This window comes from Candidatus Saccharibacteria bacterium (genome assembly GCA_016432585.1).
GTDB lineage: Bacteria > Patescibacteriota > Saccharimonadia > Saccharimonadales > Saccharimonadaceae.
In genome coordinates this window covers 684,301-912,253 of the sequence record CP066696.1, presented here as the reverse complement: position 1 = coordinate 912,253, position 227,953 = coordinate 684,301, and the positions used below count along the sequence as shown (strand labels likewise).

General features: G+C 47.9%; 234 protein-coding genes, 9 tRNA genes, 3 rRNA genes, 2 other RNA genes and 1 riboswitch (2 of these 249 running past the window's edge). Of the genes, 193 read left to right on the top strand and 55 right to left on the bottom strand.

From position 1 onward, the window contains the following. Window positions 1–161 carry the 3' end of a UDP-N-acetylmuramoyl-L-alanyl-D-glutamate--2,6-diaminopimelate ligase gene (locus HZB75_04965; protein ID QQG50842.1) on the top strand. It extends 1,129 nt beyond the left edge of the window, so the window shows 161 of its 1,290 coding nt (coding positions 1,130–1,290); its start codon lies off the left edge, out of view; it ends in the stop codon at window positions 159–161. On the opposite strand, the gene HZB75_04960 is transcribed toward HZB75_04965, so the two are convergent. Further along, window positions 158–1,198, bottom strand: a complete 1,041-nt coding sequence (locus tag HZB75_04960; protein ID QQG50841.1) for a peptidoglycan bridge formation glycyltransferase FemA/FemB family protein — start codon at window positions 1,196–1,198, stop codon at window positions 158–160. The two genes, HZB75_04965 and HZB75_04960, sit on opposite strands and share 4 nt — an antisense overlap. Window positions 1,199–1,334: 136 nt before the next feature. On the opposite strand from HZB75_04960, the gene HZB75_04955 reads away from it, so the two are divergent. The 3 genes from HZB75_04955 (at window position 1,335) to groL (ending at window position 3,913) form a co-directional block, all read left to right on the top strand. Further along, on the top strand, window positions 1,335–1,772 hold the full coding sequence (locus tag HZB75_04955) for a hypothetical protein (protein QQG50840.1): 438 nt from the start codon (window positions 1,335–1,337) through the stop codon (window positions 1,770–1,772). A 90-nt stretch (window positions 1,773–1,862) separates the two neighbouring features. Beyond that, a complete protein-coding gene (locus HZB75_04950; GenBank protein ID QQG50839.1) occupies window positions 1,863–2,126 on the top strand; it encodes a co-chaperone GroES in 264 nt (87 codons plus the stop codon). 143 nt (window positions 2,127–2,269) lie between these two features. Further along, window positions 2,270–3,913 (top strand): chaperonin GroEL, encoded by a 1,644-nt coding sequence (gene groL / locus HZB75_04945; GenBank protein QQG50838.1) that lies wholly within the window; start codon window positions 2,270–2,272, stop codon window positions 3,911–3,913. Between the two features lie 55 nt (window positions 3,914–3,968). Here groL and HZB75_04940 read toward each other — a convergent pair whose 3' ends face one another. Continuing rightward, complete coding sequence (locus tag HZB75_04940) at window positions 3,969–4,463, bottom strand: hypothetical protein (protein QQG50837.1); 495 nt, start codon at window positions 4,461–4,463, stop codon at window positions 3,969–3,971. Between the two features lie 93 nt (window positions 4,464–4,556). Between HZB75_04940 and HZB75_04935 the strand changes: the two genes are divergently transcribed. Then, window positions 4,557–5,597, top strand: a complete 1,041-nt coding sequence (locus tag HZB75_04935; GenBank protein QQG50836.1) for a bifunctional phosphoglucose/phosphomannose isomerase — start codon at window positions 4,557–4,559, stop codon at window positions 5,595–5,597. Between the two features lie 4 nt (window positions 5,598–5,601). On the opposite strand, the gene HZB75_04930 is transcribed toward HZB75_04935, so the two are convergent. Continuing rightward, entirely contained in the window at window positions 5,602–6,831 is a 1,230-nt protein-coding gene (locus HZB75_04930; GenBank protein ID QQG50835.1) for an ABC transporter permease, read from the bottom strand. Next, window positions 6,831–7,640: an ABC transporter ATP-binding protein gene (locus HZB75_04925; protein ID QQG50834.1), complete on the bottom strand. Its 810-nt coding sequence runs from the start codon at window positions 7,638–7,640 to the stop codon at window positions 6,831–6,833. The genes HZB75_04930 and HZB75_04925 overlap by 1 nt, the downstream gene beginning before the upstream one ends. 107 nt (window positions 7,641–7,747) lie before the next feature. Between HZB75_04925 and HZB75_04920 the strand changes: the two genes are divergently transcribed. Continuing rightward, window positions 7,748–7,837 (top strand) — tRNA-Ser (locus HZB75_04920). Between the two features lie 118 nt (window positions 7,838–7,955). Here the strand turns inward: HZB75_04920 and HZB75_04915 are convergent. After that, a complete protein-coding gene (locus HZB75_04915; protein ID QQG50833.1) occupies window positions 7,956–8,324 on the bottom strand; it encodes a hypothetical protein in 369 nt (122 codons plus the stop codon). Between the two features lie 349 nt (window positions 8,325–8,673). Between HZB75_04915 and HZB75_04910 the strand changes: the two genes are divergently transcribed. From HZB75_04910 to HZB75_04880, 7 genes are all read left to right on the top strand, one after another. Beyond that, a complete protein-coding gene (locus HZB75_04910) occupies window positions 8,674–11,064 on the top strand; it encodes a ribonucleoside-diphosphate reductase subunit alpha (GenBank protein ID QQG50832.1) in 2,391 nt (796 codons plus the stop codon). Between the two features lie 12 nt (window positions 11,065–11,076). Then, window positions 11,077–11,250, top strand: a complete 174-nt coding sequence (locus HZB75_04905; protein ID QQG50831.1) for a hypothetical protein — start codon at window positions 11,077–11,079, stop codon at window positions 11,248–11,250. Between the two features lie 27 nt (window positions 11,251–11,277). Next, window positions 11,278–12,333, top strand: coding sequence for a ribonucleotide-diphosphate reductase subunit beta (locus HZB75_04900; protein QQG50830.1), 1,056 nt, complete (start codon window positions 11,278–11,280; stop codon window positions 12,331–12,333). A gap of 91 nt (window positions 12,334–12,424) precedes the next feature. Further along, complete coding sequence (locus tag HZB75_04895; GenBank protein QQG50829.1) at window positions 12,425–13,021, top strand: class IV adenylate cyclase; 597 nt, start codon at window positions 12,425–12,427, stop codon at window positions 13,019–13,021. Next, complete coding sequence (locus HZB75_04890; protein QQG50828.1) at window positions 13,018–13,941, top strand: metal ABC transporter substrate-binding protein; 924 nt, start codon at window positions 13,018–13,020, stop codon at window positions 13,939–13,941. Before HZB75_04895 ends, HZB75_04890 begins: the two co-directional genes overlap by 4 nt. Continuing rightward, window positions 13,941–14,690, top strand: coding sequence for a metal ABC transporter ATP-binding protein (locus HZB75_04885; GenBank protein QQG50827.1), 750 nt, complete (start codon window positions 13,941–13,943; stop codon window positions 14,688–14,690). The genes HZB75_04890 and HZB75_04885 overlap by 1 nt, the downstream gene beginning before the upstream one ends. Beyond that, entirely contained in the window at window positions 14,678–15,520 is an 843-nt protein-coding gene (locus tag HZB75_04880) for a metal ABC transporter permease (GenBank protein ID QQG50826.1), read from the top strand. Before HZB75_04885 ends, HZB75_04880 begins: the two co-directional genes overlap by 13 nt. A 64-nt stretch (window positions 15,521–15,584) precedes the next feature. Here HZB75_04880 and HZB75_04875 read toward each other — a convergent pair whose 3' ends face one another. Beyond that, a complete protein-coding gene (locus HZB75_04875) occupies window positions 15,585–15,884 on the bottom strand; it encodes a hypothetical protein (GenBank protein ID QQG50825.1) in 300 nt (99 codons plus the stop codon). 209 nt (window positions 15,885–16,093) lie between these two features. Continuing rightward, on the bottom strand, window positions 16,094–16,432 hold the full coding sequence (locus HZB75_04870) for a hypothetical protein (protein QQG50824.1): 339 nt from the start codon (window positions 16,430–16,432) through the stop codon (window positions 16,094–16,096). Between the two features lie 167 nt (window positions 16,433–16,599). Here HZB75_04870 and HZB75_04865 point away from each other — a divergent pair, with 167 nt between their 5' ends. Both HZB75_04865 and HZB75_04860 read left to right on the top strand, forming a co-directional pair. Then, window positions 16,600–17,886 carry a glucose-6-phosphate dehydrogenase (NADP(+)) gene (locus HZB75_04865; protein ID QQG50823.1) on the top strand — a complete coding sequence of 429 codons (1,287 nt, stop codon included), beginning with the start codon at window positions 16,600–16,602 and terminating at the stop codon, window positions 17,884–17,886. 120 nt (window positions 17,887–18,006) lie between these two features. Then, the gene (locus tag HZB75_04860) at window positions 18,007–19,587 is read left to right on the top strand and encodes a CTP synthase (GenBank protein QQG51373.1); all 1,581 of its coding nucleotides are present in this window, start codon (window positions 18,007–18,009) and stop codon (window positions 19,585–19,587) included. Window position 19,588: 1 nt separating this feature from the next. Here the strand turns inward: HZB75_04860 and HZB75_04855 are convergent, their stop codons facing one another. Then, window positions 19,589–20,122 carry a prepilin-type N-terminal cleavage/methylation domain-containing protein gene (locus tag HZB75_04855; GenBank protein ID QQG50822.1) on the bottom strand — a complete coding sequence of 178 codons (534 nt, stop codon included), beginning with the start codon at window positions 20,120–20,122 and terminating at the stop codon, window positions 19,589–19,591. Window positions 20,123–20,220: 98 nt separating this feature from the next. Between HZB75_04855 and HZB75_04850 the strand changes: the two genes are divergently transcribed. The 6 genes from HZB75_04850 to HZB75_04825 all read left to right on the top strand — a co-directional run bounded on the left by HZB75_04850 (window position 20,221) and on the right by HZB75_04825 (window position 24,016). Continuing rightward, complete coding sequence (locus tag HZB75_04850) at window positions 20,221–20,367, top strand: hypothetical protein (GenBank protein QQG50821.1); 147 nt, start codon at window positions 20,221–20,223, stop codon at window positions 20,365–20,367. A 59-nt stretch (window positions 20,368–20,426) separates the two neighbouring features. Then, window positions 20,427–22,109, top strand: a complete 1,683-nt coding sequence (gene argS / locus HZB75_04845; protein ID QQG50820.1) for an arginine--tRNA ligase — start codon at window positions 20,427–20,429, stop codon at window positions 22,107–22,109. A gap of 238 nt (window positions 22,110–22,347) precedes the next feature. Then, a complete protein-coding gene (locus HZB75_04840; protein ID QQG50819.1) occupies window positions 22,348–22,557 on the top strand; it encodes a hypothetical protein in 210 nt (69 codons plus the stop codon). Between the two features lie 117 nt (window positions 22,558–22,674). Continuing rightward, window positions 22,675–23,085, top strand: coding sequence for a peptide-methionine (R)-S-oxide reductase MsrB (gene msrB, locus HZB75_04835; GenBank protein ID QQG50818.1), 411 nt, complete (start codon window positions 22,675–22,677; stop codon window positions 23,083–23,085). Between the two features lie 4 nt (window positions 23,086–23,089). Next, entirely contained in the window at window positions 23,090–23,632 is a 543-nt protein-coding gene (gene orn / locus HZB75_04830; protein QQG50817.1) for an oligoribonuclease, read from the top strand. 45 nt (window positions 23,633–23,677) lie between these two features. After that, a complete protein-coding gene (locus HZB75_04825; protein ID QQG50816.1) occupies window positions 23,678–24,016 on the top strand; it encodes an MmcQ/YjbR family DNA-binding protein in 339 nt (112 codons plus the stop codon). Window positions 24,017–24,018: 2 nt separating this feature from the next. Here the strand turns inward: HZB75_04825 and HZB75_04820 are convergent, their stop codons facing one another. Next, a complete protein-coding gene (locus HZB75_04820; GenBank protein QQG50815.1) occupies window positions 24,019–24,681 on the bottom strand; it encodes a hypothetical protein in 663 nt (220 codons plus the stop codon). 57 nt (window positions 24,682–24,738) lie between these two features. Here HZB75_04820 and HZB75_04815 point away from each other — a divergent pair, with 57 nt between their 5' ends. Then, entirely contained in the window at window positions 24,739–26,475 is a 1,737-nt protein-coding gene (locus HZB75_04815) for a DNA primase (protein ID QQG50814.1), read from the top strand. Then, on the top strand, window positions 26,468–27,466 hold the full coding sequence (gene rpoD, locus HZB75_04810) for an RNA polymerase sigma factor RpoD (GenBank protein ID QQG50813.1): 999 nt from the start codon (window positions 26,468–26,470) through the stop codon (window positions 27,464–27,466). The genes HZB75_04815 and rpoD overlap by 8 nt, the downstream gene beginning before the upstream one ends. 50 nt (window positions 27,467–27,516) lie before the next feature. On the opposite strand, the gene HZB75_04805 is transcribed toward rpoD, so the two are convergent. Beyond that, window positions 27,517–28,095 (bottom strand): AAA family ATPase, encoded by a 579-nt coding sequence (locus tag HZB75_04805; GenBank protein ID QQG50812.1) that lies wholly within the window; start codon window positions 28,093–28,095, stop codon window positions 27,517–27,519. 35 nt (window positions 28,096–28,130) lie between these two features. Between HZB75_04805 and polA the strand changes: the two genes are divergently transcribed. The 5 genes from polA to holA all read left to right on the top strand — a co-directional run bounded on the left by polA (window position 28,131) and on the right by holA (window position 33,768). Further along, a complete protein-coding gene (polA, locus tag HZB75_04800) occupies window positions 28,131–30,680 on the top strand; it encodes a DNA polymerase I (GenBank protein ID QQG50811.1) in 2,550 nt (849 codons plus the stop codon). 112 nt (window positions 30,681–30,792) lie between these two features. Continuing rightward, complete coding sequence (locus tag HZB75_04795; GenBank protein ID QQG50810.1) at window positions 30,793–31,395, top strand: hypothetical protein; 603 nt, start codon at window positions 30,793–30,795, stop codon at window positions 31,393–31,395. Between the two features lie 24 nt (window positions 31,396–31,419). Then, complete coding sequence (locus HZB75_04790) at window positions 31,420–31,995, top strand: HAD family phosphatase (protein ID QQG50809.1); 576 nt, start codon at window positions 31,420–31,422, stop codon at window positions 31,993–31,995. Then, window positions 31,988–32,860 (top strand): bifunctional DNA-formamidopyrimidine glycosylase/DNA-(apurinic or apyrimidinic site) lyase, encoded by an 873-nt coding sequence (gene mutM / locus HZB75_04785; protein QQG50808.1) that lies wholly within the window; start codon window positions 31,988–31,990, stop codon window positions 32,858–32,860. The genes HZB75_04790 and mutM overlap by 8 nt, the downstream gene beginning before the upstream one ends. Continuing rightward, complete coding sequence (gene holA / locus HZB75_04780) at window positions 32,857–33,768, top strand: DNA polymerase III subunit delta (GenBank protein ID QQG50807.1); 912 nt, start codon at window positions 32,857–32,859, stop codon at window positions 33,766–33,768. The genes mutM and holA overlap by 4 nt, the downstream gene beginning before the upstream one ends. Window positions 33,769–33,814: 46 nt before the next feature. Here holA and HZB75_04775 read toward each other — a convergent pair whose 3' ends face one another. Both HZB75_04775 and HZB75_04770 read right to left on the bottom strand, forming a co-directional pair. Beyond that, window positions 33,815–34,237 carry a 30S ribosomal protein S20 gene (locus HZB75_04775; GenBank protein ID QQG50806.1) on the bottom strand — a complete coding sequence of 141 codons (423 nt, stop codon included), beginning with the start codon at window positions 34,235–34,237 and terminating at the stop codon, window positions 33,815–33,817. Between the two features lie 175 nt (window positions 34,238–34,412). Continuing rightward, on the bottom strand, window positions 34,413–34,697 hold the full coding sequence (locus tag HZB75_04770) for a hypothetical protein (GenBank protein ID QQG50805.1): 285 nt from the start codon (window positions 34,695–34,697) through the stop codon (window positions 34,413–34,415). A 170-nt stretch (window positions 34,698–34,867) separates the two neighbouring features. Between HZB75_04770 and HZB75_04765 the strand changes: the two genes are divergently transcribed. Then, the gene (locus HZB75_04765) at window positions 34,868–36,784 is read left to right on the top strand and encodes a hypothetical protein (protein QQG50804.1); all 1,917 of its coding nucleotides are present in this window, start codon (window positions 34,868–34,870) and stop codon (window positions 36,782–36,784) included. On the opposite strand, the gene HZB75_04760 is transcribed toward HZB75_04765, so the two are convergent. Continuing rightward, window positions 36,781–37,467: a PIG-L family deacetylase gene (locus tag HZB75_04760; GenBank protein ID QQG50803.1), complete on the bottom strand. Its 687-nt coding sequence runs from the start codon at window positions 37,465–37,467 to the stop codon at window positions 36,781–36,783. The genes HZB75_04765 and HZB75_04760 overlap by 4 nt on opposite strands. Before the next feature lie 22 nt (window positions 37,468–37,489). Here HZB75_04760 and truB point away from each other — a divergent pair, with 22 nt between their 5' ends. The 4 genes from truB to HZB75_04740 are packed head-to-tail and all read left to right on the top strand — an operon-like array spanning window position 37,490 to window position 39,560. Beyond that, window positions 37,490–38,149, top strand: a complete 660-nt coding sequence (gene truB / locus HZB75_04755) for a tRNA pseudouridine(55) synthase TruB (GenBank protein ID QQG50802.1) — start codon at window positions 37,490–37,492, stop codon at window positions 38,147–38,149. Window positions 38,150–38,163: 14 nt separating this feature from the next. Beyond that, window positions 38,164–38,874 (top strand): hypothetical protein, encoded by a 711-nt coding sequence (locus HZB75_04750; protein QQG50801.1) that lies wholly within the window; start codon window positions 38,164–38,166, stop codon window positions 38,872–38,874. A 46-nt stretch (window positions 38,875–38,920) separates the two neighbouring features. Further along, on the top strand, window positions 38,921–39,187 hold the full coding sequence (gene rpsO, locus HZB75_04745) for a 30S ribosomal protein S15 (protein QQG50800.1): 267 nt from the start codon (window positions 38,921–38,923) through the stop codon (window positions 39,185–39,187). Window positions 39,188–39,218: 31 nt separating this feature from the next. Beyond that, window positions 39,219–39,560, top strand: coding sequence for an ASCH domain-containing protein (locus HZB75_04740; GenBank protein QQG50799.1), 342 nt, complete (start codon window positions 39,219–39,221; stop codon window positions 39,558–39,560). Here the strand turns inward: HZB75_04740 and HZB75_04735 are convergent. After that, window positions 39,557–40,012 carry an NUDIX domain-containing protein gene (locus HZB75_04735; protein QQG50798.1) on the bottom strand — a complete coding sequence of 152 codons (456 nt, stop codon included), beginning with the start codon at window positions 40,010–40,012 and terminating at the stop codon, window positions 39,557–39,559. The genes HZB75_04740 and HZB75_04735 overlap by 4 nt on opposite strands. Window positions 40,013–40,149: 137 nt before the next feature. Between HZB75_04735 and HZB75_04730 the strand changes: the two genes are divergently transcribed. Further along, complete coding sequence (locus HZB75_04730; protein QQG50797.1) at window positions 40,150–40,743, top strand: non-canonical purine NTP pyrophosphatase; 594 nt, start codon at window positions 40,150–40,152, stop codon at window positions 40,741–40,743. On the opposite strand, the gene HZB75_04725 is transcribed toward HZB75_04730, so the two are convergent. After that, window positions 40,740–41,858, bottom strand: a complete 1,119-nt coding sequence (locus HZB75_04725) for a hypothetical protein (protein QQG50796.1) — start codon at window positions 41,856–41,858, stop codon at window positions 40,740–40,742. The two genes, HZB75_04730 and HZB75_04725, sit on opposite strands and share 4 nt — an antisense overlap. Window positions 41,859–42,004: 146 nt before the next feature. On the opposite strand from HZB75_04725, the gene HZB75_04720 reads away from it, so the two are divergent. From HZB75_04720 to pnp, 3 genes are all read left to right on the top strand, one after another. Continuing rightward, window positions 42,005–42,463, top strand: a complete 459-nt coding sequence (locus tag HZB75_04720; protein ID QQG50795.1) for a hypothetical protein — start codon at window positions 42,005–42,007, stop codon at window positions 42,461–42,463. Between the two features lie 4 nt (window positions 42,464–42,467). Beyond that, a complete protein-coding gene (locus HZB75_04715; protein ID QQG50794.1) occupies window positions 42,468–42,947 on the top strand; it encodes an FBP domain-containing protein in 480 nt (159 codons plus the stop codon). 240 nt (window positions 42,948–43,187) lie between these two features. Beyond that, the gene (gene pnp / locus HZB75_04710; protein ID QQG50793.1) at window positions 43,188–45,311 is read left to right on the top strand and encodes a polyribonucleotide nucleotidyltransferase; all 2,124 of its coding nucleotides are present in this window, start codon (window positions 43,188–43,190) and stop codon (window positions 45,309–45,311) included. Window positions 45,312–45,404: 93 nt separating this feature from the next. Here the strand turns inward: pnp and HZB75_04705 are convergent, their stop codons facing one another. Further along, a complete protein-coding gene (locus tag HZB75_04705) occupies window positions 45,405–45,584 on the bottom strand; it encodes a hypothetical protein (GenBank protein QQG50792.1) in 180 nt (59 codons plus the stop codon). A 5-nt stretch (window positions 45,585–45,589) separates the two neighbouring features. Further along, a complete protein-coding gene (locus HZB75_04700; protein ID QQG50791.1) occupies window positions 45,590–45,931 on the bottom strand; it encodes a membrane protein insertion efficiency factor YidD in 342 nt (113 codons plus the stop codon). A gap of 134 nt (window positions 45,932–46,065) precedes the next feature. Between HZB75_04700 and HZB75_04695 the strand changes: the two genes are divergently transcribed. The 5 genes from HZB75_04695 to HZB75_04675 all read left to right on the top strand — a co-directional run bounded on the left by HZB75_04695 (window position 46,066) and on the right by HZB75_04675 (window position 52,196). Beyond that, entirely contained in the window at window positions 46,066–46,680 is a 615-nt protein-coding gene (locus HZB75_04695) for a uracil-DNA glycosylase (GenBank protein ID QQG51372.1), read from the top strand. 140 nt (window positions 46,681–46,820) lie between these two features. Further along, a complete protein-coding gene (locus HZB75_04690; GenBank protein ID QQG50790.1) occupies window positions 46,821–48,962 on the top strand; it encodes a ribonuclease J in 2,142 nt (713 codons plus the stop codon). 85 nt (window positions 48,963–49,047) lie between these two features. Further along, window positions 49,048–49,479: a hypothetical protein gene (locus HZB75_04685; protein QQG50789.1), complete on the top strand. Its 432-nt coding sequence runs from the start codon at window positions 49,048–49,050 to the stop codon at window positions 49,477–49,479. 120 nt (window positions 49,480–49,599) lie between these two features. Beyond that, entirely contained in the window at window positions 49,600–49,899 is a 300-nt protein-coding gene (locus HZB75_04680; protein QQG50788.1) for a hypothetical protein, read from the top strand. 80 nt (window positions 49,900–49,979) lie between these two features. Next, the gene (locus HZB75_04675; protein QQG50787.1) at window positions 49,980–52,196 is read left to right on the top strand and encodes a DNA translocase FtsK 4TM domain-containing protein; all 2,217 of its coding nucleotides are present in this window, start codon (window positions 49,980–49,982) and stop codon (window positions 52,194–52,196) included. Here HZB75_04675 and HZB75_04670 read toward each other — a convergent pair. Further along, window positions 52,193–52,735 carry a hypothetical protein gene (locus HZB75_04670; protein QQG50786.1) on the bottom strand — a complete coding sequence of 181 codons (543 nt, stop codon included), beginning with the start codon at window positions 52,733–52,735 and terminating at the stop codon, window positions 52,193–52,195. The genes HZB75_04675 and HZB75_04670 overlap by 4 nt on opposite strands. Window positions 52,736–52,857: 122 nt before the next feature. Here HZB75_04670 and rpsF point away from each other — a divergent pair, with 122 nt between their 5' ends. The 7 genes from rpsF (at window position 52,858) to HZB75_04635 (ending at window position 57,588) form a co-directional block, all read left to right on the top strand. Further along, a complete protein-coding gene (gene rpsF, locus HZB75_04665) occupies window positions 52,858–53,205 on the top strand; it encodes a 30S ribosomal protein S6 (GenBank protein QQG50785.1) in 348 nt (115 codons plus the stop codon). A gap of 6 nt (window positions 53,206–53,211) precedes the next feature. Continuing rightward, complete coding sequence (locus tag HZB75_04660) at window positions 53,212–53,661, top strand: single-stranded DNA-binding protein (GenBank protein QQG50784.1); 450 nt, start codon at window positions 53,212–53,214, stop codon at window positions 53,659–53,661. Between the two features lie 21 nt (window positions 53,662–53,682). After that, window positions 53,683–53,880 (top strand): 30S ribosomal protein S18, encoded by a 198-nt coding sequence (locus tag HZB75_04655; GenBank protein ID QQG51371.1) that lies wholly within the window; start codon window positions 53,683–53,685, stop codon window positions 53,878–53,880. Window positions 53,881–53,959: 79 nt separating this feature from the next. Then, window positions 53,960–54,520, top strand: a complete 561-nt coding sequence (gene efp / locus HZB75_04650; GenBank protein QQG50783.1) for an elongation factor P — start codon at window positions 53,960–53,962, stop codon at window positions 54,518–54,520. Between the two features lie 22 nt (window positions 54,521–54,542). Continuing rightward, complete coding sequence (locus tag HZB75_04645; protein QQG50782.1) at window positions 54,543–56,330, top strand: serine hydrolase; 1,788 nt, start codon at window positions 54,543–54,545, stop codon at window positions 56,328–56,330. Then, window positions 56,327–57,055, top strand: coding sequence for a TlyA family RNA methyltransferase (locus HZB75_04640; GenBank protein QQG50781.1), 729 nt, complete (start codon window positions 56,327–56,329; stop codon window positions 57,053–57,055). The genes HZB75_04645 and HZB75_04640 overlap by 4 nt, the downstream gene beginning before the upstream one ends. After that, entirely contained in the window at window positions 57,055–57,588 is a 534-nt protein-coding gene (locus HZB75_04635) for an AAA family ATPase (GenBank protein ID QQG50780.1), read from the top strand. Before HZB75_04640 ends, HZB75_04635 begins: the two co-directional genes overlap by 1 nt. Here the strand turns inward: HZB75_04635 and ychF are convergent. Next, entirely contained in the window at window positions 57,578–58,657 is a 1,080-nt protein-coding gene (gene ychF, locus HZB75_04630) for a redox-regulated ATPase YchF (protein QQG50779.1), read from the bottom strand. The two genes, HZB75_04635 and ychF, sit on opposite strands and share 11 nt — an antisense overlap. A 77-nt stretch (window positions 58,658–58,734) precedes the next feature. Here ychF and HZB75_04625 point away from each other — a divergent pair, with 77 nt between their 5' ends. The 20 genes from HZB75_04625 to HZB75_04530 all read left to right on the top strand — a co-directional run bounded on the left by HZB75_04625 (window position 58,735) and on the right by HZB75_04530 (window position 77,475). Continuing rightward, window positions 58,735–59,016, top strand: a complete 282-nt coding sequence (locus HZB75_04625; protein ID QQG50778.1) for a metal-sensitive transcriptional regulator — start codon at window positions 58,735–58,737, stop codon at window positions 59,014–59,016. A 116-nt stretch (window positions 59,017–59,132) separates the two neighbouring features. After that, on the top strand, window positions 59,133–61,133 hold the full coding sequence (locus HZB75_04620; protein QQG51370.1) for a heavy metal translocating P-type ATPase: 2,001 nt from the start codon (window positions 59,133–59,135) through the stop codon (window positions 61,131–61,133). A 12-nt stretch (window positions 61,134–61,145) separates the two neighbouring features. Then, window positions 61,146–62,060 (top strand): YHS domain-containing protein, encoded by a 915-nt coding sequence (locus HZB75_04615; GenBank protein QQG50777.1) that lies wholly within the window; start codon window positions 61,146–61,148, stop codon window positions 62,058–62,060. 37 nt (window positions 62,061–62,097) lie between these two features. After that, window positions 62,098–62,469, top strand: a complete 372-nt coding sequence (locus tag HZB75_04610) for a hypothetical protein (protein ID QQG50776.1) — start codon at window positions 62,098–62,100, stop codon at window positions 62,467–62,469. A gap of 49 nt (window positions 62,470–62,518) precedes the next feature. Continuing rightward, entirely contained in the window at window positions 62,519–63,166 is a 648-nt protein-coding gene (locus HZB75_04605) for a DUF305 domain-containing protein (GenBank protein ID QQG50775.1), read from the top strand. 128 nt (window positions 63,167–63,294) lie between these two features. Further along, a complete protein-coding gene (locus HZB75_04600; protein QQG50774.1) occupies window positions 63,295–63,831 on the top strand; it encodes a hypothetical protein in 537 nt (178 codons plus the stop codon). Continuing rightward, window positions 63,831–65,810, top strand: a complete 1,980-nt coding sequence (locus HZB75_04595) for a hypothetical protein (protein QQG50773.1) — start codon at window positions 63,831–63,833, stop codon at window positions 65,808–65,810. Before HZB75_04600 ends, HZB75_04595 begins: the two co-directional genes overlap by 1 nt. 62 nt (window positions 65,811–65,872) lie before the next feature. After that, window positions 65,873–66,919, top strand: a complete 1,047-nt coding sequence (pilM, locus tag HZB75_04590) for a type IV pilus assembly protein PilM (GenBank protein ID QQG50772.1) — start codon at window positions 65,873–65,875, stop codon at window positions 66,917–66,919. After that, on the top strand, window positions 66,919–67,644 hold the full coding sequence (locus HZB75_04585; protein QQG50771.1) for a hypothetical protein: 726 nt from the start codon (window positions 66,919–66,921) through the stop codon (window positions 67,642–67,644). Before pilM ends, HZB75_04585 begins: the two co-directional genes overlap by 1 nt. A gap of 1 nt (window position 67,645) precedes the next feature. Then, window positions 67,646–68,347, top strand: a complete 702-nt coding sequence (locus HZB75_04580; protein ID QQG50770.1) for a hypothetical protein — start codon at window positions 67,646–67,648, stop codon at window positions 68,345–68,347. Continuing rightward, window positions 68,344–68,577 carry a hypothetical protein gene (locus tag HZB75_04575; protein QQG50769.1) on the top strand — a complete coding sequence of 78 codons (234 nt, stop codon included), beginning with the start codon at window positions 68,344–68,346 and terminating at the stop codon, window positions 68,575–68,577. The genes HZB75_04580 and HZB75_04575 overlap by 4 nt, the downstream gene beginning before the upstream one ends. An 11-nt stretch (window positions 68,578–68,588) precedes the next feature. After that, a complete protein-coding gene (locus HZB75_04570) occupies window positions 68,589–70,352 on the top strand; it encodes a type II/IV secretion system protein (GenBank protein QQG50768.1) in 1,764 nt (587 codons plus the stop codon). Window positions 70,353–70,365: 13 nt separating this feature from the next. After that, entirely contained in the window at window positions 70,366–71,436 is a 1,071-nt protein-coding gene (locus HZB75_04565) for a type IV pilus twitching motility protein PilT (GenBank protein ID QQG50767.1), read from the top strand. Window position 71,437: 1 nt separating this feature from the next. Next, entirely contained in the window at window positions 71,438–72,649 is a 1,212-nt protein-coding gene (locus HZB75_04560; GenBank protein QQG50766.1) for a type II secretion system F family protein, read from the top strand. An 83-nt stretch (window positions 72,650–72,732) separates the two neighbouring features. Next, complete coding sequence (locus HZB75_04555; GenBank protein ID QQG50765.1) at window positions 72,733–73,206, top strand: type II secretion system protein; 474 nt, start codon at window positions 72,733–72,735, stop codon at window positions 73,204–73,206. A 74-nt stretch (window positions 73,207–73,280) separates the two neighbouring features. Next, window positions 73,281–74,162, top strand: a complete 882-nt coding sequence (locus HZB75_04550; protein QQG50764.1) for a prepilin peptidase — start codon at window positions 73,281–73,283, stop codon at window positions 74,160–74,162. A gap of 40 nt (window positions 74,163–74,202) precedes the next feature. Beyond that, window positions 74,203–74,946: a hypothetical protein gene (locus HZB75_04545; protein QQG50763.1), complete on the top strand. Its 744-nt coding sequence runs from the start codon at window positions 74,203–74,205 to the stop codon at window positions 74,944–74,946. Next, complete coding sequence (locus HZB75_04540) at window positions 74,937–75,575, top strand: hypothetical protein (GenBank protein ID QQG50762.1); 639 nt, start codon at window positions 74,937–74,939, stop codon at window positions 75,573–75,575. The genes HZB75_04545 and HZB75_04540 overlap by 10 nt, the downstream gene beginning before the upstream one ends. Then, window positions 75,562–76,278, top strand: coding sequence for a prepilin-type N-terminal cleavage/methylation domain-containing protein (locus HZB75_04535; protein QQG50761.1), 717 nt, complete (start codon window positions 75,562–75,564; stop codon window positions 76,276–76,278). Before HZB75_04540 ends, HZB75_04535 begins: the two co-directional genes overlap by 14 nt. A gap of 3 nt (window positions 76,279–76,281) precedes the next feature. Then, window positions 76,282–77,475 carry a hypothetical protein gene (locus tag HZB75_04530; protein ID QQG50760.1) on the top strand — a complete coding sequence of 398 codons (1,194 nt, stop codon included), beginning with the start codon at window positions 76,282–76,284 and terminating at the stop codon, window positions 77,473–77,475. Window positions 77,476–77,480: 5 nt separating this feature from the next. On the opposite strand, the gene HZB75_04525 is transcribed toward HZB75_04530, so the two are convergent. Further along, complete coding sequence (locus tag HZB75_04525) at window positions 77,481–78,389, bottom strand: tyrosine-type recombinase/integrase (GenBank protein ID QQG50759.1); 909 nt, start codon at window positions 78,387–78,389, stop codon at window positions 77,481–77,483. A 76-nt stretch (window positions 78,390–78,465) separates the two neighbouring features. Between HZB75_04525 and HZB75_04520 the strand changes: the two genes are divergently transcribed. The 5 genes from HZB75_04520 (at window position 78,466) to HZB75_04500 (ending at window position 81,327) form a co-directional block, all read left to right on the top strand. After that, window positions 78,466–78,975 (top strand): nucleoside-diphosphate kinase, encoded by a 510-nt coding sequence (locus tag HZB75_04520; protein QQG50758.1) that lies wholly within the window; start codon window positions 78,466–78,468, stop codon window positions 78,973–78,975. A 72-nt stretch (window positions 78,976–79,047) separates the two neighbouring features. Continuing rightward, window positions 79,048–79,124, top strand: a tRNA-Arg gene (locus HZB75_04515). A 5-nt stretch (window positions 79,125–79,129) separates the two neighbouring features. After that, complete coding sequence (locus HZB75_04510; GenBank protein ID QQG50757.1) at window positions 79,130–79,672, top strand: PH domain-containing protein; 543 nt, start codon at window positions 79,130–79,132, stop codon at window positions 79,670–79,672. After that, complete coding sequence (locus tag HZB75_04505; protein ID QQG50756.1) at window positions 79,653–80,711, top strand: SurA N-terminal domain-containing protein; 1,059 nt, start codon at window positions 79,653–79,655, stop codon at window positions 80,709–80,711. Before HZB75_04510 ends, HZB75_04505 begins: the two co-directional genes overlap by 20 nt. Window positions 80,712–80,724: 13 nt before the next feature. Next, on the top strand, window positions 80,725–81,327 hold the full coding sequence (locus HZB75_04500; protein ID QQG50755.1) for a superoxide dismutase: 603 nt from the start codon (window positions 80,725–80,727) through the stop codon (window positions 81,325–81,327). Window positions 81,328–81,381: 54 nt separating this feature from the next. Here HZB75_04500 and HZB75_04495 read toward each other — a convergent pair. Then, a tRNA-Asp gene (locus HZB75_04495) sits at window positions 81,382–81,457 on the bottom strand. A 112-nt stretch (window positions 81,458–81,569) separates the two neighbouring features. On the opposite strand from HZB75_04495, the gene HZB75_04490 reads away from it, so the two are divergent. The 4 genes from HZB75_04490 (at window position 81,570) to HZB75_04475 (ending at window position 83,790) form a co-directional block, all read left to right on the top strand. Continuing rightward, window positions 81,570–81,645, top strand: a tRNA-Thr gene (locus tag HZB75_04490). 8 nt (window positions 81,646–81,653) lie between these two features. Beyond that, a tRNA-Gly gene (locus HZB75_04485) sits at window positions 81,654–81,728 on the top strand. Window positions 81,729–81,738: 10 nt separating this feature from the next. Further along, a complete protein-coding gene (locus tag HZB75_04480; protein ID QQG50754.1) occupies window positions 81,739–82,113 on the top strand; it encodes a hypothetical protein in 375 nt (124 codons plus the stop codon). A 3-nt stretch (window positions 82,114–82,116) separates the two neighbouring features. Next, a complete protein-coding gene (locus tag HZB75_04475) occupies window positions 82,117–83,790 on the top strand; it encodes a hypothetical protein (protein QQG50753.1) in 1,674 nt (557 codons plus the stop codon). A gap of 800 nt (window positions 83,791–84,590) precedes the next feature. Here the strand turns inward: HZB75_04475 and HZB75_04470 are convergent. After that, window positions 84,591–84,667, bottom strand: a tRNA-Val gene (locus tag HZB75_04470). A 269-nt stretch (window positions 84,668–84,936) separates the two neighbouring features. Here HZB75_04470 and HZB75_04465 point away from each other — a divergent pair. Genes HZB75_04465 through HZB75_04445 form a run of 5 tightly spaced genes read left to right on the top strand, consistent with a single transcriptional unit; the run spans window position 84,937 to window position 89,207 of the window. Continuing rightward, window positions 84,937–86,745, top strand: coding sequence for a threonine--tRNA ligase (locus HZB75_04465; protein QQG50752.1), 1,809 nt, complete (start codon window positions 84,937–84,939; stop codon window positions 86,743–86,745). A gap of 3 nt (window positions 86,746–86,748) precedes the next feature. Then, window positions 86,749–87,063: a methylated-DNA--[protein]-cysteine S-methyltransferase gene (locus HZB75_04460; GenBank protein QQG50751.1), complete on the top strand. Its 315-nt coding sequence runs from the start codon at window positions 86,749–86,751 to the stop codon at window positions 87,061–87,063. Continuing rightward, a complete protein-coding gene (miaA, locus tag HZB75_04455) occupies window positions 87,045–87,938 on the top strand; it encodes a tRNA (adenosine(37)-N6)-dimethylallyltransferase MiaA (GenBank protein QQG50750.1) in 894 nt (297 codons plus the stop codon). Before HZB75_04460 ends, miaA begins: the two co-directional genes overlap by 19 nt. Before the next feature lie 34 nt (window positions 87,939–87,972). Beyond that, window positions 87,973–88,560 (top strand): transcriptional regulator, encoded by a 588-nt coding sequence (locus HZB75_04450; GenBank protein ID QQG50749.1) that lies wholly within the window; start codon window positions 87,973–87,975, stop codon window positions 88,558–88,560. Between the two features lie 11 nt (window positions 88,561–88,571). Next, entirely contained in the window at window positions 88,572–89,207 is a 636-nt protein-coding gene (locus HZB75_04445) for an MBL fold metallo-hydrolase (protein ID QQG50748.1), read from the top strand. Window positions 89,208–89,270: 63 nt separating this feature from the next. Here the strand turns inward: HZB75_04445 and rpmB are convergent, their stop codons facing one another. Continuing rightward, the gene (rpmB, locus tag HZB75_04440; protein ID QQG50747.1) at window positions 89,271–89,474 is read right to left on the bottom strand and encodes a 50S ribosomal protein L28; all 204 of its coding nucleotides are present in this window, start codon (window positions 89,472–89,474) and stop codon (window positions 89,271–89,273) included. A gap of 142 nt (window positions 89,475–89,616) precedes the next feature. Between rpmB and HZB75_04435 the strand changes: the two genes are divergently transcribed. From HZB75_04435 to rnpB, 4 genes are all read left to right on the top strand, one after another. After that, window positions 89,617–90,327: an NUDIX domain-containing protein gene (locus tag HZB75_04435; protein ID QQG50746.1), complete on the top strand. Its 711-nt coding sequence runs from the start codon at window positions 89,617–89,619 to the stop codon at window positions 90,325–90,327. Window positions 90,328–90,362: 35 nt separating this feature from the next. Then, complete coding sequence (locus HZB75_04430) at window positions 90,363–90,995, top strand: site-2 protease family protein (protein QQG50745.1); 633 nt, start codon at window positions 90,363–90,365, stop codon at window positions 90,993–90,995. A 226-nt stretch (window positions 90,996–91,221) separates the two neighbouring features. Further along, window positions 91,222–92,091 (top strand): reverse transcriptase-like protein, encoded by an 870-nt coding sequence (locus HZB75_04425; GenBank protein ID QQG50744.1) that lies wholly within the window; start codon window positions 91,222–91,224, stop codon window positions 92,089–92,091. A gap of 15 nt (window positions 92,092–92,106) precedes the next feature. Further along, an RNA gene (gene rnpB, locus HZB75_04420) (RNase P RNA component class A) lies at window positions 92,107–92,447 on the top strand. 50 nt (window positions 92,448–92,497) lie between these two features. Here the strand turns inward: rnpB and rplT are convergent. Genes rplT through HZB75_04400 form a run of 4 tightly spaced genes read right to left on the bottom strand, consistent with a single transcriptional unit; the run spans window position 92,498 to window position 95,140 of the window. Next, a complete protein-coding gene (gene rplT, locus HZB75_04415) occupies window positions 92,498–92,845 on the bottom strand; it encodes a 50S ribosomal protein L20 (protein QQG50743.1) in 348 nt (115 codons plus the stop codon). A gap of 1 nt (window position 92,846) precedes the next feature. Then, window positions 92,847–93,041, bottom strand: coding sequence for a 50S ribosomal protein L35 (gene rpmI / locus HZB75_04410; protein ID QQG50742.1), 195 nt, complete (start codon window positions 93,039–93,041; stop codon window positions 92,847–92,849). Continuing rightward, on the bottom strand, window positions 93,041–93,574 hold the full coding sequence (locus tag HZB75_04405) for a translation initiation factor IF-3 (GenBank protein QQG50741.1): 534 nt from the start codon (window positions 93,572–93,574) through the stop codon (window positions 93,041–93,043). The genes rpmI and HZB75_04405 overlap by 1 nt, the downstream gene beginning before the upstream one ends. 48 nt (window positions 93,575–93,622) lie before the next feature. Next, window positions 93,623–95,140, bottom strand: coding sequence for a YifB family Mg chelatase-like AAA ATPase (locus HZB75_04400; GenBank protein QQG50740.1), 1,518 nt, complete (start codon window positions 95,138–95,140; stop codon window positions 93,623–93,625). Between the two features lie 65 nt (window positions 95,141–95,205). Here HZB75_04400 and ssrA point away from each other — a divergent pair. The 4 genes from ssrA to HZB75_04380 all read left to right on the top strand — a co-directional run bounded on the left by ssrA (window position 95,206) and on the right by HZB75_04380 (window position 100,570). Then, window positions 95,206–95,604, top strand: a transfer-messenger RNA (tmRNA) gene (ssrA, locus tag HZB75_04395). A gap of 1,249 nt (window positions 95,605–96,853) precedes the next feature. Next, window positions 96,854–97,240 carry a hypothetical protein gene (locus tag HZB75_04390; protein QQG50739.1) on the top strand — a complete coding sequence of 129 codons (387 nt, stop codon included), beginning with the start codon at window positions 96,854–96,856 and terminating at the stop codon, window positions 97,238–97,240. A gap of 42 nt (window positions 97,241–97,282) precedes the next feature. Beyond that, window positions 97,283–97,705 (top strand): hypothetical protein, encoded by a 423-nt coding sequence (locus HZB75_04385; protein ID QQG50738.1) that lies wholly within the window; start codon window positions 97,283–97,285, stop codon window positions 97,703–97,705. A 3-nt stretch (window positions 97,706–97,708) separates the two neighbouring features. Then, entirely contained in the window at window positions 97,709–100,570 is a 2,862-nt protein-coding gene (locus HZB75_04380; GenBank protein ID QQG50737.1) for a TraM recognition domain-containing protein, read from the top strand. Window positions 100,571–100,609: 39 nt separating this feature from the next. Here HZB75_04380 and HZB75_04375 read toward each other — a convergent pair whose 3' ends face one another. Beyond that, window positions 100,610–101,188 carry a hypothetical protein gene (locus HZB75_04375; protein QQG50736.1) on the bottom strand — a complete coding sequence of 193 codons (579 nt, stop codon included), beginning with the start codon at window positions 101,186–101,188 and terminating at the stop codon, window positions 100,610–100,612. 24 nt (window positions 101,189–101,212) lie between these two features. After that, window positions 101,213–102,808 (bottom strand): isopeptide-forming domain-containing fimbrial protein, encoded by a 1,596-nt coding sequence (locus HZB75_04370; protein QQG50735.1) that lies wholly within the window; start codon window positions 102,806–102,808, stop codon window positions 101,213–101,215. Window positions 102,809–102,962: 154 nt separating this feature from the next. Here HZB75_04370 and gyrB point away from each other — a divergent pair, with 154 nt between their 5' ends. The 4 genes from gyrB (at window position 102,963) to HZB75_04350 (ending at window position 109,550) form a co-directional block, all read left to right on the top strand. Beyond that, the gene (gene gyrB / locus HZB75_04365) at window positions 102,963–104,948 is read left to right on the top strand and encodes a DNA topoisomerase (ATP-hydrolyzing) subunit B (GenBank protein QQG50734.1); all 1,986 of its coding nucleotides are present in this window, start codon (window positions 102,963–102,965) and stop codon (window positions 104,946–104,948) included. Between the two features lie 2 nt (window positions 104,949–104,950). Beyond that, window positions 104,951–107,458: a DNA gyrase subunit A gene (gene gyrA / locus HZB75_04360; GenBank protein QQG50733.1), complete on the top strand. Its 2,508-nt coding sequence runs from the start codon at window positions 104,951–104,953 to the stop codon at window positions 107,456–107,458. A 1-nt stretch (window position 107,459) separates the two neighbouring features. Beyond that, complete coding sequence (locus HZB75_04355; protein QQG50732.1) at window positions 107,460–107,894, top strand: divergent PAP2 family protein; 435 nt, start codon at window positions 107,460–107,462, stop codon at window positions 107,892–107,894. Window positions 107,895–108,073: 179 nt separating this feature from the next. After that, a 16S ribosomal RNA gene (locus HZB75_04350) occupies window positions 108,074–109,550 on the top strand. Window positions 109,551–109,775: 225 nt separating this feature from the next. Here the strand turns inward: HZB75_04350 and HZB75_04345 are convergent. Continuing rightward, complete coding sequence (locus HZB75_04345) at window positions 109,776–110,012, bottom strand: hypothetical protein (protein ID QQG50731.1); 237 nt, start codon at window positions 110,010–110,012, stop codon at window positions 109,776–109,778. Window positions 110,013–110,077: 65 nt separating this feature from the next. Between HZB75_04345 and HZB75_04340 the strand changes: the two genes are divergently transcribed. The 9 genes from HZB75_04340 to HZB75_04300 all read left to right on the top strand — a co-directional run bounded on the left by HZB75_04340 (window position 110,078) and on the right by HZB75_04300 (window position 118,375). Further along, window positions 110,078–110,154 (top strand) — tRNA-Ala (locus tag HZB75_04340). A gap of 78 nt (window positions 110,155–110,232) precedes the next feature. Further along, window positions 110,233–110,309, top strand: a tRNA-Val gene (locus HZB75_04335). 40 nt (window positions 110,310–110,349) lie between these two features. Then, window positions 110,350–110,426: transfer RNA gene (locus HZB75_04330), tRNA-Ile, on the top strand. 400 nt (window positions 110,427–110,826) lie between these two features. Further along, a 23S ribosomal RNA gene (locus tag HZB75_04325) occupies window positions 110,827–114,072 on the top strand. A gap of 190 nt (window positions 114,073–114,262) precedes the next feature. Further along, window positions 114,263–114,372: ribosomal RNA gene (gene rrf / locus HZB75_04320) — 5S ribosomal RNA — on the top strand. The 16S, 23S and 5S rRNA genes sit together here with 3 tRNA genes alongside, the layout of an rRNA operon. A gap of 86 nt (window positions 114,373–114,458) precedes the next feature. Next, window positions 114,459–116,372, top strand: a complete 1,914-nt coding sequence (locus HZB75_04315) for a DUF2817 domain-containing protein (GenBank protein ID QQG50730.1) — start codon at window positions 114,459–114,461, stop codon at window positions 116,370–116,372. A 42-nt stretch (window positions 116,373–116,414) separates the two neighbouring features. Further along, window positions 116,415–117,146 (top strand): DUF3152 domain-containing protein, encoded by a 732-nt coding sequence (locus HZB75_04310; GenBank protein ID QQG50729.1) that lies wholly within the window; start codon window positions 116,415–116,417, stop codon window positions 117,144–117,146. After that, window positions 117,143–117,907: a hypothetical protein gene (locus HZB75_04305; GenBank protein QQG50728.1), complete on the top strand. Its 765-nt coding sequence runs from the start codon at window positions 117,143–117,145 to the stop codon at window positions 117,905–117,907. The genes HZB75_04310 and HZB75_04305 overlap by 4 nt, the downstream gene beginning before the upstream one ends. Before the next feature lie 261 nt (window positions 117,908–118,168). Further along, window positions 118,169–118,375: a hypothetical protein gene (locus tag HZB75_04300; GenBank protein QQG50727.1), complete on the top strand. Its 207-nt coding sequence runs from the start codon at window positions 118,169–118,171 to the stop codon at window positions 118,373–118,375. A 47-nt stretch (window positions 118,376–118,422) separates the two neighbouring features. On the opposite strand, the gene HZB75_04295 is transcribed toward HZB75_04300, so the two are convergent. Both HZB75_04295 and HZB75_04290 read right to left on the bottom strand, forming a co-directional pair. Beyond that, on the bottom strand, window positions 118,423–118,896 hold the full coding sequence (locus HZB75_04295; protein QQG50726.1) for a hypothetical protein: 474 nt from the start codon (window positions 118,894–118,896) through the stop codon (window positions 118,423–118,425). Continuing rightward, a complete protein-coding gene (locus tag HZB75_04290; protein ID QQG50725.1) occupies window positions 118,853–119,668 on the bottom strand; it encodes an ROK family protein in 816 nt (271 codons plus the stop codon). Before HZB75_04290 ends, HZB75_04295 begins: the two co-directional genes overlap by 44 nt. A gap of 79 nt (window positions 119,669–119,747) precedes the next feature. On the opposite strand from HZB75_04290, the gene HZB75_04285 reads away from it, so the two are divergent. From HZB75_04285 to HZB75_04265, 5 genes are all read left to right on the top strand, one after another. Then, the gene (locus tag HZB75_04285) at window positions 119,748–120,107 is read left to right on the top strand and encodes an LPXTG cell wall anchor domain-containing protein (GenBank protein QQG50724.1); all 360 of its coding nucleotides are present in this window, start codon (window positions 119,748–119,750) and stop codon (window positions 120,105–120,107) included. 99 nt (window positions 120,108–120,206) lie between these two features. Next, the gene (locus HZB75_04280; protein QQG50723.1) at window positions 120,207–121,283 is read left to right on the top strand and encodes a S1 RNA-binding domain-containing protein; all 1,077 of its coding nucleotides are present in this window, start codon (window positions 120,207–120,209) and stop codon (window positions 121,281–121,283) included. A gap of 59 nt (window positions 121,284–121,342) precedes the next feature. Beyond that, entirely contained in the window at window positions 121,343–123,115 is a 1,773-nt protein-coding gene (locus HZB75_04275) for a translation initiation factor IF-2 (GenBank protein ID QQG50722.1), read from the top strand. A 169-nt stretch (window positions 123,116–123,284) separates the two neighbouring features. Beyond that, complete coding sequence (locus HZB75_04270) at window positions 123,285–124,880, top strand: hypothetical protein (GenBank protein ID QQG50721.1); 1,596 nt, start codon at window positions 123,285–123,287, stop codon at window positions 124,878–124,880. Window positions 124,881–124,925: 45 nt separating this feature from the next. Then, window positions 124,926–125,354, top strand: a complete 429-nt coding sequence (locus HZB75_04265) for a hypothetical protein (protein ID QQG50720.1) — start codon at window positions 124,926–124,928, stop codon at window positions 125,352–125,354. Here HZB75_04265 and fmt read toward each other — a convergent pair. Genes fmt through priA form a run of 3 tightly spaced genes read right to left on the bottom strand, consistent with a single transcriptional unit; the run spans window position 125,342 to window position 128,738 of the window. Next, complete coding sequence (gene fmt / locus HZB75_04260) at window positions 125,342–126,229, bottom strand: methionyl-tRNA formyltransferase (GenBank protein QQG50719.1); 888 nt, start codon at window positions 126,227–126,229, stop codon at window positions 125,342–125,344. The two genes, HZB75_04265 and fmt, sit on opposite strands and share 13 nt — an antisense overlap. Further along, window positions 126,189–126,764, bottom strand: a complete 576-nt coding sequence (gene def / locus HZB75_04255) for a peptide deformylase (GenBank protein ID QQG50718.1) — start codon at window positions 126,762–126,764, stop codon at window positions 126,189–126,191. Before def ends, fmt begins: the two co-directional genes overlap by 41 nt. Before the next feature lie 33 nt (window positions 126,765–126,797). Continuing rightward, on the bottom strand, window positions 126,798–128,738 hold the full coding sequence (gene priA / locus HZB75_04250) for a primosomal protein N' (GenBank protein QQG50717.1): 1,941 nt from the start codon (window positions 128,736–128,738) through the stop codon (window positions 126,798–126,800). A gap of 29 nt (window positions 128,739–128,767) precedes the next feature. On the opposite strand from priA, the gene HZB75_04245 reads away from it, so the two are divergent. From HZB75_04245 to HZB75_04165, 17 genes are all read left to right on the top strand, one after another. Further along, window positions 128,768–129,424, top strand: coding sequence for a hypothetical protein (locus HZB75_04245; protein QQG50716.1), 657 nt, complete (start codon window positions 128,768–128,770; stop codon window positions 129,422–129,424). 79 nt (window positions 129,425–129,503) lie between these two features. Further along, window positions 129,504–129,803, top strand: a complete 300-nt coding sequence (locus HZB75_04240) for a winged helix-turn-helix transcriptional regulator (GenBank protein ID QQG50715.1) — start codon at window positions 129,504–129,506, stop codon at window positions 129,801–129,803. Beyond that, window positions 129,803–131,434 (top strand): single-stranded-DNA-specific exonuclease RecJ, encoded by a 1,632-nt coding sequence (recJ, locus tag HZB75_04235; protein QQG50714.1) that lies wholly within the window; start codon window positions 129,803–129,805, stop codon window positions 131,432–131,434. Before HZB75_04240 ends, recJ begins: the two co-directional genes overlap by 1 nt. A gap of 43 nt (window positions 131,435–131,477) precedes the next feature. After that, window positions 131,478–131,693 (top strand): hypothetical protein, encoded by a 216-nt coding sequence (locus HZB75_04230; GenBank protein QQG50713.1) that lies wholly within the window; start codon window positions 131,478–131,480, stop codon window positions 131,691–131,693. Between the two features lie 3 nt (window positions 131,694–131,696). Next, a complete protein-coding gene (locus HZB75_04225; GenBank protein QQG50712.1) occupies window positions 131,697–132,146 on the top strand; it encodes a GatB/YqeY domain-containing protein in 450 nt (149 codons plus the stop codon). 18 nt (window positions 132,147–132,164) lie between these two features. Then, the gene (locus HZB75_04220) at window positions 132,165–132,716 is read left to right on the top strand and encodes a nucleoside monophosphate kinase (protein ID QQG50711.1); all 552 of its coding nucleotides are present in this window, start codon (window positions 132,165–132,167) and stop codon (window positions 132,714–132,716) included. Next, window positions 132,701–133,456, top strand: a complete 756-nt coding sequence (gene map, locus HZB75_04215) for a type I methionyl aminopeptidase (protein ID QQG50710.1) — start codon at window positions 132,701–132,703, stop codon at window positions 133,454–133,456. The genes HZB75_04220 and map overlap by 16 nt, the downstream gene beginning before the upstream one ends. 47 nt (window positions 133,457–133,503) lie before the next feature. After that, on the top strand, window positions 133,504–134,793 hold the full coding sequence (gene murD, locus HZB75_04210; protein ID QQG50709.1) for a UDP-N-acetylmuramoyl-L-alanine--D-glutamate ligase: 1,290 nt from the start codon (window positions 133,504–133,506) through the stop codon (window positions 134,791–134,793). Then, window positions 134,790–136,052, top strand: a complete 1,263-nt coding sequence (locus HZB75_04205; GenBank protein QQG50708.1) for a hypothetical protein — start codon at window positions 134,790–134,792, stop codon at window positions 136,050–136,052. Before murD ends, HZB75_04205 begins: the two co-directional genes overlap by 4 nt. Window positions 136,053–136,100: 48 nt before the next feature. Next, a complete protein-coding gene (gene ftsA / locus HZB75_04200) occupies window positions 136,101–137,345 on the top strand; it encodes a cell division protein FtsA (protein QQG50707.1) in 1,245 nt (414 codons plus the stop codon). Window positions 137,346–137,410: 65 nt separating this feature from the next. Further along, the gene (gene ftsZ / locus HZB75_04195; GenBank protein ID QQG50706.1) at window positions 137,411–138,619 is read left to right on the top strand and encodes a cell division protein FtsZ; all 1,209 of its coding nucleotides are present in this window, start codon (window positions 137,411–137,413) and stop codon (window positions 138,617–138,619) included. A 17-nt stretch (window positions 138,620–138,636) separates the two neighbouring features. Next, window positions 138,637–139,086: a transcriptional repressor NrdR gene (gene nrdR / locus HZB75_04190; protein ID QQG50705.1), complete on the top strand. Its 450-nt coding sequence runs from the start codon at window positions 138,637–138,639 to the stop codon at window positions 139,084–139,086. Between the two features lie 4 nt (window positions 139,087–139,090). Next, window positions 139,091–139,348 (top strand): hypothetical protein, encoded by a 258-nt coding sequence (locus HZB75_04185; protein ID QQG50704.1) that lies wholly within the window; start codon window positions 139,091–139,093, stop codon window positions 139,346–139,348. Continuing rightward, on the top strand, window positions 139,348–139,977 hold the full coding sequence (locus HZB75_04180; GenBank protein ID QQG50703.1) for a vitamin K epoxide reductase family protein: 630 nt from the start codon (window positions 139,348–139,350) through the stop codon (window positions 139,975–139,977). Before HZB75_04185 ends, HZB75_04180 begins: the two co-directional genes overlap by 1 nt. A gap of 27 nt (window positions 139,978–140,004) precedes the next feature. Continuing rightward, window positions 140,005–140,508 carry a DoxX family membrane protein gene (locus HZB75_04175; protein QQG50702.1) on the top strand — a complete coding sequence of 168 codons (504 nt, stop codon included), beginning with the start codon at window positions 140,005–140,007 and terminating at the stop codon, window positions 140,506–140,508. Window positions 140,509–140,759: 251 nt separating this feature from the next. Continuing rightward, the gene (locus HZB75_04170; protein ID QQG50701.1) at window positions 140,760–141,344 is read left to right on the top strand and encodes an NUDIX domain-containing protein; all 585 of its coding nucleotides are present in this window, start codon (window positions 140,760–140,762) and stop codon (window positions 141,342–141,344) included. Then, the gene (locus HZB75_04165; GenBank protein QQG50700.1) at window positions 141,344–144,202 is read left to right on the top strand and encodes an isoleucine--tRNA ligase; all 2,859 of its coding nucleotides are present in this window, start codon (window positions 141,344–141,346) and stop codon (window positions 144,200–144,202) included. The genes HZB75_04170 and HZB75_04165 overlap by 1 nt, the downstream gene beginning before the upstream one ends. A gap of 61 nt (window positions 144,203–144,263) precedes the next feature. On the opposite strand, the gene HZB75_04160 is transcribed toward HZB75_04165, so the two are convergent. Then, window positions 144,264–144,929, bottom strand: coding sequence for a hypothetical protein (locus tag HZB75_04160; protein QQG50699.1), 666 nt, complete (start codon window positions 144,927–144,929; stop codon window positions 144,264–144,266). An 83-nt stretch (window positions 144,930–145,012) separates the two neighbouring features. On the opposite strand from HZB75_04160, the gene HZB75_04155 reads away from it, so the two are divergent. The 9 genes from HZB75_04155 to HZB75_04115 all read left to right on the top strand — a co-directional run bounded on the left by HZB75_04155 (window position 145,013) and on the right by HZB75_04115 (window position 153,810). Further along, complete coding sequence (locus HZB75_04155; protein ID QQG50698.1) at window positions 145,013–145,246, top strand: hypothetical protein; 234 nt, start codon at window positions 145,013–145,015, stop codon at window positions 145,244–145,246. Window positions 145,247–145,281: 35 nt separating this feature from the next. Further along, window positions 145,282–145,665: a metallopeptidase family protein gene (locus HZB75_04150; GenBank protein ID QQG50697.1), complete on the top strand. Its 384-nt coding sequence runs from the start codon at window positions 145,282–145,284 to the stop codon at window positions 145,663–145,665. A 142-nt stretch (window positions 145,666–145,807) separates the two neighbouring features. Then, on the top strand, window positions 145,808–148,063 hold the full coding sequence (locus tag HZB75_04145; GenBank protein ID QQG50696.1) for a DUF4625 domain-containing protein: 2,256 nt from the start codon (window positions 145,808–145,810) through the stop codon (window positions 148,061–148,063). An 81-nt stretch (window positions 148,064–148,144) separates the two neighbouring features. Next, window positions 148,145–149,041, top strand: a complete 897-nt coding sequence (locus tag HZB75_04140; GenBank protein ID QQG50695.1) for a hypothetical protein — start codon at window positions 148,145–148,147, stop codon at window positions 149,039–149,041. Between the two features lie 13 nt (window positions 149,042–149,054). Beyond that, window positions 149,055–149,876, top strand: coding sequence for a hypothetical protein (locus tag HZB75_04135; protein QQG50694.1), 822 nt, complete (start codon window positions 149,055–149,057; stop codon window positions 149,874–149,876). Between the two features lie 66 nt (window positions 149,877–149,942). Then, the gene (gene rplU / locus HZB75_04130; protein QQG51369.1) at window positions 149,943–150,254 is read left to right on the top strand and encodes a 50S ribosomal protein L21; all 312 of its coding nucleotides are present in this window, start codon (window positions 149,943–149,945) and stop codon (window positions 150,252–150,254) included. Between the two features lie 57 nt (window positions 150,255–150,311). After that, window positions 150,312–152,099: an ABC transporter ATP-binding protein gene (locus HZB75_04125; protein QQG50693.1), complete on the top strand. Its 1,788-nt coding sequence runs from the start codon at window positions 150,312–150,314 to the stop codon at window positions 152,097–152,099. Between the two features lie 69 nt (window positions 152,100–152,168). Next, complete coding sequence (locus HZB75_04120; GenBank protein QQG50692.1) at window positions 152,169–152,930, top strand: ParA family protein; 762 nt, start codon at window positions 152,169–152,171, stop codon at window positions 152,928–152,930. Further along, window positions 152,920–153,810: a ParB/RepB/Spo0J family partition protein gene (locus HZB75_04115; protein QQG50691.1), complete on the top strand. Its 891-nt coding sequence runs from the start codon at window positions 152,920–152,922 to the stop codon at window positions 153,808–153,810. Before HZB75_04120 ends, HZB75_04115 begins: the two co-directional genes overlap by 11 nt. On the opposite strand, the gene lepB is transcribed toward HZB75_04115, so the two are convergent. After that, window positions 153,807–154,406: a signal peptidase I gene (gene lepB / locus HZB75_04110; protein ID QQG50690.1), complete on the bottom strand. Its 600-nt coding sequence runs from the start codon at window positions 154,404–154,406 to the stop codon at window positions 153,807–153,809. The two genes, HZB75_04115 and lepB, sit on opposite strands and share 4 nt — an antisense overlap. 99 nt (window positions 154,407–154,505) lie before the next feature. On the opposite strand from lepB, the gene HZB75_04105 reads away from it, so the two are divergent. From HZB75_04105 to HZB75_04095, 3 genes are read left to right on the top strand one after another with little or no spacing between them, the layout of a single operon-like run. Next, on the top strand, window positions 154,506–156,155 hold the full coding sequence (locus tag HZB75_04105) for an LCP family protein (protein ID QQG50689.1): 1,650 nt from the start codon (window positions 154,506–154,508) through the stop codon (window positions 156,153–156,155). A gap of 20 nt (window positions 156,156–156,175) precedes the next feature. After that, on the top strand, window positions 156,176–156,955 hold the full coding sequence (locus tag HZB75_04100) for a hypothetical protein (protein QQG50688.1): 780 nt from the start codon (window positions 156,176–156,178) through the stop codon (window positions 156,953–156,955). Between the two features lie 35 nt (window positions 156,956–156,990). Beyond that, window positions 156,991–158,187 carry a trypsin-like peptidase domain-containing protein gene (locus HZB75_04095; protein QQG50687.1) on the top strand — a complete coding sequence of 399 codons (1,197 nt, stop codon included), beginning with the start codon at window positions 156,991–156,993 and terminating at the stop codon, window positions 158,185–158,187. Here the strand turns inward: HZB75_04095 and prmC are convergent. The 4 genes from prmC to HZB75_04075 all read right to left on the bottom strand — a co-directional run bounded on the left by prmC (window position 158,184) and on the right by HZB75_04075 (window position 160,843). Beyond that, window positions 158,184–159,032 (bottom strand): peptide chain release factor N(5)-glutamine methyltransferase, encoded by an 849-nt coding sequence (gene prmC, locus HZB75_04090; protein QQG50686.1) that lies wholly within the window; start codon window positions 159,030–159,032, stop codon window positions 158,184–158,186. The two genes, HZB75_04095 and prmC, sit on opposite strands and share 4 nt — an antisense overlap. After that, window positions 158,995–160,065 (bottom strand): peptide chain release factor 1, encoded by a 1,071-nt coding sequence (gene prfA / locus HZB75_04085; GenBank protein ID QQG50685.1) that lies wholly within the window; start codon window positions 160,063–160,065, stop codon window positions 158,995–158,997. The genes prmC and prfA overlap by 38 nt, the downstream gene beginning before the upstream one ends. Before the next feature lie 84 nt (window positions 160,066–160,149). Next, window positions 160,150–160,470 (bottom strand): type B 50S ribosomal protein L31, encoded by a 321-nt coding sequence (locus HZB75_04080; protein ID QQG50684.1) that lies wholly within the window; start codon window positions 160,468–160,470, stop codon window positions 160,150–160,152. A 133-nt stretch (window positions 160,471–160,603) separates the two neighbouring features. Next, window positions 160,604–160,843, bottom strand: coding sequence for a hypothetical protein (locus tag HZB75_04075; GenBank protein ID QQG50683.1), 240 nt, complete (start codon window positions 160,841–160,843; stop codon window positions 160,604–160,606). A gap of 201 nt (window positions 160,844–161,044) precedes the next feature. Between HZB75_04075 and rpsB the strand changes: the two genes are divergently transcribed. From rpsB to greA, 9 genes are all read left to right on the top strand, one after another. Continuing rightward, on the top strand, window positions 161,045–161,752 hold the full coding sequence (rpsB, locus tag HZB75_04070) for a 30S ribosomal protein S2 (protein ID QQG50682.1): 708 nt from the start codon (window positions 161,045–161,047) through the stop codon (window positions 161,750–161,752). A 1-nt stretch (window position 161,753) separates the two neighbouring features. Further along, window positions 161,754–162,350, top strand: coding sequence for an elongation factor Ts (locus HZB75_04065; protein QQG50681.1), 597 nt, complete (start codon window positions 161,754–161,756; stop codon window positions 162,348–162,350). A gap of 134 nt (window positions 162,351–162,484) precedes the next feature. Continuing rightward, window positions 162,485–163,090: a hypothetical protein gene (locus HZB75_04060; GenBank protein ID QQG50680.1), complete on the top strand. Its 606-nt coding sequence runs from the start codon at window positions 162,485–162,487 to the stop codon at window positions 163,088–163,090. Window positions 163,091–163,228: 138 nt separating this feature from the next. Beyond that, complete coding sequence (frr, locus tag HZB75_04055) at window positions 163,229–163,783, top strand: ribosome recycling factor (protein QQG50679.1); 555 nt, start codon at window positions 163,229–163,231, stop codon at window positions 163,781–163,783. Next, entirely contained in the window at window positions 163,783–164,472 is a 690-nt protein-coding gene (uppS, locus tag HZB75_04050; GenBank protein ID QQG50678.1) for a di-trans,poly-cis-decaprenylcistransferase, read from the top strand. Before frr ends, uppS begins: the two co-directional genes overlap by 1 nt. Beyond that, the gene (locus HZB75_04045; GenBank protein ID QQG50677.1) at window positions 164,473–165,621 is read left to right on the top strand and encodes a site-2 protease family protein; all 1,149 of its coding nucleotides are present in this window, start codon (window positions 164,473–164,475) and stop codon (window positions 165,619–165,621) included. Continuing rightward, window positions 165,599–166,363, top strand: coding sequence for a CPBP family intramembrane metalloprotease (locus HZB75_04040; protein ID QQG50676.1), 765 nt, complete (start codon window positions 165,599–165,601; stop codon window positions 166,361–166,363). The genes HZB75_04045 and HZB75_04040 overlap by 23 nt, the downstream gene beginning before the upstream one ends. A gap of 107 nt (window positions 166,364–166,470) precedes the next feature. Beyond that, window positions 166,471–167,724: a prolyl-tRNA synthetase gene (locus HZB75_04035; GenBank protein QQG50675.1), complete on the top strand. Its 1,254-nt coding sequence runs from the start codon at window positions 166,471–166,473 to the stop codon at window positions 167,722–167,724. An 83-nt stretch (window positions 167,725–167,807) separates the two neighbouring features. Beyond that, window positions 167,808–168,263: a transcription elongation factor GreA gene (gene greA / locus HZB75_04030; GenBank protein QQG50674.1), complete on the top strand. Its 456-nt coding sequence runs from the start codon at window positions 167,808–167,810 to the stop codon at window positions 168,261–168,263. 48 nt (window positions 168,264–168,311) lie between these two features. Here the strand turns inward: greA and HZB75_04025 are convergent, their stop codons facing one another. Next, window positions 168,312–168,926 carry a hypothetical protein gene (locus HZB75_04025; GenBank protein ID QQG50673.1) on the bottom strand — a complete coding sequence of 205 codons (615 nt, stop codon included), beginning with the start codon at window positions 168,924–168,926 and terminating at the stop codon, window positions 168,312–168,314. A gap of 128 nt (window positions 168,927–169,054) precedes the next feature. Between HZB75_04025 and HZB75_04020 the strand changes: the two genes are divergently transcribed. The 6 genes from HZB75_04020 to HZB75_03995 all read left to right on the top strand — a co-directional run bounded on the left by HZB75_04020 (window position 169,055) and on the right by HZB75_03995 (window position 175,485). Continuing rightward, window positions 169,055–169,597, top strand: coding sequence for an NAD(P)H-dependent oxidoreductase (locus tag HZB75_04020; GenBank protein QQG50672.1), 543 nt, complete (start codon window positions 169,055–169,057; stop codon window positions 169,595–169,597). Window positions 169,598–169,640: 43 nt separating this feature from the next. Beyond that, the gene (locus HZB75_04015) at window positions 169,641–171,440 is read left to right on the top strand and encodes a DUF2207 domain-containing protein (GenBank protein ID QQG50671.1); all 1,800 of its coding nucleotides are present in this window, start codon (window positions 169,641–169,643) and stop codon (window positions 171,438–171,440) included. 103 nt (window positions 171,441–171,543) lie between these two features. Beyond that, on the top strand, window positions 171,544–171,888 hold the full coding sequence (locus HZB75_04010; protein ID QQG50670.1) for a PadR family transcriptional regulator: 345 nt from the start codon (window positions 171,544–171,546) through the stop codon (window positions 171,886–171,888). Between the two features lie 11 nt (window positions 171,889–171,899). Beyond that, the gene (locus HZB75_04005; GenBank protein QQG50669.1) at window positions 171,900–173,525 is read left to right on the top strand and encodes a PspC domain-containing protein; all 1,626 of its coding nucleotides are present in this window, start codon (window positions 171,900–171,902) and stop codon (window positions 173,523–173,525) included. Beyond that, window positions 173,522–174,211 (top strand): ABC transporter ATP-binding protein, encoded by a 690-nt coding sequence (locus HZB75_04000; GenBank protein ID QQG50668.1) that lies wholly within the window; start codon window positions 173,522–173,524, stop codon window positions 174,209–174,211. Before HZB75_04005 ends, HZB75_04000 begins: the two co-directional genes overlap by 4 nt. After that, window positions 174,211–175,485, top strand: a complete 1,275-nt coding sequence (locus HZB75_03995) for an ABC transporter permease (protein ID QQG50667.1) — start codon at window positions 174,211–174,213, stop codon at window positions 175,483–175,485. Before HZB75_04000 ends, HZB75_03995 begins: the two co-directional genes overlap by 1 nt. Here the strand turns inward: HZB75_03995 and HZB75_03990 are convergent, their stop codons facing one another. Beyond that, window positions 175,486–176,007, bottom strand: a complete 522-nt coding sequence (locus tag HZB75_03990; protein ID QQG50666.1) for a hypothetical protein — start codon at window positions 176,005–176,007, stop codon at window positions 175,486–175,488. Between the two features lie 76 nt (window positions 176,008–176,083). Here HZB75_03990 and serS point away from each other — a divergent pair, with 76 nt between their 5' ends. The 3 genes from serS (at window position 176,084) to secA (ending at window position 180,503) form a co-directional block, all read left to right on the top strand. Then, on the top strand, window positions 176,084–177,382 hold the full coding sequence (gene serS / locus HZB75_03985; protein QQG50665.1) for a serine--tRNA ligase: 1,299 nt from the start codon (window positions 176,084–176,086) through the stop codon (window positions 177,380–177,382). 44 nt (window positions 177,383–177,426) lie between these two features. Continuing rightward, complete coding sequence (gene raiA / locus HZB75_03980) at window positions 177,427–177,798, top strand: ribosome-associated translation inhibitor RaiA (GenBank protein ID QQG50664.1); 372 nt, start codon at window positions 177,427–177,429, stop codon at window positions 177,796–177,798. A gap of 83 nt (window positions 177,799–177,881) precedes the next feature. Further along, window positions 177,882–180,503: a preprotein translocase subunit SecA gene (secA, locus tag HZB75_03975; GenBank protein ID QQG50663.1), complete on the top strand. Its 2,622-nt coding sequence runs from the start codon at window positions 177,882–177,884 to the stop codon at window positions 180,501–180,503. A 68-nt stretch (window positions 180,504–180,571) separates the two neighbouring features. On the opposite strand, the gene HZB75_03970 is transcribed toward secA, so the two are convergent. Beyond that, complete coding sequence (locus HZB75_03970) at window positions 180,572–180,790, bottom strand: hypothetical protein (GenBank protein ID QQG50662.1); 219 nt, start codon at window positions 180,788–180,790, stop codon at window positions 180,572–180,574. Window positions 180,791–180,971: 181 nt separating this feature from the next. On the opposite strand from HZB75_03970, the gene HZB75_03965 reads away from it, so the two are divergent. From HZB75_03965 to HZB75_03930, 8 genes are all read left to right on the top strand, one after another. Then, window positions 180,972–182,258 (top strand): insulinase family protein, encoded by a 1,287-nt coding sequence (locus HZB75_03965; protein ID QQG50661.1) that lies wholly within the window; start codon window positions 180,972–180,974, stop codon window positions 182,256–182,258. 1 nt (window position 182,259) lies between these two features. Beyond that, complete coding sequence (gene prfB / locus HZB75_03960; protein QQG50660.1) at window positions 182,260–183,339, top strand: peptide chain release factor 2; 1,080 nt, start codon at window positions 182,260–182,262, stop codon at window positions 183,337–183,339. A gap of 30 nt (window positions 183,340–183,369) precedes the next feature. Next, the gene (locus HZB75_03955) at window positions 183,370–184,713 is read left to right on the top strand and encodes a sodium:glutamate symporter (GenBank protein QQG50659.1); all 1,344 of its coding nucleotides are present in this window, start codon (window positions 183,370–183,372) and stop codon (window positions 184,711–184,713) included. Window positions 184,714–184,747: 34 nt separating this feature from the next. Then, complete coding sequence (gene ftsE, locus HZB75_03950) at window positions 184,748–185,431, top strand: cell division ATP-binding protein FtsE (GenBank protein ID QQG50658.1); 684 nt, start codon at window positions 184,748–184,750, stop codon at window positions 185,429–185,431. Continuing rightward, a complete protein-coding gene (locus HZB75_03945) occupies window positions 185,428–186,411 on the top strand; it encodes an FtsX-like permease family protein (protein QQG50657.1) in 984 nt (327 codons plus the stop codon). The genes ftsE and HZB75_03945 overlap by 4 nt, the downstream gene beginning before the upstream one ends. A 49-nt stretch (window positions 186,412–186,460) precedes the next feature. Then, window positions 186,461–187,654, top strand: coding sequence for a CHAP domain-containing protein (locus HZB75_03940; protein QQG50656.1), 1,194 nt, complete (start codon window positions 186,461–186,463; stop codon window positions 187,652–187,654). Between the two features lie 93 nt (window positions 187,655–187,747). Beyond that, window positions 187,748–188,965: a S41 family peptidase gene (locus HZB75_03935; GenBank protein ID QQG50655.1), complete on the top strand. Its 1,218-nt coding sequence runs from the start codon at window positions 187,748–187,750 to the stop codon at window positions 188,963–188,965. A gap of 50 nt (window positions 188,966–189,015) precedes the next feature. Then, window positions 189,016–189,414, top strand: a complete 399-nt coding sequence (locus HZB75_03930; protein QQG50654.1) for a response regulator — start codon at window positions 189,016–189,018, stop codon at window positions 189,412–189,414. A 110-nt stretch (window positions 189,415–189,524) separates the two neighbouring features. On the opposite strand, the gene HZB75_03925 is transcribed toward HZB75_03930, so the two are convergent. Together HZB75_03925 and HZB75_03920 are read right to left on the bottom strand one after the other, a co-directional pair. Continuing rightward, a complete protein-coding gene (locus HZB75_03925) occupies window positions 189,525–189,827 on the bottom strand; it encodes a 50S ribosomal protein L27 (protein QQG50653.1) in 303 nt (100 codons plus the stop codon). 63 nt (window positions 189,828–189,890) lie between these two features. After that, window positions 189,891–191,060, bottom strand: a complete 1,170-nt coding sequence (locus tag HZB75_03920) for a hypothetical protein (protein ID QQG50652.1) — start codon at window positions 191,058–191,060, stop codon at window positions 189,891–189,893. 25 nt (window positions 191,061–191,085) lie between these two features. On the opposite strand from HZB75_03920, the gene HZB75_03915 reads away from it, so the two are divergent. The 10 genes from HZB75_03915 to HZB75_03870 all read left to right on the top strand — a co-directional run bounded on the left by HZB75_03915 (window position 191,086) and on the right by HZB75_03870 (window position 198,359). After that, the gene (locus HZB75_03915) at window positions 191,086–192,132 is read left to right on the top strand and encodes a flippase-like domain-containing protein (GenBank protein QQG50651.1); all 1,047 of its coding nucleotides are present in this window, start codon (window positions 191,086–191,088) and stop codon (window positions 192,130–192,132) included. After that, window positions 192,098–193,198 (top strand): exodeoxyribonuclease VII large subunit, encoded by a 1,101-nt coding sequence (xseA, locus tag HZB75_03910; GenBank protein ID QQG50650.1) that lies wholly within the window; start codon window positions 192,098–192,100, stop codon window positions 193,196–193,198. The genes HZB75_03915 and xseA overlap by 35 nt, the downstream gene beginning before the upstream one ends. Next, window positions 193,182–193,391: an exodeoxyribonuclease VII small subunit gene (gene xseB / locus HZB75_03905; GenBank protein QQG50649.1), complete on the top strand. Its 210-nt coding sequence runs from the start codon at window positions 193,182–193,184 to the stop codon at window positions 193,389–193,391. Before xseA ends, xseB begins: the two co-directional genes overlap by 17 nt. Beyond that, a complete protein-coding gene (locus HZB75_03900) occupies window positions 193,391–193,915 on the top strand; it encodes a class I SAM-dependent methyltransferase (protein ID QQG50648.1) in 525 nt (174 codons plus the stop codon). The genes xseB and HZB75_03900 overlap by 1 nt, the downstream gene beginning before the upstream one ends. Before the next feature lie 13 nt (window positions 193,916–193,928). Continuing rightward, the gene (locus HZB75_03895) at window positions 193,929–194,591 is read left to right on the top strand and encodes a hypothetical protein (protein QQG50647.1); all 663 of its coding nucleotides are present in this window, start codon (window positions 193,929–193,931) and stop codon (window positions 194,589–194,591) included. 53 nt (window positions 194,592–194,644) lie between these two features. After that, the gene (locus tag HZB75_03890; protein ID QQG50646.1) at window positions 194,645–195,373 is read left to right on the top strand and encodes a HAMP domain-containing histidine kinase; all 729 of its coding nucleotides are present in this window, start codon (window positions 194,645–194,647) and stop codon (window positions 195,371–195,373) included. Further along, window positions 195,370–195,744 carry a response regulator gene (locus tag HZB75_03885; protein ID QQG50645.1) on the top strand — a complete coding sequence of 125 codons (375 nt, stop codon included), beginning with the start codon at window positions 195,370–195,372 and terminating at the stop codon, window positions 195,742–195,744. Before HZB75_03890 ends, HZB75_03885 begins: the two co-directional genes overlap by 4 nt. Then, window positions 195,741–196,415, top strand: coding sequence for a DNA repair protein RecO (recO, locus tag HZB75_03880; GenBank protein ID QQG50644.1), 675 nt, complete (start codon window positions 195,741–195,743; stop codon window positions 196,413–196,415). Before HZB75_03885 ends, recO begins: the two co-directional genes overlap by 4 nt. 81 nt (window positions 196,416–196,496) lie before the next feature. After that, window positions 196,497–197,846, top strand: coding sequence for a glycine--tRNA ligase (locus HZB75_03875; GenBank protein QQG50643.1), 1,350 nt, complete (start codon window positions 196,497–196,499; stop codon window positions 197,844–197,846). Between the two features lie 45 nt (window positions 197,847–197,891). After that, complete coding sequence (locus tag HZB75_03870; protein QQG50642.1) at window positions 197,892–198,359, top strand: type II secretion system protein; 468 nt, start codon at window positions 197,892–197,894, stop codon at window positions 198,357–198,359. A 37-nt stretch (window positions 198,360–198,396) separates the two neighbouring features. Here HZB75_03870 and HZB75_03865 read toward each other — a convergent pair whose 3' ends face one another. Continuing rightward, the gene (locus HZB75_03865) at window positions 198,397–198,810 is read right to left on the bottom strand and encodes a hypothetical protein (protein ID QQG50641.1); all 414 of its coding nucleotides are present in this window, start codon (window positions 198,808–198,810) and stop codon (window positions 198,397–198,399) included. Beyond that, a complete protein-coding gene (locus HZB75_03860; GenBank protein QQG50640.1) occupies window positions 198,810–199,343 on the bottom strand; it encodes an ImmA/IrrE family metallo-endopeptidase in 534 nt (177 codons plus the stop codon). The genes HZB75_03865 and HZB75_03860 overlap by 1 nt, the downstream gene beginning before the upstream one ends. A gap of 149 nt (window positions 199,344–199,492) precedes the next feature. Here HZB75_03860 and HZB75_03855 point away from each other — a divergent pair, with 149 nt between their 5' ends. From HZB75_03855 to HZB75_03830, 6 genes are all read left to right on the top strand, one after another. Then, the gene (locus HZB75_03855; protein QQG50639.1) at window positions 199,493–200,158 is read left to right on the top strand and encodes a hypothetical protein; all 666 of its coding nucleotides are present in this window, start codon (window positions 199,493–199,495) and stop codon (window positions 200,156–200,158) included. A gap of 26 nt (window positions 200,159–200,184) precedes the next feature. Continuing rightward, window positions 200,185–200,598 carry a ribonuclease HI gene (locus HZB75_03850; GenBank protein QQG50638.1) on the top strand — a complete coding sequence of 138 codons (414 nt, stop codon included), beginning with the start codon at window positions 200,185–200,187 and terminating at the stop codon, window positions 200,596–200,598. Window positions 200,599–200,603: 5 nt separating this feature from the next. Beyond that, entirely contained in the window at window positions 200,604–201,005 is a 402-nt protein-coding gene (locus HZB75_03845; protein ID QQG50637.1) for a hypothetical protein, read from the top strand. A gap of 44 nt (window positions 201,006–201,049) precedes the next feature. Next, on the top strand, window positions 201,050–201,577 hold the full coding sequence (locus HZB75_03840) for a hypothetical protein (protein ID QQG50636.1): 528 nt from the start codon (window positions 201,050–201,052) through the stop codon (window positions 201,575–201,577). A 67-nt stretch (window positions 201,578–201,644) separates the two neighbouring features. Then, window positions 201,645–201,743, top strand: a riboswitch (SAM riboswitch). Continuing rightward, window positions 201,739–202,752 (top strand): methionine adenosyltransferase domain-containing protein, encoded by a 1,014-nt coding sequence (locus HZB75_03835; protein QQG50635.1) that lies wholly within the window; start codon window positions 201,739–201,741, stop codon window positions 202,750–202,752. It overlaps the preceding riboswitch by 5 nt. A gap of 83 nt (window positions 202,753–202,835) precedes the next feature. Continuing rightward, a complete protein-coding gene (locus HZB75_03830) occupies window positions 202,836–203,816 on the top strand; it encodes a DUF4868 domain-containing protein (GenBank protein ID QQG50634.1) in 981 nt (326 codons plus the stop codon). Here the strand turns inward: HZB75_03830 and HZB75_03825 are convergent. Continuing rightward, window positions 203,813–204,331, bottom strand: coding sequence for a prepilin-type N-terminal cleavage/methylation domain-containing protein (locus HZB75_03825; protein ID QQG50633.1), 519 nt, complete (start codon window positions 204,329–204,331; stop codon window positions 203,813–203,815). The genes HZB75_03830 and HZB75_03825 overlap by 4 nt on opposite strands. Window positions 204,332–204,394: 63 nt before the next feature. Between HZB75_03825 and HZB75_03820 the strand changes: the two genes are divergently transcribed. Both HZB75_03820 and HZB75_03815 read left to right on the top strand, forming a co-directional pair. Further along, window positions 204,395–205,918, top strand: coding sequence for an AAA family ATPase (locus HZB75_03820; GenBank protein QQG50632.1), 1,524 nt, complete (start codon window positions 204,395–204,397; stop codon window positions 205,916–205,918). Window positions 205,919–205,960: 42 nt separating this feature from the next. Next, window positions 205,961–206,566, top strand: a complete 606-nt coding sequence (locus tag HZB75_03815; protein ID QQG50631.1) for a CDP-alcohol phosphatidyltransferase family protein — start codon at window positions 205,961–205,963, stop codon at window positions 206,564–206,566. On the opposite strand, the gene HZB75_03810 is transcribed toward HZB75_03815, so the two are convergent. Then, the gene (locus HZB75_03810; protein ID QQG50630.1) at window positions 206,535–207,434 is read right to left on the bottom strand and encodes an LssY C-terminal domain-containing protein; all 900 of its coding nucleotides are present in this window, start codon (window positions 207,432–207,434) and stop codon (window positions 206,535–206,537) included. The two genes, HZB75_03815 and HZB75_03810, sit on opposite strands and share 32 nt — an antisense overlap. Before the next feature lie 46 nt (window positions 207,435–207,480). Between HZB75_03810 and HZB75_03805 the strand changes: the two genes are divergently transcribed. The 11 genes from HZB75_03805 (at window position 207,481) to HZB75_03755 (ending at window position 219,010) form a co-directional block, all read left to right on the top strand. Beyond that, on the top strand, window positions 207,481–208,740 hold the full coding sequence (locus HZB75_03805; protein ID QQG50629.1) for a glycoside hydrolase family 1 protein: 1,260 nt from the start codon (window positions 207,481–207,483) through the stop codon (window positions 208,738–208,740). 3 nt (window positions 208,741–208,743) lie between these two features. After that, the gene (locus tag HZB75_03800) at window positions 208,744–209,766 is read left to right on the top strand and encodes a YvcK family protein (protein ID QQG50628.1); all 1,023 of its coding nucleotides are present in this window, start codon (window positions 208,744–208,746) and stop codon (window positions 209,764–209,766) included. After that, window positions 209,756–210,451, top strand: coding sequence for a hypothetical protein (locus HZB75_03795; protein QQG50627.1), 696 nt, complete (start codon window positions 209,756–209,758; stop codon window positions 210,449–210,451). Before HZB75_03800 ends, HZB75_03795 begins: the two co-directional genes overlap by 11 nt. 275 nt (window positions 210,452–210,726) lie before the next feature. Then, window positions 210,727–211,089, top strand: coding sequence for a cell division/cell wall cluster transcriptional repressor MraZ (locus HZB75_03790; protein ID QQG50626.1), 363 nt, complete (start codon window positions 210,727–210,729; stop codon window positions 211,087–211,089). A gap of 327 nt (window positions 211,090–211,416) precedes the next feature. Then, window positions 211,417–212,334, top strand: coding sequence for a 16S rRNA (cytosine(1402)-N(4))-methyltransferase RsmH (rsmH, locus tag HZB75_03785; GenBank protein QQG50625.1), 918 nt, complete (start codon window positions 211,417–211,419; stop codon window positions 212,332–212,334). Between the two features lie 166 nt (window positions 212,335–212,500). After that, entirely contained in the window at window positions 212,501–212,851 is a 351-nt protein-coding gene (locus HZB75_03780) for a hypothetical protein (protein ID QQG50624.1), read from the top strand. Between the two features lie 6 nt (window positions 212,852–212,857). Next, window positions 212,858–214,606 (top strand): penicillin-binding protein 2, encoded by a 1,749-nt coding sequence (locus HZB75_03775; protein QQG50623.1) that lies wholly within the window; start codon window positions 212,858–212,860, stop codon window positions 214,604–214,606. A 6-nt stretch (window positions 214,607–214,612) separates the two neighbouring features. Beyond that, window positions 214,613–215,641, top strand: a complete 1,029-nt coding sequence (gene mraY, locus HZB75_03770) for a phospho-N-acetylmuramoyl-pentapeptide-transferase (protein ID QQG50622.1) — start codon at window positions 214,613–214,615, stop codon at window positions 215,639–215,641. 4 nt (window positions 215,642–215,645) lie between these two features. Continuing rightward, window positions 215,646–216,953 carry an FtsW/RodA/SpoVE family cell cycle protein gene (locus HZB75_03765; GenBank protein QQG50621.1) on the top strand — a complete coding sequence of 436 codons (1,308 nt, stop codon included), beginning with the start codon at window positions 215,646–215,648 and terminating at the stop codon, window positions 216,951–216,953. After that, window positions 216,880–218,034: a UDP-N-acetylglucosamine--N-acetylmuramyl-(pentapeptide) pyrophosphoryl-undecaprenol N-acetylglucosamine transferase gene (locus HZB75_03760; GenBank protein ID QQG50620.1), complete on the top strand. Its 1,155-nt coding sequence runs from the start codon at window positions 216,880–216,882 to the stop codon at window positions 218,032–218,034. The genes HZB75_03765 and HZB75_03760 overlap by 74 nt, the downstream gene beginning before the upstream one ends. Window positions 218,035–218,065: 31 nt before the next feature. Beyond that, window positions 218,066–219,010, top strand: coding sequence for a hypothetical protein (locus tag HZB75_03755; GenBank protein ID QQG50619.1), 945 nt, complete (start codon window positions 218,066–218,068; stop codon window positions 219,008–219,010). Between the two features lie 1,184 nt (window positions 219,011–220,194). On the opposite strand, the gene HZB75_03750 is transcribed toward HZB75_03755, so the two are convergent. The 5 genes from HZB75_03750 to dprA form a co-directional block, all read right to left on the bottom strand. Next, complete coding sequence (locus HZB75_03750) at window positions 220,195–221,862, bottom strand: type IV secretion system DNA-binding domain-containing protein (protein ID QQG51368.1); 1,668 nt, start codon at window positions 221,860–221,862, stop codon at window positions 220,195–220,197. Between the two features lie 1,170 nt (window positions 221,863–223,032). Beyond that, on the bottom strand, window positions 223,033–224,088 hold the full coding sequence (locus tag HZB75_03745; protein QQG50618.1) for a hypothetical protein: 1,056 nt from the start codon (window positions 224,086–224,088) through the stop codon (window positions 223,033–223,035). A 186-nt stretch (window positions 224,089–224,274) separates the two neighbouring features. Continuing rightward, window positions 224,275–226,572, bottom strand: coding sequence for a type I DNA topoisomerase (gene topA / locus HZB75_03740; GenBank protein QQG50617.1), 2,298 nt, complete (start codon window positions 226,570–226,572; stop codon window positions 224,275–224,277). A 553-nt stretch (window positions 226,573–227,125) separates the two neighbouring features. Beyond that, complete coding sequence (locus HZB75_03735) at window positions 227,126–227,764, bottom strand: hypothetical protein (protein QQG50616.1); 639 nt, start codon at window positions 227,762–227,764, stop codon at window positions 227,126–227,128. Between the two features lie 64 nt (window positions 227,765–227,828). Further along, a protein-coding gene (gene dprA, locus HZB75_03730) for a DNA-protecting protein DprA (GenBank protein ID QQG50615.1) crosses the window boundary here: on the bottom strand, window positions 227,829–227,953 show its 3' portion. Its footprint extends 760 nt past the window's final position; the window shows 125 of its 885 coding nt (coding positions 761–885); its start codon lies beyond the right edge, outside the window — the gene reads right to left on this strand; its stop codon occupies window positions 227,829–227,831.

The window sequence follows — 227,953 nt, the reverse complement described above, 5'->3', positions numbered from 1 at the left end:
CAGACCGCCGCAAGGCAATCGAAAAGGCGTTATCGATCGCAACGAAAGATGACACGATCCTCATTACGGGCATGGGGCACGAGCAATACCGTATTATAAACGGTGAAAAACTGCCATGGAACGACGGCGATGTCGTTCGGCAGATTCTGACAAAAGGCTAATAGTACGATTCACGGTGAAGCTGGCGATGAATGCGCATAACAACGCGTTCTCCCAGCTTTTTCCATAGGCTATAGTGCGGTTGATTGACGACGATATCATAGGCGCCCACGTAGTCGGTTACCTCTTTGTTGAAGCTGGTTTTAAACCGACCGATACCGTAATGTGGGTGATCAGGGTTCTTGATTTGATCAGAAGGTGGCGCGCCGCAGAGGTCGTGGCGGGTAACGCCTTTTTCTTTCATCCATGTAATAACCGTCCACTGTAGCAGGTGGCTTGCGCCGTAGACGGTGCGCTCGCGAACGGAGGCGCCGTCTTTGTAGGTGCCTTTTTTGCCGTAGGCAATAGCAAATGCCGCCGCAACAACCTTGCCCTCGACGTAGGCGAAAAACAGTTGCCCCAGGCCGGCATCGCTGTAGTGTTGCCAGAACGCTTTGTAGTAATTATAACCACGAATACTAAATGATCCAGCGGCTGTTTCGGCAAGTAAGTCGTACATGATACGACAGTTTTCATCTGTTGTTTTGACACGCTTGGTTGTAACGCCGTCGCGCTCGGCTCGGCGAATCGCGTGACGTCCCTTTTGGTTTAGGTTGCTCATGATCGTGTCTAGGTCGTGTGAAAGATCGAGTGTGATGGTTGAGAAATTCGGTTGGATTGGCCGCACGCGGACAAGGCCCAGTTTCATAAGGTCGGCAAGGGTTTCGTCTTTTTTAAGTAATTCTGGTTCGATTTTTACGGCAAAAACACCTTGTGTACGTGCAAATGTGGTCAGATCCGGCAGAAGATTATCGAGCGCCTTAATAGAGGTAATACCCGGCCCTTTTGAGGCGTACCAAAGTTTTCCAAGGAGCGGCACCGACTTTTCTAGTACGGTGATGGCTAGGTTGTCCGCCATGATAAAGCGGGGTCGCCAGCCCCCCATCTTTTTTTGCTGGGAAAATTCATATCCCTGAAAAAGGTTTCCGCCATCGGGGTTAGCGAGAATAAGCTCATTCCATTTTTCTATTTCTGTCTGTGTTGCGAATCGAATAGCCATGTATAGGTATTGTACTGAATAATTGCAAAGATGTCAGTTTTTATAGGACGGGCGAGCCCCTAGTAGATTGCCGCCGGTGTATAGCAATGTAAAAAAGGGCTATGCGTTATCTTCTGAAATGCTACAATAGAGGGTAATGAGCGAAGAACTGATTAGCGCGTATGATATTAGGGGCACCGAGCAAGAAGGGCTGACGCTTGAGTGTGCTTGGAACGTTGGCAAGGCGCTTGCAGACTGGCTACCAACCGATGGCGACGTGGCGGTAATGTACGTGCCTGCGGGTGGTGACACGGCACGGGCCGTGATTGAGGGGTTACGTCTTCAGGGTCGCAATGTTGTTGACGGTGGTACCGGCGATGGCGAAGCGGCAAAATCTTATATTTTGAGCGCTGGTCTTTCTGGCGCGGCGGTTGTGGGTTTTGATGAAAAAGATCACGTAACAGTGATCGAGCTTTACCAAGATGAAGGACACCGTATCGAAATGGAGAGCGGATTAAAGCAGATTCGCGAACTTGTGCAGGCGGGCAACTTTGTGCCGGCTGCAGCAAAAGGTGAATTAACCCAACTAGCGTAATTGTAAAATTGACAAAATTAGCACTCGCACCTTGCAAGTGCTAATTTTTTTATCTACAATGAGGTTACGAACTAAAAAACGGAGGAATTCATGAGTACACCGATTAAACCTCTGGCGGATCGTGTCGTTGCTGTACGGGAAGTTGCCGCAACAAAGACCGCGAGTGGAATTTACCTACCCGACAATGCTAAAGAAAAGCCTGTTTTTGCAAAAATTGAAGCAGTTGGTCCAGATGTGAAAACGCTCAAAGTGGGCGATAAGATTATCTACAAAGAGTATTCAACGACTGAGTTGAAAGTTGATGGCACTGAGTATTTGGTGGTGAAAGAAGAGGATGTCTTAGCGACAATCTAATTGTCCCGACATGCTCGATAACCATTTCTTGAAGGCGCGCTTTCCACGGATATATTAAGTGGAAAGCTCTCGAGAACGAGAGCCTTACAAGAAATAGTTATCTCGATGTCTCTACCGCGAAACTTTAAATGGAGGAAAGTTAAATGGCTAAAAAAGTTTTTTATGATGATGATGCACGTGAGCGTGTTCTTGGTGGGGCAAAAGCACTCTACGATGCAGTGAAGGTGACATATGGTCCAAAAGGCCGCAATGTTGTTATCGCCAAGGGCTATGGTGGCCCCACGGTAACACACGATGGCGTAACAGTGGCCGAAAGTGTTGATTTGCCCGAAAATGACGATGAGACTTTGGGGTACAAAGTGGGCGCCGAGCTTATTAAGCAGGCTGCGAGCAAGCTGAATAAGGTAGCGGGTGATGGTACGACAACTGTCACGGTTTTGACGTACAATATCCTAAAAGAAGCAAACCGTTTGATTGCTGCGGGTCACAATCCACAAGAACTTCGTAAGGGTATCGAGGCTGCTGGTATCGAGGTAGTAAAGCAACTTGATTCGCTAGCCGAAAGTATCGAAGGTAAAAAAGACCGTGTTGCTGAAGTGGCGACAATTAGTGCGGGCGACGAGACAATCGGCAAGCTTATTGCTGGTGTTATCGAGAAGGTTGGCAAAGAGGGTGTTGTAACGGTAGAGGCTAGCCAGGGGCTTGAGCTTGAAGCCGAGGTAGTAGAGGGCTTTACGTTCGATCGCGGTTTCGTGAGCCAGTTCTTCGTGACCGATGTTAGTCGCCAAGAGGCCGTGTACGAAAAGCCGGCTATTATTGTGACCGATAAGAAAATTAGCAGTGTGCAAGAATTTTTGCCAATGCTTGAAAAGCTGGCGCAGGCTGGCAAAAAGGATGTTGTTCTTATTGCCGATGAAGTAGAGGGCGAAGCGCTTAGTATCCTTGTTCTTAACAAGCTAAAGGGTGTCTTTAATACGGTTGCCGTAAAGGCGCCTGCGTTTGGTGATCGCCGAAAAGAAATTTTGCAAGATATCGCAACACTTACGGGTGCAACGGTAGTTAGCGACGATCAAGCGCTTTCGTTTGAAACCGTAGGACTAGAAGTTGTTGGTAGCGCGCGCAAAGTGATTGTTGGTAAGGACGAAACGACGATTATCGAAGGCGCTGGCAAAAAAGCCGACGTAAAAGCACGTATTGCTCAAATCGCATCGCAGGCCGATAACGCTACGAGCGAATACGACAAAGAACAATACGCAAAGCGCGGCGCGGCACTTAGCGGCAAGGTTGCGGTTATTAAGGTGGGTGGTGCGACCGAAACCGAAATCGACGAGAAGAAGTTCCGTGTAGATGATGCAGTTGCAGCAACGAAAGCAGCACTTGCCGATGGTATTGTTGCTGGTGGTGGCGTAACGCTTGTTAACCTTTCGGCCGGAATTAAAGCAGATGGCGCCGATAGTATTAGCGCCGGCCGTCAAATTCTGAAAAACGCACTGCGTCAGCCATTCCTTCAGATCATGGCAAATGCAGGTTTGAACAGCGAAGCGCTACTGGCGCAGGTAGAGGCGGGCAAGGTTGGCTTTGGTATCAACGTGAATACACCTGAAAAGGGTTTGATCGACGTTAAAAAAGACGGTGTTATCGACCCAGCTCGTGTTACGAAAGAGGCCGTGCAAAACGCAGTATCTATTGCCTCGACAGCAGCGACCATGGGCGCGTTAGTGGTGGATATTCCAGAGCCAGAGGCTCCAGCTGGTGGCGGCATGGGTATGCCTGGAATGGGGATGTAAACCCCCAATACTAAAAGAAGCTCCGATATGGAGCTTCTTTTAGTATTGGAGAGAATTACGCGGTTGGTTGCTGTGGGTTTGAGAGATAGTCGATCTCTTTGATTATATCGAGAAGTGCCTGGGCGCGGCGAGCTTCGTCGGTAATGTTACGTGCTGCTTCGTGAGCAGGGCCAATAAGCGCTTGGTCATCTGTCGAACGGAGAAGAAGAAGGTAAGTGTCAAACTTTTCTTCTGGTGCAACATTTAGTTTGTCAACAAGAGGTCGAAGCTCGCTAAGTGCATCCTTTTTGATTGACTCAAGATCACCGCTCATTGCAGGCATAGTCGGCATAGCGGGTTGCGCCATGACAGGATCGGGCATGGTTGGCATTGCCATTGCTGGCTCTGGCTCGTCAACTGCTGGTGCAGGGGTGGCGAGCGGTTCGGCTGGAACGTCGCTTGTTACTGGCGTTGCTGCGGCTTCTTCTGCCTGCTGGTTAACACCGGCAAGTACCTTGGCCAATTCTTGATCGTCGCTGATCGGTTGTTGATTTGTTGGTTGAATATCCATGCCCACCTCTGATATTAATACTTATGCTTCTTTACTAAATACTGTATCATAGTAACAGTAGACACGGCAAGTGAGTTAAATAAAGGGGCATCTATGCTAGACGATAATAATGTATTAAGACAACGCGACCCAAGCGGAGCTTTGGCTGTTGCGGGAAAGCAGTTTGAACAGGCGCGCTACGCCGTAAAAGTTGAAAGCCCAGATCATGATGGACGCGATATCACGAAAGTAGTGATTGTAGGAATGGGCGGCTCGGCACTGGCCGCACTTTTGGTGAAGTCTTGGCTTGCGAGTGAGCTAACTGTTCCATTTGAAATCGTGCGCTCGTACGATTTACCGGGATATGTCGACTACAATACACTTGTTATTGCCTCGAGCTACTCGGGAAATACTGAAGAGACACTCACGGGTCTTGCCAGTGCACGCGGCCGGTTTGCGCAACTAGGCATTCTTACATCGGATGGAAAATTGCTTGCCGATGCTCAGAGTAATTCTGTTGTGCACGTTGCGGTGCCGTCAGGAATCCAACCCCGTATGGCGATGATTTTTCAATTGCGAGGGCTGGTAGCTATCTTGGCGCATTTTGGCGTCGTTAACTACGATCGCTTTGGCGAAATTGCCGACACAGCAGATTGGTTAGAAGCCGAAACAAAGAATTGGGTGCCAAGCACGTCAACCGACAAGAACTTAGCTAAACAGCTTGCGCTTATGAGCATTGGCAAAACGCCAGTATTTTATAGTGGCAGCCTTATGGCGCCGATTGCGTATAAATGGAAAATCAGCTGGAACGAAAGCGCAAAAAACATGGCGTTTTGGAATGAGCTTCCAGAGTTTAACCACAATGAATTTTTAGGATGGTCGTCACACCCGATCGAAAAGCCCTTTGCGGTGTTTGATCTTATGAGTAACTTCGAACACCAGCGTGTTCAAAAGCGTTTTGAGGTGAGCGATAGACTTCTTAGCGGTATGCGTCCTAAATCACACAAGATCGCATTGAGGGGTGATACACCACTTCATCAAATGCTATGGGGGTGTATTCTCGCCGACTTTGCGAGTGTCTATACGGGCATACTTAATGGTGTTGACCCAACGCCCGTGGCACTTATTGAAAAGCTCAAAAAAGAATTAGGCTAAGGATTTAGCGAAAGTGGCGGAGTGACTCGATAGGGTCTTTTCGTGCCGCACGAAGCGCGGGATAAATGCCAAAGAGTATGCCAACGCCAAGTGATGTGCCGAGTGCCGCGCCGGCAACTTCCCACGTGAACGCCGGATTGAATGTTAGCAGGGTGCTAAGGGCGAATGCCACGATATATCCGGCCGCGTAGCCTATAAGGCCACCCACAATGCTAATAATGAGCGACTCCATAAGGAACTGCCATACGATATTGCTATTGCTTGCGCCAACAGATTTACGAAGACCGATTTCACGTGTTCGCTCGGCAACCCCTACAAGCATAATATTCATGATTCCAATTCCACCGACAATAAGCGATATGCCGGCAATAACCGTCATAACCCCGGTAAGGCCGCGGAAAAAGCGATTACTAGGTTCGGATATTTGTTCGCCCGTAAGAATCGAGAAATCGCGTTCGTCGAGATGGTTTTTGAGCAATTTTGCGTCGATATCGTTTTTCATCTGAGGCAGACTGCCGGTGTCTTTTGCGCGTACGTTAATTTGCTGAATTTGTGCGATACCCTGGTGAAAACCTTTGCCGCTTTCAAGGCTGATAATTGCTGTCTGGTCAAAGTCGACACTGTTGAAATTGATAGGGTCATTCATGCTTTTTAAAATACCGATAACCGTAAATGTTTGGCCGCGAATTTTGAAAGTCTGGCCGATCGATTGGTTGGTGCCAAATAGATCGATCGAAAGCTGCGATCCAATAACGGCCGTATCTTTATTTGTGACACTATCGATAAATTGACCGTCGCTAATTGGAAGGTTGGCAATGCTCACGAGTGACGGTGTCGTTGCAAGGATAGTGCTTTTTTTGGCTGTTGCCGACTCTGACTTTACGCTGCCGTTAACAATCATAAGGGGAGCGGCAGAATCAACGGAATCAAGCGCCTCGATATCGATAAGATCTTGTTCGGTGAGCGTGCTGGTGGTGTAGGTTTGTTCGATTGTAGGACTAACAAACCCCTCAAAATCGAGAGTCGGGGCTCCTGGCCGGACAACGGCAATATTCCCGCCTAGGGCGCCCACTTGCTTTGACACGACCTGGGTGATTCCGCTGCTTAGTGAGAGAATCGTTGTAATGCTTGCAACACCTATGGTAACGCCAAGAGTCGTAAGAAGTGTGCGCATTTTTGTGCTGCGCAGCGAGTGAATGGCATTTTGTGTATGTTCAATAATAAAGAGGCGCATTATTTTTTCTTTGCTTTCGTTTTTCGCTTTTTAACAGGTTTTTTCACAGACTTTTCTTTCGGGACATGTGTACCGAGGGGTACCTTTGCGGTCGGGTCCTTAACCGGCGGCGGCGTTTTGGTGTCGCTGGCAATTTTGCCGTCGAGCATGTGAATGACGCGGCTGGCATAAGTGGTAAGGTCGGGGTTGTGGGTCACCATAATAATAGTATTACCGCGTTTATGAATATCGGAAAGCTCCTCCATAATAATATGGCTTGCTTTGCTATCGAGGTTGCCGGTGGGCTCGTCGGCCAGAATAATAGACGGGTTGTTTACAAGCGCCCTAGCAATGGCGACGCGCTGCATTTGGCCGCCCGAAAGCTGCCAAGGCATGTAGTATTCACGCTCCGAGAGGTGGAAGTTTTTTAGCGCCTCGCTGGCTTTTTTAAGGCGCTTCGTGCGATACATGCCGCTATAGGTAAGGGGAAGGGCAACGTTTTCAATAACGCTAAGGCGATTGATAAGATTGAAATGCTGAAACACGATGCCGATTTGTTCGCTGCGTATGCGTGCGTGCCGCCAGCCGCTCAGGCGCTCTACAGATTTGCCATCAAGAAAATACTCGCCATCGTTTGAATGGTCGAGTAGGCCGAGGATATTGAGGAGGGTTGTTTTGCCGCAGCCACTTGGACCCATGATAGTGATAAATTCACCCTTTTCAATCGTAAGATCGACACCATCAAGTGCGTTGTGTTCTGCATCGCCCACGCCATACCTTTTTACGAGGCCTCGAAGCTCAATCACTGGAGTGGATTTGATTTTTGCCATGCTTCTACTATTATATGGACGCGAGAGGTGTAAAAGCAACCGCAAAGGGTGCGTAAATTATACAACTGATAGGTGGGGTGGTTAATCTGGTAAAATAAGTAAGTTATGGAGAGGTGGCCGAGTGGTTGAAGGCGCACGCTTGGAAAGCGTGTGTGCCAGCAATGGTACCGCAGGTTCGAATCCTGTTCTCTCCGCCATAAAAAAGAATCTACAGCTAGATTCTTTTTTTGTTTATGAACGTGGAACGCTATACGAAGGGTCGCCCCGGGTCCGCCGTCGATGAATAGGCGGACCCGGGGATGGGCGAGCGGCTCCTTACGGGAGCTGCCTCAGGCCCACGACGTCACTTGGATTCAGCGAGGGTGCGCTTGGGGGGTAAAGGAACGTGAGTTGATTTGTTGCGACGTTTCGGAGGCAACGGCGTCCTTTGCCGATGTTGGTGATGTAAAATTGCGTCAGCGAGATCTCGAAGTCCAGTCCGGTGGTCTCGTTCACCCACCGGCGGGGATTCCGCGCAGGACCTTGTCCTCGCGCCCTCCAGCTCAGGCGAACCCTTAGTAATGTCTTATTACCATCACCTACGACACTGATCTCCCTGATCTCGCCACAGAAGATCACTTTTTGATTCTGCACCTTGATCTGGCCGCCCGCGAAAACTTGGACGTCAGCGTTCGTCAACTTCATGACAGCTCCTCAGCTGGTCGAACAAGGACTTGTTAGTTATAACACATACTATGCGTAGCCTAAAGCAACTATTTCGGGGTTGAGAAGGGGTAAAATTGAATGTTGTAAATTACAAACATTTTCGCTTAAGGTGTTAGTGGAAACCGATGTGATTAAAATCACCAAAAGCTATTGAAAACCACACATATAGGGTCTATAGTTTTCATTAGACACTACATATGTAGCAGTTCAATAAAAACACACAACACGCAAGGAGGGTATTCGCACCGCTACGACGGTATCTTTCTTGCACCCTTTGGGAGGGGGAGTGTGAGAAATAAATAAAACATTTAGTAGCAGGGGTATAGGGATGAGCGAAATTCATGTGGTAAAACGCGACGGCACCCGCGAACCATTTGACGCCAACAAGATCAACCTTGCGCTCGTGAAAGCGAGTGAGGGATTGCCTGATCAAATTAGCAAGGTTGTGCAGGTTGCAACCGAACTTCAATTGACGTTATTTGACGGCATTACGACAGAGCAGCTAGACGAAGCGGTGATTCACACGGCACTACAAAACGTTAAGGATGATCCTGATTTTGACACGATTGCAGCGCGCCTGTTGCTGAAAAATGTCTATAAGAACATTTTGGGTGACTACGAAACCGAAACCGATCTTAAAAAGCTCCACGCCAAAAAATTTCCAGAGTATATTAAGCAGGGAATATCTGACGGTCTGCTCGACGAGCGCATGAACAACAAAGTTTTCGATATTAAAAAGCTTGCTGCCGCGCTCGACCCTAGCCGTGACCACCTAAGCAAATACCTAGGTGTTGTTACAAACAAAAACCGCTATGCACTTCGCAAACAAAGCGGCGCACCAATTGAAGTTCCACAGTTTACCCACATGCGTATCGCCATGGGGCTTAGCTTCAACGAAAAAGACCCAACGGCCGCTGCAATCGACTTCTACAGGCACATGTCGAACCTCGACTACGTTCCGGGTGGCTCTACTCGCGTTAATGCCGGCGGTTCATTTCCTCAGCTTTCTAACTGTTTCCTCTTAGAAGTACAAGACGACATGGAATCGATTGCTAAGGGTGTACGTGATGTTATGTGGATTGCTAAGGGTACGGGTGGTATCGGTATCAGCCTCAACAAACTTCGTGCTGCTGGTAGTCCGGTAAAAACAACCAACACCGAATCGACCGGTCCTATTCCGTTCATGAAAATGATCGACACGGCACTATTTGCTGTTAGCCGCAAAGGTAAAAAAGCCGGTGCAGCTGCGCTGTACATGGAGAACTGGCACCTTAACTTTCCGCAATTTTTGGATTTGAAGCAGAACTCTGGTGACCCATATCTTCGTACCCGTCTTGCAAATACCGCCGTATTTATTAGCGACGAATTTATGAAGCGCGTCCAGAGCGAAAGCGACTGGTACTTGTTCGACCCAGCAGAGGTTTCAGATCTTCCCGAGCTTTACGGTGCAGAATTTAGCAAGCGCTACGCAGAATATATCGAAAAAGCTGAACGCGGCGAAATGCGTGAATTCAGCAAGGTAAAGGCCCGCGACCAGTTCCGCCAGATTCTTATTACGCTTCAGGCGACGTCGCACCCATGGCTTACATGGAAAGACACCATTAATGTTCGCGCGCTTAATAATAATACGTCGACAATCCACCTTTCAAACCTTTGTACTGAAATCACATTACCTCAGGACAAAGACAACACGGCCGTTTGTAACCTTGTCAGTATTAACCTTTCAGCACATCTTCGCGACGATAAAACATGGGATTGGGATCGCCTTGCGGCAAGTACGCGCAGCGCAATTCGCCAGCTTGATAACCTGTGTGATATTACGAACACACCAATTCCAGAGGCTATGAACAGCAACACGCAAAACCGTGCACTTGGTCTTGGCATGATGGGCTTTACCGATGTTACCGAAAAACTTGGTTACAGCTACGAGTCTGAAGAAGCATACGACCTCATGGACCAACTGACCGAGTTTATCAGCTACAACGCAATCGATGCGTCGGCTGATATGGCACAAGAGCTTGGCAGCTACCCAACATTCAAGGGAAGTGGCTGGAGCAAGGGAATTCTCCCTATCGATACTGTCGACGAGCTTGCGGCAGACCGCCAGTTAGAAGTCGATGTTAACCGCACGAAACGTCTTGACTGGGAAAAACTCCGCGCCAAGGTTAAAAAAGGCATGCGCAACGCAACCCTTATGGCAATCGCGCCAACCGCAAACATCGCGCATATTGCTGGCACCACTCCTGGCATCGATCCGCAGTTTGCACAGATTTTTAGCCGCTCAACACTCAACGGTAAATTCCTAGAGGTCAACACTAACCTCGTAAAAGATCTTCGCGAACTTGGTTTATGGGAACAAGTAAAAGAGGCTGTACTGCGCGACCAGGGTGATCTTACGAATATCCCAGAAATTCCACAGTCGGTAAAAGATGTATACAAAACGAGTTTCCAGCTAAGTCCGTATGCGTTTATCGAGGTAGCGGCTCGTGCGCAAAAATGGGTTGACCAAGCAATTAGCCGCAATATGTACTTAGAAACGCGAAATATCGACGACATGGAAAAAGTGTATTCAACCGCATGGAAAAAAGGTTTGAAAACAACGTATTATCTTCATGTTAAGCCGCGACATCAGGCCGAGCAGAGTACCGTAAAAGTTAATAAGGCCGAAACCGCCAGTGGTCCGCGAAAAGCAGGATTTGGTTTCGCAAAAGCAAAGTAGGAGGGCATCACTATGAACGCAAACAACATTATCAACGACGAAATGACACTCGAAGAAAAGTTAGCTGCAATTGAACAGGCAATGCAAAACGCCCAGGAGCAAGCAAGCGAAGAGGCTAAAGCGAATGGCCAAACCGCCGCTCCGCTTGATCCAGCGCTGCTAACTATCTGCGATGGCTGCGAATAATAATACGAACGAAAGGTAAATAATACTATGGCAGGCATTCTCGGCACGGGTATCCAAGACGGACTACTCCTCAAGCCAATCAACTACCAGTGGGCGATGGATCTTTACGACCAAGCCGTTTCAAACACATGGTTTCCAAACGAAATTCAGCTAGGGCAAGATTTAACCGACTGGAAAAAAATGTCCGACGAAGAGCGTCACGCGCTGACGTTCCTCATGAGCTACTTCAACCCGAACGAACTGCTTGTTAATAAGGCACTGGCCTTTGGTGTGTATCCGTATGTAAATGCTGCCGAGTGTCACCTTTACCTTGCAAAGCAAATGTGGGAAGAGGCAAATCACTGTATGAGCTTCGAGTACGTGCTTGAAACGTTCCCAATTGACCGCGACAAAGCATACGCGGCACACGTAGATACGCCAAGCATGGCACGTAAAGAGGAATTTGAAACAAAGTTTATCAAGCGTATGACCGAAGAAACGCTTGATATCACCACGACCGAAGGCAAGAAAGATTTTGTTCGCAACCTCGTAGCCTACAATATCATTCTTGAGGGTATCTGGTTTTACAGTGGCTTCATGGTGGCGCTTAGTTTCCGCCAGCGCAATCTTCTCCGCAACTTTGGCTCGCTTATCGACTGGGTGGTTCGCGATGAAAGCCTGCACCTAAAGTTCGGTATCAATCTTATTCTTACGGTACTCGAAGAAAACGAAGATCTTCAGACCGAGGAATTCGCGAACGAAATCAAGCAGATGATTCTTGATGCCGTTGATATGGAAGAGGGCTACAACCGCGACCTGCTACCAAATGGTATTCTTGGCCTTAACAGTGACTACATTAACCAGTATGTTAAGTACCTCGCCGATCGTCGCCTAGAAGAGCTTGGATTCGAGCCTCACTACAAGGTTTCAAACCCAGCAAAGTGGATGGCAGCGGCCAACGATACGCTAGAACTGGTGAATTTCTTTGAAAGCACCAACACCAGCTACGAAGTAAACGCCGGCGGCCAACAAAAAGCAGGCGGACAGAGCCCTAGTGCTGACCGCGACGAAAACGATCCGGACACAAGCATACTTAAAAAGTAATTCGGCGCCAGTGCTAGGCATTGGTTGCGATATAAAAAGGTGGGGCGTAGCGGCATGCTGCGCCTCCTTTTGCCCAAAAGGAATAGGATAAATGAAGACTGAAATCGAAGTTAAATTTCTCGGCGTAGATTTTGATAAGCTGCGGCAATCCCTGGCTCGTCAGAATGCGGATCTAGAGCAGCCGATGCGACTAATGCGCCGTGTCATTATAGAGACGCCCGAACTTGCTGCGCAGAATTCTTTTATTCGTGTTCGCGACGAGGGTAATAAGGTAACACTCACCTACAAGCGTTTCGATGAACACTCCCTGACGGGCGCCAAAGAGATCGAACTAACAGTGAATAGCTTTAACGATACGATCGCTCTTCTAGAGCAAGTCGGATTGGCACACAAGTCTTTTCAGGAATCTCGTCGCGAAACATGGAGGTTGGACGATGTAGAAATTGTCCTCGACGAATGGCCATGGCTTGATCCGTATGTCGAAATCGAAGGTGAAAGCGAAGCACGGGTAAGAGAAGTGGCGGCACTGCTTGGATTTAACTGGGAAGATGCTGTTTTTGGCTCGGCCACCTCGGCATATCAGGTGCAATATCCAGACGGTGATGCAAGCCAGCTTGTAAATATACCACTCGTGGCGTTCGATCAACCATTGCCTGCGATTATTAGCGGAGAGGGAAAAGAGCAATGAAAAAATACAGCACGCTAGCGGTCGTTTTTGTGGCGGCAGTCCTTATTGGCCTTGTCGCGTATTCGGTGATACAGCTTCGTACGACAAAAACCGATAACGACAAAAAGCAAGTTCTTACGACCTTTACCGTCCTCGCGGACATGGCAAAAAACGTTGCAGGTGATCGCGCAGACGTCGATTCGCTTACAAAGCCAGGCGCCGAGATTCACGGCTACGAGCCAACGCCGCAAGATCTTGTTCGATTGCAAAAAGCGGATATTGTACTTGATAACGGCATGAACCTAGAGAAATGGGCTGAAAAACTCTATCAGAATATTGGAAGCGTGCCGCATGTAACGCTAACCGACGGTATCGAACCAATGTCAATTGCCGAAGGGCCATACAAAGACAAGCCAAATCCGCACGCCTGGATGTCGCCAAAAAATGCACTGACGTATGTCGATACTATTACAAAAGCGCTGTCGGATATCGACCCAGATAACGCACAGTATTACGGACAGAATGCTGCAAACTACAAATCTCAGATTGAGGCGGTCGATACGACGCTTAAAAACGGACTAAGCGAACTACCCGAATCAAACCGTTATATGATTAGCTGTGAAGGCGCATTTAGCTACCTTATTCGCGATTACGGCTTAAAACAGGGCTATTTATGGCCAATAAATGCCGACGCGCAGGGAACGCCGCAACAGATCCGTAGTGTTGTCGAGATGGTTCGTGAAAACAAAGTGCCTGCGGTATTTTGCGAAAGTACGGTTAACGACAAGGCGCAGCGCCAAGTTGCAGCAGAATCAGGCGCACGTTTCGGCGGCGTATTTTATGTCGACTCGCTTTCGGGTGCCGATGGTCCAACTCCAACCTATCTCAAGTTGCTTGAATACAACGCACGTACGCTTATAGAAGGGTTGCGGCTGAAGTAATGAAAGCTATCGCAATCGACATTCAGGATGTCTCGGTGAAATATCACCAAAAAACAGTGCTTCACGGCGCAACCGCACAAATACCAACAGGGGCAATTTGCGGTCTTGTCGGCATGAACGGCGCAGGTAAGTCGACACTTTTCAAGGCAATTATGAACGCTGTTCCGCTATCGACTGGAAAGGTGTTTCTCGCTGGCATGCCAGTCCGTCAGGCGCAAAAAACCGGTGTTGTCGCCTATGTGCCTCAAACCGAAGCTATCGACTGGAATTTTCCCGTATCTGTTGAAGATGTTGTTATGATGGGGCGGTATGGGTTTATGAACCCGCTGCGTATTCCCACGACTACCGATAGGGAACTTGTCGCAACGGCATTAAAGCGCGTGCATCTTAGCGATTACGCCAATAGGCAAGTAGGGCAGCTTTCGGGCGGCCAACGCAAGCGCGTTTTTGTTGCGCGCGCACTTGCGCAGGGTGCAACGATTCTTCTCCTCGACGAACCGTTTGCTGGCGTCGATGCAAAAACCGAACATTCGCTTGTGGCACTTTTAAAGGAGCTGCAATCGCAGGGAGTCACGACGCTTATTGCCGCGCACGATCTAAATACCATAGGTTCTTACTGTGATCACATTATCTTGCTCAAGCAAACAGTAGTGGCGGCGGGACCGATAAAAAAAGTGTTCACGCGTGAAAACATCGAAAAAACCTACGATAGCGTTATGCCAATAAAAGGGGAAATATGGAATATATAATTGCACCGCTAGAGTATGATTTTATGCTCAAGGCGATCATTGTTAGCTCGCTTGTCGGGGTGGTGTGCGCACTGCTTTCGTGTTTCATGGTGCTAAAGCGCTGGTCGCTTATGGGCGATGCTGTGTCGCATTCCGTGCTGCCCGGGGTGGTGCTTGCGTATGTTATTGGTATTCCATTTAGTATTGGCGCTTTCATATTCGGGCTTGGCGGCGTTTTAGGAATCGGCTATATCAAGCAAAAAGTTCGCCTCAACGACGACGCGGTTATCGGCATCGTTTATACGACATTATTTGCGCTGGGACTCGTGCTCGTATCGCGTATCCCTAGCAATATCGATCTCATGCATATTCTTTTTGGCTATGTACTGGGGATTTCAGATACAGATGCCTGGCAGGTCGGGCTGATTGCGGCAGTGGTCGTAGGGTTGATTTTGGCGCTTCGTCGCAGCTTGCTTCTTTATGCGTTCGATCCTGCTCATGCGCAGGCAATTCGCTTAAACGTGCCGTTTTACCATTATTTGCTGTTAGCATCGCTGGCGCTCACAGTTGTCGCATCGGTGCAGACGGTTGGTATCGTACTGGTGGTTGCTATGCTTATCACGCCCGGGGCAATTGCACATCTTTGGACTGATAAGTTCGATCGAATGCTGGCCATTGCGGCCGGTGTGAGTGTCTTTGCTTGTATTGCGGGCGCGTACAGCAGTTATTATTTCGATGTTTCAACTGGTGGAGCAATGGTGCTTGTTTTGGGCGTTATGTTCGCGCTAACATTTATCGCTGCGCCAAAATACGGAATTATGGCGCGATTTTACTCCAAAAAACATGCCTAAAAGTAAAGCGCCCCGCGCGCCGTCGTGGCGCGCGGGGGTAGAAGGGGCGGGGATGCGGGCGTTGCTAGCTGAAGTTCAGCTGGCCAGTGCCCGGCTTGTCGTTCGGGCGGATGTCGTAGTCGCCGGTGACCTGCTTGTTCTGGCAGGTTCCCTTGAACTCGAATCCGTTCCGAGTCACCTTGACCTCGGTGAGCGCCACCGAGACGGTGACGTCCAGGTCGCGCTCCGACCCGACAGGGACGGAAGCCGGAACGACAGTGAGGCTGACTTCCTTCGTGCTCCCCTTGAGAGAGGCAAGCAGGAAGTCCTGGTACTTGCTGCCGTGGATGATTCTCGACCGCGACGAAACTGCTCGCTGACCCATGCGTGTCCTTCCAAAATGCCGAATAAGGCTCGGCAGGCCGGTGCGATTGGCGCACCACCTCTGCGGATAGGCAAAGGATCGTTATAAACTCTATACTATATAGGGTATTTAGTCAATACCCCTTAAAAGTGAAGCACCCCTCACGCCGAAGCGTGAGGGGGTAGTGCGAGAGTGCAGGGTGGTGATGCTGGGCGGGCCAGGGTCGACTGTCAGTCGACGATCTGGAGCGAGCCGCCGCTGTTGGTGCCGCGGAACGTGCCCTTCACCTTGTCCCACTTCGAGCCGTTGGCGATCCGACCCTCGAACTCGAGGTTGTCGCTCGCGACGAACTTGAAGCTGGTGATCTGCACGCGGATCTCGTGACCGCTCTTCAGCGTGACCTTCAGGCTCAGGCGGTTGCCCGTGCCGTAGATCTGGAAGAGCATGCCGGCGATCTCGGCCGTGGTGTTGTGCGCCCCGATCAGGTGGATCACGTTCTTCGAGAGAACGGGAACCGAGACGAGGGCGACACCGGCGGACGAGGTGATGCGCGGGGATGCAGCAGTCATCGTGTGCTTCTCTCTGTGAATGCCGTTAAGGCTGGCAAGCCGTCCACTCCCTTGCGGGGTGCCCTCCTCAAGTCACAATGACGAGGATGTTTCATATTATACATCAAAACTACAATATTGTCAATATTCTTATCACAAAACAACCCAAAAAGGGGTATACTAGAGAGATGAAAACCAAACTTCTTATATTTGGCATTACGGGCGATCTTAGCACTCGTAAGCTTCTTCCGGCGCTCAGTGCTATCAAAAAGACAGGAGACTTTGACCAGGTAGAGGTTATTGGTGTATCTCGCCGCGAAGCGAATGGAGAGGATATTCTGCGCTCGGCGCTAGGTGATATATCCGGCTTAGCATCGCTTTCTGTTTTTACGATGAACGTTGCTAATGCAGAGGACTATAGCAAGCTGCGAGACTACCTATCACTGCAACCCGACGAGCAGCTGCTTGTGTATCTTTCTGTTCCGCCTACGGCTGCCTCGCAGATTGTAGATTTTATGGGACAGATAGGGCTGTGTACGGATAATGTAAAAATCTTGTTCGAAAAACCGTTCGGGGTAGACTTGGCATCGGCACAGCAAGTTATCGAGCAGGCGGCTAAGTATTATCAGGAGTCGCAAATTTACCGTATCGATCACTACTTAGCGAAAGAAATGGCGCAAAATATTGTGGCCTTTAGAGGTGGAAACGCACTTTTTACACATATTTGGGATAACGCGTCTATCGAAAAAATCGAGTTGCGCGCCACCGAGACGATTGGAATAGAGGGTAGGGCGGGATTCTACGAGCAAACTGGGGCTCTGCGCGATGTTTTACAGGGGCACCTTATGCAGTTACTGGCGTTAACGGTTATGGATATTCCCAGTGATTTGGATTGGAGCGAGCTGCCAAAACGGCGATACGAAGCGCTGCGATCGATACAGCCTGCCGACCCACAAAAAGCCGTGCGGGCACAATACGATACGTACGAAACAGAGGTTGATAACCCGCGAACCCTTACGGAGACCTTTGTCTCGGTGACGCTTTTCTCGGACAATCCAAAATGGAAGGACGTGCCGTTGGTGTTGACGACTGGCAAGGCATTGAGCGCAAAAACAACAGAGGTAAGAATACATTTTCGCAAAGGTCACGAGGCGCAAAGCAACTGTCTGACACTTCATATTCAACCAAACGAAGGAGTGGAGATCGAGTTGTTCACCAAGAAGCCGGGTTATGATCGGGAATTCGAAGCGCAAAAACTAGCCTTTTCCTACCCTGATGATACGGTGCTACCAGATGCTTACGAGCAGGTGATTGTCGATGCAATTCGATCCCATAAAAGCCTATTTACCTCTAACAGTGAAGTGCTTGAAAGCTGGCGGATCCTGCAGCCGTTGCTCGATGCCTGGAGTATGGACATGACACTTTTGCCAAAGTATGCCAAGGGTGTAAAAGTAGAAGACATATCCGGACGCTAAAAAGTGATTCAAAAGCTACACATACCATAAGTAGCGTAGAATAGACAACAACTCACACTACATGTAGCGTTTGACTTGAAAAGTGTGTTATAATGAAATCCCATGAAGGATACAAACGACATGGGACAAAAAGAAAAATATATATTTGTAACTGGGGGTGTTCTCTCGGGGGTAGGAAAAGGTATAACCGCAGCAAGCATGGGTGCCGTCTTGCAAGCTGCTGGTTCGCGTGTTTCCATTCAAAAGTGTGACCCGTATCTCAATGTAGATGCGGGCCTTTTGAATCCTGCGGAACATGGCGAATGCTTTGTGACAAAAGATGGTGCCGAAACGGATCTCGATCTTGGGCACTACGAACGCTTTTTAGATATTGAGTTGACGCAAAAAAACGCGACTCTCTCGGGAAGATTGTTATCTGAACTTATTGCCGACGAACGGGCGGGTAAATTTGGTGGTAAGACCGTGCAGCTTGTGCCGCACCTTACAAAATCTATCCAGCGGGCAATCGCGCACGCAGGCACGGGGAGTGATGTGCATATTGTCGAGATTGGTGGCACGGTAGGCGACTACGAAGGCCTTAGCTTTGTCGAGGCAATTCGCGAGTTTTCGCAGGCGGTTGGTCGTCAGAACTGTTTATTCGTTCATGTGGTGTATGTGCCTTTTTTGGGTACAAGCAAAGAATTTAAAACCAAACCGGCGCAAAATGCACTGAATGATCTTCGCGGATTTGGTATCGTTCCAGATTGCGTGGTTGTTCGTACCGATGAAGTCGCGCCGGCAAGCGTTGCGAAAAAAATCAGTCTGTTTGGTGGCGTTCCCGAAGATAACGTGCTGCTTTTGCCAAACGCCGACACGGTATACAGGGTGCCGCTGACAATCGCCGAAAGTGGCCTTCATCAGATACTTATGAGATTCGCTGATTTGCAGAATGAACCTGATCTTTTGGGTTGGAAAAAAATCGTGAAGATGCAAACGAGTAATCCAGCAAAAACTGTTACGGTGGGGTTGGTGGCCAAGTATATGGACAACGAAGACACGTACCTTTCTGTTGTTGAAGCGCTAAAAGCCGCTGCATGGGCCGAAAAAGTAGGGGTAAAAGTAAAATGGATCAACGCCGAAAAGGCGACGGATAGCGACTTTGCGAGCGTCGATGCGCTGCTTGTTCCTGGCGGGTTTGGCTCGCGCGGAGTAGAGGGAAAGATTGCCGCGGCCGGGTATGCCCTCGATAACAACGTACCGTACCTTGGTATCTGCCTGGGGCTTCAGGTGGCGGTGATTGCTGCTGCGCGAAAAGCAGGGGTAAAAGATGCAAATAGTACCGAATTTGGGCCGACGAAGAGCGACGTTGTGTACATTATGGACGGTCAGGCTGGCAAAGAGTCGACCGGTGGAACGCTGCGTCTTGGTAATTATCCGGCAAAGCTTAAGAAGGGCACACTTACTGAAAAGCTTTATGCAGCGAGACAAATTACCGAACGTCACCGCCACCGTTACGAGGTGAATCAAAAGTTTGTTCAACAGATTGAAAAGGGTGGTCTTACGATAAGCGGCACCTCGCCAGATGGGAAGTTAGTTGAGTTTGTTGAGGCCTCGGCGAACGATTACTTTGTCGCTACTCAGGCGCACCCCGAATTCCGGAGCCGTCCTCTGCGCGCGCACCCGCTTTTTTTGGGTTTGATCAAGGCAGCGAAAAAAAGATAGACTATTCCATAACGGAACTGTAGCTGAGCGTGTAAAAAAGATACGAGTCGACGGTGGTGTAGCGCACTTTGCCACAGGCTATATCACCGTCATCGAGCGTTGCATCTACTGCCTCGGCCGTTGATTGGTCGAGGCCAATAATAATGATATTGGTGCCATTGTAACGGGATCCACACGCCGGCTTTATGTCGTCGTCGTTGTCGTAAAACCATGAAAGCGTAGGGGAGTTTGCAACATTCGGCGCTGTTTGCATATAGTTTTTAAATGTGGTGGTTTGAGCGATAAATGTTTGGAGTGTGGGGTTAGTATATCCCGAGATAATCGCATTATCTCGCGGCCATGTATTAAAGCCTTGATCGGTTGCGTAAAGTCGCAAAGCCTTATCGGACGCTTTGAGCCCGCTAACGAGCGCCGAGACCTTGGCACGTTGTTGGATTCCGTTGTAGGCGACAATCGTAATAGCCGCCAGAATGGCGATAATAACGACAACGATCAGCAATTCTACAATGGTAAAACCGCTTGTGGTTTTTCTCATGTCTTTACTATAGCGGGTAGGGGTGTGGGCGCCAAGGGATTGACATTAGACGGTAAAAATGCTAATGTTTATATTGAAAGTATTAAAAACAAAAAAGCATGGCAGAAGAAGACATAACAGCAGAGCCAACAATCACCAGCGAAGATTTTGACGCGCTGCGTGTTTTGATGCACAACGTCAAGGGCCTTAGCGTTGTCTCGACCAACGAGTTGTCGCTCCCCGAGCAGCAGCCTAGTGAAGAATAGGGTTTGTTAAGTAAGGTAAAAGGATTCGGTTTTTATTTACCTCTGTTATAATGGTGGTAATGGAAACGAAAATCTCCCTCCTCATAAAAGAATTATTCGATACCGATATATCGGTAGTATTGACGCGTCCTGACCCGCAGTTTGGTGACTATGCAACGAATGTAGCGATGCAGCTTGCAAAGCCACTCGGTAAGAGTCCTCGTGACATTGCGGGCCAGATTGTTGAAAAGCTGCGTGAGAGTGGCGATTTTTCTGAGGTAACTATCGCTGGCCCTGGTTTTATCAACCTCCGCGTTGCGGCGCGAAGCCTGGCAGGCGAACTGGAATCTGCCTGGTTGCCAAACTTTGGCGAAAGCCGCGAAGGTGAGGGGAAGACCGTGGTTGTTGAATACCCTAGCCAGAATATGGCCAAGCCGTACAGTATTGGGCATCTTCGCCCTGGAAACCAAGGATGGGCTGCAAAACGCCTTATGGAGGCGACGGGTTGGAAGGTAATTACCGACAATCACTTAGGCGACTACGGCGCGCCGTTTGGTGTGTGGGTTGTTGGCTTTTTGGCATTTAGCAGCGAAGAAAAGCTGACTCAAGATGGCGTTTACGAACTTGGTAGGGTGTATATTCAGACGAAAAAAGCGCTTAAAGAAGAAAAAGAGCGCGGCGAGACAACGCTTGCCGACCGGGTGCAGGACTGGCTTATAAAGCTAGAGGCGGGCGACGAAGAAGCGGCTCGTTACAGCAAGCGCTTTAACGAGATTTCGCTGGCGCATATTCATGAAATTATGGACCGGCTAAAAATATCGACCGACTTTGAGCTAGGCGAGGCATTTTTTGCGCCCAAGGGAAAAGCGGCTGTTCAAAAACTGCTAGAGACTGGTGTAGCGGTGAAAAATGACGACGGTTCGGTTATTGTGCCACTTGATGGGTTTGATGTACCGCTGTTGGTACAAAAATCGAATGGTGCGGCGCTGTACGCTACGACCGATCTTGCGACGATTCTTTATCGTGAAGAGACATGGCACCCAGACCGAGTGATATACGCAGTAGGGAGTGAGCAGCAGTTTTACTTTACGCAGCTGTTTGCGATGGCGAAAAAGCTCGGTATTAAAACAGAGCTTATCCACCTGTGGTTTGGCATGATCGACCAGGTGAATGAAGACGGCACAAGGGAAAAAATGAGCAGCCGTAAGGGTGTTGTCTTGATGGAAGAGCTGCTTGATACCGCCGAGCAAAAAGCCAAAGAGATCGTAGAAGGGCGCGACGTGTCAGATGACGACGTGAAAAAAATCGCCTTGGGCGCTATTAAGTTTAGCGACTTTACTGCCGACCGACGTACCAATATTTTGTTCGACTGGAAAACGATCTTTGCGCTTACTGGGTTTAGCGGACCATACATTCAATACGCGGCAGTGCGTGTGAATAAAATTATTTCCGACAATCGTGAAGCGACAAGTGTTTCGTTTGACGACTATGATTATGAGGCTGAAAAAGCGGTTATCGCAAAATTACTCGAATATCCAGATGTTATCCGCGTGAGTGCGCGTGACTTGGAGCCGCATAAAATCGCTACCTATATGTACGAACTCGCCCGTGAGATGAATCGCTACTACGAAAATACGCCGGTTGCTACCGGCGATGTAAAAGATGATGAAAAAGCTGCGCGTATCGCGCTACTACAAAAGGTGAGTCATGTGTTTGGTCACGGCCTTGGTGTGCTTGGCATCGAGATTCCTGAGCGCATGTAGTTGATTTTGCCGAGTTGTCGTCTCTATGATATACTATATTTTATGAAAACGGCGGCAACAAGCATCGCATATCAACAGTCTGAGCTTCTCACGATTGTTTTTAGCGACCGCTCGGCGACGTAGTTTTCGGTTCATCGCACCAGAAACACCGCCGAGGATAACTCCTCGGTTTTTTGTTTCTAGAGCGAGACGGTACGGGTATGGGAATCGCCCATCCCGGCTGACCACTGGAGGAAAAGTGGCGAGTGTCAGAAAGACGATTCTTGACAAGGTTGAGCGGGAGGGCGAGGTGTGCGTGCAGCACCATCGCCTGATGAATGTCCTGGGGATGAGCGGTCGTAACCGCTCCGAAGTCCTCGGCGTTCTGAAGAAGCTCGAAGAGGACAAGCGCGTCACTGTCGTCAGGACCCCGACGCACATCACGATCTGTCCCGCGCAAGAGAGCTGACTTTCGGGGCGGGCGGAGGGTCGCCGACTCACCGCCCGCCCGCCGCGCTTTCCTCCAGTGCATTTTCACCAAAGTGATATACTTTTTTGTAGAGCGCACTATTTTAGGAGGGGTGGTATGGCGAAAGTAGAGAAAACAGACGAGCAGTGGCGTAAGATTCTCAGTCCGCAGCAGTTTGCGGTACTTCGAGAAAGGCGAACGGAAGCGCCTTTTAGTGGTGAGTACGATGGCCTGTACGCTGACGGTGTGTATGCTTGTGGGGCTTGCGGCCAGATTTTATTTGATAGTAAAACCAAGTTTGACGCCGCATGCGGGTGGCCGAGTTTTTACGATGCGACGCCCGGTGCTGTCGATTTTCATACCGACGAGACATTGGGGATGTCACGTACTGAAGTGACGTGCTCGAACTGTGGCAGTCACCTTGGTCATATATTCGAGGGGGAAGGTTTTGATACCCCAACAGATAAACGTTTTTGTATTAACTCGCTTAGCTTGAAATTTACGCCCGACTCCAAAGGAGTACAATAGGAGTATGACTAAAAAAGCAAAGATTATTTGGATCGACCTTGAGATGACCGGCCTTGATGCCGAGAACGACTACATTATGGAGGTTGCTGCAATTGCAACCGATTGGGAGTTTAAAGAAATTGCAATTTACGAGGGGATTATTAAAAACGAAGAAATGAACCTCGAAGAACGCTTGCAGGCGAATAGTGTTTTTTGGGATGCAAACCCCGATTCACGCAATGGGCTTGTATCGCAAAATGCCAAAGGCAAGGATCTTGTTGAGGTAGAAGATGATCTACTAGCATTTATTGACGAGCATTTTGAAGAGGGCGTGCCCGTGCTTCTTGCAGGCAACTCCATTCATATGGACAGGCGGTTTATTGTGTCGCATTGGCCGCGCCTCGATGCCAAGCTACATTACCGCATGCTCGACGTTAGTGCGTGGAAGGTTGTGTTTGAAGGAAAGTACGGCAAAAAATTCGCAAAACCGCAAGATCACCGTGCGATCGGGGATATCCGTGGCAGTATTATGGAGCTTGAATACTACCTGAAAAAGGTGAGGGTATAGAACTTCCTGTTGCCAACCCTAGTGCTCTATCTGTAGAATGAGTATATGACGCATAAACAAATCGAAGAATATCTTCTTAGTTTTCCAAACACGTGGCTTGATTTTCCGTTTGGCGAAGGCACGTCGGTCTATAAAATCGGCCACAAAGAAACCGGCGAAGGCAAGATGTTCGCGATTATTCAGGATGGCAGTACGCCGCTTCGTGTAAGCTTAAAGTGCGATCCGCAGCTCGCTGAAATATTGCGCGAGAAGTACGAAACGGTTATTCCGGGGTATCACCTGAATAAAAAACACTGGAATACGATTATTTGTACAGGCCAGTTGGCTGACGACGAAATTAAAGATCTTGCAAATCTTAGCTACCAACTTGTCGCAGAGAAGTAGCGCTACTCGTTGCTTTCGGCGCTAAAATCGTAGAACTGCTTTTTAAGTGGTTGCAGGTTTGTATCGGTAGAGACAAGGAAATCCTTGAGGGATTTGCTTTTAACTGATCCGTAAATATCTTTCATAAGGGCAGCAACTTTATCGAGCTGGTAGGCCATTTCGCGCGCATAGACGCGGTCAAAAACGGCGTTTAGCCGGGCATCTTCGAGCTTTTGTGTTAGCTCTTCTGCTGCGGTCTCTTCGGCGGCAGCGATTTCTTTGTCGATGTTTTTTATGTCGACATTGTTGGTGTCGAGTGGCTCTGCGATGTCACGGTAGGCGTTCGTAAGAAATACGGTAAGGTTGCTATTCGTGCTGCGAAGATCGCCGCTTTGAATATTTTTTTGAGATTTGTCAGAGACGGTATGAAGAGCTTCTATGCGTGCAGCAAGGGTTTGCATTTTTTCGGTTGGTCCAGTGCCACTGTTGATAAGTGAGAAGAATCCAATAATCACCGCAAGTAGCAGGCCACCACCAGCAAGAAAAATAAAAATTCGGTTGTTCATGCCGGGTTTTTTAGCTGGTGGAGCAATTTGATTTAGGTAATCGATAGAGTACTGCGGTTGCTGCCCAGGTTGTGTGGGTGGTTGAACTGGTGGCTGGTTTTGATTTTGGTCTGGATACATACTGCTTCTATTAAAGCATATGCGGGTAACAGAGGTAAAGGGTGATATAATAAAACCATGCAGGACGCCAAGGAAGAAGTACGCGCGCGCCTCAATATCGAGGATGTGGTGGGGGAATATGTCCAGCTGAAGCGCGCAGGGCGTAACTTTAAGGGGCTTAGCCCGTTTAGCGGTGAGAAAACGCCGAGTTTTTTTGTGAGCCCCGACAAACATATCTGGCACGACTTTTCCTCAAACAAAGGCGGTGACGTTTTTAGTTTTGTGATGGAAGTAGAGGGGATGGACTTTCGTCAGGCGTTAGAACATTTGGCACGCAAAGCTGGCGTCGATCTTAGCCTGTACGAGTCTAAAGGCAATCAAGATCTAGCACGGCGTAAAAAACGCTTACTAGAGGCGCATGAACTGGCTGCGAATTATTATCAGCACAGCCTGTTAAAAAATCAGCATGCCTTGGAATACGTTTTTAAAAAGCGTGGCCTTTCAAAACAAATTGTACAGGATTTTAAAATCGGCTACGCGCCGACTGCGGGCGATGCTTTGGTGCAGTTTTTATCTAAAAAAGGGTTTAGTCGCAGCGAGCTGAGCGATGCCGGCCTAACAAACCGTTTTGGTGGTGACATGTTCCGTGGCCGCATGACAGTACCGCTTATGGACGGCGCGGGACAGGTGATTGGCTTTACGGCGCGTATTATCGCCGACGATCCGAACGCACCAAAATACCTTAATACGCCGCAGACGATTTTATACGACAAAGGCCGCCATGTGTTTGGTTTGAGTCAGGCGAAAGAAGCGATCCGTACTAACGATTACGCGGTGATTGTTGAAGGAAATCTTGATGTTGTCAGTAGCCATCAGGCGGGGATTCTGGGTGTTGTGGCAACGGCGGGGACGGCAATGACCGAAAACCACCTGCGTGCGCTCCGCCGGCTTACGGGTAATGTTCGCCTAGCGTTCGATGGCGACAAAGCAGGTATTGCGGCGACCGAACGGGCGATTCCTATTGCGAGCGAAGTGGGTGTAGAGCTAACGATCATTACGCTTCCCGAAGGATTTAAAGATCCCGACGAACTCATTCAAAAAGATCCTGCTTTGTGGCAGAAAGCTATCGATACCGCCGAGCCTGCGGTTGATTGGATTTTGATGCAATATGGCAAGCGCGAGGACATTACGACGGCAAGCGGTAAGCGTGCATTTACCACGGCTGCACTACAAGTTGTTCGCGGGCTGAACGACGCGGTAGAGCGTGACCATTACGAGCAGAAGATCGCGGCAATTACAGGGTCGTCGCTCGAGGCGATTAAAACGAAGCTTCAATCGGTAAAACGTGAAGAAGCTCAGCCGCAAAAACAAGTGCAAAAACCGGCATCATATAAGATACCTGCGCCGGTAAAACGCGATAAGAACGTAGAGTCGCTTCTATCGGTTGCGTGCCGGGATATTCATGTGCAGGATTTATTTAGGGGTGTCGATCCCATGATATTTGCTATCGACGATCAGCGCGCAGTGGCGACCTATATCGTGAAACATCTTGGCAAACCGCTCGACGGCATTCCACCAGAGTTGCAAGAACACGAAAAGTATGTGACAATGTTACTATTAAACCCCGACGTTGATACACTGTACTGGAATGAACAATCACGAATTGATTCCGCAGCTCAAGTCCTGAGGATGTTAACAAAAAACCACAAAATACAACAGTTAGAAAAACAGATCGAAGAAGCCGATGCGATCGGTGATGATGACAAAGCCACAAAACTGCGAGAGCAATTAATTAAGGAGAGAAATAATGCCTAAAAATACAACCCTTCCACCAGCATCCGACGATGACAAGGTGATTGATGCAAGCGGTGGCCCCCTTAGCGACCTCGACGAACCAGCGCTAGATGAGCTCGTTGACGAAGAAGAAGACGATATTGATACGCTGAACAGCGGCCAGTATTTCGACGACGTATCCGACGACAGCGTTCGTTTGTATCTTCGCGAAATTGGTAAAATCCCACTACTAAACGCCGAAGAAGAGCTAGCATTGGCGCAAAAAGTTGTTGCTGGCGACAAAAAAGCCAAAGATAAAATGGCCGAGGCGAACATGCGTCTTGTGGTATCTATCGCCAAGCGTTACAGTGGCCGCGGACTAGATTTTCTTGACCTTATTCAGGAAGGTAACACCGGGCTTTTGCGTGCGGTAGAAAAATTCGACCCAGACAAAGGATTTAAGTTTAGTACGTACGCTACATGGTGGATTCGCCAGGCGATTACCCGTGCGATTGCTGACCAGGCGCGTACGATTCGTATTCCGGTGCATATGGTTGAAACAATCAACAAACTGCTTCGCACACAGCGCCGCATGACCCAAGAACTTAACCGCGAGCCGACTATCGAAGAGCTGGCAAAAGAGCTCGAGATGGAGCCGGACAAGGTTGAGTACGTTATTAAAATCAAGCAGGATATTACGAGTCTTGATGCAGGCGTTGGCCGCGACGGCGAAGACGAAGATAGTGTTCTTGGTGACTTTATCGAAGACGAAGACGGCGCGACGCCAGAAGAATCGGCAACGAGCCAGCTTTTAAAAGAGCAAGTTCAGTCAATCCTCTCAACGCTTTCTGATCGCGAGCAAAAAATTGTAAAGATGCGTTTTGGTCTTGAAAACGGTAAAAGCCACACGCTAGAAGAAGTAGGGCAGGAATTCGCCGTTACCCGCGAGCGTATTCGCCAAATCGAAGCAAAGGCGCTTGCTAAACTTCGCAAGCACAAAGACGCCAAGAAACTTCACGAATATCTAGGTTAAAAGCTAAATAAAAAACCGCCGGTAATTCGGCGGTTTTTTTATTCACAGTCTTATTGATCGTAAAATTCGATATGATTGAGTTCGTTATCGAGTTGCTCGTGTAATTTTTCGACCGTTCCATCGTTAATAATGTAATGGTCGGCGATAGCAATCGGGCCACCTTTTTCGATATTTTCGATTTCAGCCCAGTCTCGCTGATCGACTTGCTCTGAAGTAAGCGGGCGAACGGGGCGGTTAGCCATGCGGCTTTTACGCAGATGTTTTGGTGCAACGACGGCGATAACTGTTAGTTCGCCAGGAAATTCGTGTTTAAGTGCTTTGTATTCGGTCCAGCTGTAAAGGCCGTCGGCAACAATTCGGTGCTGCCCAGCGACAATAAGGTCGTGAACCTGGGTAATAATACGGCGAACGACAAAATCTTTGCCTTCGCTGGCGCGAAGTTCTTCGCGTATTGGTTGTTCGTTTTCCTGCGTTAGTTCGAGACCTCGTTTTTTAACCTCTTCAAGAACGATCCCGCCAAAGTAAACTTTTGGATAGCCTTTTTCGGTAAGATAGTCGACAGCCGTACTTTTGCCGCTGCCCGCAAGGCCAACAAACGCGACAATTTTTACATTTTCGTGATGTTTCATGATCTCTAGTGTAACAGATGAAGTATACTAGTACTATGAAGCGCCTTGTTGTTATCGATGGAAAAAGTGTCTTTTACCGCGGCTACTACGCCATGCCGGGGCTTAGTTTGCGTGATGGTACGCCTACGGGCGGAGTGTATGGGTTTGCCAGTCTTGCTCTCGAGATTATGAAAAAGCTCGAGCCCGATTACGTTGCGGTTGCATGGGATAAAAAGGGAACGAGTATCCGCCGCCGTTTAGAGTTGCTGCCAACGTACAAAGCAGGCCGCAAAACACCACCAGACGATTTTTTTGCGCAGATTCCAATGCTTAACGAACTGCTTGAAGCCTGTAACTGGCCGCTCTACGAAGTGGACGATTATGAGGCTGATGATATTATGGGTTGTTTGGCGCAGCAGGCGAGCGCGCAAAATATCGAAACTTGCCTTATTACTAGTGACCTCGATATGCTGCAACTGGTTGGTCCGCTAACGCACGTGTATGCGCTTAAAAAAGGTTTTACCGATATCGAGCAGTTCAATGTGAGTTACCTTGAAGATAAGTACGGAATTAAGGTTGATCAACTACTTGATCTTAAGGCGCTAAAGGGTGATAGCAGTGATAATATTCCCGGCGTTCCCGGTATTGGCGAGAAAACCGCAGTGCAATTACTACAAGAATTTACCACGCTTGAGGGAATCTACGAGCATCTCGATGATATTAAGCCAAGCGTTGCTAAAAAGCTTGAGGCTGGCAAAGAATCGGCATTTCTTAGCCGCGAAGTGGGGCGAATTTGGTGCGATGCGCCGATTCCATTAAACCTTGACGACATGGATGCTCACGATCTTGATACGGCAAAACTCGCCGAGTTGCTAAAAAAGTTTGAATTTACCTCGCTGCTACGTCGCTTGCCAAAGCATATGCAGCAGTCTCCGCAAGGTAGCCTGTTCGATTCTATAAAAGAACCAACAATTCCTGCACTTAAAGAGGTTGAATGGCCAAAAACACTTTCGCTCGATGCTGGCGCCGAAGCGTTGCTCTACGTTGCAAACGATACCGTGTGGCTTTCGCTCGATAAAAAGACGGTGGCTGTGGCGCCACTCGCCGATATCGACAGTAGCATTTGGCGCGCGCTCGAAATGGTGAAAGTTATTGCCTACGATATAAAAGAAACATACCACACGGCGCACAAGCAGGGCGTAGAGGTGCGGTTTGATACGATTCACGATATTCGCCAAGCGGCCTTTTTGCTCGATCCGCTTATGCGTGACCGTACGATTGGCGCGCTTGCGGGCGAAGAAGCCCTCGACGAAACCAACGCCGGGCAGGTGATGGCGTCGCTTTGGAGTATTTACGCGGCACAGGCGAAAGGTTTTACGGCTGAGCCAAAGATAGCAAAAGTCGCCTACGAACTAGATTTTCCGCTGACATACATGCTCTATCGCATGGAAAGTAAGGGCCTGAAAATTGACAAGGATTTACTGGCTAAAATGAGCCAGGAGCTTGGCGATGAACACAAAAAGCTTGAACAAGAAATGTATGCCATGGTTGGCTACGAGTTTAATATCGGTAGTCCGGCGCAGCTTTCAGAGGTGTTATTTACCAAATTACAGCTGCCGACAGCGGGAATTAAAAAAGGTAAAACAGGGCACAGTACCGGGCAGAAAGAACTCGACAAGCTGCGCGGCCAACACCCAATTGTTGAGTTAATCGAGCGCACGCGTGAGCTTGCTAAGCTTAAAAATACCTATATCGATACGCTGCCACTTCAGGCAGATAACCAGTCGCGTGTTCACACTACCTTTAACCAAGACGTGGCGAGTACGGGTCGTTTATCGAGCACCAATCCAAACCTGCAGAACATTCCGGTGCGCAGCGAGCTTGGTCGCAAGATTCGTGAAGCCTTTATTCCAGATGGCGACAAGGTGTTTGTTAGCGCCGACTATTCACAGTTCGAGCTTCGCTTAGCCGCAATTCTAGCGGGTGACGAAAAGCTGATTGCCGACTTTAAAACCGGAATCGACATTCACACAAAAACCGCCAGCGAAGCCTATGGTGTGCCAGTAGATGACGTCACGAAAGGGCAGCGCCGCGCCGCAAAGGTGATTAACTTTGGCGTGCTCTACGGCATGAGTCCTCACGGGTTGAGTGCGGCCACTGGCATGAGTTTTACCGAAGCAAAAACGTTTATCGACCAGTACTTTACTTTGCGCGCGCCAATCCGCAAGTTTATTGACGACACGCTAGAAAAAGCAAAAAACGAAGGCTACGTCGAGACCTACTTTGGCCGTCGTCGCCCAACGCCAGACGTAAACAGCAGCAACTTTATGGTGCGCGAAGGTGCAAAGCGCGCCGCTGCCAACATGCCGATTCAGGGTACCGAGGCCGACCTTATGAAAATGGCGATGCTAAAGGTAGATGAGCACCTAGGTGACCTTGGCGAGCAAGTACTGCAGGTGCATGACAGTATTTTAGTAGAATGCCCAGCTGAAAACGCCGAAAAAGTGGCCGAAATCCTAAAAGATACCATGGAAAACATTTACCCAGAGCTCAAAATCCCGCTAAAGGTAGATGTTGGTATTGGCAAAAACTGGGGTGAGTTATAGCCGACGTTGTTGATGAATAAATTACTTTAGTGGTGTATTATTCTAGGTAGAGTAAAAGAGTATTCGCACGCAATTAATTGACAAATAAGCATAAAGGTGATTAAATAAAACCATGTATAACGGTAACCGATCTCGAATCTTTCCAGTCATTCTTGTATTGATTGTTGTGGCGATCGCTATTGCAGCGCTTGTATCTGTTGGGCGTGCTATTTTTGGCGGAGACGATCCGGCCGCTCAGTCGCAGGTAGATGTTGGGCGCGACGCGCTGCTTACTATATCTTCTGATCGTAGTGTTCGTATGACTGTTCGCGGTGCGATTGTGGCCGATGAAGACTTTCGCTCGTATCGCGTTACCGTCACCCCTGGTAATCGCACGCTTACCACCTATAAAGGCTACCTAGAAAGCAGTATCGCTACAAAGCGTTACAATAACAACAATAAAGCCTACGAAGAGTTCGTTTACGCACTCGACAAGGCAAACTACATGAAGGGCGAGGCGCTCACTGGGGACAAAGATGACACCCGTGGTATCTGTGCGACTGGCCAGGTATACGAATACGAAGTGCTTGAGGGTACAAATGTCGTAAAGCGACTCTGGACCTCTACATGCAAAGGTTCGCCAGGTTCATTTAAAGCCAGTATTTCGCAGGTTGAAGGATTATTCCTAAAGCAAATCCCTGCAAGCAAAGACCTTCTTAAGGCAGTCGATTTATAACCCCATACCGCGTATACTAGTAAGGTGATACGCGGTATTATTTTTGATTGTTTTGGAGTGTTGTGCCACGGTAGTTTAGACTACCTTCGTTCAATTGTACCGCCTGAGCATCTGCAAGAATTAAATGATCTTAGCCACAGTTCAGACTACGGATACCTCTCTGAAAAGGAGTATGTGGATAAAGTGGGGATACTTTTGGATAGGCCAGGGAGCGAAGTACGCGATATTATTCAGGCGCAGTGTATTCGCAACGAAGATGTGATTGCGCTGGCTACCCGTTTGCACGGTGAGTATAAGATTGCGCTACTTAGCAACGTGGGGCGTGGTCGCATAAATACGCTTTTTACGCCAGACGAACTAACGAAGCTTTTTGATACCGTTATTCTTTCGAGCGAGGTAGGTATGGTTAAGCCAAATGCCGATATTTACCACCTTGCGGCCGCAAAACTAGGACTAGAGCCGTCGGAATGTATTATGATCGATGATATCTTGAGGAATGTTGATGGTGCAAAGGCTATCGGAATGCACGGATTGGTGTGTGCGAGCGCCCAACAATGCGAGGCTGACCTTATGAGCTTGCTGGAGGCGGGGCGTGCCTGAACTTCCCGAGGTAGAGACGATTCGCCGCGGGCTTAGCAAGCTTATTATCGGCCGTAAAATAACAGCGGTAGAGCACGACACCCCAAAGGGGTTTCCTAATTCGACCGCCGATGTTCGCAGCTTTTTAATAGGCGCGACAATAACAGATGTGCGACGGCGTGCAAAGGTATTATTGATCGATTTGTCGACGGATTACACGCTGGTAATTCACCTAAAGATGACCGGCCAGTTGGTATTTCGTGGCGAAACGGCGTTTGGCGCGGGGCACCCAAACGAGAGTTTGATTGGCGATTTGCCAGATAAATCGACTCGCGTTACGTTTACGTTTGGCGATACTTCGCACCTCTATTTTAACGACCAGCGAAAATTCGGCTGGGTGAAACTGATGCCAAAACTAGAGGTTCAGAACCTCGATTTTATGAAAAAAGTTGGCCCCGAGCCGCTAGAGGCCGACTTTACGCCCGAGGAATTTGCGGCGCGTTTTACGAGGCGCGCGAAAACCAGTATAAAAGCAGCGCTGCTTGATCAGTCGGTAATTGCGGGTGTCGGCAATATTTATGCCGATGAGAGTTTATGGGGAGCCAAAATTCATCCTAAGCGGCTCGTAAATACTATTACGCATGATGAGTTTCAGAAGTTATACACCGAACTTCGAATGGTTATGAACATGGCGATCGAAAAGGGTGGCAGTACCGACAAGAATTATGTCAATTCCGAAGGCAAGCGGGGGAGTTATCTGGATTTCGCCCGCGTTTTTAGACGAGAAGGTAAAGAGTGCCCGCGATGCGGCGAAACGATAGTCAAATTCAAGGCGGCGGGGCGAGGTACCCATATTTGTCCACACTGCCAGGTGGAAAACGTATGATCACGCTGATTACTGGCGAGAATAGTTTCGAGAATGAGCGCAAAATAAAGCAGCTTATCGCCGAGTTTGAGGGTTCACCAGAGCGATTTGACGGCGCGACGCTCGAACTGCGACAGCTGCCTGACCTTCTGATGGGCGGAACGCTATTTGCAAGCAAGCGCCTTGTGATTATTCGCGGGCTCTCTGAAAACAAGACGTTGTGGAATGATTTTGGCGATTGGACAACGCGGGTGACCGACGATGTTCACCTGATGTTAGTAGAAACGAAGCCCGACAAACGCACGAAAACCTATAAGCAGCTGCAAAAAGCGGCCGAAGTTTACGAGTCAAAGATATGGACCGATCGCGACAGCCTAATGGCCCAGCGATGGGTAGAGCAAGAGGCGGCAAGTCTAGGATTTAATCTGGATAAAAAATGTATGCGCCTACTTGTTGAAAGGGTAGGGGTAGACCAATGGCTTCTCTATCGTGCCCTCGAAAAGCTTGCCGCCATGCAAACGGTAACCCCCGAACTTATCGAAGATATTATCGAGGCGAACCCTATGGAGAACGTGTTTAATGTTTTCGAAGGGGCGCTTCGGGGCGATTCGCTAAAAGTGAAAAAAATGCTTGCAACGCTTGAACTTACGGAGGATCCGTATCGATTATTTGGGCTGCTTGGCACCCAGGGCTTTCAGCTGGCTGCGCTTTGTGTAGCAGAAGGAAGGACGTCGGCCGAAGTAGCGAAAGATTTAGGCGCGCATCCATTTGCGCTATCTAAGTTGGCGCCGTACGCGGGCAAGCTTGGGGTAGCGGGCGGCAAAAAGGTGAGTGCGGCATTTGCCGAGGCAGATGCCAGCATGAAAACGTCGGCCGAAGATCCATGGCTGCTTATTGAACGTCTGCTTGTAAAAATAGCAAACATATAAAAATACGCCGACAATGATCGGCGTATTTTTGAAGAGAATGGCGAGATTATTTCTCGGCTTTTTTAGCTGCCGGCTTTTTAGCGGCAGGCTTCTTGGCTGGAGCTTTTTTAGCAGCTGCTGGCTTTGCGGCAGCTTTTGCAACAGGGGCTTTAGCGGCAACAGGCTTTTTAGCGACTGCTGGTTTTGCAACTGCCTTTGCTGTGGTCTTTTTAGCTGGTGCAAGCTTTACGCCCGCAGCCTTAGCTTGTTTTGCAAGCTGGCTTTTGCGGCGAGCAACAGTGTTCTTTTTAAGAAGCTTCTTTTTAACTGCAGTGTCGAGCTCGCTGTGAGCGGCACTAAGCGTTTCGCTGCTTGGCTTAGTAACAAATGCCTTAACTGCTTCTTTGATGTCGCGCTTGATACCGACGTTACGGTCGCGACGCTTCGCAGTTTGCTTCATTCGTTTAATGGCAGATTTAATGATTGGCATAGGTTTCCTTTTACTTATAGATTTATAGATACAATCAAGAAGTGATTATAGAGGAAAACGCATAAATTGTAAAGCGTTGACTGGCGTATTACACCGTGTGAATTAAAACGAGCCCACACCGGGCGCCGACACCGCCAGAACGGCAGGTCAGCGCCCAGCGTGGGCGGGGACTGGATCAGCCCTGATGCGTGCTGATCCAGCGGTTGTCCTGTACGAGCTTGTAGTAGATGCTCGTGATCTCGCCACGCGTCATCGCCGGATTGGCACCGGTGATCTTGAAGCTGCCGCTGCTCTCCCTCGGCTCCAGTACGACGCTGGAAGGGAGTTGGCGGCGGAGCGCCTCGATAGACGGTGCGGCGAGAGCGTTCAGGAAGGTGAATCCGACGACAGCGGGGCTTTCCGCTGTGCCGTCACCCTCCGTGTGGTAGTAGAGGTCAATTCCACGCGGCTTGCCAGCCATGTCGGCAACTCCTATGTAGGCACAGGTTTCAATATTATAATATCATTTTTATGTATTAAAGCAATAAGAGAGAAGATATAAATAGAAAGAGTGATAAAATTGACTGTTGTAAACTACTTATGGTATAGTGAACTCAAAATCGATAGAAATAAAAATAGGAACCACCACTAATGAACGATACAGGCGCCAAGCAGCAAATCGTCGACAAGATCAAAGGCAATAGCAATATTTTGGTCACCGTGAGTACTAATCCATCGGTAGATGAATTAAGTGCGGCGCTAGGTTTGACGCTACTTCTCAACAAGATGAACAAGCACGCCACGGCAGTGTTTAGTGGGGCGATTCCTCCTGCGATTACGTTTCTTGACCCGCAAAAAACATTCGAAAACACCGTCGATAGTCTTCGTGATTTTATTATCGCTCTCGATAAGGAAAAAGCCGATCATCTACGCTACAAGGTAGAAGGCGATGTCGTTAAAATTTTTATCACGCCATACCGCACTACGATCAGTAGCGACGACCTCGATTTTAGCCAGGGTGACTACAACGTAGAGCTGGTGCTTGCGCTTGGCGTAAAGAACAAAGATTATCTTGACGGTGCCTTGGCGGCACATGGCAGGATTTTGCACGATGCTGCGGTGGTGACAATGAGTGCCGGCGCGGACAAGAGTGAACTTGGCACGATAGATTGGCGCGAAGAAAACGCCAGTAGCCTCAGCGAAATGCTAGTAAGTCTTTGCGAAGCGCTTAAAAGCGACAAGGGGCTTCTTGACGAGCAAATTGCCACGGCATTTCTAACGGGTATTGTTGCTGCAACGGATAGGTTTAGCAACAGCCACACGACATCGCGCGTTATGACAATGGCGGCGCAGCTTATGTCGGCGGGTGCTAACCAGCAACTTATTGCATCTAAATTGGAAGAAGCGCATGCTATTGGTCCCGACGCAGAGACTCAAGCAGCGACTTCCAGCGAAACTAAGAACTCCGATGGTACAACCGATCTATCAGAGGGTGAATCGACGAAATTAAACAAAAAGCAGGCGGCAGAAGCAAAAAAAGAAGAAAAGTCAGCTAAAAAAGCCGATGACGGTTCTTTGACAATCTCTCACGAAAAAGAGGGTGATCTCGACGAAGTTGCCGAGCAGACTGCTGCTGAAAACCAAGATGACGCCACTAAGGTGGCCGAAGACGACTTGGACAGGCGCGCAAAAGAAGAGGCGGCCAAAAGGCAGGAAGAAGCGGCCAAAATCGCTGAGGCAAATTTGGCCAAACAGCTAGGTACTTCGGCGGCAACTCCTTCGGTAGCAGATCTTCAAAAAGATTTGGCCGAAGCTAACGCCGAGATGAACGAAGCGGCAGAACAGAAGCCGAATGAAGCAACAACACCTCCGGTCGCTACAGCAGTGGCAACCGATCAATGGCATGGCGACGACCAGGCGCCAAGCTTGGGGGGGACGCTTAATGCAACAACCGAACAAGCAGCCGAAGACAAGCGCCGTGCTGTCGAGGACGACCGCAACCGAACGATTCTGAGCCACAATAGTGGTAATAGCTACATTGGCGACAATAGTGCGCCTACGTTCCAGTCACCGCTTAACGCGGCCTCGCAGAAAGAGGAAGATCCTCCTATGGTCGATCCATTCAGGGAATCGACTCTCCCTACGGTAAATGAGCCTGCTGCAGGTTACGCTGCTCCAATTCAGCCGCCCGCACCAGCATTAGCTCCAACGCCAACTCTTGAAGAGCTCGACAAACAAAACCGCGCACCTCACGAAGAAGCGCGTGATGCAGTAAATGCTGCATTTGGTGCGGTGCCGTTCACGCCAACACCTCCTCCAGAGGCAATTATTGATGCCTTGCCATCGCAGGCTCCGGCCCCTGCGGCAACATTGCCTCCGATGCCGCCTCTTCCAGATTTTTCAACCCTGCCACCTATGCCCCAGGCACCGGGCGGGGTAGGCGCGCCAATGGGTGCATTGCCACCAGAAAAACTTGAAGATATGCTAACTTCGGCTCCGGCGCCAACCGCGCCAACTCAGCCGGTCTCAAATGACCCAGCTCAGTTCAAAATTCCCGGTCAAAGCTAGTTCTTAACGATAAAGTAATGTAAGCCAAGGTTATCGCCTTGGCTTTTTACCATGGCTTGCATGTCGCTGCGCTGCGAATGGTGGGCGCCCATAACTGCCAAAATATCGTCTCGGAGGGCGCGCGCATCGATAGTCTCACTTATTTCGCTAGGCGCACGGCCTGGTTCCATAAAAATCCAATCGGTATTTACAGTAGGGTAAATACTTTGCGGAAGGCAAACGTAGCGCAGGCGGGTGATATTCGGATTTGTTTGTTTGCTTGTATAAAATACCTGGCTAGCGGCGCGTGAGGCGACAATATGATCGATATGCCCAGTAATACCCGTAAGGTCGAATGTCATAATTTCGGCCTCATACGGCTCAGTTGTTCCTTCAAGGACATCCTCTATCGTTGTTCTAATTTGTCGAGTAGCCTCAATCATATCTTTGTTGGTCAGTTCGCCATCGATAAATCCAAGGTGGTGCATACCAGTAGCACCTAAAAGATCACCAGCTTTCTGCCACTCCTTTAGGCGTGCTGCACCCAAATCTGGGTAGTTATCGGGGTTGGCTCCAGCGCTTCCGTTCGTAAGACTAATAAGGTGAAGCTCGGCGCCGGCTCGCGTTTCGGTAAGGAGCGCGCCTGCGGCAATAAATGCCTCGTCGTCTGGGTGGGCAAAAACGCCAAAGATAATCTTTTTCATATATTTAGTATAATAGATAAACATGACAGATGGCATTCTTTTAATTGACAAACCGGCCGAGATGACGAGTTTTGGTGTTGTAGCGCGCGTGAGGCGTGTTCTTAGCCGCGAAGCAGGCAAAAAGGTGAAGGTAGGTCACACCGGCACGCTCGATCCGTTTGCGACGGGTCTTATGATTATTGTGGTAGGGAAGGAATGTAAGAACGCCGGGCATTATACAAAACTCGACAAAGTATACGAGGCGACATTCCGATTGGGGCAGACCAGTACGACGGGCGATCCAGAGGGGGATCTTACTGATATCAATTCTAAAGTGTCAACTCAAAGCGAAATCATGGATGTACTTGCTCGTTTTACAGGTGAAATATCGCAGCGTCCGCCTATTTTTAGCGCAATCAAAATCAACGGTCAGCGTGCTTACAAGCTCGCCCGTGACGGCCAAGAAGTAGAAATCCCACTACGAAACGTGACGGTCTATAGTCTCGATCTTATTGAATACGACTACCCGAATATAAAAATTCGCACCCATGTTAGCAGTGGTACCTACATTCGTAGTCTTGCTGTTGATATTGGCGAAGCGCTGGGAACGGGCGCGTACTGTACGCAGCTACGCCGCACGGCAATTAACGACTGGTCGGTGGCGGACGCGAAAAAATTGAGTGATTTAGGTGTCAAAGACTAGGAGGGGAGATGGAAATGGAACTGTGGCATGGGCAAACGAAGGCGATTATCGATCCGATTGGCGCATGGCTAACGAATCTATCAGACGACAACGGCGACGTTTTGTTCCCGACACGCCTGCTGAAAACTGCCGATGGAAGTCAGAAAAAGCGTGGTGGCATGCACGTGTGCTTGCCAAATTTTGGGCCAGGTGGCGATAGCGGCCTAGAGCAACATGGCTTTGGACGCACGAGTACATGGGAAGTTGAAGAGCAAAGTGATAATTCTTCGACATTAACTCTTAAAAAAGAAGACGGCGACTATGCCGGTACAGAGGCGACAGTTACCTACACGCTAGGAGACCGCCAGCTAACAGCCGTACTATCCATAACAAATAACGGCGTAAAGCCTTTGCGTTTTGCGCCGGGGTTTCACCCGTATTTTACCGCTCGTGGCGGCCACGATGGCGTACGCATTAACGGCGAAAAGCGGAAACTCGATGAGCTTGGCGAGACCGAATTTATTTTTGGCGGGCAGCAGGAACTATCAATTTTGGGGCGGCATATAACACTTACCTCGAAAGATTTAACAGCTTGGGCGATATGGACGGACCTACTAGGATCATATGTTTGCGTAGAGCCAACGAAGGAGGGATACGCGTTTTTAAAATCAACGCCGGGAAATGATCAGGTGCTGGCGCCAGGTGCCGCGAAAACCTATCGATTTACGATAGAGTGGCGCAGCTAGCGGTACCTGTTGAAATATTTTTCCAACTCTGTTACAATATCTCGTGATGATTACAGCAGAAAACAAAGCCAAGGCACTTGCTTTGACACAGACTCACAAAAACGATGTCGGTAGCCCACAGGCACAGGCTTCAGTTTTGACTGTCCGTATCAAAGAGATTACCGAGCACCTAAAGACCAACAAGCACGACCACATGGCTCGTCGCGGTCTTATTCAGATGGTCGGTCGTCGCAAACGCTTGCTAAAATACCTCGAGAAGCACGACTTCGAAGGTTACAAAGCAACCGTCGCCGCCCTCGGACTCCGCAAATAATTGCGGAGTTTTTTGTTGAGGACATTTCTCTATGAAAACACATGTTATGAAACTCAGTGACCGGCCATTCAACGCAATTGCCACCGGCACCAAAACGATTGAATCGCGCCTCTACGACGCAAAGCGCCAAGAAATTTCTATTGGTGATGAAATTATTTTTGCGCACGCGGAAAAACCTGAAATTCAAGTAAAGGCAAGGGTGGTTGGGCTTTTGCGTTACCAAACGTTCGAAGACATGTTTACACGTAACTCCCCACAGAAATTCGGCGGGAAGAGCGTAGCGGAATTGCTTTCGCAAATCTCACAGTTTTATTCTTCTAGTGACCAAAAGAGACTTGGCGTTATCGGTATTGAGCTCGTGCTAATTGTCTAGTGTGTTTCGTAGTATACGTGTACTGGATCGCCAGAATCGATATGCGCCTGAATATCCATTGACTGCAAAAACGCCGGAAGGACATTATGTTTTGTTGGGTCGACAAACTCGACATGTTCGATTTCTAACTCGCCATGTGTCGTGGCGCTAAGGTCGATCACTTCGTAATCCTCTGCGTTTTCGATATGAAAAAAGAATTCCATCTGTTCTTTAACGCCGTCTTCGGAAAACTGCTGAATAAATAAAAGCTTGCCAATTTTTGGGGCAATGCCAGTTTCTTCTATCATCTCCCGGTACAGCCCATCTTTGATCGACTCGCCGATATCGAGGCCGCCGCCTGGCGTACACCAGTAATCGCGTTTTGAATTGTCGTCGCCTGCTTTAAGCTGCTGGCAAAGCATCTTGCCATCTTTAAAAATAATGCCTCTTGTCGCCACTCGTCGTACTTGCATAAGAGCTCCTGTAATTTAGTTTTAGTTGTCGTAGCGCCAGTGGTTCGGCTCGTCCGAACGTATTGCGAATAGAGGATCCCACGCGGATCGTAATGGCTCAAGTATACCATGAGTGCCCGTGGTACAATAGTGGCACTATGAAAGAGATCATCTTTGCAACGGGTAACAGCGGAAAGGTTGCATCGCTTCGTGCGTATTTGAAAGGACATGACTTAGATATAAAAGTAGTTCAAAAATCTCTTGATCTTATCGAGCCGCAGGCGAATACGGCGTCCGAGGTAGCCGCCGTGAAAGCGAAGCAAGCGTATGCAATTGTTAAACAACCCGTATTGGTTGATGACAGTTCGTTTCATATTTATGCTCTTGGTGGATTTCCTGGCCCTTATATCAAATACATGCTTGAAACAGTGGGGATAGAAGGCATCTTGTCGTTTATGGAGGGCAAAAAAGACCGTCGTGCATACTTTATGAGCTCGCTCGTATTTGTCGATGAGGACGGCACTACTCATACGTTCGATGGTCAAGATCCGGTTGGCGAGATCATTACTACGATTGACAAAAACAACCATGAACACGCATGGTCGCCGTTGTGGAAGATATTCGCGCCTCCGGGCTTTGGCGGAAAGACATATAGCCAGTTTACCGAAGAAGATTTTGCGCTGCACCGAGTCGAAAAAGACAAAAAATCGGCGTACAAAAGCTTTGTTATGTGGCTGCGCGAAACCGCCTAAGCGGCAAGAGGCATCTCTTGAGATGAGGCTGCTTCGGCTTGAGCGATAGCTTCAAGTAGCTCGTTAGCTTTCGTTGCGGCTTTCGCGATCTCGCCGCCCCAAACTGTTGCGGGAAGGGCAGGGTTGAGGTTGCCATAACCAGCCCCTTCAACCTGGACGCCATGGTCGATTCCGACGCGCTGCGCCTCAAAAAGCTGCCCTAATAAGTAGGGTTGGTGGCTAATAACAAGCATTGTGTCGCCTGGCTTTACCTCGGTTATCTCCATTGCGAAATCGAGAGTTTCTCCTGTGTTGGCACGCGGGTGGTGAGTTTTGTCATAGGGGGCCGAAAGCGAGAATGACATCTCGGGTGCCCAATCAGGCCTGCTTTGTTCGGCGTCGATCGTGTGAATATTGTATGTGGTGTCATAAGTCGGCCCCCATCGTAGGGCGGTGCTACGGCTATAATACGAGAGCTTTGGGGCGGCGTAGCCATGACGTGTATACCAATCAATCGCTGCTAAATCCAAGAGGTCGGTTTCGACAGAGGCATTATTGACATAGGGGTAGGCTTCGGCATTCTTACGGTCTACTGGACCCAGTGGACGTTCTGCTCCAAGATTGATTAAAGTATCAATCTGACCCACGCCATCTTCAAGGCTGTCGTAGAAGAAGTCGGTACGTTTAGCGATAGGCACTACTGTTGCGCCAAAAACCGCCCCAACACTAAATTTTTTGTTTGGGACGGGCACTTCGTCGTTCATCATTAGTTCGATACCGGCTTGTTTGATAGCTTCACAATATTCCGGTGGCAAATCACTGTCTTTAGGAGTTTCCCAGCGCTCAAGTATTGTGCCGTCTGGGGCGGTTCGCCAGTCCATTGCTTTTTGGACAAGTTTCGCTACGCTGCGTAGGTACTCGGCTTTGCCAGCTTCGCGGGCAGCAACGAGCTCAGCCATATCTTCATCGGTGAGGCGACCAAGCGCTTCCGAGGCGACGATGAGTTTTTCGAGCGCTGGGTGAGCTAAGAATTGCTCGGCATTATCGCGAAGAAGATCGTGATATTTTTCGGTTTCGGGCGTGTTTATTTTTTCATTCTGTTCGTTTGGTGATGGTAAGTCTAAAACAGGCTTCATCTTAGTATATTAGCATAAACACATAGGGTTGTCAATCTGTATGCTATAATTATCATCATTATGATCCTCTTTAGGATCCTCTGCTCGCAACACGTTCGGACGAGCCGAACCGCTGGCGATTCTTATATAAACAACAGGAGAATCTTATGGCTAAAGAGCTCGTTATTTTAGATGACGACCGGCAGTATGCGTTGGCGCGTATTTCCGAATTACAAAATGAAATTCAGGCACTCGGCCCAGAGTTTTACGAGGTATTTAATCAATCTTCAGAAACATGGCACGACAACGCGCCGTTCGATGCGCTTCGCGACAGGCAATCCGTGTTAGATGCCGAATTACAACAGCTGCGAAACGTTTTGCGTAGCAGTTCACTTACCATACCCAAGCCAAGAAAAGGCATGGTAGGAATAGGCTCGCGGGTGGTATTGCAAAATGGTGCAGCGTATCTTGTTGCAGGGGATTGGACGCCGCGGGCTGGGCAAAATTGGCAAGGAGCGATCGTTATTAATTGCAATACGCCCCTTGCGCAACAGATAATTGGCAAGAAGGTAGGGGCTGAGATACAGGTGGGGCATATCACCACGCATATCGAGGAGGTACAATAAAAGAATGCATACGGTATCGCGGCAGGAACTTGAAGACCTGCTAAAACAGGCAAATATAAAACCGCGCCTTAAGCGCGAGCTTAGGTTTGTTCCCGAAGAAATAACGCACTGGAAAGAACGTGATTTTCTAGCGGTGTTGAATAAAAGCAAGTCCGAGGGAGTTTTGATTATACCGCGCGCTGAAGCGACGCGAATCTTGCCGTTCCGATTGCAAAAACGCACGGCAAATGCCTCTGGCAGGGTAGAAGCGATTATTTGCGATATATGCGCAACATGGCAGCGGGGCTCAAACTCGGCAATTATTAGTATCGTCGATTCGGACAAATCATCTCGTTCGTTTTTATGTTGCCAAGATCTCGACTGTAGTTTGCATGTGCGTGATATAACACCAGCGGCGGCTATTTCTCGGACGCAGCTTCGCGAGACAATGACGGTCGAAGACCGGATAGAACGCTTAAACCAACGGTTAAACGAAAAGTTCTAAGCATTGACGTCAAGAGATATTTTTGTCTAAACCTACACATAGCATGTGTTATTTGACAATTGAACGAGACTTTTTCAAGCTTAACCAATATGCCTGGGCGACACTTTGCGGTATACTATAGGTATCACTCGCAGGCGCGGCTCTTAAGTGGTGGATATAGCAATTTATCGATTCAAATTACTATACCCGTTACTTATCGCCCGATAATAGTCGAGTGAACAAAAAAGGAGAAAACAATTAATGTCTACAATTAACCCGACAGGTAAAGAAATTTTATCTGTCACTACTCAGCTGTGCGGAAAACCACTTACCCTAGAGGTAAACCGTGTTGGATTCCGTACCGATGGAAGCGTTCTTGTTACCTACGGCGACACTGTCGTGCTCGGTTCTGCAATGGTTGGTAAGAAGCCCATTAGCGGCATGGATTACTTTCCGCTTTCTATCGATTACGAAGAAAAAATGTATGCAGCTGGCAAAATAAGCGGTAGCCGCTTTATTAAACGCGAAGGTCGCCCAAGCGACGAAGCAATTCTGATTGGCCGTCTTATCGATCGTCCAATTCGTCCTCTGTTTCCAAAGGGGTACCGCCAAGAGGTACAAACAATCGCGAGTGTTCTTTCAATGGATCCAGATTTCCGCCCGGATGCTATTGCGATGATCGCTATTAGCACGGCGCTTATGCTCACGGGCGCACCGTTCGATGGCCCCGTTGCTGGGCTTCGCGTTGCGCAAGTAAACGGTGAATTCAAGGCCTTTGCATCGCCTACCGAGCGCGAAGAAAGCGCTCTTGACCTTGTTGTTGCTGGTGTTGCCAGCGGTATTACTATGGTAGAAGCCGGCGCAAACGAAGTAAGCGAAGATCTTGTAGCCGATGCGCTGGCATGGGCGCACGAGGCGTTGCAACCAGCAATCGCTTTGCAAAAAGAACTTGTCGAAAAAGTTGGCGTTACGCCGCTAGAGGTTGAGCTTATCTTGCCAAACGAAGAGATTCAGGCAGTTGTTGATGAATGGACGAAAGGCAAGATCGGCGAAGACCTTCAGCGTCCGTACCCAGAACGCAACGAAATGATTTCGGTTATGCGCGACGAATTTCACGCCGCAATGGAAGAGAAATTCGGCCACGAAGAATACTCGGCACTGCGCTGGGAATACGACGAAGCATTCACTATGGCACTTCACAAAGACGTTCGCCGGGGAATCGTTGAAAACGGTACGCGCCCAGACGGCCGCAAGCTCGACGAAATCCGTCAGCTTTCAAGCGAAGTTGGTATCTTGCCACGCGCACATGGTTCGTCGCTCTTTACTCGCGGCGTAACGCAGGGTATGAATATCGTTACGCTTGCACCGCTTAGCTACGCGCAAATGGTTGATACCATGGAAGTAAACGACGGAGAGCGCCGTTACATGCACCACTACAACGCACCTGGTTACACAGTTGGCGAAGTTCGTCGCCTTAGTGGTCCTGGCCGCCGCGAAATCGGTCACGGCTACCTAGCAGAACGCGCAGTTATGCCCGTGCTTCCAACCGAAGAAGAATTCCCATACGCTATCCGTAGCGTAACAGAAATCATGAGCCAGAATGGTTCGACATCTATGGCCGCTACCTGTAGTAGCGTGCTTGCCCTTATGGATGCAGGTGTGCCACTAAAGGCGCCAGTTTCGGGTATCGCTATGGGCCTTATGATGGACGGCGACACGCCGTACGTTATGAGCGATATCGCCGATGCCGAAGATTTTGCGGGTGACATGGACTTTAAGGTAACAGGTACCGAAAAGGGTATCACCGCAATCCAAATGGACATGAAAGTTCATGGTCTTCCTGTTGATATTCTTCGCCAGGCACTTACCAAGGCAAAGCCTGGTCGTGCACATATTCTTGCGCACATGCTTACTACCATGGCGGCGCCACGCGCAACGCTTAGTCCGTACGCTCCACGTATCGAAAAGATTAAAATCAACCCAGATAAGATTGGTGCGGTGATAGGCAAGGGCGGCGAGGTAATCAACAAGATTACCGCCGAAACCGGTGCCGAAATCGACATCAAAGACGACGGACTTATTACCGTTGCCGCCTCAGACACGGCAAATATCGAAAAGGCGATCAACTGGATCAAGAGCCTTACCGAGGAACCAGAAGTTGGCCGCATTTACGAGGGTAAAGTCGTTAGTATCAAAGACTTTGGTGCGTTTATTAACATCTTGCCAGGAATCGACGGCATGGTGCATATTTCGCAGCTTTCAAACGAGCGTGTCGAGAAGGTAGAAGATATCTTGCATGAAGGTCAGATTGTGAAGGCAAAGCTTGTCGGAATCGACGAGCGAGGGCGCCTTAGCCTTAGCCTCAAAGACATTGACGAAAAGTAAAAACGCAAAAACCTCCGCTACGGCGGAGGTTTTTAGTAGACGTCGTAATCCCCCAGTCGACAACTGCCAACCGGGGGTGCTATGTGCCTCGGTTTAACCCAAGGTTTGTGCGACTGCGGTGATACCGCCGGCGATGAGAGCGGTAACGCTGCTCAACCCGATAATCGCGATGATCGCGCACGAGCCACCGGTCTCTCTTTTTGCCGGGACCGTAAAGGTCTTGACGTCGGAGAGGCAGCCGTTAACTTCGCGCTTTTCGGATTTCCATGCCATCTTTCTCACCTCCTTTCGTAAAACTTGGGAACAGGATCGTTGGTGAGCTTTTTGACAGCTTTTGTAGCCTGGTGTTGTCGACCTCGAACAATGCAGTTCAGGATCCAGTCGAGCGTCCAAAAACAGATAACCACTTTGTCCCTGAAGGAGCGATGGCGGTCTGTCGGATTTCCGCAGCGGAAGAGTCGCCTGGTGGTCAGGCTCATTCCCTTGAAGAACCCAAACCTTTGGAACGACTGCAGTCCGTATTGGCTACAGCTTGGGTTCATCTCGCAAACACCATAGGGGAGTCGTGGACTCACCCATTTTTGGTAGAGCAGGATGAACCATATGGCAAGTTTCGCCATAGTCCTCCAAGTGCACTAATATAACCGAAGCATGTCATTTCTGACATTGAACATACTATATCATATTTTTAGTTTAAATGTAGGGCTGGGTGCGAAGCGTTGGTCCATGCAAAAAGTAGTGCTATTCTGTATATATAGTGGATGACAAAAAACAGACTCAGCTCGATACGCTCAAAACGGATATTATAGAAAAGAATATCTGCGCTGATCTGGCCTCGCAGGCGACAAATCTTGTTATGGGCGACGGCAACTTAAATGCTGAGATTGTGTTTATTGGCGAGGCGCCTGGCAAAAACGAAGATGAACAGGGGCTGCCGTTCGTGGGTGCTGCCGGTAAGTTTTTAAACGAAATGCTGGCGCAGGCGGGCATGGAGCGAAGCGACGTCTATATTACGAATATCGTAAAATACCGCCCACCAAATAATCGCGATCCACTGCCCGAGGAAAAGAAGGCGTTTTGGCCGTATCTGGTAAAGCAACTGCAAATTATTCAGCCAAAAGTGGTGATTACGCTGGGGCGTCACAGTATGGAATATTTTTTGCCGGAGATGAAAATAAGCCAGATTCACGGCCAAGCAAAGCGCGTTCAGTTCGGCAACGAAAAGCTGGTCATTGTTCCGCTATATCACCCGGCTGCCGCGCTTTATAATGGTGGACTACGGGGAACGCTGATCGAAGATTTTATGGGCGTGCCACGTATTATTGAACTCATTAAAAATGACGAGAATCACACCGAAAAACAGAGGTAGACTTGCATCAGTGCAAGTTTTTTGCTATACTGTAACCACTACGAACGCAAACACATTTGATCTAGCGACTATGTTTGCAGCTTATGATTTTGTAACTAACAAATTGAAAAAATACTCTAAGAAAGGTATATACAAAAATAATGGGACAACGAAGACTTGGTAACGTCCAGGGTGACGACCAAAATAAACGGCCTATGCAACAACGGCCAAAATCTAACAATACAGTGCTCAATAGCACGACAACTCGCAAGGGTGAAGTGTTCCGCGCACAGCGCCGAACTAGCGAAAACGTAAACGCCCGTGCCTCACAACACATGGTAAACGTGCCGGTAAACAAATCTATCTATAACGGCTACCAGGGGCGTCAATTCAGTATTGCCGACCAGCCAAAGCGCCCACGCGCACCGCGCCCAGTACTGCGCGTTATTCCTATTGGTGGACTTGGTGAAATGGGTATCGGCAAAAACATGATGGCGATCGAATACGACAACGACATTATTGTTATCGACTGTGGATTCCTTTTCCCGGGCTCTGACTACCCAGGAATCAACTACATTACCCCTGATATTACATACCTCGAAGAAAACAAGCACAAAATTCGCGGTATTGTGTTTACGCACGGACACCTCGACCATATTGGGGCATTCCGCCACTTTGCGCACCGTATTCCCGCGCCTGTTTACGGCAGTAAGTTTACACTGGGCATGGTGCAGCGAACCCTCGAGGAATCAACAACTGGCTACGAACCGCCATATAACGAAATGAACCCAGAAACTCACGAGCGCGTGCAGCTTGGTGATTCATTCTCGATTGAACTTGTGCGTGTTAACCACTCTATTCCAGACGCGACGGCAGTTGTTGTTCGCACGCCTGTCGGTGTTCTTATCGACACTGGTGACTGGCGTTTTGAAGAAAACCCTGTCGACGGCGTTAAGTTCGACCTCGACCGCATGACCGAGATTGCCACCAAAGAAGGCATTCTTATGCTCATGAACGAGTCGACCAACTGTGAGTCAGAGGGTACGCACACGCACGGCGAGTTCGACGTACAGCACAGCATGGGTCAGGTTATGGAGAAATATCCAAACTCACGCCTTATCCTTAGCTGTTTCTCATCGCAGATTCACCGTATGCAGGTGATTCTAGAAGAGGCTAAAAAACACGACCGCAAGGTTGCGTTTGCCGGCTACAGCATGATTCAAAACCTTGAGGTTGCGCTTCGTGCTGGCGTTATCAAGATTCCTAAAGACGTTGTGGTCAAAATGGAAGACGTTGTTAAGTTGCCAGACGGCAAAGTAACGATTGTTTGTACTGGTTCGCAGGGTGAGTTTAACGCTGTACTTAACCGTATGGCAAGCGGCTCGCACAAGTTCATCAAGATCAAGAACTCAGATGTTATCGTATTTAGCTCAAACCCAATTCCTGGTAACGAAAAGTACGTTGTTCGTACGGTTGATGGTCTTATGCGAGAGGGAAGTGAAGTTATTCAAAATGGCAAATCACACCTTACTGGCGTCGGTCCACTTCACATGAGTGGTCATGGTTACTACGACGATCACGTAAAGCTTATCCGCGCACTAAACCCAACATACTACCTACCGATTCACGGTGAGTTCCATATGTTGCACCACAACGCCGAACTTGCTGAAAAAGAAGGTGGTATCCCACGCAGCAATATCTTTGTCTGTGACAGCGGTGATGTTATCGAAATCGATGCCGATGGCGCGCGTAAGGCTGGCCGAATCCCTGTTGGCGGTATTATGTACGACGACAGTGGCGCAGTTGTGTCCGAGGTTGTTCTAAAAGATCGTATCCACATGAGCAACGAAGGTATGTTTGTGGTTGTTCTTACGGTTGCCCGCGGTAGCGGTCGCCTTATGACAAGCCCGGACATCATTTCACGAGGTTTCATTTATCTTCGTGACAGCGAAGAGCTTATGGGGACGATTCGTCAGTATCTAAAGCAAAAGGTTGCTCGCAGTTTTGGCGGCAAGCGTGTCGATCTTGATGTTATCAAGAAAGAACTCAAAGACGAGATCACACATATTTTGTACGACCAAACCCGTCGAACCCCAATCGTTATCCCTGTGATCAACGAAATTGGTGGCGGTGGTGGTGGCCAGAACCGCCAGCAGGGTGGCCAGGCGCAAAATGCCGGCGAGCCTCGTAAGGGCAATTCGTACGTCGTACCAAAAGCCGAGCCAAAAAACTTCCCGCCGCGCCAAGTGCCCGACACGGAAGTGGTTGAGCCAAAAGTCCGACCAGACACTCGCGCTTACTAAAACGCAACAAAACATCCGCCTAATAAGCGGATGTTTTTGCTATAATCTCTCGTTGGAACTGTTGTCTATTTTTGTGAGGTGCGTCATGGCGCTGCTTGCAGCAGAGTTACGGGTGGTCGATCATATCGCCCGGGACTTCCTTCAACTGTACGGCACCGACTACGACAGCTCGGCCAATGTTCAATTCCGATCTCGTGTCGGCCCCAAGTCGCTCATGCGAGTGTTGCTCGCGAGCGAGGCGCGACGGGAAGATTTCCGGCTGGCGTTCGAAGAGCGAATCAACAAGGGACGGTCTGGAGATCTGCGGTTCGCCGTGTCTCTCGACACGCAGCGCCTACGCAAGCTTTCCCGTCGCCATCTTGGCTCCGGGGCGGTGCTGATCGGCGTACACCCTGTTCGCGAGCCAAGCCAAGGCGATCGATCTGCGACGCGAGAATTCCTGTCGCTGCACCGAGTGTTCGAGATCACGCAGGGCGGACTGGTATTCATTCCGTTTGACGCGTCCGAGTTGTCGTAGACACTCACGGTTCTGGCTGGGTCACGACGTGCTACGTGTGCGTCGTGACCCAGTGTGGATATTGACTTATTATAATTCTTATGCTTAAATAAATATGTAAACTAATCAAAAACAAAAAATATGTCTATCATTCACTTATTGTATGCACTTGCCGCCACTGTCGCTATCTATGCGTGTCTTCCTCAGCTGCGTAAACTTACCCAAACAAAACAGTCCGACGAGTTCAGTCTTTCTACCTGGGTTATCTGGCTTGTTACTCAGGGCGTCGCGGTTCTTTATGCAATTACTATCAGCGACCCGCTTTACGCAACGGTTAGCGTCGTGTGGCTTGGCTTCTATGCACTTATGGTAACGCTTATTGTTAAGTACCGCAAAGAGGCCAAATTGGCTGTTGTTCAAGAAGTAACGCAAAAGCCATAAGCGCATTTGCAAAATATTGTAATTTTTGCTATAGTATAAGATGTCAATCTGAAGCGAAAGCGCTTATAATAAAAACAACTATGGCAAAGAAACGAAAATCATCGCGAAAAAAGCAACAGCAAACGTCCGCTCAGCATAGCTTGCCGACGGGATTTTGGGCGCAGGTAGGCGCGGTGTTCCTTGTTGCCGTCTCGCTACTACTGGTGATCGCATGGTTTGGGGCAGGTGGGCCGATATTAGAGTGGCTGCACGCAAGCGCTCTTAGTACTATTGGTTACGCTGTGTACGTGGTTCCACTTCTTTTCGTGTATGTTGCCGTTGAGATTTTTCGGGCCGAAAACAATCGGCTTCCATTTGTTGTGCGCTTGGCGACTGCACTTTTGATAGTGTGGTTTGCTGGCCTTTTTGGTCTTATGAAAAACGAGGCTGGCGAGGCGACGGGCGGCTTTGTGGGGCGGCTTGTAAACGGTGGCATGCTTTCGCTTGTCGACAGTGGTGTTGCGGCGTTTATCTACGTTCTTCTTATTTTAGTGACGACATTATTTGTTCTTCGGGTTTCGCCGATTACCGTTATTAAAAAAATATGGGAATTCGCGCGCCGCGACAGTAGTGACCTAGACGAAAACGTAAAGGTTATGCGCCAAGCGGCTGCCGCCGACGTACCAAAACACCACGCAATTGGCGAACTAAAGCTTAATGCTGGTGTTCCAACTCTCGACCAAGACGACAAGGGTAAAAAAGGTGCGCATCTTTCGAGCCTTCGCGGCAGTATAAAGCAAGACAAGGTAGCTGAAGAGCAGGCGGCGCTTGTGGCCGTTAGCGACCCTAACTGGCAACCGCCAAGCGTTGATCTCCTTGAGAAAAAGCAATCGCCGGCCGATGCTGGTGACGTTCAGCAGAACGCGCAAACGATTCGCGATACGCTTGCCGAATTTAACATCGAAGTTGGCATGGAAGGCGCGAATATCGGGCCAAAGGTAACGCAGTACACGCTGCGACCGCCAAGTGGCGTAAAACTAACGCGTATTACCGCGCTTGAAACGAACATTGCCCTTAACCTAGCTGCGCAAAGCCTTCGTATCGAGGCGCCTATTCCAGGGCAGCGCGCTGTGGGTATCGAGGTGCCAAACCGCAAAGCGGCCGACGTGCGCCTGCACGGTGTCCTGACATCGAAGCAGTGGAAGACGAATAACGAGCCGCTAGCCTTTGCTATTGGTAAAGATATTTCGGGCGAGGCAGTTGTGGGCGAGCTAAATAAAATGCCACACCTTCTGATCGCTGGTCAAACAGGTAGTGGTAAGTCGGTTATGATCAACACACTGTTAACGAGTCTTTTGTACCGCAACAGTCCAAGTGATATGAAACTTATTCTGGTTGACCCAAAGCAGGTTGAAATGGCACCGTACGAGGATATTCCGCATCTGCTAACACCTGTTATTACCGAGCCGGACAAGACGATTAGCGCTCTAAAGTGGGCGGTGAACGAAATGGAGCGTCGCTACAAGCTGCTTGCCGAAGAGAAAATTCGCGACATTAAAAGCTACAACCAAAAAATTCAATCTGGCAATAAAAAGCTGTCTGTTCCAGACGAAGACGGCAATGAGCACCAAGTAGATGATGGTGCGATGCCGTACATTGTGATTGTTATCGACGAGCTAGCCGACCTTATGATGGTTGCTGCGCGCGACGTAGAGGCGCTTATTGTGCGCTTGGCACAGAAAGCTCGTGCTGTGGGTATTCACCTGGTGCTTGCCACGCAGCGCCCAAGTGTTGATGTTATTACCGGTCTTATCAAGGCGAACATTCCGGCGCGTATCGCGTTTACGGTTGCATCACAAATCGACAGCCGTACAATCCTGGATCAAGCGGGTGCGGAAAAGCTTTTGGGGCAGGGTGACATGCTGATTTTGACCCCAAGCATGAGCAAGCCAAAACGTATTCAGGGCGCCTGGGTGATGGATGAAGAAGTGGGCAAAATTACTGATCACCTGCGCATGCAGTCGGCACCTCAGTATAACGACGAGATCGTTTCGCAACCGGTACAGCTTAATGGCCGCGGCGGTGTGGTAATGGACTTTGATAGCGGTGGAGACGACGACATGTATAAAGACGCGATCCGCTGTGTGGTTGAAAGCGGCAAGGCAAGCACCAGCCTGTTGCAACGACGCCTGCGCATAGGCTACGCCCGCGCGGCACGTATTATCGAGCAGATGGAAGAGCAGGGTGTTATTGGCGCAGCAGACGGCTCACGGCCACGAGAAGTGCTTATTAGCAGCCTCGACGACCTTGCGACCTAGGGTTGCAGGACGGCGAACCGCGTAACATTTGTTTTGTCGGTTTCTATGTTAGTGGCCAGAATAGGAAGTTGGTAGATCGCGGCGGCCCCTTGGCTAGCAATGGCTGCACAGGTAGGATCGCCCAAGTCTTTTATGTAGCGGACTGCAGCTGCAGTATCGAAATACTCCGTTCTCTTGATATGAGGAAGATGGGCATCGAGAAATTCGCTCGATTGTCCGAGCGCCACGGGGTGTGAATAAACGCATGAGATTGTTGCGAGAGTGGCACCGGGAAGCGCAATAAGCTGTTGGTGGACCGGAAGTGAAACTTCGCCGATAACGGGATAGTTGTAGGCCTTTAAAAGCTGTAGGGATTCGGCAATTGGTCCGTAATTTGAGTTTTCGATAGCAACGACTGCTGCCTCGGCGTCGCCTGTTCTTAGCGCCTCGAAGACACCCATGAATGTCTCTTGGGGCACGATGTGGCAACCATCGCCAAACCATTGTTTGGCGGCAGCCTCGTGAAATGAGCCGATTTCTCCTTGAATTGCTATGCGCACGCGCTCTATTGTACCACGCTCACCCCTAGACGACAGGGCAAAACTAAGGTATAATACATAGGTTATCAACTCGGCTTATACCAGATATAAGCATCCAAAATGGATTCCAGAGGAGGAAATCTATGAAAGAATACGAACTAACCGTTCTGATTCACCCGGATCTTGAGGCTGACCTCGAGACTCCACTTACCAAAGTTCGCGATATTATCAAGAACGCCGGCGGTGAAATCACCAAAGAAGACAACTGGGGTAAAAAGAAACTTGCCTACAGTATCAAACGTGAAGAGTTTGCCGTGTATGTCTACATGGACGTAAAACTTCCAGCAGACGCACCACTAAAAATCAGCAACACGCTGAACATCACCGACGAAGTACTACGCTACCTGCTTGTCACCGTTGACGAAAAGGGACGCAAAGCGCTAGAAGAAGCAAAAGCAAGCGCATCTGACGAAACAAAAGAAGAGGAGTAGGGAATTATGGCCAAAAGCATCAACCAAGTGATTTTAATGGGACGCCTTACCCGCGACCCAGAAGTACGCACCACAACAACAGGTAAGACGATCACAAGCTTTAGTATTGCGGTTGATCGCGGCGGCCAAGAGGACGCAGCTGATTTCTTCGACGTGACTGCGTGGGAAAAGCTTGGCGAACTTGTTAGCCAGTATCTTTCAAAGGGTCGTCGCTGCCTTGTGCAGGGACGCCTTCGCCAAGATAGCTGGGACGACAAAGAAACCGGCAAAAAGCGCAGTAAAGTTGAGGTTGTTGCGACCGATGTTACTTTCCTTGATGGCCCGAACGGCGATAACGCCGGCGGATCATCGAACTACTCGAACAATAACTCGGGTGCTCAGAACAAAAAATCTGACGACGTTGTTATTGAAGATATCGACGACAAACCTATTGATTTAAGCGAAATTCCTTTCTAGGAACCAGGAGAAAATATAATGATGAAACGATTTAAGAAAGATACGCCTGCTTACTTTGACTATAAAGACGTTAAAACGTTGCAGCGATTTATCAACATGTACGGCCAGATTGAGCCGATTGCAAAAACTGGCCTAAGCGCAAAACAGCAGCGCCAGCTAGCAGTTGCTATCAAGCGTGCACGCCACTTGGCACTACTTCCATTTGTTGTATCTAACTAACATTTAGAAAACTCTGCAGCGCATAAGTTTTGTGCGCTGCGAAGCATTTCTAAACACCAATTACCCTAGGAGATTTATTATGTATCAGCCAACAGATCTAAAAAAAGGCGTTGTTTGCCAAATTGACGGCAAGCCATTTCGCGTTATCGAGTATTCGCAAAAGGTAATGGGCCGCGGCGGAAGTATCGTGAACGTTAAGTTGAAAAACCTTATCGATGGTAGTGTTATTCCTAAGACCTTTAAAGGCCAGGATAAAATTGAGCGTGCCGAGGTGAGCAACAAAACTGTTCAGTATTTGTACGCCGATGCCGATAACTTTTTCTTTATGGACCCAGAGACGTTCGAGCAATTTGAGCTTGGTGCGGATATTGTTGATACGGCCGCAAGCTACCTAAAAGAGGGTGACATGCTTAGCCTGCAATTCTTTGGCGACCGTGTTATTAACGTTGAACTTTCGAAGAATGTTTACCTAGAGGTGACGTATTCTGAAGATGTCGTAAAGGGTGACACGACAAGTAGTGTCCTAAAAGACGCGACGCTTGAAACTGGGCTAGTTGTAAAAGTTCCAGCATTTATTAAGACAGGCGACATTATATCTGTTGATACAACTACCGGCGAATATCGCGAACGTAAAAAATAATCGCTAGTGTTACAATGGGGTTATGGTTACAGCTAAAAAAGCTGCAAAAAAAGAAAAACCCCAACAGAGTAAAACCAATCAAACACTGAGGGCTCGTTTTGCCGTGCATTATGGGCCGTATGTGCCACAGAAAAAGCACCACAGGGTGTTTTTGTGGATTCTTGGCGTTGTTCTTGTTTTGATCGTGGGGGTTCAGCTTGCATATCCGCGTGATAGGGCGTTGCCGCTTGCAAGTATACCTGGTAAAACACTGCCGTTTGCGACGTACGACGAATCGGCAAAGGCTATTGAAGAAGCGTTCAATAGTTCACGGATAAAACTTGTTGTGGGCGCGGATAAAACGGAAGAGTTTGATATAAAAACGGTTGGTGCCGAGCCTGACACGGAGCGAATGATAACAAGAATGCGTGATTACGAGTTATGGCAACGGTTTATTCCGGGGTCTATTTTGTGGCAGCCCGCGCAAATCTCGACAGCTGATCTGTATTTTACGAGCGCTCAATTTACAAAGTTTATTGATACGGTAAGTAAGGAACTGAGCTTTGCGCCAACGAATGCACGGCTTGCTCTTGATAAAGGACGAGTTGTCGCGTCGGAGGCGGTTGAGGGGAGCGAAGTCTCAAGTAAAGAGCTTTTAGAGGTAGTAAGCGTTGCGCCGATTATTCTAGGGCGCACGACGGTTATTTCGGTGCCTGCAGAGCGCGTGCCTGCCGAACTGGGATCGGAAGACTTAGAGCAGGTACGTGGCCAGGCAGAGGCGGCATTGGCTCACACGGTTGCCATTACGGCTGATAACGAACGTTTTTTGCCAAGCAAAGACGAAGTGGCGTCGTGGATATTGCTCAGTACTGATAAAAAAGGGCAGGTGACACTAAAGGTAGACAAGCTGAAGGTTAAATCGTATATCGCGGGGTTGAATAAAAAAGTTGGAACAGCTGCGGGGCAAACGAATATCACAATTGTTGACGGCCGCGAAACGGGGCGTACGACAGGCAAGTCTGGCCGGGCAATAAATAGCGATGCGCTTATAAAAGAGTTGAGTGCTGCGCTTTTGAAGGCGGAGCCAAAGGAGATCAAGCTAACGGCGTCGTTTATAACTTTGAAGCCGAGCGTTATTTATAATAGCAAGTACACCGCCACCGAAGCGGGACTTCAGGCGTATGCAAACGACACGGCACGGACGCGCAATATGCACATCTCGATTCAGCAACTTACCGGCGAGAAGTGGAAAGTTAACGCGCGGGCGACCGAAAGTATCCCAAGCGCGAGCACGTACAAGTTGTTTTTGGCGCTTGTGCTGTTTGACCGTATCGACAAAGGTGAAATCAAATGGACTGACCCTATGCTCGATACGACCGTTGCTGGTTGTTTTGAACGTATGACCGTCGCCTCGACAAACCCATGTGCCGAGAAATGGATTGCCATGTTTGGACGCGAGTATATTAATAAATTTATTTATGCGCGTGGTTTTAGTAAGGGGACGTCATTTACAACTGGTGGTGCAAACCAAACGACCGCCGCAGACTTAACAAAATATATGACCGGCCTTAATAATGGATCGCTTGTAAGTGGGGCAAATCGTGCGCGCCTGCTAGACTCATTGGGGCGTCACCCATACCGATACGGCATTCCTACTGGTAGTACAGGGGTGGTTCATGATAAAGTAGGGTTTCTGTGGGATTACGTGCACGATACTGGAATTGTGCAGCACAAACGCGGCACGTATATCATGACAGTAATGACAAAAGGCCAATCATACGCCGCAATTGCCGCGGTGACCCGCGAAGTAGAAAGAATAATGTACCCATGACAAAACAGCGACTCGATATTGAACTGACAAAGCGCGGGCTTGCCACAAGCCGCTCGCAAGCCGAAACCTGGGTAAAACTAGGGAAAGTGACGGTGGACGGCACGGTAATTACCAAGCCTGGACATTTTGTTCGAGAAGACGCGGCAATTAAAATGACCGCCAAAGAACAATATGTTAGCCGGGCGGGGCTTAAGCTAGAAAGCGTTGCAAAATTACTGCACCTGGATTTTCGCGGCAAAACAGTGCTAGATGTGGGGAGTAGCACGGGCGGATTTACCGACTATGCTTTGCGAAACGGCGCACAAAAAGTGTACGCGGTAGATGTAGGTACCGAGCAGCTTCACCCGAGCCTTCGAGGTAACCCAAAAATCGAGCTTCACGAAAAAACGGATATCCGCGATTTTTACCTGCCCGACGACAAGCCGGATATTATTGTTATCGACGTTTCGTTTATTAGCCTGCGCGAAATTCTGCCGCACCTTGCTAATTTTTTAGTAAAGGATACAACGCAGATTGCTGCGATGTTAAAGCCACAGTTTGAGGCGGGCAGAGACCAAACGAATAAGGGTATCATAAAAAACGATGCCGTGCGACGTCAGATTCTGCGCGATTTCGAGAACTGGTCGCGTGAGTATTTTGTAGTAAAAGACAAGCGAGACAGCGACGTTTCGGGTGCGAAGGGTAATCAAGAACGATTTTATCTGCTAGAAAAGGTAAAGAAATAATGTCATTGATTTACATAACGGGCATAGCCGGCGCTGGCAAAAGCACTATAAAAGATGAGCTACGCCGACGAGGTTTTGAGGCGTTTGGCACCGACGAGGATAATCTTGCTGCCTTTTACCACAACGAAACAGGCGAGAACGTAGGAAATGACGTTCCGTCGAGCGTGCGAACGGAGCAATGGCGCAGAGCACACTCGTGGAAGGTGCCGCGGGAGGCGGTTGAAGAGCTTCGTGATCGTGCAAAGGACAAGCCCATATTTTTGTGTGGCGTCGTTTCGAATGATGATGAGTTTTGGGGTTTATTTTCACAAGTGATTGCTTTGTCGATTAACAAAGCAACGCTTGTTCAAAGACTGCGTGACAGGCCTAATAATAGCTACGGTAAGCTCGATCACGAGCTTCGTGACGTACTAGAGTGGCAGGAGACCGCCGAAGAAGCCTACGTGAAGCTTGGCGCGCAGATTGTTGATTCGACGCGCCCGCTAAACGAGGTAGTCGACGAAATTCTTTCCATTTGCAAGATTAAACGTTAAATCTAAATTCAACAATATCACCGGGCTGCATAACGTATTCTTTTCCCTCGGTGCGCATTTTGCCGGCGGATTTAGCTGCGTTTTCAGAACCAGCTTCAACGAGGTCATCGAAATCTACCACTTGCGCGGCAATGAACCCTCGCTCGAAATCGGTGTGAATAACACCGGCAGCTTGCGGAGCGGTGGAGCCTTTTTTAATTGTCCAGGCACGGACTTCTTTTGGACCGGCGGTAAGGTAGCTTTGTAGGCCAAGCGTATCGTAAGCTGCGTTTATAAGTTGGCTAAGGCCTGTTTCGGTAACACCGTAGCTTTGCAGTAGTTCTTCGGCGTCGGCCGAATTAAGACCTTTTAGTTCGTCTTCTAGTTTGGCGCATACGAACACGGCTTTGTTTGGCGCAACTAACTCGCTTAGTTCAGCTTTGCGGGTATCGTTTGAAAGCGTGTCTTCGTCGACATTAAATGCGTAGATAACTGGCTTTGCCGTAAGGAGGTGCAGCTCGGCGATATACTCGTGATTCAGTGACGGGAGGCTTGAAAGCGGCTTGTCAGACTCAAGAATTTCGCGCAGAGACTGAACGTATTCAATTGCAGGGCGTAGCGCGGGCTTTGCTTTGGCTTCTTTGATCATCTTAGGCAGGTGACTGTCGATTGTCTGGAGGTCGGCAAGGATAAGCTCGGTGTTGATAACGCTGATGTCGTTTGCAGGGTGAATACGGTTTGCAACGTGAACGATATCGTCGTTTTCGAATGCGCGCACAATATGAATGATCGCGTCGCACTGACGAATGTTCGCGAGAAATTTGTTGCCCAAGCCTTCGCCCTTGCTTGCGCCGGCAACAAGACCGGCAATATCAACAAAAGTTACCGTTGCGGGAAGAATTTTTTGACTGCCGTAAATATCGGCAAGTTTTTGCAGGCGCGAATCTGGCACAGGTACGATACCTGTGTTTGGCTCGATAGTGGCAAAAGGGTAGTTAGCAGCCAATATACTGTTGTTGGTAAGGGCATTAAATAAGGTGGATTTACCGACATTCGGTAGCCCGACGATCGCAATTTGAAGTGAACTCATAGTATCAGTATAACAGAGATGGCTTTGTTATTTTAATAGTATTGCCATAATACCCCCTGGGGGTATATACTTGTCTTATGAAGACGGTCAAAGAACGAGCAGTACACAGGGCGAAGATTATAGAAGGTCAGTTTAAGGGTTTGCAAAAACAGATCAATGAGGATGCGTACTGCATGGACATTTTAACGCAGAGCTTGGCTATTCAAAAGTCGCTTGCATCGCTGAACAAGCTCGTGCTTGAGAACCATATCGCGACACATATCCAGGAAATGATGGCTTCGGGAGATGAAACGCAAAGAAAGAAAGCATTGGCCGAACTCTCGCAGTTGTATGAGCTAAATAATATAAGGAGTAGGTAATGGAACACCACGGACACGATGGCGGCGAGATAAATGAACAGACGAAGGTGAAGTATGCTTGCCCTATGCATCCTGGGGTAGTATCAGACAAGCCTGGCGTGTGTCCAAAATGTCACATGGCGCTGGAGAAAATTAGTGTTAGTTCAGAGCATCGCGAACACGACAAGCATGCTGGGCACAGCCCCAATATGTTTAAGAATAAGTTTTGGCTGAGCTTACTTTTTACAGTTCCGGCTTTGCTATTTTCGCATACTGTTCAGGGGTGGCTTGGTTTTGAGTTGATGTTTTCGGGTAGCGAATATATCCCAGCTGTATTTGGGACACTTATCTTTTTCTATGGCGGTTTAGTGTTCCTAAAAGGTGCCAAGGCAGAGATTGCGGCACGCCAGCCGGGCATGATGACCCTAATCTCTATGGCAATTACCGTCGCATTTATTTATAGTGCGCTCGTAACGCTTAGGCTGGTGAGTGGCATGGATTTTTGGTGGGAGCTTGCAACGCTAGTGACGATCATGTTGCTCGGTCATTGGCTCGAGATGGCGTCGGTTGAAAACGCCCAAGGTGCTCTTAATGAGCTGGCAAAATTGCTTCCCGATGAGGCGGAGCTGGTAAAAAATGGCAAAAGCCAAACGGTCACCATAAAAGAGTTGAAGGTGGGCGACGTGGTATTGGTGCGTCCTGGTGGGGCGGTGCCGGTCGATGGAAAAGTTGTTAAGGGCGAGTCTGAGGTTAATGAGTCGATGCTAACGGGTGAGTCGAAGCGGGTGAAAAAGGTTGTTGGCGCCGAAGTTATTGGGGGCACGATCAACACTAGTGGAGCGTTGACTATTGAAATAACAAAAATTGGTGGTGATACGGCGCTTGCGGGTATTATGAAACTTGTCGAGGAAGCTCAGACGAGCAGATCAAAAACGCAAATTTTAGCAGACAGAGCGGCGTTTTATCTTACATTCATTGCGCTTGGTGCGGCATTATTGACGGCGATTGGCTGGTGGTGGGCCGGCGAATCGGCGGGGTTTATTTTTGAACGTGTTGTGACGGTACTGGTAATTGCCTGTCCTCATGCCCTCGGTCTTGCGATTCCACTCGTCACGGCTATCTCGACAACGCTTGCCGCTAAAAAAGGCTTACTGGTGCGTGAACGCACGGCGCTGGAATCGGCGCGAAATATCGACGTCGTTTTGTTTGATAAAACCGGCACGCTAACGAAAGGTGAGCAGGGTGTCGTTGATATTGTCGCCAAAGATAAGAGCCGGGTAGTAAGCCTTGCTGCGGCTCTGGAGAGTGAATCGGAGCACGCGATCGCTATGGCGATCGTTCGGTATGCGCGCGACCAAAATGTACCGGAAACTCGCGTTACCAACTTTTCGGCACTCTCGGGCCGTGGTGTACGGGCTAAGGCGAACGAAAAATATGTGTACGTTGGTGGGCCGCGACTACTAGAAGAGCTTGCAATTGAGCTTGATGGTGAGTTGCGAAAAACAACGAGTGAGGCTTCGGACGATGGAAAAACAGTAGTCTATGTTATTGAAGACAAAAATGTACTTGGGATGATTATGCTTGCCGATGTTATTCGCGAAGAGTCGAAAGAGGCGGTTGCACAGCTACATGGCATGGGTAAACGAGTTGCGATGCTAACGGGCGATAGCAAAGGTGTGGCGGCATGGGTTGCTAAAGAACTTGGCATTAAGGAATATTTTGCCGAGGTGTTACCCGAGAACAAGGCTGAAACAGTCAAAAAATTACAAGCTGACGGGAGCCGCGTGGCAATGGTTGGTGATGGCGTTAACGATGCACCTGCGCTGACGCAGGCGAATGTAGGTATTGCGATCGGCGCTGGCACGGACGTTGCGATCGAATCAGCAGGAATCGTCCTGGCTAGCAGCGACCCGCGGGGCGTGGCAAAAATCGTAACGCTTTCGAAGCGAACGTACAGTAAAATGCTCCAAAACTTGGCATGGGCAACGGGTTATAACGCGTTGGCGATTCCGCTAGCGGCGGGTGTTGCTTGGTCGTTTGGTTTTGTTCTTTCACCGGCGCTCGGGGCGGTTTTAATGTCGCTCTCGACGATAATCGTTGCTATTAATGCACAGCTTTTACGACGAGTAAAATTATAAAGAGAGGTATTTATGGAAAGTAATGAACACAAACACCACTATCTCGATACGGAGCGGACTGACATTTCACCCGACCACTTAGCTTTTTGTCCGGTAACTGGCGATGTCATCGATACGGCGGAAGCCGAAAAGCTGGAACACTTCAGGGACTATAACGGTAAGCGAATTTACTTTTGCTGCGGTACTTGCGTTCATTTGTTCGATGAAAACCCTGAAAAATATGCTCATAAATCGCACGACGCTCGTAGTCTCACGCTAAAAGAAAAAGAACATCTTGTCGATAATATATGGGCGTTTCGTTTTGTGTCGGATCGGCCGTTGTCTTGGATACCTGGGCAGTTTATCCGCGTCGAAATTCCTCATGATAGCCCAGATAGTGAAGGTACGAAGCGATGGTTTACGATTTCATCGACACCGAGCGACGGGTTTCTTCAGATTACTACCCGTGTGACCGGCACGACGTTCAAGCAGGCGTTGGCGGCAATAACGGTGAGTGAAAAAGTGCGGTTGATTGAACGGCCAGACGGTGATTTCATCTGGCAAGAGAGTGAAAATCCTCTTGTTTTTGTAGCCGGTGGTATAGGTATTACGCCTTTTTACAGCATGATAAAAGCGCGTATTGGCAGTGGACAATCGGTTTCGGCGACCCTTATTTATAATGGTCGAACCGATGATCTGCCGTTTAAGGCTGAGTTTGATGAAGCCAGTAAGCGCCATTCGGAATTTTCTGTGCGGTACGTTATTGGTGAGCAACTTAATGTTGAAAAGCTGAGAGAGCTTGTGCCGGATTTTATGATGTCGCAAATTTATATTTCGGGTCCAGAGCCAATGGTTGAGGCGCTTGGTCGGGCGTTAATGGATGAGGGGTTATCGGAGAGCGATCTCCATCAAGATTTTTTCCCGCACTATACAGAAAATACCTACTAACCCGACTCATAATGAGAAATGCAGTAAAATGGTAATTATGAGTCAGGTGCTACGAAAAGTTGGTTCATTCTTCTCGATAGCACTTTTGATGGTGTATGCTTTTGGGGTTCATGCATGCGTCTTTCCGCAAACGAGTCATGTACCGGGTGGCGTAAAACACGACGTGAGTTCATTGTCGAGCTGCCTCACGGCCTGTGCTTTAACGGCGCCAGGCAAAGACGACTATCTTAGGGAAACTGACGAGAATGATGACGATGAGCCTCAACCACCGTTTTATATACAATTCCAATCATCGTCACTGGCTGCTCTTGAAAAGCAGCATAGTCAAGAAGCTCACTTGGCAATAGAACGAGAACCGCCACCGGGCGGTCTTTCGGCCTATATCGCTTTTGCCGTTTTTCGCGCTTGAGATTTACTACTTTAGAAGTAACTAATGAATAATCTTGAGGAGTTTTGCGATGAGTAAAAAAACTAAAATTATAACTGTTATTGTGGTGGCAATATTGGCGCTGGCTACTATTGTGTTCGTTTATCGAGACTCGCTTTTTAGAAGTGTAAGTGTCCAGCTGCCCGCTGCCGATAGTCAGGTGGATAAGACGTCGTCTATGTATAGGCAGTACGCTGAAATGACCGGTGAGATATATGACCGAAGCTTCATTGCTAATATGATAGCGCATCACCAAGGTGCTGTTGATATGGCAAAACTAGCTCAGAGAAATGCCAAGCACCAAGAGTTAAAGGACATGGCGAATGACATCATTTTGGCTCAAGAAAAAGAAATTTCAGAGATGATGGCGTGGCAAAAAGAGTGGGGCTATCCGTCGACGAGCGGTGATACTATGATGGACCATGGCGCAATGGGCATGATGGATGAGATGGAGGGTATGGCGGCTGAACTTAGGGGTAAGACAGGTGATGATTTCGATAAGGTTTTTATCGAACAGATGATTATGCATCACCAGTCGGCAATTGACATGGCGGCACCCGGCACAGTAAACGCCAACCATCAAGAAGTCAAAAACCTGACAAGGGCTATCGTTGCAGCGCAGAGTAAAGAAATTGTTCAAATGATGCAGTGGCAAAAGGACTGGGGCTACAACCAGTAGGGCTTAACTGCGCGTTGTGGGCTATTTTATGGTGGGTTGGGGCTTAAGTAGATTGCGCACACTTTAATTCTTATGCTAATATAACGGCAGTAATACTATCTATAAAAAGGCTATTAAAAATTATGCGGATGCCCCAGAAGAAATACATTATTTTTGCAGGTATTATCCTGGTGGTGATTGGCGCAAGTGCGACAGCCGCATATATCTTAAGTCAGCAGAGTGCTCAGCCACAAGTTCAGCCCGATAAGCAAGATGACACGAGCGGGGTTCTTGACCAGACACCCGCCGATGCAAAGGCCGACGAGGCAAACAAGCTCGTATACGATGGCGATCTTGACGCTGGAATCAAGCTGATTGATAAGGCAATCGAAGAAACGGATGATCCGGCAGAAAAAATTACCTACCACTCTGAAAAAGCAACAATTCTATACAACAACGGTAAAAAAGATGCGGCGTTGCCCGCTGCGATTGCTGCCTATGATATAGCGAAGAGTTCGGATAGCGCTGCGTTTGTTGGCCAGATTGCGCGAGAGATGGGGAATACGCCGCTTGCACTGGAGTATTACAAAAAGGCGCTCGAGCATATCGATAAGACAGATCCATTTTGGGATGAAGATACCGAGTATTACAAGGGAATCATTGCCGAACTTGAGGGAGGGAACTAATGAATAGCGTTGTTTCATATTTTCGATCTCTAAGAGTGTTTCATTATGCGTTACTGGCTGTTGTGTCGATCGCTAGCTTTACGATTGTCTACTACAATGTCGCAGAGGCGGCTTGCTATACAGGCACGGTTCACGGACGAACCTGTTTTAGGGGGTACTTTAGTAATGTCGATGACCGCGGTGGTCACTATGTGCTGCCAACGATTAGTAATGATCAGGCCCTTCCGGCGGCAACTATTCGAAGCGCCGATTCTTTGTATAATTTGCTGCGTGCCGCATATGGTAGCGGTTCAAATCAGCGAAGGACCGGTGCGGCGTTTATTTATAACACAATGATGAGCGGCAATGCTCCCGGCGTAGGACGAACGGTGTCGAATGCGCAGTGGCTCGAACTGCGTGATCGGCTGCGTGGACTAGATGCGGCGGGCAAGATTAGTTGGAGCGGGAATGTCAGCGCTTCGATTAATACCTATTGGCAAGGTCAGGATAATGGATTTATTCAAGACGGTACCAATAATGACGATGCATTTTACCAAGAGGCAAAAAATGAAGCCGGTATTACGATTCGAGATTATAATAACAATATCATCTATCAAATCTTGAGGCGATGTGCAAACCCGATGGGGCGCTCGACCGGACTTCCGCCGGCCAGCAACTACACGCTCACGCCCCATATAACAGGCATTTCTCCAACGACTATAGAGGCGGGAAGCAAAGTTTCGGTTTCGGGAACGGTAGACAATCAAGGCGACCGAGCGAGTGATTCCACACAGTGGGAAATAACACAGATTACGGTAGAACCGGGGCAGTTAGCCCCAACAGAGAGTCAAAACGGCACTGTGTCGGCAACGGCGCCATGTCAAAGCAACGGTGGTGCCGCGACGGGTAATTACTTTAATAGTGCTGTTGCGGATTGTAAGAACGTAGCCAAAGGGAGGGGTGTCTTTAACCTTGGTGTTCCGGCGCAAAATCTTCGACCATCAATAAGTGGATTAGATGTCGGCGATTTAGACGTTGGTACGCGTGTTTGTTTTGCACTGTCGGTTCAGCCACGTAGGGTGACTGATACGCGCTGGGCACACTCGAAGCCTATTTGTACTGTTGTAGGAAAAAAGCCAAAAGTACAGATTTGGGGCGGAGATGTTTCGGTACGTGGAAAGATCGAGACAAGCACGAGCGTAAAAGATATCAGCGGCACTACAAGAACTTTTGGTAGCTGGGTAGAATATGGGGCGTTCTCGATAGGAACGAACAGTCGATTTGCCTCGGGATCAGGTTTGTCGAGCCAGACTAACAATAACCAAGCGGCTTGGAGCAGGTTAACCTTTGCGAATGAGGACGCGTCGGGCGCTGATGCCTTTGGTCAGTATACGACTGCAGCCAATTTTAGAGCCGTGCCTGCTATTGCGGCATACTTTGGAACGATACAAAACCGTACGCCGGTGAGCGGTAGCGTTAATATCAATTCGCTTGCCTACGATAATGACGATCCTATTTTGGTGCATACTGCAGGAAACCTAACGATCACGGGCGGGACGCTGCCCGTAGGAAGGTCGGTGGTCGTTATTGCGACGGGTACGGTTACTATTTCGAACAGTATTCGCTATACGAGTGCGAATATGAACAGTGTGAATGATATTCCGCAAATTGTCATAATCGCAAACAATATAAATATTCGCTCTGCAGCTACGCGAGTTGATGCATGGCTAGTGGCGAGTGGTACGGTTAACACCTGCTCAAACTTTACTGGATTGCTTACGTCTGCAAAATGTAACGCAAGACTTGAAGTAAATGGTCCGGTGGTGACAAACAGGCTACTTCTTAACCGCACGGCGGGCTCTGGTACGGGCGCACAGTCTGGGGACCCAGCAGAGCGATTCAATTTGCGTGCGGATGCGTTCTTATGGGCGCGACTTCAGGCGTCGGGCAGCAGTAAGGCGCAAACAGTTCACTCGGTCGAGCTTCCTCCGCGATTCTAAAAGGCGTTTTATCACTAAAGCCTTGCCTTTAGTGATGCCGCTTATGTATAATGAAAGACAATATGGCATTACTAAAGGGCGTGGGCGACTTTTTTGCACTGGACATCGGCACCAATGCGGTGCGCGTAGTGCAGCTTACTAACAACGGACAAGATAATTGGTCGTTGGTCCATTACGGATACGCTCCTGTCGACATAAAAACGACAAGCGCCAACTCTAAAGAATCAGAACGTCGTCTCGGTGAAATTATCATGACCGCCGTAGGGCAGAGCGGTATTAAGACGAAGAACGTTGCAATCGGACTTCCATCGCAAAAGACATTCACAACTGTCATCGATGTTCCAACAATGGCTGAGGCTGAGTTGAAGAGCACGATCAAGTATCAAATCGATCAGTATATCCCTATGGCAATCGATGAGGCGAAGGTAGACTGGGTCTTGTTGGGTCAGTCGGCTCATAACCCGCAGCAGCAAGAAGTGCTGCTTGCAAGTACGGCGAATAGCTATGCCGAGGAGCGTCTTGAGTTTATCGAGGGCTTAGGGCTGAACGTTATTGCCGCCGAACCAGATCCTATCGCTATGATTCGCGCGCTGCTTCCAGCCGGTATCCAAGATGCGCGTTTGATTATCGATGTTGGCGAATTGTCGACCAACCTTGTTGTAACGTATGGTGACTCACCACGACTTGTTCGTACGATTCCTACGGGTATCCACTCGCTTGTGAAGGCAGCGGTACAAAACCTCAACGTTCAAGAAGACCAAGCTCGCCAGTTTATTATAAAGTTTGGTTTAGCGCCAGACCGTCTTGAGGGTCAGGTGTATCACGCTGTAGAAAGCGTTCTCGAAGGATTTGCGGCCGAGCTTACGAAATCGATCAAGTTCTTCCAGACACGCTACCCAAACACTCCTGTGGGCGGTATATTACTTTCTGGCTATGCTAGTGTTATTCCAAAGTTTGGCGATTACGTTACGGCAAAAACAGGCGTCAATTCGGCCCAAGCTAATCCTTGGCAAAAAGTACGCGTTCCTCAGTCTGATCAGCAGCAGCTTGCAACGATAGCGGCAGAGTTCGCGACCGCGGTAGGGCTTGCAATGAGGAGCAATAAGTAATGATTGAAATCAACTTAGTTCCAGATGTAAAGCAAGAGTTGATCAAGGCTCAGCGAGTTCGCGCTAGTGTGATTTCACTTGCGATTATCGTTGGAGTGGCGGCAGTTGGTGTGGTGGTTGTTTTAGCAATCTGGGTGTTTGGTATTCAGACGGCTCGTAGCGTTCTTACCGATAACACCATTAAGAGCGAGAGCGAAAAACTGTCGAGCGTTGAAGATGTTTCAAACACACTCACTATTCAGCATCAGTTGAGCAAGCTTTCAGAGATGCACAATGCAAAGAGTATCGATTCTCGTATCTTCGATGTGCTTGCAACGATAAATCCATCGGCGCCAAACAACGTTGCGATTACTAATGTTTCGCTAGATGCCGCAACAAAAACAATCCGTATCGAAGCACAGGCGGTCAATGGCTACCCGGCGCTCGATGTCTTTAAAAAGACAATCTCGGCAACAGAGTTCAAATTCACAAAAGATGGTCAGGAACAATCTGTTCCGCTTGCAGCAAACATGGGTGACAGCGACAGGAGCTACGGAGAAGACGCAACAGGCGCAAAGGTGCTTCGATTTACGCTAACCTTTACGTATCCAGAACTCCTGTTTAACCGCACGGCACAAAACGCAACTATTGTTGCTCCGGAACGAACAAACGCAACCGACTCATTCAAGGGCGTGCCGCGAAGCCTCTTTACGCAAAAGGCGAGCGACGCACAGGGGGATAACTAACATGGCAACACAAGATACTGCACTACGAAAGCGCCAACAGATTGCCAATGCGAATCGCATGATGTTCATATGGGTGGCAGCTGTTTCGGTACTTGTTGGATTTGCTATCGTGGCATCGCTATTTCTTCTACAGAAGGCTTGGTTTAATGAGAAAGTTCTTGGTGAAAAATCACAAACCGCCTCAACGCTGACGAAAAACAACGAGGTGATTAATAGCCTTAAAGACGAAGTAAGGGTGCTTAACACTAATGAGGCGCTAAAGTCGGCAATGGCCGAGGGCGAAACCGAGCCGATCCAGGTAGTACTTGATGCACTTCCTTCAGACGTCAACTCGTCGGCGTTCGGCTCCTCTTTGCAAGAAAAGTTCCTTAACGATCCAGCACTTGCGATTGAATCGCTGAACGTCGATCCTGTAGCGGGCGTCGAATCGCAGTCCGATTCGAATGTTCAGGACGCGTCGGTTGTTGAAGGTGCAGAAGGTAACAATCAAATCACATTCCGTTTCTCTGTGAGCACCTCGGCGAATGATGCAAGCGCCCTAAAGACTCTTTTGCAGAAACTAGAGCGATCAATCCGAGCCATCGACCTTACAACGGTGACAATTGAAACGCAAGGAAATAGGTTGATGCTGGCTGTCGAGGGCCGCGCATTCTACGAGCCAGCAAAAACTGTTGAACTAAAAGATAAGTTGGTAAAGCCATGAAAAAATCTGATGTAGCAATGATTATCTTGATTGCGTCGATGAGCGTGCTGATTGCGTACTTTGTTGCGAAAGCAGTTATCGGCGATGTTCAAAACGAATCCGTTAAGGTAAAAACAACCGAAGCGATTACGACAGATATCGTACAGCCGGATACGACCGTGTTTAATTCTAATGCTATCAACCCGACGGTTGAAGTGATTATCGGTGGTAAAACACAGGGTAGTCAGTAGGGCGTTGGGACATGGCGCTTCTTACTAACGACATCCAAGAAAAGCTCATTACCCTTCTAACAGAGGAGGGTCTTGTTGCTGAGAATATTCTTCGTAACGCTGAAGATGACGCCGCAAAGACGAATAAGCCGCTTCTTGCGGTCCTTACCGAGCAGGGAATTGTTGATGACGAACTACTAACACATGCAATTGCGCAGGTTTCGGGCGTGCCGTATGTAAATCTTAGTAGCAGTATTATCGATCAAGACGTTTTGGCGCTGCTTCCCGAGGATATCGCCGAGCGTTTCATGGCCGTGCCACTTGCAGAGGTGCAAAACCGTCTTGCCGTTGCAATGATCGATGCGAACAATGTTCAGGCGGTTGACTACCTGGCAAACCGTATCCAGCGTCCTATAAAGGTATTTATGGCGTCTGAAGCGGGTGTGCGTCATGTTCTCGACCAATATCGCACCGACCTTTCCAGCGTGGGCGAGGCGGCCGAGGTATCGCAGCAAGAGGCGCAAAATGCGAGCAGCGGTGATATCAAAACGATCGTTCAGGATTCGCCGATTAGTCGTGCTCTTAGCACGATTTTAGAGTATGCCGTGAAATCACGAGCAAGTGATGTTCATGTGGAGCCGCTTGAAAAAACGCTCAAAATCCGCGTACGTGTCGACGGCGTGCTTCGTGAAATTATGCAGCTGCCAAAATCAATCGAACCAGCGCTGGTGAGTCGTATAAAGATTCTTTCTAATCTTAAGATCGACGAACATCGTATCCCGCAGGATGGCCAGTTCACTGTTAAAGTTGCTGCAAAAGAAGTTGACCTTCGTATTGCAATTAGTCCGGTTGTTTGGGGTGAGCAGGTGGTTATTCGTCTTCTCGATAAATCTGGTAACAGTTTTGATATCGAGCAGATGGGGTATGCGGGCCGTGCCCTTAGGACGATTCGCAAGGGTATTAAACATCCAAACGGAATGATTCTTACCTCTGGACCTACCGGTTCGGGTAAGTCGACCAGCCTTTACGCGCTTATCAAAGAAATTAAGAACGATACGGTTAATATCGTGACGCTTGAGGATCCGGTTGAGTACAAAATGGATGGCGTCAACCAGATTCAGGTAAATGCCGAGGTGGGGCTTACCTTTGCTAATGGCCTGCGCTCTATCCTGCGTCAGGACCCCGACGTTGTCATGGTGGGTGAGATTCGTGACTCCGAAACGGCAAGTCTTGCCGTGCAAGCGGCTCTTACTGGACACCTTGTGTTTAGCACGCTGCACACCAACTCGGCTGCCGGCGTGTTGCCGCGTTTGCTTGATATGGGTGTTGAGCCGTTTCTTATTGCCAGTACGGTGAATACAATTATTGGTCAGCGACTGGTGCGCCGTGTTGCCCCAGCACGAGACAGCTATCTGTCGAATCCTATCGAAACGCAGAATATTATGGCTACCGTGGGGCATCTTCTGCCGAAAACGAAAGCCGACGTCGCAAGGGTTTCTGAAGATTTAGGCTATAAGGACTTGCCGTTAAGTGGTCAAAGCGCTTATACTTTAGTCAAGGGTAAAGATACCCCTCAAACGCCGCGAGGATACGCTGGCCGTGCCGGACTTTACGAGGTGATGGATGTAACAGAAGAAATCCAAAACCTTATCGTCGCACACGCAACCAGCAACGAAATCCAACGCAAGGCGATTGAGCAGGGAATGATTACAATGCGACAAGACGGTTACCTCAAGGCGCTACAAGGCCTTACCACGATAGAAGAAGTAAACCGCGTAGCCGCAGATATAGCGTAAGAAGGGTGGAGAAATGAATAATCAGGAACTACGAATCGAAGTACTGCTCGAGGAAGTTGTTAAAAAACGTGCGTCTGACCTTCACTTGCAAGTTGGGTTGCCGCCGATGCTTCGCGTCGATGGAAGTCTTGCGCCAATCGCCGGCTACGATCCTTTAGATGAGCCTGCGGTAGAGGGGCTGGTGTTTGCCATCCTCGACCAAGATCAGCAGCAGATTCTTATGAAAGACAAGGAATTCGACTTTAGCTTTGCTTTTGGTACGCTTGGTCGATTCCGTGTGAATGCCTTTCACGAACGAGGTAATCTGGCTGCGGCACTGCGCCTTATTCCAAACGAAATCAAATCAGTAACCGAATTAGGTATGCCGCCGGTCGTTATGAGTTTTGCCGACTATCCGCGTGGACTAGTTCTTGTTACGGGCCCAACGGGATCAGGTAAATCCACAACTCTTGCAGCGCTTGTGGATAAGATTAACAGCGAGCGCGCCGATCACATTATTACTATCGAAGACCCGATTGAGTTTACGCACAAGTCAAAAAAATCAGTTGTCGTGCAGCGAGAGGTTCACTACGATACCTACAGCTTCTCGGCGGCACTTCGATCGAGCCTTCGCCAAGACCCAGATGTCGTTCTTATTGGTGAGATGCGTGACCTTGAAACGATTTCGGCGGCCATTACTATCGCCGAGACAGGACACCTTGTCTTTGCAACACTTCACACCAACAGTGCCGCGCAATCTATCGACCGTATGATCGACGTATTTCCTCCACACCAACAACCCCAGATTCGCGCACAGCTTTCGAATATCCTCATGGCAATCTGTTCTCAGCGATTGGTGCCGGCAATCGGTGGTGGGCGAGTGGTAGCCGCCGAAGTGTTGGTGGCAAACCCAGCAGTGCGCAATATTATTCGTGAAGGCAAGGCACACCAGCTCGACGCTGTTATTCAAACTGGCGCCGACCAAGGAATGCAAACAATGGACCGCACGCTTGTTAGCCTTATTCAAAGCGGTACTGTTACCTACGACGAAGCTCGAAACTTCGCAGTCGATCTCAGCGAGTTCGAAAGGTTAATGAGAGGCTAGAATGAAGAAATTTAACTATCAAGCAAAGGATGCCTCAACGAATAAGATCGTTAAAGCAACTGTTCAGGCCGACTCTGAAAATGCAGCCGCCAAGCTACTTATGGCACAGGGATTTACGCCGCTTGATATTCAGGAAATCGATGAAAACGGCAGTTTTTTTGGTCGCCTTACAAATCGAATTACTACCAAGGATAGGATTGTTTTTACGCGTCAGCTCGCCACGCTTATTGGAGCGGGTCTACCTCTTTCGCAAAGTCTTCATACGGTTATGGAACAAACCGACAACAAGCGATTGCAAGGGGTCGTAGAGGATATTGTCGCCTCGGTAGAAGGTGGTAAATCGCTTTCAGAATCTTTTTCAAAGCACCCCGAAGTATTCGATAAAGTGTTCTTGGCGCTTATTGCAGCTGGTGAGGTTTCAGGGACGCTCGACGAGTCGCTTATTCGTATCGCAGCCCAGCAAGAAAAAGATGCCGCTACCATGAGTAAAATTAAAGGCGCATTAACATATCCGATTATCGTTTTAGTCGTTATCTTTGGCGTTATGGCATTCATGCTTTTTACAGTGGTGCCGCAGGTAGAAAAGCTTTATCACGACCTTAAAAAGGAGCTTCCGCTTCTTTCCCAGATTATGGTCTCGGCTGCAGACTTCTTTGCTCAGTTCTGGTGGCTGGTTATTATCGTGGTTGGCGTAGGCGTCTACTTTTTACTTCAGTATCTCAAGACAGAGGGTGGTATCAAGTACAAAGATACGTTCAAGCTGAATGTTCCACTTTTCGGTCGGATGTTCCGTAAGCTGTATATGGCGCGCTTTGCCCGAACGGGGCAGACGCTGCTTTCGACCGGTGTGGCGATGCTTGATATGCTGCGAATTACTAGCGAATCGGTTAACAACTCGATCGTTTCACGAAGTATCGATAGGGCCGCTGAAAAGGTGAAAGGCGGTAAGGCGCTTTCGACAGCACTTCAGCCAGAAGATTATATTTTGCCACTTGTACCGCAAATGATTAAAATCGGTGAACAATCGGGTAAGATCGATGAAATGATGGGTAAGACAGCCCAGGTTTACGAAGACGAGCTCGACGAAGAAATTAAGGCGATTTCGACGGCGATTGAGCCGATCCTAATGGTGGTGCTTGCTGTAGTTGCAGGTGGTATGGTTGGTGCTATCTTGCTGCCAATCTACAGCTTGGTAAACGGAATAAATATATAGACAACCACGCGCGACTGAGGTACTATTAACGTAAGCGTTTTGCGCAACAAATAACCTGTTCATAGAAAGGTGGAATAGATTTTATGAACGTACAACAGAAAAATAAAGAAAAGGGCTTCACGATTATCGAGGTCGTGTTGGTACTGGCAATTGCCGGTCTGATCTTCCTGATGGTATTTATCGCGCTTCCTGCATTGCAGCGTGGTCAACGTGACCAACAGCGCAAGAACGACCTTAGTCGTGCTCAGACAGCAATCAACAACTATCAGTCGAACAACCGAAACGGACTTCCAGGCGCTACGAGTGCAGCGTGGAACAGTACGATTCGTGATCAGTACTTGACGGTAGGGGGTGACACGTTTACTGATCCTTCGCAAGGTGATTATTCGTTTAGCTACCAGGGTACAAACCGCACTACTCCAACAACGCTCAGTAACATTATCTACGTCCACACAAGCTCAACATGTGACGGTGAAAGTGTTGTTGCGGCTGGTGCAAACAAAGTAGCGCTCTCCTTCAAGCTTGAAGGTGGTGGTGTTGCCTGTGTTAACAACTAGCGACTAAATACTTAAAAATCCCAGTTTCTGACTGGGATTTTTTGTTTCTGACGCTTTAAGGTATGATAGTGCTTATGGAACAACTACTTATCTACGGGGCTCTTGCGATTATTGGACTTGCTATGGGAAGCTTTGCGGGAGCGAGCGTATGGCGCCTTCGAGGACGCCAGCTTGTAGAGGACAGGGCTGCGGGCGAAAAGGTGAACAGTAAGGAGTACACCACGCTACTCCCACTTACCAAGACGACTTTTACGAGCGATAGATCACAGTGTCTTCACTGTAACCACCCGCTTGCATGGTACGACCTTATTCCGCTTGTTAGCTGGGCAAGTACTGGCGGTAAGTGTCGCTATTGCCACCGGAAGATCGGTTACTTTGAGCCGCTTATCGAGATAGGTGTGGCACTGCTGTTTGTTGCCTCATACGCATTATGGCCAATACCTCTTGAGTCAACCGCGGATATCATGCAGTTTATCCTTTGGCTTGTTAGTTGCGTGCTTCTGGCTATCTTGTTTGTCTACGACCTCAAATGGTTCCTGTTGCCGAATACTATCGTATTTCCATTAATTGCGGTCGGATCACTGGTCTCGTTTCTCATTTTTCTCGATTCACCAGATGGCGTCGGAACATTGCTCAATGTTTTTTCGGCAACGGTAATCCTTAGCGGTCTTTATCTCCTACTATGGGTGGTCTCAAAAGGGCAATGGATTGGATTTGGTGATGTGAAATTGGGATTGGGTTTGGCACTTTTGCTGGCTGATTGGCAGCTTGCATTTATAGCACTGTTCGCAGCTAACCTTGTAGGCTGTCTTTTAGTTATACCTGGTATGCTTGCCAAAAAGATCACCCGAAAAACACGCGTGCCATTCGGACCGCTCTTAATTGTCGGTGGTGTATTTGCTGCGCTTGCAGGGCAGTATGTCGTTGATTGGTATTTTACACTCTCGATTTACTAAGACTTATCGGCACAAAGCACTTATGCTATAATTAGCGCAAATGGGCATCAAGACAGAAAACGGTTTTACGATCATTGAAGTTATGCTTTTTCTTGCCGTTACCGGACTGATGGCCGCGGCTATTTTGGTCGGCTCTGGGGTGGCGATAGGCCAGCAGCGGTATCGTGATAGCGTCAATACGCTAAAATCATACGTTCAGCAGCAATATAGCGAAGTAACGAATGTTATTAATAGTAGGGAAAAAATGTGGACATGTGACGCTAACGGCAATATTGTCGAAGTAAGCATGGCTGCGGGTGATGCTCGTGGCACGAGTGAATGCGTTATGCTAGGACGCTACGTGACGATTGATGCGACGGGAAAAATAGTGAAGGGTGCGAATGTGGTAGGGTACCGCACGCCGGGAGCTGCCGAAGCGTCAAGTGATCTTGCCGAACTGACGTCAAACTACCGTCTTGCCGTTTCGCCAATAGATCAAGATGAAACAGAGGTAAGTTGGGGGGCTCAGGTCGTGCGTCAAAACACATCGACGCCAATGTCGTTGACGATACTTATTTTGCGGTCACCACTTAGTGGCACGGTTCTTACCTTTACGGCGGAGGGGGTGCAGACGAATCTTGCTTCGCTGATGACAGTCGCGAATATGAGCCAGCGCAGGGAGCTTTGTATGAATGCAGAGATAGGCTCATTTGTAGGTGACAGGTTAAGTGTTAGGATTGACGCTTACGCGACCAACCAAAGTGCTATTCAGATTCCGAAAGAGACGGAGTCAATATGCGACTAAACGAGCGTCAGCAAGAGCGTGGCGATACGATAATTGAAGTTCTTTTTGCAGTTGCAATATTTGCTATGGTGGCGGTAGGAAGTCTTACTATAATGAATCAAGGTACATCAACGGCGCAACGGTCACTTGAAATTACGCTCGTTCGTCAACAAATCGATGCGCAGGCAGAGGCCATACGGTACATTCATCAATCATATGTTGCCAATTACCAAAAAAGTGGCGCAGCCCCAACTGGTACTGCGGCCGAGTGGGTGAAAATGACCGATCCAATAACAGGAAAGGGTGCGACTGGCGCTTCGGTATTCGGCGACACTGTAGGGTTGTCTTGTCCGACAACAACTCCGGGTCAGCGTCCATTTATTCTCAATGCCCGCACTGCAACCGTATGGAACTCAACGCCAACCATGACGGCTCCGGCGGACGGTTCAGTTCCTCCATTTGCGCAGGTTGCATACAACAGCGACTCAAGCATCAATCAAGCGTTCGGGCTATGGATCGAATCAGTTCCGTCGACAAATCCGGACGGTCCTGGTTTTGTCGATTTTCATATTCGCGCATGTTGGCTTGGTCCAGGAAATGTTGCACCAATGACGATGGGAACGATTGTGAGGTTATATGAGCCACGATAATAAGCGCGGATTTACGTTGATTGAGTTAATGCTCGCCATGACGTTTATTGCGATTCTTCTTGTTGCGATTGCTATGACAACTATTCAAATAAGTAATATCTACACTAAGGGAATTACGCTACGTGAGGTTAACCAAGGTGGACGCGCTTTAACGAACGAATTGCAACGAACCATCGCGTCTGCAAGCCCGTTTGACGTAACACCAAAGGTCGATGCTTCGCCAGCAACGGCGACATCTCGCTACGTCGTTCGCGACGGGGGTGGAAGACTATGTATCGGAAGTTATACGTATGCATGGAACTACGGCAAGGCTCTGGCTGGCGGAGCGGGTGCACCGGCAGTGTTCAACAGATACACCGACAACACCCCAGTGCGCTTTGTAAAGGTTGCCGATGCTAGCGCGTCGCTTTGCGCCGATCCAACACTTCCGATTGTTCGTGCTAACACGACCGATCTACTTTCAAGCGGTGACCGCGATCTTGTCGTTCATAAATTTACCGTGACCCAGACATCCAGTGATGCCAACACTAATCAGGCAATTTATGCTATTTCGATGGTTATTGGCACAAATGATCGTCAGCAGCTAACGACAAACGATGCGTCATGTAAGCCGCCATCATCTGGGGTTGGCAATGAAAATTATTGTTCAGTAAACCAATTCGATATAATCGCACGCGCAGGCAATAAAGCAGGAGGCCAATAAACAATGAAACGATTTATTTCACAATCAAATGAGCGAGGGGCTGTATCGCTATTTGTTGTTATATTTGCAGCGCTCCTTATGACGGTGGTTACTGTAGGTTTTGTGCAGTTGATGGTGAAAGATCAACAGCAGGCGACTTCAAGTGACCTCTCTCAAAGTGCGTATGACTCAGCTCAGGCGGGCGTAGAAGACGCCAAGAGGCTTCTCTTGCTTGATCAGGCCTGTCGTAATGGTACAGCCGCCCCAACGGTGAACTGTGCAACGATCGCAACGGCACTTACAGTAGCGCCTGGAAGCTCCGAAACAAGCTGCGATACACTTGCGCGTGCAGGTATTGTTGGGGAGGATAACGACGAAACGATCATCCAACAAAGCGACACCGACAACGCATCGAAGCTCGATCAGGCGTATACCTGCGTAAAGGTCGGTATTAATACAGATGATTACAAAGGTCAGATTGCGCTGAACGGTTCGGATATTATTCCGATTACCGGTGTTAGTAACTTTAATAGCGTCGAGATAAGTTGGTTTAGCCGCGAGGATATTTCGGCAACGACAACAAGTCCAACGATCGGCTTTCCTACGACCGGTGCCGATGTCAGCTTACCTCCAGTGGGGAGTAGATGGCAATTTAATTATCCGTCACTTCTTCGGGCGCAACTAATACAAACTGGCGACAGTTTCCAGCTGGATGATTTCGACGACAGCGCAGCGGGGAACAGAAGCAATGCAAACACGCTTTTCCTCTATCCCTCGGCGACAGGACTAGTGAATAAAAGTTTTGCACTCGATGCAAGGCGGAGTCCCTCTAACGCGCCTCAGCAAGTTCGTTGCAATACTAGCTTTGTAGATGGCGAATACGCTTGTACGGTAACGATCACACTTCCAAACCCGCGGGACGGGGATGTTGCGAATCGTAACGCATATCTTCATTTGGGTGCGTTATATAACGGCGCTCACTTTAGCCTGCGCCTAAAGAACGGTAACAATTACGTGCAGTTTAATGGGGTTCAGCCACAGATTGACTCTACGGGTCGTGCAAACGATATGTTCCGGCGTATCAGTGCGCGCGTAGAGTTAAAGGGTGATTTCACTTATCCAGAGGCTGCTATCGATATGCAGGGAAATCTTTGTAAGAACTTTACAATTACAGACGCCGAATCTGGGTATAGCGGTACTTCAACCTGTACGCCATAAATCTATTACTCAGTGTCGCTGTGAAACTTTTCGTACACTTCGCGAAGATGCTCGTCGGTAACGTGGGTATACACCTGTGTGGTGCTAATATTGCTATGACCAAGCATTGATTGAACGCTGCGAATGTCCGCGCCGTTCATTAGAAGGTCCGTTGCGAAACTATGTCGCATCGTGTGAGGGCTGACATGTTTGGTGATTCCGGCCAGGCGAGAATATTTAGAGATGATTCGTTGGATACTTCGAGCAGTTAATCGGCGGTAGTCGCCAGTGTTGCTCGAGATATTATTGCGGCTATACCCAAGGAAAAGTGGGGGGAGATTATCGAGGCGTGCGGATACGTAATCTTCAACCCTCAGTGCTGCGGCTTCGCCAATAAATACAGGGCGATCCTTTTGGCCTTTTCCGCGGACCATAAACTCGCGTCGCTTTGTATTAACGTGGTCGCGGTTCAGGTTTACAAGCTCGGACACACGAAGCCCACTCGAAAACAGAAGCTCAATTATGGCGCGATCGCGAAGCCCTTGTTCGCTGTCGAGCGGTATGACATCAAGCATGCGCGCTACTTCATCATAATGGAGGAAGGTAACTTGTTTGCGCGAAACTTTTGGCAATTCGATCTTCTCGGGACTAAGGCTCGGAATATCTCGTTTTGATAGATAGGTCAAAAAACCGCGGAGGGCGATAAGATGGTAGCTTTGGGTAATCGTTGCAAGTTCATCTTCGTTGTCATTTTTGTAACGGTTAAGCCAGAGACGGTACTTGCGAATGACTTCCGATGTAATTTTACCAACGGTTATATCATTTGTGAATTCTACGAAACGCTCTAAATACAGCTTGTAGTTTTCTGCTGTTTTTGCCGATCGGCCACCCTCTACCTCAAGGTGCTCGATATAGTCGAGGATTAATTCGCTCACATACATACTCTTAGCATAGCTTAGATTTGCATGTATGGGTATAATAGATATAAATTGTAAACCCGTAAGGAGATATATGAGTTCAAACAGCGTCCAAAAAACATTGGTGGTTTTTAAGCCTGACACCGTTCAGCGAGGCTTGGTAGGCGAGATCCTTAGCCGATTCGAGCGTGTTGGTCTTAAGATCGTTGCAACAAAAATGATCGCACCGAACAAAGAGCACTACTACAAGCACTACGAAGAAATCGGCAAAATGGTTACTCGACGTGGCGAGCACGCGTTTGGCGTGACTCTCGAGATGATGATCCAGGGTCCGGTGATTGCTATGGTATTTGAAGGAGTCGAAGCTGTTGCGCTAGTGCGCAAGCTTGTCGGTCCAACAGAGCCAAAAGCTGCGTTGCCTGGTACGATTCGAGGCGATTACTCGCACATGAGCTTTGGCTATGCCGACGATGCCGATAAGGGCATTCCAAACCTTATTCACGCATCTGGTGACGCTGATGAAGCCGAGCAAGAGATTGCTCACTGGTTCTCAGATACAGAGATTTACGAGTATCAGGCGCTTCACGAAAAGTTCACTCGCTAGAGTGTGAATTCGACAGAGGTAGCAACACGGTCCGTCGTGTTGCTATTTTCGTGTTACAATAACTACAAGTAAGCCTCGGTAGCTCAATTGGATAGAGCAGTTCCGTCCTAAGGAAAAGGTTGCAGGTTCGACTCCTGCCCGGGGTACCAAAATTATGACAAAACAAGCCAAAGAAGACACTCCACAGCTTGATTTCGACGGGCAACGTGACGGCGAAGTCCTTTTGTTTGTCTTTCGTCGGCATATCATCGCAATGAGGAAGGGGTTTTATCTTCTTCTTATACCTTTTGCGATTTCGTCTATTCCACCGCTTATCTGGCAAACGACACTCGAACTTTTCTTGCTGCCGATTGCCGGGCTTTTGGTAGGCCTTATCCTGTTCTCGTATCACTTTATTATGTGGTATTTTACGGTCTACATCGTTACCGACCAGCGGCTTCGTCAGATAACCCAGCACGGCTTCTTTGGTAAAGACGTGGTCGAGCTGCGGCTGTCAAAGATCCAAAACATAAGCTATAATATACCCGGACTATCTGGCGAAATATTTGGTTTTGGCACTATTGTCATTCAAACTTTCGTCGGAGACCTTGTTATCAATAAGGTAGAGCATCCTGATAAAATCTATAACAAGCTTCAGGACGCAGTGTCTGCAGCAATGACAGACCAGCAAGGAGATTATGAAGAAACTACAGTTTAAGCGGCGTGAAAAAGCTAGCAAAACAGCTATTCCAACGCGCATTACCAACGAAACTGTTGCAGAGCATCGCGAGCGTATTTTAGCGGGTGGACGCCGCTTCAAGTATCCTATGCAATATGCGAGGCACCGCCTTGTTATCAATACCATCTTAGTAACGGTTGGTGCACTCGTTCTTATTGCGGGGATTGGCTGGTGGCAGCTCTATCCTGTCCAAAATACTAGCACGTTCTTTTATCGAGTGACTCGCGTATTGCCGCTTCCTGTTGCTTCTGTCGACGGCGAGTCTGTTCGCTACGGCGACTATCTAATGTACTTTAACAGCTCGGCACATTACCTACAGTCGAGTGAACAAATTAATTTAGAAAGCGAAGACGGCAAGCGTCAGCTTGATTACATTAAGCGCAAATCTATGGATACGGTTATTGCTGATACCTATGCAGCTAAGTTAGCCCGTGAACTTGCTATCACTGTCGACGAAAGCCGTGTTGATGAAGTTATCGACAACGACCGCAATACAGCGAATGGTCGTATCTCTCAGGAAACATACGATGCATCGGCATTAAGTATTCTTGGCTGGAGCGCTAGCGAATACCGCCAAGACGCGAGAAACAAGTTAATTCGCCAGGATGTCGCGTATGCTATCGACGCAAAGGCAAAAGAACGACAAGCGCAGGCAGCCGAACTACTGCAAGCCAAAGGTGCCTCGTTCGATAAAGTTGCATCACAGTTAGGCGGCGAGGGTGCTTCTGCGATTACTCTTGGAACCTCGGGTCTTGTGCCTCGGACGAACCGCGACGGTGGACTCAGTGTGGCTGCTGCTCAACTCGAAAAAGGGGCTATATCGCCCGTTATCAAAACGACAACAGGTGACGGGTACTACTTTGTTCGTCTTATAGAGAAAAATGCAACACAGGTGAGTTATGAGTATTTGCGCGTCCCGCTTACGGCGTTTACCGAAAAACTTGCCCAGCTAAAAAAAGACAACAAAATTAATGAATACATCTTTATTCCAACCGTAGAGGATCAAACGCAACAATAAAGGGGGATAGTTTATGTACGTAGTGCCAGACTTAGGGTATGGATACGATCAATTAGGGAAATATATCAGCGGAGACATCATGAAGCTCCATCACGACAAACATCACCAGGCGTATGTCGATAAGTTGAACGCGGCACTCGATGCTGCGCCGGCGCTCAAAGACAGGCCGCTCGAAAGTCTTCTGACGGATATTTCTGGGTTGCCAGAAGAGGTGCGCATGGCGGTTCGCAACCATGGTGGTGGCCATTACAACCACACACTTTTTTGGCAGTGGATGTCTCCTGATGGCGGCGGTGAGCCAACGGGGGAATTAGCAGTCAAAATCAACGAGAAATACGGAAGTTTTCAAGGTTTCGTTGATGAATTTACAACTAAATCACTCGGAGTATTTGGTAGCGGCTGGGCATGGTTGCAGCCTGATCTCGAAATTATCACAACGCCAAATCAGGACACGCCTATTATGCAAGGTCTTGATGCGCCGTTACTTGGTCTTGATGTATGGGAACATGCCTACTACCTAGATTACAAGAACAAGCGTGATGATTACGTGAAGTCATGGTGGAATGTCGTAAATTGGGACTTTGTGACTAGCCGTTACGATGACGTTGCGAAGTAGGGCAGAATAAAATAAAAGAAATCTCGAATGAGATTTCTTTTATATAATTTCACTTGGCGCGCTCGACCGGATTTGAACCGGCGATCTCCTCCGTGACAGGGAGGCGTGATAACCCCTTCACTACGAGCGCACACTCGCTTTTCAGCTTCCCACATGATAGCAGTTTTTCGCCTCCGTGGCAACTCTTTTGATACCTTTTAATTTAAGGTGGTGGAGTGATATAATATCAAGGATCCACCTGTGCCGCTGTAGCTCAGCTGGTAGAGCGGCGCTTTCGTAAAGCGTAGGTCTCCGGTTCAAATCCGGACAGCGGCTCCATGATCCAGGCGGGTATCGTATAGTGGTTAATATGCAACCTTCCCAAGGTTGAGAGCAGAGTTCGATTCTCTGTACCCGCACCAGGTATAAATTATGAAAACGAATCTATTTAACTCTATCAAACCAATCCTCTCAGATCGTCTTATGACGGTACTGATCATTGTATTTATTATCTTCTGCCTCGCATATAGTGTGTACGTAGGCACGTCTCTTCGTCCAAGCGACCTACAGGTAGCCGTTCATTATACGGCGTTTGGCGAGACGAGCTTTTACAGAGAGAAATGGTACTATCTTGTGTCATTTATCATCTTTGGTATCATTGTTGCCGTTACTCATACGGCGCTGGTCGCTAAATTATACTTGCAGGGTCGTCGAGAGATCGCTCTTGCGTTCGTATGGCTCAGTCTTCTTCTTGTTATTATTGCTTGGTTTATCGCATGGTCGGTACTTAAGGTTGCCTTCCTTTAATATATGGCCGATCTTGAACTACCCCTGGGAAAACGAACAAAATCATATCGCTTTTTTGAAATGCTGCCTGCGCTTTTGAGCTACGGTATGCTTATACTGCTCGTCGTACTGTCAATTGTGAGCCCGCTTGCGGCAGCGGTATATCTTCTTTTGCTTATCATTACTGTCCTCGTGAAGGCTGTTGGTATCGCCGTTCATACAATTACGGGGAGAAACCGTCTCGATAGGGCGCAAAACGTCAATTGGCATGCGCGTCTGGAGCAGCTGGAAACCCCAAGGGAGAGTCTTGAAAAAGAGCAAAAAGTTCATTCGGGTGGCTTTGGTTTTGAAGAACATAAAGAAAACCTTCACGTTATAGCAACTAACGAAGCAAAATTTCCCAAGCCCTCAAGCCTTTATCACGCGGTAATCATCGCAGCCTATAATGAATCCTACGAAGTTATAGAGCCGACAATACAATCGGTCCTTAATACGACATACAACAACGATCAGCTCATCATCGTCTTTACGTACGAGGAACGGGGTGGGCCAGGCATCGAAGCGACGGCAAAAAAGCTTCAAAAAAAATATGGTAGTAAATTCAAAGCCTTTCATATCACGAAGCACCCTAGTGACATGCCAAACGAGGTTGTGGGCAAGGGCGGTAACATCAATTATGCGGGCCAGTTCCTTAAAAAATGGATTAAAGAGCAGAGTATTCCTTATGAAAACGTGATTATCACGACGCTTGACTGTGACAATAGGCCGCATGCATCGTATTTCGACTATGTCGCTTACGAGTATATTATTCACGAAGACCGCAAGAAACTTGCGTACCAGCCGGTGTCACTTTTTTTGAACAATATTTGGGATGTCCCTGCACCTATGCGAGTGCTCGCGACAGGTAACTCTTTCTGGAATATCATCAGCTCCATGCGTCCTCATACGCTGCGTAACTTTGCCTCGCATTCTCAACCTATGGATGCGCTTGTCGAGATGAATTTCTGGAGCTCACGCTCGATTGTGGAGGACGGCCATCAGTACTGGCGTAGTTATTTCCATTTTAAAGGGGACTATTCAGTCACGCCAATCTACGTGCCGATCTATCAAGACGCCGTGCTTGCCGATACCTACAAGCGAACCTTAAAGGCTCAATTCAAGCAGCTGCGTCGCTGGGCATACGGTGCGTCCGACATTCCTTATGTTGCAACCCGTATTCTTACTAAACATCGCCAGGTGCCGCTCGGTGCCGGTCTCGCACGCCTCTTTAGGCTGATCGATGGTCACGTTACGCTTGCCAGTATTTCAATCTTGGTAGCTGTTGGTGGATGGGTTCCACTTCTTATTAACAGCGAAGCTGCGCGCGACATAGCCGCTCACCAATTGCCAGAGGTAATTAGCGGCGTTCAGCGCGTTGCAATGATTGGTTTGCTTATCACCGTATTCCTGGGCTTCAAGATGCTACCGCCGCGACCTGCTAGGTATAAAAGGCGTCGCACGGTCGGAATGATCCTTCAGTGGGGTCTTATGCCCGTTACTGCAATCGTATACAGCGCTGCCTCCGCATTTAATGCACAAACACATTTATTGCTGGGAAAGTATCTCGACAAGTTCGATGTTACCGAGAAAGCTACGCATGCTTCCGTGGCCCGTGCTCGCGCAGAGAAGGCCGCCCACGCCGTCTCACTGAAGAAATAAGCCGGTGTTGCGCTGCGTACTGTATTGCCGCCATTTCGTCGTAGCGCTGTAGTACAGCGTGTGTAGTGGCTTCTATATCCTCGGTTGTTACAACCTTCTGTTCGGTCGATAAAGTATCTTCTACAGTCTGTGCAAGCCAGTAAGAATTGAGCTCCGCCTCTTTTGGAGCATGAGTGAATGCCTTAGCAATGCTAAGGATAAGTTTACCCAGGTTAAACGAGACCTCTTCGCCGGATGGTTGTATAACGGGCTTATTATCAGCTAGAGAGGGTCGCTCGTAAGTTGTGAACGTCGCACCACACTCGCTACAATGTCGACGGCGCCAAATCTGGGGTTGTTTTTTATTTGGCCGAGTATTGGCGACCGTGGTGTTCTTGTGAAAACAATTTATGCAAAACATGTCTATATATTGACATACGGCTATTAAAAATACTAGTGGAAAAACATAACCAAAAACAGGGGATAAAAAATACCTTCGAACAATGTCGAAGGTATTCGGATAATAAGCGTATAGAAAAGCTAGTCTTTGTGCGTACGAATACGAATAGCTTTTTTAGCGTCTTTCCAGGAAATATCGTATTCGAAAGACAAATGGTACTTTTCTAGGGCTGATGGTGTGGTGGTACTATCTTTAGCCATATCTAGATATTAGCATAAACATAATAAAATGTCAACTGTCGCTAGTTCGCTCACTATACCATATATGTGATATGCGTAGGCTGGATAGGGTATTAAACAACGTGGAAAACTCCATAAGGCATGTGGAAATAAAAAATCACCCTCAATGGTGATCTTCATTTTGGTGGGCGATAGAGGAGTCGAACCTCTGACCTCCACAACGTCAATGTGGCGCTCTAGCCAGCTGAGCTAATCGCCCTCAGCTCCACACATCATACCAGACAGGGGCGGGCGTTGCAATAACCGTACTATTTGTTGTATGATACAGGGTGAACGATGACACGGTCTAACCATCCGTCGAGTTCCGTGGGTGTTGCGACGTACGAAACGTTGTATCTTGAGCGCCTGAACAGATCAGGAAGTCCGGTGGAACCGCCCGCAAGGGTCCGAGACATGCGATATATGAATTTAATTCTTATTAAAATCAGTCATCGCATGTTTTTTTAATTACTAAAAAAGGAGAGAGCAATGAACGACGAACAATTACACGCAATGCGACACAGTTTGGCTCATGTTACGGCGGCAGCAGTAAAGCGCCTATGGCCAGAAGCGAAATTTGGAATTGGGCCGGTGGTAGAAAACGGCTTCTATTATGATATCGACCTCGGCGATCAAAAGATTTCTGAGGCTAACTTTGGTAAAATCGAAAAAACAATGCGCCGCATCATTAGCGAGAGTCAAGATTTTGAGCGCTTTACTATGCCTGTCGACCAGGCTATTGAGTGGGCGAAGGAAGGTGGGCAGCCATACAAAGAAGAGCTTCTCAACGACCTTAAGCGCTCCGGGACTACAGTAGCTAAAGATCTTGACGCCGATGAACTTGGAACGATCGCAGAAGGCGACGCTGCAGTTAGTGAAGTGTCATTTTATAAAAATGGTGATTTCACCGATCTTTGCCGTGGTCCACATGTTGCAAACACCAAGGACGTTGGAGCCTTCAAGCTTTTACGTGTAGCGGGTGCTTATTGGCGAGGTAATGAGAAAAATCCTCAAATGCAGCGTCTTTACGGCGTAGCTTTTCCAACGCAAGAAGAACTCGATAACTATCTTGAAATGATAGAGCAAGCGAAACTTCGCGACCACCGTAAACTTGGCAAGGAGCTCGATCTTTTTACAAGCTCTCAGCTTATCGGCGCGGGACTCCCTATGTTTACGCCTAGGGGCACGGTACTGCGTGATAAGATAAACGACCTTGCGCAGAGCTATCGTATTCGCAATGGCTATGAGAAGGTGTGGATTCCTCACATCGCGAAGCTCGATACTTATAAGACATCTGGACACTTCGAGAAATTTCCGGAGTTACTTCGCTTTACTTCGACCGAATCTGGTGATGAGTTAGCATTAAAGCCGGTCAACTGTCCACATCACACGCAGATTTTTGCCGCACGCCCACGTAGCTACCGCGAACTGCCTGTGAAATATCTTGAAACTACATCTGTTTTCCGTGATGAAAAAAGCGGAGAGCTTGGTGGATTGAACCGCGTTCGCGCAATCACGCAAGACGATTCTCATGTATTTTGTACTGAAGAGCAGGTTGAGGGGGTGTTCTCTGAGCTCATCGCTAGTGCACAGGAGATGTACGAGTTACTTGGTCTCAAGCTATCGCTTCGACTTTCGTTCCGCGACGATGCCGATAATTATCTTGGATCGCCCGAGGTGTGGGAGAGTGCGCAAAACTCAATCCACTCTCTTGCTGAAAAATTTGGCCTTGAGTACGAGATAGGTATTGGTGAGGCGGCTATTTATGGTCCAAAAATGGACTTTATGGCGACCGACGCCCTTGGGCGCAAAACGCAGCTTGCAACTGTCCAGTTAGATTACGCCCAGCCGGAGCGATTCGGTCTTGAGTACACCGCCGAGGATGGTACTAAGCAGCGTCCGATTATGATCCACTGTGCTTTGCTTGGCTCTATTGAGCGATTCCTTAGTATCTATATCGAACATACAGCAGGCTGGTTTCCATTGTGGGCCGCTCCAGAACAAGTTCGTATTCTTACTATCAATGACACAGTTCTCGACTACGTTGCCGAAATTGAACAAGTGCTTCGAGACACGGTTCTTATGACTCCGGTACGCTTTAACGAAATACGCTTTAGCAGAGACGATCGTAACGAATCGCTAGGCAAAAAAATTCGCGAGGCAACAGCCTGGAAGATACCAGTGCAGTTAATTGTAGGTCCAAAAGATAAAGAGACACGCGAAGTGAGTGTCCGTACCCAATCGGGTGAAGAAAAGATCGCGCTCGGTGATCTTGCGAAGTATCTCCAAGAGATCTAGTCTATGGGTATTCAGAGCGATTTTCAAAAACGCGTCTGCGATCTTATGGCGCAAGTACCAGAAGGCCAGGTGACAACCTATGGTGACCTTGCTGGTCTAGCAGGGCATGCGCATGCATCTCGTGTCGTGGGCGGAATTGCTCATTATGGACCGACTGAACTCCCGTGGCACCGTCTTGTGAACAGATTTGGTGGGCTCGCCTCAGGTTTTCATGGTGGACGGGAGGTGCAAGAGCAGCTACTTCGTGCCGAAGGGCTAACTTGTACGAATTTTATTGTTGATAATTTTGAGGAGCATCGATGGAAGCCAAGTATCTAGATAGTGAGCTTCCGCTTGTCGCAATTGTTGGCCCTACGGCGAGCGGCAAGACGGCGCTCGCTATCGAGCTCGCCGAACGATTTAAGGGCGAGATAATATGCGCCGATTCGCGTAGTATCTATAAAGGGCTCGACATAGGAACCGCGAAGCCGACTATCGAAGAGCAGTCAAGGGTTCCTCATTGGGGGCTCGATTTAGTTGAGCCGGGCGAGCGGTATACTGTTGTGGATTTTAAAAAATACGCAGAAGAAAAAATACATGAGATACGCAAAAGAGGACACATACCTTTTCTTGTGGGGGGTACTGGGCTGTATGCGGATGCTGTTCTTTTCGACTACCAATTTGGTCCGCCGCACGACGACACTATGCGGAGTGATTTGGATAATATGTCGATCGATGAGCTGCATAAATATTGCATTAAACACAACATAGAACTACCCGAAAATAAACAAAACAAACGGTACGTTATTCGTGCTATCGAAAAAAATGGAGTTGTGTCACAGAGAAGGAGCGAACCCATAAGCACAAGCATTATTGTAGGAATAGCAACGGATAGGGAAATTCTACGAACACGAATTAAGCATAGGGCCGAACAAATGTTTAACGATGATGTTGTAAATGAGGCTATTTTGTTGGGCAAAAAATATGGCTGGGAAAGTGAAGCAATGACGGGGAATATCTATCCGATCATTCGCGAGTACATCGCGGGTAACATTAGTCTTGCAGACGCAAAAGAAAAGTTTGCTACGTCTGATTGGCGCCTGGCAAAGCGCCAACTTACTTGGATGCGCCGCAATTCTTATATACAATGGTGCGACCTGTCCAAGGCTAAAGAGTACCTTACAGAGGTTCTCGCTAAAGCAGATAAAGCATGATATTATAGAACACGAAAGTTACTCTAGAAAACATATGATTGACGCACTATTTGGATCAAAAACGAGGGTGAAATTGCTACATCTATTCCTGAACAATCCAGGAAAAGCATTTTATGTCCGCGAGATAACTCGACTTATCGATGAGCAGATTAACTCTGTGCGTCGTGAGCTTTCAAATATGCTCGAGGTGGGCGTGATTACAAGCGATAGCGCCGATAACAAGCTTTATTACGAGGTGAACCAACGATATGAGTACTATGTGCCATTTCGTGCAATATTTGCCGACCAGCATATGGAAGCTGGGGTGACTAAGGCTGGCTTGCCGTGGAGTTCCTTAATTGAAGAACTAAGTGGTATCCGGCTTGCGGTTTTGGCTGGTGTTCTCGTGAAGGGGTCGGCTTCGGCGGTAGATCTGCTTCTTGTAGGCGATGCACCTGCGGTTAAAATAAAGAATGTTGTAAAGCAGATTGAAAAGGATGAAGCGAGAGAGCTCAATTATAGTGTTCTGAGTTACGACGAATTCTACTACAGGCTGAGTGTCCGAGATCGCTTTATAACAGAGATACTAAATGGAAAACATGCAGTCTTGCTTGATACCGATAATATACTGAAAATGCAGTAAGGAGATATAAAATGTTTGATATAGAATATAAGGGTGCTAATGGTGTTGTTATTGCAACAAAGAAAACTACCGCACTTATCGATCCAAAACTATCTGTTGTTGGACTCAAGGACTTGAACATTAAAGAGGCTGTTGAAATTGCAACAGAAGAGCGATTTGCGACAAATGGCAAAGACGCTCAGCTTTGCATAGAAGGGCCTGGCGACTATGAACTAGGTGACTTTTCTATCAAGGGGACAAGCGCTACCCGACATATCGACGTTGAGTCTGATGAGAAAAAATCAACAATCTACCGTATTATAGTAGGCGACATACGCATTGCGCTTATTGGTAATATTGCACCAAAACTTAGCGAAGAGCAGCTTGAAGTCCTTGGTGTTGTTGATATGCTCATTATTCCGGTTGGTGGCGGAGGTTATACGCTAGATGCAACATCTGCAGCGTCACTTGTGCGCCAGATTGACCCGCGCGTTGTTATCCCAACACACTACGCAGATGCCAGTATCTCTTACGAAGTACCTCAGGATACGCTTGATACCTTCAAAAAAGAACTAGGGGCGCCTGTTGAGACGACATCAAAGTATAAAGTGAAGTCGAGTGCCTCGTTGCCTGAAACACTAACAATTCTTGAGATTACACGTAGCTAAGATGCCATGTGAATCAAAAAAACACTTCCGATAAGGAAGTGTTTTTTGTTTTTAAGAGTGGAATTAGCTAGCTTTAGCTAGAATGCCTTTTTTCTTAAGCGTACGGATAGCCTGAGTACTCAGGATCATCGTAACCTTCTGACCATCAACCATGAATGTCTTTTTCTGGAGGTTGGGCTTGAAGACGCGGTTGGTGCGACGCAAAGAAAAGCTGACATTGTTGCCAAATTGCTTGCCTTTTCCGGTGAGTTCACATCGTGCTGCCATAATTTATTACTTCCACTTACTTTTTACAATCTGTATCAGTTTACCTCTTTTGGGCATTTTCGTCAAGGTGAAGTGCACTTTACTAGATAAATGTACGAATAGTTAGGTATGCTTACGTAAGAACTAATGCAAAGGAGATGTCATGAGCTACGAACCAAACACACATGAGGCGCAAGTGGCGATATTGCGGCACTTGCTTTTTTTGCCACATTCAACTTTCTCGGAACTTCAAAAGGCGACTAACTTAACAAGTGATCACTTCAACTTCCATGTCAAAAAACTTGTCGACGAGGGGTATGTCGATAAATCTGATAAGCAGTATAAGTTGACTCACAAGGGTAAAGAATACGCTAATCGTATGGACACCGACGATAACTCAATTGAAAAACAGCCTAAAGTTTCGGTTGCTATTACGCTTGAGCGACGCAATAAAAACGGTGAGCGCGAATTTTTATTCCAGCAGCGTAAAAAGAATCCCTACTATGACTTTTGGGGGCGTGTTGGAGGTAAAGTGCGCTGGGGCGAGTCTGTCCTCGATGCTGCGAACCGTGAACTAAAGGAAGAAACGGGTCTTGAGGCTGATTTCGAATATAAGCTTTTGTATCACAAGCGAGATTTTAGCAAAACGACGGGTAAGTTACTCGAAGATAAGATTTTCCTCTGTGTATATGCGACAAAATACGAAGGACGACTGCTTGAATCGTTCGAGGGCGGTATTAATAGGTGGATGACGGTTGGCGAGTTCCATAAAATGCCAAAAAGGTTTAATAGCGTCGATGAGTTTATGGAGTTGATGGACTCCGGACAGACGTTTGCCGAACGTGAATTTTACTACGACGAATCAGAATATTAACAATACACCCTGGATAATACTGTACAATAGGGAAGATGGATATTTTTGGGATCGCTACTGTTATTATTGTTATCTTGCTCTCAATGACGCTTCACGAAGCGATGCACGCTTTTGTAGGGTATTGGTTAGGTGATGACACGGCAAAGCTAGAAGGGCGCTTAACGCTCAACCCTGTAAAGCACATAGATCCTTTCTTGACACTCCTTCTTCCTATCATGCTTGCGATCGTTGGGGCTCCTATATTCGGTGGAGCGAAGCCCGTTCCTTTCAATCCGAACAGGGTGAGGTACGACGAGTGGGGCGCGGCTCTTGTTGCGATTGCAGGACCGCTTACTAATCTTCTGATAGCGTTCATTGTATTTGGCGTGTATGTATTAGCTGGCGCTCCAGAAACAGGCCTCTTTGCCTCTATTGTGATGACTGCGGTCTCTGTTAACTTAGGATTCTTTATATTCAATATGATTCCAATCCCGCCCCTCGATGGTTCGCGGGTTCTTTATGCGCTAGCCCCTGAGTTTGCACGCCGAGGCATGGAGGCGATCGAGCGTTATGGAATAATGCTCGTATTCATTATTGTTATAGTCGCCAGTCCGTTAATCGGGCAATTCATGTTGAGTGGCATGGGCTTTTTCATCGATATATTCGCCTGGATATTCGGCCTCTCTTAAGAACTGAGTGGTATAATAAGAGTGTCCCAGGAAGATCTCTTGGCGTGCATGATTTTCCTGAATATCATATTGATAGGGAGTCCAAATTGCCTGCTTCCGTGGAAGTAGGCTGAGGACACCCACCTTGCAACTTGCGGGGGAATATCAAGCGTCGAGAGTGAGTACTGGGACTTTATGTTAGTAATCCTGTGATCTTATAAATAAAAACAAAACAAGAAGGCAAACAATGAACCAAAGAATCGCCGTCCGTGCCATTATCCGAAAAGATGATAAAACCCTTCTTCTGCGGAGGTCGACAGGCCGGCCGAGTATCCTGGGCAAATATGAATTACCAGGCGGTAAGCTGGAATATGGCGAGCAACCCGAAGATGCGCTTCTGCGCTATGTTCGAGAGACTGCCGACCTCACCATCCAAACAACCCAGCTGTTCGACGTCCTGACCTATATTGATCATGACGATCGTGATACGCAATACGTCTTTATTCTTTATCTTGTAAGTTTGGGCGCGGGATCGAAGGTTGTCCTAGGCCAAGATTATGATCACTATTTTTGGAAAAAGATGTCAGATATACAACAGGATGATTTGACTGAATCGACAAAAATACTGTTGGGCATATCACAACAGACGATTCAATCTGTTAAAAAAGAAGAATTAATTGGAAAAGATGTCGTTGACACAACGAATCTATCGCACGTTATCATTTATTCCGATGGTGGATCCAGGGGGAATCCCGGTCCATCTGCTTCTGGTTTTATCGTTATGGACGACCACGAGAATGTCATTCACGAAGGGGGTATGTATTTAGGGGTGACGACTAATAACCAGGCTGAATACCATGGGGTTCGCTTAGGTTTGGAGAAGGCGTTAGAGATCGGTGCGAAAACTGTGGATTTTCGATTAGATAGTCTTTTGGTCGTGAATCAATTAAATAATATCTATCAAATCAAGAATCGAGAGCTCTGGCCTATCAACGAGCGTATTCGTGAATTATTAACGAAATTCGATAAAGTAACATTTACCCATGTAAAACGAGAGTTTAATCAGTTGGCTGATGGTATGGTAAATAAAATCCTTAATGCACATATCTCTGAATAGGGTATAATAAAGAGGACAGTTCGTTAGATGATCGCTTGAAGACACTGTTTTTAAGAGGAAAGTCCGGGCAGCATAGGACACGACAGTCGCTAACGGCGACCGAGGGTAACCTTAGGGAAAGTGCCACAGAAACGAAACCGCCGCGGGGCAACCCGAGGTAAGGGTGAAAGGAGTGAGGTAAGAGCTCACAGCGACGCATGGTGACATGCGGAGAAGGTAAACCCTGTCGGCTGCAAGGAGATCTACATACAGGATGGTCCGTCCGTAGGTCGCTACCCGCTCGATCTTGTAGGCAACTGCAAGGCTAGATAGATGATCGTCCACGACAGAACCCGGCTTATCGACGAACTGCCATCAAAAAACACCGCGCAACGCGGTGTTTTTTGATGTAAGGAGATTAACGATGCTAAGCTTTTGTTGCGCTCTTTACGATTTCGGCGAATGCCTTTGGCTCATTAACAGCGATTTCGGCAAGAACTTTACGGTCAAGTTCGATATTTGCAGCTTTTAGGCCGGCGATCAGCTTACCGTAAGTGGTCCCTTGTTCGCGAGCGGCAGCGTTAATACGTGTAATCCAAAGACCACGTAGATCGCGCTTTTTGTTGCGGCGGTCACGGTATGCATACTGCAGAGCGCGAATTACGGCTTGTTTTGCAAGACGGAAAGAGCGCGTGCGGTTGTGTTGCATGCCTTTTGCTAATTTAAGAATCTTCTTGTGCTTTGCGCGTGCAGTGACGCCTCGTTTTACTCGCATATTATACTCCTAGAGCTCGTTTAACGTTTCGTGCCATGCTTCCGGTGATGGTTGCAGTGGTGTTGATTGCGCGTTTGCGGCTCTTGCTTTTCTTCGCGAGGAAGTGGGCGCCGAACGCACGACGACGGGTCAACTTACCAGTGCTGGTAAGTTTAATCCGCTTCGCGGTACCTTTGTGGGTCTTAATTTTTGGCATTATTTACTCCTTACTACTATGCTCAGATTGCGACCAGCCATCTGAGGCTTTTGCTCTAGAATTGCATCATTCTCAAGAAGGGCAATGATTCGATCAATCATCTCGTATCCTAATTCCTTGTGGGCCATCTCGCGACCTCTATAGAAAATTTGAATACGCACTTTGTGGCCAGCAACGAGGAATTCGCGGATCTTACGGAGCTTGATTTCAAGGTCTCCGGAACCGATCTTTAGGCCAAATCGCATTTGTTTAAGCTCACTTTGCTTGCTGCTCTTGCGATTTTTCTGCTGTTCCTTCATTTTTTGGTACTGGTATTTACCCCAGTCCACTATTTTTGCAACAGGTGGTGCTGCGTTAGGTGAGATCTCAACGAGATCAACTCCCGCCGCCTCGGCAGCTTTGAGTGCGTCGGAACGACTCATGATACCGAGCTGCTCTCCGTCGGGCCCGATTACTCGGAGCTCACTTGAACGGATTGCTTCATTGATGCGAATTGATTGATTGATCGTTACTCTCCTTATTTGAGCGTGCAATTCTAAAGCGTTACTCGTTGACTATTCTACCAGATACACCACCGTTATTCAAGCGTTTTGTCTATATTGAAGCGCCTCGGCAATGTGAGCCTGCTGTATTTCGTCTTGGTTGTCCAAATCCGCGATAGTTCGAGCAACTTTAATGACCTTAAAATAACTACGCGCGCTGAGATTTAAGCGATCTGTGGCGGTCGTCAAAAGGCTTGTTGCATCAGGGGTGAGCTGTAGGTACTTCTTTATTTCTCGACCAGATAAATTACTGTTGTTTTTAACACTACTTCCGTATCTGTTAACTTGTTTCTTGAAGGCAATATTGATTATGCTTATTGCTTGATTGTGTTGATTTTTAGTCAACGAAGTATCTTTAAGAAGTTCTGCGTTTGGAACCCTAGAAACGTTCACGATGAGATCAATCCGATCAAGAAGCGGTCCCGAAAGACGTTTCTTATAAGAGAGGATTTGAGTGCTCGAACAGTTGCACTCCCTCGTACTATCACCATAAAAGCCGCATGGACAAGGGTTCATAGTAGCAACAAGCATAAAATCGGCTGGATATGTCGCATGCCCATCGGCCCTGCTTATAACAATCTTCTTGTCTTCGAGGGGTTGTCGAAGCGATTCTAGTGTTGCGCGAGGATATTCTGGAAGCTCATCTAGAAACAGTACACCTAGGTGGGCAAGACTTATATCACCTGGACGAGGTTTTGAGCCACCTCCGATAAGGGCAACTCTGCTAGCGGTGTGATGAGGAGAGCGAAAGGGTCGTACGGTGATTATTTCATTTATAGACTCACCTGCAAGGCTATGAAGTTTAGTGACGGCGATCTGCTCATCAAAAGATAAGGCAGGGAGGAGCCCGGGAAGAGTGTGTGCCAGCATTGTTTTGCCGGCCCCTGGTGAGCCTGTAAGCAGAATATTGTGGTGACCTGCGGCAGCAATGACAAGCGCCCGCTTGGCCTGCTCTTGACCATGCACATCATCTAGCAACGGCGAAGTGTTCTTGCTCTGGGTGGGTGCTTTTGTGGCGAGAGGTTGGTTTACGATTTTTGTCTCGCCCTTGAGGTGAAGGAAGAGTGATTTTAGCGAATCGACGCCTACAATTTCTATTCCGCTAACAAGATTCGCCTGGGTAATATTGGGAGTTGGAAGGAAAAGGCGATGTATGCCAGCTCGTTTGGCTGTTTCTGCAACGGTAATGACACCTCTAATAGGGCGGAGATCGCCATTGAGTGCCAATTCGCCTGCGAAAACTGCATCCTCAACCTCTATTTGCCGTAGTTGGCCGCTACTGACAAGTATGGCGAGTGCCATTGGGAGGTCATAGTGGGAGCCGTCCTTAGGTAATTCAGCAGGGGCAAGGTTGATAGTGATTCGGCGTGCCGGGTACTCAAGTAGCGAATGAGTGATGGCGCTTCTGACGCGCTCCTTCGCTTCGTCGATCGCCTTGTTGCCCATGCCGACTATTTGGAGGGAGGGCAATCCTTTGGCTGTATCACTTTCTACCTCTATAATGTGACCCTCAAAACCCACCGGAGCGACCGATAATATCTTTGCTACATCTGCCATAATGCTTGTAGTTAACCACACTAGTATAGAGCTGTAAACAATGCTATAATAAGTATATTCATGTTGGGGCTGAATTTAGCTTTCGACAGAGGGACATTAATAGATTATTCTGCAGGTCGACTATACACGTTACGTATATTTTTAATTGCAAACAAACTTGCATCAGCAGTTGCTAAGGTAAAGAGTGTTTTCACTCCTAACTTTGCATTTGCGCCAATCGCAGCCTAATACGCTCGATCACGACTAGCCAGCAGGTGACATAGCGGCTGGTGGTGTTATACATCATGTCACTTATTTCTACTATGCGCAGCGGCGCAGTAGGAAGACATTTTACCGCGCGGCAATACGAGTATTTATGTTTGTTTTTTAGCTCGTTGCGTCGTTACTACGTAAGACAAACTATTCCTGTAGACGAATAATCCATTACCTTTTGGACCGGGGGGCAGTGCCCCGCAGCTCCACCAATTTGAATATAAGAAAACCGCGTAAGCGGTTTTTTGTTTTAGGTTTATGTAAAAATTTATCATTAAAAAACAACCACCTGCGAGTAGTGGTTGTTTTGTGTGGAGTTTTTGAAATCTTGTTTATTTTTGGCTTCTGTATAATTTATTTATTCAGAAGCTACCCCTATATTATGACGAGAAAGCGCTTGTGTCAACAATATTCGTAAAAAAACTTTCAGTAAAAAATACCACGTGTGGATAACCTCAGCGTAACCTTTTAAAATGAAATACATACACCTAATAAGTGTATATATTTTTTATCCATGACAAAAAATATAGATTGATTTTTAGGTCTGCAAAAAGAAGAGGGTTCGTGTGGTTCTGAATGCAAAAAATTTGAAAGTTGTGAGTTCAAAAAATGGGAATAGCGTGCATAAAAACAACAAGACGCTATATGCAAAACATGCAGCCCGTTCAGTGGGTTGAGAATAGGCGTTTTATATTCTTGTTGTAGGCGCAGCTACCGCACATCGATTGAAAATTGGCTCGCGTGGGCGGTTGCAATAATTGTTAGCCATTGTCTTGGGCGTACTATTTTAAATTGCCACTTCAAAGTTTTGGAGTGGTGGGCTTCGTTTGTATTTGCGATGGTCGAGAGTTTTAATAACTGCTCGCATACAGTTATTGCCGCAGATTATTAAAAGAAAATGAATTGACTATTGTTATAATATCATCGTTATATTTTATACAACATGATTACAATAACACCTATAACTGAACACAATAATGTATTTGATGTTTTTATAACAATAATCTTAACTATCTAAATACTTGAAAAAGTCGATTTAAAATGCTAATGTAAAAATAGCTTTTAGCAAAAACAAAAAAGCACAAAAACATTGACAATTTAGATACTGACCGATAGTTCTGTTTTGACGGAAATTCGGTAGCGACACGCGTAAGAAACACAATGACCTGTAATGGGCCACGCACCTTATATGCGCTGTGGCGTTGCCGATGCTCCGCCAAAACGGCGTTGAGCGCACACGTATGAGTACATAGATTGGCGGCATCTTGTCGTAGATCTAGCGGAAAATAGTGTAAGAACTATGCCCCAGGTTTTCCTGGAGCGGTCAGTTGCCCGCAGTAGCGGACAGTTCTCGACACACGCGCCCAATATTTTAATACAGCGGCGGTTGTAGCTGTCAGAACACATATGTTTGCTACTCGGGCTCTCTTTTTTAACTCTTTTGGTGGTATAGTGGGGAATATGTTGGGTAGAACGATAGCTTTAAGTGTGTTTGTGGCGATTGTCGCATTAGCTATTTTTTTGCTGGCAACGCAGCCGGCCGGAGTTGGGCCTGTTGGAATACTTTTTGTTTTTATTTTGATATATGTGTCGGTACTTGGTGTGCTGACTTTTTTACTTTTCGGTATAAGTAAGCTGGTTGTTAAGCTGTCGTCGCCCTTTACTGTTAAGAAGCCGCTACGTGCTCTGACGATTCGACGTGCATATTATTTTTCGTCTGTGATTGGTTTGGCACCAGTGATGCTTGTTGGTATGCAGTCCGTAGGGGAGGTGGGCATATACGATCTTCTACTTGTTGTAATTTTTGTTGTGATAGCCTGTATTTATATTTCGAAAAGAACAAACTAGATATACATATTAAGATTAAATGATTATGCTATAATTACAGATATGGAACCGAAACTCTCTTCACCTAATCTTGGCCCCGAGCGACCATCGGTGTCGTATGGTCAGAACGTAGAAAGAGCTCCGTTCGAATTTACTCCGGAATTGGGCAAAGAACAACAGTTTGAGAATATTGAGCAACGTGCCGAATCACCTATTGAGGCGGTTCAGCCTATACTTCCTCCGCCTGTTGTTGTGGCGACTCCCCAGTTACAAGATAGTACAACGCAAACAACAGCTGCAGACGACACTATGCCGCTGGTGGCTAATGATGATGATCTTATTGAGCGCGAATGGGTAGACAAGGCTAAGCAGATCATTGTCGCGACGAAAGACGATCCATATAGGCGCGAGCAAGAGGTTGGAAAGTTGCAAGCTGACTATTTGCGTAAGCGTTACGGCAGGGAACTCGGGGCTCCGAAGGAATAGAGTATGGCAGGGCTTTTTATCACAATCTTCGTTTTTGTCTTTCTTGGGTCTGCGGTTGGAATTTTTGTTTTTTCTCAGTACCGCAAGACATTAAGGGAGGCAAAGAACTATGAAAGAGGCCTTAAAATGGTGCCTTTGCTTATTCATCTTCCGCCTTCGAGTGATGATATAGAAGTAAACGGACGTGACGAGCGCGACCTGACTGAAGAAGTTTTGTCGCAGGCGCAGGTTATGTATAACATTATTGCTAGTACGGCAACCAAGGGCTTTAAGAGTAAGATCTACGGCCAACGCCATCTCTCCTTTGAGATTATTGCCAACGAAGGGTTGATTCGCTATTATACCGTCGTTCCATCGGTCCTTGTTGACGTTGTAAGCCAGGCTGTGGCTGCGGCATATCCGTCTGCTCGATTAGAAGAGGTGACTGAGCATAATATATTTAGTCAGGTTGGAAAGATGAGTGGGACGATCGGTGGAGAATTCACCCTTAAAAAACACTACGTTTATCCTATCTCTACATTTAAAGACACGAAGCGTGACGCTTCCAGAGCCCTTCTTAACGCGTTGTCGGCTGCGAGTCGTGATGATGGCGTAGCGATTCAGTTGATGCTTCGGCCTGCGCGCGAAGGCTGGGTAAAAAACTCGATTAGCGCTGTTGAAAAAATTACTAAGGATAAAGGCCGCAAGAAAGCTGGCTTTGGGGGCGTTGTTGCCGCCAAAGATATAATGGAGGCGCTATGGAAACCGCCAGCAGAGGGTGAACTGAAACCAGAAGATAAGCAGCTGACATCTTTGGAGCAAGCAACGGTAGAGGCAATAGAGGAGAAAACGCGTTATCCAGCTTACGAAGTGCTCATTCGTGTCGTTGTCTCCTCAAATACAGCGTCGCATTCGCAAACCTTGTTGAAGAACGTCGTGGCTGCATTCTCCTTGTTTGATTCGCCAAGCTACAATGGCTTCAAGTTTGCCGTTACTAAGAATGTCGAGGAGCTTGTGACGGCGTACATTTTCAGATTTTTCCCGCAAACAATAACCCAGAACATTCTTAATAGCATAGAGCTTGCGACTATCTTCCACCTTCCTGGCCAGAGCACGATACCAACATCTCAGGTTCAACGCCAAATGTCGAAGCAGGTTGATGGACCTACACAAGTTATGGAAGAAGGGTTTCTGCTTGGCTACAACGAGTTTCGAGGGGTTAAAAAGCCAATCCGACTTAGTACGAACGATCGCCGCCGCCATACGTATATTATTGGACAGACAGGTACAGGTAAGTCTGTACTTCTTGAAAACCTTGCATTTCAAGATATGATGGACGGCCGCGGCTTTGCCTTTGTTGACCCGCACGGGGATTCTGTTGAGGCGCTTTTGGGTAAGGTTCCGAAAGAGCGCGTTGAAGACGTTATTTACTTTAATCCTGGCGACATGTCGAGTCCAATCGGCCTAAATATGTTCGAGTTTGATCGACCAGATCAGAAGGACTTTTTAGTGCAAGAGTCTATTAATATGCTGTATGGTTTATACGACCCGGGTCACACAGGTATTGTTGGTCCACGCTTGGAACATATTTTCCGTAACTGTGCACTACTACTCATGTCCGACCCTAATGGTGGTACGTTCATTGATATTCCAAAGTTGCTTATCGATGAAGACTTTATGAAGAGCAAGCTTAAATACGTTACCGATCAGACAGTGTTAGATTTCTGGACGAAGGAATTTCCTCAATCACAAAAATCAAATGAATCAGGTGAGGTGGTTAGCTGGGTTGTAAGTAAGTTTGGTCCATTTATATCTAACGATGCTATGCGTAATATCATTGGCCAGACGAAAAGTGGGTTCAATCTTCGGGATATTATGGATAATAAAAAAATTCTCCTGGTAAACCTGAGCAAGGGTAAAATGGGTGAATTAAACTCGAAGCTTCTCGGTATTATATTCGTAATGAAATTTCAGGCTGCTGCCATGGGGCGAGCGGATACCCCCGAAGATATGCGCCAAGACTTTTCGTTGTATGTGGATGAGTTTCAGAACTTTGCAACCGAGAGTTTCGAGTCGATTCTTTCTGAGGCAAGGAAGTATCGTCTCAATCTTATTCTAGGTAACCAGTTTATGACTCAATTAACGGACAAAATTCGAGAGGCAATTATCGGTAACGTGGGAACGGTTATAAGCGGGCGTATTGGTATTACTGATGCCGAGCTACTTGTTAAAAAGTTCTCTCCTACGTTTGATGCTGAAGATTTGACGAAGATGCCTAACTATCAGTCTGTAACGAGTGTCATGATCAATAACGTGCCGTCTGCGCCATTTAGTATGTCATTCTTGCCACCAATGGGCCAAACGAACGCACAACTAAGCGATGCACTTAAACGCCTATCGGCGGCCAAATATGGCAAGCCACGCGCTGTTGTTGAAAAAGACATCTTTACGCGTCTCGGGGCGGGGGACGTTGAGCGTAAGAATAAGGCGGACGCAGCTAAAAAACTACAACAGCAACGGATGACGGGCGTTACGACCGCATCTGGTTCAAGTTCCTCGTTCCTAGACGAATGGCTAGCTAAGAGAAAGCAAATAGGCAACACACCATCCTCGGCGCCGCAAGGGCGGCCTGGGCCTAAGACAGCAGTACAGACGCCCCAGAACTCATCTTCGCGTCTTGGTGCTCAGGAAGGGCCTGTGGCGGCATCTACGACTATGCCGTTGCCACCTATGGACACATCACCCAATCCCTTTCTGACCCAGTCACCCCAGAACTCTTCTGGAGCGATCGTTGCACCCGAATCTCAGTCGCTAGATGACGATAGGCTGCACCTTCGAGGTGATAAAAAGAACCCTGATAGTGAGATTTCTATCAAGCTTCGATAGGGACACATAGTTATAATAGTCGTAAAAAAGAACGGGGCGCTATTTGCGTCCCGTTACCATAACCTTAAGGAAGTCATATCCGACTCCGATTATCCAGCCGACAATAAATGCACCAATTGTCTCAAATCCTGAGAGGACATACCCCATATTCCTGGCGACAATATAAACAGCAAGGGTGAGGATAAAAGCCAACACAGCTCCTGAGAGTATTGCGTTTGGACGGGCAACGGTTGCTGCTGCAGCCTCGCTTACTTTTTCTACTGTCTTGTTATGAATTACCTTACTGAAGGCACGGCTAGGGCCCGACATTTGGCCCTGTACTTCTCGCATTGTTGAGGTAAAGCTCGCTTCTCGCTCCTTCTTGCCAATAGGACCGTTTCGTCTTCGTTCAGCTGGAGAAGGTTGATGCTCCGAAGGGGACTCCTCCTTCTTTTCTTTGCTTAAAGCTTGCTCTAGGGCTTCGTGACGCGCCTCGTCGATATTCTCGTGCGACTGCTCGCCGGCCTTTTCGGCTAGGTTCTCTTGCAATTGTTCTCTTCGCTCTGCTGCTGCTTGCTCCAGAGCTTCAGAGTTTTTGCCGTGTTCGTGTCCGAAACTAATTTTTTCTCTGTCATTCATCTTATAACCAGTCCTGTTGTTATGTTAGATAGTACCCGCGTTGAGATCTCGTCGTATAAGGCGTACCTCTTTTTTGACCTGACGCGTTCGTGCGTAGAAGTAAACGACGACAGCGAGGACAACACCTGCGAATGTCATATTCTCGGTAGGTCCCGTTTTTGGAAGTTCGGAGACGACTTGCTCGACAACTTTTGGTGTTGGGCAAGGAAGGAGAATAGTTGTATTATTGCCGGCAAAATCGTTTACCATCCGACAGTTGTATGACTCTGGATTGCCAAGGCTCTGCGGTGTTGCAGGGATTGTTGATTTAACCTGAACGCTTACAATCTTGACGATCGAACTTCCGGGCTTGATCTCTACGGCAGGCCAAGTAATAGTACCAGCTCGCTCGACAGATACGTCTGCAGATTTTTTAAGGAGAGTGCCGCCACCCGTATCGATAAGGTCGGCGTACTCAAGAACATCAGCTAGATTATCTTCGATAGTGTACGAGCCTGTTGTTTTTCCGACATTTTTAACAGTGAGCCGATACTCAAGGCGATCCCCGGGCTTAGCTGATGTATTGTTTGCATCGTTAATGATTTTTGAAACATTCTTTACATTCTTGGTTAAATCAAAGTCGGAAGTACAATCTTTGTCTTTGTACCAGATTGTTTCGTCGTCTTCACAGGGTTTGCACTCTGGACTGCTTGCTGGAAAGTCGGGATTGATAATACAGCGTGGCTCAGGTGTAACAGTGAGTGATTTTTGACAGTTTGCGCCGGTTTTTTTGCCCGTACTTGTTGATACGGTTGTTTGAACAGTGTATTTTCCATCCTTGTTAAAGTCATGGGTGATTGAGTTTGTCTTTGCGGTGCTTGATACGCTCTTTGAGTAGACTGTTGAGCCTGCAGAATTTTTTACAACGTAGCTATATCCCGAAATTGTCGCACCATTCGATGTGCTTGCCGCTGCCTTAAAGGTGAACTTTGTTCGGGTGATTGGCGTAATTGTTAAGGCTGTACATTCCGATGCTGGTGGTGGGGGAGGTAGCGCTATATATGCTGGATTGCCACAGCCACTCATAATAGCAAACCATTTTCCGTCTACTGCGCGCTTACCGACCACGGCGGTATACATAGAGCCGTTTTTTGTCGTCCAAGATGTCGAATCGAATTTTGATAATTGACTAGAGTATACGGTTGTAGAAGTGCCTTCTACTTTGATTGGTGTTCGCTGGAACGAGTAAGTTGAGCGTCCTACGCTTTGAATCGTATTATTGAAATCACGAGAATTGAAGGTGGTCCATTTGCCGTTGGCGATGTCATTTCTTGTGATGCCAAATTGCTTATAGATTTGTTGTAGATCTTTATGACCTGCACTATCTTTGTTGCGGTCATAAATTGTCATAAGTTCATCTTTACTCTTAAAACCACCGTAAATAACATTATTACCGTTCGCGGCATTAGCAGATTCTGGTGGGGTGAAGACGGCAAAAGATTGCACAACAAGTGCAAGCGCAGTAAATATAAGACCCATACGTCGAGTAGCCTCTTCTTTTCGAAGGCGTTGGGCGTAAAAGCCGAGCTGGCCAACGAGTGCCGGGCTAAAGGGTAAATTTGAAACTATTTTTCTAAACATTAGTGTTTACCGTTTCTTTTTGTTTGTTTATCGCACCTCTTAGGTATAAGATTAGCATAAGAAATATGTTCAACGCAATAGCTTGAGTGAACACAATTTGTTCTGTATAATATAAGAAATGTAAATAGCTGAAATGTCTGAATAGTGAGGGAACATGGCCAAGCAAAAAGTAGATGACGGCTCGTACACGGGCTCGCAAATTCAAGTTCTAGAAGGACTTGAGCCGGTACGTAAGCGTCCGGGTATGTATATTGGTAGCACTGGCTACGACGGTGTACATCACCTTATAAAAGAAATTGCCGATAACTGTATTGACGAAGCGATTGCAGGATATGCAAGTCGCGTTGATGTAGTGCTTCTTGAAGACGGTGGGGTTCGCGTTACCGATGACGGTCGTGGTGTTCCTGTCGATAAAAACGAAAAAACGGGACTTAGCACGGTCGAAACAGTTTATACGGTGCTTCATGCTGGTGGTAAGTTCGGTGGCGGAGGCTATAAAGTTTCTTCGGGACTTCACGGTGTTGGATCGAGTGTTGTAAACGCACTGTCTACCAAGATGATCGTAGAAGTGGTGCGTGAAGGTCAGTTGCATCATATTGAATTTGCACAGGGCGTGACCACAATGCCACTTAAAAAACTTGGTAAAACAGATCGTCCAACGGGGACGACCGTAACGTTCTACCCGGATCCTACTATTTTTAAAGAGACAGTTACTTTTGATTACAAGTGGGTAGTTAATTATCTTCGACACCAAGCATATCTGACAAAAGGTATCTATGTGACCGTTCGAGATGAACGATCGAAGGAGCGTGCCGCTTTTTATTTTGAAGGTGGTATTCAAAGCTACGTAAAGCATCTTAATATTGGTAAAGATGTTGTTGATGATAGTGTTTTTTATGTCGAACGACAGATTGAAGACTCGATGGTGGAAATCGCTGTTCAGTACAACGACACGTTCGTAGAGACAATTAAGCCGTTTGCAAACAACGTCCTTACTCCCGATGGCGGAACTCACCTTATTGGTTTTCGTTCGGCGCTCACCCGCGTTATTAATGATTATGCGCGTAAGAGTGGTTTATTGAAGGAAAAAGAAGAGAACCTAACCGGAGATGATATTCGTGAAGGTCTTACGGCAATTATTCTTGTTAAGCTTCCAGATCCACAGTTTGAAGGTCAGACAAAGAACAAACTCGGCAACCCGGAAGTTCGTCGTTATGTAGAGCAGGTGATGAACGAGTACTTCTCGTACTACCTTGAAGAGAACCCTGCAGTTGCTAAGAAGATTGTTGGAAAATCCCTTCTTGCGGCACGTGCGCGTAAAGCGGCTCGTGCGGCTCGCGACAATGTTATCCGAAAGGGTGCACTCGATGGATTAAGTCTTCCGGGTAAGCTTGCCGACTGTTCAAGTAAGAACCCGGTCGATTCAGAGCTTTATATCGTAGAGGGTGACTCTGCTGGTGGTTCGGCTAAATCTGGTCGCGACAGTAAGACGCAGGCGATCCTTCCTCTAAGGGGTAAGGTGCTTAACGTTGAGCGAGCACGTCTCGATCGCATGCTAAATAACAACGAAATCGTGAGTCTCATTAAGGCTATGGGCGTTGGTATTAGTGATCAATTTGACGTTGCCGGTCTTCGCTATCACCGAATTATCATCATGACAGATGCCGATGTCGACGGTAGCCACATCTCAACGCTACTTCTAACATTCTTCTTCCGCTACATGAAAGAAGTTGTTGATGGTGGTCACATTTATCTTGCTAAACCTCCGCTATTCTTAGTTAAGGGCGGAAGCAATAAACGATGGTACGCTTATAGCGACGAAGAGCGTGACGAAATTATCGAGAAGCTGATCGCTGATCGTAAAGAGCGTGGTATAAATATCAACGTTGAAGATTCACTCCTGAAACAGGCCGGCGTGACAGATGTTCAGCGCTACAAGGGTCTTGGTGAAATGGATGCCGAGCAGCTTTGGGAGACTACAATGAATCCGGACAATCGCGTTCTTGTGCAAGTAAAGGTAGAGGACGCCGAGCGTGCCGATGCCATTTTCACAAAACTCATGGGTGATGAAGTGAGCCTACGTAAAAACTTCATTCAGTCCCGTGCTAAAGATGTTAACCTCGAGGAGTTGGATATTTAATTATGAATGATGACAAAAATACACCAATTGAAGGTGAAATTGTAGATTTGCCTCAAACCCACTCTAAGACGCTAGAGCATCGAACCGTTGAAGATGTGATGGAGGATAGTTTCCTTCGTTACTCCATGAGCGTCATTATTGATCGTGCACTACCTGATGTTCGTGACGGATTGAAGCCGGTGCATCGCCGTATTCTGTACACTATGGGCGAGCAAGGGTTGCGTCCGGGCGGTAAATTTGCGAAATCAGCGCGTATTGCCGGTGAAGTTATGGGTAAATATCACCCACACGGTGACTCATCGATCTACGACTCAATGGTGCGTCTTGCTCAGGACTGGGTAATGCGATACCCGCTTGTTAATGGACAGGGTAACTTCGGTTCGATGGATGGCGACCCAGCGGCCGCCAGTCGATACACCGAGGCTCGTCTTGGTCGTGCTGGTAATGAACTACTTACGGATCTCGACAAGGAGACGGTGGACTTCCGTGATAACTACGACGGCTCCGAACAGGAACCTTCAGTACTTCCGGCAAAGCTTCCAAACCTGCTTTTGAACGGTCAGGTTGGTATTGCTGTTGGTATGGCTACGAATATTCCGCCGCACAACCTCGGTGAATTGGTAGATGCGACTATCGAAATGATCGATAACCCTGAAGCGACCCTCGACGATCTTTTGAAGCATGTTAAGGGTCCTGATTTTCCAACAGGCGCAATCGTGTACGGGGGCACTCCTATGAAGCAGGCCTACCAAACGGGGCGTGGAAGCGTTATGGTGCGTGCAGTTACGAATATCGAGGAGACGAAAAAAGGCCGCAGCCAGATTATCGTGACCGAAATGCCTTATGCTGTAAATAAAGCAACGCTTATTGAAAAGATAGCTGAGCTTCACAAAGAGAAGAAAATCCAAATTGCTGACCTCCGTGATGAAAGTGCACGTGGCAAGGTTCGTGTTGTTATTGAGCTTAAGAAGGACGCTTATCCTAAGAAGGTTCTTAACCAGCTATTTAAGCTAACGGCGTTGCAAACGAGTTTTCATTACAACATGCTTGCGCTTATCGACGGTATTCAGCCGCGCGTCCTTGGTTTGCAGGAAATCTTGAGCGAGTTCGTTAAGCATCGCCAACATGTTGTTCGTCGTCGAACTGAATACGAACTACGCAAGGCGAAAGACCGCGCTCATATTCTCGAAGGCTACAAGATTGCCCTTGATCACATCGATGAGGTCATTCGTATCATTCGTGCAAGTAAAACAAGCGAAATTGCCGAAAAGAGTTTGATTGAGGCATTCAAGCTTTCAGAAATCCAGGCGAAATCAATCCTTGCCATGCAGCTGCGTCGCCTAACTGGACTTGAACGCGAAGCGATCGAGAATGAATTGGCGGAGCTCTTGAAGTTGATTGCTGAGCTAGAGGCAATTCTTGCCGACGAGAAGGAGATCCTTAATATTATTAAGGCCGAACTTCTAGAGATGAAAGAGAAGTATGGGGACGAGCGTCGTTCGCAGATGATTAATCATGAACTTGGTAAGTTTAGTGATGAGGAGCTTATTCCTGAAGAAGAGTCTGTTATATTGCTTACAACAGAAAACTACATTAAGCGTACGCTGGTGAGTGAGTACCGTCGTCAAAACAGGGGCGGTAAGGGTAAGCGAGGCATGACGACTAAGGAAGAAGATATTATCGACCAACTTGTTCCGGCAAGTACCCATGATTATCTTCTGTTCTTTACGAATAAGGGGCGCATATTCCGTCTTAAAGCGTACGAAGTGCCAGCAGCAAGCCTTCAGGCAAAGGGCGTAGCGGCGGTTAACCTCCTGCAGCTTCAGCCGGAAGAGAAGATCACTTCGATTATTCGTCACGCCAAAGACGCGAGTGATGAAGGATATCTCTTTATGGCGACAAGCAAGGGAACTGTAAAAAAGACGCCGTTGAAGGATTACGCTAATATCCGTACGAATGGCCTTATCGCCATTAAGCTCGATGATGGAGATGAGCTCCGTTGGATTAAGAAAACCACTGGTGAGAATGATGTAATTGTATCAACATCGGCTGGACAGGCAGTACGCTTTAATGAAACCGACGCGCGTCCAATGGGCCGTGCCGCCCGTGGTGTGCGTGGTGTTCGATTGCGACCGAACGACTGGGTTGTAGGAATGGATATTGTCGATGATGACGCTCACAGCCTTCTTGTTATTAGTCAAAATGGTTACGGTAAGATTACTAAGATTGCTAACTTCCCAAGTCACAAGCGTGGTGGCGTAGGCATTAAGGCTGCTGTTGTGACTGCAAAAACCGGTCCTATTATATCTGTGCGAACTATCGACCCCGAGGCAAGTGAGGTTCTTATGATCTCAAATAATGGACAGACGATCCGCGTAGGACTAAAGGATATTCCGACTCTTGGTCGAACGACGCAAGGTGTTCGTGTAATGCGATTAAGTGAGGGTGATGCGGTATCTTCTCTTGGGCTTATGCCTGAACAGCAGGTAGTTGAAGAGGACGAAGCCTAACATGGAGAAGATACTTTCACCCTACATTTTGGCGATAGTATGCGCTTGGATTATTGCGCAGGGTGCCAAGTATCTTCTTATGGTGATAAAACATCGCAGCTTTAGTCATCTTCGACAATTGTATCTTTCAGGTAATATGCCGAGCGCACATAGTGCGGCAGTCATGGCGCTATTGTCTGTTATTGCACTTCGAGAAGGGGTTGATACGGCCATCTTTGGCTTAGCTGCGCTGTTTTCAGCTATTGTTATGTATGATGCAATCATGGTTCGGCGTTCTTCGGGCGAGCAGGGCAAAGCTATTCAGGAGCTTATTAAAGAGCAGAAAAGTAGCGTTGCTTTGCCTCGTGCGGCAAAGGGACATACCCCTATGGAAGTGACCGTTGGAGCTCTTCTGGGACTCATTATCGGCGTAGTTGTGTTTTTAGCTACAAGATAATCTAAAATTACCCTTGACGCTACCGCAGTTCGTGGGGTATGCTGATTATCAGTCTGGTTGCCAAGGAAGGCAATAAACAACAGTGGAGTTGAACAGATAAAATGAACTTTGACAATTTAGTTGTGCAATATCATCGTCAGTCTATATTTTTATAGACGTATCTTGAGAAAGATACATCTTTTATGGAGAGTTTGATCCTGGCTCAGGATGAACGCTGGCGGAGTGCCTAATACATGCAAGTCGAGCGGCAGCACGAGTAGTTTACTACTTGGTGGCGAGCGGCGGACGGCTGAGTAACGCGTGGGAACGTGCCCCAAAGTGAGGAATAACTGCCCGAAAGGGTAGCTAATACCGCATATGATCTTCGGATTAAAGTATTTATTACGCTTTGGGAGCGGCCCGCGTCCGATTAGATAGTTGGTGAGGTAAAGGCTCACCAAGTCGACGATCGGTAACTGGTCTGAGAGGATGATCAGTCAGACTGGAACTGAGACACGGTCCAGACTCCTACGGGAGGCAGCAGTAAGGAATCTTCCACAATGGACGAAAGTCTGATGGAGCAACTCCGCGTGCAGGATGAAGGCCTTCGGGTCGTAAACTGCTTTTATGAGTGAAGAATATGACGGTAACTCATGAATAAGGGTCGGCTAACTACGTGCCAGCAGCCGCGGTCATACGTAGGACCCAAGCGTTATCCGGAGTGACTGGGCGTAAAGAGTTGCGTAGGTGGTTAGTAAAGTGAATAGTGAAATCTGGTGGCTCAACCATACAGACTATTATTCAAACTCACTAACTCGAGAATGGTAGAGGTAACTGGAATTTCTAGTGTAGGAGTGAAATCCGTAGATATTAGAAGGAACACCAATGGCGTAGGCAGGTTACTGGACCATTTCTGACACTGAGGCACGAAAGCGTGGGGAGCGAACCGGATTAGATACCCGGGTAGTCCACGCCGTAAACGATGGATACTAGCTGTTGGAGGTATCGACCCCTTCAGTAGCGAAGCTAACGCGTTAAGTATCCCGCCTGTGGAGTACGGTCGCAAGACTAAAACATAAAGGAATTGACGGGGACCCGCACAAGCGGTGGATCGTGTTCTTTAATTCGATGATAAACGAAGAACCTTACCAGGGTTTGACATCCTTGGAATTTCTGTGAAAGCAGAGAGTGCTTTATTGAGCCAAGTGACAGATGATGCATGGCCGTCGTCAGCTCGTGTCGTGAGATGTTTGGTTAAGTCCATTAACGAGCGCAACCCTTGTGAATAGTTGTATTTTTCTATTCAGACTGCCCCGGCAACGGGGAGGAAGGAGGGGATGAGGTCAGGTCTGTATTTCTCTTACACCCTGGGCTAGAAACACGATACAATGGTTAGTACAATGCGCAGCGAAGCCGCGAGGTGGAGCAAATCGCATCAAAGCTAATCTCAGTTCGGATAAGAGGCTGAAACTCGCCTCTTTGAAGTCGGAATCGCTAGTAATCGCAGGTCAGCAAACTGCGGTGAATACGTTCCCGGGTCTTGTACACACCGCCCGTCAAACCATGAAAGTCACCAACACCCGAAGTCCGATTCGTCGGCCTAAGGTGGGGGGGATGATTGGGGTTAAGTCGTAACAAGGTATCCGTACCGGAAGGTGCGGATGGATTACCTCCTTTCTAGGGAGAGTTATGCCAGTAGTACGAGTAATCTACTACTGAAGCTAGGTCGGTCTTTTTATTGTGTTGAACTTACACAATAATGCAGTTCTTTACTTGTAAGAACAAGACTAAGTTCAAAAAACACTATGTAGGCTTGACGATGATATGCACAACCAAATTGTTAAAACAAAAAATCTCCGAGAAATCGGAGATTTTTTGATGTCTATAGAAATGATAAAAGGTCTATAGGTTGGGGAAGAGTAGGCCAAAGAACCATACGAGTAGCATAGTGTGAAGGTTTACCATAACCACAAGACCGACGCCACAGGTAATAAACGCCCATAGTCTAAATCTGTCATAGCTGGCAACGCCACTACCGAGGTTATCGGCGATTACCTGGTACCATCTAACGAATGCGATACCCGCAGCTACGATTACAAGCCCGATAAAAAACGAGCCAATGCTAAATTCATATTCCATGTCTTAATTATACTCTTGCCACCAAAGTTAATCTACGGTAGAATATATAAAGTTCGCATACACGTGGGGGCATAGCTCAGTTGGCTAGAGCACCTGCTTTGCAAGCAGGGGGTCCAGGGTTCGAGTCCCTGTGCCTCCACCATATGGGGTGAACCAGGCGAAAGTCTGGGACACTCCACCAAGAAGCGAACGTACATTTCATTTTTATAAATTCATTTAGGGGCGCTTAGCTCAGTTGGCTAGAGCATCTCGTTTACACCGAGAGGGTCGGGGGTTCGAGCCCCTCAGCGCCCACCATGAATTTATTAGAAGGCAATTAAGCATTCACTGAACGTATGGGCGATTAGCTCAGCTGGTTAGAGCGCGTCACTGATAATGACGAGGTCGGAGGTTCAAGTCCCTCATCGCCCACCAGTTCAGGGAATGCTTTTTTGTTGCCTTAAAATAGCAGGGTGGCTCAAGGGAGTAAAAACAGATAAAAATAAGTATAAAATACCCTTGCAAAACTTTAAACCGTGGAGTATAGTTATTAACAGTTAAGCGAATGTTCAATTGAACCTCTGGCGATGTGTGAAAATAAAGCAAATCGTATGAGGTTTTCTTTATTGCAAAAAACACAATAGAAACCACTTTACAGCATGCGAGGCTAAGTGGTACGATGATGAAGCTTGAGTGCAGAAGAGGCGCAACCAGAGGTTGCGAGTAAATGTGCTCTCAAGTGTGAGGCCGCAAGTTTTTTGACAATTTGGTTAGTAAGAAAATAAGATTGACGGCAAGTATTTGGTATTTACCAATTACTAGTTAAGTCAATGCATAAAAAGGTACTCAAGGGCACACAATGGATGCCTAGACGTATATTACCGATGAAGGACGTGGAAGACTGCGAAAAGTCTCGGAGAGCTGTCAACAAGCTTTGATCCGGGAATATCCGAATGGGGAAACCCAATACGATTCATCTCGTATTACCTGTTCCTGAATATATAGGGAATTTGGAGGGAACCGACCGAACTGAAACATCTTAGTAGGTCGAGGAAGAGAAAATAAATAATGATTCCGGGAGTAGTGGCGAGCGAAACTGGAAGAGCCCAAACCTTACAAGTTTTCATCTGTTCGCAGATGAATAAGTTTATAGGCGAATACTTATAAGGGGTTGTGATATAACACGAGACCAAGTCAGAGAACTGAAATTTATTTCAGGTATCTGATTTGCGATAACAGGCTATTAACTGTTAGTAAGGTAAGAAATTTGCGTGGTTAGCAGAATAGTTTGAATGACTATCCAAAGAACGTGAAAGACGTGTACGCGAAAACGACGCTGACCTTATACGTGTTTTATCGAGTAGGGCGGGGCACGAGAAACCCTGTCTGAATCCGGCTGGACCACCAGCCAAGGCTAAATATAATATACGATCGATAGTGAACTAGTACAGCGATGGAAAGGTGAAAAGAACCCCTGGAGGGGAGTGAAATAGATCCTGAAATTGTGTGCCTACAAGGAGTCGGAGCTGGAATTTATTCTGGTGACGGCGTGCTTTTTGTAGAACGATCCAGCGAGTTAATTTCCAGTGCAAGGTTAAGTCAAGTGACGGAGCCACAGTGAAAGCGAGCCTGAATAGGGCGAATAAGTACTGGGAATTAGACCCGAAACCGGGTGACCTAACCATGGGCAGGCTGAAGCTACTGTAACAGGTAGTGAAGGGCCGAACCGTCGTACGCAGCAAAGTGCTCGGATGACCTGTGGTTAGAGGTGAAATGCCAATCGAACTCGGAGATAGCTGGTTCTCCTCGAAATAGCTTTAGGGCTAGCGTCAATTAATTAGCCAACGGGGGTAGAGCTCTGTAAAGGACTGGGGGGAGCAATCCTACCCACCCTTAACAAACTACGAATACCGTTGGTGGTACATTGGCAGTTAGAACGTCGGGGCTAAGCTCGGCGCTCGAAAGGGAAACAGCCCAGACCATCGTCTAAGGTCCCTAAATGTATACTCAGTGGGAAACAAGGTGAGATTTCTTAAACAGCTAGGATGTTGGCTTAGAAGCAGCCATTCATTTAAAGAGTGCGTAACAGCTCACTAGTCAAGAGATCTTGCGTGGAAAATGTAACGGGGCTAAAGTATACTACCGAAGACATGGATGTACGATTTATCGTACGTGGTAGAGGAGCGTTCCTATCTGCAGTGAAGCTCAACTGGAAAGTTGGGTGGAGCGTTAGGAAGTGAGAATGCTGGAATGAGTAACCATAAGACATGTGAGAATCATGTCGGCCGTAAGAGCAAGGTTTCCTGAGCCATGGTAATCATCTCAGGGTTAGTCGGGCCTAAGCCGAGGCGCATAGCGTAGGCGATGGACATCAGGTTAATATTCCTGAACCGGTTATAAATTGTACACTGTTCACGGTGAAGTAGTCGAAGCGGATTCATGGTATGTATCCGTCCAACCTAGCGGGAACGCAAAGGGAGTGAAAGTTAGTCTTCGGATTGACGATTTTGATCAAAGCACTGGCTAGAAAAGCAGATGTACGCGTGTTTATAGCCGCCCGTACCGCAAACCAACACAGGTGCTCGAGTCGAGTAGACTCAGGCTTACGAGAGAACCTTCGCTAAGGAACTCGGCAATACAGCGACCGTAACTTCGGGATAAGGTCTGCCCCCACATCTAACGATGTGAGCCGTGTTCAACTAACTTGGTGAAAGGTGGTTAAAAAACGCGATAGTAGCATCTAAAAGCAGCTACTGTCGTTAGTGAGTACGCTCGTTTCAGACCCATAATACGGTTTGAAACAATATGAGCGACAAATCCTTTTTTATGAACCACAATTTTTTACTGAGATAGACAAATCATGATTGATTTATGTCATTATAGCGAAAGTTATAATGATTCTTGAGCACGACCTCTCGCATCTTTGGATGTGGGGGCCGCAGCAAAAGAGCCCACGGAACTGTTTACCAAAAACACAGGTCTCTGCTAATTCGAAAGAAGATGTATAGGGGCTGACTCCTGCCCGGTGCCGGAAGGTTAAGGGGAGCGCTTTACGGTGCGAACTGAAGCCCCGGTGAACGGCGGCGGTAACTATAACCGTCCTAAGGTAGCGAAATTCCTTGTCAGGTAAGTTCTGACCCGCACGAATGGAGTAATCATGTGGGCACTGTCTCAGCGAAGGACTCGGTGAAAGTGCATTGGCGGTAAAGATGCCGTCTGTCCGTACCAGGACGAGAAGACCCCATGGAGCTTTACTACAGCTTTACATTGATCCGGGTTACAACATGTGTAGCATAGGTGGGAGCCTTTGAAGCAGATACGCTAGTATTTGTGGAGGCACAGGTGAAATACCACCCTTGTTGTGATCTTGATCTCACCGTTACCATTATCTGGTAACGGGACCGTGTATGGTGGGTAGTTTAACTGGGGCTGTTGCCTCCTAAAGAGTAGCGGAGGCGTTCAAAGGTTGGCTAACTTCGGATGGAAATCGAAGTGATAGTGTATGCGCATAAGCCAGCTTGACTGTGAGAAGTACATTTCAAGCAGAGACGAAAGTCGGAGCAAGTGAACCGCTTTACGTACTTTATGTACATGAATGTGGGATCGAAAGCGAAAACGGATAAAAGTTACCCTGGGGATAACAGGCTTATAGCGCCCAATAGTTCACATAGACGGCGCTGTTTGGCACCTCGATGTCGGCTCATCACATCCTGGAGGGGGAGCACCTTCCAAGGGTTCGGCTGTTCGCCGATTAAAGTGGTACGCGAGCTGGGTTCAGAACGTCGTGAGACAGTTCGGTTTATATCCGGTACGGACGTTAGGAAATTTGAGAAGATCTACCCCTAGTACGAGAGGACCGGGGCGGACGAACCTCTGGTGTATCGATTGTGGCCACCTGCCGCATTGTCGAGTAGCTATGTTCGGAATAGATAAGCGCTGAAAGCATATTAAGCGCGAAACTAACTTCAAGATTAGATTTCCCTATGAGGACACAGAAAGACTATCTGTTTGATAGGCGCAAGGTAGAAGTGCAGCAATGTATGGAGCTGAAGCGTACTAATAGTCCCATCGCCTTTTTATGTCCTTATCACCCTGTGTTAATGCTTGCATTAACCGAGGTGGTGAGGTAGACTTAACTAGTAATTGGTGATTATCACCAACGTCAGTTTTATAACTTACAAACCAAAATACCGTGTCCATTAGTTGGACATCGAAGCAAGGTTTAGACCCACTGATCTTTTTATATCAGCGCAAAGTGTCTTAAACCTTACTTCGGTGCCCATGGCGCTGGGGAAACACCTGTTCTCATTCCGAACACAGAAGTTAAGCTCAGCAGCGGCGATTATACTGCCACAAGTGGGAAACTAGCACGGTGCCGAATTATAAAAAAGACTTCCGAATAGGAAGTCTTTTTTCTTTGGTAATTAACTGTGATAATGCTCACACTTACATGCTAAAATAATACATATGGATTTGAAGAAGCTGCTGGTGAAAGCCTTGGCAAAATTTAATCAATATCCAAAAAAATATACGATTCCGATAGTCGCCATATCATTACTTGTTCTGCTGTACGGTATTATTTTTGGCTTAGAAAAACCCGTCTCCTTTTCGTACGGGGGTCCATCTTGTGTTCGTCAGTTGACGCTATTTCCAGCTATTCACAGGACTTCGAGTGGTGAGTTCTCGGTAAGTTATGAAGACTCCATAGTAATGGGAACTTTCACCATTGCTTCCCGGAAGACGTGTTTCGTTGCTGTCGCTGCGCCATCCGTTAAAAATGTCAAAGTGAGCACTTCGCCGTTTGGAGGCCTACTTATGCGTAAGACGTTCGATATCGCGATAGGCGCGCCTCCGGTTGCGAATACTCAGGTTTTAAGCGAGCCAATAGCGACGACGAAACCACTAGAGATTCCGCTTAGTGATGATGACCGGGTGTTTGGCTATGATGTTTATATTAAGGATAAAATTGCTAGTTGCGCGCCTGCCCAGAAAGCGATTACGTGTGATATTCCAACCCTAAAGCTTGCACAGGGGAAGAGTTATGGTGCTAAACTAGTGCGTCACTTCCAAGGGGTTGCCAAGGAGACGATTGCGGCTCAAAATGTGCAAACCCTGTCTGCTGTCCGTGTTACGAAAAGTACGATCAAGCATCGCGCAACAGTATATTCGAAACCTAAAGCGATCACACTTACTCTAGATAAGAGCATGATTGCGGCAACGACCAGTCTGGCTCAGATAAAGGGTGGAAAGCGTATACCCTTTGCCATTAAAAGCTTGGTGCAGGCTAAAAACATAAAAGTTGAACTTCCGGAACTGCCACGATCTGCTACTTTTGAACTGCTTGTCGACAATGCAGAAGCAGTAGACGGAAGCGGCTTTGAGTCACCATATAAGCTCACTTTTAAAACATCTGGCGGCCCGAAAGTCTCGGCTATTAATGTTGGATCGGTCGGAATTCCCCTAGGGACGACGGCGATAATAACGTTCGATCAATCTCTTTTATCCAGCCAAGATACGAAAAAGCTCATAACCGCCTCTGGTGGAGCGAGTGTCATAAAAAAGAGCGGTAGCCAAGTGTTTATAAGTTTGTCGAATGTTCCTCGTTGCGGTAACTTTTCGATTACTGTCACGAAAGGCATTAAGAGCAAGCATGGCGTAGCGAGCGAGTCCTCTTGGAAATATAGCGGACGCATGGTCTGTCATACAGTGACAACAATAGGATACTCCAGTCAGGGAAGGGCGATAAACGCATATCGTTTCGGAACCGGGCCTCGCACGGTACTCTACACAGGTGCTATTCACGGCAACGAATATAGTACCAAATTACTCATGGAAAGGTGGATTAACGAGCTAGAGGCAAACGTAAAGGATATCCCGTCAAATAAGTCGATCATCGTTATCCCTCAAATTAATCCAGATGGCGTGAGCAGTGGGTCGCGGGTGAATGCACGCAATGTTGATCTAAACCGCAACTTCGCAACAAATGACTGGAAAAAAGACATCACTACGGTCAATAATACGCCTTTTCCTGGCGGAGGTGGCAAGACGGCGATGTCGGAGCCCGAAACAAAGGCGCTTGCAGCCTATGTTCAGCAGGTCCGTCCAGTTCTCATTCTTTCGTATCACAGCATCGGAGCTCTGGTCGCCGCGAACCAGGCGGGGTCATCTGGTAGCCTCGCTTCACTATATTCTCGACTGAGTGGATATCGTAATGCAACGGGGCAGAGCGATGAGGCGTTTGAATACTCTATCAGTGGTACGGCAGACGATTGGTATGCTCAAAAAATGGGGACGGCTAGCATTCTGGTGGAATTAGGGAGTCATAGTTACGACCAGTTCTACACAAACCAGCGTGCTATGTGGGCGATGGTAACTTCGTAAAGACTATATCCTCGCGGCGACATAAGGTACAATAAGAATACTATGTGTGTTGTTTGCTTGGTGGGATATGGTGCTGCGGCTGGAGTGGGTCTCTTTGTGGCCTCAAATGGCGCGCCTGCGGTACTTGCTGAGGCAACTACGACACCCATTGCAACTCAGCTAGAGAGTCTTCAGGAACTACAGCAGGTCGCGTCGACACTTAAAGCGCCGAGTCTAAGTGAGCCCGAATGGCTAAAGAAACAAAACGCGGCGGAAGCAGCCGCCCGTAATGCCAAAACGCAAGAAGTTACGTACAGCGTATCGGGCAAAGGTGTTATCGCTGCCGATATGACTGAATTTCGTACGCTGGCTAATGCAACGCTCAATGATGCGCGTGGATGGTCGCGCCTGGGGGTGACGTTTCGCGAGGTGTCATCTGGTGGCTCGTTTACGCTAATCCTCAGCGAGGCTAGTTTAGTGCCATCATTCTCTTCGGGGTGTAGCGCAGAATATAGCTGTCGCGTAGGGCGGAATATTATTATCAACCAAGATCGTTGGGTGGGAGCAACAACTCCCTGGAATAATGCTGGTGGATCATTGCGCGATTATCGACACATGGTTATTAACCACGAGGCGGGCCACTGGCTAGGTCATGACCACGAGTCGTGCAGTGGCGCCGGAAAGTCAGCACCGGTCATGCAACAGCAGTCAATTGACCTGCAGGGCTGCAAATTTAATCCGTGGCCACTTGCTAGCGAGTTGTGGTCATCACAGCTAGGAATTACCAAATCATGAAGATGAAAAAGGTCCCCATTATACTGACCAAGCCGCGGATCATTGTAGCGGCTATTGTTGGGCTACTGATTGCTGTGGGCGGCTATACTTATTGGAGCGCTCAGGTATGGAATAACTACGAGACTTCTTACGCGGCTTGGAAACAGGATCTCGATCATGATATCGATGCCGCTCTGCAGTTGCCGACCACTACTAGCGACGAACGTTCAAAGAAAGTGGCCGAGTTGAAGGCCGTTGTGATGACTATTAAAGAAAATCAATCTGCCTGTGACATTTCTGGGGCCGTAGCGTGGCAGCAGAATGTTGGAGGGCTCGGGGCGAAAATAAAGGCGTGCGAGGAAATGATGCGTCCAGTGGTAGGCTACAGTAGTAAGCTTGACAGTACTCTTGCATACCTTGAGGCTGAGCGAAGGCTCGCAGATATTATAAGTTCCACGGCTACAAATACGAAACAAACCGAAAAAACATGGGACGCCCAGGTAGCTAGCTGGTCTAAAGCTATAAACGACATCAACAGTCTGCAGGTTTCCGATAACTTTGTTGCCACTAAAGAGTATGCTATAAAATACGCCAAGAAGATGGAGTCTACATGGAAAAGCCTCGTGATCGCTCACAAAGCAAAGAACAAGGCTAATTACCTAAAGGCGTACGCCGAAATTACAAGAGCCCACGAGATGCTGACAGTCCTTGCATCTGATAGTCAGGCGAGGCTCAAGGTTATTCTTAGTGATTTGCAGGCGAGCTACGATACTCTAAAGTAGCTTCTCCTCCCTGTAATAATGCAAAAACGACCTATCTCGCAGATAAGGTCGTTTATTTTGAATCTAGTTTTGGGATTCAAACAGGTGCCTATTTATCATATAGCATGGCCGATATATTTACAATTGTACAAGTATAATAAAATAACGCTCATGTAAATATTGACAAAAAGCATAAGCTATGCTATATTAGATTCATACACATATCACGTGTGAGGTAATTAGCAGGGTGGAGACTCTGCATTTAAGAGGAGAAATGCTATCATGGCAGGAAACAAAATTGGTGGCCAAAAGGCTGCTGCGAAAAACCTAGCAAAAGACCCAAACTTTTACGCTAAAATTGGCGCAAAAGGTGGCCGCAACGGTCGCACTGGTGGTTTTGCCGCTAACCCTGAACTAGCACGTATTGCTGGTGCTAAGGGTGGTCGTATTTCACGACGCAAAAAAGTCACTGTCGTTACTGAAGAATAGTAGCGCAAAGTGAAACAAAAAACTCCTCTTTACGAGGAGTTTTTTGTTTAGGTGATGACTCTTCGGCGTAGGGCGCAAACACGCGCATCATTGACTTTCCATAGTGTTCCGCAGGCTATGCACCGGTACTCGTATTTTCTTGTTTCGATACCTGTAGATTTGCATGTGGGGCAGGTGCTTCTTGAATGAAGCCAATCTCTGTAAGTGTCAAGGGAGTCCTCGACCAGCTCGTCGTCTATGGGTATACCGTATGGTTTACATAAACTTTCCTTAGTGTATTCCCAGGCACTGCGTTCAAGCTCGATCAGCTCGATATCTCTAGAGTATTCGCTATGGCCTAAGATAGCATGAGCAAGCTCGTGAAGAAGAAAGAGTTCGCCGCCGGACGCCTGGTCGTAGAAGATCGTTTTTTCTTTAGGGCTCCAGCGAAATTCATCACTCGCCGTAAAAGTAAAATCGGGATAGTTTGCTGTAAGTTTAGCTATGAGCGAGGCAGTCGAGCGCATAGTAGTAGCATCCATAAACAACAGCTTCCTCTGGGTGTTGGGCTTGTAAAAATCGCGGGCAAGAGATGTGAGGCGGCAGCTTGTCGTTAAGGATCTTTTCTAATTTTGATCCATAGCGTTCAAAATACGTGCCGATACTACCGCCAATTATAATTACGTCGGGCTGAATAATAGGAACAACTGCTAAAAAACCACGACTAATACGGTCTGCGATCTGGTCCCATGTCTCTTGATCGGTGATATCACGCGCAAATTTACCGTACACTTCAACGATTGCTCGCCCCGATGCGAAACTTTCCCACTCGCGAACCTCGCCCTTAAATTCAACGAGCGCGCGACCACCTTCGCTATAACGCAGACCCGGATCGATATGACCGTTTGTGATGATGCCCGTGCCAATACCGGTACTCACCGTGACATAAAGGGACGAAACGGGGATTGGGTCGAGCGCGCGTGTTTCGGCGAGGCCCGCTAAGTTGGCGTCATTCTCGATAAGAACCGGTGCGTCGCCCAAAACGCCTGTTAGCGCCGAGAGCGCATCAAAGTTCTTCCATTTTAAATTATTACACCACAGGGCGACGCCGTTTTTAATAATGCCGGGAAGCGCCACGACAACCGCTTCTACCGTTTTATCGCCGTAGTTTTTTTGTAATGTTTCTCTGAGTAAGGCCACGTACTCGTCTTGGTTTTTAGGGGTGGGAAACTTGATTGTTTCGCCGAGAACGCCGTCTTGCCCAAACTGAGCGATAAGCGTCTTTGTGCCACCGGTGTCGACAGTCACTAACATGTAGGTAGTGTAGCATAAAATTGTAAGTTGCGTTCCCGGTGTAAAAACAGTATAGTAGAAGAAAATAAGAGAGGTGATTATGGTACGAACGAATCAGGGTGGTTCAGTACTAAGTTTTGTGATAATTGGCGTCATTTTGGCTGCAATTCTTGTTGGTGGCGTGTATATGGTACGTCAACAGACGTCGCAGCCATCGGGTGAAGCGCCTCAAGAAGTGGTTGAAGAGCCGCCTGCAACGACACCTACGGAAGAAACAGAAAAAGAAGCCGAAAAACCTCAAAAAGAGGAGCCTGTCCAGCAGACACCGCAAACCGAAAAGGAAGTAGAGTTGCCTCAAACGGGCCCAGCCGAGTCGCTCGTGTCACTTATTGCCATTGCGCTTCTTGGCTTTACGGCAACATCATATCTCCGCTCTCGCCGCGCCGGCCTCTCTCTTTGACTTACTCTTCTATCTGAGGTACAATAGAGGTAATCTAGGAGTGCTATATTTAACGCGCTTCAGAAAATATCAATTAAGGAAGGAGTCTTAATAAGACTTATGGCAACAAAAGCCACAATAACAATGGATGATTTGCTCGCTGCCCACGAGGATAGCGTCAAGCAATTAACAGCAGGTGAAGTAATTACTGGAAAGATCTTGTCACTTCGTAAGCACGAAGTACTTGTCGATCTTGGTGCGCAGGGTGTTGGATACGTTCCTCGCCGCGAAGTAGGCTTTTCTCGCGCTCTTAAAGAGGGCGACGAAGTAACTGCAAGCGTTGTCGACGCAGAACTCGACAATGGCTACTCACTACTTTCACTTCGCAAAGCTGCAAAGGATCGTGGCTGGGAAGAAGTGGCTGCAAAGCTCGAAACCGGCGATATTATCGAGGTTTCTCCTTACGACGCGAACCGTGGTGGTCTGCTTGTTGAATACGAAGGCGTCCGTGGATTCCTTCCGGTTTCTCAGCTTTCTGCCGAGCACTACCCACGTGTAGGCTCAAGCGACAAAGACGAAATTCTTCAGCGTCTTAACGCCCTTGTCGGCCAAACGCTCAAGGTTCGTATCCTCGATAGCGACCGCAAAGCCAACAAGCTTATTTTCTCAGAAAAAGAAGCAATCAAAGATGGTCTTGCCGAGCGATTCGAAAAACTCAAGGTTGGAGACAAAGTTACTGGTGTTGTGACCGGTGTTGTCGACTTTGGTGTGTTCGTTAACGTCGAAGGCATCGAAGGTTTGGTTCACATCTCAGAAATCAGCTGGGAGCGCGTTAACAACCCAAGCGACTACGTAAAAGTTGGTCAAACTATCGAAGCAAAGATCATCTCTATCGATAAAGACCGCCTTAGCCTCAGTATTAAGCAACTTACTCAAGACCCATGGTTGGACGAAGTTGAACAATTTAAATCTGGCGCAGAAGTTGAAGGTACGGTTACTCGTATTACGCCATTTGGTGCATTCGTGCAGATCAGCCCAGCAGTTGAAGCTCTTGTTCACATTTCAGAACTTGGCGACGGCAACGATGTTGACCCTGAGAAGGTGTTTACTCTCAATGAACGCAAGAACTTTGTTGTACTTGATATCGACAAAGACAACCGCAAGATTTCACTAAGTCTTGCTGACAAAAAGAAATAGACCTCCGTTAAAAAGAGGATAATCCGCTAAAAATGTAGCGGGCAGAAGGGAGCAATTAAATGAGCCAAGAAAAAGTACTTGTTGTCGCTGACTCAATTACTGTAGGTGAATTGGCTGAAACGCTCAATTTGCCCGTTACAACTCTGATTGGTGAGTTGTTTAAAAACGGTATCGTTGCAACGATCAATCAGCGAATTGATTTTGAAACCGCAACAATTATTGTTGAGGAATTAGGGCTAGATGTTGAGTTGCAAAAAAAGGCAGCCAGCACTACCATGGAACGTAAAGTTCATACACTTACCGACAAAGCGGTTGACCGACCGCCTATTGTTGCCGTTATGGGGCATGTCGACCACGGTAAAACGAGTCTTCTCGACGCTATTCTTAAAACGAAGGCAGCCGAGGGTGAAGCGGGTGGAATTACGCAGCATATTAGCGCGTACCAAACCGAACGCAAGGGCCGTTCAATCACACTTCTTGATACGCCAGGTCACGAAGCATTTGCAGCGCTTCGCCAGCATGGCGCAACGCTGACCGATGTTGTTATTATTGTTGTTGCCGCAGACGATGGTGTGAAGCCGCAAACGGTTGAAGCGATCCGCTTTGCACAAACGGCAAACGCAAAAATCGTTGTTGCTATCAATAAGATCGACAAAGAGGCGGCTAATCCGCAGCTTGTGAAGACCCAACTTGCCACCGAACATGGTCTCAACCCCGAGGAATGGGGCGGTGACACGGTTATGGTAGAGGTAAGCGCTAAAACCGGCCAAAACCTCGACAAACTACTTGATATGGTCCTTCTTGTTGCCGATCTTGAAGAGTTAAAGGCGGATATCGACGTTCCGGCCGAAGGTCTCGTTATCGAGTCCCATATGGAAACGGGCCGTGGATCTGTTGTTGGACTTTTGGTAGAGCAGGGTGAACTAAAACCAGGCCATTTCTTGGTTGCCGGTACTGCGTACGGTAAAGTGCGAACGCTCCTCGATTTTACGGGCAAAGCGGTCAAAAGCGCTGGTCCTTCAACGCCAGTAACGGTAACGGGCTTTAAGGAGCTTCCTCAGTTCGGTGACGTCTTTACGATCGTTAAGAACGAAAAAGAAGCACGCCACAAAACCGAACAGGCGCGTATCGAACGCGAGAGGAACGCCGCAAGCACAAATGTTACAGGCGCCGATCTTCTTAAAATGATGAATCAACAGCACGATAGCCAAGAGTTGAACGTTATCGTTAAAGCGGATGTTCAAGGGTCGCTTACGTCTGTTATGGATAGCCTTCGGCTTGTCGAGACAGGTGGTCAGGTGAACCTTCGCGTTATCGCAAGTGGCGTTGGTAGTATCTCTGAAAACGATATCCGCATGGCCGAAGGTGGCGAGACAATTATCTACGGATTTAACGTCGATCTTCCACCCGCGGTCAAGCGCCTCGCTATGCGCGATAAAGTTCAGGTGCGTATCTTCAAGGTCATCTACGAACTTCTCGACGATGCTCGTCAGTCTATGGAGGCAATGCTTGCTCCAGAAGTTGTCGAGACCGAAGTTGGAAAACTCACCATCAAGGGTGTATTCCGAACCCTTAAAGATGAAATCATCGCCGGTGGCGAGGTGACGAGCGGCAAGATCGCTCCTAATATCCTTGCGCGCGTTATGCGCGGCGGTGAGCAAATCGCCGAGGTGGAAGTTGTAAAGGTGCAGCGTCAGCAACAAGAAGCTAAAGAAGTCTTCGAGGGTGAAATGTGTGGTATGTCGCTAAAAACCGATAAGAAACTACTCCTTGAAGAGGGCGACAAGCTCGAATTCTTTACGCGAGCGCTCGTTAAGCGAACATTGTCCTAGAATAACGACGAAAAACAAGAAATAACCTCCCTACAACACAAGGGAGGTTATTTTGATAGTGTCAGTGCTTATACTTGACTTTAAATCAAAACTATGCTAAAGTGAAGAGCATAAAGGTAAACAAACACAAAAAACACACCACATAATTTCCTTCAAGAAAGGTAACAATATGTCAGAAACAGCACCACGATCGAATTCACGCCTAGAAAACTTCGAGGCAAACAAAGCCGCTGCAGAGCGCGAAAAATTTGAAGCCGCACTATACGGCGAAGCCGGAACTACCGACTTTAGCGAGGAAGCTCGAAAACGTGTCGAAGAAGCCGACGAATACGAACGTCACATGGAGAATCTTGCCGCTCGTCCTAACCACGACCCATCGAGCGCTGAAGGTGCTCGTGAGCGCCGTACGGCATTTATCGACCAACTTGACGATTTAAACAACGAGCCAAGCCGTGGTTACAACGAAGATCTTGAAGAGGCTTACGCTGAACACGATCGTATTAAAGCTAAGGAAGAAGAAGAGCGTGCAGCTAAAGAAGCCGCAGCTGCTGCACTTGAAGCAAAAATTGCGTCAGACCCAGCTTTGCGACAGATGGATCGCATTGCAGCTATGATCGCCGAGCAGCGCAACGAGCTTGTAACTCCAGAGAACAGCGAACGTGGTCCAGAGCGAGTTAAAGAACTTGAAGACCGATTGAACGATCTTCTTGAGAGGTACTCAGAGACGGAGGGATTTGATCCTGAAGTAGCTGATGAGCTGATGAACCGCACAGTCAAAGAAGCTGAAGCTCCGGCTCCAGAGGCTGATCCTTTGGATAAACTTGAAAACGCTGAAGATCGAGAGAAAATTAAGAAGATTCGCGATTTCATTCGCGATAATCCTGATGCGCCTGAAACAGCCCGACTCATTGAAGAGTTAAAAGAGGTTATGCGAAAAATCGACGAAGCCTTGAATCCTGCTGATGCCCTAGATGACTTAGGTGACATACCTGTAGCCAGCGCTGATAATCTAGATGATCTTGATGACGCTCCCCGAGTGCGCACTGGCGAAGACGACCTAAGCGATCTTGAAGACCTTCCTACGTCGAGCGCCGATAACCTTGACGATCTAGACGATATTGATACCCCACGGAACCCAGATGATGACGCCGAGGGTGACCACGAAGAAGACGACGATACTCACGAGGATGAGGAAGAAGAAGAGACCGAACGTACTCGCGAGAAGTGGTACAAACGTGTTTGGAACCGTTTCCAATACACATTTACCCCACAGGGTCGTCAGGAACTCTTTGACCGTGCTGGTGATATGAAAGACAAGTACAAAGATTCAAAGACCTCTACTAAGATCGCTATCGGCGTTGTGGCTGCGGCTGCTGTCGGTATTGCCGGATATGCTGCCTGGAGGGCTGGTGCCTTCGATATCTTTGGCGGTGACAATAACACCCCCGATGTAGATTCTGGTTCTAAAGGTGAGACGCCACCTGCTGTAGATGCAGACGTTGCCCCTAAGACTCCTGAAACTCCTCCGGTTGTTCCGGGCGCAGACCTTCCTCCATCAACTGGGTTTGATTATCCATGGGACTGGGCCGTAGACGCCTTTGGTAGTGAAGATGCAATGGATAAACTTCATGAGCTCGCTGATCGTGCTGCTGAAGACGGTAAGAACGTTGAATGGCACGGTAGCGGCGCACGTGAGTGGGTTGAGATCAACGGAAACAGTAATACCAAGGATGTTATCGATATCCTTCGCACATACAACCGATAGTGCGGTATACTAAAAACAAACATAGTTAGAAATTAGGAGAAGATAATGTTTCAACTTGATGATCAGTTTCTAAAAGATCTTGGCCTCGACCAGATGCCAGAAGAACAGCGCGAAGCTTTCTTGGCACACATCTACAGCGAACTTGAGCTTCGCGTAGGAGTCCGCTTATCAGACGGACTAAGCGACGAACAATTGGGCGAATTTGAATCATTCGTTGATCGTAAGGAAGATAAAGTTCGCGGTTGGGTTCAGGCTAACACTCCTGACTACCTAAACGATGAAGCCTACAAGCAGTTGAAAGACAATGCGCCCGATGGGGCAGACGAGCTTACATTGCTAGCAGAATACGCTTCGCTAAAATGGCTCGGCATGAACCGTCCGAACTACCGCGATGTTGTTGCAAAAGTTCTTGAAGAACTTAAGAAGGAAATTCTTGCAAACAAAGACGCAATCGTTGGCGGTCAAGAAGCGTAACCGCGAAGAAAGGCGTCGCCATCCATACGGCGGCCACTCGGAGCGATAAGCTCATCGACAGATAGAAAGGCACCGTCTCGGCATACAAAGTCGAGCGGTGTTTTTTGGCTAGCGGAAATATGTGCTTTGGTAACGATAAACGTATGACCGTTGAGCGTAAGTTTGCTTTTGGGAAAGCTTATATGAGCGCGGATTGTTCGCTCTGCCTCGGTTGCGGTGAGGCTGGCCAAGTTAAGAAGAGAGTCGTCTTTAGTAAGCATTGAACAATAGGTGGCGTCTTGCTCGTTTTGGGTCGATGGCGTAAGAGTTCCATCGAGTATGCGCGGGAGGGTTTCGAGAAGGAGATCGGTTCCAAAATCGGCAAGAGCATGATAAAGTTCGAGGCTGTTTTCGGACCCTGTAAGTTTGTACTCTTTACTGCTATAAACTGGGCCGGCGTCCATCTGTGCGGAAAGCTGCATAATCGAGACCCCGGTGATAGAATCACCGTTTTTTATTGCAGTTTCGATGGGTGATGGACCGCGATATTTTGGCAGAAGTGAAGGGTGGACGTTGATGATGCCGGGGTGAAAAAGATCGATTGTGCTTTGTGGGATGATCTTGCCATAGCTGACGAGAACACCACAAACATCACCAAGCGCGCGAATATCGTCGTTGATTGATGCAAGTTTTGCAGGCTGCCAAACGGGAATATTATGCTGCGTTGCGAGCACTTTCACGCTTGGTGGCACCAATTTCTGTCCGCGTCCTTTTTTGCTGTCGGGTTTTGTAATGACAGCCGCAATAGAATAGTCGGCTTCTATAAGACCGCGGAGGGCGGTGAGGCTAAATTCCTCAGTTCCAAAGAATACGATTGTCTTTGATGTGTTCGTCATAGTCGAGTGGTTGTAGCTCGCCTTTCTCGTCGAGGGTATAAAAGCTTTCATGCTGGTCTTGAATGTGATCAATGAATACAATGCCGTTCGTGTGGTCGATTTCGTGCTGAATAACGCGAGCGAGGAAGCCTTCGGCTTTAAAGCGGACCTCGTTTCCTTCTAAATCGAGCGCTTTGACGCGGATTTTAGAGTAGCGGGGAACCATGCCGTAGATTTTGCTGACACTGAGGCATCCTTCGTAGTCGTTGATGATTTCGCCTTCGTATTTAACGATTTCGGGGTTAAGAAGGGCGGTGAAATCACGCGTTGCCTTGTCGTCGAAGTCGCTTCGGACAATGACAACTCGCTCTAGCCGATCGACTTGAACTGCTGCGAGAGCGGCGCTAATTTCGTGCGGGCGAGAGTCTTCCCAGTCAAGGGAGGCGCTTGTCATATCGTCGATTAGTTTGATTGTGTCGTCGGTAATAACATGGACTTTTGCAGATTTCTCACGCAAATGCGGATTTGGCAGGGTGATGATGTTTTCTTTTTTCATTACGACCTATTATAACAGATAGACGGCAGCTTTTTATAGCAGACTAATGGGATCGAGTTCGGTCTGCCAATGTGTCGAAGGAACATGTTTTAAGGCGTCGATAAGTGCTGCACGGGTAGGGGATTTTAACGTGAGCTGCCAACGATAGGTGTCGTGTTGACGTTCGTAGAATGCAGGTGTTGGGCCGAGGATCTGAACATCCTTCGATACTTTTAACCGGAGCTCATCGGCAAGTTTTTTGGCATTTTTAATCGCGGCTGTTTCGGTTTTATAAATGCAGGTGAGCTTAAGAAGGTGAACGAAAGGCGGGAAGCGCCCTTTTTGACGCAAAGCAAGCGCTTCGGTATAGAAACTGTCGTAATCTTGCTTAAGGCCATAAACGACTGCGGGGTGGGAAGGCTGATAACTTTGCACAATGACATTTGTTGGGTGGTGCGACCGACCGACCCGCCCGATTACCTGTGCGAGTAGTTGGAATGCACGTTCGCTGGAGCTGTAATCGGGTAGGCTGAGTCCGGCGTCAGCCTGAACAACTCCAACGGTACGAAGATTTGGGAGGTCGAGGCCTTTTGCGATAACCTGCGTTCCTATGATAAGGTCGATCGAGCCATCGTAGAGTTCTTTGTAGCGTTGCTCGACGGAATCTCCGGTTTCGCTGTCGCCGTCGAAGCGTGCAACGGTGATATTGGGAAACAGCTTGCGAAGCTCGGATTCTATGAGCTTTGTTCCGATGCCCTTGTGAATAATATCGGCAGAGTGGCAGTCGGGGCAACTTGTCGGTACCCTATCGGTAAGGCCGCAAATATGACAACGAAGTGAATGAGTGTCAGTGTGGAGGGTGAGAGGAGTAAAGCAACGTGGACAGGTTGCCGACCAACCACAGTTTTCGCATAGGGTTGTCGAGGCGCTTCCTCGTCTGTTATGGAAAATAAGGGCTTGTTTGCCTTGAGTGAAAGTCTCTTCGAGTTGAACTAATAATTTATTCGATAGGAAGCGATGTTTCTTGAAGTTCTCTCGCTTAGTCATATCTATGAGGCTAACTGACGGGCTGACGGCATTCTTTTGAGCTCGCGAAGCCATGCGAATGATTGGTCGGCCGGATTGCTGTGCCAGGTGATAGTCGGCCACAGATGGAGTTGCGGTTCCAAGTACTAGCTTGGCAGCGTGTGCCGAAGCGAGAACACTTGCGGCCCGTAGTGCAGAGTAGCGCGGGGCCTGTTCTTGTTTGAAGCTTGGCTCGTGGGCTTCGTCTATAACGATAAGTCCGATATTCGACAGTGGTAGGAAGAGAGCTGATCGAGCCCCGATAACAACAGTTGGGGTAGTGCTGTCGAGAGCTTGCTTCCAGGAAATATGACGCTGGGCTTCGGTTTGCCGAGAGTGGGCTAGGATAATATTCGGGAAATGGTGAGAGAACTCATCGACGACCTGCGAGGTGAGTGCGATTTCGGGAACGAGCACAATGACCGATTGACCTCGCTCGAGAGATCGTCTTGCAAGCTCTATGTACACAGCAGTTTTACCTGAGCCGGTGACACCATGAAGAAGCGCGGAGCCGGGTGACATTCCCTCGATCGTATCAAGTGCCGACATCTGTTCGGCGGTGAATACATTTTTTGTTCGATCTCGTGATGGCTCATGTGACGCGACGGTTTGCGCACGTCTTGTTTTTTGCATGCCGCGGGGAAGTATGGTTTGAAGTACTGTGGCTAGGTGGGTGTCATAGTAGGTGCTGAGCCACTGTGACAACGTAAGCAATGGGAGAGGAAGAGGTGTTTCCTCGACTGTTTGCGACACAAGCTTTGTTTCGTATGAGGGCTTGCTGACTTTGCGAAGAACAAGTCCAACTAGCTGCTTTTTGCCCACCTCTATATTGACGAGTTGGCCGATAGAAAGTGGCGATTCGGAAGCATAGGTAAAAAACGTGCTTCCTGCACGAATAATCTGATTTGGCGCCACCTCGTAGTAGTGCATAGTTACCAGTATACTGCTAAACTAAGCGTATGTATTTTGAAAGTCGAGCCCAAGCGGGGCAAATCCTTGCGGATCAGCTGGTTGAGAAGTATCGCTACGAAAACTGTGTTGTCGTAGCGCTAAGTGATGGGGCGGTGCAGGTTGGGGAGCAGATTGCAGGGGCACTGCACTGTGTGCTAACCATGATTCTGATTGAGGATATTCAAGTTCCTGGTGAGAGCGTTAGTTTTGGTGGCGTGTCGCAAAGTGGCGGTTTTACCTATAATGGCATGTTCAGTCCTGGTGAAGTTGAGGAGTATGTTGGGGAGTTTCATGGGTATCTTGAGGAGCAAAAGCGCGAGGCATTTCAGCGCATAAACCGTTTGCTTGGTGATGGGGGAATTATTGATAGTGAGATGCTTCGTGATCACACGGTCATTTTGGTCGCGGATGGGTTGGATAATGGTGCTTCGCTGGACGTGGCGATGGATTTTTTAAAGCCGATTAGGATTAATAAGCTCGTTGTTGCTACACCTGTGGCGACCGTTCCGGCTGTCGACAAGCTGCATATTATTGCCGATGAGTTGCACGTGCTTGATGTGAAGGAAAACTTTATGGGAACGAATCATTATTACGAGCAGAATGATATTCCATCCCACGAGGAGACGATCGCCAAAATTAACCAAATAGTCCTAAATTGGCGTTAAACAACTTGCAAATTGTGTAATAAAAAGTGTAGAATAAAAAGCAACGAAGAGAGTCAGTGAGTTTTAAACAAGGGAAGATATGCTAGACGTTTTTATAACCTCAAGGGTGCGCCGGAAAATTGTAGTTGTGTACGCCAAGTACCCTGATTTTCATACGCACGTTCGTGGCCTCGCAAAACTTATCAAAGAAGATCCGGGCAATATCCAGCGCGAATTGAAGCGACTTGAAAAAGTAGGGTTTTTGACAAGTGAGAAACAAGGAAATACTAAAATTTACTCGACAAACAAACAGTTTCCGATTTTTAAAGAGCTGCAGAGTATCGTTATTAAATCACAGCAGCAAGCTGGTCGCCCAAAACGCTCATCTGCTGACTTGTAATGTCGCTTCTTGATGATATATTGACGGCACGAGGTATCGTAGGTGATGCGCGTGCTGTTTTTTTGGCTCCAGATTACGATAAAAAGCACGATCCTTTTTTGTTACCCGATATGCTGCCGGCGGTAGAACGATTGGTTGAAGCCCGGGAGCGTCAAGATCGCATAATGATCTATGGCGACTATGATATCGATGGTTTGACGGCGACGACCGTTCTTTTAGAAGCGTTCGAAGGATTTGGATTTAAGAATGTCGATGCATTTATACCGAACCGCTTTGTTGAAGGCTACGGATTGACGATTGATGCTGTTGAGAAGATTGCTGCGACTGGTGCGCAGTTGATTGTGACGGTGGACTGTGGAAGTTTGAGCGAAAAAGAGATTGTTCGGGCGAACGAGCTTGGCGTTGATGTTATTGTGACTGATCACCACAATGTGGCGCCCGTGCAGCCTCCGGCGGTTGCGGTGATTAACCCTAAGCGCCCAGATCATCAGTATCCCTTTATTGATCTAGCAGGCGTTGGTGTTGCTTTTAAGTTGGTGCAGGCGCTGCAAACCAGGCTGGATGGTCTGCCGATAGGCCAGGAGAAATGGCTGTTAGATCTCGTGGCGCTGGGGACGGTATGCGACGTCGTGACCCTTGTGGACGAAAACCGGGCGAACGTTTATTGGGGGTTGAAGGTGTTGGCAAAGACAAAGCGCCCGGGTTTGAGGGCACTTATGGCGGTAGCGAGCGTTGAGCCCGAGAAGGTGAACGCGAGGAGCTTGGGCTTTGGTTTGGGGCCACGCATGAATGCCGCCGGGCGACTGGAGACAGCAAAACATGCCTTGGATATGCTGCGCGCAAGAGATGAGATGATTGCGCTTGAAAAAGCTCAGCAGTTAGATACGCTAAATCTTGCTCGTCGTGCCGATCAGGATAAGATTTTTAAGGCGGCGATAGAACAGGCGGAACAATACAAGAATGATTCGGTGTTGGTTGTAAGCCATCCGGATTGGAATCATGGAATTATAGGAATCGTCGCAGCGAAGCTGTTAGAGAAGTACAAGAAGCCCGCCTATGTTTTGCAAGAGATGGGTGCCGAGAGTAAGGGGTCGGCAAGGAGCTATGGTGATTTTAGCGCTGCCGATGCTATTCGGGCGGCGGATGACATAATTACAAAAGGCGGCGGCCATAAATTGGCCGCGGGCGTGACGCTTCCTACCGAAAACATCGATGCGTTTCGCAGGCGCGTGAATGAGTTTTATCGTTCTCAAAATCTGTTTAACCAGGCGCAGCTTCTGCTTCCTAGGGAAGACATTGTGGTTGAGGGGCTAGATCTTGTTGATGAGGTGCTGTTAAAAGATCTCGAAGCGATGGAGCCGTTTGGCAATGGCAATCCAGAGCCGATTTTTAAGAGCGTGGGGTTGGCGGTGCGCAATGTGCGGCGAATGGGATCGGATGCGCAACATGTAAAGTTAGAGTTGTGCGATGCACGCAACAAGACAATGCAGTTTCTTGCTTTTAGCGCTCCGCAGCATTTTTTTGTAGAGCCGGGCGAATATGTAACGATTTGGTATCAGCCGACGGTTAACGAGTGGATGGGTCGCCGAACAGTCGAGGGGAGATTGTTGCACCTGGAGACGTCAGACTAACTGGTATTGCACCGAAAGTGTTTCTCTGTTACAATACATCCATATGGTACAAGTAACACGTAAAGACGAACGCGAAGCGAACGAAAACATTATTCGTCGTTTCAACCGCAAAGTTTTGCAGAGCGGCGTTTTAGCTAATGCAAAGGCAGCTATGCGATTTTCGAAAGATTTGAGCAAGACTGAACGCCGTGCAAAAGCGATTATTCGCAAGGAACGCAAAGCTGACAAATTAGCTAAAGCCCGTTTGGGGATCCGCTAATCTATGGCGCTTAAACAGCGCATTCAAGACGATTTGAAAGCCGCTCTTTTGGGCGGCGATCGTTTTGAGAGCGAAACGCTTCGTGGCCTTAAGGCTGCTATTTTGAACGTAGAAGTTGCAGAAGGCAAGCGAGAAGACGGCCTAGATGACGCCGGTATCGAGCAGGTTATTGCAAAAGAGATTAAAAAACGAAACGAAGCGGCTGCTTTGTATGATCAGAATATGCGCGAAGATTCTGCAGATGAAGAGCGACGCCAAGCTGATATCATGAGCCGTTACATGCCGAAACAACTGAATGAGGCTGAGCTAAAAACTGTCGTCGACGCTAAAGTTGCAGAACTCGGTGCTGATGCAAAAATGATGGGCCAGGTAATTGGTGCCGTTAAAAAAGAGGTCGGCAACACGGCCGATGGCGCAATGATTGCGAAATTAGTTAAAGAAGCGTTGAACTAAGACAAAAAAGGAGCGAAGATGATTGTTTTCTTTGGCCCAGCGGGTGCTGGAAAAAGTGTGCAGGGACAAATGTTGGCCGCGAGACAAGGGTGGCGCTGGCTAAGCTCTGGCCAGTTACTTCGTGATACGCACGATATCGAACTTATTAAAGAGATGCAAACGGGCAAGCTAGTAACGCCAGAGACGGTCTGTAAACTTATGGGTGAAGCGCTTGATAGGGCGCGTGAGAAGAATATCGAACGCGTTATTCTTGACGGGTTTCCGCGTCAGCTTTCGCAGGCGAAATGGCTTGTTGAGGCAGAGCCGCAGCACGAGCGTGGTATTGATCTTGTGATCGTGCTCGAAGTTCCACGAAGTGAGCTTTTGAAGCGACTTGAGGTTCGTGGACGTGTTGACGACACACCGGAAGCGGTTGATGAGCGACTTAAGATTTATCGAACGGAAATGTATCCAATTCTGACATACTTTACCGAGCAGGGTGTGAACATTGTTCATATCGATGGAACGGGGAGCGTAGGGCAGGTTCATGACCGAATTATGGATGAGCTAGTGGCATGCAATCTGGCGTAAAAACAGATGCGCAAATTCAGGCTATGCGCGAAGGTGGCAAGATTCTTGCGACGATTTATGACGGCCTAAAAAAGCAAGTTCACGCTGGCGTAAGCGAACTGGAACTTGACGCATGGGTGGAAAAAGAAATTATTCGGCTGGGCGCGATTGCTACGTACAAGACGTCGGAAGTTAACTTTCCGAATGTTATTTGTATTAGCACGAACGATGAAATCGTGCACGGTATTCCTACCGAATATGTTCTTGAAAAAGGCGATATTGTGAGCTTTGATTTGGTGATTACCTACAAAGATATGAAGACGGATGCCGCCTTTACGATGATTGTCGACGAGGAGCCAAAGGGAATAAAGAAACATCTTTTAAATACAACCGAGCGCAGTTTATATGCGGGAATCGATGCCATAAAAGGTCCGGTTTATACGGGCGATATAGCTGCTGCAATCGAAAAGGTTTTAAGCGATGGCAAATTAGGAATTATACGCGAGCTTGTTGGGCACGGCGTTGGCCTAGAGATGCATATGCCACCGGAAGTCCCGAATTATGGGCGCAAGGGTACTGGGGTGCTTTTGAAGCCTGGTGATACGATTGCGATTGAGCCGATGGCAACACTTGGCCGTGAACGTATAAAAACCGATCGTGATGGTTGGACGATTCGCACGCAAGATGGCAGTATGGCTGCGCATTTTGAGCATACTGTTTTGGTGACTGAAACAGGCGTCGAAATACTTACTACTCTTTAGTTATCGAGGTGTGGCGTTATTTACGCGATGTATGAGATAATAGTTGTATGAAAATTGCCCTACTTGGCTACGGTGTCGAGGGTGCTTCGGCATACCGCTACCTTAGCTCGCGCTACCCAGAAGCCGAATTCGAAGTCTACGATAATGCCGAGACGCCAAAGTATGAAATTCCTGATGGAGTGGCGTTTCGTGGGGGTGTTACAAGCTTTCATGATATCGATGCCGACATGGTGATGCGAACGCCTGCAATTCCACCATATACTGTGACTTCGCGAGGCAAAATTAGCTCGGTGACAGAAGAATTTTTTGAAGCATGCCCAGTGCCGATTATTGGCATTACGGGCACAAAGGGTAAAGGGACTACTGCGAGTCTTATTGCAGCAATGCTTGAGAAAGCGGGTATAAAAACGTGGCTCGTGGGAAATATCGGCTTGTCTTCGCTCGATATTTTAGACGAAGTTACCGCGCATGATGCCGAAGGTAAGTCTGGCGTTGTCGTGTACGAGCTTTCGAGCTTTCAGCTGTGGGACATGAAGAAAAGCCCGCATGTTGCGATTGTCCTTATGATTGAGCCAGAGCACCTGAATGTTCACGAAAGCTTTGATGATTATGTTCGGGCGAAGAGTAATATCGTGAAATATCAAACACCTGAAGACATAGCGATTTACTTTGCAGATAACGATGTTTCGGCGACGATCGCAAAAAGCTCGGCTGGAGTAAAAATACCCTACCACGTAGAAGACGGCGAGGCTCTTATGATTGATGGAAAAGAGATCGCTCGGCGCGATGATATTCTTTTGTATGGCGAGCATAATGTTGGGAACGTGCAGGCGGCAATGCTTGCAGCTTGGCAATTCACGCAGGATGCGCAGGCGATTCGGGCTGCAATTAAGGAATTTCACGGCTTGCCGCACCGGCTTGAAAAAGTGGCTGAAAAAAGTGGAATCTTGTATATTAACGATAGTTTTTCATCGGCGCCACCCGCTACTGTTGCCGCGCTTCGTGCGTTTAAACAGCCAAAGATTGTTATTATGGGTGGTTACGACAGAGGACTTGATTTTACTGACACAGCTCGCCAGATTGTTGCTGAGCCAGACGTTAAAAAAGCACTATTATTAGGACAGACAAAGCACCGGATTGCTGCGGGTTTTAAAGAGTGTGATTGGCGCAGCTACGAAGTATTGGAAGATGATTTTGCGGCTGCTGTGCAAAGGGCGCATGAACTAGCCGATCCGGGTGACGTTATAATTTTAAGCCCAGGATGTGCGAGTTTTGATATGTTTAAAAATTTTGCCGAGCGCGGAGATACATTTAAAGAACTGGTAAGTGAATTATGAAAAATTTTATTTTTGAATCGTACGGATTTTCGCCAAAAACCAAGACAGCAACGTTTACCTACAGTTTTGATGGTGCCGATTTTTTTACCGAGGAAATAACCTATAAAAATGTTGCCGACACATACGATAACGACGCACTGGAAAGAGCGCTTTTTCTATCGTTTGTATTAGTAGGTGTCTCATATTACAAGCTATTTCCTGGCGCAGGGATCGAGTGGAGAGTTGGACAGATTGACGCGTGGCAGAGTGAATTTTTAAACAAAGTATATCAAGAAGGAATGGGTCAGTTCGCTTACGAAAATGAGCTAACTCGAGATGATCTTGCTCACTTTGTGCAGACAGGAGCTGGCCAGAGTCCGGTGAAGTACAAGGGTGAGGGTGTGTTGTCGCTGCAGAGTGGCGGAAAGGATTCGCTTCTTACGGCGCAGCTTCTTTCTGAAAAGAAAATTGCGTTCGATTCCTTTTATATTTCAAGCAGTGATAAATATCCGGCTATCTTAAAGAATATTGGCGACAGCGTAGCGCTGGCGCACCGAAAAATCGACATTCCTGCAATCAATGCGGGGCGTGAAAAGGGCGGATTGAACGGGCATGTGCCTGTGACATTTATCGTTATGTCGTTTGCGCTTATTCAGGGAATCCTTCTTAATAAAAATAAAATTTTAGCGTCGATTGGTCATGAGGGCGAGGAACCACATGATTGGATTGGTGACTTAGCGGTAAACCACCAATGGTCAAAAACATGGCCAGCCGAACAGTTGTTTAGCGAGTATGTTGCCACGTATATCTCTGCGGATATGGCTATAGGATCGCCGCTTCGAAAGTATAGCGAACTTCGGATTGCTGAGTTATTTGTAGAAAAAGCTTGGCAGGCGTATGGCCATAGCTTTAGCTCGTGCAACCTCGCAAATTACATGCAGGGCGCTGATAATAGCGAACTTAAGTGGTGTGGGGAATGCCCAAAATGCGCCAACTCGTATCTACTATTTGCACCTTTTTTGAACGCCGATGAACTGCAAAGCATTTTTAACGGGCAAGATTTATTTGTAAAAGAAAGCCTGACCGATACGTTTAAGGGCCTACTGGGAATCGATGGAATAATGAAACCATTTGAGTGCGTGGGCGAGACCGAAGAGTTGCGGCTTGCGTATCACATGGCTCAAAACTGTGGCGGATACAGCGACATTGGTTTTATCGTTCCTGAATCGTCTTTTGATTATTTAGAAGAGTATCCTTCGCAGTCCACAGTTGCACTATAGATCGAGAAGGGCTGTTCAAAACACTACATAAGCGCTATACTTTTACGTATGCAAGAAACATCTCGATACGCAGTCGGTATAGATATCGGTACGACAAAAGTTCGCTGTGTGGTAGGCCACATCGACGCTACAACAGGCGCTCCAACGATTGTTGGCGTGGGCGAAGCGCCGAATAGTGGCATGCGTAAAGGTGTTGTCGCAAATCTTACTGGCCCCGCACAGGCGATAGACGACGCTCTGGGTGAAGCTGAGCGAATGAGTGGCTACCAGGTAAATGGTGCGTCGATAAGTATCAATGGCGCTCACATTCTTAGTACCAAGGCCGACGGTATGATTGCTGTTGGTGCAATGGATCACGAAATTAATCACGATGATTTGGCGCGTATCGAAGAGGTAGCGACGCTCGGTAAAGTTCCTGCAAACCGTGAGATTCTCGAAGTTGTTCCACACAGTTATCGTCTTGATGGCCAGGACAACATAAAAGACCCAATTGGTATGACGGGTACTCGGCTTGAAATAAATGCCAATGTGGTTTCGGCGTTGGCGCCGCATCTTGCGAACCTGCAAAAATCGTCCGAAATGGCGAAGGTTTCGCCTCACACAATTACCCCTGCAGTTCTTGGCGCCGCGCGCGCGGTTCTTGGTGAGCAGCAGCTTGAAAACGGCGTGGCTGTTATTGACATGGGTGGTGCTACAACAAGCGTTGCGGTATTTGAAGAGGGTGATTTGCAGTACATCGGCGTTATTCCGGTAGGTGGCGTTAATATTACGAACGATCTTGCGATTGGACTAAAGACCGATCCTGAAATCGCCGAGAAAATAAAAGTGGCACACGCGACTGCAACCACGCGTAAAAATAGCGAACGTCTTACGACAAAGCACGAAAAAGAAGTTCACAGTTTTGATTCGGCGGATATCGATGAGATTGTTGAAGCGCGGCTTGAAGAGATTTTTGATGGTGTCGCAAAAGAGCTTAAAAAAGCAGGGCGTGCTGGCCAATTGCCTAGCGGCGTTGTTCTAACTGGTGGCACCGCAAAGATTAAAGGCATTGCCGAATATGCAAAGGAAAAGCTTGGCCTAGCGGCGCGTATTGGTAAGGCGGCTGGATACGGTGGCGTTGCCGAGAGTATCGAGGAGCCTCAGTTTGCGACGGTAGTGGGATTGATGCTTTTAGATGCGCAGGGTGCTAGTCACGCTCCGGCGACAGCACATAAAGCCGGTGCCGGCAGCAAAGCTGCTCTCAAATCTGCCGGAGGGGTGATTTCAAAATTCCTCGACAGATTCAAGGCGTAATTTGTTTTTAAATAATAAATGTTATACTAGAGAATGAATAGAATATTGGGGAGAGCATAAATTCCATGCCTGAAGTAAAACCAAGCGAAATACAAACATTTGCCAGCATTAAAGTTGTTGGTGTTGGTGGCGCAGGCGGCTCTGCTGTCAATCGTATGAAAGATGCAGGACTTGCGGGTGTGCAATTTATTGCAATGAACACCGACGCACAGGCGCTGCACAACTCAAAAGCAGATGTTAAGATCCATTTGGGTCACAACACAACAAACGGACTTGGCGCCGGAGCCGATCCTTCTACTGGAGAAGCTGCTGCGAACGAATCGCGCGATGAAATTAAGGCGGCTGTCGAAGGCGCCGATATGATCTTTGTGACAATCGGAGCTGGCGGTGGAACGGGTAGTGGCGCAGGCCATGTCGTTGCAGAAATTGCACGTGAGCTTGGTATTCTTGTTGTTGGTGTAGCCACGAAGCCATTTAGTTTCGAGGGTGAAAAGCGACGCCAGAATGCTGAGTGGGCGATTGCACAACTTGGGCGACAGGTTGATACGCTAATTACCATTCCTAACGATCGCCTTTTGCAAACGATCGACCGACGCACGCCCCTTCTTGAAACATTCAAGATTGCAGACGATGTTCTTCGCCAGGGTGTGCAGGGTATTTCAGAACTTATTACCGAGCACGGACTCATTAACCTCGACTTTGCCGACGTAAAGGCAATTATGAGCAATGCGGGCTCGGCGCTTATGGGTATTGGTCGTGCGAGTGGCGATGATCGCGCTGTTCAGGCGGCTCAACAGGCGATTGAGTCACCACTCATCGAAGTTTCAATCGATGGTGCAAAGGGTGTACTGTTCAACGTGACAGGTGGCTACGATATGAGTATGAGCGAGATTCAAGAAGCAGCGGAAATTATCACCAGTGCTGTTTCTCCTGATGCGAATATTATCTTCGGTGCAACCCTTAAGCCAGAGCTTGAAGACGAACTAATCATTACGGTTATTGCAACAGGTTTCGATAGTGCGTACTTCCACGAACAGGCTGCGCAGCTTGAGACGCCAACATCTTCAAACACCCCAACTCCAAAGCCGGTAGTGGCTGACGAAGCGGTGAACGCAATTGATATGGAGCTTGATCAAACCGATGCAGCAGCAGTATTTGCTGATGACACGGAAGCGCATGATATATGGAATAATCCTCCGGAAGACGACGACGAATCGGATACGCCAGCATTTCTTCGCCGCCGCAAGAAGAACAAGAATTCAGACGAATCATAAAAAGGAGCTAAGAGTACGTGAGCCCTAAATATAAAATTGGTGATAGCCGAGTTATTGAATCACGTGAAGCGGCCGATGGTGTGACGATACGCCGCCGCCGCGAATCTCTTGATGGTAAACATCGATTTACGACCTACGAGCGGATTGAGCGTCCAAATCTTGCGGTTGTAAAAAAAGACAGCTCAAGAGAATTATTCGATCGAGATAAGCTTGCGACTGCCGTAAAGCGATCTGTTGGCAAATTCTTTACCTCAGAAGTTGAGGTTGAAGAGATTATCAACAATATCGAGGATGCACTTTACGAACTTGGCGAAAGTGAAGTGACGTCGCATCAGATTGGAGACCTCGTTCTTGACGAGCTTGCCGTTCGTAACGAAGTTGCCTACGTTCGTTTTGCCAGTGTATACCACGAATTTAAAACCCTCGATGAATTCGAAGAAATTCTTCAGCAGCGAAGAAAGAAATAATCGCATGAAGACGGTAATCGTTTACAAAGAAGAGACCGACTACGCCCGTGATGTGAGCGATTATTTACGAGATTTTATGCGTCAGACTGGCCACGAGCTTGAAACGCTCGATCCCGATACGCCCGAGGGTGCTGATTTTTGCCGCGCTTACGATATCGTAGAGTACCCAAGTGTGGTAGCGATAAGTGACAATGGGAATCTACAGAACCTTTGGCGGGGGCTTCCACTGCCAACGATCAGTGAAGTGAGTTATTACGTCTAATGTTTCAGCGAATGATTGACGTACTTACAGGGCACGCCAGACAGCGGTCTGATGTTTGGATATTTGGAACAATGGCGATTTCGGCTATTGCTAGCCTTGTTGCTGCTCTAGTACTTTCAGTAGAAGCATTTCATCTGGCGAAAAATCCGGATGCGGCGCTTAGCTGTAGTGTGAATGCAATCATTAACTGCGCCAGTGTTATGAAGCACCCTAGTGCAGATCTTTTTGGTTTTCCGAACAGCTTTCTAGGCTTGATTGCCGAGCCGATTGTTATTACCGTTGCTATTGCTGGTATTGCAGGTGTTAGGTTTCCGCGCCTGTTTATGGCAGCAGCGCAGGTTGGATATGGCTTAGGCCTTATTTTTGCCTACTATCTATTCTTTGTTAGCGCGTTTGTTATTGAGGCGCTGTGTCCATGGTGTCTTCTTGTCACCGTTTCAACAACGCTAGTATTTATGTCGCTTCTTCACTACAACATTCGTGAAGATAACCTTTATCTTTCAAAAAACGTGAATCGTTATTTGCAGGATTGGAATAAGAAGGGTTACGACAGGTTCGCAACGGCGATTATTCTTGCGGCAATGGTTTTTCTGGTACTATTCAAGTATCAGGGCAGTCTTTTTGGCTAAGATTTAAAAAAAAGGGGGGGTGAAGAAATGGCAAAGCAGAATAAACCAAGTGATCAAGTATGGTATGCGCTTGCGGCGACACGCATCGTTTTGGGATTTGTGTTTTTATGGGCGTTTTTAGATAAATTACTAGGTTTAGGTTTTGCGACACCTGCCGCTAAAGCATGGGTGAATGGTGGGTCCCCGACGACTGGATTCTTGAAAGGGGTAGAAGGTCCGTTTGCTGATTTCTTCAATAGTATGGCTGGGCAGCCGTTTGCCGACTGGCTATTTATGGCAGGCTTGCTAGGAATTGGCGTGGGTCTCATTTTTGGAATTGCAATTCGCGTAACGGTAGTCGCAGGTTCCGTGATGCTTCTTATGATGTGGATGGCGAGCCTTCCTATCAAGACGAATCCGTTTATAGATGATCACATCGTATATATCTTTGTTTTGGCGGCCATTGGAGCCGGTGCTTCGCGTCAAAAATGGAGTCTCACGAATTGGTGGCAGCTTATCCCACTGGTAAAAAAGAGTCGCTGGCTTATCTAGTTGTTGAACACTAAAATTTTCTGTAGTACAATGAGGGCATAAGCACCCTCATTTATTATGGGGTAAGCGGCTATCACCCGCGAATGCTCCAAGAAGAAAGGCCGCAAGGTTTAGTAGAACTTGGCGTCACCACAACGACAAAGTGAACAACTAAGCGCTAGAAAGAATCTCTTTTTAGAAACTGGATGGTACCGTCCGAAACATCGGATTCCAGTGTCTAAGCAGGGATTTTTTGTTTTTAAGGAGAAGCAATGAAAGATAAAACGGTACACGAAGAGATTTTTGCCAGGGGCCGATTATTCGAATTGGTTCATGAACGCCAGCCAGACGGTCGTATTTTTGAAGTTGCGCGTCGGGCACCCGGTGTCCGTTTGATAATTGCTGATAAAAGTAACCAAATGATTCTGCTCACAAAAGAGTTTCGCAAGGAGCTTAATGATTGGGATTATAGACTTCCGGGCGGCAAAGTCTTTGACTCCCTGGAGGAATACGATGTTTTTCGTAAATCTGGTGATGAACTAACGATTGCGGCACGTAAGAAAGCGATCGAAGAAGCTCACGAAGAGGCGGGTATTCAGGTTATTGACCTAGAGTTATACAAAAAATCCACACTGGGCGCTACGGTTGAGTGGGACTTGTTTGTGTTCGAGTCCTCGAAATGGCAATTAATGGAAGATGGCCAAAAGTTAGAGGAGGGTGAGGTGATAGAGGCGGACACTTGGCTGACGTATACAGAGGCGACACAGAAGATATTAGACGGTGATATGCAGGAAGGCCGCATCGCACTCGTCCTTTTGCAGTGGATTAGCGAACAAAAAAAGGAGATGAATCACTAATGAAATTTAAAGCAAACACCCGACGACGAGCACTCGAGTACGAAAAAGATTTAGTACAGCAGTGGAAAAAGAATAAGACATTTGAAAAATCAATCGAACAGCGCTCTAAAGATGACGCGTACGTTTTTTATGATGGTCCTCCATTTATTTCGGGCGTACCGCACCACGGCACGTTACTGAGTTCTATCGTAAAAGATGCCGTGCCTCGTTATCAAACAATGAAGGGCAAGCGTATCGAGCGTGTATGGGGTTGGGACGCGCATGGCCTTCCGGCAGAGCGCTACACTGAAAAGAAGCTCGGCATTCATTCGCGCCAAGAAGTGATTGAGTATGGTCTTGAAAAGTATATCGTTGCAACGCGTGCGAATATGCTGCAAACCAGTAGCGCCTGGGAGGATGTTGTTGATCGAATTGGCCGCTGGGTTGATTTTAAGGGCGCGTATAAAACCATGGATAAAGACTACATGGAGTCTATTTGGTGGGCGTTTAAAACGCTCTACGAAAAGGGTAAGATCTACGAGGGCGAAAAGGTACTTATGTACTGTACGCTTGACGCCACGCCACTATCTAAGGCCGAGGTGACCATGGATGCGGGCGCATACCAAGATGTGACCGACCCAAGTGTGTTCGTGAAGTTTAAGTTAGTGGGCGAGGACACAAGCTTGCTTGCCTGGACGACGACCCCATGGACGCTACCCGCCAACACGGCAGTTGCAGTGAACAAGGATTTTGACTATGTCGAAGTGGAGCACGAAGGCGAGAAATTTATTCTTGCTAAAGATTTAGTAGAGAAAGTTCTCACCAACGAAAAACACCAGCCACTCGAGTACAAGATTATTCGTGAGCTAAAAGGTAAAGAACTTGTTGGTAAGAGCTACGAGCCGCTACTTGGCGTTAATCGTGGTGAAAATGCTCACAAAGTTTGGCACGCCGACTATGTAAGCGACGAGAGTGGTTCTGGTATTGTCCACCTGGCTCCCGCCTACGGTGAAGAAGATTTTGCGATGGCACGGGTTGATAAGATTCCTGTTGTTCATGTTATCGACGAGAACGGCCTCTACTTTGAGAGCGAGTGGAAAGGTGCGAATGTATGGGAGATTAATAAGACCATTGCAAAAACGTTACTTGAGCGTGGCGTTGTCTGGAAGATTGAATATATCAAGCACAGCTACCCGCACTGTCATCGCTGCGGTACGCGTTTAATGTACCGAGCTCACCCAAGCTGGTTTATGGATATTGATTCTCAGCGTACAAAGATGCTAGAGAAGAACGAGAATGTTAACTGGTTTCCGGCACATGTAAAACACGGCCGATTTGAAAAAACCGTTCAGCAGGCGCCCGACTGGAATATTAGCCGTGACCGTTTTTGGGCAACGGCTATGCCTGTCTGGAAGGGCACTGATAAAGATGGCGTGGAGCATACGAAAGTTATTGGTAGTTACGCCGAGCTTAAGGAGCTTTCAGGGAAAGAACTCGACGATTATCACCGCCCATGGATCGATGACATTACTTTTGAAATTGACGGCGTTACCTATACGCGTATCGATAAGGTAATGGATAGCTGGTTCGAAGCCGGTAGTATGCCGTTTGCACAGTTCCACTATCCATTTGAAAACAAGAAAAAATTCGAAGAGAATTTTCCTGGTGACTTTATCGTTGAATACATAGGCCAGGTTCGTGCATGGTTCTATTATATGCACTCTATGAGCGTTGCTTTATTTGGCGAGAATTCGTTTAAGAACGTGATTGTGACGGGTAACGTTGCCGGCAACGACGGCCGCAAGATGAGCAAAAGCTACGGTAACTACACCGATCCTAATATTTTGATGGACGAGTATAGTGCCGACAGTCTTCGCTTCCTATTGCTTTCGAGTCCGCTACTTAACGGCGAAGACTTTGCTTTGCAAGATAAAGAAGTGGGAGATGTCGCGCGTAAACTGAGTATGGTTTGGAATATGTACGACTTCTTTACTATGTATGCCGAGGTTGATAACTGGGAGTTTAAGGGTGATCTGAGCGATCCGAGCGAGGATCTCGATAATCCACTCGATCAATGGGTGGTAAGTCGTCTTCATCAGCTTACCGCTGAAGTTGAAAAACACATGGATGCCTACGATATTCCAAACGCTATGAAGCCAATTCTGCCGTTTATCGAAGATGCGAGTAACTGGTATGTTCGCCGTAGCCGCCGCCGTTTTTGGAAGTCTGGCGACGATACTGATAAAAACAATGCATACCGCACACTCCACTATGTACTTACGCAGCTTTCGCAGGTGATGGCACCGTTTACGCCGTTCCTCGCCGAAGAGTTGTATCAAAAACTGACAGGCGGAGAGAGTGTTCACCTTCTTGATTGGCCAAAGTCAGGTCATATTAACGAATTGGTTATCAACGATATGGAAACTGTTCGGGAGTATGTAAATACCGGTCTTAGTCTTCGCGCTAAAGAGCGTATGAAGGTGCGTCAGCCGCTAGCAAGTGTTACTGTTCCGACGCTTGGTGATTTTGTCAGCTTCGAAGATATTCTTACGGAAGAGCTAAACGTAAAAGTGGTGAAAAAGGGGAATGAGTTTGCACTCGACTTTAAACTAACACCTGCGTTGAAGCGAGAGGGCCTCATGCGCGAAGTGATCCGACATGTTCAAAGCGCCCGTAAGCAAGCTGGACTAAATGTCGATGATCATATTGTGCTTAGTCTCGAAACGCCTAACGACGACCTGAAAGAGGCGATTAGCGAGCACGAAGCGACTATTATGTCAGAGACGCTTGCCGATGCGTGCACGAATAAAGAATACGACTACAAGAGTGTCGTAAAAGTCGAAGGCGCCGAATTATCATTGTCGCTAGAAAAAGCATAAGATAAAAATTACATTAAAAATACCCGCATGTGCGCGGGTATTTTTAACTTTGTACCATGGGTTATTGTTTAATTTCTACGCCACCCATAATAACGTCACCGCTAATAATAAGCACCGGATTGTGCGAAGATTTGTCGGCAGTGGTTTTGTTTTCTACGCCACCCATGATTGGCGTTACTGTAGAGCGGACAGTCCAGTTTTTTGGTACTTTAATTTCGATACCGCCACATAGTGCGAATACGTTTATGGTAGCCTCGTCTTTAATAGTTGCGTCGCGAAGGTCAAGCTCAACACCACCGAATACGGCGGTAAGATCGCCGCCCTTGTAGTTATCGGCCTGGCTTTTTGTTGTGTTGCCACTAAAAACTGCCGAGATAGAATCGACATCTTTTTTACTGGCATTACTGTGATTTGCAGTGCGGTTAATAAGGATCGACAAGCCAATGCAGATAATGACAATTGGCCAGAACAGCTGCCAGATATTAAAGTCGACAATATCGAGTTGGCGCAACTGCAATAGAACACCCGCTGCCACAACCGAAAGCGGCCATAAGAAGTTTCGTGGATTTCCGATAAAGATCAGAATTCCGATAGTGACAACGATAAGAGGCCACCAATCGTGAAAGAAATCACTAAAGTTAATAACATTTAGACTACCAAGCAGGGCGGCAATACCAAAGGCAATAACGCCGAGCCCCAATATTATTCGTACAATACTTTTATTCATACCATTAGCATATCATAATGAAACGCTTGCACGAGGGTAGGGACAGTGCGTATTGACATTAGATACTTTTTATGCTTAAATGAATGTATAAAATAACAAAACAAAAAAATATGTCACTATTCACACACAACATCACATTCAAACCGGTTGACCCGCTAGGCGATGGCCTTGGCGATGATATTACCACCGAGCGCATGGAGCCCGAGGCGATCACCCTTGAAGAATTTGTCGACGAAGGACAACTTTCGCGCTACTGGCAAGATGTTGAAAAGGATATCGAGAACGACCCAGAGTGGTTTAAGTTTTCGAACGACTAGCGCTACTATATTTTGTATAGTATATTAGAACAAGCATGATTGAACTTACCGATGAGCGTTTTGACCAATTAATTACGCGCGCCATGGACGAGCTGCCACAAAAGTATATTACTGGGCTTGAAAATGTTGCCATAATTTATGAAGATGAGCCTAGCTCTCAGCAAAAAGAAAAAATGAAACTCGACAACAACCATTTGCTTTTAGGATTGTACGAAGGTATTCCTTTGACACACAGAGGCAACGGCTATTCATTTGTATTACCCGATAAAATTACATTATTTAAACATTCGATTCTTGCTGTGGTACAAAATGAAGAGGAACTGTTTGAGCAAATTAAACGCACTCTTTGGCATGAAATAGCGCATTATTACGGCCTTGATCATGCACGAATCGAGGAACTGCAAGCACGCGACCGCTAACATTCATTAAACTCTCAGTTTGTGGTATAGTTACCTTATATACTAATGTCGCTTGGTGGTGTGCGACGAAGAATAGGGGAACAATATGGGGTTGCAGCTACGACAGAAGTCGACGCGTACTATAAGGACACTGACAATTTTAATGGCAGTTTTTGCGCTTGTGGCGCAGCCACTATACGGAGTTATAACGCCGAACGTTTCGGCTGCAACCGTGGTGAGTGAGACTGTATCTGGCGATACAGCTGAATGGATGTTCAACCGCGACGCATCAACATCGACGCCGTATGCCTTTACGAACGACGCTGTTAAAACAGGGCCAGGTAGCTTGTATGTTAAGCCAATTGGCGCGAACCCTAAAGATAAATTCATTGCCGAGTACTTTGCAAAGACGGCCGTGAAAGATTTTAAGTGGGTAAAATACGACTTTAAAATCGCAGGCAATGGTACGGGTGCTGATTCAGATAATTTTTACCTGAACGTGTATGCCACGATTGATAATTCGAATGAATACTATGATTGTCGATTCGACTATGTACCTAAGGTGGCTGCTGCCAAAACTCGAACCGCAACATTTAATGCTAATGCAACGCCTGTGCATGTTCAAAAGCGCGGCAGCCGGATTGCGGAATGTCCCACTACTCTAAAAGAAATGCCAGCCGGGAGCTATGTCCGCGCCCTTGCAATTAACGTAGGCGACACGACAGCGAGCGACCAAGGGCTTGCAGGATACCTTGATAACGTTCAGGTGCGAAAAGCAACCACAACCTATGCATATGACTTCGCTCCGCTCTCTGCGCCTACACTTGTCGCACCTGCCAATGATGCAACCGTAAACGGCAAGGTACTTGTTAACTCATGGGAGCCTGTCGCGGGAGCTGCTAAGTACGTGTACGAGAGCTACAACGACGCAGCAATGACGCAAAAACGATGGACCGAAACGACTACCAAGACTTCGAAAAGTGCGACAAATGTTGCCCATGGAACGGTGTTTTGGTGGCGCGTAAAGGCGGTTGACGCTAAGGGTGTAGCCGAGAGCGACTGGAGTTCGCTTTATAAGGTGACGATCGATAACGTTGGCCCAACTCAGCCAGTACTTAGTGTAAAAGATAGCAACGGTGACGATATTGCCAGTGGTGGAACAACGAAGTCGTACTCGGTAACTACTTACTGGAGTAATGTTGGCGCGGCCAACTACCAGTACCTCTATTGGAATAATATTGCGAACGATCCTTACAACTCGGAAGCAAAAGCTTGGGCGCCAATGGTAGGGCAAACAACATCTCGTGCCGGTGAGTTTACTCAGGGAGAGGGAACGCATTATATAAAAGTATGTGCCTTTGACTTAGCTGGAAATAAAACTTGTTCCGATCCGTACACGATTGTTTACAAAAAAGATATTGAAGCGCCATCTGTTCCAGTAAACGGTGCGCCAAATGACGAGCTACTAAAGACGAACGAATTTGATTTTACGTGGAATGAGTCGACCGACAATGAAGCGGGCGATTTGAAGTATGAATTCCGCTCGTCGCAGGATAAAACTAAGGTAGGGGATGCACCCGATGGAAGTGGTGCCTGGGAGTCTGGTGAGTTATCATCCCCTAAGATTCACTCTTCTGGTGCGGGCGACGGTATCTGGTACTGGCAGGTTCGCGCAATCGACGCTACCGGCAATAAAAGTGCCTGGAGCGAAGTATGGGACATGGCGATCGACACCAAGAATCCTACACTAGAATTAGTACAGCCACAAGAGGGCGAGGTATTTGGTGCAGTTGATAAAAAGACGATTCGCGTAGAAGCAAAACTATACGACGAGCAGGGGTTAGGTAGTTACAATATCAAAATTGATGAAATGGATGCCGAAACGACGGATGACGCTGACGCTACCGTGGCTGCAGAAACTTATCCGGGTCCTGTTAGCTTAACGGTGATCGCACAACTTAACTCCGATGATTTTGCAGATGGCGAACACACCATTACCATTACTATTACCGACAAGGCGGGTAATGTAACCACCGAAACGCGTAAAATTGTAGTGGCAAACGCGGTTGTCGTACCTGGTGGTGGCAATGTGGGCGGGCAGCCTCAGGGTAACTCAGATGACGGCGATGAACTTCAGGAGCGAACTGATCGTTTGAATCGCCCATTCCCACTTCCTAACTCGTTTGGCATCGTTCCTACTCCAGAGCTTGTGAGCCAAGGCGACAAAGAGGTGCTTGGTGCGCAAAAGACGCCCGACGTCGATGGTGCTGCTAAAAATGTAGCGGCTATTCCTACGGAGGAGGGCTGGAAGTTGTTTGGTATGCTTTGGTATTGGTGGCTGCTTTTAGCTGCAGTTATTGCTGCCATTAGCGCATGGCTTATCGCTGCTGCAAAGCGACGCGCTGCCGATAACGCATAGATTTTCTGCAAACTAAAAATGTGAGAGACGACAATGTTGTCTCTCGCTTTTTGTGCTTATGTTTTATATACTGAAAACAAGGTGAAAGCAAAACAAACAAAAAAGAAGCTGACACGGCTTAAGAAAAGTCTTCACCGTCACATAAAACTGACGTTTGTGCCACATGGCGCCAACGAATATCGTCCGCATTTGATCCGCAGGCATGGCTTGATTGCTATGCTTGTTTTAGTTATCGCGCTTCAGGCGGGATATAATTTTTCGACGACCGGCACCGTTTTGGGTGATATGACTGGCGTGTCTACCGATGCGCTATTGGCAAATACCAATAGCGAGCGAAAAAAGAATGGCGCAGGTGAATTGACGCTAAACGCAAAACTGACGCGTGCCGCTGAATTAAAAGTAAACGATATGCTAAAGCAGCAGTATTGGGCGCACACAGCACCAAACGGCGCGACGCCATGGCAGTGGTTTGAAGAGGCGGGGTATACATATAGCTACGCTGGGGAAAATCTGGCCAAGAACTTTCAGTCGGCTAATGCGGTGGTGGCCGCCTGGCTGTCCTCGGAAGAGCATCGTGCGAACGTTCTTGGGCTGCAGTATTCGGAAGTTGGATTTGCGGTTGCAGAAGGAAAGCTTGCCGGCAAGCCGACAACGCTTGTCGTGGCGTTGTATGGATCTCCTGCACAATCTGGCACACTTCTTGGCGTTCAGCAGGCTACGACAACACCTGTCGATCAGCCGGTTGGAATAATAACACGCGTTGGCATGGCTGTGCAGGCTATGACGCCAGTGATGATTGGCTCGCTCGTATTGCTGCTGGTTGCGGTATTCGTGGCGCTCGCGGCCCACATGTACCGTAATAAGTTGCCAAAATCCCTTCGTAACTCTTGGTATCGTCACCACGGACTTATAAAAGTAAGTGGCATGATAGGAATTTGTATTATTGTCGTTGTTTTGTACAGCGGCGGTCAAATCTAGTACACTTAAGACTATGACTATTACGAAAGCTATTATTCCCGTTGCCGGCTGGGGGACACGCCGACTACCTATTACAAAAGCTATTGAAAAGTGTATGCTGCCTATTGGAAATCGTCCGTTGGTAGACTATGTTGTACAGGACTGTATCGCAGCAGGCATCACAGATATCTATTTTGTGGTGAGCGAAGAGAGTACGCAGCTGCACGCCTATTACGGCGACAATCCCGAGCTAACAACGTATCTTATTGCTAACGATAAAGAAAACATGTTGCCTATGATTGCCCCGCCGAAAAACGTAACATTTCACTATGTGACGCAGCCGACGAACGGAAAGTATGGAACAGCAATTCCGGTTGGTCTTGTTGCGCCACTTGTCGCTAAAGGTGAGTCGGTGGTCGTGCTAATGGGTGACGACTTTATCTATAATCGTGATGGCAGTAGCGAAGTTGCAAGGTTACTTGCGGCAACCCCCGAAGGCGCCTGTGGCATGCTTGGGGTTGAGATACCGCGTGAGAGCGTAGGGCGATATGGTGTGCTTGATATGAACGAGCACAATGAATTTGTTCGGATCGTTGAAAAGCCAACGCCAGATCAGGCACCGAGCACGCTTATTAATGTGAGCAAATATGTATTGAACTACGATTTGCTAAAGGGTATTGAAAGCTACGCTGATCTTATGCTTTCGGGCGAGTACTATATTACCGAGCCGATTAACCAATATGTTCTTGGTGGCGGCAAAATTAAGGTTGTTCCTGCCGAGGGTGCCTACCTGGATGGCGGAAATCTTGAGGGCTGGCTGCACGCGAACAATGTTGTGTTTGGCCGCGCAGCCTAGGCGATATTGCTAATCTGTCCTGTATCTGGTACAATCAATGAGATTGATAACAAATAACAAGGAATCATAATGAAAAAAGCAGTCGTTAAGATCGGTGGCAAACAATTCGTTGTTGCCGAAAAAGAGACCCTACTGGTGGACCTCCTCCAGGAAGGCACTAAAGAGCTCACGCTTGATGCACTGTTGGTAATTGATGGTGATAAAACCACTATCGGCACACCAACGGTAAAAGGTGTGGTTGTTACCGCTGAGGTTGAAGAAGACCTCGTAAAAGGCGAAAAAGTTCGCGTGATCCGCTACAAATCAAAGAAGCGCGTTCACAAAGAAAACGGACACCGCCAAAAATACAGCAAAGTTCGAATTACTTCGATCAAATAATCATCTCTCCTTTGATTTCGTATCTCAGGTGAGGTACGGATAAAAAAGAAGGAAAGTATGAAAAAATCAGATAAAAAACGCTATCGCTCTTTGCGTGCGTACATTAGCTACATCAAAACGTTCAAATATCAGTTTATATTGGTTTTTTGTACGTTTGTTGTAGCTAATGTTTTATTAGCGGTTTTGCCAATATTCATTGGTCAGCTAACCGGTGCGCTGGCAGCTGAATCGGTCGATCATGGGCTAGTCTATTGGCTCGTTGGGATTTTGATTACCCTGAGTGTTAGCCATATGATTGCGTGGCACTCTGCTGAATTTCTTTATCGCGCCCTTCTTAATCATCGGGAATATGAATTTGAAAATGTTCTGTTCCGAGCGATTATGACAAAGCCATACCCTTATTTTGTGGGTAAGTTTACTGGCAAGATTAGTAGCTATGTTACTGGGCTAGGGCGTGAATTTCGTGGATTTCTAGACACCACTTGTTATCAGTACGCTGACCTATTGGTTAGGCTGCCAATAATTGGGGCGATTATGTTTAGCGTGAACCTGTATACAGGTCTTATTTTTACCGGCTCAATTATTCTGATGTTCGTAGCAGGACGCCACCTAGCGCGCTATGTCGCCAAAGGTGAGCAGGATCTGACCGATTCTGTGTCGAGCCTTGATGGGTATGTGATTGACGTTATTAGTAATTTTGTGAGTGTTAAGGCATTTGGGCGCGAACAAACCGAGATCGCCGAGGTTCTTAAACGACGTGCGGGTGTCGTAGCGAAAGCAAAACACCGCTTCTTTTGGGCGATTATGTTCTGGAGTTCTATGAGCCTTGTAGTTCGTTGCGTTGTATGGCCGGCAACAATCGTTATGAACGTAACTCTCTTTTTAAACGGACAGCTAGACCTAACGCAGATTACAACCTTTTTGTCGGCACTGGTGATCTTCTCTGGCTATATTTGGGTGGTGATATGGAACGTATCACAGTTTAATATGAAGCTTGCTCGCATGGAGGAATCGTATCGATATCTGTTCGATGATCATGACGTTGTGAATGACGCAACCTTGAACATACGTGATAATCGTGTAGCTAAGTCTAGACTAATGTTCAAGAAGTCGCTTCATTTGCGTGACCTCGAATTTGCCTATCCTGACCGACCGGAAAGTCCAGTTCTCCAGGCTATCTCTCTTAATATCGCCAAGAACGAGAAAGTGGGTATTGTTGGTGCGAGCGGAAGCGGCAAGACAACCCTTATTAAGCTGTTGCTTGGCTACTACGAGTTGCCAGAGGGGACAGTTGCTCTTGATGGCAAGGTGCTCGACAGTCGTCGTTTGGTTGACTTGATTTCTTATGTACCGCAAGATACGGCACTATTCCATAGGACAGTGAGTGAGAACATTGCCTACGGGGCGACAGGCGAGACGACTCAAGCTGATATTGAGCGGGCGGCTCGTCGGGCCCGTGCCCATGAGTTCATATTAAATATTGATATGAAATACGATGCTCTTGTTGGTGAGCGTGGCATAAAGCTCTCTATGGGGCAGCGTCAGCGAATCGCGATTGCCCGGGCTTTCCTTAGTAATAAGCCGATTTTGATGCTCGACGAGGCGACAAGCGCACTTGATAGCGAGAGCGAAGTGTTAGTGCAGCAATCACTTGAGGACCTATGGCGCAATAAAACGGTCATTGCCATTGCTCACCGCTTATCGACTCTGCGGCATATGGACAGGATTATCGTGATGGATGCGGGGCGGATTATTGAACAGGGGACGCATGCTGGCCTGCTTGCTCAAAAGGGGCGATACTATCGTTTATGGCAGCACCAGAGTGACGGTATTCTGGCCGAATAATCCTTGTGGTTATGGTTAAATTGCCATCGCTCGTGCTACAATAGAGCGAAAGAAGAGGGAAATCAACACGTGGCGACAGTCATTGCAGTAACAAATCAAAAGGGTGGTGTTGGTAAAACCACCAGCGCGGTAAATATCGCGTATTATCTTGCGAAGATGGGTAAAAAAACCCTTCTGGTTGATTTTGATCCGCAGGGAAATGCCACGAGTGGTCTTGGCGTCGATAAGCAGGCGCTTGAGTTTACGATGACGGATGTCATTATGGAGACAAAAGAGCTTATCGACGTTATTCTGCCGACCGATCACAAAAACTTGTTTTTGGCCCCTGCAACCCCGCATCTTGCTAATACAGAGGTGGAATTGGCTCAGGCTAACCGTCGGTTTACGCGGCTAAAAAACGCACTGGGCACTATTCAGGGATATGATTTTATTATTATCGACAGCCCACCGAGCCTGAGCCTACTAACGGTGAACGGACTTATTGCGGCCAGGTATATTTTATTACCGGTACAGGCCGAGTTTTATGCACTAGAGGGTCTTGGTCAGCTACTTGAAACAATGAAACTTGTTCGCAAGAGCATGAACCCAACACTTGATCTTTTGGGTGTGCTTCCGACGATGGTAGACGGTCGCACAACGCTTAGCGGGCAAGTTCACGAGGAAATTAAAAAGCATTTTCCTGGTAAAGTATTTAAAACGACCATTCCTCGTAACATTCGGCTAGCAGAAGCGCCGAGCCACGGGGTTCCCGTAGGGGCATATGATAAGTTTTCTAAGGGTGCACGGGCATATAAAGCAGTCACCAAGGAGGTATTGCAGCGTGTCGGTTAAAAAAGGTCTTGGACGAAGTTTTACGTCACTTATTCCTACAGAATTGCTTGATGAGTCGTTTGATCCGACTGCCGAGCAAGATGATAAAGTGAGTGAACTTCGCTATATTAAGATTTCCGAAATTGTTGCAGACCCCGATCAGCCACGACACGCCTTCGATCCTATCGCCCTCGATGAACTAGCTGCTTCGATTACCGAACATGGTATTTTGCAGCCTATTGTCGTAACGCCAAAGGATGGTGGTTATCAGATTGTCGCTGGTGAACGTAGGTATCGTGCTGCTAAAATGGCGAACCTCGACAAGATACCCGCATTAGTGCGGACTCTTTCGAACCAGCACAAGCTGGAGCTTTCTCTTATTGAAAACCTGCAGCGACGCGACTTGAATGTACTCGAGACGGCAACGGCGTATCTAAAACTTCGTGATCAGTTTAATCTAACACTAGATGAAATTGGCCAGCGAGTTGGTGGAAAATCCGTGAGTGCGGTAAGCAACACACTTCGACTATTACGATTGCCAGAATCTGTGCGCCAAGCGCTTATCGATGGCAAACTGCGCGAAGGTCAGGCAAGGCCACTTGTAAGTGTTGATCCAAAAATTGTCAACGAAATACTTCCGCGAATTCTTGAGGAAGAGTGGAGTTCACGCAAGATCGAGCAATTTATTGTACAACTTAAAAAAGCAGCAGCGACTGCACCCGAAGGCAAAGAAAAGCGCAAGATCGAGCAAGTACCATACAAGGAAGATACTGATCGCCTTGTAAAGCGTTTAGCGACAGATGTGAGCGTTAAGACAAACGCAAAAGGCGCGGGACAAATCGTTATTCGTTTTAAAAGCGACAGTGATTTTAAGCGTATTCAGAAGATTCTTGGCAATTAGAACATGCGAATGCCGGTAAACGGATAAATACGGAGTCCGACAGGCCCAACGACGTCGTAGTAGGGGATAAGTCCTAGTCCGCTACGTGAGTCGTACGAATAATCACCGGCACGATGATCTCCCGCAACAAAGAGAGTGCCATCGGTAACCATTCTGTCGACGTTTCCACTGGTTGGCGATCCAGGTTCGCCGTTGTTGTCATTGTCTGGGTTGAATCCTTGCGGATTTTGGTCGTTGTATACCGTAATGACGCCATTTTTAACAACGACGCGCTCGCCTGGGAATGCAATGACGCGCTTTACGATGTATTCATCGCCTGTTCCGGCGTTGTATTGTGGATTCTTAAATACTATTACCTGGCCGCGCTCGGGGATATACGGCTTATTCTGTAGGTGCGCAAGCGTCACGGGAAGGCGATTAACGATAAGCCGGTCACCGGTGTACATTGTCGGCTCCATGCTTGGCCCCAAAACGTTAAAGCTGCGAAAAACGAATGTATTGATAAGAAGCGTGCCAATAAGAACGCAGGCAATAAAAATAACAATGTTGAAACCATCTTTTAAAAACGGATGGCGCTGCATAAAACTTGCTTCCATTACCCTTACTATACACGCTTATTTACAGGTGTGAAAGCAAAGTAGTTATGATTTTCATTCAAAAATAAGGATACTTCGTATATAGTAGATGGAGTATTTATGACAAAAAAGAACGCAATTGACGGATTTGTTCCGCGTCGCCCTGGAAGCAGGATAGGCGGACTTGAGAGTGTGAAGCACAGCAAGCCACTCGACGGAGTGGAGCTTGGACGTGCGAAAGCGACAAGCGACCGCCTGCAGCCAGCCAAAATGCAGGAGACTAACTTAGGGGTTGTGGGCGATGATATTAGTGAATCGCTAAAGAACATTGATACCAATCTTGACGAGCCGGGCAAAAAAGGCAAAAAAGGACGTAAAAAACGGGGTCCCCTTAGCAAAAAGCGACGTATTATAAAATGGTCAATTATTGCGGTTATTGTTATTCTTTTAGGGATTGGTGGCTGGATTCTCTATCGTGGAATGATGGCGACGGGAAACATTTTTCAAGGTAATATTTTTGACATTATCCAAAATAAGCCGCTCAAGCAAGACGCCAATGGGCGCAGTAATATCCTTGTTGTAGGCACCTCGCAAGACGATCCGGGGCACGAGGCCGGTTACTTGACCGACTCGATTATGGTTGTTAGTGTCGATCAGAACAATAAGAACGCCTACATGGTAAGTATTCCTCGCGACCTTGAGGTTGAATATGGTCAGGCGTGTTTGACTGGATACTCCGGGAAGATTAACGTCTACTATAGTTGTGTTGGCGGTGGCGCTGGAAATGTTGACGCTGACCGTAAAGCGTTGGATAAAACAGGTGACTTTATTGGCGGAATCTTAGGTCTCGATATTCAGTATGGTGTAAACGTTAATTACACGGTGATGCGTGAACTTGTTAAGGCAATCGATGGAATTACTGTGACGATCGAGAGCCGTGATCCGCGTGGTCAGATGGATAGTAACTTCGATTGGAAGTGTGGCGTCGGTGATTATAAAGTGAGTTACAGTGAAGTTTTGAAGCGTTGCCCGCCTAGTGGTCACTATATTGATTATCCAAATGGTCCAGTCAAGCTAGATGCTGAGCACGCGTTGTATCTTGCGCAGGCAAGGGGTGATAAAGCGCCAACCTACGGTTTTGAACAGTCTAATTTTGATCGAGAAAAGAATCAGCAGAAAATTGTAAAGGCAATCCGCGAAAAGGCGATGAGTGCTGGTGTGCTTGCGGATCCGTCAAAAGTGACAGCAATTATCGATGCTTTGGGGAACAACTTCCGTACGACATTTGAGGCTGCCGAGGTACGGACGCTGATCTCGCTTGCACAGGACATTAAAGACCAAGACATTAAGTCGATAAGCTTGATTGATGGCGACAACCCCGTTATGAACGGCAACGCACAGCCGTCGGCCGGCCTTTATCAGTACGGTGCTATTCGCGCTCTTATCAAGAAAAAACTAAGCTCAAACCCTGTTGTTCGTGAAGAGGCGAAGGTTGTGGTTATGAACGGATCGGGAACGGTGGGCGTTGCTCAGACTGAAGCAGATAAACTTACCGCGCAAGGATTTACGATCAGCAGTGTCGAAAACGCACCGAATACCAAATACAAGGATGTCACGGTATATCAAATTGGTAGCGGCAAGACCGCAACAAAAGAAAAGCTTGAGTCAATGTACGGCGTCACAGTGCTTACGACAAAAGCACCTGCAGTTGCATCGGGGACAAACTTTGTCGTAATTATCGGCAAGGATAGTTCGGCCAGTAGCAATTAATGCTATAATAAAAAGCAGTTATGGATTTTTTGAAATCATCAAAGCGTCGTTCATTGTTAAGCGAGCTCGTCTATATTTTGCTCAATGTTGCTCTTGCGGTGGCAATATTAGTTATCGTATGGGCTATCGAATCGCCGATTGCTGCATTTGCTCTTGTCCTTCTTAGCAAATGGCGAGTTCTGGCTGTGCGTCCACGCTATTGGTTTGCCAATATCCAGGCGAATCTTGTTGATATCATTGTTAGCCTTAGTATCGTGGTGCTTCTTTATGCGGCAAGTGGGGCGTTGGCGGCGCAGATTATTATCACGTTACTCTATATCGGCTGGCTGCTATACATAAAACCTCGCTCGAAGCGTGTGTTCGTTGCGGTTCAGGCTGGTGCGGCGATATTCTTGGGAGTTACAGCGCTCATGTCTGTTGCATACGATTGGATGGCGTCGCCTGTTGTTTTGCTGATGTGGATTATAGGCTACAGCGCAGCAAGACACGTGCTGGGTAGCTACGATGAGGCGCATATTTCGTTTTACAGCCTTGTTTGGGGGCTTATTTTTGCCGAGCTTGGCTGGCTTGCGTACCACTGGACTTTCGCCTACGAAATACCAGGGGTGGGTGAGATTAAATTGGCTCAAATTGCGCTTATAGCCCTTGCTATTAGCTTTATCGCCGAACGCGTCTATGGTAGCTACACTAAGCATGGATCGGTGCGTTCGAGCGACGTAATGCTGCCAATACTCCTTTCGGTGAGCGTTATTATGATACTTTTGGTTTTCTTTAATAGAATTGGCGTTGGCACGATTTAAGCTTTGTTTAAGCGCCCGACTGTAATCTGGAGGAGATGAACGACGTGGAAAAGAATGAGATAGTAAAAGACAGCAGCGATATACAGACGCATGTGTCCGTAGCGCCAAAGCGTAAGCGAACCTGGCTGATTGTTGCTATTGTTGGGGCGGTTATTTTTTGTCTCGCAATGGGCTTTGGTGGTTATAAAATATATTCTTTGCTCATGCAGCAGTCTGAAAACAATGGCCTTGCTAAACATCAGGGCGTGGCAAACGACGGCAATACGAAGGTAACCCAGGAAGAGGAGAATATTGCAGGTGTGGTAGAAAAGGTTGCACCAAGCGTGGTCTCTATCGTCACAACATCGCGCACCAGTAGCTACTATGGCGCTGAAAGCGAAGAAGGTGCTGGCACGGGGATTATCGTCAGTAAAGACGGATATATCCTAACGAACAAGCATGTGATTAGCGGCGCGACAACTGTTGGTGTTGTATTGTCGGACGGCACATCGTATGAAAACGTAAAAGTTCTAGGCAGCGACCCATTAAATGATGTAGCATTTTTAAAAATTGCCAATGTGAGTGATTTACCAGCGGCAGAAATGGGTGATTCAACCTCTGTTCGGGTCGGCCAAAAAGTTGTTGCAATCGGCAATTCACTTGGTCAGTATCAAAACACGGTCACGAGCGGTATTATTTCGGGGACAGGACGCCCGGTCTCGGCTCAGGCTGGTGATGCGATCGAACACCTCACCGATCTTCTACAAACTGATGCGGCGATTAACCCCGGCAATTCCGGCGGCCCACTGCTGAACTTAAGCGGACAAGTTATTGGTATAAACACAGCAATTATAGAAGATGCGCAGGGAATTGGGTTTTCGATTCCTATCAATGCAACCAAGGGAATTCTAAAAGGGGTACTGGCAGGCAAGGGCGTGCAGCGAGCATTCCTGGGCATCAACTATATTCCTATCACAGCCGACACTGCAAAGCAGTACGACCTTCCTGTGAAAAAAGGCGCGTATGTCTATAACGGGTCAAAGACGGCGATCTCTCGCGATGGTCCAGCTGCTGCTGCGGGTATAAAAGACAAAGATATTATTACGAAAGTCGGCGATATTGAAGTAGGCGATAAAGGCGGCGTATCGAGCTTGGTGGCCGAATTTGCCCCAGGCGACACAATTCAGCTAACAGTACTACGAGGCAACGAGACATTGACGATTAACGTCACGCTTGCGGCATACAAAAGCTAAGCTTGCTGAAAACACACGATAAACCCGCGCGTCTCTTTAAGAAGGAATCCGTGGGTTTTTGCTTGCTTAATAATAGCCGCGTGTTGCCTCGGGTCGGCTTCGAGAAGAAGGAGTCCTGTCTGCGTAAGACGACTTGTGGCTTGTTGGAGTAACTTAAAAATAAGGTGAAGGCCATTGTTGTTGGTGAAAAGCGCCAGCTCTGGCTCGAAACTTGTTTCTGGTGAACGCTCCCACTCGGGATCGACATAGGGGAGGTTGGCAATAATATAGTCTGCCGTAAAAGGGAAGTTTGCAAGTAGGTCGCTATGCACTACAGTTACATTAGCGCGAAGTTGCTTGGCATTTTGCTCGGCAACATTAAGTGCATGCTTGCTAATATCGAGAAGTGTTACCTCTAGCTCTGGCATTTCAAGCTTGGCACTAATGCCAAGGCAGCCACTTCCGGTGCCAACATCGACAAGTTTTTTCGTTTCCTGAAGAAGCGATGCCTGGGGGAGAGACTCTTTAATGAGCGTAATGATATCTTCCGACTCAGGGCGTGGAATAAGGGTAGAGGGGGTGACGCGGAATAGGCGGCCGTAAAATTCTTTATGGCCTATGATATAGGCGATTGGAGTCCGGTCGAGGCGAAGGAGGAGACGCGTATCTGCTATTTCGAGTTGGCGACTATCTATTGGCTCATCGTCGTGAGCATGAAGATACGTGCGGCTTTTGCGAAGCGTATGCGCAAGAATAATCTCGCTATCAAGTTTGGCCGAAGTAATACCGACAGCAGCAAGCTGGCGCGTGGCGTCACTAAGCCATTCCTTAATTGCTGGCGCTTTGGGCTGCAAGTTCGCGCTCATAGCTTTGCAAATGCTCGATTAAATCTTCGATATTGCCGTTCATAGCCTGGGGAATACCACTTCGAGAGTAGCCGATACGGTGATCGGTGATACGGTCTTGCGGAAAGTTATAGGTGCGGATTTTTTCGCTTCGATCACCCGATCCAATAAGACTGCGGCGTTCGGCAGCAAGCTTTGACTGCTCGGCGTCGATTTTTTGCTGTAAAAGGCGGCTGCGCAAGACACTCATGGCTTTATCTTTGTTCTTAATCTGTGATTTTTCGTCTTGGTTTGTAACAACAAGCCCAGAAGGGAGGTGGGTAATACGTACGGCTGAGTCGGTGGTGTTAACACTTTGACCACCATGGCCTCCGGCGCGATAAACGTCGATTTTTAGGTCGCTCGCGTTAATCTCGATATCAGTTTCCTCGGCCTCGGGAAGAACGGCAACAGTAACGGTACTTGTGTGAATGCGGCCTTGAGATTCGGTGGCGGGAACACGCTGAACACGGTGAACGCCAGACTCAAACTTAAGCTGGGCGTACGGCGCGTCGCCCTTTACGCTAAAAACAACCTCTTTGTAGCCGCCCGTATCGTTTGCGCTTTCGCTGATAAGTTCGGTTTTAAGGCTGTGCGCCTCGCAGTAGCGAAGGTACATGCGGTAGAGTTCTGCTGCAAACAGACTGGCTTCGTCGCCACCGGCGCCGGCACGAATTTCGATAATGACGTTTTTTTCGTCGTTTGGATCTTTGGGCGCAAGCATGATAAATAGCTCATCTTCCAGGTTTGCAAGGCGCTCCTCTGTTTCGGCTGCCTCGGCCTTGGCGAGTTCTGCCAGCTCGTCGCCACCGCCCATCATATCTTTGGCTTCTTGAAGCTGGCTTTCGAGCGTGCGACGAAGCGTCGCCTTTTCGATAATTGCCTCAAGTTCGGTAAAGCGCTTATTCTTTGCGCTGTAATCTGGGTCGTTATAGGCGCTAGGCGATGCAAGAAAATCAGCCAATGTCGCTTTCTCGGCGGTAAGTTCTTCGATATTCAAACTGATTTTTGGCATATAGCTCCTTGCTTGCTGGCTTGATGTATCTATTGTAACAAAAAAGAGACCGCCCCTAAGGATGCGGTCTCTTTTTGTAGGTTGCTACTGCTCAGTTTTTTGAGCTTTTTTAGCGGCTGCTTTTTTTGCTTTGCTAGCAAGCGCGTCTTTACGTGCCTGAGCTGCGGCAAATTTAGCCTTAAAGCGATCAACGCGACCTTCGGTGTCGATGATCTTTTCTTCACCGGTAAAGAACGGGTGAGATGCTGATGAGATGTGGACTTTAACGAGTGGGTACTCGTTGCCATCTTCCCATTTAATAGTGTCGGTTGTTTGCGCGGTTGACTGTGTCAAAAAGGCAAACCCAGCAACCTCGTCGCTAAATACGACAGGTCGGTATTGTGTTGGGTGTATACTGCTTTTCATATCCGTACCATTGTATCTGTTTTATGTCGAAAAGTCAAAGGGGTGATATGGTGTGAAAAAGCCGGCGAGTAGATAACTACTCAAGCCGGCAGCTCGAACAGATCGTCGATGTCTGTTCGAGCGGTGCGCACTCTTAGGGTGTATCACCACCCCAGAACCGCAACGAGAGGAATCCACAGACTCCGGCCGCCAGGTAGGCGATGACGCTTACTACGTAGGCGACAACGAAGATCGGAAGATTACCGTTGCAGGTGGACTTCTGGGCCTCGCATACTTCATTTTGTAGAGCGATGCCGAAGCCGATCGTTCCCGACGCCGTGGCGACAAGCAGTAGCCCGACGATACCCAGCAGAATGCGAATGCGTGGACGCATAATCCCTTGCTCCCTCGAGATTGTTGGGATATACAGTAAACTATCTGGGCAGAACGCCTACTTGTCAATAGCATGGGGTTTTACTTGGCATTTATAGGGGTGGTGTGATATAATCATCGATGTAACAATTTTTAATGACACAATCCACATCAAACTCCTGAACCTTCAGGGATGTGGATGAGGAACAAGGAGTTCAAACCCATGGCAGTAGATGTCGATATTAAGGCATTGCTCGAAGCTGGTGTTCACTTTGGACACAAAACGAGCCGTTGGCACCCTAAAATGGCGCCATACATTCACAGCAAACGTCAGGACAGTCACATTATTGATCTGACAAAAACAGTAGAAGGTCTTGAAAAAGCACTTCCATTCCTTACGAAAGTTGCGGCAAGTGGCAAGCAAGTTCTTTTCGTAGGAACAAAAAAGCAAACCAAGGACATCGTACGTCTTGCAGCTGAAAAAGCTGGCCAGCCATTCGTTACCGAACGATGGGTTGGTGGTATGCTTACCAACGTTAACACTGTTACTCAGCAAATCAAGAAGCTCAAAGATCTTGAAAAGCGAATGGCGACAGGTGACCTTGAAAAGCGCTACAACAAGCTTGAGGTTCAGCGTTTCCAAGAGGAAATCGACGAACTTAACATCAAGTACGGTGGTATCAAAGACCTTAATGGCAAACTAGGCGCGGTTATTGTGCTTGATATCATTGCCGACGCAAACGCCGTTAAAGAGGCTAAAACTCTTGGCGTTCCTGTTGTTGGTTTGGTTGATACAAACGCGAACCCAACTCCTATCGACTATGTTGTTCCTGGTAACGACGATGCAATTAAGGGTGTTCAACTACTACTAGATTACTTTGTTGCAGCCGTCGCTGAAGGTGCTGTTGCTGTTAAAAAAGAGGAGAAATAAAGTGGCTGTTTCAATCGAAGACATCAAAAAGCTAAAAGAACTAACCGGCGTTGGTCTTACCGACGCCAAGAACGCTCTTGTTGAAGCTGACGGTGATTTTGACAAGGCGCTTGAAGCTATGCGCAAGAAGGGTCTTACTCGTGCCGAGAAAAAAGGCGATCGCGAAGCTCGCGAAGGCTTGATTGAAAGCTACGTCCACAGCGGCCGTATCGGTGTTGTTGTAGAAGTTAACTGTGAGACTGATTTCGTTGCTCGTCTTGATGATTTCAAGAAATTGGCACACGAGATCGCCATGCAGATTGCTGCGATGAGCCCAAAATACGTTACCGAAGCTGATATTCCAGCCGAGGAAGTCGAGCGTTTCAAAACAGAAGCCCTCGAGCGTATCAAGAACGAAGGCAAGCCTGCCGAAATGGCCGAAAAAATCGTTGAAGGTCAGGTTAAAAAGCATTTTGCCGAGCAGGTGCTTATGACTCAACCATATATTCTTGACGACAAAATGAGCGTTCAAGATTACGTTAAAGAAAACATCGCAAAACTTGGTGAGAACATCGTTATTCGCCAGTTTAAGCGAATTGAACTTGGCGTTAACGAATAGACGACCCGCACACGACAAATCAACCCGTCCGATTGAGGACGGGTTGATTTTTTTGTTAAAATATGATAATATATACATACTCTTCGTGGAGCACCACGCGGAGCCGCTACTCGTTTGAAATGAGTTGATCCTTAATGAACCGAACCCGATGGATCACGCTGGTCGTGGCTGTCGTGACGGCTGGAAGCCTGGGGCTTGCCGGTCTCGCCCTGAGGGGCGGGGACGATGCTCCGACCACTCCATCCGCAACGCCGCCGGTTGCCAGCAGCACCCTTCAGCCTCCCGTGGCGAACACGGCGTCGCTCGAAGGGAGCGAAACGATCACGCTGTTCGACAAGCTGACCCTCCCGCGTCCTGTGACGTGGGAGGGCACGCAGGGTGGCGTCGGTGTCGCGCCGTTTTCCGACGTCGTGACCTGCGTCAACACTGCGGGCTGCCCCCAGATCATCTTCTTCGATCTCGCCACGAGCGAGGGGAAGGAGGCGTCGGGCGACGACGACCCCTTGAAGTTGTGGGCCGAGACTCCCTGTGAGGGGACGACGCTCGGAGCGATCGAGGGGCCGGCCCAGTTCACGCTGGACGGCCACGCCGGCCTGTTCTACCAGCAGCAGTGCGGTGAGGTGGCGAAGTACCTGTGGTCCGTTCCGGACAAGCAGCTTCTCGTCACCGCATACCCTGGTCTGGGCGGCCTGTCGGCCGAGATCATCCAGGGCGTACTGGAAAGCGGCACCTGGGCGTGAGGATCCTCCTCGTCGTCCGAAATCGTGTGCTCAGGCGAAGACGCCCCGTTCCAAGTTCCGGAGAAATCTGGTCCGTGGAGCGGGGCTGCTTCTATTTTTAAAGGTTTTACCCTTTGTAAAACATGCTAAACTAAGAGTATGTTTACTACAGATTCTTACGAAGACAAAATGACTATGGCACTCATGCATTTTGAGGAAGAGCTAAAGAAAATCCGCACAGGACGCTCGCACCCAAGCATGCTTGAGGGTATTTTGGTTGAAGTGTACGGCCAAAAAATGCCGCTTAATCAAGTTGCGAATATTACCGCACCCGAACCGCAGCTGTTGCAAATCACGCCGTTCGATCCGAGCAATGTTCAGGCAATTGCTGGTGCAATTCGTGCGGATCAATCTCTTGGATTCAACCCGAGTGATGACGGGCGTATCGTTCGCGTGCCCGTACCACCTCTTACCGAGGAGCGTCGCAAGCAGTTGGTGAAACAAAGCGGTGAAAAGGTAGAGGAAATCCGTATCGCGCTCCGCAACATCCGTCAGGACGGCCTTAAAGAAGCAAAACGCAAAAAAGATGCCAAGGAACTAAGCGAAGACGATGTGAAGCGCGTCGAAAAAGAGTTCGACAAGCTTATGGCCGAATACCAAGAAAAAATTGACGGTATTTTTAAGGCTAAAGAGAAAGATATTCTTACGATTTAATGACGGATCGTATTCCTCGGCATATCGGCTATATCGTCGACGGCAATCGCCGATGGGCTAAGGCGCATGGTTTGCCGACGTACGAAGGTCACCTTGCGGGTTATAACGCAATTCAAGAAATCGCAAAAGCCTCGTTTGATGGTGGTGTCGAGTATGTTTCGGCGTATATTTTTAGTACCGAAAACTGGAAGCGCAGCGAACAAGAGGTGAGTAAGCTGATGGGTCTCGTACTTAAGCTTCTTACCTCCGATCTTCATTTGTTCGACGAGAACAATATAAAGCTGAGAGTGCTTGGTTCGCATATAAATGTCAGCGAGAAAATTTTGAAGGCAATCGATGCTGCCGAAGAGCGCACAGCAAGTAATACTGGCGGTACGCTTGCGATATGTTTTAACTACGGCGGACAACTAGAAATTGCCGACGCGTGCAAAAAACTTATTCAGGCGAATATAGCAGCCGAGGATGTGACGCCTGAAATGATTGCCGAGAACCTGTATGCTCCCGAGGTTCCGCCACTTGATTTGGTGGTACGAACGAGTGGAGAGCAGCGTCTGAGTAACTTTATGTTGTGGCGATCTGCGTACAGTGAGTTCTTATTTTTAGAAAAAAACTGGCCGGACATGACAAAAGACGATGTGGCCGCTATACTAGAAGAATATTCGCGCCGCGATAGGCGTATTGGAGGGTAGATGGAACTTATATTTGGTATCGTGTTAGGCTTGTTTATTCTGGTGCTGCTTGTTGTGGTGCACGAATTGGGGCATGCAATTGTCGCAAGGCGCAATGGCGTTGTTGTTGAGGAATTTGGTATTGGGTTTCCGCCCCGTGCATGGTCGAAAAAGCTAAAAAACGGTGTTCTCTTTAGCCTTAACTGGTTGCCGCTTGGCGGGTTCGTAAAGCTTCAGGGCGAACACGATGCAGCAAGTGGAAAAGGTGATTATGGCTCGGCGACATTCTGGCAAAAAACAAAGATCTTGCTTGCAGGTGTGGGTATTAACTGGTTGGTTGCCGCGGCTCTTTTAACGGTTCTTGCCTGGACTGGCTTACCGAAAATTATGGACAACCAGTTTAGTATTGCAAATGATACTACGGTCATTAAAACCCCAGTCGAGCTGTCGGTTATTGTAGAGGGCCTTCCGGCTGACAAGGCTGGCCTGGAGGTTGGGGATCAGATCGTTCGTTTTGCTGGCGAAGCAGTGCCGACAGCAGCCGATCTATCGGCAAAAGCTTCTGAAATGAAAGGTAAAGACGTTGAAGTTATTTATTCACGCGGTGGGGTAGAGCACAGCACGACGGTGTCTATTCGGAGCGAAGATACGGATAAAAAGGGCTTTCTAGGTGTTGGATCGGGCCAGAGGGAGCAGATTAAGGCGACATGGTCCGCGCCAATAGTAGGACTAGTCACTACCGGCCAGTTTACGTTGGTAACACTGCAAGGGCTTGGCGATTTGATCGTTAACCTCGTAACAGGAGTAGTACTTCAATTTAGCCCAAATGCAGAGACCCGCACTCAGGCGCAAGAAAACCTAGCGACAGCTGGGGGTAGCGTTGCCGGCCCAATTGGAATTCTAGGAACGATTTTCCCGGCCGCCGAGCAGGCTGGCCTGACGCAGTTGATATTCCTTACCGCGGTAATTTCACTAACGCTTGCTGTTATGAATGCCTTGCCAATTCCTGCGCTCGACGGTGGCCGATGGTTCGTAACGGCGTTATTCCGTCTTCGCAAAAAAGAGCTCACAAAAGAGCGCGAAGAACAAATTCAGGGAACAGGCTTCCTTATCTTGATGGGGCTCGTAATAGTGGTAACGATCGCCGATGTTAGCAAAATCTTTAACTAAGCAAGACAAGCCAACCTTTCGCTGGTCGATGGCGTTGTTGCTACCTATTTGGGTGGTGGTAGGGTTTGGTCTTGCGCAGATAATTCTAGCAATTGTACTCTATGGTCTTAAAGCCCTCGGCGTGCCGTTCGCTGCCGTTAATGAATCGGTTTTCAATACTGTCGTTGGGGCGAGCGTGTATCTGCTGAGTATGCTTCTTGTCGTGGGCGTGCCTTGGTGGGCCAAAAAACGCTCCACTACGCGGAGTGATATTGGGCTAACCCGGCTGCCGTCCTGGCTTGATATCGGTATGGCGCCTGCGGGATTTGTCGTGTATCTAATTTTGTCGGTTATTCTTGTGTCTATCGCAACCGCTATCGTGCCGAGTATCGACATGAACCAAGTGCAGGACACTGGCTTTAAAAGTATTTATTATGGGTATGAATATATTCTGGCGTTTACGATGCTTATTATTGTAGCGCCTGTCGCCGAGGAGGTGCTGTTTAGGGGGTACCTATATGGCAAGCTCCGAAAGTCGGTTCCTGTTTGGGCGGCAATCGGCATTGTGAGCGTGCTTTTTGGCAGCATTCATGGTCAGTGGAACGTTGCGATAGATGTCTTTGCGCTGAGTATCGTTCTTTGTGTTCTGCGCGAAATAACAGGGAGTATTTGGGCGGGTATATTGCTTCATATGGTAAAAAATGGTCTCGCTTTTTATATCCTCTTCATAAATCCGGCAGTTCTTGGTACAATAGGAGGGTAATGATGAATCTGATTATTCCATCACAAGCCTTTCACATGCCGGCCCGCCGGTAGTATTATTTTTTTCGTACTGACTTTATCTAACTATTACAACGAGGAGTGACCCCTATGCGAGTCTCACAACTATTTACTAAAACAAGCAAAACAGCCCCAGCCGACGAAGTAGCTAAAAACGCGCAACTTTTGATTCGTGCAGGGTTTATCCATAAAGAAATGGCCGGGGTGTATGCGTATTTGCCGCTTGGGCTTCGCGTTCTTGAAAACATCAAAAAAGTTGTGCGCGAGGAAATGAACGAAATTGGCGGACAAGAAGTGATGATGACCGCCTTGCAACCTAAGGATATATTCGAAAAGACCGACCGTTGGGACGATGCAAAGGTAGACAACTGGTTTAAGACTAAACTGGCGAACGGAACCGAGCTTGGCTTGGGGTTAACGCATGAAGAACCAATTGTCGATGCCTTGGCACCTTACGTCAACTCGTATAAAGATTTGCCGATTTTTGTCTATCAAATCCAGAATAAGTTTAGGAACGAACTAAGGGCTAAGAGCGGACTACTGCGTGGGCGCGAATTTGTCATGAAAGACATGTACTCGCTCGCCCGAACCCAAGAAGAGCATCTTGAGCTCTATGAGCGTGCTGCCGAAGCCTATCACAGAGTATATCAACGTCTTGGAATCGGGGACATTACCTATCGTACAGCGGCCGATGGAGGAATTTTTACAAAGCGCTTTAGCGACGAATTCCAAACGTTAAGCGATATTGGCGAAGATACGATTTATGTAGACGAGGAAAAACGTCTTGCTATCAACGAAGAAGTGTATACCGATGAAAATCTTGCAAAACTCGGCCTAGATAAATCGAAACTGGTGCAGAAAAAAGGTGTTGAGGTAGGTAATATTTTTCCGCTCGAGACAAAATACACCGACGCATTGGATGTTTACTACACAGACGAAAAGGGTGACAAGCAGCAGATTATCATGGGTTGCTATGGAATCGGCATCAGTCGTCTTATGGGGGTGCTTGCCGAGCATTTCAGCGACGAAAAAGGCCTTGTATGGCCAAAGGGTATTGCACCTGCCGAGGTGTATCTTGTGAGAATTGGTAGCGACGCAGCGGCCAAGCAGGCAGACGTGCTGTACGATGAGTTACGCGCGAAGGGAATTGAAGTACTCTACGATGATCGCGATGAGCGCCCAGGTGCAAAATTTGCCGATAGCGAGCTGATGGGGATCCCTTACCGAGTTACTGTTAGCGACCGGCTAATAGAGGCGGGAAACTACGAATATACTATTCGAGCAAGTGGCGCAACAGAGGTGTTGACACACGACCAACTGCTTGCTAAACTGAGTGAATTGTAAACCCGATAACAGAGGATTACACCACATATAGCGTGTGTATGTTACAAAAACACACCAATGAGATTGACTAATAAGGACTAACTATGAAGAAGACATACCAGATTACAGACGAAGGCCGAAAAGAACTTGAGGCTGAGCTAGAAGAACTAAAAGGCCGGCGTGGTGACATTGCCGACAAAATTGCTGAAGCTCGAGATTTCGGTGACTTAAGCGAAAACGCCGAATACGACAGCGCCCGCGAGGAGCAGGGTCTTGTTGAGAGCCGTATTGCAGAAATTGAAGATATTCTGCTTAACGCAGAGCTTATTAAGAGCGGTAAGAGCTCTAAGGTTACTCTTGGAAGCAAGGTTGAGCTTAAGACAGGTGCTAAAACAGTTACCTACAGCGTTGTTGGGCCTGTAGAGGCCGACCCGCTAGAGGGTAAGATTAGCAACGAATCACCAATTGGTGAGGCGCTTATGGGTAAAAAAGTCGGTGACGCTATAACAATTACGACTCCAAAGGGCGAAATTAGCTACGAAATTATTTCGATTAGCTAGTTAGCGTGACGGTAGATTTAAAAAGCCATCCATATGCTGGGTGGTTTTTTAATCGTCAAAATCGGGCGACGCAAAGGCGCCCGTGGTTTCATTGACGATTAAGAGCTTTCGTTCTTTTTGGCGTTGAATATAAGAGGCCAGAACTTTCTCTTCGGTGGCTTGAATAATCGGGTCAATGGGCAGGTCTTGTTCCTCCCACGCCTCTTCAAGCGCACAAGGAAAAGGCTTGTCTGGAGCTGTTATTTGAGCCGCGCGTCGGTATGTGTTGCGTGTTGCGTCGTTTAGTGATCGCGTAAAGTGATCGGGTGTGTTTTCTGGGTAGGCATGAAATAAGGCGTCGTAGGCAAGCCTTCCTACATTTCTTGTATGGGATGTTCTTATATCGCCGGCAAGAAGATTGCCATATGTCTGTACGAGGGTGGCTGATCGTTCAAAGGCCGGTGCTTCGCTATTGGCGAAAACGAGCGCCATATTAGCAAGGCGGCGTGCTGTTCTCTTCGGAGCAAAATCAACTCCTCTCCGAATAGCGTCTGAACGTTTCATAAGATCAGAGCGTGCGAGTTCGATGTCGATCGGGCTTAGGTTGGCGGCGGCTACTTGGGGTCGCTTGTCGGCCCGGGTGCGGTCGCCGCTAAATGGAAAAAGGTTTGGCGTGATCTTCATAGACTAACTTACGACTACTATAGAATGATCAGCTTCAGAACGCAAGATATGCGGAAGCGTGCCACTTTGGCATAGCATTGAAACGCAATTTATACTATACTAAGTATAGTATAAAAAGGAGAGGGAAAATGACAAAAATTGCTGTGTTCATAGGAAGCCTACAGAAAAAATCATATAACAAGATGCTTGCGGGCGCTCTTGAGAATTTAAAGCCCCAGGACATGGAATTTATCTATGTCGATATTAATCTGCCACTCTTTAATCAAGATCTAGAAAGTGCTTATCCGGAAAGTGCTCGGAATGTGAAGAATATCGTTGAAGCGGCCGATGGGGTTTTATTTATTACGCCAGAATATAATCGCAGCGTGCCGGGTGTATTGAAAAACGCTATCGACTGGGCGAGTCGACCATACGGCGCAAATTCTTTCGCCGGCAAGCCAGTCGGTATGGTGGGTGCATCTATTGGCCCTGTCGGAACGGCCGTGGCTCAATCGGATTTGCGTCATATTGTTGGATTTTTAGACATGAAGCCCTTGGGTCAACCAGAGGTGTATATAGCAAATGCAATGCCACTCTTTAGCGATTCGGGTGAACTTGTTGACGAGCGGTGGATAAAGAACCTTCGCCAATTTATTGCTGCGTTCGATACTTGGGTAAAACAAAACTCGTAGCAGTACCCACGAAAATACCTTTGTACTTTGCTATAGTAGGGGTATGAAACGATTTATTCTTGGGTTAGGGGCGGTGTTATTGGCGGTTATTGGTGTATCTGGCGTGACATCGCCGTCTGCTCATGCGCAAAGTGTCGATAATTTTCTTATTTCGTCGTTTGAGGCCGATTACTACCTTGGCAAAGATAGCGAAGGCCGCTCTACGCTGAAAACTGTCGAGCGAATTACGGCGGAATTTCCATCGTACGATCAAAACCATGGGCTCGAAAGGGCGATACCCCAGCGTTACGACGAACATTCAACGTCGTTAAAAATTGAATCTATCGTTGATGAATCCGGGAATACTCTTAAGTATTCCGAAAATAATTCCGGAGACATGCGTGTTGTGCGGATTGGCGACGCGAACACATATGTTCACGGCAAGCAGACGTATGTCATTACTTATTTGCAGCGTGACGTGACAAAATTTTTCAGTAATACGAACGATGATGAGTTTTATTGGGATACGAATGGTACGCAGTGGGCACAAGGTATGGACCTTGTGACGGCGCGTATTCATGTCGATAAAGCCCTTACTGATAAGCTCAATAATAACGTCGCTTGCTATCGCGGGATTGAAGGGTTTACCGTGCAGTGTGAACTTGCAAGAGACGCACTTGAGAGTGAAACGCTCTACACCGTAACGATGACGAACTTGGAACCAGGCGAGAATATTACTGTGGCGGTAGGGTTTGCTCCTCACACATTTGCGGAATATCAACCAACGCTTCAAGAGAAATTATGGGCGGCACTTCTGGGTTTTTGGATTATTGCGGTAATTATTGGTTCGATTGTGGCAATTGCTCTAATTGTTTGGCTAAGCGTACGCTATTACCGCACCCTTAACCGCGCAAAGGGCAGGGGAACGATCATTCCCGAATATCTTCCTCCGAAAGATGCGAGCGTTTTGGTGAGTGCAAAGGTATATGGCAACGAAACCTCCGATGTCACTGCTGAAATAATCGACCTCGCGGTGCGCCACTATGTAAAGATATATCAGACTAAAGAAAAGACAATGTTTGCTAAGGCAGAGTATGAGCTTGAGATTATTAAGGATATCGCCGATTTACGATCAGAAGAGCGTGAGTTGCTGACGACTATATTTGGTAAATCAAATACCTCTGTTGGCTCGCGCTTTGCTATGAAAAAATTACGCGACAACCTAACCTTGCAGAAATCACTCACGGAAAGGCGTAAGTCGGTTCGGACAGCGGTGCGCACGAAGTACGGACTTTACGAATTAGCCGAGAAAGACGCTCGACTATTTAAGAAAATTGGTGTCATTACGATTATTGTGGGTATCGTAACGCTTTCGCCACTTGTTATTATTGCGGCCGTGCTTGCGTTTGTGTTTAGTGCAACTGTATGGCCGTTGACGCAAAAAGGTGCCGAACTCCGCGACTACCTGAAGGGGCTTAACGAATACATTACCGTGGCCGAAGAAGAACGAATAAAAATGCTTCAAAGCCCCGAAGGTGCTGAAAAGACCGGCCAAACAATAGATGGTAAAGATGCGGGGCAACTGGTAAAGCTATACGAACGAGTTTTGCCTTATGCGGTGCTGTTTGGTGTTGAAAAGGACTGGACGAAGCAATTAGGCGCGTATTACGAGACAGCCGGCGCGCAGCCCGATTGGTATTCGGGCAATGGTACATTTAATGCCGTGGTATTTGCTTCGGCTGTAAGTAGTTTTAGTAGTCAAAGCTCGTCGTATAGTTCATCGACAAGCTCTTCTTCAGGCGGATCGGGTGGCGGCGGCTTCTCGGGCGGCGGGGGAGGTGGCGGCGGTGGTGGCGGCTGGTAAGCTGCACTTTTAATGCTGCTGTTCGAGGCGCCCTATAAAACAGTGCGCCTCTTTTTTATGCGCATATATTGACAAGTAACAGTACCTTGTATAACATAGAACTATGATACAAAAAGAAATAACGAGCGAAACCTACGCCGAACAACTTGCCGTGCAACTTCGCAAGGGGTTCTTGGCCTACTGCGTACTGCGAGTTTGTAGCGGCGAGCCCATGTACACAAGCGACATTATTCGGCGCCTGAGCGCGGCGGAGCTTGTTGTTGTTGAGGGGACTATCTACCCGCTTTTAAGCCGGTTGCAAAAGGATGGTCTTCTTGCGCATGAATGGCAAGAATCTGAGCAGGGTCCGCCGCGCAAGTATTACCGGATAACTGAGTACGGTACTGAAGTTATGGCGCATGTCACGCAAAAAATAGCAACGTTAAACGCAACTCTAAAAAAGATCTAACAAAGGATTATATGAAAGAAATTACCCGCATTCATATCGCTAAGACGCCGTACGACGTTGAGCTGAGCGCCAAGAAAACCCTTGAGGCGTACTTGAAAACACTCGAATCATACAGCGATGACACAGAAATTATTAATGATATCGAGATTCGTATCACCGAAATTCTTAGCGAACGAGGTGTTGCGAAGGGTGGTGTTATATCAGATGATGACGTTACGGCTCTAAAGCAGCAACTTGGCGAGCCCCGCGACTTTATGGGCGACGGCGATATTGCCGTTGGTCCCGATGACGATGAGGAAGAATCTACAGATAGCTCGTCGCGGAAATTATTTCGTGATATAGACAGGGGTGTTGCCGGGGGTGTGTTGGCTGGAATCGCAGCATTCTATAAAGTTAACCCAGTATGGACTCGCTTGATATTTATTTTGGTTGCATTTTTATCGGGCGGTGCGGCAATTCTTGTGTACTTGGTGTTGTGGATTGCAGTGCCACCAGCGCGAACAGCAGCCGATAAGCTCCAAATGGCAGGCAAGCCCGTAACGGCAAAGTCGATCCGGCGCCTGAACGAAAGTGAGACGGGCAAATTGGAGCGGTCCGAGGGTGGCGCCAAGCGCATTGTGACGATTATTTTGGGGATCATGAGCGTTATTACGGCTGCTGGTGCGGCTATCGTAACGTCGCTTATTACTGCGGCGGTGATTGCAAATAACGGAAAATACAGTTATCTCGACGGTAGCGAGGGCGGCGGGTTCTTTACTGCGGCATTCGTGCTAGCCGTTGTGAGTGGTGCATTATTTACGACTCTTTGTATCCTTACGGCGTATGCATCGTTCGTTCAAAAAATGACCAAGCGTGTTTTGGTAAGTATCTGCGTTGTTATTGTTCTTGGGCTTGCATCGTTCGGAACGGCAATTGGCCTGGCTCAATATGGCAACGTTCGTTATGCGAGTGAACTAAAGGCAAACATGCACGAATCAAAGGTTACGCTTCCGGATACGGTTGCAGATATAAAAAAGCTTTCGGTTGATTCGCAAAACGTGCTGGTTCAGTACGTGGTGAGTTCAGAGCCGCCAACGGCAACGCTTCGATCAGCTCTTAAGACCGAGCAAGATATGAACTTAAAGGTCACGGTAGAGAATGACACCTTGGTTATTAAAACCGAGGCGTTGCAATGGGATATATGCCGTGCATTTTGGTGCGATGGCAGTGAGCCAGTTATCATTGTGTACGGCCCAGCGCTAGAGTCGGTGAATGCCGAGCGCAAGTCGGCGATTGAATACGCAGCAAAAACCCAAGACGCATTAGCTGTAAGTGTTGATGAATCTGCAGAAGTTCACGTTAGCGATGGCTCGGTAAAAACGCTGCAGGTTGAGGCAGACAACAAATCAGAAGTAACAGCACTCGACGCGACAATTTCGCGGGTAGAGGCAACAATAAAAGGCGGTGCTTCTCTAGAACTCGGCACGATTGAAACGCTAAATCTTGATGATCAAAAGTCATGCCCTCGAGGAGTGCGTTCAAGTATCGAAGTATGGGAGATTAGCAGCGGCACCATGGTGGTTAATGGAGATTCGATGCCAGCTCGTACCGATACCCTTAGCTGCACTAAAATAGCAATTGAAAGTGAAGAAGAATGATAGAAGTTAAAAACATTACAAAAACATATGGCAAAAAACGCAATGCGTTCGTTGCCCTGAAAGAGGCGAGCTTTACTATTCCCGATGGAACGAGTGTTGCGATACTTGGAAAGTCGGGCTCTGGCAAATCTACCTTAATGCACGCGATGAGCGGACTCGATAGGCCAGAGACGGGCGAAGTTGTTATTGATGGCGTTGATATTCTAAGAATGAAATCCAAGCAGATCGATATATTTCGATCGAAGCGCATGAGCTTTATTTTTCAAAGCTTCTTTGTTCAGGCAAACGAGAGCTGCTACGACAATGTTAGTCTTCCGCTGGAAATTGCCAATGTTCCGCCGCGAAAACGTAATCATATGGTTGTCGAAGCGCTTCGCGCGGTTGAACTCTACGACAAAAAGAAATCCCGTGCACGGGACCTTTCCGGGGGTCAAAAACAGCGACTCGCAGTTGCTCGTGCGATTGTTAATGAGCCAACGATTCTGTTTGCAGACGAACCAACAGGCAACCTAGATAGTGTCACTGGTGCGGTGATTGAAGACCTGCTGTTCACTTACAATAAAACGCGCGGTGTAACGCTTATTATTGTTACGCACGATCCCGAACTTGCCGCTAAGTGCAACATGCAAATTCATATTAAAGATGGCGTGATTGAAAAAATAAATCACAAGAAAGGGGCAAACTAATGAGTATTCGCGATACAATCCGTCGCGCTGGTCGTAGTTTACGACAGGCAAAGGCGCGCACGCTTTTAACTAGCCTCGCTATTAGTGTCGGTGCGTTTACGGTGACCGTTGCACTTGCTGCTGGCGCTGGCGGTCAGGCATATACTGATGATCTTATCGCGAATAACGGCGATGCAGGCAATCTTATGGTATTTGCAAAAGTCGATGAAAACGGCGATAGTGACGCTCCGAAAGAATATGGCACTGAAAGTGTCTCAACGAAACAAGGTATTCTAAGTAACCAGGATATTAAAAAAATCCAAGCGGTTGAGGGTGTGGGGGAAATTACGCCAGAATACAATATTAGTGCGGCGTATATGACGAGCGGCAATACAGGCAAAAAATACGAAACCCCGCTCAGCATCAAGGCAGATCAAACAGCACTTCCTTTGCTTGCAGGAACGCTAACAAACAACCAAATTCCAAAAGGAAAAGTGGTTATACCCGAGGCATATCTTGAATCATTAGGATTTAAGACGGCCGAAGAGGCGCTTGGTAAAACAATAACCGTGCGAATAGAAAAGCCACGCGCAGGATTTGCCGCAGCCGATCATATCGACAAGACCTTCACGATTGCGGCGGTGGATAAAAAATCAACGTTGGTAATGCGCTACCAGGCTGCGTTACGACTTTCTGTCGATGACGGCCGGGCTATTTACGAATTCCAGACGGCCGGTTTGACGCAGAGTGACGAATACCAGGCCTTGAATGTCCGCGTAAAAGACGGGGCTAATATCGAGGATGTTCAAAAAGCGGTTGAAGCGGCCGGATACTCAGTCTTCTCGTTGAAAGATATTCAGGAAACGCTTTTCCAGTTTATTAGCGTTGTTCAATGGGGCGCGGCAGGATTCGGATTCTTGGCCATATTGGCCTCGATATTCGGAATCATCAACACCCAGTACATTAGCGTGCTTGAGCGCACTCAGCAAATTGGGCTTATGAAAGCCTTGGGTGCTCGCCGTAAAGACATTGGTCGTCTCTTTCGTTATGAGGCTGCCTGGGTAGGATTTCTTGGCGGTGCAATGGGAACGGCCCTGGCTGTCGCAACCAGCTTGTTGAATCCATTTATCACAAAAAGCCTTAATCTCGAGCCTGGCACAGAACTACTGAAGTTTGAGCCAATGACAAGCATTGTCTTGATTTTAAGCCTCATGATTATTGCCGTTGGCGCAGGATATTTTCCAGCACGAAAGGCAGCAAGGCTCGATCCAATCGAGGCGCTCCGAACCGAGTAGCTACTCTCGCTCCTTTAGAAAATCCCTAATCAGCCGCAAGTCTTTACGATCTTTGCGGCTGTTTGGGCGATCGGGCCTATTTTTATGAGCAGCAACAAGTTCTGGTGGTAGAAAATGATAGCCATCTACCGCATCAAAATTATCCAGGGTGGCAATAAATTCGTCGTCTAATTCGGGGCTGCCGGCATGATGCATTGCATCGTGAGGATGGGTAATATCTACATTCATTGTATCCGGGGGTAAATGAACCGGTGTTGTTTCAAGAAAAGGGTGCTTTGCACCGTATTTATTTTGCAGAATTAGTCCGCTCGGCGTGCGCCGGTATGTATTTAAATCCGTAAAAACAAAATGCGGAACCATAAGGTCGATATCGCCAGCTGGGCGGATGCCTGCGAGTGCCATGGCGCCACCGCCAAGTACAAGGGTTGTGTCACGATCAAGGCCAGTTTTTTCAAGAGACGCGACGACCTCTTTTTTATAGGCGTCGCGCATTTCGGGACTAAGTTGTCGACGAAAAGCCATACATATATTATAGCATAAAAGCATAAGCATATCAATAGTGGTAGGTTTTTACCTCTCTCCGGGGTATAATAGGGGCATGTTAGACATCCGATATATCCGAGAGAATGCCGATGCCGTGCAAGAAAACGCACGCCGCAAAGGTTACGACGTCACTATTGCGGAAGTTTTGCGTTTGGACGCATCCAAAAGGCAGCTTCAGCAGCAAGCGGATCAACTCCGCGAGCAGCGCAATGACATCTCCTCTCGTATGAAGGGTGAACGTCCGAGTGATGAGCTTATCGCCGAAGGAAAAGCAATTAAAGATCAGTTAGGAACGATCGAAACAAACCTCCGCGAAGCCGACGAAGCATTTACGACACTCCTTAAAAAAGTGCCAAATATGGCACTAAACGACGTACCTGTAGGGGCGACCGAAGATGAAAACGTGGTTGCTAAAAAAGTTGGCGAGCCTCGCACGTTCGACTTTGCAGTAAAGAACCACGCCGAGCTAGCCGATGCCCGTGGCTGGCTAGATAAAGAACGCGCAGCAAAAGTCGCCGGCTCTCGCTTTGCCTACCTAAAGGGTGATCTTGTGAAGTTACAGTTTGGCCTTATTCAAATGATTATGGACAAGCTCAGCGATCAGGCGTTTATCGATGAAATAATTGCCGAAAACAATTTGAACGTCAGCAACAAACCATTCCTGCCGGTTCTGCCTCCGTACATGTTGCGGACAGAGCTTTACGATGCGATGGATCGACTGGAGCCTAGCGACGATCGCTACAAGATTGAAGGCGACGATTTGTGGCTTCAGGGAAGTGCCGAGCATGTTCTTGGAAGCATGCACGCCGATGAAATCATCGACGAAAAGCAGCTACCACTCCGCTATATTGGGTACGCTACCAGCTTCCGCCGCGAAGCTGGGACATACGGCAAAGATATGGAAGGTATGTTCCGCATGCACCAGTTCGACAAGCTCGAAATGGAGAGCTTGGGCACTGCCGAAAACGGGCTCAATGAGCACCTGTTCATGATTGCGGTGCAAGAAAAAATCATGCAAATGCTTGAGATTCCGTATCAGGTACTTATGAAATGCACGGCTGATATTGGTAAGCCAAACGCGCGCGGTGTCGATATTGAAGCGTGGCTACCGGGGCAGAGTAAATATCGCGAAACACACACGGCCGACTACATGACCGACTACCAGGCGCGTCGCCTTAAGACGCGCGTTCGCCGCGAAAATGGAACTGTCGAGCTGATTCACACGAACGACGCGACAGGTTTACCGCTTAGTCGTGGGCCTATTGCTATCCTCGAAAATCACCAGCAAGCCGATGGAACAATACGTATTCCCGAAGCACTTCGGCCGTACATGGGCGGCCGCGAGATTCTTTAAAAAGTGCTATACTATAAGTACCAACCAAACGTTAGGAGGGTAGCATGATTGAAGCAATCACCATAACGGGCATCAAGTACGATCTCGATGACACGACGAAAAAGTATGTCACCAAAAAGATCGGTCGCCTTGATCGCTACCTGCCAAAGCACGCACGCAAAAGCGTAACGGCTGATGTGCGACTAAAAGAAGTCAACAAAGACCACGGTAATAAATACGAGGCCGAGGTGGTATTAACAGTCCCCGGTGGCGTTGTTGAAGCAAGCGACTCAACGGTAAATATGCTTGCTGCGGTGGATATTGTAGAGATGAAACTAATGACACAGCTACGCAAATATAAACAGGCGACTATGCCGCATGTCGGAAGCCGCGGCGTACTAAGTCGCTTTAAGCGTAGTTACGCCCGCGAATCGTAATTTCCCAACATTGTCTGTTAAAACGAAACAGCGTATAATAGACCACAGTTAATTTGACAGAAGTTTCACGAGGGGTTCTTTATATGCTAAACAGACAAAAAGCACTGACAAAGGTGTTTGGTGATCCGCAAGTTCGGATTTTGAAGACGTTAGAAAAAAAGGTAGGGGCTATTAATGCGCTTACCGATAAATACAAAAAAATGACCAAGCCCGAGCTGAAAAAGCAAACGGAAGTCTTAAAAAAACGTCTTGGTAAAAAAACCGAAACACTTGATACTTTGCTGCCAGATGCATTCGCGCTCGTGCGCGAATCAAGCGAGCGCGTGCTTGGCATGCGCCACTTTGATGTGCAGCTAATTGGTGGTATGGCGCTTCACGAAGGTAACGTTGCCGAGATGAAAACGGGTGAGGGTAAAACGCTTGTCGCAACACTTCCAACCTATCTAAATGCACTTGATGGCAAGGGCGTTCATGTAGTAACAGTGAACGACTACCTGGCGCAGCGCGACGCTAGCTGGATGGGTGAATTGTATGATTTCCTTGGCCTGCAGACGGGTGTTATTGTTAACGATGCCTCATTCGTTTACGACAAAGATTACGACAACGAGGCGCACAGCGACCCTCGTATGCGAAAACTTCGCCCCGTTAGTCGTAAAGAGGCCTACGCTGCCGATATTACTTACGGTACAAACAACGAATTTGGATTCGACTATCTTCGCGACAACATGGTGAACGAAGTCGAACTGCTACGTCAGCGCGAACTTAACTTTGCGATCGTCGACGAGGTAGACTCGATTCTTATCGACGAAGCTCGTACGCCGCTCATTATTAGCGCACCTGCTGCCGAAAACCCAGATAGCTACTACCAGTTCTCTAAGATCGCGGCAAAATTAACCCCCGAAGACTATACGCTCGACGAAAAGCGCCGAAGCGTCGCCCTTACCGACGAAGGTGTTGAAAAAGTGCAAAAACTCTTGGGTATAAAAAACTTATACACACCAGAATATGTACGTTCTGTCTACCATATGGACCAGGCACTTCGCGCACAAACATTGTTCAAGCGTGATAAAGACTATGTCGTAACAAATGACGGCGAAGTGATTATTGTCGACGAGCACACCGGTCGTCTTATGCAGGGCCGCCGCTACAACGAAGGCCTTCACCAAGCAATCGAAGCAAAAGAGGGCGTTCCAGTACTTCAAGAAAGCATGACGCTTGCGACAATCTCATTCCAGAACTATTTCCGCTTGTACAACAAGCTTTCTGGTATGACAGGAACGGCATTTACCGAGGCCGAGGAATTCCAGCAGATTTACAGTCTTGATGTTATTCAGATTCCATCGAACAGGCCGGTTGTCCGTGAAGACAAGCAAGACCTTATCTTTAAAACCGAAAAAGGCAAGCTGAAGGCTGTTGCAAACGCGATTAAAGAATATCACGAGCTAGGGCGACCAGTCCTCGTGGGTTCGGCGTCTATTGCGAAAAACGAGATGATCGCGGCGTGGCTCGATAAAGAAAAGATTCCTTACGAAATATTGAACGCAAAAAACAACGAGCGCGAAGCGGCGATTATTGAAAAAGCCGGCGAAAAGGGAGCAATTACGCTTGCAACCAATATCGCGGGTCGTGGTACCGACATTAAGCTTGGGAAGGGTGTTGTGGAGCTAGGTGGCCTTGTGGTTATTGGCTCGGAGCGTCACGAATCACGACGTATCGACAACCAGCTTCGTGGCCGTGGCGGGCGCCAGGGCGACCCAGGTGAAACGCAGTTTTACGTATCGACCGAAGACGACCTTATGCGTATTTTCCAGGGTGAGCGAATCGCGAGTCTTATGGATAAGCTAGGCGTCGATGAAGACCAGCCGATCCAAAACAAGACTGTTTCTAAGACACTTGAAGCCGCGCAAAAACGTGTCGAAGGCTACAACTTCGATACTCGAAAAAACGTGGTTCAATACGACAACGTCATCAACCGTCACCGCCGCGTCGTGTATGTTATGCGCCGCAAGATTCTAGAGGGTGACGATATCAAGCCAGAAATCCAGCGCCTTATCGAAAACAAACTGCGTGAGCTGACGTATGTTCCCGCAAAGAACAATCCAAAGTTTGTCGACGAGTTCCAGAGTGTCTTTCCTGTCGATGAAAAAGAGCTTTCTGTTATTGGTGCCGAGAAAAAAGACAAAACTCGCTTTGAGCTGGCGCTAAGCGAAATCGATCGGATTTATACCGACAAAGAGAACGAGCTCACTCCAGAAGTTATGCGAAAAGTCGAGCGCGAAGTCTATCTGCAGGTGCTCGATACTCTATGGATGCAACACCTCGAAAACATGCAACATCTTCGCGAAGGAATTCACTGGCGCAGTGTTGGTCAGCGCGATCCATTGGTTGAATATCGCTCAGAATCCCAAACTCTGTTCGAGAGTTTACAGGCGACACTTCGCGACGAAGTGCTTCGTGCGGTAATGCATGTCCACAAGCACGACGTTGTTGCAAAAGAAGATGAAGAATACGATACAGAGCTGACACGTCTTGCAGAAACAGCAGTTGAGCGTGGCGTTAACGAAGTAACGGGTGGTGAAGAAAACCGCGATCGTGACTTTAAGGCAAAAAAGGCAAAGACGACTGCCGAAGCGAGCAAGCAAAAGAACGATGCTCGCAAAAAGAAGAAAAACCAGCGTCAAAACCGCAAAAAGAATCGAAAATAATCTCTAAAAGCGAAAATCGCCCGGACACTCACTCGAATGCTGACTGCATGAGTGAGGCCGGGCGGTTTTCATTGCGACGAATGCGGACGGTTGGCGGGGGATGTCGGCATCAGGTCCGAGAAGAAGTTGTTCGTGACCGAGTTGACCTCGTGAAGCAGAAGCACCGTGAGAACCACGGCGATGACGAGCGCCAGGATCACCCCGATCAGCGCCTTGATGGAGTTGATCAGATCACGTCGGTTGTCGGGGCTGGTGGTGTCGAGAATCATCTCGCTCAGCGTGGTCATTATGGTCACGTCCCTCTGGGTTGTCGCAACGAAAACAGTCTGCGCGCGGTGCGGCAGTATATTTATATTACAATAAATATCATATTGCGTCAATTATCTCATGAAATGCGTCTAAGAGGTGGAAATCAAACGAAAAAAGTGGCACAATGGTAGGCAGTTATTTCGCGAGTAGGAGAAAATTTTGAAACACACAATTGAAGAAGTTAAATTGCCAAATGGCGCCCGTGGGCTGCTGATCGATATTCCTGGGGCAACGGTAATGAGCTTCCAATTCCAGTTTAGGGCTGGAAACCGTTATGTTCGTAGTAAGGATATTTACGAAACAGCGCATATCATGGAACACATGGCATTCGGTGCTAACGCCAAGTTTAAAAGCGAGCACGAATACGAGGCCGAGTTTACAAAGAACGGCGCGTATCACAACGCTTACACGAGTGATCTTTCTATGGTGTATGTGGCTGACTGCGCAGACTTTGAATGGGATCGCATTTTTACTTTGCAGCGTGTTGCGATTTGCCAGCCAAAATTCAACGCTCAAGAGCTAGAGGCTGAAAAGGGCAATGTAAAAAGCGAGCTGACAGGATACCTAAACAATCACAACCGAGTCCTTTGGCCAAAAGTACAGCAGCTTCTTGGTGAGGATGTCTATACGTTCTGGCAGCGCCTGCAAACTATTCCTCATGTAACGCTCGCCGATATCCGCGAACACCATAAGCGAACGCACACTGCAAAAAACATGTGCTTCGTTATTGCGGGCAAATTAAACGGACGCAAGGCAGAAATCAAACGCCAGCTTGCCGAGTGGGAACTTCCGGAAGGCGAGCGCTTTGAGGTGCCGAAAGATATCCTTACGAGTGGCAATCCAACGCTGATTCGTCGTAAAGAGGCATCTAACCTAACATTCGGGCTTTCTATGACTATGCCAAGAGAATTAAGCGACGAAGAGGCAGAGGCTATGAACTGTCTCGACCAAATTCTTACTGGCACAATGCATTCGCGTATTTACGGTGCGGCTCGCAAAAAAGGCCTGGCGTATGGTGTTTTCTCTGACACATCGGTAGGATTCCACGACAGTAGCTGGGATTTTGGGGGTCAGGTAAACCTCGAAACGTCATCGGATCTTTTTGATATTATCGTTCGCGAAGTAAAATGCGTGCTCGATGGTAAAATTACCGAAGAAGAATTAGAGGCTGCCAAATCGTATGCGCTCGGTCGTTACCAGATGGGTGCGCAGACAGTTGCACAAATCAGCAACTTCTATACGGGACGTTACTTTGCCGATGGTGTCGTGAAGGATTACGACAAAGTGCCAGATTCTATTAAAAAGACAACGCGTGACCGTATGATCGATACCGCCCGCGAATTTATCGACAGCAATGCGTGGGTGCTTGCTGGCGTGAGCAGTGGCGAAAAAGAAGAAATCGTTGCCTTGAACGACAAACTGGCGACGCTTTTCGAGGGGCGATAATATGCAGGCTTTGCTTAAGCGGCTGGAAGCGTTGCAGCAGGCTATTGCCGCTGCATACGACCAGCTTGCTATAGATAGCAAGGCCGAGCAAATGACAGCTCTCGAAAAAGAGCTTGCAGCGCCGGAAATCTGGAACAACCCCAGCTATGCAGGCGAAAAAAGCAAGCAGCTCGCCGCTCTTGGAGGAATGGTCGAACCATGGCGAACGCTCCGTGCGCAGGCGAGTGATATTATTGAATTTATTCAGCTCGGCGATGATTCGCTTCTTTCGGAGTTCGAGGTTCAGGTAGAGGCTTTAGAAAAAGAGTTTGCCGAGCGAAAAAAAGAACTGCTGTTTAACGGCGAATACGACGACCACAACGCTATTTTACGATTGAGTGCGGGTGCCGGTGGAACCGATGCCCAAGATTGGACTGAAATGCTAGAGCGTATGTATCTTCGATGGGCCGAAAAATCCGGCTTCGACGCGACGATCGTTGAACGCTCGGCGGGTGAAGAGGCGGGTATAAAATCGAGCGTGATTGAAATAACGGGGCCATATGCGTACGGACGCCTGCGCTCAGAAAATGGAGTCCATCGCCTGGTTCGGCTAAGTCCGTTTAATAGTGACAACCTTCGCCAGACCAGCTTTGCTCTCGTTGAAATTCTTCCGCAGATAAGTACGCCCGACGAAGTTGAGATCAACGAAAAAGACCTGAAAATAGACGTCTATAGGGCAGGTGGTCATGGTGGCCAAAGCGTTAACACTACGGATAGTGCAGTGCGAGTAACGCATTTGCCAACGGGCATTGTGGTAGCGATTCAAAACGAACGTTCGCAGTTGCAAAACAAAGAAACCGCACTTAAAATTCTCCGTTCTAAACTTGCCCAGCTTAGCCTAGAACAGCACACCAAAAATATCGGGGAACTGCAGGCGGGTGAATCGGCAAATTGGGGAAGTCAAATCCGCAACTATGTACTGCATCCATATACGCTTGTTAAAGATACGCGCACAAAGTACGAAGATCGCGATACTTCGGGCGTGCTTGATGGCAAGCTCGAAGGTTTCATGACGTCCTACCTCGAATCACATCTCGAATAGGTGATAGTGCTTATGGTATAGTAAAGAGAAATGTCGATAGAATTTCTCGCTTACGCAATTATCATACTCGCCCTCTTGGCGGGCTACGTTTTTGTTAAGCTGCCGATTATTCGTAGGGCGTATTTGCCCGCTAGCGTGGTTGCGGGGCTAGCCCTGCTTGCACTCAGCCCTCAGCTTCTCGCGGGAGTACCCTCCGAATACTATTCGTCGTGGTCGCCGCTACCGGCGCTGCTTATAAACGTTGTTTTTGCAGGATTATTTTTGGCTCGTCCGTTCATATCGTTTAAAAAAATGTGGCAGATTGCCAGCCCTCAGGCTGCGTTTGGACAAATGATTGCATGGGGGTACTACGCAGTAGGCGGGTTGGTGACGCTCTTCGTTCTTATTCCCATATTTGCTGCGACGCCCCTTACAGCGGCGCTTATCGAAATGAGTTTCGAGGGCGGTCATGGCACGGCTGCGGGTATGATTCCGGTATTTCACGATCTTGGTTTTGCCGAAGGCCAGGAATTAACTGTTGCCCTTGCCACGACAAGCCTTGTGGCGACGCTGCTATCGGGATTTATCCTGATCGCATGGGGAAGGCGGCGAGGCTATGTGGTGCACCAGGGGCCGATAGAAGCACTTCATTCTAAAGTTTACTACCGGCGGATTGTTCACGATCTTCGCAAAAAAGGCGTGCGCCTTCGCGAGGAATTTGCCCCTTGGCGTTTTGTTACTCATGCGATTCTTCTGGCGCTTTCGGTACTTGCTGGTTGGGTATTGCACTGGCTTTTGCTCCAGCTCGAGCTTTCGACGTGGGGGCAGCACGGCGTAAAAATTTTTGGCTACACACCAGTATTTACCTTTTGTATGTTCGGCGGCATGTTTATGCAATATGTGTGGACAAAATTGGGTTGGCAAGTATCGCGGCCAGTAATCGAGGTGCTCGGCGCAGCTGCACTAAGCGTGCTTATTACGACAGCTATTGGCACAATGTCACTCGATTTTTTTGCACGCGATGGCTGGATTTTTGCGCTTCTTGCCACTACCGGAATCGTATGGGTGCTGTTCTGTTTTCTGGTACTCGGTCGCTATATGTTTAAAAAGCACTGGTTTACAAATTCGATTATCAGCATCGGGCAGTCCATGGGAACAACTGCAACAGGACTTCTTTTTGCGCAAATGGTTGATCCGAAACGAAAAACTGGAGCTGTGGAAAGTTTTGGATACAAACAGCTTTTGTTCGAACCATTCATGGGTGGTGGTATTGTCACCGCTCTCTCGATGCCCCTTATTATTGCGCTAGGATTGCCGCTTTTTACGTTCTTGTGCGGAGCGATTGCTATTTTATGGCTGGCCGCGGGCATATTTTATTTTGGCAAACGGGCATAGAACATAACGCGTTTATGGTATACTATAGGGAGTAATGATTCTTTTAGATAGGGTAACAAAATCATACGGAAAAGATATGAAACCAGCGATCAACCGTGTCAGTTTGCACGTTGAGCCAAAGGAATTCGTTATCTTGGTCGGTACGAGCGGGGCAGGCAAGACCACCTTGCTTCGGCTATTAACTCGCGAAGAAAAGCCAACAAGTGGCAAAATCGTTGTTGGTGGAATAGACTACGATACGCTAAAAGACAAACACATTCCGTTGCTGCGCCGCAAGATTGGCGTTGTTTTTCAGGATTTTAAGCTTTTACCTCAGCGAACTGTATTTGAAAATGTTGCATTTGCACTAGAGATTGCCGGCATGACAAACCGCGAAATTAAAAACACTGTCCCAAAAGTAATTGAACTTGTGGGCCTCACTGGCAAAGAAAAACAATTTCCTCACCAGCTTTCAGGTGGTGAACGCCAGCGTGTTGCAATTGCTCGTGCTGTGGTGCGTCAGCCAAAAATTCTTATTGCCGACGAGCCAACCGGAAACCTCGACCCAAAGCACAGCTGGGATATTGTTCGTCTGCTTGAAAAAATTAACAAATATGGCACGACAGTACTTTTAACAACTCACAATGTCGAGATCGTTAATAAACTGAAGCGCCGCGTCGTGACGCTAGAGCATGGTAAAATTACGAGCGACCAAGCGCAGGGGAGTTACAGGCAATGAGCAAACGCAAACTAGACTCTAAGGCATTTGCAAGCCAAAAACGCCACCGTCGCCAGTGGATTACCTTTATGCGCATGTGTCGCTATGGTGTCAATAACTTTAGCCGTAATGCGTGGCTAACAATTGCCGCTACGGCCGTTATGACAATCACCCTTGTTGTCGTGTTTGTAACCCTATCTGCACGTAATGTGCTTGTTGATACGGTCAGCGAGATTCGCGAAAAAGTAGATATGTCTATCTATGTTAAAAATGACATTACGCCTGAAGACGTGCAAAAAATCCAGTCGGGGCTTGAAGGTTTAACATCGTCGGTTCGTGGTGTTACGTATGTTTCACCAGATCAGGCACGAGCGGCATTTGCCCAAGAAAACAAGGGTGAGGCTGATATGTTGAATGCCTTAAACGAATCAACGAACGAGTTTCCTGGAACATTCCGTATTAGTCCCGTCGATATAAACAAAACCGATGAGTTGCGCAATTTCGTAGCGACCGATCCAACGCTAAAGACACAAATCGATCCTAACCGCGAGCCATCGTTTGCCGGTCAGCGCCGCTCGGCAATCGAAAACATTGGCCGTTGGGTAGGTTTTGCCGAAACAGCCGGGTTGGTAGCGAGCGTTATCTTCATCGCCATTTCTTCGCTTATCGTGTTCAATACTATTCGCATGGCAATCTTTAACCGAAAAGACGAAATCCAGATGATGAAGCTTATTGGTGCCGACCGAAACTTTATCCGTGGCCCATTTGTTGTCGAGGCGGTGGTTTATGGCATTATTGCTGCGGTTGTTGCGACGGTTATTGGGGTTAGTTTGCTATATGCATCGAGCGATCAGTTGCTTAGTTACGGTGTTGTGCTTCAAGGCACGATCAATTTCATGACGACATACCTTGGGTTTGTGCTGCTTGGAATGATTGGTCTGGGTGCGACAATTGGCATCATTTCATCGCTTCTTGCGACGCGTCGATATCTTAAAATCTAAGCATAAGCTTCATTGACTTTTTAACGTGCTTGTGCTACTATAAACGTACATGAAACAGCGGTCCACCACACCAGTTTCAAAAGGGTTAGTCACAAAGTCAATTCTTGTGGCGGCGGCCGTTTTGATGATGGTGGCAGCACCTCTTAGCGTTCAGCCGCGAGTCTTGGCGGACAAATACGACGATCAGATTCAAGCGCTGCAGCGCGAGATTGACGCTTACGAAGCCGAGGCGGCGAAACTTAAAGGCAAGGCCGATTCTTTGCAGGTGCAAATAAACCGTTTAAGCAACCAAAAAGCCCAAATACAGGGCCAAATCGAACTCAGCCAGGCGAAGTTTAATAAGTTGAAAAAGCAAATTGTCGATACTGAAGCGGAGATAGCAAATAGTAAGTCGGTTCTTGGCACGACAATCGCTAGCCTTTATATCGATGACAAAATTACACCGCTCGAAATGCTTGCCAGCAGCCAAAATATTGGCGATTATGTCGATAAGCAAGAGTATCGATCGGCGATTCGCGATCAGTTGTCGCAATCGATCGTAAAAATCAAAGCACTTAAAGTCTCGCTTGAAAAGCAAAAAGCCGATGTTGCACGGGTACTTGGTGACCAGCGCAATGCGCGTAATGCACTTGCAGCAAAAGAATCCGAACAACAGGGCTTGTTGGCCGCAACGCGTGGCCAGGAAAGCTCGTATAAGGCACTATCAGCCGAGACGAATGCTAAAAAACTAGAAATTCAAAAGCAGCAGCAGGCAGCAATCGAAGCGGCGATCCGTGCGGCCAATGGTGGTGGGTCGGTTAATATATTGCCAGGCGACCCGAACAAGGGTGGCTATCCATGGGAAAGTGGATGCTATGTCGATGAGAATGCTGTTTCACATGGTGGAGCGGATGGTAACGGTGGCGATCCGCTAGGTTATGGCTGCCGTCAGTGTGTGAGCTATACCGCCTGGAAGGTTATTCAGAAAACCGGCTACGAGCCCCGTTACTGGGGTAATGCAAATATGTGGCCTGGAAGTGCGACAGCTGCTGGATTTAAGATAGGTAGCACGCCAAAAGTTGGTTCAGTGGGTGTTATATCTGCCGGCCAATACGGACATGTCGTCTGGATCGAAGCGGTAAACGGCGATGGCACGGTAGATGTGAGTCAGTATAACTACTACAACGCAGGCGGTTCTGGCTGGGGGCACTATAGTAAAATGCGTGTTTCAAGCGCAACGTACGATACGTACATCTACTTTTAACAGTGAATATAGCTTATGGATATAGCGCACTCTAGTACGAGTGCGCTATACTTATATAAGTTGAATTTTTGATTGAATAAGGGGATTTCTTTAGTGGCAGACGAACAGCAGTCTATGGCCGAACGCCCAGTGGTGCGAGCGGGCATATCAAAAAATATTTATTTTCTTACGATCGCGGTGACGGTTGTTATTGGGTTTGTTGCGGGTACAAGGAGCAACGAAGTGCTAGCTGTTATAGCCCCTGTTTTTGGCTTTAAGGTAGAAACGGGAACACTCGATCTTAAAACGGTTCAAAAAACATACCAAGAATTGTCTGTTAATTTTGACGGCACTCTCGATACGCAAAAGCTTATCGATGGAGCTAACAGGGGTATGGTGGCGGCCGCTGGTGATCAGTACACGGTATATATGGACGCCAAAGAGGCGGAGGAGTTCGATAAAGACCTTAGCGGCTCGATTGGTGGTGGTATAGGTGCCGAGATAGGTGTGCGCGACGACCAGCCAACAATCATTCGCGTGCTTGACAACAACCCGGCTGCAAATGCAGGCCTAAAGGCAGGTGATCGTATTATCGGCGTCAACGATGAGGCGACGTCGGACTGGACTGTTGAAAAGGTAGTTGCGGCTATTCGCGGCGAGGCCGGCACGACGGTAAAGGTGACAGTGGGGCGGGGCACGGCAACTCAGGAGTACACGATTACCCGAGCGACGGTGAATAACCCTAGTGTTTCAAGTAGTATCAAGAATGATATCGGCATACTGACAATAAGCCGTTTCGATGGTGACACATCGCATTTGGCACGTGAGGCGGCGCTAAGTCTTAAGGATAAGGGTGTGAAGGCGATTGTTCTGGATCTTCGTGGTAATGGCGGCGGCTATGTAACGGCCGCGCAAGACGTTGCTGGATTATGGCTTAATGACAAACTTATTGTGACCGAACGAACGAATGGAAGAGTGGTAGACGAGCTAAAGTCTGGTAACGATCCGGTGCTGAGCGGTCTGAAAACAATCGTTCTTGTTAATGGCGCAAGTGCAAGTGCAAGCGAGATTGTTGCGGGTGCTTTGCAAGACCATGGTGCGGCGACGCTAGTGGGCGAAAAAACCTTCGGTAAGGGAAGTGTGCAAAAAATCCTCGATCTTGGTGCTGGCACAAAACTAAAAGTGACAATTGCTCGCTGGTATACGCCAAATGGCAAAAATATTATGAAAGAAGGTATCGCGCCGAACACTGTTGTTGAGCTGACGGCCGATGATGTTAATGCGGGCCGTGATCCGCAGCTGGATGCTGCACTGGGCAAACTTGCCGGATAAGTGGTGCGCGCTTGTGCTTTTTGTAAACTTTAGGTACTATAAGGACAGCTATGGATGCTAAGAAAAAAATACTACTCGTCGAAGATGATACTGCACTTGCAGCCGTTTACAAATCTAGGCTCGAACTTGAAGGATTTGAAATCCGTGAAGTAAACAACGGTGAAGACGCGCTTTCGGCCGCGATTGCATTTAAGCCAGATCTTATTTTGCTTGATGCTATGATGCCGAAGATCAGCGGTTTTGATGTTCTTGATATCTTGCGTAATACCCCAGATACCACCAATATTCGCGTTATTATGTTAACGGCGCTTAGCCAGCCAAAGGATAAAGAGCGTGCCGAATCGCTTGGTGTTGATGATTACCTTGTAAAATCACAGGTGGTTATTGGTGATGTTGTTGAGCGCGTAAAGTTTCATTTGGGCATGACACCAAAGCACGATCAGAACTAGAGATTGTACTACCTCAAAATACTCCGCAATGCGGAGTATTTTTTTGTTTCGTGAAATACTTGAGCAACAAAATAACCCCTAGAGAGGGGCTATTTTGTGTAGTGATATCACTATTTTTTTACGAGTTGCTTGTCGTCGACAGGCTGAACGCTTACCTGAGTACGAGGAACGCTCTTACCAGTAAAGTGGCCTTTTTTAACCTTACCAAAGCTTACGACACCGTCTATAGCAGCGTGAATAGTAAAGTTTTTGCTGACAAAGGTACCAGGACCAGCAATTTTAGTGCTACCAGTTTGGCGAACAAGGATTTCTCCTGTGTTTACTTTTTGGCCGCCAAAACGCTTAACGCCAAGGCGTTGACCGGCGTTGTTGTGGATGTTCTTACTTGAACCACCTGCTTTAACGTGTGACATGGAATTAACTCCTTACAGTTTCTAAATCAATCTGTTCTATTGTACGTGAATAGGGGTGATTCGTCAAGACTTTACGAGTACAAGAAGCTCTCGTGCGACAACTTGGTCTTCTCGGTAATAAAGAAGGTCGTTTTTACTGATGTTTTTGAATTCGTATTCGCTAAAACCGTAGTGGGAAAGCTCATCGGCGAGCGGAAGGCGGCTAAATTGACCGTTTGTGTCACGCCACGCTGGAACAGCGATACAAACAGGGGTGCCTGGTTCGATTTGTGAGCTAATATTCTTAAGAAAGGTGCCGATAATGTAATTACAGTTCTTGCGAACTTCGGCAAGTTTTGAGGGCGAAGGAGGGGCGCTAAACGGCTGTCCTAGGTATGTTTCACCAACGACTGCATCGATAGGTGGTTTCCATTTTGTATCCATTGCGTCGCCCTGGTGAAGCGTGGCATCGATTTTTACATGGTGCGTATCGGCAAGCCATTGAAGGTTAGTAGTAGAGAAGTCGATCATCTTATCGGCTAGGTCGGTGCCGTAGACCGCATAGCCCATAAGTGCTGCCTCTTGAAGGACGACGCCAGTGCCGCAGAAAGGGTCGAGCACTCGCGGCGTTGTTTTGCCTGGCGTTACGGCAAGATTAATCATAATATCGGCAAGTTTTGGAGGGAGCATGCCTACAAATGCGTCGCGCTTTGGACGGCCTTGATCGCGGTGAGCGAAGGCGGTGATATTTTGCGCGCCGATACTTTCGGCAACAATAACACGCCCGTTTCTTGCACGTACAGCTATAAGCTCAACTTTGTTTTCTGATAAGCCGAGTTTGTTGTGGTGAGATGTCGCTGTGTTTAGTGCGGCTTCGGTATTTGGAATAAGACGAAGGCTGACATCTATTTTTTTAAGTTTTTGTTTAAGGATAATGCCGGTTTTTTGGATTTCTCGCGCGGGCTCGTCGAACCCATATGCGCTAATACCTAGCGTGATTTTGCCCTCGAACTGAGCCCATTCACGTACGTAGGTTTGAACGATTTTCATGCTGGTGCGGTGCCAATCGCCGTGAGGAAGTTCAAAAATAACGCGGCCGGCTTTTTGTGCGCCGCCTAGGTGATCGATTGAAAAGGTGTCGGTATCAACAAGTGCGGATTGGTCTGAAAACCAGCGCGTCGCGTTTGCGCTGTAAAGATGTTCAAGCTCGGCCATACCGATTGCGGGCTGGCGCCCTAAAATCACAATATACATAGTGTTTATAGTATATACTAGAACCATGTCTTTTAGAGCCTGGTTAAGTGCGATCACGTTGATCTTTATTGTCGTTATTATTTATTTCTCGCGACACGAGCTTATGCAAGCATGGGAATTGTTGGGTCAAGTGAACATATGGATACTGCTTCTTCTGATTCCGGGGCAAATTCTTGTGTACTACGCCGGGGGAGAGGTGATCTTTTCATATCTTCGCGCAAAAGACTCGATTGGGCATATTGCGCCGGCTACGCTTGCGCGCATGTCGCTAGAGATGAACTTCGTTAACCATATTTTGCCAAGTGGCGGGGTGAGCGGCATTTCGTATATGACGTGGCGGCTTGGGAAATTTGGTGTCACACCTGGTCGTGCGACCATGTCTCAGGTGGTCCGTTTTGCAGTGGTGTTTGCAGCGCTGATCGTTCTTATTGCTCTTTCTGTGGTTATGATCACGATTGATGGCAATATTAACCGTTGGATGATACTGATGAGTTCGGGGCTGGTGAGTATTATGCTTGGTGCGATTTTGGGTGGAATCTACCTTATTAGTAGTCACAAACGCGTGACGGGTTTTAGCGACTGGATGGTGGCGAGAGTTAATAAGTTTGTACGTAAGGTGACATTTGGCCGCAAAAAATCGGTACTTCACAGAAAGCGCGTCTATGACTTTTTTGATGAGATGCATAAAGACTATTTAGCGCTTAAGGCCGACAAACGAATTTTGCTTAAGCCGTTTATGTGGGGTGTACTGTTTACTCTCGCCGATGTTTCGCTATTTTTGATTACGTTTTGGGCGCTTGGCGTTCCAGTAAACCCGGCACCTGTGCTTATTGCGTACGGCGTAGCGGCGCTAGCTGGATTTTTTGTCGTAACGCCGGGAGGGGCGGGTGCGTACGAGGCAATTATGGTAGCGTTTTTGGCGGTTGCAGGGCTTGGCCAGGGTGTTGCGATTGCGGGAATCGTTCTGACGCGAGTTATTTTGCTGCTTGGAACAATTATATTAGGATATGTTTTTTATCAGATGGCACTTGTGAAATATGGAAAAAAGCATCAACCCCCGATTCAGCGTTAGCGACTTTATTGCGCTGACCAACCAAACCCTCGAATATGCCTACCCGGCCGTCGAGGTTGAGGGCGAGGTGGCGAGTTTTAAAGTAAATCAAGGCAAGTACGTTTTTTTTGATATTAAGGATGCCGGCGGGAGTGTCGGCTGTTTTATGTCGGTGTGGCAACTTAGGCTTGCGATCGAAGATGGTATGAAGGTGATTATCACGGCGACACCCAAGCTAACACCGTGGGGTAAGTTTAGCCTGACGATCCGCTCGATTCGTCCTAGTGGTGAGGGGAGTTTGAAGAAAAGTTTCGAACTGCTGCGTGCAAAATTAGAAGCTGAAGGAATATTTTCGCCGGATCGCAAAAGACAACTTCCGCTCGCGCCGTCGCATATTGCTGTTATAAGTAGTACTCAGGCGGCAGGCTATGCGGATTTTATTAAGATTTTAAATGATCGTTGGGGTGGAATGCAGGTGGATGTTGCGCATGTACAAGTGCAGGGTGCCGATGCACCTGATCAGATAATTCGCGCATTGCAGTATTTTAATTCGCGCGAGAAATTGCCAGAAGTGATTGTTATCATAAGAGGCGGTGGAAGCGCCGATGATCTGAGCGCTTTTAATGATGAGTTGCTGGTTCGTGAGATTGCAACGAGCCGTATCCCAACGCTAGTAGGGGTGGGGCATGAAGTAGATGTGAGTCTTGCGGATATGGCCGCCGACGTTCGCGCGGCGACGCCAAGTAATGCGGCGCAGCTTGTTGTTCCGGATCGCAAAAGCCTTATTATGAGTGTGCGACGGCAGGTGGGCTCGTTGCTGCCGCGAACTGAACAAGCGATTGAGGGTAAAATGCACCAGGTGCAAAAAGATATGATGCGTTCGCTTACGGCGATAACGAACAGATATTCGTATTACGAATTGCAGTTAAATAGTAAAATGAGAATACTAGCCGAACTCGACCCTAAGAAAGTCCTTGCTCGTGGATATGCCCTTGTGCGAGGGAAGGTTGAAAAAGGCGCGATGATTGAAATTGAAAAAAGCGATATGATACTACAAGCGGAGGTACGGAATGTCAGTAAAAAATAAGCAAACAATCGCTGAAAAAACAGCCAAGCTCGACGAGCTTGTGGCATGGTTTGATAGTGGAGATTTTGAGCTTGAAAAAGCTCTTGATAAATACACCGAGGCTGAGAAGCTGGCGCAGGAAATAGAAAAAGATCTTTTGGCGCTTAAAAATAATATCGAAATAGTAAAAGCTAAGTTTACTGAGTCGGAATAATGGCAGAGATAGCGTTTTGGATATTTGCGGCCATCGTTCTGGCGTTTGGATTTGTTGTTTTTTGGGGAGCACCGTATGTTCCAAGTAAACGTAAAGAACTAAAAGCCGCTTTCAGCGAGCTGTATCCTTTAAAAAAAGATGATGTTGTTATTGATATCGGTTCGGGTGACGGCGTTGTTTTACGAGAGGCTGCGTCGCACGGAGCGAAGGCAATCGGCTACGAATTAAATCCAATTTTAGTAGCGATAACGCGCTTCATCTCACGTCGCAACCCCAACATTCAAGCGCACGTGGCTAATTTTTGGAATATTCGCTTGCCCGAAGAGACGACTGTCATTTATTTATTTGCCGTATCACGCGACATTGGAAAATTAGGAGATAAAATTGCCGAAGAGGCGACGAGACTTGATAAAAAACTGACTGTTATTACCTATGGAAGCCAAATGCCAGGGCGCAACCCATTGCGAATGCTTGGCGCTCATAGTCTCTATGAATTCACTCCTTTACAGGTGGGGAAAGCGTAAGTATAATAACCATATGAATATATTACAATCTCGCAAACACGAACAGGGCGCGGTGAGTGGATCGCTCATTGCAATCATCGGATTGATCGTTCTTTCACTGGCGACCGGCTCCGCGGCAATTTGGGCGTACCTCAATTACAACGAGCAAAAAACTAACGTCGATGGCAAAATAGATCTTGCTGTACTCGAAGGCAAAAAAGAGCAATCTGACGCCGATGAATTAAAATTTGCCGAGCGCGAAAAAGAACCGAACCGCCAGTTTGTTGGACCCGACGACTACGGCCGTTTAACATTTAACTATCCAAAAACATGGAGCGTTTACGTTGCGCGTGACGGTGCAAGTGGTGGCCGCTACGAGGCTTACCTCAACCCAGTTACCGTTCCTCCGGTTAGCGCGACGCAGCAATACAGCTTGCGCGTTATTATTGAGGAAAAGGATTACGACCAGGTTGTGAAATCATACGAGTCACTCGTGAAAAAGGGCGATCTTCGTAGCAGCGCAACAAGCGCGAATGGTAATAACGGAACCAGGTTCGACGGAAACTTTACAAAGAATATTCGAGGCTCGGCGGTGATTTATAAAATCCGCGATAAAACCGTCACACTTCGCACCGATGCCGATACGTTTAAGCCCGACTTTGAAAATATTATAAAAACGATTAAATTCAATTCTTAGTAGCGACAGCTAACTTCGCCTCGTGATACACTAGATGTAGTATGAAGGGGAGTATGGGACAGTCGTCAAGGCAGCAAGAGGCAGTTCTTTTTGGGGAACTGTCTTTTGCCGTTACGGCGGCGCATGAGCTAAAGGCGCCACTTGCGCTTGTGCGTCAGTTATCGCTGGCGCTTGAGGCGGATAATGTACCGCCGGCAGAGCGTGAGCGTATGATGCGGCAAATAGTTCTTGTGAGCGAACGAGCGCTGCGGCTCACAACCGATCTCTCGCGGACGGCTCGCCTTGAGGAAGGACTATTTCAGCTCGAACCGCTCAATCCTATTCAAATTTGTGAAGAAGTTGCGCACGAACTAGCGCCGCTCTACAAGGCAAAAGGGCGTGAGATTCGTGTTGCGTCGCGCTATAAGCCGATTCTTGCTGTTGCGAATCGCGACTTGCTTCGGAGGATTATGCTGAACTTTGGCGATAACGCCTTGCATTATGCGTCGGACAGCGCGCCTGTGGAGCTTCGTGCGGGCTCGTGCGAGGGTGGAACGAAAATACGCCTTGGCGTGCGAGATTATGGTCCAGCTGTGCCGCCAGATATGTGGCAGCGGCTTCAGGCGCAAATTGGTACTGGGGTACAAGTACTTCACACGCGGCCGCAAAGTAGTGGCCTTGGGTTGTATGTTGCCGGGCAATTTGCTGGTGCTATGCAGGCGAAAATTGGTGCTACTCGCCACCGCGACGGCGCAACGTTTTATGTTGATGTATCTGCCTCGACGCAGCTGAGCTTGCTATGACAAAAACGCCCTTCGTTCTTATTGTTGAAGATGATGATTGGCTGGCAGAGCAGCATGTGCGAACACTGACTGGCGTTGGTATGCGCGCCGAAAGTGTCCCGCATGCACTTGCCGCTATCGACGCTATAGATACGACAACTCCAGACGCTATTGTTCTGGATGTCCTTTTGGTAGGCCCAAATGCTTTTACACTGCTTCATGAGCTTCGTTCGCATGCCGATTTGATGGCGATACCCGTGGTGATTTGCAGTAATAGCGCGGATCAATTGGCGCAGGAAGACCTAGCGGTATATGGCGTGAAGATCGTACTTGATAAGGCAACTATGAAACCAAATGATCTAGTGGTAGCTATCCGAAAGGTACTTCCGTGACAGCTAATCGGACGCGCGCTATTGTGCTGCGTCGCACAAATTATGGCGAAGCGGATAGAATCTTGCAAGTTCTCACCCCAGAAGGAAAACGAAGTGTTATTGCGCGCGGTGTACGGCGCGAAAAAAGCCGCCTTGCTGGCGGCATAGAACTGTTTGCGGTGTGCGATATTGTTATTACTAAGGGAAAAGGAGAGCTGGGTATACTTACGTCGGCGCGGCTCGTGCAATTTTATCGCCACATTCTTGAGGATTACGACAGAATGCAATTTGCGTACGAAGCGGTAAAGCAGGTCACCAAGGCGAGCGAGATGATGGATGAGCCCGAATGGTATGATATTTTGGCCGAGGTGCTTATGGCACTCGATAGCAAAACTTGTTCGCGCCAGCTGACTGAAACATGGTTTTATCTGCGATATGCGGCAATGCTAGGACACGAGCTGAGCCTGGCTCACGATGTGAACGGCGAGCGACTGTCTGCCGATGCCCGTTATAATTACGACGTTGCCGAAAAGGGCCTTCGAGCTGCGGTAAACGGCGAGCTGACTGCGGATCATATTAAATTTTTACGACTTGTCAGCGCGAAACCGCTAAAGACGCTGGCTCAAGTGGGTGGTCTTGAGGGTGTACTGTCCGACTGCTGGTTGGTTGCGCGGCAGCATGCGGCGGTATAGATACGCGGAAGCCTGATATCTTACGGCATTCGAAGTCCTGTTGTATCAAATGCCTTTCCTCTCTGTTATAATCAGAACATTATGGCAGGACAGAAAAACGAGAAAATGGAAGCAATCGTATCTTTGGCGAAGCGCCGAGGCTTTATTTATCAAGGCTCGGAAGTTTACGGCGGACTAAGCGGAACCTGGGACTACGGTCCACTGGGCGTCAGTCTTAAGCGCAATATTATGCAGCTTTGGTGGAAAATGTTTGTTGATTCTCGCGACGATATGTATGGTGTTGATGCTGCTATTCTTATGAACCAAAAGGTATGGCAGGCTAGTGGGCATGTGGATACGTTTGTTGATCCTCTTTGTGAGGATACGGTTAACAAACGCCGCTATCGCACGGATCATATCCTAAAAGACAAGGGAATCGACCCAACGGGTATGAGTATGGCACAGATGGATGAAGCGGTTCGTGAAAACGGAATCAAGAGTCCAGATGGCAACCCACTCAGTGAATCACGCACCTTTAACATGATGTTCGAAACCCACGTAGGGCCTGTAGCCGATGATTCATCGGTAAGCTACCTCCGCCCTGAAACGGCCCAAGGTATTTTTACCAACTACAAAAACGTTGTCGACAACTTTTATCCTGACTTACCATTTGGTATTGCGCAGCAGGGAAAGGCGTTTCGTAACGAGATTAGCCCACGAGACTTTATTTTTCGTTCACGCGAGTTTGAACAAATGGAAATTGAATATTTTGTTCACCCTGAAAAGTGGGCCGAGAGTTTTGATGCGCTACTAAAAGACATTTACGAATTTCTTGATGCGCTTGGTTTGCCGCGCGAGAACATTCACGAACTAGAGGTTCCTGAAGAAGACCGTGCGCACTATAGTAAACGTACGATTGATATCGAGTTTGATTTTCCTATCGGTAAAGAAGAGCTGCTTGGCCTTGCGTATCGCACTAGTTTCGACCTTGATAATATTCAGCGCGTCTCTGGTAAGAGCATGGAATACGGTGTAAAGGGGACGAACGAGCGTTTTGTTCCGCATGTGATTGAGCCGAGTTTTGGTGTTGAACGTGCGCTTATGGCGGTGCTTTCCAGTGCATATACCGAAGACGAAGTAAACGGCGAGAAGCGCGTGTTTCTTAAGTTTCCAGAGCATTTAGCACCGGTAAAATACGCCGTGTCACCACTACTGAAAAATAAGCCAGAGCTGGTAGAAAAAGCCCGTGAAGTGTACCAAATTCTTAAAAAGAAGCACGGAAATGTCATGTGGGATGACAACGGAAATATCGGTAAGCGCTACCGCCGCCAAGACGAAATCGGCACGCCATACTGCGTCGTGGTTGACTTTGACAGTCTTGAGGATAACTCGGTGACGATTCGTGAGCGCGACACGACAAACCAAACTCGCGTTGCTATCGATACTTTATAGTAGATCAAAACATCATCAATAGCGTAAGGGGTGGATTACGGAATTATGAGCAATAAACGGCAGCAAGGGTTCACAATTGTTGAACTGTTGATTGTGATTGTTGTTATTGCGATTTTAGCGGCGATTACGATCGTTGCCTATAACGGCATTCAGGCCCAGGCTAAAGACAGTGAGCGGACATCTGATGCGCGGCAATTTGCGCAGGTTGTAGAGGCATATTATATCGACAATGGCTTTTATCCGCCGTTTAACAACGGTACGATTGGCGTGGCGCTGAGTTCGTGGCGCACCGCTAATTTGCCGAGCATGAAAGATGGTCTCATGATTCCTCCGGGGGTGACTGCTATTACGCTGGTAAACAATAAAACCCCAACTGTAGGGGAATATGGGTATCATAATGACGGATCGTGTACCGGAACAGGTGCGAGCGCGCGCTGCACGGAATTTGGTTTTTACTGGCGGAGTGATGTTGACGGTTTAATAAAGACGCAGCTCAGTCTTCACGGACAATAGTGGCGAATCGCTTTAGCTGAGTGATTCATCATTTACGCTATTTCGTCTTTTTGGGGAATAGATAGTTAACGGCGACAAATAGCATAGCGGTTATCTGGGCGATTGTTACAGAAGTAAGAAGGTTGAAGCTCCACTCTTCTAGGGCGAAATTAAAAAGGTGAGTTGCCTGACAAAAGGCAAATCCAAAAATTATTATGGTTTCGCCCGCAAGGAAAACAAAAAGGCGATCGAGAGTCAGTTTTTTGAGCCGTATATCTTGTTCGGTGTCATCGTTTTTTAATTTTTTTTCGCGAGCCAATTCATCTGAAATATTTGAACGTTTTGGGGCTTTTGTGCTTCCAGCGACAACATAACGACCACTGGTTGCAGGAGGCGTTTCAAGGATATCGTAAAACTTTTGAAGCTTTTGCGAATAGGCTTCATCGGGGTTGTTTTTTTGAACGGCGCTCATTAGCTGACAAGCTCCAATTCGGTAAGGCGAATACTCATGGCGATCGTTGAAACCTTGAACAACCTTGCGCACTCCTCGATATCATGAAGGACGTCCCATGCTTCCTCTACAAGGTGCGAGGGCATAATAAGCGCTGCGGCAAAGTGGTTTGCCTCGGTTTCGATTTGTGTCTGCATGGCGGCATCGTCGAGGCGGTAGAGGATATTGCTATTGTCGAGCGTCTTCTCGCCGTCTACTAAGCCTTTTTTTGTTTTAAGGATATCTTGGTGGAGAAAATAGTGGCCTAGTTCGTGGCCGAGGGTAAAGTGCTGCCTATTAACGCTTTTTGTTGAGTTGATAAGAATACTGTAGCGGTTGTCCTTTTCTTCGTAGAGTATGACGCCCGACGCCGAATCATCGTCGAGGTCGACATAGACAACATCAAGATCACCCCGGTCTTTTGTGACGTTTTCGTAGGGAAACGGCGTTAGCTTTTCGGGGTTATATTGTGCCGCATAGTTTTCGGCAAGAGAGTTGATTTCTTTATGACGCATTACCTTTATTGTAGATCGCGGCGCCCTATTAAGGCAATAGCAGCGTCGAAATGTCATATTTACAATAGTCGTAAGATATTTTTTAAAATGTACATTCTATGCGTATATTGCACGCGATGACAGGCGTGCTATATACTAGTAATATCTAAATGGAGGACGTGTACACCATGAAAGATGACGAGTTGATTGATGAAATGAGCAATCTATCCAACGAGCCGTCTTCTGGAAAACCGTCCACCTACGACTTGCTGCTGGAACAGAGCAAAAAAATGGGTGTTGTGGCAACAAAAGCGTTTCACGAAGTAAAAGATATTTTAAATAGAGACATACAATTTACCTCGGCCGAGAGATTCTTAAATGGGTTTCCGCATACTACAAAAAAGCAAAAAGAACTCGATGCAGCAGCTAAATTGAAGAAGACAATAAAAAGATACCACCAGGTGCTTGGCGCCGCCCGCACAGTGTTTCCGATAAAGTTGTTTCCAGATGACATTGTGGTGGACCGCACGAAGATAAGTATTATAAAACGCGACTTTTTTTGGACATCGAATGTGATTAGCTTTAGGGTAGAAGATGTTCTGAACGTATCGTGCAGTATTGGCCCGCTGTTTGGATCACTCACCATCGCTAGCCGTGTTATGAGCTCGGTTGACCATTTTCAAATCAACTACCTCTGGCGAAACGACGCGATCCGGATGAAGCATCTTATTCAAGGTCATATTATCGCAAAGCAGAGCAATCTCGAAACGGACAAGCTGACGCGAGAAGAGATGATAGAAACGCTTTGCGAACTAGGTGTCGATTCGGATAGGTAGCTGGGCGAGTACGCTATACTGAAATAATGATAACCTACTACACAGATGGGAGCTGCAGCCCCAACCCCGGTCCTGGCGGATTTGCCGTTATTAAAGATATGGAACCGACCGTTTTTGGTCACGAGATGGATTCGACAAATATTCGCATGGAAGGAAAAGCGCTTATTGCGGCGCTGAAAGACGCGAATGGTGCGGATTGTGAAATTTATACCGATAGCGAATTTTGGATTAATGTCATTACAAAATGGTCGCTTGGCTGGGAAGCTAATGGGTGGAAAAAGAAGGGCGGCGAGATTAAGAACCTCGATATCGTAAAAGAGGTTTGTCCCTTATATCGTGCGTCGAAGGCAAAATTAATTTGGGTGCGTGGTCATGTAGGCGATAAAGGAAACGAGCTTGCCGACGAATGGGCGAACAAGGCGCGCGAACAGCGGCTATAGGTAGCATGGCAGAATACTTTGAGGGAAGCTGTAGAACCCAGAGGCGAGAAGACGGGAGCTATGCGTCACTTGATCTTGTGAGGGCACGCTCTGGGGATCGCGTCACTATTATTACAGAGCAGGGAACACACACGCTTATAAAGGGCGAGGTCGAAGAGTATACGGCGGCACTGGAAGGGTGGATTCGGGAAGCTGGTGAGCAGGTATTAGGGTCGACGACGTTAGTATTGCTTGAGAAAACAAAAAACGGCCCGTCTTTTTTAACGCCGCGTGTTGTTTTGCGCGAGGGTATTGAAGTGGGGGCTGTTGACACGCTTTCGGATACGCCAAATGTTATTCGCAGCCTTGGGGTTGTTGGGGCAATTGCTGCAGTCTCACGTATCGATGTAGATCACCATGCGCTATAATTTTTAACAAAAAGAGACCCCCGTTACCGGAGAACGCCAAATGAATGGCGTTGCAACCCAGTAACGGGGGTGCGTCTCTTTTACAGCTACTGCGGTGGGAGGAAGGCGAACTTGTAGGCGGTGGAGTTCCAGTTGTTCGGGTTGCCGTCTCGCGGCATGGAGAGGATCTCCACGATCCGCTCCAGAGTCATGGGGAGGCGTCCCGGGAGGAATTCGGTGAGGAAAACCCCGGTGTCGTGCGTGGCGTGGTCGACCATGCCGCACAGCGGGAAGCCCTTGATGATCATCTTCCAGGGCTGGAAGATGTCGATGCCACCCGTAAAGGTGAGGCTTCGCTCGGCGCTGCTTACGATCACTTCGCTCCAGGTGACGCCCGGCAGGTATTCGCCCACCTTACGGGCGAAGTAGAGAGCGTTGCGCATGTCGTCGGACTCGATGGTGACGACACCGTTGGCGTCGTCAATAACGATGGTCCGATTGAGTTCGTCTCCGAACAGGGTTGCGGGGTCGAGCATGGTGCTGTTACCAACCTTCGTTTTGTTGCAGGTGCAAAAGGACTATTTATATTATAACATATGACTAGTAAAGAATCAAGCTTGTGGTGAATGTATCTGACGTGTGCTATACTCAAAAAGCTAACTAATATCAAGAGTGCGACGAGGGACTGGCCCTATGACTCGCCAGCAACCAGCAGCAATGTCAGGTGCTAAATCCAGCCCGATAAGGGAATGATATGCATATTCTTGTAGATTCTTCTTTTGTTGGGGCAGATGAAAGGAGTTTTATGTCTGCTATTTATAATTATCGAACTGCCGAGAGTGTCTCGCCAAAGCATCCGGATAAAATTTGCGATCAGATCTCTGACGCAATACTTGATGCGTATATCGCAAAAGATCCACTTGCCCGGGTTGCGGTTGATGTCGCGGGTGGTCACGGTCACGTATTTGTTACAGGCGAGGTAACGAGTAAATTTGCCGATGTAGATATTGAAAAAATCGTAAGGCGTCTGGCGGGAGAAGTAAAAGTGTTTGTTCATATCGCTACGCAAAGTAGTGAGATTGCGCAGGGTGTGGATACTGGTGGTGCGGGCGACCAGGGGATTATGATTGGGTATGCAACAAGTGAGACTCCAGAGTTTTTGCCGCTAGAAGTGGTATTGTCGCGAGAGCTGAACCAACATTTGTACCAAAGATGGTCATTTGACGGTAAAACACAGGTGACGGTAAGTGACGGGCGGATTGTTTCTGTTGTTGCAAGTTTTCAACATGCAAAAAAGGCCGAGCTACGTGTCGCTGTAGAGCAGTGGGCGAAGCAATATGGAGGTGCCGAGATATATCACATTAACCCTAGCGGTGATTGGGATTTGGGCGGGTTTGATGCTGACGCGGGTTTGACGGGCCGCAAGCTGATTGTTGATAATTACGGGCCGCGGATCTCAATCGGTGGCGGCGCCTTTAGCGGAAAAGATCCAAGTAAAGTAGATCGCAGTGCGGCGTATATGGCTCGCAAAGTGGCAGTTGATTATCTTCGTGCTCGAGAAGCGAGTGAGGTATTTGTTCGACTTGCCTATGCTATTGGTGTGGCCGAACCCCTGGAGTCGACAGTTATTATTGACGGCGTCCACGAAGAGATACAAGGGTATGATCTGACGCCTAATGGGATAATTACAGCGCTCGACTTACGTCGTCCTATTTACGAACAAACGGCGCAGTATGGTCATTTTGGCCACGGTTTTGACTGGGAGTAAATAAAAGGCCGTAAAAGCACTGGCGTGATTGGCTATGGGTACGGTACAATAGTAGCAATTAAAGTCAAAACGAAAGCTAGAATATGGAAAACCAAAGCCCTGAGCCTACCGATATTTTTTTGTGGGCAAATAACACCGATGGAATTAAAAAAGAACTCGATGTAGAATTCTTTTTGTTTAACAAAAACTACACTCCATACACAACCAATTTTACGAGTGATTTAAATGCGCAAATTAAGCCGTTATTCCTGTACGATCTCATAAACTTTGTCACTATGGGTGCGGGAACTGGTCTTTCTGTTCGCGACTATGAGCTTTCGGATGGCGAGGAGAACACGCTCCTTCGAACCGATCTTGTAAAGGTGGGTCGTGCCGAGACGCTTCTGCATATTATTGAAAAAGAGCGCCATGATATTGTTGAATTCTCGCAGGAAGAGCACGAATTTAAGCGTGTGAAGGGTATTGTTGCCAAGTTTACTCATAAAGACACACCTGACAAGCCGTTTTATGTTATCAAGGCGATTAGCCAAGGACAGGTACTGAGTGGCGCAACTTCTTGGGAGTTTCGCGATGGCAAGTTCGGCGCTTTTCAGGCAGATGTTGGTATTAAAATGCCTTCAGACAATCAGGTTTTGATTGTTAATAAAGATATTTTTGTGTTTAATCAGGGAAAATTTGAAAAGCTATTTAACTACGATTATAAAAAACAGGCACTCGCTGACCAAAAGGTAGAAGAGATTGAAAAGCAATTCAAACTGAGTTTTCCTGACGGTCTTGATTTGCAATCGCTTGTTCGTGAACGCAAGAAAATTGTAAATAAACTGCAGAAAATGGAAATCGGTGCCGTCACCCAAGAACAGGCAATAGAGTATGCCGATACAATGCAGCTAGAGTTGATGACTGATGATGCAGGCGCGATTATTATTATGGATGGCAACGATCTTGATACGTTCGTAAATCTTATCAACGAAGATTATATCGTTAGCGAAATTACCGGCAAACGCTACGAGATCAAGAGCAAAAAGCTGCTCGACGATCCTGACGGCGAACCTCCTCGAGGTTAATCTCGTTCCAGGGCGACGCGGCAAAGGATACGGCCTGCGCCGTCGCCCCATACATAAAAGGTACCGCCTGGACAATCCGACGCCGTACCATTTAGCACGGCTGTAAGATGGATAACATCTGAATAGTATTCGACGTATGGTCCAACGGTCCCATTTACGGGTACTCGTGAACCCGAGAGTGGCGGATCGTATGTTTTTAGTATATCCATAAGTGTTGCAGAATCAGCTTCGGTATAGAAATTGACCGCTTGGGTGTAGTCGCGGCATTTCTGGTCTGGAAAGCCCGTTCCTAGGCAGTAGCCGCCATCGGCAACGTCTGGGTAGATGCCATTATTCGTGCCTTTATACTGCACAAAGGCTTTTTGCCAAGCCTTTAATTCGTTAATGCGCTCGACATTTTGTGCTCGGGTGCGAGATCCGTTATAGGCAACGATAACGATTGTTGCAAGAATGCCAATGACGACAATGATTATAATAAGCTCGACAATAGTAAAACCGCTTTTGCTTTTTCGCATAGTCTTACTATAGCACCGCCAGAGCCTCGCGCGAAGCACGAAAGGTGTGTATACTTAAAGTAAATGGATCAAGGTTTGGCGCTCGAGATTATGCTTTCTGGGGAAAGCGTGTTGCTAACTGGCCCGGCCGGGGCGGGTAAGACCTTTGTGTTGAATCAATTTGTCCGATTATCGAAACACCAGGGCAAGCATGTATCAGTAACGGCCACGACAGGGCTCGCTGCAACACATCTTGGCGGCACAACTATTCACAGCTGGGCGGGAATTGGTGTTTCGGATCATCTACCTGGCGGATTTGCCGAGCATGTCGCCAAGGGGCGACGAGAGATTATTGAAAAGACAGACGTCTTGATTATTGATGAGATATCGATGTTGCATGATTTTCGGCTAGACATGGTTGATGAAGCTTGTCGGTTGATACGACGTAAGGATGCTCCGTTTGGTGGTATTCAGGTGATAATGAGTGGGGACTTTTTTCAGCTTCCGCCTATTAACCGCGACGGTTCGCGAGTGGGTGGATTTGTCGTGCATAGTAATGTTTGGCGTGAGCTCGATCCATCGATTTGCTATCTTCAGGAGCAGCATCGTCAGGACGACGAAGAATTACTAGAAATTTTAAACGCGCTGCGCGCCGGGGAAATACGTCGTCATCACGCTGAAAAACTGTTGGCACGAACCGAAGAGCAGCCACCTGAAGATATGGTTTTAACCGAACTTCACACAGTGAATGTTGATGTGGATAGGCTTAATGAGGCCAAGCTAAAAGAGCTTTCAGGTGACGAACTTTTTTATACAGAGACGACCACTGGCTCTGCAAACTATGTGGAAAATTTACAACGCTCAGTACTTGCCCCAGAGACACTTCATTTGAAGGAAGGTGCGCTGGTAATGGCCGTAAAAAATGCAACGGATCGGAAATACGCCAACGGTAGTATCGGTACGGTTGTCGAGTTCGAGCAAGGTACAGAATACCCTGTTGTAGAGTTCCGGAATGGTAATAGGGTCACTATGTCGCCAGATACCTGGGAGCTTCGCGATGGCGATAAAAAGCGTGCCAGTATCACGCAAATACCACTCCGTCTTGCCTGGGCAATTACTGTCCATAAAAGTCAGGGAATGACGCTTGATGCGGCGCGAATTGACCTTCGAAAAGCCTTTGTAGAGGGTATGGGTTACGTGGCTTTGAGCCGAGTAAAAAATTTGCGCAACCTCTATTTGACTGGTATTAACCGCATGGCCCTGGCCGTGAGCGAAGATGCCCAGAATATCGATGAGATGTTACGGCGGCGAGCCGCAAGCGACACTAAAAAGTTTGCGCACCTTGCCCAAAAAGCAGAGGTTCGTAAAACGACACCCGAACCGCAAAAGGAAAAGACGACAAACTCGGGATGGGCTGATAAAATCGCAAAAATGCGCGAGACATATCCGAACGCGTACCGACCATGGAAGCCCGATGACGATACCGTGCTAAAACAAGAGTTTCAAAACGGTGTATCGGTAAAGGAGTTAAGCGACAAGCTGGGTCGCCATGAAGGAAGTATTATTATGCGCCTACAGAAGCACTTTGGGGAAGATGTTGTTTCATAGCGTGCATTTGCAAATTACTACCGCCGGGGATATGATGAGCTAATGGAAAAAACGACACATCACGGCTGGGAGCTACCTATAAAAGAGACACTGTTCACGTGGGCGTCGCTTATGACATTCGTGCGTACGGCTATTGCTGTGGTTCTTGCGGTGCTCGCTGCAATGCAGAGTAGCGAATTACTTCTTTTTGCCGCGATCGCGGTGTATTGGGTCGGCGATATCGCCGATGGAATAATTGCGCGAAAATTACATCAAGAAATGCGCAGTGGTGCAGTGCTTGATATTATGGCAGACCGTCTGTGTGTCGCGATTATTTATCTGACCTATGGCTTTATGAACCCAGAAATGATCTGGGCAATCGGTATTTATCTTTTTGAGTTTATGTTTATTGATGGGTTTTTGTCTCTGGCATTTTTGTTCTGGCCGTTACTGAGCCCGAACTATTTTTATCTTGTTGATAAGAGAATTTTCGATCTTAACTGGTCGCCGCTTGGCAAGGTGGCGAACTCGTCATTCTTTCTTTTTGCCACCGTCCTTATTGGATCGCCGCTACTAAGCGCGGCAATCGCGCTTGCTGTAACGGGTATAAAAATCTACTCGCTTCGTCGTTTGTATGCTATAGGACTTCCTGTTCCGAAACATCGATAGGCAGTTTTGGTATAACCAACGCCTTCAGCTTGACGACTTTGATAGTGCCGTCGCATAAAAATGTATTGCCGAGAGTTTGGCCGCGAAACGAGAATGGCTCGCCAGATTCTACTGTTTTTACAGAGGTAACGAGGCCTGCCGAGGTGAGGTTGCTAATGATAAGGTCGCGCTCTTTATCGGTATCTGGGTCGTTTTTATGAGTAATCTGGCCGTAGCGCCATCGAATCCCGATAGGTCCGGTGTCGTCGATTGCGGCGCCAATCCAGATTTCTTTTTGAAGCCCGAGCAGATGCTTAAGGCGTTTGTGCCAAAAGTCGAAGTGGGTTGCATGGTTGGCGTCGGGCTCAGGAACTTCGAGGCGCCAGAATCGCACATGATGACGTGATCGGGCGCTCATGTGACCATTGGCGGGTTTTTGAAAGCCGACATCGAACGATCGCCCGAAAAGGTAAAGATTGCTAAACGGCGCATTGGGGTATGGCTGATTAAAAAGAATAGAGTAGGCTTCGCGGATTGCATTTCGCAGAGTAATAGGGTCGGCCGTGTACCAGCCAGCGCTTTCCATAGATTGTATGAGGTGCTTTTTACTGCGTGCGACAACAGCGATATTAACAGGGTCGGCAGGCCAACCGTCACCCGAGGTTACATAAAGCGGAATATGATTCGGCTTAATAACGAGGCGGAATAGCCGTATAAGTGCGGGAATGGCTATATAAGCAAGGAAGCAGTAAATGAGGAGGAGTGCGATAAATGCCGGAAGGCGGGAGTCGGCATACGGATAGATCTTAAAAAGACTTGCCCACACAAGGCCGACGCCAATTCCAAGAATAATGACACGCCATAAGACACGAAAGATGAATCCAAACATGTCGTCATTATACACTGCCAGTAGGTATGGCGTATAATAAGATGGTATGCAGAAAAAACCTCAGTTAGCTTTCCCTAAAAAATTCCTGTGGGGTGCTGCCATTAGCGCGCATCAAGCAGAAGGCGGCACTCATAACCAATGGACGGTATGGGAGTTAGAAAATGCCAAATCGAAGGCTGCGCAAGCTGCGTATCACTTTGAAGACCTTGATAGCTGGCAAGACGTTGAAAAAGAGGCGAAGGATCCGAATTCATATGTTTCGGGTAAAAGCGCTGACCACTATAACAAGTTCGAAGAAGATTTTGACCTGTTGAAAAAAATGAACATGAATGCGTTTAGGTTTAGCGTGGAATGGTCGCGAGTTGAACCTGCCGAAGGCGCTTGGAATGTTGAGGCGGTAGAGCATTATAAGCACTACGCCGCTGAACTGAAGCGACGTGGTATCGAGCCGGTTGTGACGCTCTTTCACTTTACGTTGCCGGTATGGTTTGTAAAGCGGGGTGGGTTTGAAAACCGCGCCAATGTAAAATATTTCGTCCGCTTTGCGGATAGGATTATTCGCGAGCTAGGATCGAGTGTCAGGTTGATCATTACTATTAATGAGCCTGAAATCTACGCCAACGAAAGTTATTTGGCCGGTAACTGGCCACCAAATATCACCAGCAAACCAAAGGCGTGGCGCGTTATAAACAATCTTGCCTATGCGCACAATAAGGTGGCCGAGGCGCTTCATTCGATCAACCGCCGCTACAAAGTATCAATTGCTAAGAATTCAAATTATTTTTATGCCGGTGACGATGCGCTACTTAGCCGTAAAAGTACTGATTTTATGCAATATTTTCAAGATGATTATTTTCTAAAAAAAGTTGTGAAAAATTGTGATTTTCTGGGTGTTAATTACTACTTTAGCAATCGTGTTTACGGGTATAGGGTGCATAATCCCGATGAGCGAGTGAGTGATCTTGGGTGGGATTTGAGTCCGGGTGATATCCAGCACGCACTGGAGCGTCTTCATGAAAAATACCATCTTCCTATTATTATCACTGAAAATGGCCTTGCCGATGCTGGCGATGCCCACCGCCAATGGTGGCTGACGCAAACGTTGATTGCCATGCAAAAAGCAATGAGCAACGGGGTTAAACTAGAAGGATATCTTCACTGGAGTCTGCTCGATAACTTTGAATGGGACAAAGGCCGTTGGCCGCGTTTTGGGCTAGCCGAAGTGAATTACGATACCAAGGAGCGAAAACTTCGGCCGAGCGCTATTTGGTTTGGTAAAATAATTAAACATTTGCGAGAGAGCTAAGATATGAACGAACCTTTTCCGCGGAATGATATTAAAATCACTGTTATTGGGGGAGGGACGGGTAGTTTTACCCTTTTGAATGCACTGAAAGACTATACTCACTCTATTGCGGCCGTAGTGAACATGGCCGACGATGGCGGTAGTACTGGCGTGCTTCGCGATGAGCTGGGAACGTTGCCCCCTGGGGACGTGCGGCAGTGCTTGGTGGCGCTTAGCGAATCGTCGAAAGTGCGCGATTTATTTAACTACCGGTTTGAAGAGGGGACATTTAGCGGGCATGCCTTTGGCAATGTGTTACTAAGTGCGCTCGAAAAAATGACCGGCAGCTTTACCGAGGCTGTCGAGACGGCATCCGAGATTTTGAGAGTTAACGGGGTTGTTTTGCCGGCGACACTCGATGATGTGCGGTTGAAGATGGAGTGGCCTGGGGCAAGTGTGATTTTGCGGGGAGAGCGGGTGATTGACGCTGACTATTTTGAGCACGATCCGCGAAAAGCGACACTAACTCTTGTTCCAAATGCAACGCCCAATCCAACATGCCTTGCGGCTATAGAGCAGGCCGATTTAGTGGTTATTGCGCCGGGCGATCTTTACACCTCGCTGGGGCCGCTGCTTATTATTGATGGTATTGGCCATGCATTAAAAAATACAAAGGCAACAACCGTGTATGTTTCGAACCTGGTGACGAAAAAGGGCCAGACAGAAGGATTTACAGTAAGTGATCATGCCGATGAGATTGAGCGTTTTGCTGGCGCGGCGTTTCTCGACTACGTGCTTTATAACGAGCAGGTGCCAGAAAATGAACTCGCCAAGCGCTACGAGGCGGAGGATGCATACCTGGTTCCGATTGACCGTGATGTTCTTGCAAAGAAGAGTTACAAAACGGTGGCAGGTGATTTTTTGGGAGCTATGGCCTCCGAGCACAAAGGTGATATGCTACCAGTAACACGCTCACTCATACGACACGATTCGAGCGCGGTCGCTAAAGCGATTATAGGAATATACAACAATGCCAATGGAAGATAAAACATACGCCGATACATTTTTTGTTCTTGATTTTGACCGTTGTCTTGGTAATACGGATAGGTTTCACCAGATTTTAGAGCGGGTCATAACGGAAGAAACGTCGCTCACTGCCGAAGAGATTCAAACCGGAAGGCGACTTATTGAAGAGGTGGGAAAGTCATTTGACACCATCAGCTTTATGCGCAAAAGTCTTAAAGACAGAGGAAGCTCGACATCATGGCTCGATATTCAAAAGCGGTTTGTTGAACAGGCTAAAAAAGAGGACGTGCACCAGCCATTTGCAAACGAGTTACTTGCAATGCTTGATAAAATGGATATTCCCTATGGAATTGTTACCTACGGGGGCGAGACATGGCAGCTGGCAAAACTAGAGGCTGCTGGATTTTTATCTATCCCGCATATCGTTACTAATATTAAAGAAAAGGGCGAATTACTGTCTGGCTGGAGGCGAGACGATGGCTTTATTATTCCTCCGGCACTAACAAAGGATTTTCGGCCCCTACGTGTGAAGAAAATTATATTTCTTGACGATAAGGCGGTTAGTTTTCAGGATATGCCCGAGGGCGTCGTGGGAGTTCATATTCAAGATCCGAGCGGAGAAGTGTTGCCGTCTCAGGCGGGAACGTTGCCTGCGGGCGTTACGAGCGTCACGGGCTTAAAAGGGGCGCTCGAACTCTTGTTTTAGCCGGGTTGTGGACAAGATATCCAAGAACGCGCTCTTTGCTATAGGGAGCGTTTTTTGTTGACCACTGTTGGCTATTATGGTTATCCACAAATCTGTGGATAAAGCCTGTGGGTAACTATAAGCAATATAAAATTGGGGGTTGTCGTGGGTAGTTGTGGGTATTATAGTAAGACCAGTGGAAAGAAGTGGGTAACACCACCAAACAAAACAAACACCACTAGCATTAAAATAACTAAGCGTGAGCCCATACGGCAGAAGGCAATCCCACAAGCGGAATGGATTATTTCGAACGAAAGCTTGACGACAAGCGTCGGTTAACAATACCGACCGAGCTTCGAAATGAATTCGCGAGTGGCGTTGTACTAACCCGAGGGTTTGGTAAGTACCTCCACCTGTACCCACAAACGGTATGGGATAGGGAAGTCGAACCTGCGCTGGGTGGAAGCATTCTCGATGAGAGAGTTGCCGACCTCAACGTACGATTCAGGCGCGGAAAAACCGGTGCAGAGCTCGACCAAAAACAAGGTCGCGTAACGATTGAACAACACTTGCTCGATTATGCCGGAATTGATCGTGAGCTGATAGCGGTTCGTGCTGGAGCATATTGGCGGATTTTACCCGCAGATGCCGACGTATAGTTACTAGCTGCCTTTGTTCTTTAATAATTCGGACCACAGATAGTAAAGAGATACAACTCTCGAGATCAACTATCTGGCAGTATGGGTAGTGGCTATTCGGCACCACATTAAAAAGCGCCGACGCACCTTCCTCTAAACACAACACCTCCCAAAAAACTCCACCTCACACACATAAGTCTCTCAACCAAACGATTATGAGTTACACAGTAACCAAAGTACGTTTGGACACTTATACACAAAAACAAACACACCAAAAAAACAAAAATATCCTGCTGCCAGTTAGGTGATCTCGAGTAAACGCCAATACATGTTATAGTAAAGGGGTTTATGAGTATCAAAGAACATCCACCACAACAAGAGGTTCCACAGGAATTTCGATTACATGTTCCGGTTTTACTAGATGCGACGCTTGAAGCACTTCACCCTAAAGAGGGCGAGAATTATCTCGATCTCACGGCTGGGTACGGTGGTCATGCGAGGCGCGTCTTAGCTTTAACCGAAAACTATGCTGACTCTGTTTTAGTTGACCGCGATAGTTTTGCAATTGCAGAACTTGGTGAGTTTACTGAAAAAGGTGTCAGGCTACTGCATACCGATTTCGTCGCCGCTGCAAAACAGCTCGTCGAGGAAGGGAAGCAGTTCAATATCATTCTTGTTGATTTGGGGGTGTCATCACCACAGCTCGACAAAAGCGAACGAGGGTTTTCCTTTACAAATAGTGGTCCGCTCGATATGCGAATGGATAATCGGCAAGAGGTATCAGCGAAAACGCTGGTAAATACAGCCTCAGCTGATGAACTAACGCGCATTATCAAGACATACGGCGAAGAACCGACCGGTTTTGCCAAGCGAATAGCGAAGGCAATTACCGAAAATCGGCCATTCAACACCACCGAGGAGCTCGCAAGCATCGTCAAGCAAGTTTACGTAGGCAAGTGGAAGAAAACCCACCCAGCTACGCGCACCTTTCAAGCGCTCCGTATCGCGGTCAATGAAGAACTGCGGCAAGTTGAAGAACTGTTACCGTTAATTCCACAGCTTTTAAAGCCAGGTGGAAGAATCGGCATCATCAGCTTCCATAGTTTAGAAGACCGGCTCGTTAAACAGTATTTCAACGAACAGAAGAATGCTGGTTACGAAGCCGAGCTCGACGTCCTGACCAAAAAGCCGATAGCAGGGGACATTTACGACGTTCACAATCCGCGTTCACGCAGTGCAAAATTGCGTGTCGCAGTGAAAAAATAAAACAAAAAAACGAAAGGGCAAAACACCATGCCAGTTCACATTCCAGTACAAAACGCATCAGTAGAAACACAAGTTACTGTCCGTTTTAACTAACAAACCCGAAGCGCCGGGCCGCATACAGCGGTCGGGCGCTTCACCAAAATAAAAATAAAGCTGAAAAATAAAAATGTCTTACCAACGATCTACACAATTTAGCCCACGCCGTTCAGGCAACTGGAATCGCAACCAAAATACCGTTGCATTTGCCTCGAACATCAAACTCGGCCCCGTGACGCATACGGTGCTTGTTGCTCTTATGATTACAGTGCTCGGTTTGATCTACCTTACGCAGGCTACTCGTGCGACCAGCTACGACTACGAAGCGCAAAAGATCGACAGCAAGATTGCCGACCTTACAACGCAGAAGACTGACCTTGAAGTTGAAAACGCGCGCCTTACTGCGCTAGAAAACGTTCAAAACAGCAGCGTTGCCAGGGAGATGACGACTCCGGCTCAGACAGACTATGTAAGCCAATAGGAAACTATGCAGCTAGATTTAGAAAAAGGAAGCCGGCCACGAATACTCGCCATATTAACCCTTGCGGTGATGGCGGTTTTTGTCGTACGGCTTTTTTACCTTCAGATTATTCAGCATGATCATTATGTTGATCAGGCACGCAAAGAGCAGCAGAAGCAATGGGTTCTTCCGGCGAAGCGTGGCGAGATTTACGCAATGGACGGCACGACACCAGTGCCTTTGGTGCTCAACGAGACCGTTTATACTGTCTTTGCCGACCCAAAAGTTATAGATGAGCCGCAAAAAGTAACAGACTTAATTAAGCGCGTCGCTGGTGGCAACGCCCGTTCTAATCTCGATGGCTTACTGGCCAAAAAAGAGACACGCTACCAAATACTTGCAACAAAAGTAACACGCAAGCAAGCTGAAATGATGAAAGAAGAGGGGCTTCGTGGTATTGGTTTTCAGGAAGAGAGTCAGCGCGTATACCCCGAAGGCAAGCTTGCCGCGCAAACGCTAGGGTTTGTGAATACTGAAGGGAAGGGGCAGTACGGGCTTGAAGAGGCGCTCAACGAGCGTTTAACGGGGCTTGACGGTATGCTCGTGTCGGTGACAGATGTCAGTAACGTACCTTTGACTATTGGCGACAAAAACATCAAGGAGCCGGCAAAAGACGGCGACGCAATCGTAACGACGGTTGATCGCAACATTCAATCGTATACCGAAAAAGCCCTTGCTGCTGGTCTTAAGCGCACTGGGGCGACAAACGGCAGTGTTATGATTATGGATCCACAAACAGGCAAGGTGCTTGCTATGGCAAACCTTCCTACCTATAGCCCAGGCCAATACAACAAGGTGACCGATGCATCTGCGTTTAATAACGCAACAATTAGTGCGCCATACGAGCCAGGTTCTGATGTTAAGGCGTTAACTATGGCCGTGGGGCTAGACAAAGGTGTCGTGTCATCGACTTCTACCTACAATAATACCGACTATATTAAGGTTGAGGACCGCACAATTACAAATGCCACAAAAGGGCAAACCGGCAATATTACATTCCAGCACGCGCTCAACTACTCGCTAAATACAGGGTTTGTCACCGTGGCGCAGCGCCTTGGCGATGGCAAAAGTATTAATCTACAAGCTCGCAACACCATGTACGATTATTTTCACAATAAGTTTGGCTTGGGAGAATTAACAGGAATCGAGCTGGCAAACGAAGCTAAGGGAACGGTGATTCCGCCGACCGATCAAGATGGTGGTGCTGTACGTTATTCGAACATGGCCTTTGGGCAGGGTCTTGATGTGACAATGGTTCAGGTGTGCGCAGCCTTCAGCACGATTATCAACGGGGGTACATACTATGCGCCAACCGTCATCGCGGGAACGCTCGACCCCGATACGGGCGTACTAAAACCTGCGGCTGCAAAACCATCGAGGCAAAATGTTATGAGCGCAAGTGCATCGAGCGAAATGCGCACAATGGTGCACGATGCCCGCGCTGCGTTTCACTCCTCTAAAGATAAAAAAGGGTACTACACCGGTGGTAAAACAGGTACTTCGCAAACAATCGAGAACGGAAAATATGTCAACGATCAAACGATTGGTACGTACCTGGGATTTGGTGGAGATAGCCAGAAAACGCCGCGATATGTCATAATGGTGCAAGTATCGGGCAAGCATATGAATCTCGAAGGCGGCAAGCACGCAATGCCGATATTCACAGATATCTCAAACTGGCTCCTCGACTACATGAAATTACAACCGAAGGGATAGAAAACGATGACGCTCATTGAACTAACACATAATCTTACGGCAATATTTACGCTCAGTGTGGGCGCGTTCCTGTTTGCCATGGTTTTAACGCCAATCTATACCTTTGCCGCGTATCGTTATAAGTTTTGGAAAAAACAGCGCACAACAAGCACAACGGGTGAAAAGCTAGAGGTTTTTACCAAGCTGCACGCCGACAAGTTCAAACGTAATATCCCTACTATGGCGGGAATTATTGGTGTGCTTGCGATTGCTGTTGTAACGCTTGGATTTAACCTTAACCGCGCTGAAACATGGCTGCCATTGGCTGCTCTGCTGGGTGGCGGTGCCGTAGGGCTTTTAGATGATATTATCAATATACGCGGGCAGGGGACTGGTGTTGCTGGTTTGCGATCGAGCCTGAAGTTTACGATGATCACGGTTCTCGCGCTTGCGCTGGCCTGGTTCTTTTACGTAAAACTAGGCGTTGATAGTGTGCACTTGCCGTTTCTTGGTGATCTTGCTCTTGGCTGGCTTATCGTACCTCTGTTTGTTCTTGCGATTGTTGCCACGAGCAACGCGGTTAATATTAGCGACGGGCTCGACGGTCTTGCGGGTGGGCTGCTTGCAATCAGCTTTGGTACATTTGGTGTTATTGCGCTTTTGCAAGGGCAAGAATTCTTGGCTGGGTTCTGTTTTACGGTTGTTGGTGCGCTTTTAAGCTACTTGTGGTTCAATATTTACCCAGCAAGGTTCTTTATGGGCGACGTTGGAAGCTTTGCCTTTGGCACAAGCTTGGGCGTGGTGGCTATGCTTACGAACACACTATTCCTTCTTCCAATAATTGGCGTTATCTTTGTTATCGAGGCGGGCTCAAGCTCTATTCAGATTCTTAGCAAGAAGATTTTTCACCGTAAAGTCTTTATATCAGCGCCAATCCACCATCATTTAGAGGCTTTGGGCTGGCCCGAGACAAAAGTAACAATGCGTTTTTGGGTGATTGCTTGTGTGACCGGATTTATTGGTATTTTGCTCGCGCTCGCTGGGGGTCACGTATAAAGTTATGAGGGTGGGACGACGACTAGGCGCGCTAGGCGAAAACGTGCAAGATGCTATTCAGCGTCGTCATCGTCCTGATTATAAAATCGTCCTCTATATGGGACTTCTCATGCTTTTGGGGCTTATTATCATGTACGCAATCGGCCCCCAGAGGGCAAATGTTCTAAACAATGCGTATGGCACCGATTTTTACACAAGTACGTACTTTTTTATAAAACAGACAGTCAGTTTATTGCTTGCGCTAGGTATGTTTATAGCGCTTGCCGTCATTCCGTTTGATGTTCTTCGGAAAAATGCTGTTAAGATACTTTTAGCTGGGCTTGCGGCATGTGTGCTGCTGTTTTTCTCGGGTGATTTATTAGGCCTGGGTATCGCGCAGTGTACGCTGGGTGCGTGCCGCTGGTTTGATTTGGGACCGCTAGGAAGTATCCAGCCGGCGGAATTGCTAAAGTTTGGCCTCCTTGTGTTTGTGGCGGGCTTTTTAGGGACACGCATGAAGCAGGGGCTTGTTAACGACCTACATAAGACCCTGATTCCACTAGGTATCCTTATTCTCATATCAGCAATTCTTGTTATTGGTATACAGCGCGATATGGGCACGGGTATTGCAATGCTCGCAATCGTATCAAGCATGCTTATGGTGGCAAATGTAAGCAAGAGGGTAGGGGTATTCCTGCTTGCAGGGGCCATTGCTCTTGGGGTTGTGATGATTATTATCGCGCCTCACCGCATGGAGCGCATAACGACCTTTTTGGCTGGCGACGCGAGCGAAAATATAGCCGTCGATGACGCGAATTATCACATTACCCATGCAAAGATTGCTATTGGTAGTGGGGGACTGTTCGGTGTAGGCATAGGCAATAGTGTACAGGCGACAGGGTACCTGCCCGAGGCTATTAACGACTCGGTTTTTGCGATCATGGGAGAGACATTCGGATTTGTAGGGCTGGTGGTAATTCTTCTGCTATTTTCTGCGTTACTTATGCGGTTACTCAAGGTAGCCGATCATCTTACGAACCCGTGGATGAAACTGGCGGTGGCTGGCGTGTTCGGATGGCTGGGCTCGCATGTTATATTGAATGTAGCGGCAATGATAGGGGTATTTCCATTAACGGGAATAACGCTCCCTCTTCTCAGCTTTGGTGGCACGAGCATGATATTCATTGCCGGCGCCTTGGGGCTAGCATTCCAGTTGTCGCGTTATACCGTTTATGGACCTGTAAATAAGGAGGATCGAAATGAAAATATTGGCAGTCGGCGGGGGGTCGGGCGGTCACGTTACGCCAGTAGTCGCAGTTCTTCGCGAACTTAAAAGGCGGCATCCAAAGGCCGAGATTCGATTCTGGTGCGATCGTAAATTCGCACCTCAGGCGCGAAGTATCATGGGTCACTTCGACAAGACAGTTCCGGTGCAGACTATTTTTTCTGGTAAATTCCGCCGGTACCACAACCTTCCGGTGTGGCGGCAGTTGCTAAGGCCAGTTTCGATTATTATGCCGAACATTCGTGACGGGTTCTTTGTTATCTGCGGGTTTATTCAAAGCATGATCAAACTACTGTTATGGCGTCCCGACGTTGTGTTTACAAAAGGCGGGTTTGTATGTTTGCCAGTAGGACTTGCCGCTAAACTTTTGAAGATACCTCTGGTTATTCATGATTCCGATGCGCATCCTGGCCTTACGAACCGCGTGCTTGCAAAGTGGGCTACGCAGATTGCAACTGGCGCACCCCTAAAGCACTACCCCTACCCAAAAGAGATTACCCGCTATGTTGGGATTCCTATTAGCACAGAGTTTACGCCAATCAACGAAGAAACTCGTAGGGATATTAAAAAGGACCTAGGTTTTGACCCAAGGCGCCCGCTTGTTGTTGTTACCGGGGGTGGATTAGGCGCCCGAAGGATTAACGATGCTGTTGCAAAGCGTCTCGACGAAATTCTTGAAATCGCCTCTGTTATTTTAATCTCGGGCAATGATCAGTACGATGAAATGCGTGCGGTGACACCAGAGGCCGACGACAGGTTTCAGCTCCATGCGTTTGTAAGTAGCGGTATGGCGAGTATGCTTGGAGCGGCCGATGTTGTCGTGACACGCGCTGGTGCAACGACGCTTCTAGAACTCGCCGCACTTGCTCGGCCGACTATTCTTGTGCCAAATGGCTACCTTACTGGCGGGCATCAGCTAAAGAATGCCGCCGCCTATGCTGAAAACGGCGCCGTAGAGGTTATCGACGAACACGAGCTCGAGGCGAATCCACAACTACTTGTCGATATGTTAACGTCGCTACTCGTTAATCCCGAACAGCTTAAGCGCATGAGTAAGGCGTTCCATGAATTTGCCAAGCCCAACGCCGCTATTGAAATGGCGGATATGATCGAAAGCGCAGCAAAATAAGCATAAATTTGTTACAATTACGGGAGTAGTTATGGCAATATTCTCGAAAAAACAGCCAGACGTCCCGCGACGTCGTCGAGCAGAAACAGACCCTCGCACCGAGCATTCGCCCGAGGCAAGTTTAGAGGATCGCTATGCTTTTCGCCGCAATCGCACTCTTACGGGCAGTGCGTCATCGCAGGTGGCGTCGCTTAAAGAATCGAACGCGCAGCTAAAATCATCGCGCGTTCAGGCGCACGAACTTGCTCAGCAACGTCGTCATATTGGTGGTATTCTCACACTTCTTCTTGCATGCAGCCTGGTGCTTTTCGGGTTGATTTGGCAATTAACAGCCGGGGTTGTTGTAAAGTCCCTTCAGGTTAAATCGGGCACGCTGCCGACAGATTACGAAGAAATCATTCAGTCGTATTTTGCAGCCCAGCCTGTTGAGCGGTTGCGGCTTCTTATAAATAAAGATCATCTTAACGACTTCGTTCAGTCCAAAGCCCCCGAAGTGGAGTATATCGAAGTCGATGGATCGGCCGGTTTTGGAAAGTCACTATTTACGGTGATTATGCGCGAGCCGATTGCGGGCTGGAATATCAACAGCCGTCAGCAGTATGTCGATGCATCGGGCACCGCTTTCGAGCGTAATTATTTTGCCACCCCTTCCGTTCAAATAGTTGATAAAAGTGGCATTCAGGTGCAGGCTGGACAAGCCGTCGCGAGTAACCGTTTTCTTGGTTTTGTAGGGCGCGCTGTCGGCCTGGCAAAGGCGGGTGGATATAAAGTAACGCAGGTTATTATTCCTTCAGGTACAACGCGCGAAATCCAACTAAAGCTCGACAGGGTAGGGTACCCTATTAAGCTTTCCGTTGACCGACCAGCTGGCGAGCAGATAGAGGATATGACTCGCGCAATCTCTTGGCTTCGTACGCACGATAAGAGCCCGAAGTATCTTGATGTCCGCGTCAGCGGAAAAGCCTTCTATAAATAAAAGGCAACTACCCCTCTCTTTCTCCTCATGTTCTATTTTTGTTCTATATCGTGAAAACAAAACGATAACATATTAAAGTATGAAATTATAAATAAATCAAATAGCGACATATGGCGTAGGGTAGAGTAGGGCAATAAAATGAAGGGAATTGCAAACGGCAGAAAAAACATACGAAGATATACATAAATATAAAAGTCAAACAAATGCAAATAGTTCTGTGGATAACTATGTGAATGTTACTACGTGGCTAATTGTAAGTTGGCATGTCGTTGGTTGTGTCATTAGGCAGTGTGCCGGAATACGTAAAAACGTCGCATGACGACGGTGTTAACGCGACTGTGAAATAGCGCCTCACTCTTCAGTATGGGTATCGATGCAAAATAAGGTCGCATAAAGATGTATGAGTATTCATCTTATAGCTATATAATTAATGTCGTAAAAGATATATTGTGCGACGTATAATCTATATTTCGCACATTACGTACGTATGATAAAAAATACTTTTCTATCGCGTGGTTTTGCAATAAATTTTTGTATAAGTGCCCTACCTTCGCTAAGACTCTTTTTGAAGTACCTACGCCTTGATCATTCGCTACATAAACCATGATTTTACTTGATATGCGGTGGCGGATAATTTTGCTGCTGCATATGGCAATTCATACGGTTTATTTTTTAAATAATTAGTGTTCTATTTTTGTTCTATCGCCTTAAATTAAAAACGGCCACTATGCTATTCTTGCCTCTTCGAATAGTCGGAATTGTTGAGGGGGTATGTGTAGAAGATGTGCATTAATGTGACATAGATCACACTTCTTGGTATAGTAAACGCGTCAATCCCCTTCGGATGATTGGACTGGTCTCATGGCCGAACGAGTGTTTCCCGATCCCTACGAGCACGTTCGTGGCACTGTCCACGATCCTGCCAGGGAGCAGGACAGCCCCATTCCGGGTGTGTCGTCACGAGCCTCGGACGAGCAGTTCACGACGGTGACGCGAGAGAGCGGCGACGACTCTGCCGTCACCTCCTACCCGCGCCGCGGGCGCGGCCGGCGACGTCAGACTCGCGATTCGTGAAGAAGGACGGTTTGACATCTGGCGTGGAGTTCTGTGGGCGAAATCCCCGACTCCACGCCAGGGTCTGTACCTGCACGAGTAAAAAACGACTCATATGGAGTCGTTTTTGATTATCTTAGCTTGATCTCACCTTCGCCGCTAAGTTCTTTTGGCTCTGCGCTAGGCCTCTCTGGCGTGGATGTTGGGACGGGGCTTGCTGGCGCTTCGGTAGGGACAACAGGGGGGAGTGTGGTTTCGCCTGTGGCTGACGAAGCTGATTTGCGTTTGCGCTTGCGTGTACGTTTTTTCTTTTTTGGAGGCTCTTCGCCGTTTGTGGGAGCTATCGCCTCGTTTGTAACTGCTGAAGGAGCTGTCTGCTCGCCTGCCGTTACGCTCGCCTGCTGAGAGGCGTCTATGACTGTATCTGGGGTAATATCACTCCCTAATGCGTTTGCAGGCCACTGCTGCGGTGCAATTGGCTTTGGCGCTGCCTGCTGCTGTTTTTGTGGCGGCTGAATAGCGTCAGAAATCTCTTTCTCTACTTCTTCCCTGGTGCGACTGTAGTGTTTGCGTGTGTGTTCGATAATACGACCGGTGTTGTCTATCTGTGGCGGTGGCAGCGTAAGTGTTGTGGCGCTAAAGGCCGGTGCCTTCTCGCCGTTTATTACCATGTTGATAATAAAGTGACGGTTGTGCATCTGTAGGAGGTCGTTCGATTCGAACTGCGGTTCGAACTGTTTCGAGAGGATTGGGGCGTCGTCGGCCGAGACGCGGAATGAAATCATAGTACCAACGTTACCAAACACAGCGTTTCGCACGGTGTCGCTCATCTGTGAAATATACTGGTTGGCAACGGTAAGGTTAAGGCCGTACTTACGAGCCTCGGAAAGAATGGTCGCAAACGAATCGGTCGCAAAGTTTTGAAACTCGTCGACGTACAGGTAGAACGGACGACGGTCTTTAATATCGACAATATCAGACCTACTCATGGCGGCAAGCTGGATTTTAGTTACCATAAACGCGCCAAGAATAGAGGCGTTGTCTTCGCCAATAAGACCCTTAGAGAGGTTTACGACGAGAATCTTTCCCTCGTCCATGATCTCGCGGATGTTAAAGGTGCTTTTTGGCTGCCCAATGATATTACGAATAACAGGGTTGGCGGTGAATGCACCTACCTTGTTGAGTACCGGCGCGATAGCTTCGGCCTGAAATTTTTCTGTCCAACTGGCAAATTCTATGTTCCAAAATTGCAATACCACAGTGTCGGTACAATAGCTAAGTGTTTCTTTACGGAACTTTTTGTCGGTAAGCATACGGGTGATATCGAGCATGGTTGTCTCGGGCCTATCAAGTAGCGCCAAGATGGTATAACGTAAAATGTATTCAAGACGCGGGCCCCAGCTTTCGCCAAACATACGCTTAAGTACTCCGATAACCTCGGAGCTAATGTTGGTCTTGTGCGCGGGGTCGGTCACCTCGAGGGGGTTGAACCCAAGTGGAAAAGCTGTGTCGGCTGGGTTAAAGTAGACCACATCTTCGACACGCGAACCTGGTATGAAGCGCATGTTGTCAACGGCAAAGTCACCGTGCGGGTCGATAATGGCATAGCCTTGGCCATGAAAAATATCTGAAAGCGCAAAAAGTTCCAGCGTACCCGACTTACCTGCACCGGTTTGACCGATAATATAAACATGTCGCGATCTGTCGTAACGGAGCATACCAAACTGGTGATTAATACCGCGAAAATTAGTGAGACCGAAGGCACTAATGTTCTCGTCGATAGCGTCGTTGCCGGTAATAACTGGTAGTTTTGCGGGAGGCTCGGCAGTTTTGCTGCTTGCCCACACAATATTTGGGGTTTCTACGTTTGTGTGCGGTAGGTGGAATACGCTGGCGAGCTCTTCGATATTAAGGATATATCCCCTATCGATAAAGAGGCGTGCCTTGTATTTAGCCAGATCCTCTTTTTTAAAGCTGGCTTGGGTCATCTGGAAGCCGTTGAGGTTTGTGCTGTTATACTGCTTGAATGTTCCTACAAGCGCCTGCATGCGCAGCTTGGCGTTCGTAGTGCTTTCGCCTAGGTAGGCCATGCGTATCTTTACTTGGTAGCCGAGCTTTGTCGCCTTCTTTTCAGCCTCAGAAATACGCGTTTTGTCGCGTTCGGAAAGCTCTTTTGGTCCACTGCCTCCGCCGATTCCCTGCTCTGGCGGTTTAGATAGCGCTGCGATAAGGCCGCCAACCCATTTGAAATTGAATCCTTCGCCGTTAAGAAACGCAAAAGGATTGCCGTTTTTTACGCTTTTGATCCAGCTGTCAGATGCTTTATGCCAATCGTCGGCAATTGGGCGAACAAGTACCTGTACCCAAAGCTCCTCGCCTGTTGATTCGAGCTTTGCAAGTGTCCCGGTAATACCTGCAAGTGGGTCTACTTCGAAGCTTTGGAACGTTTTAATAGGCAAAAATTCGCTTCCGGAAAGCGTAATTTCAGAGGTGTAGACAACGCTGTGGCGGCGTTCATGCGCAACGTAATCTTCTTCGGCGGTGTGAATTTGGACACTTGGATACTGAGAATAAATTTGCCCCTCAACAAAACTTTGCAAGGTTTTTGGTACCCATACATAAAATCGAATCTGGCCGTTTACTGAGGCGATTTCAAAGCTGAGGTGTTCTTGAAAACCTGCATTGTAACGGAACTCCTTTTTGTCGCGCAGAATACCGTGAAGACTGGCGAACAGCTGTTCGGCGGCGAGCTCGGATTTGTCGTTGGCCTTTGGAATCTCAAGAATCAACAGCGTGCTTTCAATAGCCTTTACGGTATCGATTCGACGGTAATTACGGAATGTAAGGTAGGCCAAGATAAGCACGATTGGAAGCCAAACGTACCACTGTAATAATAAATCCAGTATCCATAAAAGAACGGTCATATCTAACCTCTATTGTCCCATCTGCGCTTACGCTTTGCAAGTGAACTATTGAGTTGGTTCGTCAAGGGCGTAGGTTGCCTTAGCGACGCGTTTGAACTGCGATTTGCTTTGAAGATTAAGCAGGATCGTGGTTTCTTTAACCTGGCGGCTTTTTAGCACGCGCTTAACGATTTCGTCGCGGTGAAGCGGCTCTTTTGCCTCTTTAAGAACATCGGTAATGATATCGGCAACGGTACCTTTAGAAAATCCCCAGTTGTCGAGCGCGTAAATGCCACGGCCAATCAAAACGAAGCGCTTGTCTTTGATAAGCTCGTTGTGGATCGCCTGGGTTGTAACGTCTTTTCGCTTGAAATCGCTACCCTTTATGGTTTTGGCGATATCTGAAAAGTGCATAGGTTTGCCGTTTTCGGCCAAAATAACATAGATTTTGTCACGAATGTTCTTTGGGTTAACGGTTGGCCATTTTGTAAGACCCCAATTATCTTTAAGATGCGCAAGATGCTTGCTTGTGCTGGCGAGCGCACGTACCTGTGTAGGGTTTTCGTGCTTTAGCTTGGCATGAAGATCTTCGATCTGAAGTGGTTCACCGTGTTTTTTGATTGTTTTTACGATTTCGTCAACACTCGCTTTGATCTTTTTCTCGTCGCCATGCTCTTTAATACCAACTGCGTGGTGGTAATGGTCGTTTTCGCCAACAACAACGAGGTTTGGCGAAAGTTCAGCGATAAACGCAACATGCGCACGATGACGAGCGTCGTGGTCTTTACCGATAAGGCGCTCGGTGAGATCTTGAACGCGAGAAACACGGCCAGTCTCTGAGAGGTCGCGGATAAGCGTGCGCTCAACATCGTGAATCGCAGGAACTTTGTTTTCTTCGGCGGCGATTTTAAGGCGGATAAGAATAGCCTTTTCAAGCTGGCGAACACGTTCCCTTGTAATTCCAAGGAGTTCCCCAATTTGTTCAAGAGTTTCACGGCGATCAAAAAGCCCGAAACGTCGCGTTATGATTTCACGCTCTCGTTCCTGTTCGATTACTTCGAGAATATCATTCACCGCATCTTTTAGTACGACTGCGGTATCGGGCTTTGTGGTTTCATCCATTTCGCCGGGGTCCTTTCTGTGTTTCTGGGAAAGTTAGATTAATTCTGTCTAAGGTCGATTATAGAACAATATCTATATAATGTCAAATAGTATCGCTATCTAACTAATTATAGCATGAAATAGACGTGTGTAGTAAAGAGTGTTTTGGGAGTTTCTTTAATTGCAGGTCGATGGTGTCGCTTATGCTTATGATTGCTTGCGACGAACTATTTTACGGCGTGCCGTTTTGGCAGGCGCCTGCGAAAGAAGCTCTTTTGCCTGTTCGTGGGTGATAGATTGCGGCTCTGTCCCCTTTGGAATCTTGGCGTTTGTTTTGCCATTGGTAATATATGGCCCATAGCGTCCATTTAATACTTTAACACCATCGCCAAAGTCGGCAATGTTTTTCTCGGCTTCAGACTTAAGCTTTGCCTCGTACAGCTCGCGCGCTTCATCGAGGGTGATCGATTGCGGATCGTGCGGTTTAATACTGACAAAAAGCTTGTCGACGACAATATACGGTCCAAAACGGCCAATATTTGCCTTGATTTCTTTGCCATCGGCCGTTTCGCCAACGAGGCGTGGCAGCTTGAACATCTCGAGTGCCTGCGCAAGGGTGACGGTTTCAATTTTGCTACCAGCAGGAAGTGGTGCGAATACTGGCTTTGGGTCGTCGGACTGCTCGCCTTTTTGGAGCATTGGGCCATAACGGCCAAAACGTGCAAAGATAGGAAGCCCTGTTTTTGGATCGTCGCCGATATGGCGGGTTTGAGTGGCCTCGGCGCGCGAAATATCAGCACTTTCTAGTACGAGTTTATGAAACGGCGTGTAGAATTCAGTCAGTACTTTTACGCGGTCTTTTTTGCCAATCGCGATTTCGTCGAGCTCTGCCTCGACAGATTTCGTGAAGTCGTAGTCCATTACCTTTTCGAAGTGCTTCACCAGGAAGTCGGTAACAACCTTGCCTGTATCTGTTGGAAATAGCTTGTTGGTGTCTTTACCGTACTGGATTTTCTCGGTTTTTTGGCTAATTTCGCCGTTTTTTAGGCTGAGTTTAGTAATTTCTTTCTCGACACCTTCTAGCTCGCCGCGCTCAACATAGCCGCGGGTTTGTACGGTGTTAATCGTACTGGCATAGGTAGATGGGCGGCCGATACCCATTTCTTCAAGCTTGCGCACGAGGCTGGCCTCGGTGTAGCGGGCTGGTCCGCGCGAAAGGCTTTCGATAGCTTCGGCGCTTTTTAGCGTCAAAGGGTCGTTCTTGTTTACTTCTGGTAGTAGAACGTCGTCGCCACTGCGGCCATACACCTTTAAAAAGCCATCGAAGACAACGATCTCGCCCTTGGCCTCCATAAGCTCTTTGCTCTCAGAAGCCTTAACGGTGATTGTGGTTTTTTCAAGGGATGCCTGCGCCATTTGCGAGGCAAGCGTGCGGCGCCAAATAAGGTTATAGAGCTTCTTCTGCTGTTCGTCGCCGCCAGCAAACTCTTTGGTTATATCTGTTGGGCGGATAGCTTCGTGGGCTTCTTGGGCGTTGGCTGACTTTGATTTGAACGTGCGGAATTGGTGGTAGTTTTCGCCGTATGTCCCCTTGATAAAGCTGGTCATGGCGCCAAGCGCTTGCGCCGAGAGATTAACCGAGTCGGTACGCATATAAGTGATAAGACCAGATTCGTACAAGCGCTGCGCGAGACTCATGGTGTTGCGCGGGCTAAAACCAAGTTTATTGCTTGCCTCTTGCTGTAAGGTGCTGGTGGTGAATGGTGCCGAAGGACTGCGCGTTCCTGGTTTTTTCGCGATATCGGCTACTGTAAAGTTGCTTTTGGCAAATTCTTCAAGGATTTTGCGAACATCATCTGCGGTTTGGTGTTTTTTAGCGCTCGTCGCCGGAAGTACCGTGCCATCCTCTAGAAGGAATTCAGCGGTAAGTTTAAAGGTAGATTCTGGCTCGTGTGCGTTGATTTCGGCTTCGCGTTCGACAATAAGGCGCACGGCGACGCTTTGCACGCGGCCAGCCGAAAGTTGTGGGCGGACTTTACGCCATAATACAGGCGAAAGTTCAAAACCTACAAGATAGTCAAGGGATTGACGAGCTTGCTGGGCTTCCACAAGGGGCATATCTATAGTACGGGGATTTTTTACCGCCTCATCGAGTGCGTTTTTTGTAATTTCATGAAAAACGATTCGTTTGGTAGTTTTAGGATCGAGCTTTAGAACTTCCGCCAGGTGCCAGGCAATCGCCTCTCCTTCGCGGTCTTCATCGCTTGCAAGCCAAACGGTGTCGGCGGCTTTTACTTCGCGGCGCAGTTCGGCGATAGTTTTCTTTTTATCGGCGTTAATTTCGAAACGCGGCGCAAACTTATTGACAACGTCAACACTACCATTCTTACTTGGTAGTCCACGAATGTGGCCGATGCTACTCTTAACAACAAAGTCCTTGCCAAGGTACTTTTCGATTGTTTTTGCCTTTGCTGGCGACTCTACGATAACAAGATTTTTGCTCATATATGAAGATACCTTTTGCGCTTTTTTAGTTAAGCACTAGTGCCCTATAGTACGCAACATTTATTTATTTGTAAATGAAAAGTTGAAATTACCATTCATTTGTCGGTGTGACAGTGCCGGCCGGGAGAGCGGGTTCGCCCTCCCGGCCGCACCTCAGCGGTTGCGTGGAACGGGGTGGTACGTGACCCCATTCTGCTTCAGTAACTCCTCGAGTTCCATCGTGCCGCTCGGGGCGGGCAGCCTCCGCAGGAGAAGGATCTCTGACGACTGAGGGTCGTCGATGACGATGACGTCACCGAGGTTGTTCTGTTCGAGTAAGCCCCGTACGTGCTGTTCAGAGCTCCTGGGGATGTCGAAACCTTCTGCGCCTGTAGGCATTGCTGCTCCTCTGGGTGATCTGTGGACAGATGCTCTTGTACTATACCATGGTGCACTTAGCGCCTAAAGGAAAAGGCGGCCGTCACGCGTGGTGATGACCGCCTCTCCGCCTAGCTTACTGCTGGTTGAGCATTGAAACTTTGGTGGAGGTTGGCGCTTTTGGGGCGCCGGTTGCCTACTCCTTGATGGTGCAGGCCTTGATGGTGCGGAACTCCCCGCTGGCGATGACCGGCTCCCAGGTTACTCCGGGGAGGAGGATCGATCGCTTGGAGAGGTTGCCGCTGGGGTTCCACCACGTACTGCTGATCTTGGCCGCCGCGTCGTCGTTGACGATGAGTGCGGTGGCCAGCAGAACAGAACTGGTGGTGATGACGAGGCCCTGGGGCTTCTGGGTGACCTTGATCTCACTGTCCCGCACCGTAGTAGTGCCGTTCAGTTCGAGTTCGATCACCTTGAACTCGGGGTTGCACTTGGCGTCCCCGGTGAGGCTTCCGACACCGACGTCGCTCCAGCTCTCGCCACCCGGATCGCCGTCCACCTCGGGCTCCGGGTTCAGGATGACCTGGCCGGGCTCGGTGGGGATGGCGGTGGGCTCCGGCTGCGTCGTTTCGGGCGCGGTGGTCGGAGTGGCGGGCGCCGTGGTTGCGGCGGGCGGTGTGGTCGGAGTCGAAGACGGGGTCTCGTTCTCCAGGGTGGGCATACCGTTTGACGCGGTGTTGCCCACGCTCGCACCCGAATCGGGCGCTGTGTTACTGTCGGGGCTGCAGGCCATGAGGGCCGCGGCCAGGCTGAGGATGGCTGCCACGCAGGCCATCCGGGACATTCCTCTTGGGATAGTCACGTTCTAAATTATATCATTTTAAAGAGATAAAGTCAATCTATTGAAGCGTCCACTGGTTGCCACCGAGCGGCCGGATAATTCCATTTATTTCCATCATCGTGAGTGCTTGATTAAACGCGATAGCATTTTCGCTGCTGGCCCGCTGTAGCTCGTCGCCATCGC

What these genes read in the sequence shown, in the direction of transcription:
- HZB75_04960 (QQG50841.1), bottom strand. Translation starts at nt 1,198, where the DNA reads ATGGCTATTCGATTCGCAACACAGACAGAAATAGAAAAATGGAATGAG.
- HZB75_04955 (QQG50840.1), top strand. Translation starts at nt 1,335, where the DNA reads ATGAGCGAAGAACTGATTAGCGCGTATGATATTAGGGGCACCGAGCAA.
- HZB75_04950 (QQG50839.1), top strand. Translation starts at nt 1,863, where the DNA reads ATGAGTACACCGATTAAACCTCTGGCGGATCGTGTCGTTGCTGTACGG.
- groL (QQG50838.1), top strand. Translation starts at nt 2,270, where the DNA reads ATGGCTAAAAAAGTTTTTTATGATGATGATGCACGTGAGCGTGTTCTT.
- HZB75_04940 (QQG50837.1), bottom strand. Translation starts at nt 4,463, where the DNA reads ATGGATATTCAACCAACAAATCAACAACCGATCAGCGACGATCAAGAA.
- HZB75_04935 (QQG50836.1), top strand. Translation starts at nt 4,557, where the DNA reads ATGCTAGACGATAATAATGTATTAAGACAACGCGACCCAAGCGGAGCT.
- HZB75_04930 (QQG50835.1), bottom strand. Translation starts at nt 6,831, where the DNA reads ATGCGCCTCTTTATTATTGAACATACACAAAATGCCATTCACTCGCTG.
- HZB75_04925 (QQG50834.1), bottom strand. Translation starts at nt 7,640, where the DNA reads ATGGCAAAAATCAAATCCACTCCAGTGATTGAGCTTCGAGGCCTCGTA.
- HZB75_04915 (QQG50833.1), bottom strand. Translation starts at nt 8,324, where the DNA reads ATGAAGTTGACGAACGCTGACGTCCAAGTTTTCGCGGGCGGCCAGATC.
- HZB75_04910 (QQG50832.1), top strand. Translation starts at nt 8,674, where the DNA reads ATGAGCGAAATTCATGTGGTAAAACGCGACGGCACCCGCGAACCATTT.
- HZB75_04905 (QQG50831.1), top strand. Translation starts at nt 11,077, where the DNA reads ATGAACGCAAACAACATTATCAACGACGAAATGACACTCGAAGAAAAG.
- HZB75_04900 (QQG50830.1), top strand. Translation starts at nt 11,278, where the DNA reads ATGGCAGGCATTCTCGGCACGGGTATCCAAGACGGACTACTCCTCAAG.
- HZB75_04895 (QQG50829.1), top strand. Translation starts at nt 12,425, where the DNA reads ATGAAGACTGAAATCGAAGTTAAATTTCTCGGCGTAGATTTTGATAAG.
- HZB75_04890 (QQG50828.1), top strand. Translation starts at nt 13,018, where the DNA reads ATGAAAAAATACAGCACGCTAGCGGTCGTTTTTGTGGCGGCAGTCCTT.
- HZB75_04885 (QQG50827.1), top strand. Translation starts at nt 13,941, where the DNA reads ATGAAAGCTATCGCAATCGACATTCAGGATGTCTCGGTGAAATATCAC.
- HZB75_04880 (QQG50826.1), top strand. Translation starts at nt 14,678, where the DNA reads ATGGAATATATAATTGCACCGCTAGAGTATGATTTTATGCTCAAGGCG.
- HZB75_04875 (QQG50825.1), bottom strand. Translation starts at nt 15,884, where the DNA reads ATGGGTCAGCGAGCAGTTTCGTCGCGGTCGAGAATCATCCACGGCAGC.
- HZB75_04870 (QQG50824.1), bottom strand. Translation starts at nt 16,432, where the DNA reads ATGACTGCTGCATCCCCGCGCATCACCTCGTCCGCCGGTGTCGCCCTC.
- HZB75_04865 (QQG50823.1), top strand. Translation starts at nt 16,600, where the DNA reads ATGAAAACCAAACTTCTTATATTTGGCATTACGGGCGATCTTAGCACT.
- HZB75_04860 (QQG51373.1), top strand. Translation starts at nt 18,007, where the DNA reads ATGGGACAAAAAGAAAAATATATATTTGTAACTGGGGGTGTTCTCTCG.
- HZB75_04855 (QQG50822.1), bottom strand. Translation starts at nt 20,122, where the DNA reads ATGAGAAAAACCACAAGCGGTTTTACCATTGTAGAATTGCTGATCGTT.
- HZB75_04850 (QQG50821.1), top strand. Translation starts at nt 20,221, where the DNA reads ATGGCAGAAGAAGACATAACAGCAGAGCCAACAATCACCAGCGAAGAT.
- argS (QQG50820.1), top strand. Translation starts at nt 20,427, where the DNA reads ATGGAAACGAAAATCTCCCTCCTCATAAAAGAATTATTCGATACCGAT.
- msrB (QQG50818.1), top strand. Translation starts at nt 22,675, where the DNA reads ATGGCGAAAGTAGAGAAAACAGACGAGCAGTGGCGTAAGATTCTCAGT.
- orn (QQG50817.1), top strand. Translation starts at nt 23,090, where the DNA reads ATGACTAAAAAAGCAAAGATTATTTGGATCGACCTTGAGATGACCGGC.
- HZB75_04825 (QQG50816.1), top strand. Translation starts at nt 23,678, where the DNA reads ATGACGCATAAACAAATCGAAGAATATCTTCTTAGTTTTCCAAACACG.
- HZB75_04820 (QQG50815.1), bottom strand. Translation starts at nt 24,681, where the DNA reads ATGTATCCAGACCAAAATCAAAACCAGCCACCAGTTCAACCACCCACA.
- HZB75_04815 (QQG50814.1), top strand. Translation starts at nt 24,739, where the DNA reads ATGCAGGACGCCAAGGAAGAAGTACGCGCGCGCCTCAATATCGAGGAT.
- rpoD (QQG50813.1), top strand. Translation starts at nt 26,468, where the DNA reads ATGCCTAAAAATACAACCCTTCCACCAGCATCCGACGATGACAAGGTG.
- HZB75_04805 (QQG50812.1), bottom strand. Translation starts at nt 28,095, where the DNA reads ATGAAACATCACGAAAATGTAAAAATTGTCGCGTTTGTTGGCCTTGCG.
- polA (QQG50811.1), top strand. Translation starts at nt 28,131, where the DNA reads ATGAAGCGCCTTGTTGTTATCGATGGAAAAAGTGTCTTTTACCGCGGC.
- HZB75_04795 (QQG50810.1), top strand. Translation starts at nt 30,793, where the DNA reads ATGTATAACGGTAACCGATCTCGAATCTTTCCAGTCATTCTTGTATTG.
- holA (QQG50807.1), top strand. Translation starts at nt 32,857, where the DNA reads ATGATCACGCTGATTACTGGCGAGAATAGTTTCGAGAATGAGCGCAAA.
- HZB75_04775 (QQG50806.1), bottom strand. Translation starts at nt 34,237, where the DNA reads ATGCCAATCATTAAATCTGCCATTAAACGAATGAAGCAAACTGCGAAG.
- HZB75_04770 (QQG50805.1), bottom strand. Translation starts at nt 34,697, where the DNA reads ATGGCTGGCAAGCCGCGTGGAATTGACCTCTACTACCACACGGAGGGT.
- HZB75_04765 (QQG50804.1), top strand. Translation starts at nt 34,868, where the DNA reads ATGAACGATACAGGCGCCAAGCAGCAAATCGTCGACAAGATCAAAGGC.
- HZB75_04760 (QQG50803.1), bottom strand. Translation starts at nt 37,467, where the DNA reads ATGAAAAAGATTATCTTTGGCGTTTTTGCCCACCCAGACGACGAGGCA.
- truB (QQG50802.1), top strand. Translation starts at nt 37,490, where the DNA reads ATGACAGATGGCATTCTTTTAATTGACAAACCGGCCGAGATGACGAGT.
- HZB75_04750 (QQG50801.1), top strand. Translation starts at nt 38,164, where the DNA reads ATGGAACTGTGGCATGGGCAAACGAAGGCGATTATCGATCCGATTGGC.
- rpsO (QQG50800.1), top strand. Translation starts at nt 38,921, where the DNA reads ATGATTACAGCAGAAAACAAAGCCAAGGCACTTGCTTTGACACAGACT.
- HZB75_04740 (QQG50799.1), top strand. Translation starts at nt 39,219, where the DNA reads ATGAAAACACATGTTATGAAACTCAGTGACCGGCCATTCAACGCAATT.
- HZB75_04735 (QQG50798.1), bottom strand. Translation starts at nt 40,012, where the DNA reads ATGCAAGTACGACGAGTGGCGACAAGAGGCATTATTTTTAAAGATGGC.
- HZB75_04730 (QQG50797.1), top strand. Translation starts at nt 40,150, where the DNA reads ATGAAAGAGATCATCTTTGCAACGGGTAACAGCGGAAAGGTTGCATCG.
- HZB75_04725 (QQG50796.1), bottom strand. Translation starts at nt 41,858, where the DNA reads ATGAAGCCTGTTTTAGACTTACCATCACCAAACGAACAGAATGAAAAA.
- HZB75_04720 (QQG50795.1), top strand. Translation starts at nt 42,005, where the DNA reads ATGGCTAAAGAGCTCGTTATTTTAGATGACGACCGGCAGTATGCGTTG.
- HZB75_04715 (QQG50794.1), top strand. Translation starts at nt 42,468, where the DNA reads ATGCATACGGTATCGCGGCAGGAACTTGAAGACCTGCTAAAACAGGCA.
- pnp (QQG50793.1), top strand. Translation starts at nt 43,188, where the DNA reads ATGTCTACAATTAACCCGACAGGTAAAGAAATTTTATCTGTCACTACT.
- HZB75_04705 (QQG50792.1), bottom strand. Translation starts at nt 45,584, where the DNA reads ATGGCATGGAAATCCGAAAAGCGCGAAGTTAACGGCTGCCTCTCCGAC.
- HZB75_04700 (QQG50791.1), bottom strand. Translation starts at nt 45,931, where the DNA reads ATGGCGAAACTTGCCATATGGTTCATCCTGCTCTACCAAAAATGGGTG.
- HZB75_04690 (QQG50790.1), top strand. Translation starts at nt 46,821, where the DNA reads ATGGGACAACGAAGACTTGGTAACGTCCAGGGTGACGACCAAAATAAA.
- HZB75_04685 (QQG50789.1), top strand. Translation starts at nt 49,048, where the DNA reads ATGGCGCTGCTTGCAGCAGAGTTACGGGTGGTCGATCATATCGCCCGG.
- HZB75_04680 (QQG50788.1), top strand. Translation starts at nt 49,600, where the DNA reads ATGTCTATCATTCACTTATTGTATGCACTTGCCGCCACTGTCGCTATC.
- HZB75_04675 (QQG50787.1), top strand. Translation starts at nt 49,980, where the DNA reads ATGGCAAAGAAACGAAAATCATCGCGAAAAAAGCAACAGCAAACGTCC.
- rpsF (QQG50785.1), top strand. Translation starts at nt 52,858, where the DNA reads ATGAAAGAATACGAACTAACCGTTCTGATTCACCCGGATCTTGAGGCT.
- HZB75_04660 (QQG50784.1), top strand. Translation starts at nt 53,212, where the DNA reads ATGGCCAAAAGCATCAACCAAGTGATTTTAATGGGACGCCTTACCCGC.
- HZB75_04655 (QQG51371.1), top strand. Translation starts at nt 53,683, where the DNA reads ATGAAACGATTTAAGAAAGATACGCCTGCTTACTTTGACTATAAAGAC.
- efp (QQG50783.1), top strand. Translation starts at nt 53,960, where the DNA reads ATGTATCAGCCAACAGATCTAAAAAAAGGCGTTGTTTGCCAAATTGAC.
- HZB75_04645 (QQG50782.1), top strand. Translation starts at nt 54,543, where the DNA reads ATGGTTACAGCTAAAAAAGCTGCAAAAAAAGAAAAACCCCAACAGAGT.
- HZB75_04640 (QQG50781.1), top strand. Translation starts at nt 56,327, where the DNA reads ATGACAAAACAGCGACTCGATATTGAACTGACAAAGCGCGGGCTTGCC.
- HZB75_04635 (QQG50780.1), top strand. Translation starts at nt 57,055, where the DNA reads ATGTCATTGATTTACATAACGGGCATAGCCGGCGCTGGCAAAAGCACT.
- ychF (QQG50779.1), bottom strand. Translation starts at nt 58,657, where the DNA reads ATGAGTTCACTTCAAATTGCGATCGTCGGGCTACCGAATGTCGGTAAA.
- HZB75_04625 (QQG50778.1), top strand. Translation starts at nt 58,735, where the DNA reads ATGAAGACGGTCAAAGAACGAGCAGTACACAGGGCGAAGATTATAGAA.
- HZB75_04620 (QQG51370.1), top strand. Translation starts at nt 59,133, where the DNA reads ATGGCGCTGGAGAAAATTAGTGTTAGTTCAGAGCATCGCGAACACGAC.
- HZB75_04615 (QQG50777.1), top strand. Translation starts at nt 61,146, where the DNA reads ATGGAAAGTAATGAACACAAACACCACTATCTCGATACGGAGCGGACT.
- HZB75_04610 (QQG50776.1), top strand. Translation starts at nt 62,098, where the DNA reads ATGAGTCAGGTGCTACGAAAAGTTGGTTCATTCTTCTCGATAGCACTT.
- HZB75_04605 (QQG50775.1), top strand. Translation starts at nt 62,519, where the DNA reads ATGAGTAAAAAAACTAAAATTATAACTGTTATTGTGGTGGCAATATTG.
- HZB75_04600 (QQG50774.1), top strand. Translation starts at nt 63,295, where the DNA reads ATGCCCCAGAAGAAATACATTATTTTTGCAGGTATTATCCTGGTGGTG.
- HZB75_04595 (QQG50773.1), top strand. Translation starts at nt 63,831, where the DNA reads ATGAATAGCGTTGTTTCATATTTTCGATCTCTAAGAGTGTTTCATTAT.
- pilM (QQG50772.1), top strand. Translation starts at nt 65,873, where the DNA reads ATGGCATTACTAAAGGGCGTGGGCGACTTTTTTGCACTGGACATCGGC.
- HZB75_04585 (QQG50771.1), top strand. Translation starts at nt 66,919, where the DNA reads ATGATTGAAATCAACTTAGTTCCAGATGTAAAGCAAGAGTTGATCAAG.
- HZB75_04580 (QQG50770.1), top strand. Translation starts at nt 67,646, where the DNA reads ATGGCAACACAAGATACTGCACTACGAAAGCGCCAACAGATTGCCAAT.
- HZB75_04575 (QQG50769.1), top strand. Translation starts at nt 68,344, where the DNA reads ATGAAAAAATCTGATGTAGCAATGATTATCTTGATTGCGTCGATGAGC.
- HZB75_04570 (QQG50768.1), top strand. Translation starts at nt 68,589, where the DNA reads ATGGCGCTTCTTACTAACGACATCCAAGAAAAGCTCATTACCCTTCTA.
- HZB75_04565 (QQG50767.1), top strand. Translation starts at nt 70,366, where the DNA reads ATGAATAATCAGGAACTACGAATCGAAGTACTGCTCGAGGAAGTTGTT.
- HZB75_04560 (QQG50766.1), top strand. Translation starts at nt 71,438, where the DNA reads ATGAAGAAATTTAACTATCAAGCAAAGGATGCCTCAACGAATAAGATC.
- HZB75_04555 (QQG50765.1), top strand. Translation starts at nt 72,733, where the DNA reads ATGAACGTACAACAGAAAAATAAAGAAAAGGGCTTCACGATTATCGAG.
- HZB75_04550 (QQG50764.1), top strand. Translation starts at nt 73,281, where the DNA reads ATGGAACAACTACTTATCTACGGGGCTCTTGCGATTATTGGACTTGCT.
- HZB75_04545 (QQG50763.1), top strand. Translation starts at nt 74,203, where the DNA reads ATGGGCATCAAGACAGAAAACGGTTTTACGATCATTGAAGTTATGCTT.
- HZB75_04540 (QQG50762.1), top strand. Translation starts at nt 74,937, where the DNA reads ATGCGACTAAACGAGCGTCAGCAAGAGCGTGGCGATACGATAATTGAA.
- HZB75_04535 (QQG50761.1), top strand. Translation starts at nt 75,562, where the DNA reads ATGAGCCACGATAATAAGCGCGGATTTACGTTGATTGAGTTAATGCTC.
- HZB75_04530 (QQG50760.1), top strand. Translation starts at nt 76,282, where the DNA reads ATGAAACGATTTATTTCACAATCAAATGAGCGAGGGGCTGTATCGCTA.
- HZB75_04520 (QQG50758.1), top strand. Translation starts at nt 78,466, where the DNA reads ATGAGTTCAAACAGCGTCCAAAAAACATTGGTGGTTTTTAAGCCTGAC.
- HZB75_04510 (QQG50757.1), top strand. Translation starts at nt 79,130, where the DNA reads ATGACAAAACAAGCCAAAGAAGACACTCCACAGCTTGATTTCGACGGG.
- HZB75_04505 (QQG50756.1), top strand. Translation starts at nt 79,653, where the DNA reads ATGAAGAAACTACAGTTTAAGCGGCGTGAAAAAGCTAGCAAAACAGCT.
- HZB75_04500 (QQG50755.1), top strand. Translation starts at nt 80,725, where the DNA reads ATGTACGTAGTGCCAGACTTAGGGTATGGATACGATCAATTAGGGAAA.
- HZB75_04480 (QQG50754.1), top strand. Translation starts at nt 81,739, where the DNA reads ATGAAAACGAATCTATTTAACTCTATCAAACCAATCCTCTCAGATCGT.
- HZB75_04475 (QQG50753.1), top strand. Translation starts at nt 82,117, where the DNA reads ATGGCCGATCTTGAACTACCCCTGGGAAAACGAACAAAATCATATCGC.
- HZB75_04465 (QQG50752.1), top strand. Translation starts at nt 84,937, where the DNA reads ATGAACGACGAACAATTACACGCAATGCGACACAGTTTGGCTCATGTT.
- HZB75_04460 (QQG50751.1), top strand. Translation starts at nt 86,749, where the DNA reads ATGGGTATTCAGAGCGATTTTCAAAAACGCGTCTGCGATCTTATGGCG.
- miaA (QQG50750.1), top strand. Translation starts at nt 87,045, where the DNA reads ATGGAAGCCAAGTATCTAGATAGTGAGCTTCCGCTTGTCGCAATTGTT.
- HZB75_04450 (QQG50749.1), top strand. Translation starts at nt 87,973, where the DNA reads ATGATTGACGCACTATTTGGATCAAAAACGAGGGTGAAATTGCTACAT.
- HZB75_04445 (QQG50748.1), top strand. Translation starts at nt 88,572, where the DNA reads ATGTTTGATATAGAATATAAGGGTGCTAATGGTGTTGTTATTGCAACA.
- rpmB (QQG50747.1), bottom strand. Translation starts at nt 89,474, where the DNA reads ATGGCAGCACGATGTGAACTCACCGGAAAAGGCAAGCAATTTGGCAAC.
- HZB75_04435 (QQG50746.1), top strand. Translation starts at nt 89,617, where the DNA reads ATGAGCTACGAACCAAACACACATGAGGCGCAAGTGGCGATATTGCGG.
- HZB75_04430 (QQG50745.1), top strand. Translation starts at nt 90,363, where the DNA reads ATGGATATTTTTGGGATCGCTACTGTTATTATTGTTATCTTGCTCTCA.
- HZB75_04425 (QQG50744.1), top strand. Translation starts at nt 91,222, where the DNA reads ATGAACCAAAGAATCGCCGTCCGTGCCATTATCCGAAAAGATGATAAA.
- rplT (QQG50743.1), bottom strand. Translation starts at nt 92,845, where the DNA reads ATGCGAGTAAAACGAGGCGTCACTGCACGCGCAAAGCACAAGAAGATT.
- rpmI (QQG50742.1), bottom strand. Translation starts at nt 93,041, where the DNA reads ATGCCAAAAATTAAGACCCACAAAGGTACCGCGAAGCGGATTAAACTT.
- HZB75_04400 (QQG50740.1), bottom strand. Translation starts at nt 95,140, where the DNA reads ATGGCAGATGTAGCAAAGATATTATCGGTCGCTCCGGTGGGTTTTGAG.
- HZB75_04390 (QQG50739.1), top strand. Translation starts at nt 96,854, where the DNA reads ATGTTGGGTAGAACGATAGCTTTAAGTGTGTTTGTGGCGATTGTCGCA.
- HZB75_04385 (QQG50738.1), top strand. Translation starts at nt 97,283, where the DNA reads ATGGAACCGAAACTCTCTTCACCTAATCTTGGCCCCGAGCGACCATCG.
- HZB75_04380 (QQG50737.1), top strand. Translation starts at nt 97,709, where the DNA reads ATGGCAGGGCTTTTTATCACAATCTTCGTTTTTGTCTTTCTTGGGTCT.
- HZB75_04375 (QQG50736.1), bottom strand. Translation starts at nt 101,188, where the DNA reads ATGAATGACAGAGAAAAAATTAGTTTCGGACACGAACACGGCAAAAAC.
- HZB75_04370 (QQG50735.1), bottom strand. Translation starts at nt 102,808, where the DNA reads ATGTTTAGAAAAATAGTTTCAAATTTACCCTTTAGCCCGGCACTCGTT.
- gyrB (QQG50734.1), top strand. Translation starts at nt 102,963, where the DNA reads ATGGCCAAGCAAAAAGTAGATGACGGCTCGTACACGGGCTCGCAAATT.
- gyrA (QQG50733.1), top strand. Translation starts at nt 104,951, where the DNA reads ATGAATGATGACAAAAATACACCAATTGAAGGTGAAATTGTAGATTTG.
- HZB75_04355 (QQG50732.1), top strand. Translation starts at nt 107,460, where the DNA reads ATGGAGAAGATACTTTCACCCTACATTTTGGCGATAGTATGCGCTTGG.
- HZB75_04345 (QQG50731.1), bottom strand. Translation starts at nt 110,012, where the DNA reads ATGGAATATGAATTTAGCATTGGCTCGTTTTTTATCGGGCTTGTAATC.
- HZB75_04315 (QQG50730.1), top strand. Translation starts at nt 114,459, where the DNA reads ATGGATTTGAAGAAGCTGCTGGTGAAAGCCTTGGCAAAATTTAATCAA.
- HZB75_04310 (QQG50729.1), top strand. Translation starts at nt 116,415, where the DNA reads ATGTGTGTTGTTTGCTTGGTGGGATATGGTGCTGCGGCTGGAGTGGGT.
- HZB75_04305 (QQG50728.1), top strand. Translation starts at nt 117,143, where the DNA reads ATGAAGATGAAAAAGGTCCCCATTATACTGACCAAGCCGCGGATCATT.
- HZB75_04300 (QQG50727.1), top strand. Translation starts at nt 118,169, where the DNA reads ATGGCAGGAAACAAAATTGGTGGCCAAAAGGCTGCTGCGAAAAACCTA.
- HZB75_04295 (QQG50726.1), bottom strand. Translation starts at nt 118,896, where the DNA reads ATGGATGCTACTACTATGCGCTCGACTGCCTCGCTCATAGCTAAACTT.
- HZB75_04290 (QQG50725.1), bottom strand. Translation starts at nt 119,668, where the DNA reads ATGTTAGTGACTGTCGACACCGGTGGCACAAAGACGCTTATCGCTCAG.
- HZB75_04285 (QQG50724.1), top strand. Translation starts at nt 119,748, where the DNA reads ATGGTACGAACGAATCAGGGTGGTTCAGTACTAAGTTTTGTGATAATT.
- HZB75_04280 (QQG50723.1), top strand. Translation starts at nt 120,207, where the DNA reads ATGGCAACAAAAGCCACAATAACAATGGATGATTTGCTCGCTGCCCAC.
- HZB75_04275 (QQG50722.1), top strand. Translation starts at nt 121,343, where the DNA reads ATGAGCCAAGAAAAAGTACTTGTTGTCGCTGACTCAATTACTGTAGGT.
- HZB75_04270 (QQG50721.1), top strand. Translation starts at nt 123,285, where the DNA reads ATGTCAGAAACAGCACCACGATCGAATTCACGCCTAGAAAACTTCGAG.
- HZB75_04265 (QQG50720.1), top strand. Translation starts at nt 124,926, where the DNA reads ATGTTTCAACTTGATGATCAGTTTCTAAAAGATCTTGGCCTCGACCAG.
- fmt (QQG50719.1), bottom strand. Translation starts at nt 126,229, where the DNA reads ATGACGAACACATCAAAGACAATCGTATTCTTTGGAACTGAGGAATTT.
- def (QQG50718.1), bottom strand. Translation starts at nt 126,764, where the DNA reads ATGAAAAAAGAAAACATCATCACCCTGCCAAATCCGCATTTGCGTGAG.
- priA (QQG50717.1), bottom strand. Translation starts at nt 128,738, where the DNA reads ATGCACTACTACGAGGTGGCGCCAAATCAGATTATTCGTGCAGGAAGC.
- HZB75_04245 (QQG50716.1), top strand. Translation starts at nt 128,768, where the DNA reads ATGTATTTTGAAAGTCGAGCCCAAGCGGGGCAAATCCTTGCGGATCAG.
- HZB75_04240 (QQG50715.1), top strand. Translation starts at nt 129,504, where the DNA reads ATGCTAGACGTTTTTATAACCTCAAGGGTGCGCCGGAAAATTGTAGTT.
- recJ (QQG50714.1), top strand. Translation starts at nt 129,803, where the DNA reads ATGTCGCTTCTTGATGATATATTGACGGCACGAGGTATCGTAGGTGAT.
- HZB75_04230 (QQG50713.1), top strand. Translation starts at nt 131,478, where the DNA reads ATGGTACAAGTAACACGTAAAGACGAACGCGAAGCGAACGAAAACATT.
- HZB75_04225 (QQG50712.1), top strand. Translation starts at nt 131,697, where the DNA reads ATGGCGCTTAAACAGCGCATTCAAGACGATTTGAAAGCCGCTCTTTTG.
- HZB75_04220 (QQG50711.1), top strand. Translation starts at nt 132,165, where the DNA reads ATGATTGTTTTCTTTGGCCCAGCGGGTGCTGGAAAAAGTGTGCAGGGA.
- map (QQG50710.1), top strand. Translation starts at nt 132,701, where the DNA reads ATGCAATCTGGCGTAAAAACAGATGCGCAAATTCAGGCTATGCGCGAA.
- murD (QQG50709.1), top strand. Translation starts at nt 133,504, where the DNA reads ATGAAAATTGCCCTACTTGGCTACGGTGTCGAGGGTGCTTCGGCATAC.
- HZB75_04205 (QQG50708.1), top strand. Translation starts at nt 134,790, where the DNA reads ATGAAAAATTTTATTTTTGAATCGTACGGATTTTCGCCAAAAACCAAG.
- ftsA (QQG50707.1), top strand. Translation starts at nt 136,101, where the DNA reads ATGCAAGAAACATCTCGATACGCAGTCGGTATAGATATCGGTACGACA.
- ftsZ (QQG50706.1), top strand. Translation starts at nt 137,411, where the DNA reads ATGCCTGAAGTAAAACCAAGCGAAATACAAACATTTGCCAGCATTAAA.
- HZB75_04185 (QQG50704.1), top strand. Translation starts at nt 139,091, where the DNA reads ATGAAGACGGTAATCGTTTACAAAGAAGAGACCGACTACGCCCGTGAT.
- HZB75_04180 (QQG50703.1), top strand. Translation starts at nt 139,348, where the DNA reads ATGTTTCAGCGAATGATTGACGTACTTACAGGGCACGCCAGACAGCGG.
- HZB75_04175 (QQG50702.1), top strand. Translation starts at nt 140,005, where the DNA reads ATGGCAAAGCAGAATAAACCAAGTGATCAAGTATGGTATGCGCTTGCG.
- HZB75_04170 (QQG50701.1), top strand. Translation starts at nt 140,760, where the DNA reads ATGAAAGATAAAACGGTACACGAAGAGATTTTTGCCAGGGGCCGATTA.
- HZB75_04165 (QQG50700.1), top strand. Translation starts at nt 141,344, where the DNA reads ATGAAATTTAAAGCAAACACCCGACGACGAGCACTCGAGTACGAAAAA.
- HZB75_04160 (QQG50699.1), bottom strand. Translation starts at nt 144,929, where the DNA reads ATGAATAAAAGTATTGTACGAATAATATTGGGGCTCGGCGTTATTGCC.
- HZB75_04155 (QQG50698.1), top strand. Translation starts at nt 145,013, where the DNA reads ATGTATAAAATAACAAAACAAAAAAATATGTCACTATTCACACACAAC.
- HZB75_04150 (QQG50697.1), top strand. Translation starts at nt 145,282, where the DNA reads ATGATTGAACTTACCGATGAGCGTTTTGACCAATTAATTACGCGCGCC.
- HZB75_04145 (QQG50696.1), top strand. Translation starts at nt 145,808, where the DNA reads ATGGCAGTTTTTGCGCTTGTGGCGCAGCCACTATACGGAGTTATAACG.
- HZB75_04135 (QQG50694.1), top strand. Translation starts at nt 149,055, where the DNA reads ATGACTATTACGAAAGCTATTATTCCCGTTGCCGGCTGGGGGACACGC.
- HZB75_04125 (QQG50693.1), top strand. Translation starts at nt 150,312, where the DNA reads ATGAAAAAATCAGATAAAAAACGCTATCGCTCTTTGCGTGCGTACATT.
- lepB (QQG50690.1), bottom strand. Translation starts at nt 154,406, where the DNA reads ATGGAAGCAAGTTTTATGCAGCGCCATCCGTTTTTAAAAGATGGTTTC.
- HZB75_04105 (QQG50689.1), top strand. Translation starts at nt 154,506, where the DNA reads ATGACAAAAAAGAACGCAATTGACGGATTTGTTCCGCGTCGCCCTGGA.
- HZB75_04100 (QQG50688.1), top strand. Translation starts at nt 156,176, where the DNA reads ATGGATTTTTTGAAATCATCAAAGCGTCGTTCATTGTTAAGCGAGCTC.
- HZB75_04095 (QQG50687.1), top strand. Translation starts at nt 156,991, where the DNA reads ATGAACGACGTGGAAAAGAATGAGATAGTAAAAGACAGCAGCGATATA.
- prmC (QQG50686.1), bottom strand. Translation starts at nt 159,032, where the DNA reads ATGAGCGCGAACTTGCAGCCCAAAGCGCCAGCAATTAAGGAATGGCTT.
- prfA (QQG50685.1), bottom strand. Translation starts at nt 160,065, where the DNA reads ATGCCAAAAATCAGTTTGAATATCGAAGAACTTACCGCCGAGAAAGCG.
- HZB75_04080 (QQG50684.1), bottom strand. Translation starts at nt 160,470, where the DNA reads ATGAAAAGCAGTATACACCCAACACAATACCGACCTGTCGTATTTAGC.
- HZB75_04075 (QQG50683.1), bottom strand. Translation starts at nt 160,843, where the DNA reads ATGCGTCCACGCATTCGCATTCTGCTGGGTATCGTCGGGCTACTGCTT.
- rpsB (QQG50682.1), top strand. Translation starts at nt 161,045, where the DNA reads ATGGCAGTAGATGTCGATATTAAGGCATTGCTCGAAGCTGGTGTTCAC.
- HZB75_04060 (QQG50680.1), top strand. Translation starts at nt 162,485, where the DNA reads ATGAACCGAACCCGATGGATCACGCTGGTCGTGGCTGTCGTGACGGCT.
- frr (QQG50679.1), top strand. Translation starts at nt 163,229, where the DNA reads ATGTTTACTACAGATTCTTACGAAGACAAAATGACTATGGCACTCATG.
- uppS (QQG50678.1), top strand. Translation starts at nt 163,783, where the DNA reads ATGACGGATCGTATTCCTCGGCATATCGGCTATATCGTCGACGGCAAT.
- HZB75_04045 (QQG50677.1), top strand. Translation starts at nt 164,473, where the DNA reads ATGGAACTTATATTTGGTATCGTGTTAGGCTTGTTTATTCTGGTGCTG.
- HZB75_04040 (QQG50676.1), top strand. Translation starts at nt 165,599, where the DNA reads ATGTTAGCAAAATCTTTAACTAAGCAAGACAAGCCAACCTTTCGCTGG.
- HZB75_04035 (QQG50675.1), top strand. Translation starts at nt 166,471, where the DNA reads ATGCGAGTCTCACAACTATTTACTAAAACAAGCAAAACAGCCCCAGCC.
- greA (QQG50674.1), top strand. Translation starts at nt 167,808, where the DNA reads ATGAAGAAGACATACCAGATTACAGACGAAGGCCGAAAAGAACTTGAG.
- HZB75_04025 (QQG50673.1), bottom strand. Translation starts at nt 168,926, where the DNA reads ATGAAGATCACGCCAAACCTTTTTCCATTTAGCGGCGACCGCACCCGG.
- HZB75_04020 (QQG50672.1), top strand. Translation starts at nt 169,055, where the DNA reads ATGACAAAAATTGCTGTGTTCATAGGAAGCCTACAGAAAAAATCATAT.
- HZB75_04015 (QQG50671.1), top strand. Translation starts at nt 169,641, where the DNA reads ATGAAACGATTTATTCTTGGGTTAGGGGCGGTGTTATTGGCGGTTATT.
- HZB75_04010 (QQG50670.1), top strand. Translation starts at nt 171,544, where the DNA reads ATGATACAAAAAGAAATAACGAGCGAAACCTACGCCGAACAACTTGCC.
- HZB75_04005 (QQG50669.1), top strand. Translation starts at nt 171,900, where the DNA reads ATGAAAGAAATTACCCGCATTCATATCGCTAAGACGCCGTACGACGTT.
- HZB75_04000 (QQG50668.1), top strand. Translation starts at nt 173,522, where the DNA reads ATGATAGAAGTTAAAAACATTACAAAAACATATGGCAAAAAACGCAAT.
- HZB75_03995 (QQG50667.1), top strand. Translation starts at nt 174,211, where the DNA reads ATGAGTATTCGCGATACAATCCGTCGCGCTGGTCGTAGTTTACGACAG.
- HZB75_03990 (QQG50666.1), bottom strand. Translation starts at nt 176,007, where the DNA reads ATGGCTTTTCGTCGACAACTTAGTCCCGAAATGCGCGACGCCTATAAA.
- serS (QQG50665.1), top strand. Translation starts at nt 176,084, where the DNA reads ATGTTAGACATCCGATATATCCGAGAGAATGCCGATGCCGTGCAAGAA.
- raiA (QQG50664.1), top strand. Translation starts at nt 177,427, where the DNA reads ATGATTGAAGCAATCACCATAACGGGCATCAAGTACGATCTCGATGAC.
- secA (QQG50663.1), top strand. Translation starts at nt 177,882, where the DNA reads ATGCTAAACAGACAAAAAGCACTGACAAAGGTGTTTGGTGATCCGCAA.
- HZB75_03970 (QQG50662.1), bottom strand. Translation starts at nt 180,790, where the DNA reads ATGACCACGCTGAGCGAGATGATTCTCGACACCACCAGCCCCGACAAC.
- prfB (QQG50660.1), top strand. Translation starts at nt 182,260, where the DNA reads ATGCAGGCTTTGCTTAAGCGGCTGGAAGCGTTGCAGCAGGCTATTGCC.
- HZB75_03955 (QQG50659.1), top strand. Translation starts at nt 183,370, where the DNA reads ATGTCGATAGAATTTCTCGCTTACGCAATTATCATACTCGCCCTCTTG.
- ftsE (QQG50658.1), top strand. Translation starts at nt 184,748, where the DNA reads ATGATTCTTTTAGATAGGGTAACAAAATCATACGGAAAAGATATGAAA.
- HZB75_03945 (QQG50657.1), top strand. Translation starts at nt 185,428, where the DNA reads ATGAGCAAACGCAAACTAGACTCTAAGGCATTTGCAAGCCAAAAACGC.
- HZB75_03940 (QQG50656.1), top strand. Translation starts at nt 186,461, where the DNA reads ATGAAACAGCGGTCCACCACACCAGTTTCAAAAGGGTTAGTCACAAAG.
- HZB75_03930 (QQG50654.1), top strand. Translation starts at nt 189,016, where the DNA reads ATGGATGCTAAGAAAAAAATACTACTCGTCGAAGATGATACTGCACTT.
- HZB75_03925 (QQG50653.1), bottom strand. Translation starts at nt 189,827, where the DNA reads ATGTCACACGTTAAAGCAGGTGGTTCAAGTAAGAACATCCACAACAAC.
- HZB75_03920 (QQG50652.1), bottom strand. Translation starts at nt 191,060, where the DNA reads ATGTATATTGTGATTTTAGGGCGCCAGCCCGCAATCGGTATGGCCGAG.
- HZB75_03915 (QQG50651.1), top strand. Translation starts at nt 191,086, where the DNA reads ATGTCTTTTAGAGCCTGGTTAAGTGCGATCACGTTGATCTTTATTGTC.
- xseA (QQG50650.1), top strand. Translation starts at nt 192,098, where the DNA reads ATGGAAAAAAGCATCAACCCCCGATTCAGCGTTAGCGACTTTATTGCG.
- xseB (QQG50649.1), top strand. Translation starts at nt 193,182, where the DNA reads ATGTCAGTAAAAAATAAGCAAACAATCGCTGAAAAAACAGCCAAGCTC.
- HZB75_03900 (QQG50648.1), top strand. Translation starts at nt 193,391, where the DNA reads ATGGCAGAGATAGCGTTTTGGATATTTGCGGCCATCGTTCTGGCGTTT.
- HZB75_03895 (QQG50647.1), top strand. Translation starts at nt 193,929, where the DNA reads ATGAATATATTACAATCTCGCAAACACGAACAGGGCGCGGTGAGTGGA.
- HZB75_03890 (QQG50646.1), top strand. Translation starts at nt 194,645, where the DNA reads ATGGGACAGTCGTCAAGGCAGCAAGAGGCAGTTCTTTTTGGGGAACTG.
- HZB75_03885 (QQG50645.1), top strand. Translation starts at nt 195,370, where the DNA reads ATGACAAAAACGCCCTTCGTTCTTATTGTTGAAGATGATGATTGGCTG.
- HZB75_03875 (QQG50643.1), top strand. Translation starts at nt 196,497, where the DNA reads ATGGCAGGACAGAAAAACGAGAAAATGGAAGCAATCGTATCTTTGGCG.
- HZB75_03870 (QQG50642.1), top strand. Translation starts at nt 197,892, where the DNA reads ATGAGCAATAAACGGCAGCAAGGGTTCACAATTGTTGAACTGTTGATT.
- HZB75_03865 (QQG50641.1), bottom strand. Translation starts at nt 198,810, where the DNA reads ATGAGCGCCGTTCAAAAAAACAACCCCGATGAAGCCTATTCGCAAAAG.
- HZB75_03860 (QQG50640.1), bottom strand. Translation starts at nt 199,343, where the DNA reads ATGCGTCATAAAGAAATCAACTCTCTTGCCGAAAACTATGCGGCACAA.
- HZB75_03855 (QQG50639.1), top strand. Translation starts at nt 199,493, where the DNA reads ATGGAGGACGTGTACACCATGAAAGATGACGAGTTGATTGATGAAATG.
- HZB75_03850 (QQG50638.1), top strand. Translation starts at nt 200,185, where the DNA reads ATGATAACCTACTACACAGATGGGAGCTGCAGCCCCAACCCCGGTCCT.
- HZB75_03845 (QQG50637.1), top strand. Translation starts at nt 200,604, where the DNA reads ATGGCAGAATACTTTGAGGGAAGCTGTAGAACCCAGAGGCGAGAAGAC.
- HZB75_03840 (QQG50636.1), top strand. Translation starts at nt 201,050, where the DNA reads ATGGCGTTGCAACCCAGTAACGGGGGTGCGTCTCTTTTACAGCTACTG.
- HZB75_03835 (QQG50635.1), top strand. Translation starts at nt 201,739, where the DNA reads ATGCATATTCTTGTAGATTCTTCTTTTGTTGGGGCAGATGAAAGGAGT.
- HZB75_03830 (QQG50634.1), top strand. Translation starts at nt 202,836, where the DNA reads ATGGAAAACCAAAGCCCTGAGCCTACCGATATTTTTTTGTGGGCAAAT.
- HZB75_03825 (QQG50633.1), bottom strand. Translation starts at nt 204,331, where the DNA reads ATGCGAAAAAGCAAAAGCGGTTTTACTATTGTCGAGCTTATTATAATC.
- HZB75_03820 (QQG50632.1), top strand. Translation starts at nt 204,395, where the DNA reads ATGGATCAAGGTTTGGCGCTCGAGATTATGCTTTCTGGGGAAAGCGTG.
- HZB75_03815 (QQG50631.1), top strand. Translation starts at nt 205,961, where the DNA reads ATGGAAAAAACGACACATCACGGCTGGGAGCTACCTATAAAAGAGACA.
- HZB75_03810 (QQG50630.1), bottom strand. Translation starts at nt 207,434, where the DNA reads ATGTTTGGATTCATCTTTCGTGTCTTATGGCGTGTCATTATTCTTGGA.
- HZB75_03805 (QQG50629.1), top strand. Translation starts at nt 207,481, where the DNA reads ATGCAGAAAAAACCTCAGTTAGCTTTCCCTAAAAAATTCCTGTGGGGT.
- HZB75_03800 (QQG50628.1), top strand. Translation starts at nt 208,744, where the DNA reads ATGAACGAACCTTTTCCGCGGAATGATATTAAAATCACTGTTATTGGG.
- HZB75_03795 (QQG50627.1), top strand. Translation starts at nt 209,756, where the DNA reads ATGGAAGATAAAACATACGCCGATACATTTTTTGTTCTTGATTTTGAC.
- HZB75_03790 (QQG50626.1), top strand. Translation starts at nt 210,727, where the DNA reads ATGGATTATTTCGAACGAAAGCTTGACGACAAGCGTCGGTTAACAATA.
- rsmH (QQG50625.1), top strand. Translation starts at nt 211,417, where the DNA reads ATGAGTATCAAAGAACATCCACCACAACAAGAGGTTCCACAGGAATTT.
- HZB75_03780 (QQG50624.1), top strand. Translation starts at nt 212,501, where the DNA reads ATGTCTTACCAACGATCTACACAATTTAGCCCACGCCGTTCAGGCAAC.
- HZB75_03775 (QQG50623.1), top strand. Translation starts at nt 212,858, where the DNA reads ATGCAGCTAGATTTAGAAAAAGGAAGCCGGCCACGAATACTCGCCATA.
- mraY (QQG50622.1), top strand. Translation starts at nt 214,613, where the DNA reads ATGACGCTCATTGAACTAACACATAATCTTACGGCAATATTTACGCTC.
- HZB75_03765 (QQG50621.1), top strand. Translation starts at nt 215,646, where the DNA reads ATGAGGGTGGGACGACGACTAGGCGCGCTAGGCGAAAACGTGCAAGAT.
- HZB75_03760 (QQG50620.1), top strand. Translation starts at nt 216,880, where the DNA reads ATGAAAATATTGGCAGTCGGCGGGGGGTCGGGCGGTCACGTTACGCCA.
- HZB75_03755 (QQG50619.1), top strand. Translation starts at nt 218,066, where the DNA reads ATGGCAATATTCTCGAAAAAACAGCCAGACGTCCCGCGACGTCGTCGA.
- HZB75_03745 (QQG50618.1), bottom strand. Translation starts at nt 224,088, where the DNA reads ATGGATGAAACCACAAAGCCCGATACCGCAGTCGTACTAAAAGATGCG.
- topA (QQG50617.1), bottom strand. Translation starts at nt 226,572, where the DNA reads ATGAGCAAAAATCTTGTTATCGTAGAGTCGCCAGCAAAGGCAAAAACA.
- HZB75_03735 (QQG50616.1), bottom strand. Translation starts at nt 227,764, where the DNA reads ATGGCCTGCGTGGCAGCCATCCTCAGCCTGGCCGCGGCCCTCATGGCC.